The sequence below is a fragment of the Saprospiraceae bacterium genome, assembly GCA_016709995.1.
In the GTDB taxonomy this organism is placed as follows: Bacteria; Bacteroidota; Bacteroidia; order Chitinophagales; family Saprospiraceae; genus JADJLQ01.
Map to the genome: position 1 here is coordinate 346027 of JADJLQ010000003.1, position 194697 is coordinate 540723.

Here is a 194697-nt window from a genome sequence, read left to right on the forward strand (position 1 = left end):
TCATATTACACCTCAGGAAGATGTGGCCGGTGGGTACGCTTTTGTACTGTATTCAGCCTGGATGAGATTTCACGAAGAAAAATATCTTCGGGCAGCCAGGAATGCGATGGATGTACTCTACGGTCAAAAAGAAAATCGTTTTTATGAAGCGATGATGCCCATCGCTGCCTATATCGGAGCACGGATGAATGTAGAAGCCGGCACGCACTACGATATACAAAGGTTTCTTGACTGGACATTTGATGGAGATGCTGTCGGGCGAGAGGGTTGGGGTGTCATAGTGGATAAATGGGGCGCATATGATGTGAGCGGTTTAGCCGGTAGTACGACGGACCAGGGAGGATATGGATTTCTGATGAATACATTTGACCTGATGTTGCCACTATCTGCCATGATACGATATGATCCCAGGTATGCACGAGCCGTCGGTAAATGGGTACTGAATGCTTCTAATGCAGCTCGATTCTGTTATGCTTATGATATGCCTGATTCCTTGCAGGCTATTCCTCAATATAAGGCTTTGACCAAAAATGTGATTGCTTATGAAGGCATTATCAAAGAATCCAGGTACCCGGCCTTGAAAGGCATCTCTCCCATGGCCCAGGGAGATGGACCGTTATGGGAGAAAGGCATGCCCCAAACTACGATGTTTAGCGTATACGGTAGTAGTCATGTAGGGATCTTTGGAGGGACGATAAAGAAGACCAATGTAGAACAGATCCTGCAGATCGATTGTACCAAGACGGACATGTTTGTTACGCAAAAATCTTATCCTACTTATTTATTTTTTAATCCATTTCCTGTCTCAAAAACCATTGAGTTAAATGTAGGTGATCAGAAATCTGATATTTATGATTTGATCCATCATTCTTTTATTAGAAAAAATATTAAAGGAAAAGTATCCGTAGTGATTCCTGGTGATCAGGCGATGGTGTTGGTCTATACTGGTGCTGGTGAAAAGGCAGGTGTGAAAAATGGAATGTTAGAGGTAGGTGGAGTGATCGTAGATTATGGATATCAACAGTGACGAGTTATAAGACAGGAAGCGGATAGTTATTAATTTTCCGTTTCAATAAAGACTTTTTGGAAAGTTTTGCAATTTCAACCTATATAAAAATTTCATTTTAGAATTGTACCTATCTTATATTCTTTCAGTTTCCATGCAGTATTTTCTGGACTTTTATCCAGATAATAATCAGATTAGCATCAACTTAAATGATTGATGAAAAGTGATGGTTTTTATTTAATCAAGCAGGCACTATTATCGCAATACTTTTCCATTTCCGAGTCTTCCTTGAGTTGGTTGATTTGAATGTATTTAATTGAAGCGTTCAGCTCTAAAAACTTTTCTTTTGTAATTGCCTCATAGGGCATTTGAGCGTATGCACCCGATTCTAGTTTTGGTAAAAAACTAATTGATTTCAGATCATACTTAAAATATTCGAGGACGACATGGATGATGTCTGCCTCAGTTGGTTTAAAAGTTATCGTGCAGGAAACCTGATTGTCTGACCAATATTTTTGAAGAAATGCTGCGAGGGATGTTTGTTCCCAGATAGACACTTTTGCGATACTTTTCCCTTGGTTATGAATAGGGAAGGAGAGTACATAGGAAGAATGATCCACCACATCTTCCTCTATGGGCAGCCCTGCCTCCACTAGATAAGGTATTAGAGATGAGTTTTTTGCAATCCTAATTCGACGAATGTAATATTCATATTCTGGAAAATGGCAACCCGGATTGACTCCAGCTAATAGACTGACCGTACCACTGGGTTTGACACTCGTTGTCTTGATGCTTCTCGGGACACAAAGCCAGGAAGAATAGATGGCATCCCACCTTTGGATTTCTGCATATCCACTTTTAAGCCAAATTCGCAAGGTTTCCAAAGAGTTTTTTTCGAGAAAATTGGTCACGCCTGATACGGAGGTGCCTATTCGTCGATTTCGCTTTTGTACTCTATTGGTATCATGCCAGGTAGTACTTACGAGGGTTGCAGTTTTTCCTAATAAGTAAGCAAATTTAAGTGTCCGCAAATAATCTTCATAGGATTCTGCTCTTGATGGAAAGGTTTCAACAAGACAACACAATTCATAGGACTCCAAGGTTTGTTCCCCACAAGGATTAGTTCCTTTTGCTTTTTCATCTTTGTGATCAGCAGGATCACACATTCGGGAGAAAGCCTTGATATTATTCAAAAACACATATCCTGGTTCACCATTTATAGCTGTTTGTTGAGCTAGGGTTTTAAAATCAGTATCATTATTGACAAACACACTATTATTCGAAGCCCATCCCCAGGATGCCCGATGTGCCATACTACCTTCGTATTTCCCTTTTTCAGAATTCCACCGGTAATCTTTCAGCGTACGATACTCACTATTTTCATGGTCTCCCAATGCGATCTGTGCGGAGCGCCTTACATTTCCTGCGACTACACATTGTCCAATGATGTTCATAATATCCGTGATGGCAGTCACAGTCAGATAGCCTTGATCCAATGTATTCAAAATAGTTCGGATATGATCGTGCATCTTGATCAGAGGTTCAGGTCCGGATGATATTCCTCCAAATCCACGAATAGGCATACCTGGTGGACGAATTGAATCATAACAGAAATAGACTGGGTGAGCAGTTTGTTCATTGAAATGTTTAGAAAAATAACTCTTCAATAGTTTTTCAAGACTTTCTACCCATCCTTCTCTTGAATCTGGGATGCTGTATACTTCAGGGTGGCAGTCAGCAGGTTTGTATATTTTTATTTTCTCACTTCCATTCACATCAAATCCTACACCAACGCCAACCATACTCATATCCATCATAAACATAAAAGGTTTAATAGCTTCTTCCTCTGATTGATCGATGAACTCTGTTGATACAAAAGCACAATTAAATAAAGCTTGGCCTATTTTTTTTTCTTGAATGATGGATGTTCCCATAGCCCACAACATTCTGCCGGGAGGCAAAAATTTCATTCGAAATATGCGGTCGTACATCTCTTGTGCCGACCGTTGAGCTTTCTTAGGATTCCAACCAAGTCCATTATCCAGAATATGTTGCTTTTGCAAACTGTAAGTCCCTTCTACTACCCGCCTGACTGTTTCATACCAATGTTCATTTGTGCCATCTTCTTTGATTCGGGAGTAAGTGCGGTAATAAGTTAATTGACCTAAACCATTGAACCCAAATCCAGGGTCTATGTATTTATAAGCTTCTACAAAGCTTGCATCTAATTGGAATATAAGCATGATAAATGATATATATTATAATGGACTAATATGTCCACTATAATAAAGGTAATCATTTGTTCATATTATAAAAATAAAATATAAATAATTTTTATAATATATTTTTTAAATTTTCGGAAAAATTGAAAACGGCATGAATCGCTTATGAAACATGCCGTTTTAACCACTGTGGAATTATGGCGATGAGATTATAATAGTCTGAAACTTATATTGTCGTGATGCTATTAATTTGAAGGTATGGTTGCGAGTTTCCTTGCTTTAGGGTACAAAATGTTATTTTCGAGATGTACATGCTTATGAAGGTCTTCCTCGAATTCTTTTAACATTTCATAAAAAGCTTGATATGATGTACACGCGCCATTTGGAGGAGTATAGTTTTGACTCAATTTTTTGATGACATTTAAATGATCTGCCGCGTCGTCATGTTCTGCCTCTATGACATTAATAATCTGATTGAGTCTTCTGAATGCAAGTGTTCCAGGGGTGAGTTGACTGCCATGAGCAACCTCTAATGACTTGATATATGGAAACAGTATCTTTTCTTCTTTATTTATATGTTGTGCCAGATTGATACTCAATGCATTTAATTGTTTTTGAATTTCTATCAATTCAGGATGTTGGCCCTCATGCACTTTCACCACTTTGTTGGATTGTTCGAAGAGTGTTCTAAGAGATTTCTGAACGAATCTATGATGTTTTTGCACGATATAATCAGCCAATTCCTTCAAGGCCATTGGGTTGAAATCAGGATTATCAGCATATGGTACTTGTATGATTTCTTGAAGTTGGTGTTGAATTTTTATCGGATCCAGATTGCGTATAACACAGGCTTCAAGAACTGTCGTTTTCCCTCCGCAGCAATAATCGATTTTATTTTGTATAAAAATTTCGATGGTTCGAAGATCCTTGCTCACCAAATCACCTACTTTCCAATTCAGTATATTTTGAGGGCCTTCATTTATCGGGTTGCTTACTATTGATATACTATTTTCCATGAGTATGTTTTTAAAATGTATTAATATGCTAGAATTTGATGTTAATAAAATATTTAATATACTTCTTCTAATTCGGCAACAGGTGTGACCTCTGGTATTGCTGACTTGTCCACTGACTGCATACTAGTCCATTGCCTAAGGTGCATGATTCTAGATACTATAAACCAAGTAAGAGGGATTACTCCGCCAAAGAAAAATACGCTAGCTCCAATACCTCGTAACCAGGTGAGTGACTGAAAAGTCCCGTTTTCAATAAAGTGGTGTGATCTTCCATACCATAAGCCTTGCTCTACCACTGCTTTGAACTGGATCGCACCAGCTGGGAAAAGATCCAATACCACCATGAGCATCAATCCTGCATTGATGGACCAGAAAGAAAAGGTTATGATTTTTTTATTCCATTTATCTGGTTTTATAAGCAATCGGGAAGCAAATAGTAATGCTGCTATTGAAATATTGCCATAGACACCCATTAGGGCAGCATGAGCATGATTTATAGTTAGATAGGTACCATGTTCAAAATAATTCATTATAGGAAGGTTTACTATAATTCCTAAAACACCTGCTCCAAAGAAATTCCAAAAATTTACTGCCACCAGAAACCTAAATACTTCTGGAAATCCGAAATCACCAAGATTTTGATGTTCCATAGCTCCCACTGCTATTTTGGGCATGTTTTTGAACCTCCAGGCTTCTACTGTCAAAAGGATTAGAGGTACAAATTGTAATGTAGAAAATATACTACCAAGGGCCATAGTTGCTACGGGTTTTGCATTCCAGTAAAAATTATGGGATATCCCTAAGAGACCAGTACCTAAAAATAATAAAGTAGCGAAATAAACCACTCTTATGGCGGCTTGTTTACTGACTAGACCCATAAGGACCATCAGATAACTTACTATGACAGTGATAAAGACTTCAAAAAATGCTTCTACCCACATATGAACCACCATCCAGCGCCAAAAATCAGCTATCACAAAATTGGTTTCCGGCTTAGCTACAAATCCTGAGATGAATAGTAGGGGAATCCCAATCACAGAATACATGATCCAGTTTGGAAGATTCCAACTCTCCCCTTTGACAAAAGCAGGATGGATGCCTCTGTATACCACAATGGCCCATATCGCAAATATGAGCATCAGGAGTGCCTGGTAGATTTTGCCGAAATCTACAAATTCCCAACCTTGGCTACCTAGTAGATTCCAATTATTGCCTAATAGATTTAAAGGGCCTAAAACCATTCCCGTCAATGAGCCACCTACCAGAATAAATAGCAACACGAATATGGTATTGATTAGACGAAGCTGTCCTTTGATTTCAGTTTTGGCTAATATGGGTAGTATAAATATAGATGATGCAATCCAACAAGTAGATATCCAATAAAGAGCCAACATAAGGTGCCAACTTCTAGGAATGGTGACCGGAAGCCTAGGAGTTATATGGAGGCCGAAATAGTCCAAAAAATGAATAAAATCATTGATCGTAATGATACCACTCGACACCTGAATAAAAAATAGAATCACTGCTACAAAGAAAAACTTAAAGGTAGCTTTCTGAGTTCTTGTGGGTTTGAAATTTTTAACTCTTTCAGAAGTAAACAAATCTTTGGTAGCAGGTTTAAAAAATTTATTTGGAAGTTGATTATATTGACCTATATAATATAAGACAATCCCACAGGCCAATACAAATCCTAACAAGCCTAATACACTCCAAAGAATGACTGGAGAGGTAGGTGTATTGCCTGCTGTCGGGTCGAATGGCCAGTTATGTGTATAACTAAAGGTGTTTCCTGGTCTTTCCGTCACACATACCCAGGCACCCCAGAAAAAAAAAGAACTCAGCGCAGCTACATCTTTCCTATCAGCAATATAATTTTTAGGTAAAAAGGCCCTGCCTTCCTTATTCTCGAAAAATAATTCTATATAATATTTTTTTAATTCTACCACTGCATAAGCCATCGCATCCGAAATAAAAATAATATCCTTCTTTTGGTTATACCTGTTTTGTTTAAGGTCCTTTTTCGTTCGATCCTCGATCGTTCTCATTTCAAATTCAGAAGGTCCGGCACCATTTTGTAGTTTAAATTCATTGGCATAGAATATATTCATACTTTTAGTTACCTGATTTAAAGCTTCAGCTGTAAAATCAGGTCCTCGCTGAGCCCCGTCCCCAAAGAAGCTTCCATACTCCATCAAGTTATATTTATGAAATACTAATTGACCCATAGTGATTTCTGCTTTATCAATAACAAGATCACCGGAATTTGTTTTAAAATTCGATAAGGGAGGAGCTTCATTATAAGTTTGATAGCCGATCATTCCTACTCCCAGTACGCTTATGATAAAAATAAACAATAATGGGCCCCACCAGTTTTTAGTATTCATAAAATAACTGATGCTTTTGGATTGTCCGTCGTGTTGATGGTTCTTGGTTTCCATTTTTAAAAATGTTACATAAATTAAAAGAATTTAAAAGATCGGTCTTATGAGAAATTATTTATAATGGACAAATATATCCAATAATATTAGATTCTGAAATTATTTTTGTTATTTTCTTTCATTATTTGGTATGATTTTAAAATAAATTGGGGGTAAATACTTCACCGTTGTTTGCCTTTCAGCATAAAGAAGGATAATTTATTTGGGTTGTAAGCGAGGCGATTTATATTCAATGTAATCTTATAGTACTTATTTTAGATCATTATGTTTTACAGTAAGTTGATAAATGGACTTGGCTTAATTGGTCGAATTCTTATGGAAGCTGCCAGTAGTTGCACCAATCCGATATGATCCTTTTATGGAACTTGATTTTGAGGTATCATTTGATTTAGAAAGCCGTAAGAGTCGTACACTTATCGGAAGTATAGAGCCTAAGATTAAGATATTGATTTGATTCATATGTTTAAACTTTAAAAGTAACATAACTGAGATTTCAAATTCCAATCAAATTGATTTTGCAAAATCCATCTTAGTTTTTTTAAGATTATTTAAATTGATATAAAATTTTGCGAGATAAATTTATAATAGCGTATTTTGGCATAAAATTTTGATTAATGTTTTCAAAAGCATGTGAATATGGCATTCGGGCTTCCATTTTGATTGCGTCGGAATCTGTGAATGGAAATCGGTTAGGGTTGATTACTATTGCTAAAAAAATAGATTCACCCGAAGCATTTACTTCAAAAATATTGCAGAAGCTTGTAAAAGAAAAAATTATTTTTTCCATTAAGGGACCTGGAGGAGGATTTGAAGTGAATAAGAATAAGCTGGATAAAATAAAACTCGTTGATATCATTCTAGCTATAGATGGAGAAGTTTTAAAGCAATGTAGTCTGGGTTTATCAGATTGTTCGGAGGTACGGCCTTGTCCATTTCATGGCAGATATAAACCGATTAAGGAAAAGCTTCTCAAATTGTATAGCGAGACGAGTTTGAAAGACCTGATCGATGGAGTTTTATCCGGTAAGTCTTTTTTAAAGATTAATTAATTAGGAGTCATCAAAGTTAAAGGTCAATGAGTTGTTATTGTTCCAAAAATTGTTCGTTTTATTTTGAAATTATTTTTTCCATTCTAATTCGATTACTCTTTTTGCAGCAAGGTTGCCTAATCTGACGCCTTCATCACAATCCATACGGTAGTGTACACCTAATGTAATTCGACTGTATGCATTTTCTAACCCTGCGACACTAAAGGAAGAGAAACTTCTCGGAGCACCTAAAAACTCAAATCGATCTTTGTGACAATTGTCCGTAAAGGATTTATTACTACCTAGAATATCAGTAAGTATAGCTGCTCCTGAACTTCCAAAACCAGAGTGCCCGGAAGGATAAGCAGGAAAATTTGGCGACATTCCCTTCATATTTGTATAAGGGTGGTTCATTTGGGTCTTCCAGGTTGGGTCTATCAGTTCTTGGATATATTCTACCGGCCGCCTGACATTATAGGTATATTTAGAATACCAGATAGATATAGCTGCATCAGCCATAGCCATTCCAAGTTTTGCATATAGTTCCACTGCCCGATCCAAACTAAGCTTTTCATGTTGGACAAGTTGATTGGCTATTACGAGTTGTCTTGCTGCAGGCTCAAAGGTTACTTCAAAAAAATCATCGCTCCAAAATTGACTAATCCATTGATCTTCAAAGTTTAAATTATCAACGTAAGCTTTGGTTTCGAGTGCTTGTAGGTAAAATTTGGATCCAGGATTTTCGCTGTAAGGTATAGGCGGTTTTGCTCTAAGGTCGCTGGTTTTCATGGCAAATGGTCTTACTTGACCCCAATATGGAAACAGAGCTGGGGAATAATCTGGTAGGGTAGGTTGCCACAGTTTTTCGCCATTAGGCCCCACTTTAGGAGGAATATAGCTATTGGGGGTTGGATTTTTATAAGCTTCGTGGCCGGCTGCATCCGTCACACTGAAGTTGAACACGGCTGTGGCGATGTCTTTGCCGAAAAGTTTTGATCGCTCTAACTCTTCTTTTTCCAAAATAGATTCGTTTTTCAAATTGAATTTAGACTCCAGCGTATTTATCCTTTCAAAATCCGCAACCTTGATTTGTGAATAAAATTGGCGTAATATATTAGCATATGCCGCATTTGCAACTGTGGGCCAATGATAAGCTGCTCCAGTTTGAATTTTTGGAAGCTTTAAGCCGCTAAACTGACTTTCCAAAGATTGATATTCAGGCATACCTGGTACTACAGCTTCATAGGCTGCCAGTCCAACATAGCCAAACATGCGGGCTGCAGCCGGTGGTCTGTATCCTGTGGAGAAGCGGTCAATCTCTGTAATTAATTCGTTCCAGGCCAATGGGACGGAAGCATCAAATTCTTTTGTGTCCGAGAATTCTAGCTGCCCTTCCTTACTATTGTCTTTGGTACATGATTGAATAAAAAAAAGGCCACTCCCCATAAGAAGCAGACTGAATCCAAACTTAAATATTGTTTTCATATAGAGTATTTAATAAATAATAAAGGACAAATATATCCACAATATTGAATATTCCTAATTAATTCCTAATTATTTTTTTTAATTGATATGTGGTTTAATGACTTTAAGCATTAAAATATGGTTCTTGATGACCAGATGGGTTAGTAGAAAAAAAAGGATGCTTAAAGGTAATTAGAGCATCTCCGTATAAGCAATTTTTTTTGGATCAAAGATCGCTTTCTAATATTGTACAGATTGATTATTGATGAGGTTTTTCTGTATCCCTTAACCTCTTCACACAATTTTCCAGGCTCCTGTACTGATGATAGGCCGCTTTCCAAATATTTCCTTTGCCTCGATCTACATTTTCCGGACTTTTGTCCAGGCCGCTGGAGTACCATTCTCCACGCTTATGATCGATGAGATAGGTATTGATATAAGACCACTGTTTTTTGAATTTATCAGCATATTGTAAAGGGTCATTCGGATAGAGGTCAGATAATATCAGTAGTGTATTAAGCCCCTCTGCCTGGGTCCACCAATTTTTAGTGGCCTGCGTGACGGTGATACCCGGCACATCTTTAAAATAATATCCATCATCGAAAAAGCCTCCAACCGTATCATCCCAACCTCCGGCAAAACATTGGTCAGCCATTTTTTTGGCGATGCGCCAGGTAGTAGTGTCGTTTTTCCAACCTGCCACCTGCGAAGCCTCCATGAGCAGATAGGCTGTCTCAATATCATGGCCCCAGGATACATAGTCGAGATGTTGGTGTTCTATCACTTCGTGGCTCGAATCTCTAAAACTGATTGGGGTCCAGTCCGGTTTAAAAAACAATAGCAGGTTGCCTTTTTCATTGACGATCGTATCTCTAACGAGGTAGATCAATTCTTCGAGGCGTGATTTGACCAGAGGATCTGGCCACACTTCATAGAGGGCGGTCATCGCTTCTAGCAAATGTATAGAGCTGTTTTGATCTTTATAACCCAGGTCAGAAGTAGATGGGGTCGTAGCTGGTCGTTGTATGACGGCTCCTGTTTTGGTCAGATGTTGGTAATACCCTTTTAAAGCAGGGTCATGACTATGTTCTTCGAGCCAGTTAAAAGTTTTTTTAGCGAGGTCTAAGCCTTCAGGATCTTTACTCATCATATAGTAAGTAGCTGTGGCATAGAGTCCAAATGAGTTACCATAAGCGGTCTTAGAGGTATCACCGAGGGGATGACCGGCCTGATCTACCAATTGATAAAAACCTCCATAGTGTTTATCCCACATTTTATCTCTGAGAAATTCAAATCCATGCTTCGCATAGGACATAAATTGTTTGTCAGCTGGCCAGTGCATCGCAGCCTTTGAGGCATTCCAAAGTAATCGGCCTTGTGATACAATCATTTTCTGTTGATTGGGCCCTGGACGGAAGTCTTTGTCAAAGGAAGTAAGATATCCTCCGAACCCGGTATCTATGCAAGCGGGGTACCATATGTCGACCAGGTTGGTTCGTAGCAGGTGCTCTATCGTATCAGCCAGGACCAACCGTTCGGATAGGGCTTCTGTTTTTTGTTCTTTTGTCTTGCAACCAATTAATACTGCGAAAAGGAATAAGCAGTAGAAAACACTTTGAATGGATTTGGACATTTTTCTGAAATTAAGATGTTAAGTTAATTAGAAATTGAAGATTATTGGTCACCGCATTTAATTAGGAATGAAAGTGAGTCGAATATCATCAAATATGCCCTCCTGGCTCATTGGATGGAAAAAATCCAGTTAAGACTAAACTTACCGCACACTATTGTATCAAAATCGTACACTTTATAAAAAAAATAAATAATACAACTATAAGATTATCAGTGATATATGATTATGGCATGTCATTTACTCTAAAACTGATAATGTTTAGATCATACATTTTATTGGGATTAAGAGATCTGTGGAAATCAAAATATTTTTCATTCCTCAAAGTAATTGCACTTAAGATCGGTAAATGAATAAAGAAGTATTTTGATCTAACCTGAAAGTTTAAAAAATTATGTTTATCAATCAATTCAAGCACCTTTTTCGAACTTTGATGGCAGGAGGATTTTATACCTTTATCAATATAGTTGGACTGGCTGTAGGCATCGCCTCGATCGTATGGGCATACCAGGATGTCCGGTTCGGTCTTAGTTTTGATAATTTTCATCCTGATCAAGAACGCATTTTTAGAGTAATTACTAAAAATCAGGCAGGGGAAGGCTTAAATGGGTATTGCCCACTTCCTATTGCAGTATTCGCGCCTAAAGATTTCTCCAGTGTGGTTTCTGCAGTAAGGTGGGAAGATCTTTATTTATCTGTCAAAGGTGCACAGGAGGAAACTTTTGGTGCCAGGGTGGATTATACGGATCCTGCCTTTTTTGAGTACTTTAATTTTCCATTGATCAAAGGCTCCAATGATCTTACCAATAAGTCTGCTATACTGATTACAGAATCTGAAGCCACAAAATATTTTGGATCTAAGGACCCCCTGGGGCAGACTTTGATATTACATGCCGGAGAATCATATCAGCAGCCTCTGACCGTCACAGGCATTCTGAAAGATTTACCGCTCAACTCATCGCTACAATTTTCTATGCTGACCAATTTTAATAATTATATCAAAAGCGATGGTACCTTTCTTAAATCCGATGAGTGGAGTTGGATGGCGGATGCAATATTTATAAAATTACCCAATCCTCAGGATGTAGCCAGGTTAGAACAAGACTTTAATAAGTACTTGCCGCTTCAAAATAACTCCAGAAAAGATATACAAACTCAAAGTTTTATTATCGAACCACTGCGTGAAGTTTCCAATCATGATGATGATATGGCAGCAAATGCTTTGCGCGAGCGGCCAAACAATTCAGCAATATATGGGCCGACAGTGCTGGCTATTTTGATTTTATTATCTGCCTGTCTCAATTTTGCAAATACGACTGTAGCCCGATCCAATAGAAGGCTCAAAGAGATGGGTGTGCGCAAAGTACTGGGTGGTTCTACGAGTCAATTGATCGTCCAGCAATTAGTAGAGTGTAGTGCAATTGTTTTTTTTGCCATTCTATTATCCATCTTGTTTAATAAATGGTGGTTGCCCACCTTCAACGGTATGTTTGATGGAATAAAACTAGAAGCACATTATTTGAATGATAGGTCTTTAATGCAGTTTATGATCTTTCTATTAATTGCTGTTACTGTTTTGGCAGGCCTTTATCCGGCATATTATGTGAGTAAATACAATGCTACCCAAATCTTTAGAGGTGGTGTAAAATTTGGTGGTTCCAATTTGTTTTCAAGGATTCTTTTAGGGATGCAGATCGTGATTGCTTTTATTACGGTGACCGCAGGTTTTTCATTCGCCCGTAATGCGGCATTCCAGCGTGATTTTAATTTTGGATTTAATCAAAACAATATTGTGGGCATATGGACTCCGAAGGAAACCTATCAGCCAATGAGAGATGCATTGGCTCAAATAAATGGTATTGAAGCGATGGCGGGTAGTAGAAACCATATTGGATTTTCATGGCGAAACCTGGGTATTGAAGCGGAGGGAATTAAGAATGAAATAAAATATCTTGAAGTTGGAGACGATTATCTCGATGTGATGGGAGTAAACTTATTGTACGGCCGTGATTTTTCTACAGGTGAAGCTGATTACCAAAAAAGTGCCATTATTTCTGAAAACCTTTGCTCCTTGTATGGTTGGAAGTCCCAGGATGCTTTAAACAAACAAATTAAAATTGATACCCTTACTTATTCTGTGATCGGGGTGACAAAAAATATCTATATGGGGGGATTTTTTAATCGATTAGAGCCTATATTGATGGTAAAAACATTAAATCAGGATTATGCTAACCTTATCATTAAAGCCAAGCCAAATTCTTTGCACACTCTAATGGACCAGCTCAAAGCAACATGGACGGAGCTCTATCCTTTGAGGCCTTTCAACTCATTTTATCAGGACGAATTAGCCACCGAAGCGCAAAAGGTAAATGAAAGTATCGCAAAGATATTCTTCTGGTTTGCCGTTATTTCGGTTATGTTGACCGCTACCGGAATGTTTGCTTTGATATCTTTGACCGTATTGAAAAAGACAAGAGAGATTGCCATCAGAAGGGTAGTGGGCGCCAAATTGTCTGACATTGTAATCGTCATTCATAAAAACTATTTGTTAATATTCGTGGTTGCATCGATATTGGGGATTTTTGCAGGCGCTTCTTTGACTAAATTGTTGATGGATTTGATATTTAAAATTAATATTGGCATTAATAAGGTGACCATCTTGCAGTCTTTTATGGGAGTATGTTTGTTGATAGCTTTTGTGATTGGATTAAAAATATGGCAAGTCAATAAAATGAGGCCGGCGGCTGTATTAAAGAGTAATCAATAAATCCTCAACTAGGGTTATCGAAATTTAATGCTGACAGCTCAATGTATAGTTATAAAAAAATATTATCCAGGAAGATGTTATTGTCGATATCAATTTCTAGGAATTGAAGATATTCTTAATTAATTCATGAATTTAAAATGATAAGATGAAAAAAATATTGGCGCTCCTCATTTGTTTAAATTTGGGTTGGAAAATGCAAGGGCAAGAAACTAAAGACCATGAGGGAGTCACAAAGGCACTGCTCAATTATGTAGAGGGCTTCTACGAAGGAGATACGCTCAAGCTGATCCAATGCCTAAAACCGAGTCTGCATAAAATCGGATATTGGAAAAATAAAAAGACCGGCGAATATGACTACGAGGGTCAAATGACTTACGTTCAGGCCATCGAGTTTGCAAGGAATGTTATGATTAAAAAAAGCTTTGCTAAACAGGATGCTCCTAAAAAAGTAATTGTGCTTGACATTCAAGAAAAGACTGCTGCCGGCAAGGTTTATGCATGGTGGGGGATAGATTATGTATTGTTGAGCAAAGATAATGACAAATGGATGATCGAACAGGTGCTTTGGGAAGGACCTCCAGCGAAGGAGAATAAATGATAGTACCAAATATAATTGTATACCTTTTAAATTTAATTAGGCCTTAAAATTATTTCTTTATATTCATTTTTAAATCAAACAATAAAATACTAAAATGATCAGCTTAAAAAATATATTCAAATGGGTTAATGTCGGGGGAGCGAGAAATTTTATACTCAGAGACCTTTCTCTAAATATTGAAGAGGGTGAATTTGTGTCTATTATGGGGCCTTCAGGTTCAGGTAAAACTACCTTGCTCAATGTGATAGGTATGTTAGACGGCTTTGATGAAGGCGAATATAAATTTCTGCATGAAGAAGTCCATAAAATGAAAGAAAGACAACGTACTCAACTTTACAAACAATATATAGGCTTCGTTTTTCAAGCTTACCATCTTATCGACGAACTCACAGTTTACGAGAACATTGAGACCCCGCTTTTGTATCAGGATGTGAAGGGTGGAGAGCGCAAAGCATTGGTAGGAGATATGCTGGATAGATTCAATATTGTGGGAAAGAAAGACCTTTTCCCCAATCAATTGAGTGGAGGCCAACAGCAGTTAGTCGGTATCGCAAGAGCATTGATAGCCAAGCCCAAACTGATCCTGGCTGATGAACCCACCGGCAACCTCAATAGCAAACAAGGCGAAGAGATCATGACCATATTCAAAGAACTGAATGAACAGGGTGTGACCATCATCCAGGTGACCCACTCGGAAAAAAACGCCACCTACGGTACCAGAATAGTAGAATTGTTGGATGGCAGGTTAAATAATTAATTGAAGCAATTTTAATAACACATGAATATTAATAAATTTTTGATTTTAGGTTTTTTAGTACTGACCTTTGTGAAGGGGTTCTGTCAAAAAACTTATTCGTTAGAGGAATGTATTTCCACGGCATTGCACAATAGCCAATTGGTACGATCTACCGATATTAGATTAAAAGACGCTGGTATAGATGTGGATCGTGCCACCGCCTTTAAACTGCCTAGTGCTAGCGCAGGCTTTGGCCATGGTTTGAATTTTGGACGATCGATCGATCCATCAACCAATGATTTTATCAATGAGCGAATCACCAGGGGCGGATTCTCTGCCCAGGCATTTCAACTGTTATGGCAGGCTGGAAGTACAAAACAATCTATCAAACAATATCAATATGCTGAAGAAGCCTCTCGCTGGACTTTAAAAAATGAACAGGATAATTTGCAACTTCAAGTCACACTGGCTTATCTCCAGGTACTTAATAATAAAGAGTTAGCTGCCAGGTCTGCTCAACAGGAATTGACTACCCTGGAGCAGCTCAATCGACTTAAAAATTTAAACGATCAGGGTGCTGTCTTACCCAATCTATATTCAGATATGCAGGGTCAATATGCCTTGGATCAAATGAATAGTTTGGATGCCCTGCAAGCCATCAAAACCTCTAAGCTGGTACTTTCGCAATTAATGAATATTCCATATCAGGAAAGCCTGGAAGTGACCACAGATGCAAGTATCGAAGCGATAGATCAGTTAGCTTTTGGTAATTCTAATTTTGATCAGGCGTATTCACAACATGCTCTGATAAAATCCAGTGAGTTTCAAATAAAAAGTGCAGAAGCATCCCTCCTTGCAGCCAAAGCTGAACGCTATCCTAGTTTTGGTTTGGGGGCCGATTTTGGATCAAATTATTCCAGTGCATACCGCCTTCAGGGCGATAAAGTAGGGTATCCAAAACAATTATCAAACAATTTTAATTATGCGACCTATTTGTCATTAAACATACCAATCCTGGATAATGCCAGAGTGCGTTCCAATACCAGGAAGGCGGAAAATGCCATTGAGCTTGCAAAAGTCAATACTGAGTATGCCAGGACTTTTGTCCAACAAAAAATAGAAGAAGCTAGATTAATGCAAACCAATGCCACAGAACGATATAAGGTTATTCAATCCCAGGTTAGTGCTTTTTCGGAATCTTTTCGTGTGACAGAAGCCAGATTTAATGCGGGTGCTATTCATTCAGTTGAATATCTTATTGTTAAAAATAATTTGGATCGTGCTCAAAATCAACTTATTGCTGCTAAGTATGAAATAGCCTTCCGAAATAAGATCCTGGATTATTATGCTGGCATTAAATAGCCTTAAGGCTGATTGGGTGCTTCTGTTTCATCACTGATTTCATGTGGTTCGTGTCCATGGGTGATCTCCTGTAGATATTGGATTTTTAATTGGTCATAAAAAGAATGTTTGCCGGAGATGGTAGCAAATAGATTGGCGAGGAGTGCTGTCAACATGATATAAAATATAACGGTATGGCTATTGGTCATTTCCAATACCAGGATAGAGGATGTAAATGGGCTCCTGGTCACTCCGGATAAAAAGCCGGTCATGCCACACAAGATCATTAGATTGGTATCGGAGGAGGATAGGTTAAATAACTCAGCAAATAAAGCACCTATGCTTGCCCCGGCACTCAGGGAAGGTGCAAAAATGCCCCCGGCTGCTCCCGTGGTAAATGATAGAATAGGCCCGACAATCCGTACGATAGGCAGATACCAGCTCACAGACTTGTGGTCTGTAAATAGGGTAGAGATCATGAGTTCCTTTCCAGAACCAAATGCCCCTCTCTCCAGAAATATAGCTGTGGCTGCCAATATCAAACCACATATGATCACATATAATATTTTGTGAGATCTTTTCTTGAGTTGCTGCTTTTTTTTGAAGACAGATAAAATAATATGGCCCATTCCATTGCCAGCATAACCCGTGACCAGCGCAAGTGGAATGACCATGACTAACAACCAAAAGGAGAGATTTTTTAAATCTGGATACCCCAGGTATAAATAGGGACCTAAAAAGTTTAACGCGGTAAGTCCCGCTATAATCACACCAGTAAGCAAGGCTGATCTAAAAAGGCTAAAATGTGTTTTGGTAAGTTCTTCTATGGCAAAAACGATACCGCCCAATGGTGTATTAAATGCAGCTGCCAATCCGGAGGCAGCTCCTGTCACCAGCATATTTCTTTTTGAAATTTTGGGATACCATTCTGGTAATAGATCGTTGATTTTTTTGAATATAGCCGCTGATATCTGGATGGTTGGTCCTTCGCGGCCGATGGCTCCTCCTCCAAGTACCATGATCAGGCTTGAACATATTTTGATAAAAAGTATACGAAGACTTAGTAAGTGGTCAATAAGGATATTTTGTTTCGGGTTGGCGAGTTCAATAGCAGCGGTCACTTGTGGTATACCACTACCCCTGGCATAAGGGGCATACTTGACTACCAGCCACCAGGCCAAGACAAAACAAGCAGGAGTGACTACAAAAAACGCCCATTTAAATTGATCGAAAAGTAAGTGAGTCCCGGCTTCTGCCAAAGAAAATAACTTGGCATACAGTACGGCTAGTCCTCCGGATAGCAGAGCACCCAACCAGAATGGCAGGGCATTGAGCAAATTCTTCTTTAATCGTTCATTATCTACTACATCAAATTTGGATTTTACAAGGATCTTGGTCTTTTCAAATAGGATGATAGCTTTTTCTAATAATCGCATCAAGATAAATTGATCTTATGGTATAGATGAAGACGCAAAAATAGCTTAAAGAACTTAGACCTTTTTTATCAGACTTGTTTTCTACTTGAAATGCAATACTCCCCAGGCTAAAAGGTCACCTGTATGCCAGGCTAAAGAATTTATTTCTTCTTAAACTTATCCCCTCTGGTCTTAGGCTTTTTATATTTCCTGGCGATTTCAAATTTATAAGATCCTCCAAGATTAGTTTTGACATTTTTCTTTTTCTTTTCATGAAACCCCGGTTTGAGGAGTTTTTCGTCATGGCGAAAAGAGACAGGGGTGTCGAAAGCCCTGGGCCTTTCGTCTGGGGTGAGTTCTTTTGAGATTTCTACTGCCGGAGGCATCTCCATCAATTCGATTTTGTGGGACATCAGTTTTTCGATTTCTGTTTTTGCAGCTTCCTCTTTATCTGTATAAAACAAGATTGATTTGCCTTGTTTCTCAGCACGCCCGGATCTACCTATCCGATGTATATAATTTTCCGGAAAATTGGGTGTGTCAAAACTGATCACATGACTAATGGTTTCGAGGTCCAGGCCACGCGCCATCACATCGGTGGTGATCAATATTCGATGCATACCGTTATCAAATAGCCTGATGGCGGCTATTCTGTTATTTTGGGATCGATCAGTATGAATGAAGCCCATTTCCGAAGCATAGGTCTCTTCCAGTGCCGCGTATAATAACTCTACATTTTTTTTGCCAGTCACAAAGACCAATACCTTCCTGAATTCTTTTTTATCTTCAAGAAGTTGTCGTAATAAATTGGCTTTGGTGTAAAAATTAGCGACATGATAACATTGTTGCTGAATGTTTTCTAATCTTGTTCCACTCAGAGCGATTGATATTTTTTCAGGAGCAATAAAATAATTATCTATTAATGCTTCTACCTCATCTGTCATGGTCGCAGAAAACATAATATTTTGTCTCCTTTCCGGCATCAGTTCGAAGATATTGCTTAGTTGAAATCGAAATCCAAGGTCCAGCATGACATCGACCTCATCGATCACCAATTTTTTTATTTCGTTTAACTTGACTGCTTTAGACAGAGCCAGATCATACAACCTGCCGGGAGTCGCTACCAGGATGTCCATCCCTTTCGCAACGGCTATTTTTTGCGTAGATATATTAGTACCACCATAGACGCCCAACACCCTGACTTGCATATATTTTGCATAGGCATTGATTTGTTGTACCACCTGGATCACTAACTCACGGGTAGGTACCAGGATCAATATTTTTGGATGGACCAGCTTTGAAAACTTCAGATCACGCAATAAGGGTAGCATATAGGCCAAGGTCTTACCAGTACCGGTCTGTGCTATACCTACCATATTCTTTCCAGCCAGGATCACCGGATATGACTTTACTTGTATTGGCGTCGGTTTTTCAAAACCAAGATCAACCATTGCATTCGCTAAAGGTTTGGGAAGGTTAAGATCTGCGAATGTATTCATAGGATTAGGATTGGACTGCAAAAATCGTCAGTATTAACGAGATATTGAAATAAAGCAAGAAGTTGGGGTTAAGTCCAGAAGCAACCTACGAGGTTTGCCGCCCTGCTTTGCGTGCAGATCAACTTGTAGGTTTGCTTCTGCCGTTCGAGGTTTGCTGCTGTCCGACCGCTTTCTGATATCTTTGTTGAATTGCTTCCTACCGATGTGCTTCGCCTTATGGCTTTTCGCGCAGATAACCCTATCCGCCGCTGTGCAGACCTGTAGGATTGCCTCTGCCTTGCAATCCAATTTCCCAAAACTCTAACATCCTCACACTATCTTTGTTTTCATATGGAAATCAGTCTTAATAAATACATCAGCAACAGCGGGTATTGTAGCCGAAGAGAGGCAGACAGATATATTGAACAAGGCCGTGTCACCGTCAATGGTCAGGATGCCACCAAAGGAAATAGAGTCTCTGAAGGTGACGAAGTAAGGGTGGATGGTGAGCCGATCAGGAAAAAGAAGGAGCGGATTTACCTGGCGCTACACAAACCAAAGGGGATCACCTGTACCACTGATGTCAAAGACAAATCCAATATCGTAGACTATGTCAATTTTAAAACCAGGATCTTTCCAATCGGCAGACTGGACAAACGAAGTGAAGGACTGATTTTTTTAACCAACGATGGAGATATAGTCAATAAAATACTGAGGGCTGGCAATAATCACGAAAAAGAATACATTGTCACTGTGGATAAACCCATCACTCCGGAATTTATCCAGCACATGCGCAATGGAGTTAGGATATTGGGGATCTACACAAAGAAATGTTTTGTCAAACAAGAGACTGATACCCGATTTAGAATCATCCTGGTACAAGGACTCAATCGCCAGATACGCAGAATGTGCGAAGTGCTTGGGTACAATGTACAATCATTGAAAAGGATTCGTATTATGAGTATGACATTGACTGGAATTCCTCCTGGCAAGTGGCGTTATTTTACCCCAGCAGAAATCAATACAATCAATCTTATGTTGGTAGGCAGCAGCAAGACTGCTGAGGGAGATGAAGGGATGGATGAATAAACTATTACACCCGACCCTAATCTTCAAACAAAAACAGCCGACCCTTGCGGATCGGCTGTCACAATTTACGGAATTCGTTTATTCAGATTTTTTATTTATGCCACCATACTTTTGTATCCAGGTCATCAGCACCTTGTCTGGCTATAGCAGCTTGAACATTGGTACTATTGACTGAAATTTCAGAATTGGGATAGGTCAATCTATTGATGAAATTTCCTTTGATCGCTTTTCCAGGAAAAGGATTTGGTGCCAGAGCAGGAAATCCACTTCTCCTAAAATTGGCAAATGCTTCCGGTCCATTGAGGAAAGAAGATACCCAATATTGAGTATTGATCTGTTCTAACCCTTTTGCCGCATCATACGGATTGGCTGCAAGATAGGCATCTATAGCACTGGCAGCGATGGCAGAGCCAGCGTCATGAGCAGCAGCCTCTTCCATATTGGCTTTGATACCATTTTTGAATGCATCTGCAGCCGATCCTGAGGTCCAACCCCTCTGAATAGCTTCAGCCAATAATAACGAAGTTTGAGAATAAGTCACCAAAAACATCGGTGCAGTATTTTTGCCAAATCTAAACCGATCACACTGACTATAGTCATAAAAACTTGCCAGGCCATCTGCCGCGACCGCTGTTTTGATCGAATTGTTGTCATATCCAAATGGCATGCCTATTTGCACAGATGGATCCGTAACAGACTTGGCAGCGGTTTGCTCAGGACCTGACTTGGCTCCGACATAACGATTGGCTATAGCCTTTAAACGAGGATCATTGTTGTTTTTAAGATAGTCTACAAAGGGTTTACCCAGGTAGGCGTTATTGGCTTCTGTAGAGTTCATCCACTGTCCACAAGCGTTGGTATAGTTAGGATCGTGCTTGATAAAAGCATTGTCTGCATTGGAAGTCATTATGCCCCCCGCAATCGCTTTTTGTACTGTTGATTGGGCAAGCCCTGCATCAGCCTTGACTAATCTCAAACCCGCACGGAGTAGCAGTGAATTGCCAAATTTTCGCCATTTGGCTATATCACCTCCAAACAATACATCAGCAGTCTCTATGGTCTTGCTGGCATCTAAGGCAGCACTGGCTTCCGTCAATTCTTTGATGATATCACTATATATGGCTTGCTGTGCATCATATACTGGCGAAGCAATCTGTTCTATATAGCCTTTACCTGCTTCAAAATAAGGGACATCTCCATAAGTGTCTGTCAATACCATAAAAGCAAACGCTTGGAGTATTCTGGCCATATTACGAAGGTTGCTTCGATTAGGCAGTTCGGCAGTTTGGTTGATTACATCTTTTGTGTACCGGATGACTGATCGATAGTAGCGTTGCCAGTTGGCAGCAGTGGCATCACGGTTGTCTTGATTAAAATTGGCACCAGTCAATACGCCAGAATTGGGCGATACCATCTGCTGGACGATTCCTACTTCCAGGATCAATTGATTGTTAGTAAAAGAAGTATTAATTACCGCATTGTTGAGTATAAATGCCGGATTGATAGCCGTAGCTGCCGTCTTATTGATATTAAGATCATCAAATCCTTTGTCACAAGAGACTGCAATTAATGTAAATATGAGTAAGATATATTTTATTGAATTTTTCATGTCAGTCTGATTTTTAGAATTTTACATTGAGGTTAAAGCCTATACTCCTGGTGGTAGGTAAGCCGGTAGATTCCATGCCAACCAAATTGTCAGAGGAATAGCCAAATGATTCTGGATCAATATTGGGTACCCATTTTTTGAGCATCAATACATTATTGGCGACAAGACTCAGCTTCATGCCTTTGATAGGGGACGAACCCGGTAGGAGATGGGCCAGGTCATATCCTGCGGTGATCTGGCGGAGTTTCCAATAACCACCATTATATACTATTGGTTCGATCAAAGCCAGTGATCGTACTACTTCCCAATACGGTTGAATATTGGCTTTTACAGTATTCGGTTCACCTTTATCATTAACACCAACACCGATGATACCTTCACGACCAGCCAATGTTTGTTTGTGCAAACCGTGTCTGGTAAGATTAAAATTAGTGCCAGAGAGCATCATATTGCCCAATTTAAAGTCTATCAGAAAAGAAACGGAAAGGTCCTTATATTTAAATCCATTGTTGATACCACCTGTCCATTTTGGCAGGGCAGATCCAAAGGAGATCAGATCGGAAGTCCTTTGAGCAATTCCATTGCCACCAAAAACTATTCTTCCCTGTGCATCTCTTTTATATCCAAATCCATAGATCTGACCCATTTCATTTCCTCTCCGACTACCTGCCTCAGCTCGCCATTGAACACGTGTGTGCCTACAGTGATGCGTTCGCCAGGTGTTTCTGTGAGCAGTTTGAGCACTTTGGTTTTATTATAAGAACCGTTAAAAGTAATATCCCATTGGAATGATCCACTTTTGACAGGAACCAGATTGACCAACATTTCTGTACCGTTGGTACGACTTCTACCGCTGTTGATAAGTGTGTTGGTGTAACCTGAAGCATCTGAAGTTTGAGCGGAGACAATTTGATCTTCAGTGATTTTTTGATATACTGCAAAGTCTAAGCCGACCCTGTTATTAAACATTTTTAATTCAAGACCAATCTCTTTCTCAGAAGCCCGCATTGGCTTTAGGTTGGCATTGGGCAAAGTCAGACTGGAAGGTCCTGCCACAGGCTGTGCTGCTCCGGAAGGATTGGGAAACAGGTTGCCATTGACGGAGTAAAATTGGTTATTGGAATAGGGAGATACATCCGTATCACTCCCTACCTCTGCATATGCTGCCCTGATCTTACCAAAAGTCAACCAGGATGGTAGATTACCCATAGCTTCTGAGAATACAAAACTACCTGATACAGAAGGGTATAGGATACTCCTATTAGCAGGAGAAAGGGTCGAAAACCAATCATTTCGTAAGGTACCATTGATGTAAAGAAAAGTTTTGTATGACAACTCTGCTGATCCATAAACTGAGTTGACCGCCCGCTCTGACAAGCCGTAAATTGGATCTTTTACTCTACCATTGCCAACGGTATAGAGCCCACGCACTATAAAGTCAGTGACCTGGGTACTATTGAGATCCGAGCGTCGATACATTTGATTGCCTCCTGCGTTTATATCGATTCCGAAATTGCCAAATTTCCTGTTGGCAGCAATCAAAATATCAGCATTTGTCTCCCTGAATCTTCTGGATTCCTGGGTATATACACCATTGACGAATCCTGCCGGAGCGGTAGCCAGAGAAGCCTGACCAGTCGGAAAATTGTTATAATCCTGATCACGTGACCAATAGTCTTGTCCTACACGGCCTTGTACGTATAGCCAGGGAAGAATATCGTACTTCAAATTGAGGTTCCCAAATAACCTGTCCCTCCGAATATTTTGAAACTGTTCTGCAAGGGTAAAATATGGATTGGTTCTATTCCTGAACCTGGAGTATACATATTCATTGCCGTCGGCATCGTATTTGTTTTCATCCAGAACACTAAGAGGCATTGAATTGGCCAGGTTATAGATGGTAGTAGGGATTGAATTGTCCTGGTTGGCAATATTGGGAGGATTTCTGTTGTATTCTTTGGAATAATTGGCCGTACCTGTAAAACTAAGCTTCGAAGAGAGATCATAAGCAAATCCCATATTGAAAGTTTTACGATTAAATGTATTGTTAGGGACGATACCATTGTTGTCATTATTGGCAAAGGACAGGTTGAACCCACCTTTGTCTCCTCCTGATGACAAGGTCACTGTATTGGCAAAGTTTGAGCCATTTCTATAAAAATCCCTGATTCTGTTATATACTGGTTCATAAGGGACGGTCACACCACCAAACAAAACCTGGGTCATACCGGGTGCAAATTTTTCGCCAAATGACCATTGGCCAGAAGTTGGATTTGGACTAGTCGGTCGGACACCGTTTTCACCCTGGCCATATTCATATTGAAAGTCTGTAAAGTCCAGTGGGGTTTCATTGGTATAGTTGGTGTTAAAAGTTACACCAATACCTTTGCCTGTACCTCTGGTTTTGGTGGTGATCATGATGACCCCATCTTTAGCGCGGGATCCATAAAGCGCTGCCGCCGTAGCACCTTTTAATATGGTCATACTTTCGATGTCGTCTGGATTGATACTTGACAATCCATCTCCTCCGTCAGAGGTGTTTCCGCCGCCGCGCACGCCAATAGAATTATCAGAAGATGCGTTTCCGGGGTTAGTACCAAAATTGCTATTGTCTATTGGAATACCATTGACTACGATCAAAGGGTTGTTTTGGCCAGAGATCGAAGATTGACCCCGAATGCGGATTTTGGAGGTCCCGGCGGGTCCAGTCCCCAAAGCAGAGATATTGACCCCGGCTATTTTGCCCTGAAGGGTATTTATGAAGTTTGAAGAACGGTTTTCAGTGACAAGTTCTTTGGACACAGTACTGGTGGCGTATCCGAGCTTTTTGGCTTCTTTACGTATGCCCAGGGCGGTTACGACTATTTCGTCCAGGCTCTCTGCGCTTTCAGACATAGTCACATCCAAAACGGTTTGACTCCCAATAGCTATTTCTTGTGTCAGGTAGCCAATGTAGGAGAATATCAAAGTACTTTGTGGTGCTGCTTGGAGGCTAAAATTGCCATCCATGTCGGATACAGTGCCAATATTGGTACCCTTTACCAATATTGAAACACCAGGTAGAGTTCCACCATCTGATCCGGATTTAATAGTACCGGTGATGGTCTGAGCATGCAGAAATGCTAAGGAGCATATCAGGATGCAAGTAATCATACATCTAAGTTTATTCATATTCAAAGTTTTATATTTTCAGGTTTTATTAAAATATAAGGGGTTGCAGAGTTAAATTGTTCATAAATATAATCGATTGTAAAGAAACAACATAGCCTTCAAAGTGCATTTTTTTTCTTGTACAATCTAAGAATGTCTTTGATATTGATTTGATAGTAAAATCTAAGACTTAAATCTTGAATTCAGCACAGGATATTTTTGTATAATATTGAAGTGCCGACATATATTTTGTATATTCAAATTCCTCTGAAAATATTATAATAATGGCCAAAAATAAGATAAGTTGATAACTGATAACTTAAAGAAGAAATTGAGCAGAAAAGTTAGGCTTGAAGAATTGCACCATCGTGGTGACTTTTACATTGTTATTTATGGGCACGTGGTTGTGGTGTAATAGGTATCGGCAGGTTGCCTATTCGCAACGCGGTTAGAGAATCATTATTCGCTGCCACCAGTATTATTTTTTCTCCATTGGCTAAATGAATTAAGGCTAAGTCTTTTACATCACCATCCACTATAAATCCACTTTCAATTGGTCGGATTGTTTCAAAAGAAAGGTTTTGGCCTCCTTTTAAATAGCATCCATAGGAAGCATCATATCTGCCGGATTTGACTTCAGTCTGATATTCATTGCCTGCCAGCAACAAGTCTTTAAAACCATCATTGTCAACATCGAGGCAGAGGATAGTGTTTATTGGAGAGAACTGAGCTTCTTTTGGTAATATACGTTTTAGAAATTTAGCGTTTCCCAGGTTCTCGAATATGCAACTCCTGGTTTCATCACAATATAGTTTTTCAATATTATGGTTTTTCACTCCTTTAAATATATCCAAATAGGAAGCATTTGAAAAGTCCTTGTGTAACAGATATCTTTTTTTTATTGAGGACACTTGCTCCGCAAATTGATTCCTGTTAATAGACGGAAATGATTGTTTTTTGTCCTCATTTTCTTTTATAAAATAAAACATAATAGGATCCATGCTTCCATTTCCATCTAAGTCCGTTGCGAAAAGCTGCATTGGCTCGGAAGTACTTACTCTATATGGACAATTTAAACCCAAATTGCCAGCCACAAAGTCCATGTCCCCATCGTTGTCAATATCGGAGGCAATCAGGCTGCGCCACATTCCATACATTTGCTGGAGGCCTGTTGATGTGGTGATTTCGCTGAGAAGGCCTTGATTGTTTTTAAAAAATCTAAGGGGCATCCATTCGCCAGCAAGGACCAAATCGATCTGGTGGTCGTTATCAAAGTCCGTCCACACAGCAGCTGTGACCATGCCTGGATGTAATAGTTCAGGACAAATCTTTGAAGTGACATCCGTAAAAACCCCATTATTGTTTTGTAATAAATAGCTTCTAGGTGCCATCGGATATGACTTGGAGACGCGTCCACCAATAAAAAGATCCTGGTCGCCATCTCCGTCAAAATCTGCAGAGGAGACACAACTTGCAATCGTTTTGATTGAATCTGGAATGGCATAAGCTTGGAGCGTGAAATGACCTTCACCATCATTTAGGTATAGTCTGGGCTTATAATTTATTGAGTTTTCGCTATATTGTATATCCCCACCGGTGATTAAAAGATCCTGATCCTGATCATTGTCAGCATCAAAAAAAATACAATCAATATCCTCTTCCATTTTCTGGCTGTCTATTAGTTGAGATGAGGTAAATTTTTGTCCATTTTGTTGAGTAAAAATCTCGCCAGAAAAATTGATAGCGCCCCCAATAAAAAAGTCCTCTAATCCATCATTATTTATATCTCCTACGGCAATATGCGGACCTTGTTGTGAATATTTTTGAGGAGCTAATCTTTGAATATTGTAATCATTGAATGGGTATTCAACATGTTTATAATTAATCTGTGAAGTCGATGTAATTTCATTAAAAATAGTACCGGGATTAGTTGTCTTCGCTGATGTTTTTGGTGTTGCGTTTTTCCAAAATAGATTTATGGTAGTGTCGGTAGTCAAACCATATAGTGATTGTGTAAAGCCATCGGGCCAAATAACGCAAAGTGAATCAATATACTTTTGGCTGCCCAACCCAAAATTTAATTGCTGGTCTACACTTGAAAAATAACCTCTTACTGGGTTTTGCTCCTGGTACAGTACTTGCTGATCGGTATAGAGCAATACTTTTGTGCCGAAACCTTGTTTGTTGAGATCATCACCCTTTAATCTGATGCTTAAATAATGCACGCTAAGTGGTTTGTTTTTCTGATTGGTATTATTTTTATATACAAAAGCCTCGCTGCTTATATTATTGACCACCAGATCTAAATCGCCGTCATTATCAAGATCAGCATACACAGCTCCGTTAGACATAGAAAGCTTTCCGATTCCACTATTGGTAGCCTCATTTGTAAAAGTCAGATTTTTGTTATTAATGTATAGATAGTTCTTCAGATTGATGTGATTTAAAGAGCTTAATTTATTTCTGATTATTTTCTCTTGCTCTGTGCGAGGGAGACTGCTTTTGAAAACTTCCTGGCTGAATTCAAGAAAATCGGCATTGATAAAATCTCTACCTATTCCATTTGTAATATGCATATCCTTCCAACCATCATTGTTAAAATCTGCGAGTAAGACACTCCAACTCCAATCGGTAGCTTCGATGCCTGCATAAAAGCCAATTTCACTAAAAAACGGAGTTTTGACTTTATTTATCCACCTAGTTCCATTGTTTAGTTGTAACATATTTCTCATAAATTCCGGCTCGTAGCCCATGGCTCTTTCGGCTTCATAGCGGTCGTAGTTCATAAAACTAAAAGTGGTTTTCTTTCGCTCATTGTATTCTGGCAGCATGTCAAGCGTCATGATTTCAGGCCAGCCATCATTGTTGATGTCAGCAGCATCGGATCCCATACTCGAGTAGCTTTGGTGTTTTAATGCCTTATCAATATAATTGGAGAAAGTACCGTCACCATTGTTTAACCACAATAGATCATTAGACACAAAATCATTAGCTACATATACATCAGGCCAACCATCATTGTTAAAATCACTTATGGATAATCCCAGACCATATCCATCTTCTTTGATTCCGGCTGATAGAGTTACATCTATGAAAGCTGGATAAGTAGTTTGCGCGTTTTTTGATTGGTTCTGGTAGAGTCGATCGTTGGCTGGCGAGCGACCGCTTCTATCTCTTGGTACAATGGTATTGGTGTTCTTTGAACTTAACAAATAGTTGGTGAGATACATATCGAGATCACCATCCCGATCATAGTCGAAAAACGCAGCCTGCGTAGAATATCCTGTATCGGCTATTCCAAATGAGTCAGCAGCTTCTTTAAAAGTTAAATCCTGTTGATTTATAAATAAAAGATTTTTCGTCGGAGTGATTAGATCCTTGCCAAAAACACATATATAAATATCATCAAAACCATCTTGATTGATATCCACTATACTTACACCTGTACACCACACATTCGTGGTCAGTCCGGCGCTTGAGGTGATATCGTCAAATCGAAAATCTCCTTTGTTGATATATAGGCGACAGCTTACTTGATTGCCTGTAAAAAATATATCTTTTAAACCATCATTGTTAAAATCACCAATGCCTACACCGGCTCCCATATAGCCAAATTCGTTAATAAAGGAGTGGGATGAGTCAGAATCGTGAAGGTCGTTGATAAAATGTATGCCGGTTTGACTTGATGGTAACATGGTGAATAGCATGTTTTCTTTATGGGAAGAAGTACAGGTACCTAATAATATAGAAGCCAACATAGAAAAAATGAATACGATGTTGGAGTTTATGGTTTTCAAACTGCGATAAAATTAATAATAGAAATATAGTTGATTTTTAATAACGATCTTAAATTATTTGAACAGTAACATATAGGATAAAAAATTAAGGCCGCCATAAATGACGGCCTTAATTTATCAGGGTCGAGCTATTGTTTCTTTTTAAGCTACAAATAGAATTAGGAATGTTGATTCCAAACTAAGCGAAACTTATTTTATTAATGGATTGGTAGATGTTTCACTAGATGGGATAGGGAAAAGATCGACCTGTCCCGGCACTCTATCAGCAATAATAGAAGGGAAATATCCTTTTTTTCTCCATCGTAAAATATCAATACTACTCACTTCTTCACCACACAATTCAACCCACCTCTCATGCATTACCGCTTTTAAAGCATCATTTTTGTTCGTTGGGTTTACTGCCGGCATTTTCACGCTTTCGCGGCTACGAACTTCATTGATATAACTTGCTGCCTTGGCGGGAGTGCCTGCTTCAGCTTCACATTCGGCCAACATAAGTAATACATCTGCGTACCGAATCACCCGTTGATTGATGCCCCCCGGATGAAAACCTGAATTTACGTAATCATAAATATTGTACTTGCGGAAAAATCTTTTTATGGAAACACCTTTCCTCAAGGAGGGAGCAATGTTCATATCCGCTGAAGTTAATGTTAAAGGTGCCAACGGAGACTTGGTCAATATCTGATCACCTTCTTCATAAAATGTAAATTTATACCTTGGGTCATTGTCTTCAAATTCATTTAAAAGATTATTCGACGGTATTGTATTGCCCCAGGTAATTCCATATTCCTGATTTCGAACAGTACTCAATGGACTGGTAGACCCTTCACCATTGTAACCCCAGTTAAAATTGTTATCACCTTTATCTACAAATACTACTTCAAAAATAGATTCAGTATTAAACTCATGTCCAGTGGTTAAAGTGACTCCATTATCATTCTTAATGTCCCCATCAAAATTCCATTGAAAATCATTGACCAGGCTGTATTTGCCATAAATCTGCAACAAAGCCGTTTTTGCTGCGGCATAGTCGCCTTTCTGCATGTTTACTTTTCCAAGCATAGCATAAGCTGCACCTTTGGTGGCACGACCATTATCTGAAGCACCATAAGTCTCTGGCAATTTTTGAGTGGCCTCTGTCAAATCTGAAAGGATTAATGCATAAATATCTGCAGATGCAGCTTTTCCTTGAAAACCAGTTGCGGAAGTAACTGTTTCGGTATAGAGTGGCACATCTCCCCATTGTGATACCAATTCGAAATAGGCCCATGCTCTTAAAAACTTAGTTTCTCCAACTAATCTGTCTCGTAAACCAGGATTGTCAGTAACATCCGGTGCTTTTGAAATTATAAGATTGGCCCTGTTAATCATCTGGTAGCAACCAGTCCATACATTAGACATGACCGAATTAGAGGGGGCAGGTGAGGGTTCCTTTAATAATTCTGCCCTTGGAGCTTCCAATTGTGGTCCTCCGGGAGAAAACTCTCCACCTCTCATGTCATGGGTAAAAAACCATTCGCGACCTACAAGCTGGCCAGACCTTAGTGTAGAATAAATAGCATTTACACCATTTTGAAGCTCAATCGCTGTTTTGAAAAAACTTTCAGTTGTTGGATTATTTTTATCAAATATGTTCAGCTTGTCTTCACAAGCAACGATACTTATGAGGAAGAAACCAATCAAGGCAACCTGTTTAAATATATTTTGTTTCATAATTTCTATGATTTTTTTAAGTAACTAAATTGAGGATTAAAAATTTGCTTGAATGCCAACCTGGTATGACTTAGGTTGAGGATATACTGCAAAATCGATACCATTTGTCAAAGAAGATCCAGGTGTTCTATTCCCTACTTCAGGATCATAACCGGAATATTTAGTAAAAGTCAATATGTTTTGTGCAGAAACATATATTCTGAAGCTCGAAAGTGCTCCTTTAGTTATTGAACTCAGTGATGATTCAGGCAGATTGTAGCCTAACATAATGTTTTTAAGCCTTAGATAGGATCCATCTTCAAGAAAACGAGTAGAAGGTCGGGCATTTTGATTAGGATCAGAAGATATAGCTCTAGGGATATCGGTATTGGTATTAGACGGAGTCCATGCATTCAATACCTGTGTTCCGGCGTTGAAAAAACGTACCATACCTTCGGTGATTACTCTGGTAGCATTAAAGATTTTATTGCCTTGCACACCTTGAAAGAAAGTTGAAAAATCAAAATTCTTATAGTTTGCTCCAAGGTTTAATGCATAAGTGGCTTTTGGAATGAAACTGCCTAAAAATACACGATCGTTCAAATCGATTACTCCATCGCCATTAATATCTTTAAACTTTATATCACCTGGTGCTGTAGACGCTGTTTGCGTAGCATGTTTGCTTACTTCATCTACACTTTGAAAGATACCTTCTGTTTGCCATCCAAAAAAGGCTTGAATAGGCTGACCAACTGCTGTATTAGTGATATTGTAAGATCCAAAATCTGCGTTTCCACCAGCTTCAATATTAGCTACTCCTTCTGCCAATCTGGTAACCTGGTTGGTGACTATGCTCACGTTGGCTCCCACATTCCATTTAAATTCTCCTTCTCTTTTATTATAACCCAGTTGCATTTCAAAACCATCGTTTTTCATGGATCCCACATTTTGAGCTACAGTACTTGAAATGTAGCCAAATGATGGAGGGAGTGGTACATTTAGTATTAGATTATCTGTTTTGCGTTGATAATATTCTGTAGATAAAGTAATTTTATTAGCTAAAAATCCGATGTCAACACCGATATTTAATTGATTCGTTTTTTCCCATTCCAAATCCTGATTTCCCAATCGTTGTATTGAGGAAGCAGGCCCACCGGTGATTGAACCGCCAAAAGGATAATAAGCACTGTTGGAGTTGACACTAACCAGCCATGGGGTGTTACCCAAAACAAGACCATTCAGGCCTGTTACACCATATCCAGCTCTTAACTTTAATTCTGAAATTTTTGATTGGTTTTGCATAAAATCTTCCTGATCGATTCTCCATCCGATAGAGGCAGATGGGAAGGTTGCCCATTTTTTACCAGGTGCCCATACCGAAAGGCCATCCCGTCGAATAGCACCACTTAATATATACTTACCTTTAAAATCATAATTTACGCGACCGAGATAGGAAATCAAGACATTCTCACCTATTAAAGTCTGAACGCCAACATTGGTGGCATTATTTAAGGTGGTAAGGTCGTTGGATGCTTGATTGCCACTGGCATTTTCCTGTCTGGTTTCCTGCCCTTGTTGTTCGTAGACGGCAATTGCATTTAAATGGTGATTTCCAAAAGTGTTGTCGAAAGAAAGTTGTTCAGTATACAAAAGGACGGTAGAAGTACCACGATTATTGGTTATAGTTGCTTGAGTTGCACTGGATCCTGCGATTGCACCATTGTCATTAAAGATAGGGGCAAATCGATAATCTAAGGAGTTTGCATAGTCAATACCAACCGTTGATTTAAACTTTAACCACCTATTGAAATTTACATCTACATAAGCAGTCCCAAGCACTTTAGTCGTGGTCCTGTTCCCAGGATTTTTTAAAGCAGCATCTTCAATTGGGTTCGTAGGATCTCCACCATCTAAGGTAGAATTCACTCCTCTATACCCACCAAGGGAAGTTGGATCAAAAACCGGCATATGCGGCATCATCCTAATCACATTCACCAGATTTGTTCTGGATCCTGTTTCATTGTTGTCGTAATCCTGGTCACCAGAAGCAGCATATAAATTTTCTCCAAAAGTGAACAACTTACTAATGATATGATCAGAATTAAGTCGAAAGTTAAAACGACGATAGCCGACACTTGGGGCAATACCTCTTTGGTCAGTATAACCGGCCGACGCATAAAAGCGAGATATCTCATTACCTCCGGATAATCCTATATTGTGTTGAGTCATAGCTCCTTTTCTAAAATAAGCGTCTTGCCAATCCGTATTGGTTTGACCATATGTTTGGCTAGCACCTTCATATATTGGCTGATTGACATATGGAGCTTCCAGTCGAGGCACCTGGCTACCTCTATAAGCTACAGCATATTGTTTAAATTGTTCAGTATTTAAGAGGTCGAGCCGCGAGGTCACTTCCTGAGTACCAACTACGGAATTAAGGGAAACGCCTATTTTGCCATCTCTCTTTCCTTTTTTAGTGGTAATCATGATGACACCATTGGTCGCTCTGGAACCGTAGATGGCTGCAGCAGAAGCATCCTTTAACACATCTACTGATTCAATATCTTTTAAATCAATGGTGGATAGATTTCCGGTAGGGAATCCGTCAACAACATACAATGGGTCTGAAGCATAACTGATGGAACTTATACCCCGTATGCGAACTATGGGCTCTGTGCCTGGGCTACCGTTATTGGTAACAGTGACCCCCGAAACCCGGCCTTGTAGAGCTTGTGATATACTCACCACTGGTATTTCATTCAGCGTCTTACTATTTACGCTGGATACTGCACCTGTGATCAGCGTACGTTTTTGAGTACCATATCCGACCACTACGACTTCTCCCAGTCCAAATACTGCCTCTGCCAAAGTGATATCTATACTACGGGCCTGTCCAACAGCAATTTCTCTGGTTTCATAGCCAAAATATGAAAACAATAAAGTGTCAGCGTTGTTTGACGGCAAGGTAATTGAATAAGCTCCATTTTCATCAGTAGTAGTGCCGATAGACGAATTTTTAAGTGATACGGTCGCTCCGAATAGCGGAGTTTTATCGGGAGATATAATTTTCCCAGATACAGTTTTCGTTTGTGCAAACGAAACAATACCAAAAAAAAGCATTGAAAAACAAAATAAAAGTATTTTCCTAAACATAAAAAGAGAGTTAAATTAAAGTAATAAGTTTTCTAATCGGAGCTAAGATAGTGCTATACGCAATATTTTTTACTAAAACGATATACTAAATTTTTTTGTGTATTAAAAAGTTAAACTTTTTAATACATTATGCTATGATTGAGAAAAAATGCAATAGCTTATTTTGAGTAGTCTTTCACCTTAATGGTACCATCAGGTCATCACGACATGCTATTTAGAAAGTCAGAGTAATAAAAAATTTATTTTTTATTACTCGCTTATATCTCAAGCATCAGCGTCATCGGATCTTCCAGTAATTTCTTGACTTTTACCAGGAAGGTGACAGAGGAAGAACCGTCGATCACACGATGATCGTATGAAAGAGCCAGGTACATCATCGGTCTGATCTTGATCTCTCCTGCTATGGCCACCGGTCTTTCAATGATGGCATGCATCCCGAGGATCGCAGACTGTGGTTCGTTTAAAATTGGGGTACTCATCATCGAACCGAATATGCCCCCATTGGTAATCGTGAAAGTGCCGCCACTCATTTCTTCGAGTGTGAGTTTTCCAGCGCGCGCTTTTTCAGCGAGATCTTTGATTTTATATTCTATTTCGTGAAATTTTAAAGATTCAACATTTTTTACCGGAGGTACTACTAATCCATTGGGTGTGGATATTGCTATTGAGATATCCGCATAATCATGATATATCAACTCTTCTCCGTCGATAAAAGCATTGACCTCCTTCATCTCCATCAATACCTTGCTGCAGGCTTTGGCAAAGAGTGACATGAACCCAAGTTTGATCCCGTATTTGGCTACAAATTGGTCTTGATATTTTGTGCGTAATGCCAGGATCTCAGTCATATCCACTTCATTAAAAGTGGTCAGCATCGCAGTTTCATTTTTAGCACTGACCAGTCGCTTTGAAATAGTCCGACGCATCCGCGTCATTTTTTCCCGGTTTTCAGCTCTGCTGAAATGAGCGGTTTGTACCAAGGGTGCAGACGCAACAGAGGTCGGAATTGATGAAGGAGTTTTTTCAGAGGCTTTGACAGCATCTTCTTTGGTGATGCGTCCTTCTTTACCTGTGCCCGATATGTCTGCAGGGGCGATGCTGGCTTCTCTGAGTATTTTGGCAGCTGCCGGTGATGCAGATACATCCTTGGCTGTGATTGGTACAGTTGGTGAGGTTTGTGTGGATGCTTTAGCTTCAATAGGAGCTTCAGCGGTCACAGGTGCTGAGACATCTTTATTTATTCGGGCTATGACTTCGCCGATTTTGAGATCAGAACCTGCTTTGGCGATTATCTGTAACTGCCCGGAAGCTTCGGCGGGTAAATCTAAGGTGGCTTTGTCAGATTCAAATTCGCAAATAGGCTCGTCCATATTGATAAAATCACCTTCTTTTTTGAGCCACTTAGCAAGGGTCACTTCAGTAATGGATTCACCCATTGGGGGTACTTTAATGTCTACAATACTCATGGTACAAAGATAGTCGGAAAGTCTGGAAAGTTTGGGAGAGTCCGAAAAGCCGGAAACACTGGAAAGTCAGAAATCGGGAAAATTGGGAGCGTCGGGAAGTTCTTTCCGGAAGCTTCTGACTTTCCAGACTTTAAGACTTCTCGTCTTTCAAGACTTTCCCTATCTTCACTTCATGAATAAAAACAACCAAATCCTGCTGTCGGTCATGATGTTTCTCCAGTTTTTTATCTGGGGTGCCTGGTATGGACAGATGAGTAAATATCTTTTTACCAATCTGGATGCCACCGGCTCCCAGGTAGGCAATGCATATACCGCATTTTCGATATCCATGATCGTTGCCCCATTTTTTATAGGTATGATTGCGGACCGATATTTTGCCGCCCAAAAGGTTTTAGGAGTGTTGAACATCCTTGGGGCAATTATATTGTATTTCCTCATTCAGGAGAAAAGTGCTGACCATTTTTATTGGTGGATTCTGGCTTATTGTCTCACCTTCGCTCCTACCATAGCGCTGACCTCATCCATCTCGATGGCACATATGTCAGATCCTGCCAGGCAGTTTCCCATCATCAGGGTCATGGGCACGATAGCATGGTTTGTGGTCACCAATTTTGTTGGCTTTTTAGGGGTAGGGGACAAATCAACGATTTTTACCATTTCGATGATAGCTTCAGTGGTGCTAGGCTTATATTCATTTGTTCTACCCAACACACCTCCCAAAGCAACGGACAAACCAACGCTGGCCAAAATCATTGGAGCAGATGCCTTCGTCATGTTTAAAGACCGCTCTTTTTTAATCTTTTTTATCTCCTCCATATTGATCAGTATTCCTCTATCTTTTTATTATGCGATGGTCAATCCTTCCCTCACTGATTCAGGCATGACCAATGTGGAGAACAAAATGTCCCTGGGGTTACTTTCCGAGGTGTTATTTATGTTGGCTATCCCATTTGCCATGCGCAAGTTTGGCGTAAAATGGATATTGGTTATAGCCCTGATCGGCTGGATTATTAGATTCTACCTTTTTTCAAATGGAGATGGTGGTTCAGGTATCTGGATGCTGTATGTTGCTATTTTATTGCATGGCTTGTGTTTTGACTTTTTCTTCGTATCAGGTATGATTTATACTGAAGCCAAAGCAGGAGAGAAAATCAAAAGCCAGGCTCAGGGGCTTATTTCCCTGGCCACCTACGGAGTAGGCATGGGTATAGGATCCTGGCTTGCAGGTAAAGTCACAGAATTTTACACACTGGAAGGGGTCAAAAACTGGGCAGCCATCTGGATGGTCCCTGCAGCGATAGCAGGTGTAGTACTGGTCTTATTCTTATTGTTTTTTAAAGACAATACCCGCACGGCCATGCCGGGAAAACTATCTCCTACTTAAAGGTCAGGACGGCAGTCAGGATATTGGATTTTAAGTCTGTCGATCTATCATAATGGGCATATCGTAGCTCCATACTTTTGAATGCATTGATCGCCATGACACCTTTTTTAGGTACGATTCGCACCCCCATTCCAAAAGTCTGGCTGGAGAGTTTAGATAAATCATAATCACTGGTAAAAAATTCTTCACCTCGAGTATGAGCGCCATATGGTGCAAAATAAGAGATGCCATTTTGAGTATAATATCGATAGAACGGAATGAGGGATACAAAGGGAGACACCTTGATAGATGCTTCAAGGCTTGCAGTTTGTGCTTTGAGATGCCATGAATCTTCATAGTATCTGTAGTAAGGCCTGAGTACGAGGTGGTCACCTATAAACCAACTTGCCCGTATCCCAATAGGAATCTTGAGTCGCTCTGAAGGCATGTTTTCAGGTGCCGCTGTACCGTCTTGAAAATACACCCTTTGATATTTAGTGCCTAAGAGCCCATCCTGGTATGATGGTTCCAGCATAAGGCCTACCTGAAGTCTTTTATTGATGACCTGGTTAAAAGTAAGCCCTGCATTGAAAGTGTTCCGGGGACTCTTAGTGGTCCGCTCGATATCCCGTTCACTGCCATAAGGGTAATTGGCCGGCCTTAATTCAGCAGGGTAGATCACTGACCAGGTATCCAGGAATGCGCCTAAACTAAGTCCGATATCTGTGTTTTTACTTTTCGAAGCCTTGCCAATATTAAAAGTGGCTCCCATCGACTGATAGTCCCACTCTGTGCTGTAAGATAACCCAGCTCCAATTGTAATACCTGTGGTTGGGTTTTCCATAGACCAGGATAAAGAAGGGTAGTACCGTTGATCTGTATACGAGGCTGAGGTGACGATGCGCTTACCTGCTATGGTCACCACACTGGTGGTAGAAGATAGCGATGATGCCCCTGACCGTGATCTTTGACCGTTGGGGACAGAGACGACTTCCGTAAAACCTACCCAGGAAGTAGCTGTATCTATTTTATCTGATGAAGCACTGGTATATGAATCAAATCCCATTCCGAAATTGAAATGGTGGATATTGCCGTTGAGGTTAGTTTTTAAAAGCTTTAATTCAAAGGTGTTGGATATGTCTGATAGTCTCTCTGTGCCTATACCGCCGGTCACTGCAGAGTGATTGCCATTCTGAGTATAATAACCTGAGGCGATATTGATTTCGTCCAATTTTAGACCTCTAAATATGTAGCCATTTTCAGAGGTGTTTTTTTCAATAGCAGTGGTATCCATCTTCCTTTCAAATCCCGACTGAGAATAACCGGTCATCATTCCCACCAAGAGAGCCAGCCCCGCTAAAGATATTTTAAACATTGATATTTATTTATTTCTACTTTAATTTAATTGCATCCGCATCCTCCGCCAGATTTGCCTCCATTCGCTCCTGAAGCACCTTCTCTGTACAACTGAAAATTTTGTTCAAATTTTTCAGATTTACGGGCTGAAAGGGACATATCTGCATCGTTGATGTATTGTTTTTCATATGCTTTGACAGAGGCACAAGAGCCTAATCCCATGCCAATAAGTATTGCAAAGAATAGCATTGATTTTTTGCTGTTCATAATGTTAGTTAAGTTTAATATTATTTGACTTATATAATTTTCCGTGGTCATCTATCAAGATACAACCGATGCCGTTCATCTGATTTATCATAAATAGCCCCTTTTGAATACCCATGACCATCACCGGAGTAGTCATAGCATCAGACAGTTCAGCATTGGGTGAAATGATGGTGACACTGGTAATTCCATGAACCGGATAACCTGACCTGGGATCAATGGTATGGGAATATTTTTTGCCATCAATGATGACATATTTTTCATAGTCACCTGAAGTGGCGACAGACATGTCTTTTAATTCCAGTTCTGAGAAAATGTTTAACCTGGAAAAGGGGTCTGCGATACCAATAGTCCATGCTGCACCCTCAGGTGATCTGCCCCAGGTACAGAGATCACCGGAAGCATTGATGATACCCGCCTGGACACCGGACGCTTGCATGCATCTTTTGGCTTGTTCAGCGGCATATCCCTTGCCGATACCGCCAAATCCAATGCGCATCCCTTTTTGAGTGAGAAATACCGAAAAATCGCTTTCATCCAGGATTACATTGCGATAATTGATCAGCCTGACTGATTCTTTGGCCGCTATAGGATCGGGAAGTCGATCCATGGTAATATCAAAATTCCAAAACTTTTTGTCCATCGAACCATAAGTGATGTCAAAAGCTCCCTGCGTCAGATTGGAGATCTTCAGTGATCGTTGGATTAAACGAAAGACTTCTTCATCAACTTGCACAGGTCTAAGGCCGGCAGCCTGGTTTATTTGATTTGTCTGGCTGTCTTCGTTAAACGTAGTCAAGAGAATTTCGATTCGTTTAATCTCATCGATAGCTCCCTGGATCTGCGTCTCTGCATTGAGCTGATCCTCGCCGACAGCAGTGATCTCAAACAGATTACCCATGAGTTTTGTACTCTTTTTAAAGGTCGATAAGGTAGACTGCATCACCGGTGCCACATTCATTATTTAATCACTTCTTCAAGCGAATGGATGAATTGAGTCACCGTCCCTTTAGGATATCCTTCGATAGAGTATATTTTTTTCCCAGTGGGGGATAAAATAATCGTCAATGGAAAAACCCCATTTGGATTAAATTTTTCTGCCAGGAGATCATTTTTCTTTTTTTGGTCTGCAGGCAATTGATTTTTTTTCATTCTTGGAAAATCAGCTTTGACCAATACCAGCTTGTCTGCAGCAAAATTTTTAAACGAAGGATGGTCAAACATGGTCTCTTCCATTTTGATACAGGGAATACACCAGTCAGACCCGGAAAAACTCAGAAGGATGTATTTATGTGAAACTGCCGCTTCAGCCTTGGCTTCGTCAAAACTGGTTTTCCAGGCAGTATTGGGAGTTGGAGTCACTCCGCCCAAAAAGTAAAAAGCAAATAAAATGATTGCATTCATATCGTCATTATAGTTATAGTTCAAATGGTGATGAAAGAACCCATTGGTTGCACAGAGCTTACAGGTTATTTTTATTTTAAATGACTTGAAGAAGATAAATAATATGGTTCAAATTTATTTAACTACCATTTAACCCTGATTTAACCCTACTTAACTAAGCATTATTCGATCTATTTCTAACAGCTCATTTTTTTCACAATCTAAAATTCAACTATTATGACTGCTAGATTTTTTATTACGACCTTATTCTCCCTGCTTACATTGATTTTGATCGCCGGTGATGTGGACGGAATTTGGCGCAGTCGCGACCAAAGCCGGGGTATCGAAGTCATGAATACTAACTACGGTATCAGAGTCCGCTCACTGGATCAGGGAAGTGGCGCCTGGGAAACCTATTCTAACTATGGGGCCAACAGGTACAAAGACCAAAGAGGAAATTGTTATACTTTGATTGGAGGTACTCTTGAATGGTGTACGCCTGATAGAAGAAATATTATTAACTATACCAGGTCCGGCAGAGGCAATTCAAATGATTGGAATGAGCGTGACCGAAGCTCCAGGAACGATAATTATAACAGAAGTGGTCAATATGGACAGTATGACGACAATGATCGCAACTGGTCCAGGAGTGACCGCGATAACTGGAATGCGTATTATAAGAGTTACGAAGGTAAATGGCACAATCACTCTACCGGTACGAGGATCAACGTAGATTTGACCAGGAGGAACCTGCGCATCAAATTTAAAGGTGAAAGATGGTACGAAGTAATTGAACGAAGTCGCGGATTATTTGTTGATCAAAGAGGCAATGAGTTTAGCTTCAGAGGGGATGTGATAGAGTACAGGGCCAAAGATGGCGATCTACTGATGAGATTTTTCTGTGACACCAGATGTGACCATAGGGATGATTACAGAACCGATTACTTCAGGTGAAAATATAAGACTTGCTCTAAATCTGCAGCCTGGGTCAGTGTGAATTGATCCGGGCTGTTTTGTTTGGGCAAACTGATGTGTGATGTTGATCAAGTATATATATGAACTTATATTCTATAAAACCATCGAGTATCGAAAAAGTGGCAAAAGTTTGATGCAGGACAAACGAATACCGTATTTTCACATAGCCAGCCAGCAAAATAAAGCAATATCATCTCTCGGTCACTTCAATCCACTCAACTTCTCTTTTTCTAACCAATCCTCTCTCACCGGATGGAAACAATCCAAAAATATACACCTTGAAAGTGATCGGCCTGAGTGGGGTACATCTCCAGGGATATGGACGGACATGCCAGGCTTCATATGGTAGAGTTCTCCCCCGACATTAAATTCGAATTCACCTTCTATCAGGTGACTCCACTGCTCATGTGGATGTTGATGCACTGGCAGCTCCGCGCCATCGTCTATGTGGAGATAACCGAATAAGACTTTATCGGAATAGGCTATTGGCCCTTTGATCTGGTCCCATATCTGCATGGGCGGCATTGACTTAAAATCGTATAGCGGCATAGGATTTTTTTATGATTTGACCACAAGATAAGATACTACCCCGAATTGGGTAGTTGCTTTTGGGACTCAATGATTATTTTTGATCGATGAAATCAATTCTTTTTATCCTACTTTTTGCAGGTGGGTCAGTAATGATGGCTCAAACTCCTTCCACACCCACCAATCCATTTCCTAACAATAAAAAAACTTCGACACCACCGGCGACTACGCCAGCGCCGGCACCAGCGCCTTCCACTCCAGCACCCACTCCAGTACCCCCGGTCAACCAACAACAGATACCTCCACAACCAACCAAACCAACCACAGTGCCTCCGACCAGTCAATCCCAGACGCCTGCTTGGCCACCTACCACTCAAACACAGACACCGGCTTTACCTCCCATAGTTGGTACAGATCAGGAGCAGATATATCTAACTATCGTGAGAGTATTCGATGCCATGCGAGCCAGTGATAGTATGATAGCCAAACCCATATTTGCCCCTAATTGCAGATTGTATACTCCATTGACCAATACTTATGGACAGACTACCTTGAGTGAAGAAACTTTGAGTTCGTTTTTTAAAGCCATCGGTACACGGAGGACTCAGGTAGTGGATGAAAGAATCGTAAAATATAAGATTGATATTGATGGTGCCCTGGCCCAGGTATGGGCTGATTATAATCTATACGTGGACAATAAATTTATTCATTGCGGAGTAGATGTCTTCCAGCTCTACAAAAGCACTTCGGGTTGGAAAATATTTGAACTGGCAGATACGCGAAGGACCACAGGTTGTATATCAGATCCTAAAGACGATATAGCCAAATTTTTAGATAAATGGCATTATGATGCTGCTACCTCTAATGCGGCTGCTTATTTTGGAGCCATGACCCCAGACGGCGTATTTTTGGGTACCGATGCTACCGAGCGATGGACCCGGGACGAATTTCGAGCCTGGGCTCAGTCTACATTTGATGCCCGAAAAGGTTGGAAGTTCACTGCCAGCAAACGCAACGTGAGTTTTGCTAATGAAGATACTATCGCCTGGTTTGATGAAGAACTTGCGACTTCAATGGGACCCTGCCGGGGATCGGGAGTACTTGTGAAAACTTCAGACGGTTGGAAGATTAAACAATACAACCTTACTGTCCTGGTACCAAACGAAAAATTGCCTAACTACCTGAAACTAATAGGGGCCAGATAAATCCATAATGCTAAAAGGTTTATCTCCGCTAGCCTTAGTGAACATCAATATTTGGGCTTCTTGCCCCAATATTCTCTTTTAAAAACGTAGGTATATTGAGGAGCACTATTGGAAGCACCGGAAACAGGAAAGGCATTGACCAGTTTCCATCCTTGTTCGCCTTGAAAATTCAATGCGTCAATCACGCTGGAGAATTTGATGACATCGCCTTTTTTATCTCTTAGCCTTTTACGGTTGTTTGGATTATCACCATAGTCTACTGCGATCGTGACTTCTTCTGAAAGCAATCTGCCTCTTGCTATGACGGAGCAATATTCCTCCAACCAGGTAGAATCCCTATTAGTCCGCAACGGAGGCTTAATCACATTAGGATTAGCAGTAGCATCCGCTGGTTCTGCAGTCTGAACTTGACCTGAAAGTGCCTGGCCAAATCCAATAATCAATAAAATAAATAAAATAATTTTTTTCATAGTACAAAAATGAACGTAATATTTAACTATTTGCAACTTCCGGATGGTTATTTATTTTATAATCTTTTCAACTGAGGTCCTTAATAAATCCTGGCCGTCCATTTTGGATCTAACATTATATTCTCAATACTCATCGGCTTATTCGCCTAATAATGTTTTGATTTTGTCGAGATCAAATTTGGCAGCAAAACTGATAGCATCCTGCTCAGTAGCAAACCCCCTGGTTTTGAAGGTGACTAAGGTCTGACTCAAAGGTATTTGGATTTCACTTACCTGAATCGGTTTGGTGGTTCCTTTGTCATCCGTATAGTCTTCCTGCTCAGATTTTATGATCGCCCGGCGGGTACCTACCCGAATGCTTTTTTGTCCTTGACCTAGCATGCCCGGGTTAGTCAAAAACATATTCATGGCATTGAGCATGGGAGAATTAGTGAGCATGTCCAGCTCTACTTCATTTTCTTTTTTAGTAGGGTGTCGATAGGTCTTTGTGATTTGAATTCCTCCTCCCATAACTCCCATAGCGGCGGTATTTACATTGACCTCACTATCATCAGCCTTGAGTCCATTGACTTCAGCAGGAAGTGACTCCACGAGTTGTTTGGCAAAAATATTATTGATTTCACTGATAGCATCCTGCAGACTCATTTGTGCTTGTTTGTAATTTTTTTGAGCTATATAACCCTGAGCTTCTTTGATAAAGGCATCTATTTGATTTTGTGTATTGGCTGATGACGCCAGCAGCATCAGATAAAAAATAAAAATTGATTTTTTCATGATATTTGGTATTTGGCCATTAAATATACGGGCATTACAGATCTGTTGCTTGCCTAATCGGCTTACTTATAAGTTTTTGCCAAAGTCAAATATTAGAAATATTATGACTATATAAATAATTCATAATTAAATATTTATGATATTATTTGCTATTTTACTTTAAAAGTTGATATGCGATGAACGATGCCAGGTAAGCCAGGCTACACATAAATACAAATTGGATGATGGGCCACTTCCATCCCCCGGTCTCTCTTTTGACGACGGCCATCGTACTCATGCATTGCATGGCAAATACATAGAATAATAATAATGAGACGGCCACGGCCATCGTAAATCTGGGCTGTCCTGTCTCAGCATTTTTTTCCGCGGCCAGTTTTTTAGTAATGGAGGAATAGTCTTCTGTACTGCCAAGGCTGTATAGTGTCGACATGGTACCGACGAATACCTCTCGTGCAGCAAAGGAAGTAAATAATGCTATGCCAATCTTCCAGTCAAATCCAAGCGGAGCTATCAGGGGCTCCATCCATTTGCCTATGGTGCCTGCATAAGATGCTTCCAGTTTTTTATTGGCCATGAGGTCTTCTGATTGTTCGGGACTGAGATGTTGAGCTTGGGTGGTGGTCTGTACATAGGAAGTGGCCGCTTCCATTCTGGATTTAGTACCGTAGCTCGAGAGTACCCACAAAATCATAGAAATGATTAGGATGACCTTGCCGGCTTCTACGATGAAAGACCAGGCTTTGGTAAAGGCCGTGTGCACTGCTACTTTAAAATCCGGGGTTTTGTAATCAGGAAGTTCGATCATCAGGAAACTGCGATCGTCCGATTTGATGATTTGTTTGAGTATCCAACCTGCTCCCAAGGCAGTCACGATGCCCAATAAATACAAACCCATAAACAAAAGTCCCTGCGTGTTAAAAGGACCAATATGATGACTGGAAGCGACTACAAATCCGACCAGGATGGTATACACCGGGATGCGGGCACTACAACTTATAAAAGGGGTGACCAACGTAGTGATGAGCCTCTCTTTTTGATTGCTGATCGTGCGGGTGCTCATGATAGCGGGGATTGCGCAAGCTCCACCTGCTATCAATGAAACGAGCGATTTTCCATTGAGTCCAAATTTGATCAATAGTCTATCAAACAAATAGACTGCCCTGGCCATATAACCGAAGTCTTCCAGGATATTGATCAAAAAAAACAAAATAAAAATCTGGGGTACGAAGACCAGGATACCTCCTAGTCCGGCCAATATCCCATCGGATACAAAACTACTCAGGGTTTCGAAGGGGATAAGATGTTTGACCTGGGCACCTACCCAGGAGAAAGCGATATCTATCCACTCTTGCGGATAAGACGCCCATGAAAACATCGCTTGAAATAAAATAAAATTGACCGCAAAAAAGATGATGAGCCCCCACCATCGATGAGTCAGGATGTCATCAGCCCGATCACTTAATTTACTTACTTTAAAAGTGCCAATAGACGCAGCTTTTCTAACTATATGGGTAAAACTATCGTAGCGTTGCATGGTCTCCCTGATTTGAGATGCCACTGAATTAAATCCATGCTTGACATTGCTCTGTGCTATTCTCGATTTTTGAGCTGCTGTAAGGTGATTCAATTGCTGGTGATAATGGGCTACTAACAAAAGTTGATATGCATTTTTCCCTGGAAAAGTTTCTGCCAGATCGTTGACCAAAGATTGTTCATCATAGGATAACTTATACTGTTGCTGAGTAGAAAGGGTGCTGTGCAGCAGTTGTTTGTCCAATTCCTGAAGTATCTCGTTGGTACTGCCCTGGGTGCGGGCATTGATCGCATAGATGGGGATATCCCAGGCGTTTTTCAGTTGGTCCAGGTCTATATTTAATTGATCTTTATCAGCCAGGTCCTTCATGGTGAGGAGCATGATGATCGGCAGCCCCAGATCTACCAATTGGGTAAAAAGCAATAATTGTTTCTCCAGATGTGTGATGTCTGCTACATAGAGGACCAGGTCGGGATAGTTTTCATCTTGAGGATTGGCCAAAATCGAGGTGACAATAAACTCATCCTTAGAATTAGGATGTAAGCTATACACGCCGGGGAAGTCAATAATGTCGGCTGTGGTACCTGAAGGCAATCGAAGGATACCAATTTTTTTATCTACTGTGACTCCCGGAAAATTGCCGACCTTGGCAGACATACCTGTCAACCGATTAAATACAGAGGATTTACCACTGTTAGGGTTGCCTAAAATCGCAATCTTCTTATTCATCACCTATCACCTTACATATCAGTCACTTGTATGACATCTATCTCTTCCTTTCGCAGTCCAAATCGTAGGCCATCTATTTTGACATAATAAGTTTGACCAAAGGGTGATTCTCTGATTAGCGTAGCTATGCTACCGATTAATACCCCTTTAGATATCAATAGACGAGACAATTGCTCATCTGCAAACCCGCAAACTCGACCGATTTTGATGTCCCTCAAGTTTTTGGCTATGATCGGCTTAAACATTATTTAGATTTTGTCTAAACAAATATACAAATTGCATTTAACTACTCAGAGAAATTATATCATAAAACTTGCTGATTTTTGTCAGCTGCAAGAACAGCAATTGCATATCAATACCAATGGGGAAAATAAAATTAGACTAACTACATGAAAATCTTAATGGTTTGCCTGGGCAATATCTGCCGATCGCCCATGGCTGAAGGGGTGATGAAAAATTTGCTTACTGAAAGGCAGGTACTATATCCAGGTATTTTGACATCCTGGGAGGTTGACTCTGCAGGTATAGGTGATTGGCATGCAGGTGATAGACCGGATCATAGAGCCATTAGCACCGCCCGACAGCATCAGATAGACATTTCGGATCAACGTGCCAGGCAAATCAGGCTGACTGATTTTGATTATTTTGACCATATCTTAGTCATGGATGAGGATAATCTGGCAGATGCACTGCGCCTGGCACCAACGGTAGATCATGAGTTAAAGGTCAGATTATTAATGGATTATAAATATCCCGGCCAGCAGGTTATAGTACCTGATCCATATTATTCCAATCTCTTCGATGAAAGTTTTAAGCTCATCCATGAAGGCTGCCTGGCCTTTATCGACGAGCTGGTCAAACCATATAAAGGTTAAAAATTAGAAAGGAAATGCCTGATCTTTCCTTTTTATAATAACCCTCTTATTCTATTTAATTCGTTTTTTTCGTGAAAGCCTATCTAAACCTGGTCGTTTTATGACCTTCTATCCATTATTTTACTTTCATCCAGGTGAAGATCAGGAATGCGGCCATACAGATCAGCCAAAACCAAAACCTAACATCCCTCGTGAGTAAAAACAAACTACCCTCTGAGTTCCATCTATTTCTTTTCATTTTGTCCACAGTCTATCCAAAGACGGGGGTGCTTTGAACTCGGTTGATTTAATTGTGTAAAATTCGTGTAGGAGGTATACTATACTCTCAAAAGCCATGCCATAGCATTATTCTTTAATATGAGCCTGTTTATGCGGGTTTTCAGGCCGTTTTTCGTATAAAAAAGAACTGCTATGTATAAAATGATCAGTCGTTTTTGGCTTCCCGGGCCCAGATCAGGCAGTTTTTGATAGCAGTCGATAGTCCTGCATCATCCTCACCTGCGAGGACCGATGGAGTGAAAAGTTTGGAGCCCAAAGCCAGGCTTTTAGCGCCAGCTTTGACCCAGGATTGGATATTTTCTTTATTGGGTTCTACTCCACCACTGACCAGGACACTGCTCCAGGGCATAGGACCGAGCAGATCTTTGACGAAGCCAGGACCAAAATGATTACCGGGAAATAACTTTACAATCTCGCAGCCCAGCTCTTCAGCTTTGCTGATCTCCGTGACGGAACCACAGCCGGGGATGCATAGGACCTTGCGTTTATTGCACAATGCGATGACATCCGCTTGCAGTGAAGGCATCACTACAAAATCTACTCCTGCCTGGAGATACATCGCAGTCATCCCTACATCTGTGACTGTTCCTATCCCCAGTCTCATGCCAGGTAGCTCTTGTTTGACATATTTATTCAATGGCGCGAATACTTCAAAAGCATAAGCGGCCCGATTGGTAAATTCTATCACCCTCAATCCTGCTTCATAACACAGTTTCATCAGGTGTTTGGCACGGTCCACATCAGCGTGATAAAACAGGGGCATGATGATGGTATCATAGATGTCCTGGGTGATGAGATGTCGGTCGGTAGGAGTACGTTTGATCATGAAGCGAAGGTAAGGCAGATAAAGTTTAATTTGAATAAAACAAGACCTGGAAAAATGCGGGGCAAAACAAGACCTGGATGCTTGTTTTCAGACTGGCATCCAGGTCTTGTTATGGGATATCTTGAATAATTAGTTTGCGATAAGTCTATCTGAATGGTATAATCCGTTGAGTACGTTTTTCCAGATCTTGTTCGCACTACTAATTGGGCGACAACTTCGCACTAATGATCCCGGCTACGATAGCCTGCATCGTACCATAGATAGTCCAACTAATCACCATAGGCAGGGTCACATTAAAAGCACTGTAGATCATCCACATGCTGGGAAGGATGGCGATCAAAGCATAGACCACACCGACTTCAAAACCTCTGAACCAAAAATTACCTTCAAACAGACTTTTAAACCTGGACCAAAACCAGGCCAGTGCAAAACTGATGATGAATGGATGGATAAAAAACATCCAGGCTTTGTCTCCTTCCAGGCTAAACATCGGGTCATAATATTGTTCTGCTAACCCGGGCATAAATTTAACCAGGAGGAATAAAGTGATGTAGCTAACAAGTAGGAGTGTGCCACCGGCGATCAATCCTTTGAGTATAATTTTGTTCATAAAGAGGTGGATTAGATTGAGATTTAAAATGATTTAATTAGGATTATACGATTTGTACGTTGAGGTTAAAATGTAAAGTGATCTGATCATTGACTTTAATCATCCCAAACAATACTTCAGGAGGGGTGATCTCAAAATCGGTCATCTTAAGCGATTTGCTGCCGTCAATTTGAAGCGCAGAGCTGCCTGCTTTTTTTACTTTTACTCTGACAAATTGGGTTTTCGTGACTCCGGCCAGGGTGATATTGACTTTGGCCGTAGCCTCGGCCCATTGATCTTCGAGTTGGCTTAGGTTAGAAGAGCTGATATGAAGATTAGTTAGCTCTAATTCTACAGTAGGATATTGATCAGCTTTTAGCGCCTTTTGAAGATCCCGATCCATCTTCCTGTTTTTACAATCAAACAAGGTAACAGGGAGATAGAGTTTGGTATCCACGAATACCATTTGGCTTGGGGAGGACTGAAAGACTTTATAATGGCGTACCTCAAATTCATTACTACAATCACAAGTAAAATGATTTACATTGGAAGTCCCCTGGATAAATACCCGGCTTTCTGGCAGGATCGTATAGGTTCCGTCCAAAGCCTTCATCAAGGAAAGAAGTGCTAGAAACCACTTTGAAAAAATCAGCTTAAACAACATGATATAGTATATTTAAAAAGTGGAGGGCAAGGCTTCACCTCGCCCTCCGTAAGAACAAAATCATAATCCAACAACTGCCTCAATGACGAATCCATTGAATTTGCCATTGTTTCTGTAATCCGTGGATGGGAAGTCTTTAAATTTTTGTGAGACCACCTCAGCTTTGAGCAAGAGGTTTTTGGTCGCAAACCAACCAGCTACAAAAGCAGTTCTATTGACTTTCACTTTTGCTTGAGCACCATTGTTAAGTACGCCTCTTGGTTCGCCAGTCATCCCGATATTTCTTACACCTACATACATTTGCTCTTCTGGTAAAAATCGATAATTGGCTTCGATCATAGTTTGAGTAAACTCTCTTTTGAGCCATTTGCCTTCTTTTACATCTGCATAGTTGCTGCCTTTAAGTGTTTCATAAGAACCCATCAATTCCAATCCTTTGAACTTGACAAATGGATTAATCATGATAGCGTTTATTCTATTTGGCATATCTGGATTAAAGCGGCCGGAAGTCATTTGAGCTGCTTGGGTAGTTGCAGTACCATTAGACTGAAGAGCTGGCTCCATCACCAAAAAATAGTGCGATCCGGTGCGGTCCCCAGCATACAAAGTATTGCGTTGTATATTTGAATTGCTATAGATAGAAGCAGAAAGCCTGTATCTGAAGTCTTCCATACTTTTATCGAATGCTACTTTTGCAAAAATAGAAGGCGTTTTTTTGGTGGGTACTACACCACTGGAGTTATTGGCATCTGGATAGTTTTCTACATTGCCATTGATCAAACCAGAAGTCATGCCGACCATAGCCATCAGGTTTTTGGTGGGGAATACATATATCTCACTTCCAATTTCTGTTGCAAAGGCATCCAGGATCAAGTTTTCCACATAAGGGTTAAACATGGCATTTCCACCATCAGTACGTTTAAAATGGATATCACCAAAGTTGGGAGTGAAGTGTCCTATTTTAACCCGTACATAATCTGTAAACCACTTTGGACTGCCAAACATGGGTAGTTTGTCTATTTGGACATAACCGCCTTTGACCCAAAATTCTGAATGATGTCTGGATGACATATAGTTTTCTAAAGCCACCCGGATACCATCGTCAATCTGAAAATCCAGGTTGAGGTTGGCCATAGCCAGGTTAAATCCTTTTAGTGGGGCTTCAGTGGCGCTTTCGGATTTAATGACTCCGTACAGTAAATTTTTGTCATTGTTACCGGGCGTATTAGAATGGGTAAGACTTTGAAAGTCCTGAGTAAAAGAACCACCTATCCTGGTTTTAAATCCATCGTATTTGGGCTGATCAGCAGTTTTTGAAGGCTCAAAAACATTGATTCCGTCACGGTTCCAGGGTCTTGAATATTGAATGTCTGCCTGGCTCCATAAGGTTGCTGTAGAGATTAAAAATACTACTAACAGCTTTACAGTTGAAGTTTTCATATGATTTTTTTTATAGTTGAATAAATTAGATTTCATTTTGTAAGTTTTACTTCGAATTCGATAGTGATATCATCTTTGGTGACCATGGTACCCAATAAGGCTGTGGGAGGTTTGATTCCAAAATCTGTCATCTTCAGATCTTTACTTCCTTTGATCACATATTCGTCTCCGCCTCCAGGTTGAATAGAGCATGAGAGATCCACAGTCTTTGATTGACAAGCGATTGTGAGGGTACCTTTCACAGACAGGCCGGTTCCGGTTGCATTGATGGTAGCACTTGACAATTTAAATTTAATACTGCCACATTCGTCTGATTTAAGCGCATCATAAGTTTTATTGTCCATGATGCTACCCTTAGAGCTTTTGATGCTCTTAACAGGAATCTCAAGTTCGCCATTCGTTAATTGACTGATTTGTGATTCAGCAAGAGTTACGTTGGCATGTCCTGATAATTGGGATGCTCTGGATTCCCATTTATGGACATTGGAATTACCCTTGATAGTCAGACTCGTCAGTACTATTCTATAATTTGCCTGGCCATTAACGATCTGAGTTGCTGCCAGAAGAAGTAGAAGTAAGAAATTTGAAATTTTCATCGTGTTAATTTTATCATAAAGAAATAAAAAATTTCAATGGTATTCATTGATGCAGGTCAGGCCAAATTATATTCTTTGGCAGGTTTTTTTGTCCAGCATGATTACTTCGAATAATCAGTGTCGGGTATGATAGTTCAGGAGCTAGTCGACAGGTTTTCAATGCTTTAAACTTGAGTAGAAAAACATACTCAAAACGGCATTAAAAAAACTGATCAGCAGCTATACTGACGATGGTCAGTTTTATTTGCGGATACAAAAAATAGTTTTATGCTTTCATTCCATATTTTAATACAAATCAACATGAATTTGACACTGGCTAAACCACTTGACTATCTCCGGTACAGTCTGGGCATTATATACCTTTGGTTTGGTTTGCTTAAGCTTTTTCCAGGTTTTAGCCCTGCTGAGAGCCTGGTGATGAAGACGGTAGACATGCTGAGTTTTCACCAAATGTCCGGCAAAATGGGGTTGACTTTAATTGCTGTCTGGGAAGTGACTTTAGGCATTTGTTTTATCATCAATCAATGCAAAAAGCCGGTCCTGATCCTGTATTTTATTCACCTCCTGGGTACTTTCACACCTTTATTTATTTTACCTGATATCTCCTTTCAATACCCTCCTGTTGGATTTACCCTCGTCGGACAATATATTGTCAAAAATCTTGTCTTTGTAGTTGGAGGATGGATGTTATGGAAAAAGAATGAGTGGCAGATGAGTTTAGGCCATAACGAATAATTTCTACGGGCTTTCATTGCAATCTTGATGGTCATTTTTCTAAAAATCAGTTATGTAGGTATAAGCTAATTCTCATCTGTAAAAGATAGTTGGCTTAGACTATATCCGTATACAATCCTTATCTTCGTGCCACATGTCCGATTTTGTAGTTTCAGCCAGAAAATATCGCCCTCAGCGCTTCTCTGATGTGCTCGGTCAGGAACATGTGACCAGGACGCTTAAAAATGCCCTGGTGCGAAACAAACTGGCACACGCTTTTTTATTTACAGGACCCAGGGGAGTGGGTAAAACCACCTGTGCGCGCATATTGGCCAAAGTCATTAATTGTCAGAATGCTTTGAGCCAATAAAAATGGGGAGCCTTGCAATGAATGTGATTCCTGCAGGATGTTTAATGAGCAGTCCTCCTTTAATATATTGGAGATGGATGCTGCTTCTAACAATAGTGTAGAGGCTATGCGCAACCTGGTAGATCAGGTCAGGTATCAGCCTCAGCATGGTAAGTACAAGGTATTTATCATAGATGAGGTACATATGCTCAGCAGTGCCGCCTTCAATGCTTTTCTCAAGACCCTTGAAGAGCCACCGGCTCATGCTATATTTATTCTGGCTACCACTGAGCGTCACAAAATATTACCGACGATCCTCTCCAGGTGCCAGGTGTATGATTTTAGAAGAATTCAAAACGATGAAATCGTGCGCCAGCTGGAGATCGTAGCCAAAGACCAGGCTATTTCTACGGAAGCAGACGCACTCCATATTATAGCACAGAAAGCAGATGGCTCTATGCGCGATGCGCTGTCTATTTTTGATCGAATAGCTAGTTTTGATGAGAAAAAAGTCACTTATGCTGATACCATCACCAATCTCAATGTATTAGATCATGAATATTATTTTAAGTTGGTCTTTGCGATGTTGCGGGAAGATACCAATGAAATCATGCAGACTTATCGTGAGGTACACCAATTGGGTTTTGATGGCAATCTGTTTATAGATGGTCTGGCGGAGCATTTGCGCCATTTATTGGTCAGTAAAGATCAGGCTTCTGTCAATCTCATCGATGGCAGCCAGGAATTGCAGTCCAGGTATATCCAACAAGGCCAATCTACCCAAACATCCTTTTTACTCGATGCCCTGGCCATCGCCAATGAGTGTGATGTACAGTACGACAAAGCCCGTAACAAAAGGCTACATGTAGAGCTTGCCTTGCTCAGGATGTGTTATCTGCATCGCCTGGTCGATCTTCAAACCGTAGCATTAGAGCCGGCTGAAAAAAAAAATCCTGAGCCAGAGATAAAACCTATTCTGACAGCTCCGCTTTTGGTCCCTAAAACAATCAATTTGGAGGTTTTTGACCAGGAGGAAGAAGATAATGCGGATATCCCTGCTCCAACCTTCCAGGTCAATGCAGGTACAAAGGACTCCCTGGCCACGCCTAAACTTGGATCACTCAAAGACATACAAAAAAGAGCAGCCAGATCTATCAAATCATCGCCGGATTCTGCCGTCGAGCTTAAGATTGAGACTTTTGAGAAATCGTGGCAAGCTTATCTTCAGACCGTTGAGTTGCCGACTCTTAAAGCCATACTCGCACAAGCTGATCTCTCCCTCGATCATACCCGCTTGATGATCAAAGTCGGTTCCAACCATTCTAAAAACATTATTCAACTCGAACATGCCTTATTGGAGCAGCTTCGAAAATCCGTGTCTGATAAACGATTGGAGATAGCCATTGTCCTGGACCCAGAAAAGGTCAAACTCCTGGAAGAAAGTGCACCCAAAAAAGCACTGTCGGTCAAAGAAAAATATGAACTCATGCGAGAGGCCAATCCAGCGGTAGACGACCTGATCCGCGAATTAAAACTCAAAATAGATCATGGTGCTTAAAACTTATCTTTAATCCGGTACCATGTGGCAGTACATTATCAAACCATTACTCTTTTTATTAAATCCTGAGCGAGCACACCATCTCACACTGGGTCTTTTTAAGATCATGTGTCGAATACCCGGGGTCAGCGCTATCATAAAATCCATCTTCAACCCCAATTATAAGGGAGATCCGATCCAGCTGTTTGGGCTCACTTTTCATCATCCGGTAGGCTTGGCAGCAGGGCTGGACAAGGATGGTCAATATATAAAGGAGCTGGCTTTGTTAGGGTTTTCTCACATAGAGATTGGTACGGTCACTCCGGGGCCTCAAGACGGCAATCCCAGGCCCCGGTTATTCAGGCTGCCCAAAGATCAAGCTTTGATCAATCGTATGGGATTTAACAATGAAGGAGCCGCTGCTATGGCGCAAAGGTTAAAAGCACTACCAAAAATACCCAAGCTGATCCTTGGTATCAATATCGGAAAAAACAAGGATACTCCCCTGGAGCTGGCCCATGAAGATTACCTAAGCTGTTTCGAGACTTTGTACCCATACGCGGATTATTTTACCATCAATATCAGTTCGCCAAATACCCCTGGACTGAGGGGTTTACAGGAAAAGGAACCTCTTATAAAATTATTATCTGCGATCCGGGTTGCCAATTCGAAAAAGGCTATACCTCGTCCGGTCCTGGTCAAGATAGCTCCCGACCTTGACGATTTGCAATTGGCTGAAATAAAAAACATCATCATCGAGCAATGCATGGATGGCCTCATCATGGGCAATACGACATTAGATAGATCAAACCTGAACACTTCGAGTGCTATATTGGATCAAATTGGGCCGGGTGGATTGAGCGGGCTGCCGGTCTTTGAAAAGTCCAATAACAGGCTCTCAGCGCTGTCCGCTTTGCCCGGGGCTATACCTTTAGTTGGAGTCGGAGGTATCCTGGATAGTAAAAGTGCCCAAGAAAAACTATCCCGGGGTGCCAGCCTGGTGCAAGTCTATACCGGCTTTATCTATACCGGGCCGGGTATAGTAAAAAAAATCTGCAATGCCTTTTGACCATGTTTGAGGGTTAAAGAACGATGAATATCCGGCAATACAGATAAACCCGATATCACATCGATGGAGTAATTTGCAGTATGAATGAGAAGAATAAGAGTATAGCCCTGATAGCCCATGACGGCAAAAAACTGGATATGGCTTCGTTTATATTTAAACACTATACCTTGCTCAAGGGTATGACTCTTTTTGCTACGCATACTACGGGTACCTACATTGAGCGGGAAGGCATTCCTGTCAAAAAACTACTTTCAGGGCCTCAGGGAGGTGATGCACAAATCGCTGCTATGGTCGCTGAAGAAAAATTGGATGCAGTGATTTTTTTTAGAGATCCCCTCAACGCCCATCCACACGAACCTGATGTACAGATGCTCATGAGAGTCTGTGATGTTCATAATGTCCCACTGGCCACCAATCCTGCCACTGCTGCCATGATCATCGATACCCTGGCTCAGATTTAATAAAAAATTTTTTCTATGGAGACCGGCTTATTGTTATGGCTATGTTTGAATCTTGCCCTTTATATCATTGGAATTGTGCTTTTTGGGCAAGGACGATCTACTTTAGCTTCCGTCATTGTAGCGTTGAGTTCTGTGGCTATACTGATCCCGAGTTTAAAATCATGGTTTGGACCTGAAGCTATTTGGATGATCCTTTGCACAGGCGGGCCTGCCTTATTGTTGATGTATGTGATAGCCAGGGCTCTGGCCAGAAGGATCTCTAGCTCAGCAAGTGATCGACTGTAAGCTATTGATCTACGGGCCCGCTAAGCGGAATTGTAATGAATTGCGATTTCGCTAAATATAAATAATTTTTAATACGCGAAAACGTATTAAATATAAATGATTCCGCGTTATATAATGTCTCTTTTTATCTCCTCATAAGATCAAGCAGTGCCTCTGGCGACTATGATAAATAAATGCAAAAGGGTAATTATAGGCTAATAAAAAAGAGCGAATCTATCGATTGCTTTAAAAATCTACTTTGAAAACCCTATATTGGCTAAATCCGTTAAACGGTTTTTGATTATTTTTGCGAATTCTAAAATATATCTATTAAAACAATTTTATAAGCATGTCGACTCCATTTGATCTCAGCATGATAGAGGAAGTATACAAAGCCTTCCCGGGCAAAGTTGAAAATATTCGTAAAGCACTAGGTCGGCCATTGACCCTGGCTGAAAAGATATTATATACGCATTTGCACGCAGATTCTCCCCTGCAAGAATATCAGCGGGGCGAAGATTATGTGTTTTTTGCCCCTGATAGGGTAGCGATGCAGGATGCAACCGCCCAGATGGCCCTTTTACAGTTTATGTTGTGCGGTCGAAATAATACCGCCGTACCGTCCACTGTACATTGTGATCATTTGATTCAAGCAAAATTTGGCGCTGAGACAGATCTAAAGACTGCATTGGACAAAAATTCAGAAGTATTTGATTTTTTAAGTTCTGTATCGGACAGATATGGTATCGGCTTTTGGAAGCCTGGTGCCGGGATCATCCATCAGATTGTCCTTGAAAACTATGCTTTCCCGGGAGGGTTGATGATTGGTACTGACTCTCATACTCCGAATGCAGGTGGTCTTGGTATGATCGCTATCGGTGTAGGAGGAGCAGATGCCAATGATGTCATGTCAGGGATGCCCTGGGAGCTCAAAATGCCCAAGCTTATTGGGGTAAAGCTTACCGGTAAGCTCAATGGATGGACTTCTCCAAAGGATGTGATATTAAAGGTAGCGGGCATACTAACTGTAGAGGGAGGTACTGATGCCATCGTTGAATATTTTGGCGAGGGTGCTCAGTCCATGTCATGCACTGGCAAGGGTACCATCTGCAATATGGGGGCTGAGATAGGAGCGACTACTTCGACTTTTGGTTATGATGAGTCTATGGGAAGATACCTCCGTGCCACCGGGAGGACAGTGCTCGCAGACCTGGCGGATGGCATTGCTTCTGAGCTTACGGGAGATGCTGCTTGTTATGCCGAACCGGGTAAATATTTTGATAGAGTTGTTGAGATAGATCTTTCGTTGCTCGAGCCCCATATCAATGGACCGTATACCCCTGATCTGGCATGGCCTATTTCGCGATTTGCGCAGGCTGTAAAAGAAAAAGGGTACCCAGCAAAGCTGGAGGTCGGCCTCATTGGGTCATGTACCAACTCATCATATGAAGACCTTGATAGGGCAGCTTCTATCGCCAGGCAAGCAAAGTCTAAAAAATTAAAAGCCAAGTCTGAATTCACCATTACTCCAGGTTCTGAGCAGATCAGATACACTGTAGAGCGCGATGGCATTCTGCATGCTTTCGAGGAGATTGGGGGCGTGGTCCTGGCAAATGCTTGTGGACCTTGCATCGGTCAATGGGCGAGACATACGGACGATCCAAACAGGAAAAACTCTATTCTCACCTCATTTAACCGGAATTTTTCGAAGAGAAATGATGGCAATGTCAATACTCATGCATTTGTAGCGTCTCCTGAGATCGTCACTGCAATGGCCATCGCAGGCACGCTTACTTTTAACCCATTGGAGGATACTTTGATCAATGAAGATGGTCAGGCAGTCAAGCTCGATCCTCCTACCGGTGATGAATTACCCACAAAAGGATTTGAAGTTAAAGATGCTGGTTACCAGGCTCCGTCTGCAGATGGTGGCACCGTGTCCATAGTAGTCAAAGAAGGAAGTGATCGACTACAATTATTAACTCCATTCAAACCGATCACCAATGACCAGGTACAAAATATGCGGGTCTTGATTAAAGCCAAAGGCAAGTGCACGACCGACCACATTTCTATGGCAGGTCCGTGGCTCAAGTATCGTGGACATTTGGAAAATATCTCTAACAATTGTCTGATCGGCGCGATCAATGAATTTAATGGCGAAGCCAATAGAGTACTCAATTTTCAGACCAATGAATACATGTCAGTACCTGATTCTGCACGCACTTATCAAAAAGCAGGTGTCGGCACAGTGGTGTTTGGAGAGTATAACTATGGTGAAGGATCATCACGGGAGCATGCAGCGATGGAACCACGATACCTGGGGGTCAAAGCAGTGATCGTCAAATCTTTTGCCAGAATTCATCAGACCAACCTTAAAAAACAAGGTATGCTGGCCCTGACATTTATTGATCATGCGGATTATGAAAAGATCCGACAAGACGATGTAGTAGATATTGTAGGATTTGATGATTTTGCACCCGGACAGAATCTTACTGTCGTGTTGAATCATGCAGACGGCACTGAAGATAGATTTGAAGTAGAGCAAAACTACAATGAAGCGCAGATAGATTGGGTACGAGAGGGTAGTGCTTTGAATAAGATCCGAAGAGAACTGGGGGTGAGTTAGCATTTACTTACGATTAGTCTATAACAACAATCACAGGAGCAGCATCCACTTGCGCTTCAGATTAGTATCTAATTTGTAATAGATGTAGATGTTGTGATTCATTGAAAAGTAATTATTCAGATTGATCATGAGCTATTGAAGCCATTTTAAATGAGACTATTTTTCTCCTGTATTTGTATTTTATCCTACACCATCACTATTGCGCAGCTGCTTGATTTGACAAGATCAGTACCATATGCATCTGTATTCTCTGAGACCGATGATTTTGATTCATCTTATTTGACCCAATTAGAAAAAATATACTACGGGGATCTGCCAGATACAATCAGAATGGCGGTTGGCAATGATCTTGCTTATTATTGGCATACTCGTAACCTTGACAAAGCCAATATCCTTGCTCATCAAGTTTTGTCTTTTGCCAATTTAAAGCACAGTGAATTTTGGGCAGGTCGACTCCAGGTAACGTTAGGCGCAATCTTATTGAGGCAGGAAAAATTGGACTCCGCTTATGCCATGCTGGAAACTGCCAAAACAAAACTTCAAAGAAACGATTGGTCTTTATTGCTGACTCAACTTGGATATGTCTATGAGCGTAAAGGGGAGTTGAGTATAGCGGCAGAGTATGCTCTGGAAGGTTTAAAGCTCGGTGATTCTACTCAAGATCTAAAGACCCAGGCAATGGCGCTCAGTGATCTTAGCAATTTATTCTGGAAACAATCAAAGTTTGAACAAGGTCTTCAATATGGGCTGCAATCCGAAGCACTGTTTAAACAGCGAGGTTTAGAAGATATGGATTATAGTTTTACACTCTATGTGATTGGCAATAATTATATGTATCTCCATGATTATCCTAATGCGGAAAAATATTTTTCACTTGCGTTAGCTCAAAGTGACCGATATCAGTTTTATAATAACCTGGCAGACATTTATATAGCTCTATGCGAATTGTATACCATGAAAAGAGACTTTGAAATTGCTGCAATTCAATCCAAAAAGGCGATTCAATTTTCTACATTACTGGATAACCATTTTATGCTTATGAGATCATGGCTTTCCCTGGCCAAAGTTCAGAATCTTATGCATCAGCCTGATGCATCCATTAAAAGCATAAATACTTGTCTGCAAATAGCTACTGTTAATTTTGGAGATGAATTTTTTTTAAATCAGGCCTATAAGGAGTTGAGTATCGCTTTTGCGAGTAAAGGGCAGTATAAAGAGGCCTACGAAGCTTTCAAACAATTTGATACTCTAAAAGATAGTGTATTTACAATAGAATCTGACCAAAGAGTATCAAAACTCCAAACTGAATTCGAGGTGGCTCAAAAAGAGAGTACTATCAAAACACAGCAGGTAGCGATAGCACAGCAGAAACGATTTCAAATATTGCTTTACGGTGCATTAAGTTTATTAGGTGTGATTTTAACTATCCTGTATCGAAACTACCGAATCAAAAGAATTTTAAATGCAAAATTGGAATCGGTCAACAACCATCTTGAACAAAAGAACATTCAGTTAGATGATCGCAATTCTGAAAACGAACTGCTTTTAAAAGAGATACATCATCGGGTGAAGAACAATCTCGAAATCGTATCCGGTCTGCTGGAACTTCAAGCTGCGCAATCTGATTCTCCTTCTGCGCAGGCGGTGATGCAAGCAAGTCAAAACAGGGTGCAGTCAATGGGTATTATTCATCAAAAATTATATCAAAAGGAAAATTTAGCGACCATTGAAATGAAAGATTATTTTGCTCATCTCGCGGAGAGCATTCTTGACACTTTTAATGCAACTGACCGTATTAAAATCAACTGTGACATGGCTCCCATGGAATTAGATGTAGATGTTGCAATACCTATGGGATTGATAGCCAATGAGTTAATAACGAATTCTCTCAAGTATGCATTTGATTCCGGGCCTGGACAGATGGTTATTGGGATACAACCTGCCCCAAAGTCCGACCGAAATAATTCCTTTGAATGGGTTTTCTTTGTTGTGGATAATGGGAAGGGCTTCACTCAGAATGATAAACCTCAAGGCACAGGATTTGGTACAAATCTGATACATTTACTAGTGAAACAATTGGAGGGTAGATTGGAGTATGAACTGACCCATGGCTCTAAAGTTTTGCTTTACTTTAATACTTAAAGATCAACTTGATTACTTTAATCCCAAAAATATTAATCGTAGAGGACGAGATGATCATCGGGGCGAAAATCTCTATGTATATCACCAATATGGGTTATGAAGTGATCGGATTATTGGCCAAAGGTGAAGAGGCTCTGGTGCATATAAGATCTAATCGTCCTGACATTATTTTGTTAGATATCCGTCTTAAAGGTGAGATGGATGGTATTGAAACCGCTCAAGAGATGCAGCTAGAGTATGATATCCCTGTAATTTATATCACAGCAAATAGCGATGATGTTCATTTTAATAGAGCAAAATCTACGAGACCTCAGGCATTTATCTCCAAACCAGTGAAACGACTAGACTTACATCGCGCCATTGAACTTACACTAGCCAGGCTAGAACATGAGCAAAAAGAAATTTTGCATTACGAAGAAATTCCTTTGCCAGCTACTGAAGCTCAAAAATGGTTAGCAGTTCTGGAAACTACTATCCGTGATCATATCGCTTCTCAGCAGCTTACAGTAGATTTTTTGGCTGAAGCCTTGCACATGAGTCGCGCTCAATTATTCCGTAAGGTGCAATCTGTCGCAGGTATGACTCCATTACAGTATATTCAGGAGATTCGCTATGATCATGCTCGCACTTTACTGGAGCAGAGAAAGATTAACAATGTAAAAACTGTGGCAGCAGCTATAGGCATTCAAAAAGTCCAGTATTTTTCAGAACAGTTTAAGCTAAGATTTGGCAAGTTGCCATCGGAATATTTAGAGTGAGAGGATACCCAAGGTAGTAGTCCTGTTTTCTGACCGGACTCGATAACCTTTCAAGTTAGCATCAATGGCTTGATACGATAGAGGTATACATATGAGACTATTGGGGTAGGTTTGATATATTTGGGGTGCTGTTTTGAGACTTTTCAACCGGCCATATTTTTAATATTTGTGATGATGAGTATATAATTAGGTCCTACATTTTTTGCGGACCTGTAAGAGAAAATTACCTGTTTAAATATCCACCCTGACCTAAATTCCTAATGTGCCAAAAATGATTATTGCCAATTCCAAATCAGTTCCAATCGGTTTTTCTGCTGTTTATATTTCTATTTGCCATTTTACATTAAAAGGTTTAAGGCTTTTAGTGAGTTTGCTTCGTGGTGTGTTGTTTGCCTGGTGCGTGCTACACTTTGATCAAGCTGCAGCTCAGTCAATCGAACAAAAGGGGCTTCCGTTTATCACCAATTATCGGTACCAGGATTACAATGCTGATGGAGTGAATTGGTGGGTGGAAGAAGACAGTCATGGTGTAATGTATTTTGCAAATTCTGTTGGCATTCTAACTTTCGATGGTCAACATTGGGGTCTCATTAAACCAAACGGAAATCTGGAAACAAGGAGTCTGGTAAAGGGTCTGGATGGAAAAATCTATGTTGGCACTAATGGAGACCTAGGATTTATGGATAGTGATACGAAAGGCAAATTGCAATTTGTTTCACTTAAAGATAAGCTACCGGAACAGCATCGCACATTTGGTGAAGTTTGGGAAGCGCAGCTTATTGAGGGAAAGGTTGTCTTTCGAACTATTTATAAAATATTTGAGTGGGATGGTACATCATTCAAAATCATCGAGAGTAAGGAACCTTTTCATGTAGGTGGGTCTGTGAATGGTAAATATTATTGCAGAATATGGAATAGAGGCCTTTGTGTACAGCAAGGCGATAGTTTTCACGTAGTGCCTAATGGAGGAAGATTCGCTACTGAACGCATCTATGCCCTCCTCCCTTATGATAATAATCGCATGCTCATTGGCACTCGCACACAAGGTCTCTTTATCTACGATGGCAAGGATTTCGTTCCTTTTAAAACTGAGGCCGATCCTTACATCTTTAATACGAGTTTATATGGTGGCCTGGTCTTAAGTAATGGGCTGATCGCGCTCAATACTTTTAATGATGGCATGGTAATAATTGATCATCAAGGCAAACTTATTCAACGCATAGATAAGTCTGTAGGGCTGCAAGACAATTCCGTGGATAATCTATTTGAAGACAGCCGAGGTAATTTGTGGATGCCACTTTTTAATGGTATTGCCAAAATCGATTTGCAGTCAGCCCTAACCTATTATAATGAAGCACAGGGGTTGCCCGCTAAGACCGTTTTTACGATTGGATTCAACAATGCCTTCATGTATGCAGGTACAAATAATGGGGTATTTGTACTCAATAAGTCAACCAATAGATTTGAGAAAGTAAATGGCACCAGTGGCCAAATTGGTAATTTTTTAATAAATGGTAAGGATCTCTTGGTAGCAGGAGCAGAGAAGGGGTTACTCAAATTAGTGGGCGATAAATCATATACCCTAATTCAAGGCACTAATTATGATTTTCATATCGGAGGGATCACAAGATCCAAGCTGGATTCAACTGTACTCTATTGCAATTTGCGTTCTGGCATGGCCATAGTCCGATTCAACCCGTCCACATCCGGCTATGCTGTAGAATCATTTGCCAAAGGTTTTAGAAGTGGTTCTATTGTATCAGAAACAAATGGTGGAAATATTTGGATAGCAGGCGATAACCCTAATGAACTCAAATTGGTGATTCCGCAAAGAAAGGACGGCAAAGTGACCCTAACTGAGTCTTCTGTTGAATTATACAATTTTAAACAAGGTTTGCCTGTTTCACCCGTGTCCATATCAGAGTTTGATGGAGTCACCTATTTTATTGCTGGTAAGGATTCAATATTTGTTTTTGATGAAGCTAAAAGGATATTTATTCAGGACACGGTCAGTTTTTTAAAAAATTATATTGGTTCTAATATCTTTAATGATGGTACTCTGGAGAGTTCTAAAGATAATCTTGGTAGGGTTTGGGCTAATTTTGGAACAGGGGTTTTCGTCAAGATTCCTTTGGCCGGTGGAGGATTTAAAATTGTAAACACCCCATTTAAAGGCTTGACTAAGAATTATCCCACCTGGGGTATTTTTCATGATAGAGGAGTTCAGGTAAAACAACCTGCCTGGTTTACTGGTAGAGAAGGAATCATCCGATATGATGGAAATCTGGAAGAAACCAACTCAGGATCATTTAAGTCGATTATTCGTAAAATCCTTTTGAATGAAGATTCAACCCATTTTGTTGGCCTGGAAATACCAACTGCTGAAAATATACTAAACCATAGTTGGAATACGCTCCAGTTTGAATATGCTGCCCCATTCTTCAAGCAAGAGAATGAAACAATGTTTTCTACTTTTTTAGAAGGCCGCGATAAAACCTGGAGTGATTGGAGCATACAAAGTTTTCGTGAATATGGCAATCTCCCATCCGGATCATATAATTTTCGGGTGAAGGCAAAAAATATTTATGATGTGGAGAGCACCGAGTCCAATTATGCTTTTTATATTTTGCCTGCTTGGTATGCCTCCTGGTGGGCCTACCTTTCCTATGCATTGCTAGCAGGTTTGGTCATCTATTCGTTGGTCAGGTGGCGGACATATCAGCTTCATGAAAAACACAGGGAACTTGAGAAAATAGTCAATAGCAGAACGCTTGAACTTAAATTGAAAGCTGATGAAAATGCAAAACTATTTGATGAAACTGCCCATTTATTATCTGAAACAAAACAAAGGGCCGCGGAACTAAGTACTGTGAATAATATAGGTAAAGCGCTTACCTCTCAATTAGATTCGCATGATTTAATCCAGATGGTCGGCGATCAGCTTAAGGATTTATTCAGAGCTAATATCGTATACCTTGCTCTTCATGATAAGGATTCAGACATGCTTCATTTTCCTTACCAGTATGGAGAAAATCTTCCTCCATTAAAATTTGGAGAAGGATTGGCTTCGAAAATAATCAGGTCCCAAGAACCCATACTCATTAATAAAGATTTTGAAGCATCATCAGAGCTGCTGGGCGTCAAAAGATTGGGTATAGCCGCCTCATCTTATCTCGGTGTACCCATACCGGTCGGTGATGAAATCATAGGCGTGTTAAGTGTTCAAAGCACGGAACAGGAGAATCGATTTAACGAAAATGATCTGCGACTTTTATCGACTATTGCATCTTCGGTAGGTGTTTCCTTGAATAATGCTACCCTATTCGATGAAGTAAAACAAGCCAAACTTGCTGCGGAAGAATCAGGCAAAATGGCTGAAAGAGCCAATGAAGCCAAGAGTGCATTTTTATCTACAGTGAGTCATGAATTGAGGACTCCACTCACTTCTGTGCTTGGATTCGCCAAAATCATCAAGAAGCGCCTGGAAGAGAAGATATTCCCTTTGACAGACCAGTCAGATCCTAAGACCACTAAAACGATACAACAGGTAAGCGAAAACCTTGGAGTCGTAGTATCAGAAGGGCAGCGTCTGACCACTCTGATCAATGATGTACTCGATCTGGCCAAGATAGAAGCTGGTAAAATGCAATGGAATGAAGACGCTGTATCAATGCAAGAAGTAGCTGAGACAGCGATTGCAGCAACCTCATCACTTTTCGACCAGAGATCATTGGTTTTGATCAAAGATATCGATGATTCGTTGCCAACTATCGTAGGAGACAAAGACAAACTCATCCAGGTAATGGTCAATTTGATTTCGAATTCGGTTAAGTTTACACCCACAGGTACGGTTACATGTAAGGTGCTGGCAGTTCAGAATGAAATTTTAGTGAGCATAGCAGACACAGGCATCGGCATAGCCAATAAAGATCATAGCGTTGTGTTCGAACAATTTAAGCAGGTTGGTGATACACTTACTGACAAACCCAAAGGTACTGGTCTCGGACTTCCAATATGCAAAGAGATTGTAGAACATCATGGAGGTCGTATCTGGCTTGAAAGTGAGTTGGGCAAAGGAAGTACATTTACATTCTCTATTCCGACCGGTAAACCAAGCACGCCTAAACCCATGCTACTCGACGCTTTACTCAAACAATTGAATGAAGAAGTCGCCCGATCTCAGCAATATATTAAAGGAAAAGCATCTAATATCCTCATAGTAGACGATGACGATTCTATCAGATCTTTATTGCAACAAGAGCTTGGTGATGCAGGTTATTTTATCCATGAAGCGAGGAATGGAAAAGAAGCCTTGACAAGAGTGCGGGATCATAGGCCAGACCTTATCATCCTGGATATCATGATGCCGGAGATGAATGGATTTGATGTAGCGGCAGTACTCAAAAATGACCCTGCCACCATGGACATACCAATCATCGTCTTATCTATCGTAGAAGACAAAGCAAGAGGTTTCCGTATAGGGGTAGACCGATATTTAAACAAACCTATTGATACTAATGAGTTATTCAATGAAATAGGTAGCTTGTTGGATCAGGGTAAATCAAAAAAGAAAGTCATGATCGTAGATGAAGACATGGCTACAGTAAATACTTTGACAGAAGTATTAAAAGCCAAAGGTTATGTAGTAATGGAATCGGATGGTAAGGAATTGGTCGAAAAAGCATTGGCCAATCCGCCTGATATCATGATCATTAATTCCCTGATGTCTACACAAAAGGACAGCCTGCATGCTTTGCGATTTGAAAAAGGAATGGAAAATGTTTTATTTCTCCTATATCAATAGCATTGGCATGAATAGATTTAATATTCTTATTACTTGAATTCCAACAATTTTTTCAAACTTTTCTAACTATTAAGATGTCAAAGAAGATATTAATTGTAGATGATGAATTTCATATTCGTATGCTCATTGAACAAACTCTGGAAGAGCTTGAAGACGACGATGTAGAGTTTTTTACTTCTGACAATGGTGAGTCGGCATTACATCTCATCCAAACAGAAAAGCCGGACCTTGTATTTCTGGATGTAATGATGCCTAAAATGAACGGTATGGAAGTATGTCACCTTGTAAAACAAGACGAGGCTTTAAAAGATGTATTTATTATATTACTCACTGCGAAAGGCCAGGACTTTGATCGACAGAAAGGGCAAGAGGTAGGAGCCAATATTTATATGACTAAACCATTCGATCCCGAAGCCATTCTGTCAAAAGCAAGGGAAATCCTCCAATTAGACATTTTATGATTTTCGGATAATTTCTTGATCTAACCCAGATTACCTTTTATACATGACCAGGATAAATTTAAAAAATATTATTCTTAAAAATCATCAGATTAATGCTGTTATTCTTGGGTTGATCAGTCAATTGAATGGTGCTATATCGATTGAGGATCATGAGGGTAATATCCTTCTTGGTAAATCGAAAGGAGTTCTTAATAACCCTGAATTGTCGCTGCCATTGCTTTCAGAAGGAGTAGCCGTTGGCTATGTACATGGTGTTGGTGCTGACATTATAGCCCATTTGGTTACATTTTTGATACAAAAAGAAGCAGAAAAAAAGAAATTGGGGTCAGAAGTGCTTAACCTTTATCAGGAGCTTAATGTTATTTATAATTTTTCAGAACAGTTAACTCAGACGATAGAGCCTGATGTCATAGCTCAGATTACCTTGGATCAAGCTGTGCATTCAATACCCTCTGAAGGTGGGGTGATTGTATTATGGGACGAAAGCACGCAGCAATTAAATGTACCCGCTGCTTCCGGACTACACTATTTTGATACTGCTGCGATCAAGGAGCATACTGACTTGCTTTTCAAAATTGGTTTGAGTGGACAATCGGAGATTCTGGGAGATATCAGTGCTTTAAAGACAAGTGGTATGCTAGCTGAGGATGTCAAATCCATCGTCTACGCAGCAATGAAAGTAAAACATCGAATCATGGGTGCGATCATTTTGGCGGGAGAGAAAGAAGACCAATACAGTGCAGCCCATCTTAAGCTTTTAGTGACTCTTGCATTACAATCCTCAACGGCTATTGAAAGCGCCATGTTGTTTGAAAAAAATATCCGTGAAGTCAGAGAAAGAGAAGAAGCTATACTCCGCATTCATGAAGTGACTAAAAAGTTCGTGCCGCACGAATTTATTCGGGCATTAGGTAAAGAGTCACTGCTTGATGTACAGTTGGGAGACCAGGTAGGAAAAACGGTAACCGTATTATTTACTGATATTAGAGATTTTACTTCGCTTTCTGAAAGAATGACTCCTGAAGAAAATTTTCGTTTCGTATCTTCCTTCAATGAACGATTGGGTCCTATTATTAGATCTCATAGAGGATTTATCAATCAATACCTGGGGGATTCGATTATGGCGTTGTTTCCTGAGGAACCAGAGGATGCATTAAAGGCAGCCATCTCAATGCAACAAGCCATTGACGATTTTAATAAAGACCGGATCGCCATTGGGCTCGAACCGATCAAAGCTGGAATCGGCCTGCATACGGGTCCATTGATCATGGGTATTACTGGAGATGAATATAGACTTGATGCAGCTACCATCTCTGATACAGTCAATACGGCATCGAGAATTGAGAGCCTTACTAAATATTTTAGATCACCTTTATTGTTAAGCGGTGATACTCTTCAACTTATTCAAAATCCATTAAGATATAATGTAAGGCACCTCGGGAAGGCACAACTAAAAGGAAAAAACAATTTAATCAGTATAGTAGAATGTATTGATGGATATTCTATCAAGGAACGGGACCTTAAAATGAAATCATTGAATATTTTTAAAGATGCGATGAAGCAATATTTGGATAAAAATTTTGCAGAGGCCATAACGTGTTTTGAAGCTATCCTTGAGCTTGATTCTAACGATTTTACGGCAAAAATTTTATCAATAAATCAATAGAATATCAAATCAATGGCATTGCAGAGAATTGGACTGGGGCTATGGAGATAGCTATAAAATAAAGTGCGATCAAAAGAGGAAGTTGATTGAACTTTAAATCTCTATTCACTTGAGGGTATATTGCATTTAGGAATTATTTAAACTGGCAGAAAGTGTATCTTCCATAGGGTTAAAAATAAATGCATCCGGGGTGGTCAATGTGAGGATGACTTCCTTACTCACAGCAGAGGATCTCGACAAAGCGACTAAAGTGGCCTATAAAGCGCCGGGTACTAAGTAATATTTTGAGATAATATTTTTATGACCTGCTGTCAATTTACAACAGTAAGATAGTCCAGGCAATGCCAATGGGATGACTTGAGTTATGCTGAGTATACCGATGCATTATTGTGTCGAAATATATTTTTGTACCACTTCAATTAATTTTTCGGCGTTTTTTGATAATACATCTGCGCTTTCAATCCACCAGGCACTTTCTCGGATCAGGCGTTTGATTAAAGCAATTCTTTCTGGATGATCTTTTAATAATACGATCGGATCTTTTAATCCAGCCACATCAGAGGTAATGACGCCGTCAGATTCAAGTGATTTCTGCCAATCATTGATAAGGTCTTCCATAATACCCCGTATTCGGATATTCCAGGCATTATAATAGTTGGTAATAGCGATTTTTAAATTTTTATCATTTATGCTGGAATACATCCCGGTATTTTTCAGCTCATTGATTGCGGCTTGATTGGCTGCGACCATATTAGACCGGTGGGACCACAAAAAAGCTTCTGTGATAAATTTTTTATCATAATTTTCAGGAATTGCGGACTTCCAGATAAAATCGTTCTTATAAGGAGGAATAGTATGTCCATCTTGCGCAGCATCATAGCTAGAGGCACCAGCCATTTTTAGAAGATAGATGAAGGCATGAAATCGAAACGACTCCAATTGTTGCATCTGTTTGAGCGCAGCTTGATCTTGTTGAAGATTTTCTACCAGGTTGGTCAAGACAAGTTTGAGTGATGTTTGTTTTTTCATTTGCTCATTCCAGTTATTAATTTGGAGAGCAATGAGGATACCAATAACCACTAGAATGATCTCGCCGATGGAATATTTGATATAAGCAGTAAATTTTTCACCGGCAAAAAGACTCAAGCGCAGATGTCGAAATAGTTTGATCATTTTTTTTAATCAGAGGATTTGGAAACTAAATGTAACAAGAATTATGAAGGCTGCAACTGCCCAATATTATTCTGCAAGTCTACCACACCAATTAATTTGTGACATTTACTTAACTTCCCTCTATGGAAACCACATTCGACGCTATTGTCATCGGTTCAGGGATCTCCGGAGGCTGGGCTGCAAAAGAATTTTGTGAGAAAGGATTAAAAACGCTGGTACTCGAACGGGGAAGAGATATCAAGCACATCAAAGATTATCCGACAGCGACCATGGCTCCCTGGGATTTTAAGCATCGCGGCTGGGTCGACAAAGCATATATGGACAAAAATCCATTGATCAGCAAAGCTGCCGGCTTTGGAGACGATACCAGGCATTTTTTATTCAGGATGCAGATCATCCCTATATTCAGGAAAAGCCCTTTGATTGGATCAGGGGATACCAGGTGGGCGGCAAATCATTAATCTGGGGAAGGGCCTGTCAGCGCTGGAGTCCCTACGAATTTACAGCTCCTGAAAGACAAGGCTATGGCATGAACTGGCCGATAGGATATCAGGATGTAGCTCCGTGGTATAGTCACGTAGAGAAATTCATCGGTGTATGTGGTACCAAAGATGGGATAGAAGCTATGCCGGATGGAGAGTTTCTACCTGCGTTTGGGTTGAACTGTGTCGAGTCGCATATGCGCGATAAAATAAGGGAACATTTTCCTGACAGGCATATGGTAGACGCACGCTGGGCAAATATCACCAAAGCTGAACCAATACACCTCGAGCAAGGTCGTGGCAATTGCCAGGCACGCAATATGTGTATGAGAGGATGTCCATTTGGAGGTTATTTTAGTTCTAATTCTTCCACACTTCCATGGGCGGCTAAGACAGGAAATCTCACTGTGCGGCCACATTCTGTCGTGCATTCCATCCTGTATGATGAAAAGACCCAAAAGGCATCCGGGGTCAAAATCATTGATGCGCTTACTATGGAAGAGCACGAATACCACGCAAAAGTGATTTTTGTCAACGCCTCAGCTTTGAACAGTAACCTTATCCTGCTCAATTCAAAATCCGCCCGCTTTCCCAATGGTCTTGGCAACGATCACGATTTATTTGGTAAATATGTGGCCCATCACAACTATAGATCTGGTACGGGCGCGGATGTCAAAGGGTTTGAAGATAAATATTATTACGGCAGAAAGCCCACAGAACCCATCATCGCCAATTACAGAAACCTCGGCAAGCAAACTATGGACTTCGTAGGTGGTTATACCATTTTCACCGGGGCTTACAGATCTCGTGGTAAAATGATAGAGGGTCCCCAATTTGGGGAAGACTACAAAGAAGCCCTCGGTCAACCCGGAGGCTGGCATACTTATATGTACATGCAAGGCGAAACCATTCCCAAAAAGGAAAATCATGTAAGACTAAGTGATACGGAAAAAGATCAATGGGGGATACCACTCCTCATTACATCTGTTGGTTATGATGACAATGATGTTCGCATGGTAAAAGACTTTATGCAGGAAAGCAAAGCCATGATGGAGGCAGCAGGCTGTACCAATATCACCTCCGGTGACAATCATCAGGCTCCCGGTTTAGACATCCACGAAATGGGTGGATGCAGGATGGGTACTGATGCAAAAAACTCCATGCTCAATAAGTGGAATCAAATGCACCTCTGTAAAAATGTTTTCGTGACTGATGGGGCATGTATGACCAGTACCGGCAATCAAAGCCCTTCTATCTTATACATGGCATTGACTGTCAGAGCAGTGGATAGAGCGGTCAGTGAGTTGAATAAAAGAAATTTATAGCACGGGTAGTGTTCATTCACAAATCCTTCCGCTTAAATGCTCTTAGAGATATCAAAATGGCACTATCGCCCATATCAGCAATATGACCACAGTATACAGTGAGCCAAAATAGCCACCGAAGAATTTTTTATACACCGCGCCTGTATAGCCCATTAAAGCACTAATATCCATTTTGAGCATGATAAATATTCTAGCTAAATCGATAGGGTTCAATGAAGCAAGTGCTATGGTAAATTTCTCTATAGGATAATCACTAAGGGCGAATATCAATAACATGAGTGCTCCATCATAGACCAGAGAGAAAAATAGCCATACCAGCAAAACAAGGCCTATGCCTCTGGCTTTGTCCCTGGCCAATACAGATGACAAAAATGCCAATGATGTAAAAATAAATACCAGGATGCTGCCTGCAAAGATTACAGTAAATCCAATTTGGTTAAACGAATATATGAAAACCGGAATACCGACTCCCATCAAAAAAGCACTCAATAATGATAAACTCACGCCTAAATATTCACTGACCAGGATTTTTGTTCTACTGATAGGTTGTGACAGCATCAATTCTATAAATTCGTAAGAGTTGTAATAATGTATAGTTGCAAAAACCATACTGACTAATGGCAGAACAAAAAGAATGATGGTCATCAGGCTCATGACTGCTTTAGATTGATTTTCTTCAAGTTGGAACAGAGTGATGGAGACGAGGAGGAGAAAAAGAGCAAATGCGGAAATGATCTTATTATTTAAGATGTCATATAATACGTATTTGGTCAATTTTAGCATTGCAGTTTTTTCGTTGTGTTTATTTGGTTTAAGCTAACCGGGCAATGTAATTAGGTCAGGTGAGCCGATTTCATGATCTGGGCAATAGCTTTGCTAAGCTTGGCTTCACCGGTTGACTCCTGAGAGTATTTAAATCTTTCAAAACATTATTTGGCCATCTTGTAAATACATTACATGGGTAGTGATATCATCCAGGTCGCTTAATATATGAGATGTAATAACAATCAGTTTGTTTTTTATTTTTTCCTTGTTTACTTTATCTTTAAGTATTTCAGAAGCGACTGGGTCTAGCCCGGCGGTAGGCTCGTCGAGGATGAGCACTTTCGAATCAAACATAAAAGCGATGGCTGCACTTACCTTTTGCCTGGTACCTCCGGACAAGGTGCGCATAGGCTTTCAAACATCGATCTTAATTCAAAGCTATTGATCAATTCTGTATCCAAATGTTCTTCATGTACATTTCGAATATTTCGTAACATCTGGAATAATTGCCCCATTTTCATGTTGTCAGGATATCTTCCTATTTGAGGCATATAGCCGATTTGGGATCTGTATTGAAAGTCGTTATAGATCGATTTATTTTGAAATAATATTTGGCCTTCATTGGGTCGAATCAATCCTAATATCGATTTAATCAAAGTGGTCTTGCCAGAGCCATTGGGGCCGATTAAGGATATTACCTGACCTTCTTCAAAAGTGACACTGATGTCGTCCAATGCAATGAGGTTTTTAAATCTTTTACACAGGTTTAATATCTTGATCATAATTTGAGAGGGCGCATGATGGGATAGGGGTCAACTAAATTTTCTGGCGTAAGACTAGGTATTGCTTTCTCTACCTTGTCCAGCAAAGAAACAATAAAACTTCGCATCAAAAGCAAGGTGTTGGGATTATGTTCGATAAGCATTGAATATAAACTGATTGGATGATAGGGTATATCACCATAACCGTCTTTGTCGAGGTCATACCCCTCATATTTATCCCAATAATTATTTGTAAAATTACTCATCACCATGGTTCCATTGGTAGCTACATCAAAAGTATTTCCCTGGAAATTATTATTTGAAATTATATTGTCTGAACAATTGGCCTGGACTTTGAGTGCCCAGCCATTGTCCTGGAACTCGTTGTTTTTGACCTCAATTCGATTGCCACCTTCCATAAAAAATGCCAATAGTGTTTTTGATAAATTTGTTGTTGAGCAGGTAGCTGTCAGAAATATCTTTGAGGAGTATGCCATAGGAAGCTGTGCCCCAGTTTTGTTCGAATATATTTCCTTCCATATGTACATTTTTGGTATACATGACGGCTACCCCGGTGCCATTATTGTAAAACCAATTTTCTATATAATGATCGTTGTGTGAAAACATAAAGTGCAATCCATACCGTAGATTGTTTTTACTCTTATTCTTTTTTATAAGTGATTCGGTCACAAATTCGAGGTAAATGCCATCACGATGACCTTGAATAGTATTTTCTTCAATGATAATGTGATTGGATTTCCAGATATGGATGCCATTGCCAGCGCTTTGCTCTGAAGTAGACTGACCTGTGATAATATTTTGATATAGATTACAGTTCCTGCTATTGGCGATATGTATTCCAAAATGAGCATTTTCGATGCGATTATTTTTTATCAAAATATTTTCAGCATCGATTACACTTATCGCTGCATAATCATTTGAAGAGGATTTTTTAGAGTCTTTGATGATAAAACCTGAAATCGAAACATTCTTTCCCTGGACTACTATATTCTCTATTTTATTCTCTCCATCTAATACCGGAAAATCGATGCCGATCAATACAATCGATTTTTGAACTTGAATAATGCCGGTATACGTACCCGCGGAGACTTGGATAGTATCCCCTGCTTGAGCTACATCGATGGCTGTTTGAATAGAGTAATATTTATGACTTTTGCCTACATTTAAAATATTTGCCTTTGTTGAGTTAGTATGGCATAGTATGAAAAGGATGAAACCGAGATATCTCATAAATCAATCTGGCTTTGACAACAAAGCATCCCATTTGAGGATTTCTCCGGGATATTTAGTTTGATGATTTTGGACGCTGGATAAATCAGCAAAGCTGCATCATGACTGTTCATAGGACTTTTTAAATCAGGACTAATCAAGAACCAAGCGGAATCCACCGGTATGAAGTGGTTTGATTTGAGATAATCCATTGTCAATGCTTGGCTTATTATTCATCCACTTGAATTAGTTTTAAGATGTTTTATCATGCACCCTATATCATCAAATTTTTAAAAGTTTACCTTTTTTTAGTTATAAGCTCTCCTCCATATTTAGTGTCTACAATACCCATTTTGCATACCTGGCAAGCGTCGACTCCTATTACAAAAGGTTCAGAGGAAGTTTTGCAGGAAATCAGCATTGTGCTGATTATCAAAAGCAGTGCGGTCATCTTGGGACTTTGTGATTTGTGTTTATACCATTCAAATAACCAAACTAACGAAGCAAGGGCCACTGCACCAAAGACAATCCATCCAGCTACATCAGGAAAAGAGTAAGCATCAAAATTTAATAACCTTTTATGTCCAAATACTGGAGGTTGATAAGACAAGCCTGGCACCTGAATAGCAGCTTTAGGATCAAGATTATGTCCGTATTCATAGCCCCATTTGTATAGATCATAAAATACGAATAAACCTCCTACCAGAGAAAGCAATATGTACGAGAGTAGAATTTTTCGCTTGCCTGTGATAGCTGCAGTTAGACCTAAGGCTATAAAAAAGGCGACTACATAGGACATAAATTTGAATTCTGGAAACATGTCTGCAGAGATATGTTTCATTCCAATATAGTGATTGAGCCCATTTATAATATCGACATCCCGGAGAGTTTGTTGATCCAGATATACATAGTTAAACCTTCAGGATATTGTGGTGCAAACAAATCAATACGCCAGGCCGGTAAAAATAAATCGCTATCAAAGCCCCGCTGGCAAATGCTACTAGTATCCTGGAGGTAAAACTAAGAGTATCCTTCATTATGAATTTATTAAATGATCTTAATATGTACGGTATTAATTTTTAGTCTTGAGGTTCAGTTATTAGCGGGTGGCAACAATACCTCATCTATCACATAGACCAATCCATTGCTTGCGGGCACCGCAGCAAGGACATTGGCAGTACCATTGATTTTTATTTTGCCATCTGGAGTCTTGGTGATCGTGATATTTTGACTATTTACCTGCCCTAGTTTTTGTCCGTTTCTAAGCATGTCTTCTTTGAAAACGCCAATGGAGACATGATACTCCAATATATTTTGAAGATCAGCTTTTTTGTCGTTTTTCATCAAGCTTTCTACCGTGCCGGCAGGCAATTTGGCAAATGCCTCATTGGTTGGAGCAAATACTGTAAATGGTCCTGCATTGCTTAGGTCATCCACATAATCTGCCTGTTGTAATGCTGCTACTAAAGTTGTATGATCTTTGGATCCTACAGCGATTTTTACAATGTCTTTTTGAGATTCATTGTCGACAACCGCATCCTGACCATTAGATGTCATACCAGCTTCAGGTGCTGATGATTGAACAGTGGATGGTGCATCGTTTTTGCAAAACATGATAGTGGAGAGCATGAAAGCTATTATAACGATGGTGATTAAATTTTTCATAATTGTATAAGATTTTATGTAGGCTGAAATTTTGTAGACCCTTCAAATTGAAAAATTATTAATTGCTTTTTAATTCTTTATTGTACTGCTGGTGGTTCGGGATCACCGGTGTTATAGGTGATGGGTACATTGCTGCCAGCTGGAGAAACCCTAAGATAACCTTGCATCTCTTGATGCAGGGCTGAACAAAAATCAGTGCAATACATTGGGAATATTCCAACCCTGTCAGGATTCCATTTTAAGGTCTGAGTTTCACCGGGCATTATGAGTAATTCTCCTGTATTGGCTCCCTTGACTGCAAAACCATGAGGTACATCCCAGTCTTGCTCCATATTGGTGACATGGAAATATACTTCATCCCCAACTTTAATCCCTTCAATATTATCCGGAGTAAAATGTGAACGAATGGCGGTCATATATACATCAACTCTTTTGCCACTTCTGGTGACTTTGGTTTCTTTGTCACCTTTAGATACATATTTGTTGGTGTTTTCCTCGATTTTATAAAACTTGACTGAATTTTTTGTGATTAATTCTGCAGGACAAGCTTGCGCATAATGCGGCTCTCCGATAGTTGGAAAATCTAAAATAAGTTTCATTTTATCCCCACTGATATCATATAATTGTGCGCTTTGAGTCAGTTCTGGTCCAGTTGGTAAAAATCTATCTTTTGTAATCTTATTGTAGGCGATCACGTATTTTCCAAATGGCTTTCTGCTATCTCCTCCGGGTACACAAAGGTGACCAATAGAATAGTAGGTAGGCACCCGATCCAACACCTCAAGGCTTTTTACATTCCATTTTACGATCTCAGAAGAAACAAACATAGAAGTATAAGCATTGCCGTTATTGTCAAACTCGGTATGTAAAGGGCCTAATCCCGGTTTTTTTACTTCCCCATGCAGGACAGATTCATACTTCAATACTGGTAATCCTTCATAATCACCATCAAATGATTTGTCTGCAATGGCTTGTTGAATTTTGTAAAAGAGTACACTGGCATTAAGGCTGCTAGTTTTCCGCTTCCTACGATATATTCTCCAGTTGGATCTACATCACAGCCGTGCGGCGACTTAGGACAAGGCATTAAATACACCAGGCCAGGCAATTCTTTTGCATCTAATACGATCACTTCAGTTTCTATTTTGGAAGTCGCTGTATGCATGTTTTCATCATAAGCATTGTGAGCATATCGTACGGCTTGTTTTTGCCTTTCCCTGCGCCAGGTATTGTTCGGCTAGTTTCCAGTTGACAGCCATAATGAAGTCCTTGTCACGCTGGGATGCATTGACCTCCAGTAACGTATTGGCCTGTTCAGAATTATAACATGAAAAGAAAAACCACCCATGACTTGGACCCTTGCCGGCATGACTTAAGTCAAAGTTTACACCAGGCAATAGGATTTGAAAAGCGATACTCATATTGGGGCCTGCTGGATCCACTTTAATAAAACTGACGGTCCCTTTAAAATTTTGTTTGTAACTTTTGATGGGTACATCTCCATTAGAGTTGTCCATAGGTATACTGAATCGGGTACCGGCGACGACATATTCGGTGTTTTCAGTCGTGAAGGCAGATGAGTGGTTGCCAGCGCTATTGGGGATGTCGATGATTTCTGCTGTTCTGAATGTAGTCAAATCTATACGGGCTATTCGAGGAGTGTTATTTCCATTGATAAATACCCATCGGCCATCTACCTCTCCATTGGTTTGAGACATTTCAGGGGTGGTGGAGCATCATCCCACGGGACAAAGCCATGAGATGTATTGAGCATGGGTTTGGTTTCTTCACTGAAGCCATAACCTTTTTCCGGATCTACAGAGAATACAGGAATGACCTAAAAAGCCTTCCAGAGGGTAGTCCGTATACAGAAAGTTGTCCACTGAATCCTCCGGAAACGAAATTGTACATCTCATCATATTTGCCGGGCGCCACATATGCCTTGGATGCTGAGTCTCCACTGACGGCGGTTTTGCAATCCTTTGGGGCGACACCCGGGGATAACAATGGCCATACCCAAAAGGAATAGTATGACATGTATTGAACTAAAATTTATTGGTTTCATTTTTCATTATTTATATAGTGAATACAATTATTTTTCGCCATCATTACTTCTCATGAATTCAATGACTTTTCTGGCTTCATCCGGGGTAATGTTTTGATTTGGCATTCTTACCAGGCATTGCTCCAACATTTTTTGAGCCTCCGGGTCTTTCTCTAACATCATATCTACATTGGTGATCATGTTGATGATCCAAAGTGGTTTTCGTCTTTGAGTCACTCCTTTCCAACCGGGTCCTACCAATTTGACTTCGCTTAGACGATGGCAGGACATACATTTCAATTCATAAGTTGATTTCCCTACAGATACCCAGTCGTTATTTAATGGATTGCCAAAAGTAATGTCACCTTCTTTGATTTCGGTACCGTGTACTTCAGGCTGGTTTTTGGCTAAGTCATGGATATCTATGGGCTTCTCGTCTTTTCTTACACCCTCGTTACCACAAGCCATAAGAAAGGTTAGCAGGAGGAATCCAAGGCATAAACTGATTTGTTTCATATTATTTTTTATTTAAGAAGTTTAGATTTAATCTTGGCTAAAAGTAAAACCTCATCAAAGCTCTGCTATTGATCTTAATCATTAGGTTCGCTGATTTTGGTCAATGTCTGAAAGCCAGATAATTATAATCAATAACAGTGAGGATTTCCTACCTTATTCTTTTCCTGTTTTCCGCACTAGAGCATTTTTTGAGATAAGTAATTGATAATCAGTTATTGTTTTTGAGAAACGGGTGTCCGGGCTTATTTTTAGGGGTGTTCATTAGACAAAAGAAGAATAAATCTGGTAGTATCAGTGTTCAGATTATATCTAAGGTTGGGGCCGATATAAAGTTGAAAGACTGTTGGCAGTTCTGACCGAGAAGATCAAATAAAGAATTTAGTCCAGAAAGCCGAGCTTGATGTAATCAGTATGGTTGGACAATCAAGTTTATTCAATTCTGAACAGGATGTACAGCTTGAAAATTACCTGGACACTATAGAAAACATGCAAATTAGGACTATAGGGCCTGAGTTAATTTTTGGAAAAATATACGACGCCATCGGCTACAATGCTATCAAAGAAGACTTATTCCGGCAATTGGTTATAGCCCGTTTAGCTTTTCCACTGAGCAAGCTAAAAACAATAGAATACATCTACCGATATCAAGGAGTAACCATTGGTCTTGATCAGGTATATCGATTTCTAGACAAGTTAAATGATACATTAAAAGAACAAGTTGAGCAGATTTCATATCAACACACTTTAAAGACTCTCGAAGGAGAGATAGGTATAGTATTTTATGACATGACGACTCTGTATTTTGAGTCTAATGAAGAAGATGATTTTCGAATGAGCGGATTCTCTAAGGATGGCAAACATCACTTACCTCAGATATATCTTGGTTTATTAGTAGGCCTAGGTGGCTATCCTATCGGCTATGATCTTTTCGAAGGAAAAATATTCGAAGGAGATACATTGATCCCAGTTATTGACAAGTTGACAAAAAATTCAATTTGGCGAAACCAATCATTGTAGCCGACGCTGGCCTATTAACTAAAGCAAATATTGATACGTTAGCAGGTCTTGGGTATAGTTATATTATAGGAGCAAGAGCTAAGTCTGAAAAAAACATTATCAAAAACGAAATTCTTTCCTTAAAGTTGAATGATGGTGAAACCAGGATAATTCACAAAATGGACGGCAATAGGCTTATAATATCGTATTCTGAAAAAAGGGCCAAAAAGGACGAACACAACCGGAAACGAGGCCTGTCTCGTTTAGAAAAACAAGTAAAATCTGGAAAACTTACCAAGCAGAACATTAACAATAAAGGCTACAACAAATACTTACGAATGAAAGGCAAAGTAGATATTGAGATAGATTATGATAAGTATAATGCTGATAAACAATGGGACGGGCTAAAAGGTTATATCACAAATACGACCATTAGTCCTTCGATAATACTTGAGCAATACAAGAATCTTTGGCATATAGAAAAAGCATTTAGGATGTCTAAAACAGACTTAAGAATAAGACCCATATATCACCGATTAAAAGAAGGATAGAAGCCCATATTTGCCTCTCATTTGCCGCATACTCTATTTATAAAGAACTTGAAAGAATCTTAAATAAGAATCATTCGTCAATATCTATAGTACAAGCGGCGGAGCTAACTCATACTATGTATCAATTGAAATAAGCCTTCCAGAATCTAAAAAAAACAAATTGATTACCTTAAAAATGGATCCCCTTCAAAAGGAATTGTCGAGCATTGTTGAATCAAATTATGCATAAAACTTGTCCACAGACGCCAGGGTGTCCCATTGCGGAAAACGCGTGGTTTTCGTCTTTGAGTCACTCCTTTCCAACCGGGTCCTACCAATTTGACTTCGCTTAGACGATGGCAGGACATACATTTCAATTCATAAGTTGATTTCCCTACAGATACCCAGTCGTTATTTAATGGATTGCCAAAAGTAATGTCACCTTCTTTGATTTCGGTACCGTGTACTTCAGGCTGGTTTTTGGCTAAGTCATGGATATCTATGGGCTTCTCGTCTTTTCTTACACCCTCGTTACCACAAGCCATAAGAAAGGTTAGCAGGAGGAATCCAAGGCATAAACTGATTTGTTTCATATTATTTTTTATTTAAGAAGTTTAGATTTAATCTTGGCTAAAAGTAAAACCTCATCAAAGCTCTGCTATTGATCTTAATCATTAGGTTCGCTGATTTTGGTCAATGTCTGAAAGCCAGATAATTATAATCAATAACAGTGAGGATTTCCTACCTTATTCTTTTCATAAACCGAACAAAATTTCTCCTATTTTAGACAGACTAAAATCACATTACTCAGTGAAAAAAAACGATTTTTGTATTATGGTGAAACCTCTGGTCTTGATATTTCTCCTTTTTCCGTGTCTTCTCTCTGCCCAAATCGGGGTCAAAGCAGGACTTAATTTTGCCAATTTTACTAAATCAGGTGATTTTAGTAATAGCACTCGTTCCGGATTTCATGCAGGGATTTTTGTGACACCTAATGCTACCAAGGTCATTGGGTTCAATGCAGAGTTACTTTATTCCCGCCAGGGATATAATTTTAAGGATAAAAACAATACTGGCACGGTCAATCTGGATTATATCGTGATCCCAACTTTTCTCTCCCTTAATTTTACGCGATACTTATCCATCATGGGAGGATTAAATTTTGCTTACCTCTTTGATGGCAAGGTGGACACTATACCATCTTCTACCGGAGGTACTTCAGTTATAAAATTTAAAGATTATTACAAAAAGCTGGATTTTGGATTGGGTCTTGGTGCGGAGTCGCATCCGGTGGGAGGGCTGGTCATTGGTGCCAGATTCAACTTTAGTCTTGGCAATCTATTTAATTATGTCAATGATGCGGGTAGTGTCAAGGAAGCTTTTTTGCCAAAAGTCAATGGCAAGAATAATTTATCTCAGATCTACACCGGGTGGTTATTTAGCGGGTATAGGAAGTACGAGCGATATTGATAGTATGAGCGCAGATTTACAAATAAAAAAAGACCTCCCGTAAAATAGAAGGTCTTTTTTTGAGATTTTATCTTGAGAAATCAATTTTTCAAAAACCGAGTTGACTTGCCTTTACCATCTCCTATATAATAGGCACCTGATGGCAGATCAGCGATAGATAACGATATCGTATTGAGGCCTTTGATCATGTCTACCGAATAAGTTTTATGGGCCATTCGACCGGCCATATCCATGATCATAAGATTGTTTCTACCCTCCACACTTGAATAGAATTCAATATTTATCACGGTTGATACAGGGTTAGGGTAAACCGAAAAAGTACTGTTTTCAAATTGTTTTTTAGAAATTTGTGTTCCATTCTTCAATCCTGCTATCGAGCTCACCCCAAACATATCAGACTCCCATACACCTCGACCATAAGAGGCTACTCTTACTTTGCCCAGCGCATATTGAATTTCGATATCGGCTACCTCGACATTGGGCAATCCTGCGTTGAATAAAGCCCAATCTGTCATAGAGTTGTCTCTGTAATAAACCCCTATGTCCATACCTAAATAAACGCCTCCATTGCTGCCATTATAGAAAGCAAGGATATTTGAAGGTATATTAGGGAGTGACCCGGATATATTGGTCCAACTACTACCTCCGTTTGTAGAGACATATACTTTTTCACCGGCATTATAACCAGAGATAGTGACCCATACATTGTTTGGATTAAGGTTATCAATAGCAATGGAAGATATACGACCCACATTGGTAGGATTGGTGAGTGCTGTCCAGGAATTAGTACCTGTAGTGGTTTTAAATAATCGGTTGCCGCTGGAAAGGTCCGCATCGGTACTATAGTATACTATATTGGCATCACTGGGAGCGATAGCCAATGCTCTCACATTGATGGTATTGCCAGCACTGATAGCGCTCCAGGTTGTGCCATTATTAGTTGATTTCCATATATTCTTATAACCAGCATAGATGGTAGATGGGGCGCTGGGTGCTAATCCAAATGGCGTGATCCAGCCACTGGCCTCTGAGGTTGGCTTGATACTGGTCCATGTGCTACCACCGTTAGTCGACCTTTTTAAGTCTCCATAATATAACTCCCCATACATATAATTGGCATTGACAGGATTGATGGCACAGTCCATACCATCACCACCTATTTTGTCAGACCAGCTTCCAGTGGTACTTCGAAGTTTTGTGCCATTGTCCTGAAGCCCCGCTATGACTACGGAACTTGTTTGCGCTACCCCGAGACGATACATTTGGCTTATGACCATTGGATTGGTGAGGTGGGTCCACACAGATCCACCATTGGCAGTTTTATATACTCCTCCATCATTTGTCTGCCAAAGGGTAGTGGTATTTTGAAATTCTAAAGCATGCTTGTCCGCATGCACTATTGGTGTTTTGCCGAGCTGGTCCACATTGTGTTAACCTTCCAGCTGCCACCTCCATTGGTAGATTTCCAGGTATTAACCCCTCCAACGTAAATAACACTGATATTGGCGGGATCAACTGCCAATGCCAAATCATACCAGCCTTGACCTCCTGCATCACCACCATTGGCATTCCAACCAAAAGATTGGGAGTTAGCTTTTTAATGTCCAAGTCGTTCCACTATTAGTACTAGAGTAGAACCCATTAAATCCATCATCATCATATCGTGCATATAATAAACCTACAAAATTGGGATTGGCCGAGAAATAGCGATTGCAGCCCTGTAGGAGTTGGTCTTGGTATGAATTTGACTCCACTAACTCCTCCATCAGTGGTTCTATATAAAAATGCATCAGTGCCTGGAGATGTAACCAGTTGCATAATAAGTGGTTGCATCTCCAGGTTTGTTTTCGATGTCGAAAAACTGAACATTGGACAAAGTTTGGGTCCAGGAATTACCGGCATCTGCTGTTTTAAATATTCCTACAGAAGTGGCAGCAAAAATAATGTTAGGTCAGATGGGTGTCTCTGAAGCTTTCGGATATATCTTAGGTCTGACCTGGTCCAATTAAGTCCGGTTGAAGACCAGTTGACTCCACCATCAGTAGATTTTAAAACGCCTTCCGAAGGGGAATCTCTTCCATCTCCATCGCCGGTAGCCAGGTAAATAATGTCCGGATTAGTTGGTTCGACCAAGATGGATGAGGCACCCAGGCTTCCCTGATTATCTGTGAGTGGGCTCCAGTTTGTTCCTCCATTGGTAGACTTCCATACACCGCCACCGGCGCTACCTATATATATGGTGTTGACATTAATTGGATCGAAAGCAACACAATTGATACGACCTAGTCCAGCATAGCCACCTGCTGAATTGTTTGGCCCAAGATTAGCCCAGTTTCCAGTAGCCGGACCTATTAAACTTGCAGCTGAAAAATCGAAGGCTTCTTTATTAGCGCCAGCGGGAGCAGGGGTGCCATCGGGTAGCAGGTGATTTTCGCGATGATATAACCATCTATTAAATGGGGTGAAACCTTTGCCCTTATCGGGAGTTTTTCCTCTCCAATATTCTTGAAATTGTCGCTTTGCTTCTTCAAAACTCGCTTTGTCTCCATTATCCATTAACGAAGCCCATGGCTGAGCTTGTAGACAGAATCCTGCTAAAAAAAGCAAGACCATTAAGATTAAGTTAGATCCAAAATTAGTTTTCATCGTATTAGAGTTTTTATTAAAATTAAATATTTGGCAGATATGGGAAACAAAGATATTATATAGTTTTGCAATTAGTTTGTTCTGCGGCTGTATTCTGTTGCTAATTATTTTATATATTAGTCAATCTATAAACTATTATTATGGTATTCGCAGCTATTAATTAACTTATATCCTGGACAAAGTTTAAAAAATTGATGAAAAAGGGTATTTGATTCTTTATATTTAACAGAATAATATATGTATTTACTGCATTTAGTATAAAAATAATTCGCTGTTATAGTAACTTATCTAAATAGAAGATTAACATTTCATTTTTAATTAAAATGTTCTTTTGGGTAATTTGCTTTAAGAGTATTTGATTAGCTTTAGCTGGCTTTTAATTTTTATTAAACCTGTTAAATTATGGATCAACGCATTATCAATCTCTATGACGAATACACCCACAAACCCCTTTCCAGAACAGAGTTTCTGACCAGGCTGACCTCATTGGTTGGAAGCTCCGCAGCTGCCATGCTGATATTGCCACAATTGGAATCCGATTTCAAGCTTGCCAATATCACCGACGCAGATGAATTGTTTACTGAGTACATACATTATCCGGGTGCTCCCGGGGAAATGACTGCATATGTGGCCCGTCCAAGGAATTAAAAAATACCCGACCGTAGTGGTCATCCACGAAAATCGTGGCCTCAATGCCCATATCGAGGATGTGGCCCGTAGGGCCGCTAAGGCCGGATACCTGGCCATCGCACCCAATGCACTTTCTGCACTTGGAAGGGCCTTCGCCAATGAAGACGAAGCTCGCGGCGCATTTAAAGATCTCAAACCGGAGGATAGTCTCCATAATTTTATTCATGCGTTCGATTATGCCAAAACCCGAAATGATTCAAATGGAAAGTTTGGTTGTGTAGGGTTCTGTTGGGAGGCGCTATGACCAACAACCTGGCAGTCAATGTACCTGATCTGAAAGCTGCAGTGGCATTCTACGGCAGGCAGCCTGCTGCTGACAAAGTGCCCAATATCCATGCCGCCTTGCAGCTTCATTATGGTGCTTTAGACGAAGGGGTCAACGCCGGCATCCCTGCTTACTGAAGCTGCTCTCAAAGCCAATAATAAGGTATTTGAAATCCATATGTACGAGGGGCTCAACATGCTTTTCACAACGATACTTCTGAAGCCAGATATAATGAAGCTGCAACTAAACTGGCCTGGGCCAGGACTTTAGAGTTTTGGGCAAAGTATCTGAGCTGAGTTTTATTTTATTCGGAGCATTGTAGCCGATAGATCAATTACAAGGCATAGGCAGGCTGCTTTTTAATCGGTAAATAGACTAGCAATAGGCTGCCAAATGGCCGGTTTCACGGACTTCCCTGGTTTAGATACCGTTTAAAATCACAAATTGGGCCCGGTTTTTGTATGTTAATCAGAAGTAATCAATTACATTTGCAGCCATGTTTATTCATTCTATACACCATCATTGTATCCTGAGATCAGGTAATGGTATGTCTTGAGTGAACAAAAAAAAATAATAATCAATCAAAGGCTTGCCGCTACCCGGTGAGCCTTTGTTTTTTTAAAACCTTTATTAAATGACCAGATTAAACATAGCGATACAAAAATCAGGCAGAATGCATGACGACAGCATGGCCTTACTCAAAGATTGTGGCCTCCGGGTCGATTCAGGCACTGACCAGTTAAAGACCAGTGCTTCCGGCTTTCCCCTGGATATACTGTACTTACGCAATGGTGATATCCCTGAATATCTCCAGGATGGGGTAGCGGATATCGCCATATTGGGAGAAAATACAGTAGTAGAGAAAGGGAGTAAAGTAGACAAAGTGATGTCACTTGGATTTTCAAAATGCAGACTATCTATGGCCGTGCCTCAGCACTCTGGATATGAAGATGTTCGGTTTTTTGAAGGCAAAAGAATTGCAACCTCTTATCCGAATACTGTAAAATCATTTTTAAAAGCTAATGGAGTCAATGCAGAGATTCATCAGATATCCGGCAGTGTGGAGATAGCACCTCATATCGGACTGGCTGATGGCATCTGTGACCTGGTGAGCTCGGGTAATACCCTGTTTCAAAACAAATTAGAAGAGAAAGATGTCATCCTTAGGTCAGAAGCCTGCATGTACATTCATCCTAACCTTTCTGCCGAAAAAAGGAGATTACTTGAACAGCTATTGTTTAGGATTAAATCCACCCTTGATGCTCGCAAAAACAAATATATCGTATTGAATTCTCCAAAGTCAGCTTTGGAAAAAATCATTTCTTTATTGCCTGGTATCAAAAGTCCAACGGTATTGCCTTTGGCTGATGATGGATGGTGCTCCGTACATTCTGTCATCCCGGAACAACAGTTTTGGGAGGTCATCGGCGCGCTGAAAGAAGCAGGCGCTCAAGGTATACTCGTGATTCCAATCGAAAAAATGGTCAGCTAAGTATGGATAAGTATATAGAACCACAAAGATCACAATGGGTAGATCTGATCACCAGGCCTTCCGGTCATGATGAGCAACAGGAATCTTTAGTAGAGACTATCCTCGATCAGGTAAAATCCCAAGGTGATATCGCTTTAAAAAATTATACCCAGAAATTTGATGGCGTTAGTTTGAATTCATTCTCTGTTTCGCAAGAGGAGGTCAGCACTGCAGTGACAAAAATTGCCTCCAAACTTAAAGAAGCTATTGAAGTTGCCAGGCAAAACATAGAAAAATTCATACTGCACAGATCAGTCCAGCTGTCCGGGTCGAGACGATGCCAGGAGTACAATGCTGGCAACAAGCCAAACCAATCGAACGCATAGGTATCTATATTCCCGGGGCACTGCACCTTTATTTTCTACTGTACTTATGCTGGCAGTACCTGCTGTCATAGCCGGCTGCAAGGATATCATATTGTGCAGTCCTCCTGACAAAGAAGGTCAGATCCACCCTGCCATCCTGTATACTGCTCACCTATGTGGTATCCGTAGGATATTTAAAGTAGGGGAGCACAAGCGATCGCCGCGATGGCTTACGGTACGATGGAAATACCCAAAGTCGATAAAATATTTGGGCCTGGCAATAGTTATGTGACGATGGCTAAAATGAAAGTGCAGCAACAAGGTGTGGCGATCGATATGCCTGCAGGACCTTCAGAAGTGTTGATCCTCGCCGATTCGGCTGCGGATCCTTCCTGGGTAGCTATAGATCTATTGTCCCAGGCTGAGCATGGCCCGGACAGCCAGGTCGTGCTGGTCACTGATTCTGATCCATTTGTAGAAGAAGTAAAAACACAGATCACCCGACAATTGTCCCTGCTACCACGTAAAAAAATTGCTATGCAGGCATTAAATCATAGCCGCTTTATTGTGATCGCTGATCCCGATACCCAGATTGAGTTTGTCAATATGTATGCGCCGGAGCATTTGATCATCAACTATAAGAACGCTGACAGTATAGCTGATCGAATTTTAAATGCAGGCTCTATCTTCATCGGACCTTATTCCCCGGAATCCGTGGGTGACTATGCTTCAGGGACTAATCATACGCTGCCCACCAGCGCCTTCGCCAAAGCTTATAGTGGGGTTAATCTGGATTCTTTTACCAAAAAGATCACCTACCAAAAGCTTACTCAAGAAGGTCTGAAACTGATAGGTCCTTATGTAGAGATTATGGCTGAAGCAGAACAACTAACGGCGCACAAACTGGCGATCACCAAAAGATTGAAAAACTGAAATAATCCTTATGAATATCGATGCACTCATCAGGCCTAATATAGTAGCTCTCAAGCCTTACTCTTCTGCCAGGCACGAGTTTACAGGCCATGGGGAGATCTTTTTGGATGCAAATGAAAATCCGTACGATACAGATGTCAATCGATACCCTGATCCCTTACAGCAGGAGTTGAAACAAGTCATCAGTGAATTAAAAAACATTCCTGTGGACCAGATATTTCTAGGCAATGGAAGTGACGAAGCCATAGACCTCATACTCCGTATTTTTTGTAATCCGGGTCAAGACGAAATCATGGTACTTCCACCCACTTATGGCATGTACCAGGTGAGTGCAGATATAGCTGATGTCAAGGTGAAAAAGGTGAGATTGACTGAAGATTTTCAACCTGATCTGGAATCTATCCGCCAATCTATGGGTGAAAACACCAAAGTACTTTTTTTATGCAGCCCCAATAATCCTTCCGGCAATCTCATCGGGATAGAAAAGGTAAAGCAGATTTTGGGATTTTTAAAGGGATAGTAGTCATCGATGAAGCTTATATCGATTTTTGTCCTGAGTCTACGACCATGCCGATGATCGGACTATACGATCGTCTCATCGTGCTGCAGACACTGTCTAAAGCCTGGGGCATGGCAGCAATCAGACTCGGTATGGCATTTTCTTCAGCTGACATTATCTCGTATTTTAATAAAGTAAAAGCGCCATATAATATCAATATCCTTACACAAAGATTTGCCCTGGATCGACTGAATAAAAGGCAGGCCATGAGGGAGCAAACCAGTGAAATATTGAATGAAAAACATAAATTGATGACGCTCTTGCCATCCATACCCTGCGTACAAAAAGTATATCCATCTGATGCCAATTTTTTATTGATCAAGGTGACTCAGGCAGATCGAATCTATGAAGCCTTGGTGGTCGAGGGCATTGTCGTGAGAAATCGGTCTAAAGAACCTGGCTGTGAAAACGCATTGAGAATAACTATTGGCAAGCCAAAAGAGAATGAACTATTGATCCAGACACTTAAATTATTGTAGGTAATATATTTTGTATGAAAAAAGTCTTATTCATAGATCGTGATGGTACCCTGATCGTAGAGCCGACTGATAATTTTCAGATAGATTCATTGGCCAAGCTTGAATTTATCCCGGGGGTCATCACCTGGCTGGGCAGGATCGTATCTCAGTTGGACTATACCCTCGTCATGGTGACCAACCAGGATGGCTTAGGTACAGACTCCTTTCCGGAAAATGATTTTTGGCCTGCACACGAAAAAATGCTTACAACCCTGCGCAATGAGGGCATCATCTTTGAAGACATACATATCGACCGGTCTTTTGATCATGAAAAAAAAGACACCCGTAAACCCGGTCTCGGGATGATGGGCAAATATTTTTCACCGGAATATAATCTGGCAGAAAGTTATGTCATTGGGGATCGTGTGACGGATGCCAGGTTTGCGGCCAACCTGGGTTGCAAAATGATTTTGTTTAATTCCTCAGTACCTGCTTTGGGGTTGGACATTGATCTGAGGGCTGGCAGCTGGAAGGAGGTTTATAATTTTCTGAGATTGCCACATCGCGTATTTGACTTAATAAGGCATACCAAAGAGACCAATGTCGATATTCGTATAGACCTGGACGGAACTGGTGACACCGACATCTCCACAGGCCTTGGATTTTTCGATCATATGCTCGAACAAATAGGCCGGCATGCAGAGTGTAACCTCAAGATCAAAGTGACCGGTGATCTGCACATCGACGAGCATCATACCATCGAAGACACCGGTATTGCACTCGGTGAAACGATATTGAAAGCCCTGGGTGACAAAAAAGGTATTGAACGTTATGCATTCCACTTGCCCATGGACGAAGCGGATGCTGAGGTATTGATTGACTTTGGTGGGCGGCCGTGGCTGATCTGGCAAGCAGAATTCAGACGCGAAAAAATTGGCGAGATGCCGACAGAAATGTTTCAGCATTTTTTCAAATCATTCAGCGATGCTGCCAAATGCAATCTCCATATCCGATGTCGAGGGGACAACGAACATCATAAGATTGAAGCTATTTTTAAAGCTTTCGCCAAATGTATCCGTATGGCTAAACAAAGGAATCCTGAATCTGATCTATTGCCTTCAACCAAAGGAATGTTATAAGCTTACCCGATGAACAAACAAAAAATAGCAGTCATCGATTATAATGCCGGCAATGTACAGTCAGTTTTATTCGCGCTCGATAAATTTGAGGTAGATCCTGTATTGACCAGAGATCCGGAGATTATTTTACAAGCTGATAAGGTTTTGTTTCCAGGGGTAGGAGAGGCCTCCACGACGATGAAATTTTTACAATCGTATGGATTGACTGACCTGATCCCAAGATTGACTCAGCCTGTATTGGGCATCTGCCTGGGATTGCAATTAATGTGTGATTATTCTGAAGAAAACGACACGCCATGCCTGGGTATTTTTCCTATTCAAGTCAAAAAATTTGTTGCTCCTGATCCTTCATTTAAAATACCGCATATGGGTTGGAATCAAATCCAGCTTCTGGGAGAGGGCTGGGTGCCACAGGCGCTCCACAATCATTACGTATATTTCGTACACAGTTATTACGCTGCCCTGAGTGAATATACGGTGGCGGGCTGTGACTATGCTCAATCCTTCAGTGCCATTATACACAAAGACAATTTTTATGCGACCCAGTTTCACGTAGAAAAATCCGGTCCTGTGGGTTTGACAATTTTAGAGGCTTTTTTGAAAATTTAAATACGATGATTATTTTTCCCGCAATTGACCTCATCGATGGCAAGTGTGTCAGATTAAGTGAAGGCGATTTTGACCGTGTCAAAGAATACAAGGCTGATCCCCTTGATATGGCCAAAAAATATCAGGATGCCGGACTGACTCACTTACACCTGGTAGACCTGGATGGCGCAAGGAACAAAAAAGTCAGCCAGTACAAGGTACTTGAATTGATCGCCGGCAAAACGACGCTTCGGGTTGACTTTGGAGGCGGTGTTCAGTCAGATGAGGATCTCCGCATCGTATTTGAATGTGGCGCTAAACAGGCTAATGTAGGGAGTATGGCGGTAAAAGACCCAGAACTCTTCGAATCCTGGCTAGAGTCCTATGGCCCCGAGCTAATCATATTTGCAGCAGATGTAAGAGATAAAAAACTTGCCACTCATGCCTGGAAGGAAGGAGGTGAGCTAGAGCTCTTCGATATGATCGAAAGATTTAAATCTAAAACATTAAGCTTGCTCACCTGCACTGACATATCCAGGGATGGTATGCTGGGTGGATCCAATAGAGAGCTGTACAGGGAGATTTTACATACATACCCGGACCTATTGCTTACTGCCAGTGGTGGAGTGCATAACCTGGAGGATCTGGAGACTTTAAAAGAAATAGGTTGTTATGGTGCCATAGTGGGAAAGGCCATTTATGAAAACAAAATTCGAATTGAAGATTTACATCAGTTTCAAAGCAGGTAATTCGCAAAATACTATTTATGAATTTTATTAATTTTGTTATATGACTGAGTCCATAAAAGAAGCCAATCGATACCTCTCTAATGCAAAAGAATTATTGAGTGAAAAAGCTAACAGGACTAATGGTGTCTATCAAGATGCAAAGTATGTCAAGATGGCTGGACATACTGCTTACTGTGGTGTCTTATTTGCTCTGGACTTGATGATTAAACAGCCAAAAAAGAATAAAAGAAAATCAGTAGAATATTATAGAGAGTTTTTGTCAAAGTATGACAAAAAAATGTTGACAGAGTTTAATAACCTTTACGATACCCTCCACCTTAGCCTGGGATATGATGGGAACACGGATGTCCGAATCAGTAAGGTTGGATTAGAGATGGCCAAAGAATTTATCGCGAAAGTAGCAACCCGATTAAACTAACAATTGCTATGTGGACAGGACAGAAATGGTATTAATATTTTAATTATTTTTTATCCTGGTATTATTCGAAGCACTCGACTACGTAATGTTTTCCAAATTCCGATTTTTCTAAATTTTTATTTTTTTAGCAAAATTTAATCAATATCATCATGTTAGCCAAACGCATCATAGCCTGTCTCGATATCAAAGATGGTCGTACTGTCAAAGGAGTTAATTTTCTGGAACTCAGGGATGCTGGTGACCCGGTCGAGCTTGGCAAAATATATAGCGATCAGGGTATCGACGAACTGGTCTTCCTCGATATCACTGCTACCCATGAAAAAAGAAAGACACTGGGTGATCTGGCCAGGGCCGTTGCTAAAAACCTCAACATCCCTTTTACTATCGGGGGTGGTGTCTCTTCTTTGGCAGATGCCTCCGTGTTACTGGAAGCAGGTGCCGACAAGATATCCATCAATTCTGCAGCTGTCAGAAATCCTCAACTCGTAAGAGATCTGGCGCTGGAATTTGGGAGTCAGTTTGTAGTCGTAGCGATTGACGGCAGACAGACACCTGCCGGATGGGAAGTCTATGTGCAAGGTGGTAGAACAGCTACCGGTATCAAGATGTACGAGTGGGTACGAAGAATAGAAGATTTGGGCGCCGGAGAAATATTATTTACCTCCATGGATCACGATGGGGTCAAAACCGGCTTTGCTGTGCAAGCCACCCGACAGATGTCAGAGATGGTGAGTATCCCGATCATTGCCAGTGGGGGAGCAGGGACAATGGCACATTTTGAAGATATCTTTTTAGAAGGCAAGGCGGATGCCGCCCTGGCAGCCAGCATTTTTCACTACGGTGAGATAGCTATCGCAGATCTAAAACAGTATTTGAAGGATGCCGGAATCCCTATCCGATTATCTACACGCACGGAGGAGCTCATTCAAGCCTGATAATTTATTATCTTTCGAACTATAATGGCAGATCAAAATAGTGGAATATCCAAAATCATAGGCGCCTCCGCAGTAGGGACCTTAATCGAATGGTATGATTTTTACATCTTCGGTAGCCTGGCAGTCCTGATAGGTCGCAAGCTCTTTCCACCGGACGCAGGTGCTTCTGCTTTGATCAACACGCTTGCCATATTTGCAGCAGGATTTTTGGTAAGGCCGTTTGGTGCCTTGGTATTCGGACGAATTGGTGACCTTGTAGGCAGGAAGTATACGTTTTTATTGACACTGGTGCTCATGGGGGCCTCTACTTTTCTGATTGGTTTGATACCGGGATTTGAGACCTGGGGATATGCTGCCCCACTGGCAGTATTGGTTTTGAGATTGATCCAGGGTTTGGCACTAGGAGGTGAATATGGAGGCGCAGCTACTTATGTGGCAGAACATGCTCCGCCTGACAAAAGAGGCTTTTATACAAGCTGGATTCAGACGACAGCTACGCTGGGCCTATTTCTATCGCTGGGAGTGATTATTTGGACCAGGTGGGCTTTGGGTACTGAGGCATTTAATGATTGGGGATGGCGAATTCCTTTTTTAGTCTCCATATTATTAGTAGGTATATCCATCTATATCAGGATGAAGATGAACGAATCTCCTGCTTTTGCCAAACTCAAAGAAGAAGGCAATATCTCCGTCAATCCGATTAAAGAAAGTTTCAGCCACAAGACCAATTTTAAAATGGTTTTACTCGCTTTATTTGGTGCTGTAATGGGGCAGGGAGTGGTGTGGTATACCGGCCAGTTTTATGCACAATCTTTCCTTGAAAATACTTGTAAACTTGGATTTAATCAGAGCAGGTATATCCTCATTGTGGCGATCGCCCTGGCCACGCCGGGATTTATTTTTTGGGGTTGGCTCAGTGACCGGGTCGGTCGCAAATGGATCATGATGGCAGGCATGCTATTAGCCATTTTGACTTATCGGCCTATATATAAATATTTTTATGAGCACAGTGATTCCGCGGTTTTGACCAAACAAAATATAAGTAATTCTGTTCCCATAGTCACCATCGTCTCTATCAATGCTAAAGGAGATTCACTATACCAAATTCAAAGTGTGGTGACTACCGATCAGGGCTACACTTTCAAACAGTCCAGGGTGGATACTTTGTTTGCCCCTTTAAGAACTGTGTACTCACAAGGCAAAACTTCGATTTCGGACAAAAACCTGCCGTCCGGTGCGTTTTGGATGTATGTATTATTGGTGTTTGTTCAAATACTTTATGTCACGATGGTTTATGGACCGATAGCTGCTTTCCTTGTCGAACTATTTCCTACCAGGATACGGTATACCTCTATGTCCCTTCCTTATCACATCGGCAACGGAGTATTCGGAGGACTTGTCCCATTTATAGCTACCTTGATGAGCAGTTTTCCGGGGAGCAATTATCTTTCAGGACTTTGGTACCCAATAGGCGTGGCTGCGGTCTGTTTGGTGATTGGTTCGATTTATCTCAACAATAAGATTAATCCTGATGTTTTGCATTGAGGAGGAAGGAAAAATTCAAGTTCAAAATCACGTTCAAGTTCAAGTTCAAAATTCAAAATTCAAATTCAAAGTTCAAAATCAAAATCAACAGAAAATTCAAACCTCAAACCTCATACCTCACACCCCATCCCTCAAAAATAATCAACAATGCTACTTACTACCACCAATACCATTGAAGGACATCAGATCAAACATTACCTTGGACTGGTAGCCGGTGATACGGTCATCGGAGCCAATGTATTTAAGGATATCATGGCTGCGTTTACCGATTTTGTCGGAGGGCGATCTGCATCTTATGAGCGTGTATTAAAAGAAGCTAAGGCTGGCGCTGAAGCTGAACTGGTGCAGGCTGCCCAAAAGATGGGAGCCAATGCAGTGATTGGAGTAGACTTTGACTACGAGGTGATGGGTAAAGGAACGATGTTGATGGTGTCTGTGACGGGTACCGCTGTTATTTATGATGAGTTTAAAAATGTAAAATGAAATCCGATCTCCAAAATATAAAATTTGATGCTCAGACAGGACTGATGCCGGCTATTGTCCAGGATGATCTATCAGGCAAAGTGTTGATGTTGGGTTATATGAATGCCGAAGCCCTCCGTCTCACCCAGGCTACCGGCAAGGTGACTTTCTATAGCCGAAGTAAACAAAGACTCTGGGTAAAAGGGGAGACCAGCGGACATTTTTTGTTGTTAAAATCCATATCGACGGATTGTGATGATGATACGCTCCTGGTGAAAGTAAAACCGCTCGGGCCAACGTGTCACGAAGGATTTGATACCTGTTTTCAGGAGAAGAACGAATCAAATGATTTTATCAATCAATTGGATCAGTTGATTGAAAATACCCGTATCAGTCCAAGAGAGGGATCTTATACTACCCAATTATTTACAGCAGGCATTCAGAAAATCGCCCAGAAAGTCGGCGAAGAAGCTGTAGAGACCATCCTCGAAGCCCAGGCAGCCGGCAAGGAAGACCTGGTCTATGAGGCCAGCGATATGATCTATCACCTATTGGTATTGCTCCGTGCCAAAGGTGCATCCTGGCAGGAAGTGGTAGATCAATTGATCAAGAAGCATCAAAAAAAATGAATCCTGCGGCCACCTGCTTTTTCACCAGTCCAGTTGGTTATATCATCTGCACTGCCAGTGACACAGGGCTAAGCTCCTTAAGCATCAGGCAGATATTACCCGAAGATTTGGGTAAAAATCAATTAGGGCATCCCTTTTTGACACAAACCAGGATACAAGTCGAAGAGTACCTGGAAGGAAAAAGACAGACCTTTGAAGTTCCCCTCGATTTTGGACCAGCCAGTAAGTTTTTCCAATCGGTTTGGAATATATTACTCACTATACCCTATGGACATACACGTTCGTATGGTGAAATAGCAAAACAATTGGGAGATATCAATAAATCCAGGGCAGTGGGTATGGCCAATGGTCGTAATCCAATCGGTATCATCGTGCCCTGCCATCGGGTCATTGGAAGTGATCATTCGCTTACGGGGTATGCTGGAGGACTTGAGGTCAAAAGAAAATTGCTGGAACTGGAATCACCTAAGAAATGGTCTTTGCAGAGTGAAATGAGCTTTTGAAGAGTGAGGGTTTTAGCAAATTCAAATTCAAATGCAAATACAAACACCTACTTTAGATCGGTCTTTTAAGGTCCGACGAAGTTATTTAACCAAAATTCAATTTTAATTCAAACCAAAAGAGGAGCGTGCCTCTACCAAAGTATCTCTTAGCTCGCCATTTTCAGGCTCAGATCTTTAAACCCTAAGGTCTTGCCATACCGTTGCTCAATCTTATGCTTGAGGTCTTTTCTGGCGAAAAATATCCTGCTTTTTACAGTGCCGAGAGGCAGCTGCATATCCTCTGCAATCTCCTGGTACTTGTAACCTTCAAAATGTTTGATGAAAGGGTATCGTATCGTGTCATCCAGTTCGGTGATCATACCATTGAGCTCTTGCATCAGCATATTGGTTTCTCCCTGGTTGCCAATATGATTGGGACCAGAATTGAGGATATAAAGATTGTCAGTTGAATCAAACAGCACTTTGGTCTTTGACTTCTTGCGATAATTATTGATAAATATATTGCGCATGATGGTCAGTAACCATGCTTTGATATTGGTGCCTTCCTGGAATTTTTCCTGGTTCATCAGCGCCCGGAGGAATGTCTCCTGCAGCAGGTCTTTGGCGTCATCATTGCTTTTTGTAAGATTAAACGCAAAGCTCAACAGGCGATCTCGGTGTGTGTTTAAAGCGGGGACAAAGCTATTAGACTTCATTTTGTTTAATGTTTATGACCTCAAAGTTAAACAAAATATTATTTGTGGAGGCTTTTTAAGAAATATTTAAACAAAAAAATGATTTTGTGGGTCCTTCAATATTTTTTATCCGCCATATCTGAGTCCATTCAGACTATTAAAAAAACTGTATCTTTTTATATTTATCAGTTAATCAATAAGTTACATTAAATATTGTTATAATCTATCTAATGATACCAAGTCCACTCCTTTCACTGGTGGTGACCCAGGTGGCAATTGGTCAATGCATCTAAATAGAGGTCAAATAGAAGTGTTTTACCAGCATTTTGGTGGCGATTTTTATTTCAGTGGTAAAAAGGTATTTTCGGACCCTGAAATAATCATTAACCTAACCTGACATATAGCGCTTTATGAAATCAAAACAGGTAATCAGTCTTTCCATCGCATTTGCATTTTTGGCATTATCCTTGACCGGCATATTATTGTATATCAAACAAAAAACCCATGAGATTGAAATAACGCATACCGTATTTGGACTTTGTTTTATTGGCTTTGCCATATTTCATATTATAAATAACTGGGGTTCAATCAGAGGGTATAGCTATGAAAAATTGAAATCCGCCTGGAGCAAAGAAATCAAAATAGTAGGTATAGCCTTTGTTGTTTTATTGGTTGGTGGGGCTACCGGTCTGCTTGAACCTGTCGCTGAGCTGGGTAGAATATTTGCGCCATCCAGGCCACGGATGGAAAATCTAAATTTTAATAAAGTATCTACCAATGGCACGTTGGATCAAGGCAGCACCTGGTCTATTAGTTTAGAGATGGATCGGTCTGGTTTTCTCCCGGTCGTGGCTGTATGGGCTGAGGACAGCAGTGGTCAATTTTTGGAAAATATCTTTGTGCCAACTAAAATCGCTTTGCCCGAAGAAGAAGGCGATCTCAATGATGTTAAATTGATGCCATTCGAGCCATCGACCCTGCCCACCTGGTCGACAAGAACTAAAGATCATATGCCCAATTATCCCGAAGAGACACCAAGAACCCATTTTATAATCAACACCAAACTCCGCCCAGCCACATCTCTGGTGATCAGAGTGGAAGTTAAAAATAAAGACCTGCTGAGTAACTACGAATTACGGATCGACCCGACGCTGAAGGATATATTCAGATTAGTCCCGGGACAAAAGGGGCCGGTTAAAAAAATCATTGTGCAGTCTGAATGAGGTTTGATTTTTTATTAGCTGCTACAAGGAAGTCTTGAGCTTACACCCAAAGCTGACTCTTAGAATTGACTTCCTCCGGGCCCGCGGTTGATAGAAGAAGTCAAGTCTGTGCAGAAGGCCATAGCGCCCGCTCTTGACTTCTTTGCGCGCTGATAAATCTGTTTAAACTGGTTCCACCAATGCTACAAGGAAGTCAAGAGCTTACACCCAAAGCTGACTCACAGACTTGACTTCCTCCCTCCGGTGCTGATTAATCGGTTTACACAAGTTCAAATTAATGCTTCCGAGCCTTGGCTATAATGACCAAATCAATTCCTAATAGTGTTCAATACAAAAACCCAAATAGCCATAGCGGTATCTTATTTCCGGTACCGATTAATTCATTATCGATAGCCAGGTAGCTGTCAGGCAGGTCCGCTATTTGGTTGAATCGTTTTTTTTCGCCACCCACTTCAAATATATAGATATCATCTACCAGAAAATCGCCTTTTTGGGCTGTACTTACCCGATGATTTGTATTCACCTGATTCATAAAAAAGGTTTCCCTCAAGCTACCAATATTTTTTTGATCTGAGGGTACCAGGTGGCAGAGGTTGGGATTTTGAAGATATATTTTATCAGGTTTAGAGATCAGGCTATAGGCTTTTGTACTATCCCATAACAGCTGTAAGATTTGTCCTTCCTGGAGGTATTGCAGATAGGTATTTAAAGTTTGTCTATTTAGATCCAGACTTGCAGCCAATTTGGTAGAGTTAGGTTGGAAGGGTGCAGTGGTAGCTATATGATACAATAGCTTTTTTATTTTCGAAATATTGGATACCTCCAGATTAAAAAGTGTTGGAATGTCTACTTCGATGATTTGGTTGATCGTATTATTGAGCTTTTGGTGAAAATACTTTACTCCCTGTAGATAGAAAGGGTAATATCCGTATGCCAGGTAATCTTTAAAATATTGCAGAGGATTAGTGACTTTCAATATCTCATGGACGATTTTGACATGGTCTTTTATAATTTCTGCCAATGTATATCTCTGAAGCACCAGGTCATTTTGAATATTGAGGAATTCTCTCAGAGATAGTCCTTGCAAAACATGGGTGATGGCTCTTCGGCTTAGGTCAGCATTGCCTTTATACAGATCCAGGATAGATAACCCTGATACCACTACGTGGAGATTTTGATATAGGTCATAGATGTTTTTGAGTTCTATACTCCAACGATCATACTTATGAATTTCATCTATAAAAAGGTGGGTCCCACCCAGATTGGAGTGTTGCTTGGCGATATCCAGCAAGGTATAGTTGGCTGTATTGAGACTATCCATCGATACGTAAAGTGCCTTGGTATCAAAATCATAGGTCTGTTTTATATATTGGAGGATGAGCGTGGTTTTGCCTACCCCTCTGGCTCCTTTTATAAACAAAAGCCTTTCATCCCAGCCGATTTCCTGTTGTATTTCTCTGTGAAATGAAGTAACCAGGTTCTGTAAAAATTGATTGTGCTCTTGTCTTATCTTATCCATTTTTTAATCAAATTAGTACAAATATACCCAATTTGGTTAATATAAACATCGTAATATACATAAAACGATGTTTATAAACATCAAAATAATTATAAAACGATGTATATAAACATCAATATATATGTAAAAAGATGATTTGTATTGTTGAAAATGATAGAAATGGCTATTGAGCTAGTTTTGCTGAAAGAAACAGCGCTTGCACTTGACTTTTTTGGACGCTGATAAAGCGGTTTAACCAAGTTCCAGGAAACCCTTCAAGGAAGTCAAGAGTTTGCACCCAACGGGCCGCCTCACAGACTTGACTTCCTTCGGCTTCGTTAGGTAGACGATACGTTACCAACTCCAATCACTCCTGCGCCCGCCTCACCATAACCCAAGCCACTACTCCAAACACAATATTAGGCAGCCAGATCCCTACAATGGATGGAATATTGGGATCTCTCGAAAAAACTACTGAAAACTTGGATATAAATACAAATATCGCCCCGATAGAGATGCCGATCGCCAGGTGTAAACCCATGCCTCCCCTGACTTTTCGTGCGGCAATAGCCACCCCGATGATGGTGAGGATGATTATGGTAAATGGATCAGCTGTGCGCCGATAGATCTCCGTGATATATCCTTTGATGGGATTGAGGCCTCTTGATTGTTCTTTTCTGACCAGGGCTTGTAACTGGGGTGTGGTCATCAGGTCTTTTTGTTTGACATAAAACTCAAAGTCGGAGGGTAGCATATTAAGTACGGTGTCCAATTCCTGCCCGGTAAAGATTTCTATATTTTCTACTGAATCTTTGTAGGTCCGGATCTCGTAATCTTTGATCGTCCAGCGGTCGTGCGTCTTGTGACTCCACTCAATAAATTGTGATTTGAGCATGGATACCAATGTAGTTCCTTCAAAACGCTCCAGCCTAAAAGTATAACCCATACTGTCTGAGGGAGAATAGCTTCGGAGATACACTTTGGTATCAGGGGCAATAAAAAAATGCATACTGGTGCCGCTGGATCTTTTCTCACCGTCCCGTTTGATGTACAATCGCTCAAAGTCCAATTTAGGTTTGTTGGCCAGCGGGATGATATAATGATTGGCTAATAAAAGCAAGACTACCAGGCTACTTGCAGCCACAAGGTAGGGTAGCAACAATCGTTTAAAACTGACACCCGCATTTAGTATCGAGATGATCTCTGAGTTGTAAGCCAGCCTACTGGTAAAAAAGATGACCGAGATCAGTGAAAATACAGGCCAAAGCAATCCATTGATAAAGGGGATATAATTGAGTTGGTATTGTAGTAATATTTGTGGGACCGACAGGGTTTTTGAAGCTTCCACAAATTTTTCTGCTTTTTCACTGAAGTCGATCACCAAAGCGATCAGGGTAAATAAAAAAGCGGTGAAGAAAAAGCTCCCCCAATATTTTTTGATGATATACCAATCCAGTTTTTTCAATCCAATCTGCATGTGACCTGGTCGATCATTTTATTTTTCCAGGTAGAGAATACCCCTTGCTCTATTTTCTCGCGGGCAGTCTTTACCAGGTAAAGATATAAGCTTAAATTTTGCAGGGTAGCGATTCTAGCTCCCATCAGTTCGTTGGTTTGAATCAAGTGCCTAAGATACGACTTGCTGTAGGGTAAGGCAAAGGACTCCGGCAATCCTGGGTCTATGATGGATTGATCAAATTTCCATCGCGCATTCTTGATATTAATGATGCCCTGGGAGGTATAGAGCAACCCATGGCGGGCATTGCGAGTCGGCAATACACAATCAAACATATCTATGCCTTTTTCAATAGATAATAGAATATTTTCAGGGGTGCCGACCCCCATTAGGTACCGTGCCTTGTCTTCGGGCAGATGTTCGTTGACACATTCGATCATGTCATACATGTCCTGATTTTTTTCACCAACGGAAAGCCCACCAATCGCTTTGACCGGCGTGTCGTAGCTGGCTATAAATTGCGCCGAAGCGGTTCTAAGATCTTTGTATACGGAACCCTGGCAAATGGGTATCAAAGCAGGTTGATAATCATAAGGCATAGCTGACTGCTCAAAGTGTGCATGGCACCTGGCCCACCATCGATGTGTGAGCTCCATGGAATTCTTGGCATAAGCATACTCACTGGGGTAAGGCGGACATTCATCAAAGGCCATGATGAGGTCTGCTCCGATCTTGAGCTGAATGTCCACGACGGATTCTGGAGTAAAAAGGTGCTTGGATCCGTCGATGTGCGACGAAAATGCCACTCCTTCTTCCTTGATTTTTCTAAGGTTGCTCAAAGAATATACCTGGTATCCACCACTATCTGTCAGCACCGGCTTGTGCCACTGCATAAACTTATGGATGCCTCCTGCCGCGCTTAAAACCTCTGGTCCAGGTCTCAGGTACAGGTGATAGGTATTGCTCAGTATGATTTGAGCATGCACCTGGTCGGTCAATTCTTTTGATGAAACCCCTTTGACTGACGCACCGGTGCCGACCGGCATGAAGATGGGGGTCTCGATGGTGCCATGGTCTGTGTGCAACAGGCCAGTGCGAGCCTTGCTGTCCTTGTCATCAATACATTTTGTAAAACTTACCCCCATGCTGATCTCAATAAAAATTATACCGAATGCCTGGCCGTGTCCAGTTTGAGCAGGACAGCGGTCATCAATGAAAATATCATACAGGAAGTACCTCCATAGCTGATGAAAGGCAGTGGAATCCCCATGATCGGGACCAATCCCATCGTCATGCCTATATTAATAAAAAAATGTACCAGGATAAATCCCATATAACTGTAAGCATAGACTCGGGTGAAGGCATTACGTGCACGTTCGCCGATCAGGATGGCCCTGAACATGAGCAACACAAAAAGGCCTACGATGGCTGCTATACCCAAAAATCCCTGCTCTTCGCCGATGGTACTAAATATAAAATCAGTGCTTTGCTCCGGTACATAATTGAGCTTAGTCAAAGTGCCCTGTAAAAAGCCTTTTCCCGAAAAATTGCCTGAGCTGATGGCGAGTTTGGACTGCAATACGTGGTATAAATTGCCACGCGGATCACACATCTCCGGTCTCAACCATACATTGATACGCTCACGTTGATGGGGTTTGAGAAAATTTTCTACAGAGTGTTGGGAGACTTTGGTAAATGCTGCCCCTACCAGGATAGAAGGCACCAGGATGATTAATAATTTCTGCAGCCTTTGTTTGTTGCCCTGGTAAACAAAAAACAGCAATCCCACACTCAGGACGCCCACCAAAGACAATAATGGAATAGAGACCCAATAGGAAGCGATCAAAAGCCCCCAACATGCCAGAAGGACTACATTAAGTAATCGATTTTTTTTAAGCTGGGTATAAATAATGGTTGCCCCGAAACAAATGAGGTAGGCGATGACATAATAGGGTTCAAATTTTAAAGCAAGTATAAATAAAGCAAGCAAGGACAAGCCAATGATATACCAAACAGGATTGTATCCTTCTCTGAATAACAATATAAAAAAGGAGCCATAAGTGATCGCAGATCCTGCATCCGGCTGCAGGAGTATCAGACCAATAGGAAGCGCAAATATCCCCATAGCAATCATCCTGGACTTTGGCTGCTTGAGGTTGGTTTTGTAATAGGAGATAAAAGCAGCCATAGCCAGCGCAGTCCCAAACTTGGCAAATTCTGAAGGTTGAAAAGAAAATCCTCCCAAATTAAACCAGGATACCGAGCCCTTAATTTTATGACCTAAAAAAAGGACCAAAATGAGCGAAATCAACCCTAATAAATAAATCGGATAGGCCAGGGTACTCCAAAACTTACTATCGGTAATGAAGACCACGAGGAACAAAAAAGCGGAAATAATGATGGCCATCAATTGCTTGCCTGCACTGGTCTTAAAAAAAGGGGTCACGGTCTCACTGAGCTCAGAATAACCTGATGCATAAATCATCATCCATCCTATCAGAATCAAACAGATATAGGTGACCAGGGTGATCCAGTCCAGTTTGCCTAATGCGGAGCGATTGAGGGATGCGCTACTCATAGATTGTTCAACACTTCTTCACGACGAATTCTATCGGTGATCAGGGTAGCAGACCTAAATGTTTTCCTGATTTCATTAAGGCCTTGCATGGCATCAGAGTAATCAATAAATATGCCGGCCCTGATCTGATAATAGGGATCATTGAGCGTCCATTTGGCATAATATTGAGGAAAGCGGCTTTTGAAACTTGCCAGGGTGGATTCCATTTCCCTGCGGTCGGTAGAAGCAAATACCTGGATCCTCCAGCCTGGATACTCTGTCTTCCGCATATTATATTGAATGAAATATTCATTTAGCCTGACAACGGTCGGGTTTTCATTTATTTGAGTGTGCCCTGACTGACCGAAAACCGGTAGGCTAAAGTATACAATGGTGATGATTAATATCGCTCTCAAATCATGCTGATTTTTAAAAAGTAAATATAATTCTAATCAAGGCGCGGTGCATTATGCATTTGCTCCATGACATTGTTTGTATTTTTTGCCACTGCCACATGGACAAGGATCATTGCGTCCGATTTTTTTATCCGTCCTGCGTATCGTCTCTACTTTCTGCACTTCTTCACGGCCAGCAGATTGCATAGCTGAGCGTCTCCTGTTTTGTTCATCATCATCCCGCCTATTGGTAGAGACTTTGGAAAGGTCAGTTTTACGCTCCCGGGCTTCCTGAGGAGCTTGCTGGATCATCAGCTTGCCATCCATCAGGTAAGATGCCACTTCTTTATTTACCTTTCCTACCAATCCTTCGAACAGTTCGTAAGCTTCCATTTTATAGATAACCAATGGGTCTTTTTGCTCAAAACTGGCACCTTGTACAGAGTCTTTCAGCTCATCCATGTTGCGCAGATGCTCCTTCCAACTGTCGTCAATTAAAGAGAGGGTGATGGCTTTTTCGATGTCGAGCATGATACTCTTGCCTTTGGACTTGACTGCAGGTTCGATGTCAGCGGAGATGGGCAGCATGCGAGCGCGACCATCTGTAAATGGGATAGAGATCCGTTTGTATCGCTGACCTTCACGATCATGTACTTGTTTGATCACGGGCAGAAGCGTATCAGTGATTTGTTCTTTTTTGCGCTCATATTTTTCACGTACATTGGCCTGATACGCCGGGATGATAGTATCTTCTGAACTTGATTGAAATTCCTCTGAGCTCAGATCAGGGTCAAACCCCAAAGTCTTCATCGATTCTTCTCTAAACCCTTCAAAATTATTGGAGCCTTTGTATTCTGTAACTATATTTTCAGCCACAGATTGAAATATCTTGTTGAGATCGACGACCAACCGCTCGCCGGAGAGGGCATTCCTTCGCTTGGTGTAGATGGCTTCGCGTTGAATATTCATGACATCGTCATATTCCAGCAGTCTTTTTCTGATGCCAAAATTGTTTTCTTCTACTTTTTTCTGAGCCCTTTCGATTGATTTAGTGACCATATTGTGTTGGATCACTTCACCTTCTTTGAGTCCGAGTTTATCCATCCAGGCAGCCATTCGCTCTGTGGCAAATAATCGCATGAGACTATCTTCGAGCGACACATAGAACTGGGAGGTACCCGGATCCCCCTGTCTACCTGCTCTACCTCTCAACTGGCGATCGACCCTCCTTGACTCATGTCTTTCCGTACCGATGATTGCGAGACCACCAAGCGCTTTTATTTCGTCAGATATCTTGATGTCTGTACCACGCCCTGCCATATTGGTAGCCAGGGTGACATTGCCTTTTTTACCTGCTTCTGCGACGATCTCCGCTTCCCGCTGGTGTTGTTTGGCATTGAGTACATTGTGTTTGATGTTTCTCAATTGGAGCATGCGGCTCATTTTTTCGGAAATTTCCACTGAAGTCGTTCCTACTAATACGGGTCTGCCCGCTGTCGATAAATTTACAATCTCGTCTATAACTGCATTAAATTTTTCTCGATTGGTTTTGTAGACCAGATCCTCCCGGTCATCACGAATGCATGCTTTATTGGTCGGTATGACGACGACATCCAGCTTATAGATATCCCAGAGCTCTTTGGCCTCGGTCTCTGCTGTACCGGTCATCCCTGAGAGTTTATGATACATGCGGAAATAATTTTGAAGTGTCACCGTGGCATAAGTCTGGGTGATATCGCCCACTTTGACATTTTCTTTAGCCTCAAGCGCCTGATGCAAACCATCAGAATATCGTCTGCCCTCCATCATACGACCTGTCTGCTCATCGACGATTTTTACCTGTCCTTCTATCACGACATATTCTTCATCTCTTTCGAACAAGGTGTAGGCTTTGAGTAATTGATTGACAGAGTGAAGCCGTCGTGACTTGATCGCATATTCCTGGATCAGGTTTTCTTTGTCTTCTTTTTTCTGCGTATCGCTGATGGATGGATCTTTATCTATCTCTGTCAGCTTGACGGAGATATCAGGCATAATAAAAAAAGTAGGGTCCTCACTGCCCTGCGATAAAAATTCGCCTCCTCTGTCAGTGAGTTCTACATTACGGTTTTTTTCATCAATCGTAAAATATAAGGAGGCATCAACTTTATGCATATTTTTGGATTGCTCCTGCATATAAAAGTTTTCTGCTTTTTGAAGGATCACCTTGATACCTTCTTCGCTCAGATACTTGATGAGTGGTCGGTTTTTGGGCAAAGCGCGGTGAGCTCTCAATAAAGCCATGCCACCTTCTCCTTCGTCTGTACCCGTCTTGCCTTCATTGATGAGGCGCCTGGCTTCCGTCAGAAACTGGGTAGCGAGGCGACGCTGGGCATCGATCACTTTTTCTACTTTGGGTTTTAGCTCTATATATTCTTGTTCTTCTTGTCCCTGGGCTACAGGGCCTGAGATAATCAATGGCGTACGGGCATCATCTATCAATACGGAATCCACCTCATCGATCATCGCATAATGATGTTTTTTTTGCACGAGTTCATCCAGTGAAATGACCATGTTATCTCTCAGGTAGTCAAAACCGAATTCACTATTGGTACCGTAGACGATATCGCATTCGTAGGCATGCTTCCTGGAGATACTGTTGGGTTGGTATTTATCTATACAATCCACTTTAAGCATCAAAAACTCATGGATGGGGCCTACCCATTCGCTATCTCGTTTTGCCAGGTAATCATTGACCGTGATGATATGTACTCCCATACCACTGAGTCCATTGAGATAAGCAGGAAGTGTGGAAACCAGGGTTTTTCCTTCTCCGGTCGCCATCTCGGCGATTTTGCCCTCGTGAAGCGCAGCAGCGCCTATCAATTGGACATCGTAGGGGATCATATTCCAGGTGATGGCGCCTCCGCCAGCCATCCAATGGTTGGACCAGATGGCTTGATCACCCTCTATCCTGACGAAGGATTTGGTTGCAGCCAGGTTGCGGTCATGATCAGTGGCGGTGACTGTAATAGTCTCATTTTCGACAAAGCGTTTGCAGGTCTCTTTGACAACGGCAAAAGCCTCCGGTAAGATCTCCAACAAAATTTCTTCTAGTATTTTATCCTTTTCTTTGGACAAAGCATCTACTTCCTTAAACAAATCTTCTTTCGCTTCAGGATCGTCATTATCATTGGCTTCCAGTCGGGTCTGATCTATTTGTGCATTGATCTCAGCCAGTCCTTCGGCTATAATGTTTTTAAAACGGATGGTGTGCGCGCGGAGCTCATCATGTGTGATATCTCCCAAGGTGGCATGGTATGCCAGAGAGGCATCTACAAGTGGCTGATAACGAGCTATATCTTTGTCTTGCTTTGAGCCTCCAAATATTTTTTTAAGGCTACTCTTTAATAGGTCAAACATAGGTAAAAAGACTGCTTTTTTTGGTCTGGGCGCAAAGGTACAGGAAATGGATAAGTATGGAGTGATGGATTAGCTTCTCTTTAACTTTTCTATTGACTGAGCAGTCAATTTACGCACCTGCATCAATACGCTGAGTCTGTGAATTCCATCTGTAATGAGAATCAATCCAGTACCTGACATAAAAGCAAGATTCCTACATTGGTCGGCCAGAGGGGTGTATTGAGGATAGAAGGGGTCTAAAAAAAAAGTAGTCAAAGCTATCACCAGGATGCTTATAAAATAGAATACAATTGCTAAACCTAGTGATTTGCGCAAATAAGCAGGCTTGACTAAAAGCCGGTTTTTTCTTAAAAAGGTTTGAAAAGTCTCATCCGACGGATTTATTTTTATCAATTCTGTCAGAATATGAGCACTTTCTTCAAATTGATGCAAGTGATATAAAGAGGCCGCTTTTTGAAACAAGGTCTTTTCGAACAGGGCAATGCCCTGGTATACACGCACATTGTTGATGATCGAAGCTTCGATGACCACATCTGCCATTAGAGCGTGTTTTTGATAGGCACCTGCTTCAAATAAAGCATTGACATAGCTGGTCAATATCTCAAAATATTCCTCAAAATTGAGACATTTTATTTCTTCGACATGCTGATTAAAGTACCTGATGATCGTGTGATAAGATTGTCTGTCAATCTGGTTAAATGATTGAAAGATAGAAGTGGTTGACTGGATAGGATAAGGTTCCACAATTATCAAAATTATTGTTTTTTGGATTTGTATGAGCTATTTTTTATAGCTGGCCAGGTTTGGTGTTCGTCGATCTTGTTTGTTTTTTATGAACTTAAGTCAGATATTTGAAATACTTTGCATATATTCTGAGTTCTTAATAGGATTGAATGCTAACTATCAATCAATTGCCTCATTTTTAAGCGAAATTCAAATTTATTAAATTTAACATATGACTACGACAATCATCATATTAGTGTGTACTTTATTGTTGATAGCCTATTTATTTGATATAAGTTCTTCGTTGACAAAGATTCCTTCGGTGATCATGCTACTATTGTTAGGTTGGGTAGTCAAACAAGCCGTAGAATTATTTCAATTGGATATACCTGACTTGAATCCCTTATTGCCGGCGCTTGGCACTATTGGACTGATTCTGATCGTATTGGAAGGGTCTTTGGAGCTGGAGCTCACACACGAGAAAGTGCCGATGATCACAAAGTCTTTTTTTGTAGCTTTAATACCTATGGTGGCATCTGCATTCGCAATTGCAGGCATTTTTTATTATTTTGACCATCAAGATTTAAAGCTTAACCTGGTCAATGCGATCCCTTTTTGTGTGCTGAGCAGTGCTATTGCCATCCCCAGCGTTCGATATTTGCCCAAAATTGACAAAGAGTTCGTCATCTATGAAAGTAGTCTCTCTGACATCATTGGAGTTTTGTTTTTCAATTTCCTGGCGTTGAATGAGTATATCAATGGTGTATCTTTTGGCAATTTCATTTTAGAATTATTAATAATGATCCTGGTTTCCTTTGTCTCTGTGCTCGGGCTATCCTTTTTGCTCAGCAGGATCAAAAACCATGTGACTTTTACCCCTATCATGTTGCTGGTTATACTTATTTATGCAGTTTCAAAAATCTACCACTTGCCAGGTTTAATCTTTATACTCGTGCTGGGCCTTTTTCTGGGCAACCTGGATGAACTAAAAAGATTTAAATGGATAGAGTATTTTAAGCCCGAGAAATTAAACAAGGAGATCCTCAAGTTTAAGGATGTCAACTATGAAGCTACTTTTTTGGTCAGAGCATTATTTTTTATGTTATTTGGTTTCCTTATGGAAGCCTCCGAAATACTGAACCCTGATTCTTTGCCCTGGGCTGTGGGCATCGTAACCATCATCATGATTATTCGATGGATTACACTCAAATTATTTAAGATACAGACGGATCCATTACTATATATCGCTCCACGGGGACTGATTACCGTATTGTTATTCCTCTCCATTCTCCCGGAACAGAGATTGCCGATGGTCAACAAATCATTAATCATTCAGACTCTCCTGATCTCCGTCCTGATAATGATGGTTGGTTTAATGTTCTCAAGAAGAAAGAATGAGCTGTCGGATATCCTGCCACAAGCACTGATCAATGTGATCCGGCCGCCTGAGGAGGCATCTCAGCAAGAAGAGTCTCAGCCATTGCCTGAAGGAAACAGCCAGGAAAATATAGAAAATATGGAGAATGTGGAGTCCGTAAATTAATGGACCTAATTTTGGATTAAACTGGATTTTTTTAACTATGGCGGCTGGGTACAATCGCGTCCAGGGCTTTATTCAATTGAGGATATTCAAATTTGAATCCGGTAGACTGTATTTTATCAGCCGAAATCCTGGAGCCATGTAATAATGAGTCTGCTAACTGACCGAACAAAGTTTTAATGACCCATGCCGGTACATTGGGTAGCCAGAATGGTTTTTGTAAATGATTGGCTAAAGATTTCATCAAAGTGTGGTTAGTGATGGATTCCGGTGCTACAGCATTGTAGGCACCATACATCGAGGTGTATTCAACGGCCCTCATGTATATTCCACACAAATCTTCTACATATATCCAGGGGAATACTTGTTGTCCTGTACCCAGGGCTGCTCCCAAGCCCCATTTTACAGGCAAAATAATATTCTTGAAGGCTGTAGAATCAGATGACAAGGCAATGCCTGATCGAATCATCACTGTCCTTATTCCTAATGATGAAAATTGACTGGCTGCAGATTCCCAATCCTGGCAGGTTTTGGCCAAAAAATCATTGGCGGGCTCATCTGTTTCATGGAAGATATGGTCTATGGTAGTGACGCCATAAATCCCTGTAGCAGAGGCTGATATATATGTTTTTATCTTGTTAGGTTGCTTTGAGATACACTCGAATAAAAAATTGGTGGACCTCACCCTGCTATCATAGATTGCTTTTTTCCAGGCAGTATTCCAGCGACGACCATTGATAGAGGCTCCACTGAGATTGATGATGGTGTCAGTTTCCTCAAAGGCAGTACGGTCAATCGTCTGTCGCTGCCAATCCCACTTGTATTGGACTATGTCGATATCATTTTGGATATGGCGGGTCAGCCAAATTACTTTGTAACCTGCTCGGAGTAACATTTGGGTAAGATGGCGTCCAACTAAGCCACTCCCACCGATGATGAGTATAGTATTCATTTTTATAAGGTTGGAGTCAAAGCATGTTTGTACACTTCGAGCGCTCTCTTTCTGGCAAAAACATGGTCGACCACTGGGTTTAAGAAATATATCTGGTCGTCGGACAACCATTTTTTTATGTAAACATGATCAGGGTCAAACTTTCTGGTCTGCTCCGATGGATTAAATATTCTGAAATAAGGTGCTGCATCACATCCGCATCCTGCAGCCCACTGCCAGTTGCCATTATTAGAGGAAAGTTCGAAATCGAGTAGTTTATCGGCAAAATACGCTTCGCCCCATCTCCAATCTATCAGCAGATGTTTGGTTAGGAAGCTCGCTACAATCATTCGCACCCGATTGTGCATCAGGCCGGTTTGGTTGAGTTCGTGCATGCCGGCATCTACAATCGGGTAACCGGTCTCACCTTTACACCATGCATCAAACTCCGATTCGTTGTTTCTCCAGATGATGGCATCATATTTACTTTTAAAGCTTTGATGTATCACATAAGGGAAGTGGAATAAGATCATCATGAAAAATTCACGCCAGATTAATTCATTTAACCATTGTTCATTTAAGGTAAGCGCTTTGCGACAAAGTGACCGGATACTCACCGTTCCAAATCGGAGATGAACACTTAGATTGCTTGTGCCTCTGACTGCAGGCAGATTACGGGTCAAATGATAAGATTTGATTGTGCCGGGCTCCAAAGCAGGCGGGGCAACCTTACTGGTTTTTATTTCAAATCCCAATGCTTTAGCAGTGGGCCAGGGCTTGATCTTGGTTTGATACAACCGGGCCAATAACTTCTCTGACGGATAAGTAGTAATTGGATTTAATTCCAATCTCTGTTTCCAGATTTTCGAGTAAGGTGTAAATATGGTATAGGGAGTACCATCTGCTTTCATTACTTCTGATCGCTCGAAAATCACCTGGTCTTTGAAGGTAAAAAACTGAATTTTACGAGTTGTGAACCAGGTGCCTACTGCTTGATCTCGCTGGATAGCATAAGGCTCGTAATCGTGATTGGTATATACCGCCTGAACATCATATTCTTTGAGGATCCTGTCGAAACCATGCAAAGGTTCATCAAAGATGACTGTCAAACATGATCCGGCTTTGATAAACTCCTGCTGGAGTAGTGTCAGCGAATGGTGGATAAAATCTATGCGCGTATCTTGTTCGGAAGGTAGTTTAGTCAATATATTTTTGTCAAAAATAAAAATTGGCAATACCGGGAGATCCGACTTTAATGCTCTAAAAAAGCCATGATTGTCAAAAAATCGCAGATCCCTTCTGAACCAAAAGATATTTACTTTGTCCTTATTCATTCGGCTCTGCGATTAATTTGCCTTTAAATTGTTCATAGAAAAAAAAGTTGAGTAGTATAAGTTCAAATCCATAAAAAATATCTTCGACTGGAATGGTTAACAATCTGATGCCCAAATTTTCATTGTCGTTGTACCATACCACCGGTGCTGGTAGTCCTGTCCCGGTCAGAATACCATTAACCACAAAAAAAGGTATCAGCAAAACAGGGTAGACCAGGACCAATTTACTCAACCAGGCTACTTTAGCCCAATATTTTAGAAATAATAGGAATAAGGCCAGGCTAATGAAAGTAGTGGAAGTATACCACCGGGTATAATTTAATATTCCTACTATTAATAGGATGGCAGAAGCTCCCACTACAAAAATATTTTCTGTCCGGGTATTCCAGGTCAACTTAAAAAAAATATTAAAAGAAAAGACTGTAAAAACGCAGGCATAGGGAATGCAAATAAAAAACAATAGTTCCTCCATCGGAATACTTGCTATATAGGACCCCATCAGGTAATCCGGATTAAATCCCCAAACGCCTATTTTGGTGAAAATGATATCCCAGACGATAAAGATTGAGGCGGCCAAAAGATTAGCCGGCAAAAAATATCGAAGGGCTTTATTGAACTGAATCTTTGGATGAAATGAGAAAATAAAAGGGACCAGGATGGTAAAGAAGTCTATGAGTAGGTATAGTGCTTTCATAGAGGATATTTATCGGTTACCGGATCTGTTTCGATTATTATTCATTATTCTTAAGTTCATATATCCGCCTGACTGATTTCGATAAAATAAAACTCATAGGTTATGACAGGCAGCATCAATATTGTATTTGGCGGATCTAAACTAAAGCTAGAACGCAAATCTTTCGGAAAAGTTTGCAGGTAAACAGATTATGGCGAATTTGGGGACTTGCCAGCTGATCTGCCAGATGTACTTTTTTCCTCCTCAAAGATGAATTCAAAATATGCAAAATTGTTTTTAGCGTTATGATTAAAAGTCAAAAGATGTAGTCCTGTTTGATCAAAGGTAATAGAGCCTACCGATGCATTGTTCCAAATGTGATAACTCCCGGTATTGACCGGCAATGTGCAAGTACTGGCCTTTTTATGATCAATATCAAAGGTGATGATGTTATTATAATTACTGTACAGTGCTCTGATATTATAAGTCCCTGCCCTCTTAACATCGATTGAGTAATTGAGCCACTCATTGTCTTCTGTCCACCCGACATAAAACTGATTCAAAGCTGGTGTATAATAGTTGTCCAAATGATTGAAGTCTGCAAAATCTTTGGTATAAGAAAGATCTACGCCTTCCTGCATTCGAAATCCCCATTCATATGGTGTAGCCTGTGGCCTTTGGTGACGAGGATTGACATTGAGGCCACCGCTGCCGAGATTTTTTGGTTCTAAGTCATGATAGGCAACGCCTTCTCCTCCCAGGTCAAAATAAGCGCATTCAATTTTGCCGGGGATTACCTGAGGTCCTAATGTATAGACCGAATCTTTAAAAGGTAGTCCTGTATAATCCGGTGGAATATTGGACAGTCTTGATGACAATTTCTGCAGATAAATATTCCTAAATTTGGCAACCTGGCTAGAAAATTGAGCGTCCTTAGGAATTTGGAACCCAACTCTACCTTTTTTCGAGCCATTTACCCGTTCGTTTAAAATTTGTTCATGATTGAGATATACAATGATGCTATCACCTTTACAGATTATGGTCATTTGGTTCCATAAATCTGGATTATACTTGTTATTGCCAAATGATTCAGCATGATGTAGCAGACTCCCGGTGAGTTTTCTTTTTGGCAAATTACATATCTGAACTTCGTAACCATACCGGTCAGGATCACCAAAAGAGTCCCTCGGCATACGGATTGCGACCCCACTATTGCCATTTTGGGGCAGCATGAATTCAAGCTTTAAGGCAAAATCATCGTATTCATCATTCGATAACAACCAGGAATCTTTGGCACTAGAAGGATATGGTCGACCTATGATAGCCTCATTTTCCACTGACCAAAATCCGCTGTCCTGCATAGTCCAGCTGCCGAGATTGTGCCGATTAAACAAAGATGTAAATGGCGTGAATTTGTCAAATGGATAGTCATCGTCGACTGAAGGAAGCATATTTTCAGATGCAGGCAAATCCTTAGGTTTGGGTAGCGTATTTCGACAAGAAATATTGATTAATAGAATCAAAACTGTTACAGAAAGGATAACGGTCTTGTGATTAATTATTTTCATAAAAGTGTTTTGGACAAACCTAAATAGGTTGCAAAATAACAAATCATCAGTATAGGCCGGAGCATTTTCTGATAAAGATGTATGTAGTAATTGGACTCCAGCAAGCACCATAACCTAAACAATAGCTATACATGTTATGGGCATTAAACCGATCGCACATTAAAATCATTTTACTTCAAACTGATGTCTGCCTGCAAGTTGGTTTTGGACCTCAAAAAAACCATCCACAGGTGTCAGGGGTTGGCGGATTCCATTCATGTACAGCCTGGATGTTGATTTCTTACTGGGTACGAAGATTTTAGCCATAGTGCCACCAGGGATAAACACCTCTAATAAATCCTTGCCAGGTCTTCTGTCAAAAAATACTGAGACAATACCACGTATGGTAGGTGTCGTTAAATGAGCAAAATCGAGGTGACCAATTTGAGGTTTTATTTGAAGGATTTCTCCACCCGGTGTAAGTGGCATAACTCCCATCAGATGCCTCACGATCAGATTGGCAGGAGCAGCGCCCCAGGCATGGTTCCAGTCGAGATTGGGCTTGTAGACTTTGTCCCAGGCTTCGAGGGATATTGTAGAACCTATTCGGATCATGTTATACCAGCTTCTTTGAGTAGTGGCTGTCAGGAGTTCCAGCGCATAGTCTGCCTGGCCTGCTTCATACAATGCATCAAGTAAAAACTGTGACCCGTATACACTGCAAGCCATCTTACGACTCTCAATAAACTGTACGACCCGGGTTTTATCATCTGGAGGTACCAACCCAAATGCTAAAGCAAACATATTGCTATGCAAGGAGACATGATCGGTACTATCACCATCTTTGATCAAGCCAGAATTGGGGTGCCGGAATACCTCTTGAAAAGAATGATACACCTGGTTGGCTTTGTTTGCATAAAATGCCGCATCAGCTGTCTTGTGCAGCGCCGTGGATATTTGTTGCATCAATACCAGGTTGCGATAATAGAAAGCATTGACGACGGCATTGTACCGATTGAAAACAAAACCATCGGTCTCGCCACTATACGCTTTTTCATCCCCGATATAATCACCGCTCTGTGGCCAATCTACAATATCATGTAATCCTCTGCGTCTGTCAAAGTCTTTATTGATATGAATTGAAGTCAAAAAAGCATCAGTTTGTTTGTCTGTCCTCGTGCTGATCAAACCATCAGCTCCAGCCAGTGGTAGGAGCATTTTTTTTTGAAGTTGAGAATAATATTTTTTAATAAAGGCGTCGTCCCCGGTATAGAGGTAATCATTCCAGGCCATCAATACATTTTGCAGACTCCATTCTGTAGGCCAGGTGGGGTGAAATATCAGATATTCCAAAGTGCGTCTAGCCATACTGTACTCTGCATCTACTGCATAATGAGAGAGTTGATTGATCAAGGCGTCAGCTTCGTAGGGTATTCGTTCTCGATCTCCATCGACATAAAATCCTGTAAAACTGGTGGCTTTCATGGAATATTTGCATAGATCCCAGACCTGGTTGAGTACTGTATCACTGGATGTAAAACTAGAGGCCTGCTGGTCAAAAGGGTAATGAATCATTTTTCGTTTAATGTCTGAACTCGTTAGTTTGCCTTTGAAGTTTGTAATAGTCACGTACCTGAATGGATAGACTTCGCCGATATACTCCGGCATCAAAACTGGGTTGCGGCTATTTCTAAGTTCGTTATAAGGCCAGTCCAGGGTATAATCACCTGTTCCTTTCGAGATGGGTAAGGCGATTTTTAAATACCGGATATTGCGACCGGGATTTTTGTGGATATGGCCTGGTTTTTCCAAAGCTTCGCCCACCTCTATCATAAGGGTATCGTCCTCCAAACTGGTCAGATGCAGTTGCAATTGGCTCAATGCATCCTTTGCAAAATCAATAAAGTAGACTCCATCTTTTCTTTGCTCTATTGATACCGGTGATTGAAGTTCTGCCGCGAGTGGATAATGCGCAAAAGACCCAGCACTGTCGGTGTCACTGAGGCTAAAAGATTGTGCTGATGAATAGGGGGATTTACCGTTTTTTTCATTCCATATCTGGACTTTCCAATAATAGATTTTGCCGGGTTTCAATGATTTTCCTTCGTAGGTGGCAGATTGTTGACTTGATCTGATTCTTTTTGAGTCCCATAGATCGCCTTTGTTCCGCTTTAAGGTCTCCGTGTCGGACGCTACCAGTATACGATAAGCTTTCACTTTTTTAATGGTAGTATCTACTTGCCAGAACAGTTTAGGTGTTTGGTTAAAAATCTTAGCGTATTCATATTTTTTTTGGACGCTCAGCGCTTCCGTAAGGGTCATTGCAGTTTCCAGTCCGTGCAGACTCACTTTCTCCGGATGCAATAACAGGTCGCAGCGTAAGTTTGTCGGTGCAGGTAATTGTTGACTCACAGCAATTACAGGATACCATAAGATAATCAGGAGAGCTTGAAGTAATCGCATTGATTTAAAAATATTTAATTTCTTCAAAATCAAAAAAAAATTATTTTGGCCAATCCCAATGCTTCAAATCTGTACTCCAGGCCAGGCCAATCGAAGCATTTTTGTCAAAATCGCCTGCTTGTTCTGTTTTGGGGCCGGACCCATGAAAAAACATCAAATAGCGGTGGATATTATTTTTTTTCGAAAGGTCCAGTACGAAACCGGCGGTGATTCTTCCCCTGGCCCAAGACCATTCTTTTTGTCCAAGTATCTGAGTGGGGGCCCAGTCATTCCAATGGATCAAGTCAGTAGAATTTTTAATCCCGATGCCATTTTCAGGAGAATGAAACATAAGATACTGTCCTTCTACCTCTACGATGCAAGTATTTTCTCCGGCAGGGCTATGACCTTCATAGTGCCACTGCTTCAGATCATTGGTATAAGATCTGCTGGCTCCATTTTGTTTGTAGAATACCCACCACTTATTTTTGTCTTTCTGGTCTTTTATCAAAAATGGGTCGATCATTCGGCCCATAGATTCCATGGATACGGTATCCCCTTTTACTTTCATGAGTTGTGGTGCAGTCCAGTGTGCCAGGTCTTTACTGGTCATAGTGTACAGGCGAGCGTTATTTGTACCATATCTCGGCATTTGATCCCTGGTATACTCAGGCCGGGGATAGGTCTGCAGACACATGACCCATTTATTTTTATATCGAATGACATTGCCTGGACTTGAAAAATTTAGGGTCTGGTCTCTTGGGGTTAATTTTTGTACTGCGGTCCAATGAATCAAATCCTTGCTCTTACTTAAAGCGGTATAGGAAAAGATTTTTCCATCAGGTTCGATCTCGATCAGTGTGAAATACAGATAAAACAATTTGTGATGATATACTGCCATAGGATCACGATAGGCTGTCATCGAATCTCCTCTGAATAGTATCGGTGATTCTAACTTATGAAAATCCAAACTTTGCCCTTTGGCCTTGAAATTAGTTGACCCAATAATAGAAATCACAATGATGGCAGTAATATACCTGAATGAGTGATTTTCAAAATTGAACTTCCTATAACTTGAACTAAAAAGCATTTTTTAAAGATATAAACTTTTACAGCTTGGTTTTTTTAGGCCTGATCTGCAGCATGGCTTTATCACTTTTCCAGATTGGAGGAACTTCAAATACAAGTTTGATTAAATAAGGAAGCTGTTCTGAGAGGGCGTATTCACTTTGTAGCATTTGAGTTGGTACCTCTACAACTCTTGGTAAGGGAAGGCCGGTTTTAATTTTAAGTTGCATACCTGGCAAACTCCAAATACCCCTGGAGAATCTATCTGGATGAATATGTTTGGCATAAATGCATAGTTCAAAACTGGTTAAATTTTGATCTGCCTTCAGGATGGTCATTTTGTTTTTATCGACGACTACATTTGTCTTGCCATCTCCCGGTACCAGCAACCAGGCGATATCACCTTCCTCTGAGAGCCAATGAATCGTACCAGCTTTTATTTGATTCCATATTCTGCGATTGCCCTGCAATCCGCCCATCATCCAATCCTCATGGATCGTAGCAGTGACTATTTTGAGACTATCGCCTTTGTATTCATTAGGTATTATGCGCGTGATATACTTCGATTTTGTAAAGGTGGTTAGTTTGGTCATATCCTCCCGGGGGATGGATATACCTAAATGGAAGATCGTGGCGAGGTTACTCATTTCACCATACTTGGGTCCGTCACCTGAAGGTAGAGGAGCTGACCGTTCATCGTCATGCGCGAGCGCGATCCAGATACCGACAATGGCAAAATATTTTTTCATATCCATTCCATATCCTCTGAAATAAGGTCCGGCCATATTCTTTAATCGAGGGTTATAAAAGGTAGTGATCTCATGCCAAAACTCTTTTTCAAGGTACAGGCCCATGTCATGCATTTCTGAGGAAAAAGAAAACTCACGCCATAAGGCCAGTCCGATCAAAGCGACGCCATAGTAAGTAGGTGAATTGTATTCGCTCCAGGTATGGTGCTTCTGATATAAGGTGTAGATATCACGTGCTTTGGTCAAGCCGGCGTTTTTTAGTTCATCTATTTTAAACTCTGTGCCAACATATTCCATTAAAAATGCACTCATAATGGAGATATTGGTATAACCTGCCGATACATTTCTTATCAATGCTCCTTTGGCGGCATGTATCAGCCCCTTTTCAATGGATCCAATAATTTCAGCAGGCAAAAGCGAGCGGTAGTGATGTCTAATGATAATCAGATCACAGCCTATAAATTCACGCCAGTTTTGATCAAGCAAATCATTGGATATAGAAGTCTTCCAGATGCCATAGTATTTGCTCTGCTCATCCTGGTTTTGATTGGCCAGGATCCATTGTAGGATGATGGCAGCTTGCCCTTTATCACCCTCATGGTTTCTAAACAATAATGCTTCAGCCAGCCGGGTTTTAGTTCGTATACTGGTGTGATCAGTTAGTATGGAGGTGATCGATGCACCTGCAGGAATCTCCTCTGTGAGGAATTCATCGAAGAGTTTTTTTTGATAAAAAGATAAGGTCTCGTAGGAGAATTTTTTTACAATAGGATCCTGGTTTATTCCATGATCAGATGCCCGCAGCAAGGGAAGAAATAAGCAGCTTGATATGACTATCATGATCAGCACAGAAAAATTAAACTTCATGGAATATAATTGGTTAAATAAATTTAGAAGGTAGTTAGTGGAGGTTATGATGCAGTCACCTTCCTTTCTTTGCTCCATTCATACACTATAGCCCCATGAATATCATGATGTCTCACAGAAATCTTACTTAAATCTGCGGATCGTGTAAGTTTTACCGAAATAAAACCGCCTTTGACCAGATGAAAGCGGTGATAGTTTTTGTCTTCACCGGGGGTGCCACCAGCATGTTCGTCACTGGCTGCTCCAATGCTGAATTCATGAAGGTCTGTCACCGGATGTACTGAATGATATTGCCAATGACGGTCGCCACAGATTACAAAAAAATTGTCAGGGACATTTTCCTGCATCCACTGGCGAAGCTCATCACCTTCATGTTTAAACCCTGCATTGCTATGGTTGTCATTTTTCTGTTTGCGATCCGGGCCCACGAATGGGGTAGGACTGATCAGGATCTTCCAGGTAGCAGTACTTTCTTTTACCGTTTTTTTGAACCATGCTTTTTGTGCTGAGCCCCAGATGGTTTTGTCAGGTCCGTCCGGCAGGTCGCTATCAGAACGATGGTCCCTGCCTTCTGATAACCAGATCTGCAGATCAGCACCCCAACGAAAGGTTCTGTATTCCGGTCCTGTATTGATCGGAGCTTGTTGCCTGAATATTTGCTGTCCCTGTGAAAAAGTAAAATCACCCATGGTGGCTCCTGGTTCGGAATCGTCATCCAGGGTATCGTGATCATCTTTTAACCAATAGGTGCCTACATTTCGATTAAAGTCAATCAATCGGGGCAAACTAAACATACGCTCCCAGTGGTATCTGGCTATACTTTCATTCAAGGCTCTGGGCATATCGTTGTCATAATATACGAGGTCGCCTGTGAGGCAGGCAAATTGTGGGTTGAGGGCAAGCATAGCCGGATAGATATGATGTCCATCCGGGTGACCCCGATCAGGATATCCCTGGCAAGTCATCAGGCAAAAAAGGAGGTCACTGGAAGTGCTTGCATGAGGAGCAGTCTGAAATCTACCCCGAAAGCTCGTGATTGTTTTTTTATTTATTACCAGGCAGGACTCACTTATATAATGATAGGTAGTAGCCGCACTCAATCCTGTCAAACGAAATTGATGAATAAAATCATTACCGGCTGATACTTCAATCCATTTTGTATGCTTTCCTCCTTTCAAATTTTCATTGGGACTATATTGAAGCCTGATATAGCCTGCATGTCCAGGACAGGCACCCTCCAATGTTTCGATAGGCACAGTGACTTTTGGCAATTCCTTGCCGCGATAGTTCTGGGCTCTGCCTGGGATGACCAAACCTTCATTATTCCTCGTTGCATTGAGGGTGATACGTGTCCAGACTATAGCAGTCGTATCAGTGACTTCGCCTACCCTGGTACCCATGGCCTGGTACACGCTTTGTTTTTTAATCAGATCATCCTGGAGGAGGTGCATATTGGTCAATGGAATACCGGGGATCAAGGCTTCTGCCCCCAAAGCCAGGGTCGCTGTATGTTTTACAAAGTCGCGGCGACTGATCTCGTTTTTATTTTTTATTTTCATTCCTTGTGGTTCTTGAGATATATGAATGGAGATTACTCCTTAAGTATTTTTTTATTCCTCAAAGTAAGGAATTGATAGGAGTCTTGTTAATACTTTGCCAAAGAGAAAGACTCAAAATGATTAGCCGGCTGTAATTATCAGAGATTAGGCGCTATGTAGGTTTATGATTTTTATGGTTTTAGTAGTATATACACCGGAATGAAAACTATCCTGGTCCAACTTTTAGGGTGAGGTAGAAAATAATCTTTTGTACTCAAAATTACTCTTGTGCTCTATGCTCTATATAAACTATTTTGAATAAATGAAGGTGGCGATATGCTTTTAGTATCTTTATAATTTATTTGTAATTCAAGATTAGGAAGACACGATAATGAATGATCATCGCAAAGCAATGAATGGGTCTTGGGCTAGTTTTTTCTTCTTTGTACTGATATCATGGGTAGACTTCGGAAGCTTGTCAGCGCAGGAAATGCCAAAAGGGGTCGTTTTTTCTAAACATCATTATTTACCAGGATACGCCTTTAAAAAAATGGCTCATCCCGACATCTTTTTGGGTAATAAAAAGCGAAGAAAATATTTTGAAGGTTGGTACTTTAAAATGGTTTCAGCCGATGGGACCTCTATTCTTAGTGTCATTCCAGGGATCTCCTTGTCACGCAATGGAAAGGAGCAACATGCATTTATACAGATCATTGATGGTCGTACTGCTCAGACTGACTATTATTCATTTCCGATAGAAGAATTTGTGTTTTCGAAGAAAGAGTTTGCCATTCGAATTGGACAAAATTATTTTTCCAAAGACAAGATCAAACTCGAAATGAAGACCGATAGTAGCTCTGTGCACGGTGAGATATTACTCAAAAATATGGTTGAGCTTCCTCCTCGGAAAATCTTAAATCCAGGGATCATGGGATGGTACCGATACGTGCCATTCATGCAATGCTATCACGGTGTGGTGAGCCTGACTCATCAGACCAGCGGCTATTTGGTGAGGAATGGACAAGAATATCGATTCGACGGAGGTGCCGGTTATATTGAGAAGGACTGGGGAAGGTCTATGCCGGATGCCTGGATCTGGATGCAATCCAATAACTTTTCACAGGGGAATAGTTCGTTTATGCTGTCAGTAGCCAATATTCCGTGGTTGGGGAAATCTTTTACCGGATTTCTTGGATTCTTTTTGCATGGGCAAACTATTTATCGGTTTGCTACCTACACCCATGCTCATTTAAAATTGGAAAATCACCAATCTGATACCGTGCTGCTCCGCATCACTGATCGAAAATACAACTATACGATTGAAGCAATCCGCAATAATTCCGGATTATTAAAAGCACCGGTACGCGGATCGATGGATCGAAGGATCCCTGAAAGCATAGATGCTCAAATTCGATTAGTAGTGCGGGATAAAAAAGGAATCTTGATTTTTAATGATAGTACCTCGATCGCAGGACTAGAGCTGGTTGGTGACCAGGAAACTTTGAGCAAGAAGTTGAAAAATTAAATATAAATTTTCAATGGACCTTCATTTTTACAGTCTCTCAGCCCACTATGAGTGTGACAAATTCAAGTTATTTCTGAGCCGGTATAGTATATCGTTCTAACACTGGTTTGCCGATTTCTTTCCCATCAATATTGAATAAAAAGTCAATGGGCAAGGGGGCGGGGTTATAATATTCCAAACGCTTTTTGGTAGCCAAGTCGGCACGCACCCCCAATTTGCCAGACTGGGTAGGAACGAAAATATCCACCGTGCCATTTTCTTCTTTTACGGATACTGCTGCATTTAATACTTCCTGCCTGAACTCAACGAATGCCTGATCTGTATTTATTCCTTCAGCAGTTTTCCACCAAATCGCGATATTCGCCTTTCCAGTAATAGGATGTTGCAATGTAATCCTCAAAGTTCCATTATGAATCAATGGAAATTTTTCCCTACTGGCTTCAAATTTATAGCCATCATTATACAATACCGGCATCACCCCAGGATCTGCATTGTCCCATAAAAAACGAAAAGCGATCGCCACATCTTCAAACCGGGCACAAAATGTACGTGTCTCGTCAATCAGTACCTGGTGACCGATGGATGGCACGGGTATCTTATGATTGCCGGTCCAGAGCTCATCAAAGTAATTGGGTAGGATAATGGTGGAATTGAGGTAATCCTTAATGCAGTTATGGTCTTTGTTGCCTGATACGAGCATCACCAGTTCACCTTTGTTTTGGGCGGACTGCATAAAGGGCATCAGGTGGCGTGTCTTACCCCAGCCTCCATTGGAAGGATAGCCTGGAGGCATCAACTGCTTCATCTTTTCACCCATGCCTTCAGTGGCCCAGGTGCCGTAGTGATCATCCCTGCCCTCCATGACGAAGGCTATATTGGGCATTTCAGGAATCCGAGAACTATTGAGATATATCACGAAGGGTTTATCATCCGGGCTATAGGCCTGATTGGAAGAAGCCAGGGATACTTTTTGGCCGACGAAGTCACAAGCATAGGCATTGTCCAGGCTATCCCATCGCTGTACAATAAACCTGTTTTTCCGGTGCATCCAGTTTTGTTGATCCGGGGATAAGCCTAGCTCCTTCAAGGTAGCCAGGCAGAGTTGATGGAATAGATGCACATTGTTATTGGCGCGCCCCAGCAGGGGATTCATATATTTTTCTTCCAGCAAGTCCCGGCTGAATACCCGGTTGTAATCGCGGCTATGGGCGCCGGCCAAAATGCCAGCCACCGGGTTATAATGTGCTGTAAGGTCATTGAGTAAAAAGGTAAGTGCATCCTTCGCTTTTGATTTGATGTCGGCATCGGTGGTAAAACGGTACATCAGCAATAATGACTCCAGGTCGACTCCACAATAGGTTGGGCTGTCATATTCCCTGTTACCATATCGTGATACATGGTCTAACCACTGATCGAAATAGTGCCTTCCCTCTTCCAGCATAGCTGGTTGATGGTAGACCTGGCCGAATGCAACGAAATTCCAGATTTTCATCAGAAAAATATTGGTGTAAGAAATACGTACGACCTGGTTTCTGGCTCCCTGGATCCCCAGCGTAAATATTTCATCCAGTGTCTTTCTGGCTTCATCAGAAAGCCTATCGTTGAACACGAGTTTGATGGGCAATCCATACTGCATGCAGAATTCAATATTATTACCATCACCTACATCGATGCCGGTCTCGTGCCAGCCCCAAAATATATTGCCATAGCTCTTGCCGGCAGCAGGGTCGCTGATCATCCGTGTCTGCACTAGTTTCAATACCCATTCGACCTGCTTCGGTTCCAAAAAATGAGTGTCTAATGCATCCAATAAAAAAAGAAAACAGTCTCTGACCGCGAGTTTTGGCGGAGTCTGCTGTAGGGCAGTCCACTCTCTTTTCAGATTTGCCATCCTTGCTACAGCATCTGGCAAAGCTGGGATCTCATGCCCTGAAAGAACCTGGGCTTCTAAGGAAGGCTGCAACATTGCGAACCACACTGCGCATAAAAAGAGCTTTTTTATCATCCTGTAAGTTTGCATATTCGTTAATTAAAAATATCAAGGAAGGTATGTATTTATAGTGCTTCGTGTTTATTTTGGGATCAGCCTCCATAACACGGCACCGTGATGTGGAATGGAGGTACGGATGGATGCATTCCTCGATCCTAGATCTTTTTGTCGCCATACATCCCTGACCTTCCATTTTCCGGGCAGACCAATTGTTTTGAAATCAAATTTAAAGGACTTAGGTTTTTCATCCCCCCATCGGAAATAAGACTGGGGTATCGTGCCATAGCCGTCAATATTGAACAGTCCGACTGCATACGATCCATCTTCAAGTAGTTTGAGCCAAGTTTGTATACCATCCTTATCGACAATCAACCTGGCAGCTTTACCCAACGGATCCTGGTTGATTGCGATGACTTCGTCATTGGTCAATAAACTCAAAGTGAAAGCATCCAATTGATCCAAAGGACATCCTATGAGCAGTGGGGCGGCCAATAAGCTGAACATACTCACATGGCTGTATTGTTCGTCAGGCGTCAAGCGGGTAGAGTGTAAAACAGGACCTATAGATACCTTGCCAAGTATCATCATATCAGGGTCGGCCCAGTGACCAGGACCTGTATATGGCCCCCACGGGTCCAGGGAAAAAGTATTCATAAACAAGCTGTTCCAACTGTCTTTGATATCAGGACCGGTACGATACATATTGGCTAGCCTCGACCAGTCATTGACTTTCTCGAAAGGTGCATTATTGGATAAGCTGAAGATGATATCTCTGCCTGAATTTTTAAGGGCCGAAGACATCCGTTCTGCTGAGTTGACATCTATCCGCCAATCGTATTTTAAAAAGTCGAATCCCCAAGCTGCCATTTGTCTGGCATCATTGGTTTCAAACCTATAGCTTCCAATATGCATATATGGCTGACGATTTCTCTGAACCACCTCTGGCAATTCTCCGCCCTTTGGAAATTCTGATGAGCCACCGAGATACCCAGCATAGCTGGAGATATAAGGAGTCGAGTATAGGCCGGCTTTGAGTCCAAGACTATGGATATGATCTACCATGCTTTTAAAGTCGGGAAATTTATCATTGGGCTGCAGTGCGGTGTCGGGTCCTCCTCGCGATCCTTGCCAGGCGTCATCAATATTGATATAGGTCCAACCATGATTGCGCAATCCTGTGCTTACCATGGCGTTGGCAGCCTCGATTACTTTTTGACGGTCTATCTTTCTTTCCCACGCATTCCAACCATTCCAGCCAATAGGAGGAGTCAAAGCAATAGTATCACCTATTTTGACAATCAGTTTTTGAGCAGCTTCGCCCACCCTGTTTTTTGCCTTTAGAGTTACTTCATAGGTGCCTTTTACAGATACAGTGCCGCTAATGATGCCGGTCTGAGAAGACAGTGTCAGCCCCTGGGGCAGGTTTTCTGCACTAAATTCCATGGGTCTGATTCCAGTCGAAGCTATAGTATATAAAAATGGGTGACCCGGAGTAGCTCCAAATATTTTAGCAGAATTGATGCGTGGCATTTCCTTTTCAGCAGGAGTTAGGATATATTTATTGTCATCATTGGGTATGTAATCCGGTTGGTAAGGGCCATTCATTTCGAATTGAGCGTTGGCCCAATCGGCATAGGTTCTTTTATTTCGGATGCCTCCAACAGTGTCAGTCACCAATAACCCAAATCGCTGTATACCTGCCAGGTCCACATCAACAGGAATAGGCTTATCTCCGACTTTCATAGAATGGCTTTTGAAAAGTACTTTTTTATCACCCAAAACATAAAAAGTAATAGGGATATCCTGACGACCCTGATCATCTGGTCCGACCACTGCTTTGAATCTTTGGGCATGGCCATTCAAATAGAAAGCCAGAACACAAGGAGACTGAGCACCTAGGCCCCGATGATATTTTTGGCCCAGCATACTTAAACTATCATGGCTATAATTGGTTTTTGCAGCTACTGGTCGTATTCCTTCTGAGTAGGTCTGTATAGGTAAATCATCCAACCAAAGCACTTGCGTAGCCTGAGCGTGGCCTAACAGCAAGGTAAGTCTACACGCCAATAAGTACAGAACAACTTTTTTGCTCATGATTATTATTTTAAATAAGGCCCTTTTTTATTCCATCCTATTTCCCGATTGGATAAATACCAGGTCTTGCCACGGTCATTATTGCCTTGGTAAAAAAGATAAAATTTGTTATTGGCAGCTTTGAATATGCAGGGATGGCCACTTTCACTTTCATTCCATGTGCCAATGGCTCCATTTTTCAGAAATGGCTCACTGGATATTCGGGACCAGACCACACCATTTTTACTCCGTGCGACACCGATTTGCTGAGGTTCGTTATTATAGGCCCCTGCGTAGAAAAGGTATAAGTACTTTCCTTTTTTAATGCAGGAAGCACCTTCAATACAAGATTTCTCCCAGGGTAATTCGGGTTTAAGTAATGGCATACCATCTACTTCCGTCCAACTGTTTTTATCCAACTGCGCATTTTTTGGTGCAAGCGCCAGGCCAAGTTGTTGGATTTTAAAGGAAGTATCCCGGGTAGCGTAAAATAGAAAATACTGATGTCTGTAATAAATCACTTCTGCATCAATCGCTCTCCCGCAGGACCAGTCACTTATCTTAGGATTAAATATAGGGTTGGTAGGATCCCGCTTGAAATCAGTACCATTATCTGACCACGCATGACAAATGGCATCTAATCTTCCATTGCCATAAGTTTGATAAAATAAATGTAACCGGCCATCTTTAAGTAGCGCTCCAGGAGCACAAATTCCTTTTTCTTCTACAGTACCGGTAATTCCTGAAATATTTCCAATTTTCTGCCAATGGATTAAATCGTTGCTGGTAGCTATACCTATGTGCCACACTTTTGATGCTGCATCCGGTACTGAATAATACATCCAGTAGGTATTTTTAAAATAAATGACGGTAGGGTCTTTGGCAAATGGCCGTCCTGGGATATCGGGATCCGAGAAATACATCGTGGGCACCTGAGCCAGGAGCATGGGCAGATACATAAACCTGAGCAAGATCAATAGTATCCTTTTTTTATCTCTGGACCGGACCATACGCATCCATGAACAATATAAATTCATAACTCTTTTTTTTATTTAACAGGCGACATCCGGTACAAGACTACCCCATGATGCCGAACGGTAATATTAAATGAATCTTTAAAAATTCCAAGATTTGATTGAGACCAAAGATCTCTGAACTTCCACTGGCCATGCAAGCCGGTTTTTTCAAAATCAAATTTATAAGAAATGGCCTTTTCATCTCCCCATCTAATATAGGACTGAGGTGTTTTGCCAAAATCATCTGTATAAAACAAACCGACTGCATAAGATCCATCTTCCAAAGGCTTCACCCAGGTTTGAACCCCTTCTTCATCTACCAACAATCTTCCCGGTTTACCCAATGGATCCTGATCTATAGCGATCACTTCGTCATTAGTCAATAAATTCAAAGTGAAAGGGTCCAGTTGTTCGATAGGGCAACCGATCAATAAAGGTGCAGCCAGCAAGCAGTAGATGCTGACATGGCTATATTGTTCATCCGGTGTCAATCGGGTAGGGTGGAGCGGAGTCCCTGTCGTGACATTGCCGAGGATGAGCATGTCCGGATCATTCCAATGTCCGGGGCCGGCATAAGGAGCCCATTTATCCAATGTAAACGCCGATATATACAGGCTCAGCCAGCTATCTCTGATGTCGGGTCCTGTGCGCCAGGTATTGGTCAATCTCATCCAGTCCCCGGCATTGCTGAAGGGAGCCGAATTGGATATGCTGTATACAATGTCTCTGCCTGAATTCTTTAAAGCCACGGACATACGCTCTGCCGAAGGCACTTCTATCCTCCAATCATATTTTAGATAGTCTATGCCCCAGGCGGCCATTTGCTGTGCATCATTCGTTTCAAAATGGTATTTGCCAATATATCGAAAGGCTCTTTTATTCTTGATGATAGAATCCGGACAATCACCATTTTCAAAATCTGATGTGCCACCTACATACCCAGCATAGCTCGTGATCATCGGAGTAGAATAGATACCCACTTTTAAACCCAGGCTGTGTATGTAGTCTGTCATTTGCTTAAATTTTGGAAACTTTTCGTTGGGCTGGATAGCATTGAATGCACCTCCTCGCTGACCTTGCCAGGCATCATCAATATTGATATAGGTCCATCCATGCTGACTTAGTCCCATGTTGACCATCGCATTTGCAGAGGCGACCACTTTTTCCTGGTCTATATCTCTGGCCCACGAGTTCCATCCGTTCCAACCGATGGGCGGTGTAAGCGATATGGTATCACCTATTTTTATGCGCAAGGAGGCTGTAGCTTTGCCTAAAGTATTTTTTGCCTGGATAGTCGTGATATATTCTCCTTTGTTCTTTACCATACCGGAGATGATACCAGTCTCTTTATTTAAGGACAAACCTTGAGGTAATCTTTTGGAAGAAAATTTTATAGGTCTTTTGCCGGTAGCAGCGATGGTGTACAAAAATGGATTGCCGGGTGAGGCCCCGACGATTTTAGCTGAATTAATCTTTGGCTTCAAGGGTGGTGGAGGCGTCAAAATATATTTTTCATCATCATTGGGTAATTGCATGGGCTGGTGATCTCCCATCATGATAAACTTAGCCATGGCCCAGTTGGTGTAGGATCTGCTTGTAGTCGATTCTGAAATGGTAACCAACAAACCCAGTCGATTTATTCCGGTCAGATCTACGGATACCAGTTCTGGAGCAGATCCTGCTATCCGGTTTTTGCTTTCGAAGAGTATTTTCCGATCCCCGATTACATAGAAGTTATAATGCAGTTCGCTGTTTGCTTTGTCATCTACTCCTACCATCGCAGAAAATGAAGCTGCATGTCCGTTAAGTAAGAAAGAAATCACACTGGTGGATTGGACTCCAATTCCTCTTTTAAAATAGTGGCCTCCGATTTTTATCGAATCTCCGGATTGGTTGGTATTAGTGCCTACCGAAGGTATGCCGCCGGAAAAGGATCGGATAGGAAGCTCATCAAGCCATACTTCGGGGGTCTGAGCGAAAGGGCTGACAATATTGATGAGATAAAAAACGTATATCAATTGGATATGCTTAAAGTTCATAAGCGGTCTAAGTATTATAAATCTGAAATTAATTTTTCTATCATTTCTATGGTAGGTGGAGGTGTGTGAATCCTAAAATTTTCGGGATTGTAAAAGTTGGTCCATTTTTCCCAGCCCGAACCGGCTTCTAGTTTTCTTCTCAATGCGAGCAATCCTTTTTTCAACACAGTTCCTTGCTGTAGAATCATAGCTTTGTCATCTGGGTGCTGTGCCAAAGCATTATTAAAAAGTAGTACTGATTGAAGAAATTGAAGATTAAGGTAAAATATCTCTGTGGGATAAGCTACCTGGTCTTCGAAAGAGACAATTTTGTTGTGCGGTACTCTTGGTCGTACGGCCTTTACTAATTCAAGTGCTTTTGCTGCAGGTGTAAAAGAAGCATTGATCAATGAGAGCGATTCAAGGTTATACTCGTGTTTGGCTATTTTATTCAAAAGTTTAACCGATTCATTCATCGTGTTTCGGAATCCACCAATTGGTTCATTAGCATCAAAAGTTAGTTTTAAGATTTCTACTACAGGCGCAGAGACTTTGTGGCCAAAATATTTGGTAGTCCATTCAGTATAAAAAGTTTCCGGATCAAAAGACATTGGATCCCAGGCACATCGCCCACAAGCGTTGAGATTGAGTAAAAAGTCTTTAAAAGTTTGGCCATTGACTAAAAAATTGCTGGTCATATGTCGATCGATTGCCATCAGGGCAGCATCTTTAATTTTGGCAGGGTATGGAGATTGTGTAACATTATTGTACCATACTCCGGCATGGATGTAGACTCCAAAAGGATAACCTTTTAAATCCTGCGGAAACTCTTTAAAATTGGCATGACCTCCATCAGCCCAAAGCATCTGGATTTCTTTTCGTGGTGCGAATTGGCCACTTTCCCATAAGGGTCTGCCTTCAGACCATAGATCGCAAAATAAGACGCCACCAGGCCGATACTGTTGAATCAATTGATATAAGCCTTCAAACATTTTATTCATGAGTGGACCTGCTTCAATGCCCTGGCTCGTCTCTTCTTCACATTTGTAGGCCCAGTCATAAATGGGATGTCTTGGTCTTTGGAGAAACAAATCAGCTTTGCCGATGGGCGTTTGAGTGAGATAATACTCATAAGTCTCCATCCACAAATCATAATATTTGGTAAGGCAGATTTGCTCCAGCGTGATGTGCTTAAATTCCCAGCCCAGGTACATGGGTATCTGCACCAGCATACCTTTGCTATGGGCATAATCGATGACAGAGTCGATGAGTGCCAGGTCACTGTGAAATTCTGTCAACTGGATATAATAGTCTCTCAAATAATATTCAGGACGGCCCAATAGATCATGGATATCTATATAATTATAACCCAGGCGAACTACAGTATTGATGATTTCTTTCCATAGATCAAACTCCACGATGAGTTTTCTACCTTTGAAATTGGCCAATAAATCATTGTCATTGTCAAAATATCCTCTGTATTGGAATGCCGGTTCCGTGGCGCGATAGGACAATTTTGGTATGACTACCTTTTTTAGAATCTTTGGCTGATATCCGATCCAGTAAGTGTTTGGATCGGTCCCCAATATTTTCTTTGAAAATTCATAGACTCCATAAAAGGTGCCTCTGGTGTCTGCGCCGATGATGAGGTGAGTATGTGGATCAATACTATGCAACAAAAAAGTTTCTGCAGCCAATGGTTCTCCGAAAAGAGGAGGCACGCCTTTTTTTATCTGATCATATATGAAAGAATTTGAAGATGCAGTGCCAATATAAATGAGAGTATGATATCCGGATAAGTTGAGGTCCTTGTTAAATTTTACAAGAGCCACCCTTTCTTTACTCGTTTTCTGATAGTCAGCCAGCAGATCTTTGGCGGCATTCACTTCGATAGCATCTGCTTTGTCGCCATAGATCAATAAAGTTTGCGCACGAGAATGACCTACAAAATGACTTAGAAGTAATATTAAAAATAACTTTAAAGAGGTAAGGGAAGTTTTCTTTTTCATTAAATGTTTTTTCATTTTTTATAACCCATTTTAAGGTGTTTTCCTTGCTTTGTCTGCAATCATATTCAAAACTGCTTTATCATCCCACGCCTGAGTATGACCAGCCATCGGGGTGAAAGAAATAGTGGCATCTGAAGCAGGATGTTCGGTCTTTTCCAAAAACTTTTGTAAGAATCGGGTGGCAACATTGGAATATAATCCATCCATATCGCCGGTCCATATCCAAATCTTTCCCTGTAATTTTGGTCCGAGTGTGGCCCAATTTTTTTCAAGTATTTTTTTCAAATCAAAATTTTCCCATTGTAGGGCAATCTGATGATCAATCTTTCCAGTCAGGGGGTCAAATAGGAGCGAAGGAAGATCGTCTTTTCCCCGGGGTCCGAAAACGGCATTGTAGGCACCAAATTGGCCTCCGGAAATTCTGTAATCATTGGTGCTGCTAAAAACATTTTCACGGGCTATCCAATCTTTCATTGAATAGGTAGGCTCACCGTAAATGGTCCTTTTGCCAGGTTGGAGGTAGCCATATTTATTATAGAAAATAGTGGAATCATGATAAATGTCAATCAGACCGAAATGTTCAAAATCAACCGGATCAGGACTATAGGACCAGGTACCATCAAAAAGATCCGGATAGAAAATTTGTAATGCCAGAGCAACCCAGCCTCCCGTCGATTTCCCTGCGAGGTATCTCCTGTTGGATTGGGGATGGTAACGAACTAACTTTTCAATAGCAGGAATCAATTCTTCAGTCAGTGCTGTGCCACATGGCCCGTTGTTGGCTGAATTTAACTGGTAAGTGTCGCCGTATGGTCCCTTCGAATCCAGAAATACATAGATCACCTGAGGTGCTTCTTTTGTAAACCACCATTTGGAAAAGTTTTCGTCATTGATCATGCCATTGATGGCGCTATACTTGCCATTCAATCCGGGAACCCGGTAACAAATAGGATACGATTTTGTTGTGTCATTAAAATAGCCCGAAGGAAGCAGCATAGTTGCTTTCAGATATTTTGGTTTTCCAAAGAATGCAGACAGGTATTGGCTTTGGATCTCAACGGTTTGGACAAATGGATGATCAACGATCACTGCCGGCGATATTTGATTATTTAATTGAAGATGCAGGGACGCTCCATTGATCAATGAAAATGAATCTACATCACTATATAAATTCCCTACTGCATTTTCATTTGCGTCATCCAGGTTTTGTTTATAGGTCACCTGGTAATAATATTTTTCAGATAAATGTGCAGACAAATCTTCCAGTCCGATGGCCAGGCTGTTTTTATGGCGGGTATCTATCACAAAAGATTTGGAAGGATCCCAATGTTCGGGTGTTATGCCAATCGCAATCTCTGACCGGTTTCTAGGCTCCCGGTTATTCAGTTGAGTTATGTGAAAAGTAAGGCGCCCATCTTTTTGAAAGTCATTACGCAATGCTGCCGCCACTTCGACAGTGATTTTTAACTGAATATTCTGCTGGCAAATAGCCTTTACAATAGACTGACTTAGCAACAGTATCAACAGGTATCTCATCATAAATTTATAAAACATATTTGTAATTCTTCATAATATGTTCCAACCTTTTGCAGCTTCCAAATGCCTGCAAGTAAAGCACTGCTTTGGTGGGATAGATTTCCCGAAAATGAAATGACTGCACTTGCACTGGCTTATTAATAATTGGTCTTCGATATTGCTTTGTCCTGGCTCACCGGAATCTTAAGATTTTTTATAGCTACTCCCACAGTGTTGTTTAAAAGGATCATCGGCATTTCTTTGGCGCTAGGGATCTGTATATCTGTCAATTCAATTTTTTTTACATCATCTAACACCAATGCAGGCCTGAAATCATCTTCTTTAAAGCTGATATTAAAATTTTTGATGATGATTCCGACCGCGTGACGCATATACAATCCCCATGCGGGCAATTCACCAAACATAGAAAATTCGGGATAACCCGCTTCGTTTTCAGGAATGGAACCGATAGCCTTCAAAGGAATATATGCGATTTCTTTGTCTGCTCTGCCGCCAAAACTGATGGTTATATTTTCTAAAGTGACATCTTCCACCGGATATCCCGGGATGCCCACGATGGAAGATGGGAGCAAATTATATGGAAGATAGGGGTGGCCGTATATATGATAATGGGAGGGTCGTACCGGCATTTTGTCTGTGCCGGGCCTCAAGTGGTCCGGTGGACCTTCAATCGGATAGCCCTGATCCGGCTTGTACAGTGGGATATCTGCGACCAGGTTAGAGATATGGATGCCTTTTAAACTACCTACTGCACCTGATTTGTTTCGATGCCCACGACGAATAAAAATAGCATTGCCTGTGTTGGTAGCCGATACATTTTTAATAATGATATCCTCCATATATCCACCATCCACAGATTCAAGTGCAATCGCAGATCTATAGGTATCATAAACAGTTAGGTTGCTGATTCTAAAATTTCTGAATCCCCCGTAATTAGCAGTACCGAATTTAAGTCCGTTGGCACTGGAGCGCAAGATGCAGCTATCGACCACGATGTTTTCACAAGATGCATTAGGATTTTCAGATTTAAAACAAAGTGCATCATCAGATGAATTGATCATACAGTTAGTGATGCGTACATTTTTAGAATCAGTGATATCCAGCCCATCATTGTTCCAATAAGCTGTACTCTGCACAGTGATTCTATCTATCGTGACTCCATCGCATTCACGGTAATCCTGCACCCAGTTAGAGGAGTTTTTTAAAGTGATTCCCGTGACTTTGACTCCGGAGCAGCCCTTAAAATATACGATTAAAGCCCTACCTGTCTCTGGTCTTTTGACCAACCAAACAGGATTGTCTTTTAATTCACCACTGCGCAATTTTTTAAATACATCTACCATCAATTCCTGGCCCTGGCCATCAAGGATGCCTTCGCCAGAGATAGATATATTTTGTTGATCGTGCGCCAAAATCAAAGCGGCACGTTGGCCAATTTTGAGGTAGTCATTGGTAGAATGTGCACCTAGAAGGCTGGCCCCCAGCGATAAATGCAAATCTACCCCAGACTTTAAAAATAGAGAGCCGGTCATAAAATTGCCGGGCGGGACGACCACACTACCGCCACCTTTCTCCGCTACCTGGTCAATTAATGATTGGATTATTTTTTGATTGTTAGTTCTGCCATCAGCTACGGCCCCGGCATCTGTAATCAGCACTACTTTACCCTGGGACAGCAGCAAGTGAAAAGTAAAGAGGATGAAAAGAATTGTACTGTATAACCGAGTCATTGTCCTTTGATGTTATTTGACTTGAAAAAGCAAAGTCATTGAATTAATTTTTATCTGGTTTTACCCCAACTTGCAAGGCCCACTTCGTATAGTCATCGATCATTTTTTCTACCATTTCAGGCTTTGCGTCAGTGAGGTCCTTCGATTCACAGGGGTCGGATTTTAAGTCATACAATTCCCAATGCGGATCCTCCTGATCTTTGACCAATTTCCAATCTCCCTGGCGAATGGCTTTATTGCCTTCATGTTCCCAACAATAGGTCCTGGTCGGAGCATTTTTGTTATTCCACAGGAAGGATAAGCTCTGCCCGGGAAGATTTTTTGGTGATGCACCGGCTATTTCAAGACTGGTTGGTAATAAATCGATGACATGTCCTATGCCATCCTTGTATCCTTTCTGAGGTTTTATTTTGGCCGGCCAATGGATGATGCAGGGGGTGATGATACCACCTTCATGAAGGAATCTTTTATATTTTTTGAACGGTGTGTTGGACACATTGGCCCAGGGTGTATCATAGGTCACATAGGATCCTCGTGCTCCAATTTTTACGTTTGAGTCATTGAAATTTCTGTTCGCCACATTTTCAGCACAGCCACCATTGTCAGAGATGAATACGATCATCGTATTGTCAAATTGCCGATTAGATTTTAAAGTTTTGATTATTCGGCCAATATTCTGATCCATTCGATCGATCATCGCGGCGTAGACTGCCATTTTTCTAGTCCAGGTTTTTTGATCTGTAGCGGTATCCCATGCAGGTATATCCTCCGGCTTTGGCGTCAGTTGATATCTTTTATCGATCAATCCAAGATCTTTCATTTTCTGATATCGTTTTGCCCTGATTACATCCCAGCCTTGAGTATATAATTTTTCATATTTGACTATATCGGACTCATAGGCATGCAGCGGGAAATGCGGGGCGGTATAGGCCATGTATAAAAAAAATGGATTGCCAGGATGATCCTTTTTTTGTGCATCAAGGTATTCAATTGCATGATCTGTAAATGCGTCAGTCATATAATATCCTTGAGCAGGTGGAGTATATTCGTGATCATCCAATACGATGTGCCGTTTCCCTATTTCCTGAGGGATGATCTCGTAATAACTGGAGGCTCCTGATATTAAGCCGAAGTAATGTTCAAAACCGCGGGTACGAGGCCAATGATCCTCCCGTTCGCCTACATGCCATTTACCAGTCATATAAGTATTGTAACCGATCTTTTTTAATTCCTCTGCAATGGTCGGATAAGTATCATTGAGGAATCCCTGGTAAGGGCCGGGTTGTATAGGTGCTTTGGCTTGGGTGACCATTTGACCCATCCCAACGGTGTGAGGATATTGTCCAGTTAAAAGTGAAGCCCGGGTGGGACAGCATCGGGCATTATTATAAAAACTTCTGAGCTTAATTCCGTTATCGGCTAGCTTATCAATATTAGGTGTCCGTATTTCACCGCCATAGCAGCCAATATCTGAATAACCCATATCGTCAGCCATGATGAATATAATGTTAGGGCGGTTAATCTGCTTTCCTGTTAATGATTGATGGCCGCAATTTGCTAATAGATACGCTGCTATCAATATAACTGAAATCTTCATATTATTACTTTTTTAATAATTTCATTCCAAAGCCTGGGGAATCCGACACTTTTATCTTGCCGCCTACAATCGGATAATCACCATAATCTATATCATCCGAATTACAGGTTACACCTTCAACGGTACAAACGTTTCCAAGTCCGGCAGATAGGTGAGTCGTATAGTTTGTTTTCAAACGGTCTCCCCAAGCGTGTGGGCTTGAAAGCATATTGATTTGTTTCAATGTTGTCATCAGCTTTATCCACTCCGAAAAACCGTAGCCGTAGGTATCGGGTAAAAAAACATTCATTATTTGTTCTTTTCCCAATTGAAGGCAAACATCGAAATCAGGATTGGCTTCTCCATCTGCGTAATATGTTTTTTCAAAGCCGTTTTTATTCATCCAGGTTCGAAGTTTTTGTCCTGCATTAATTTCTTCCCTAAAGGGTTCTTCCACCCAAAACAAAGAAATATCGCCAATTCCTGACATAAACCCAATGGTGTCTTCTAAGCTATACATATCGTTGGAATCGACTAATAATTCTACCTTTCTATTTTTAAATGAACTATGTATTAAATTCAGTACTTCAATATCTTTTTTAAGACCTTCGTCGTGTGGATACCAACGACCACTCCTGCCAATTTTTACTTTTAACTTACGATATCCATAATTGTAGTCCCATTCGCAGTTTTCAAGTATTGTATCCAACCCTTTCGTTTCATTTCCTGGGTTCAATTCATCTAGGTAAATCATTCCGCTGTAAATGGATACTTCTTTCGGTCCACGGTTTCCTATTAGCTTGAAAACAGGTTGATTTAATATAACGCCCATTAAATCATGCAGCGCAAAGTCAACCCGTCGGTCTAATCCGTCTGCTATCCCCTTTTCAGGCTTTACAAGATCCGAAACCTTTTTGTTTTGAAGTAACGGGAAGAGCTCTTCTGCTTTTTTATCTGAAAGCCCCCATCCCATTGCTCCCTGACGAGTATAAATTTTTAAAACTGTACATTTTTTATGCTGGCCGTGATAATCAATTCGACCGTTTCTTCCTACAAAGCGTGGCCAACTAAAATCAATGTCCACTAATTCACATTTGTCGATGATGTGCTTTTCAAGCTCCGCAATTTGTATTTGGTTTTCGTTTTTATTAGCCCAGGCATGAGGTAATACAGTCGTTCCGGCAATTGCAGTTCCCGATAGTTTAAGAAAATTACTGCGTTTCATTCGGATTATATTTTATAGGTTTTTCATCCACATTTTTGAAAATATATAAAAGACGATTTACAGAATGATTTAATTCTTAATGATATATTTCTCATTGTATTTCCCGCGCTCTTTAAACCCTTCAAACGGACGCATCAAACCAAACCTGGGGTAACTATCGAATATATCTCCATGGTCTGTCATTCTTGGATCACTTTGACTTATGAGTACCTTTTCTAACACGGATTTTAATTTTATGCGGACTTTTTGCATTTTTTTGTCCCTGGATATATCATGCAAACAATAAGGATCCTTGTTGATATTAAACAATTCTTCTTCCGCTCTTTTCTCAAAACCTAACCGAAACAACTCAGGGAAATCCGTTTGATGCTGGATCATATAAGCTTTGGTCGGTGAGTCATCAATATCTTCGTACCCTAACTCAATAGGTTTTAGATTTTGATCGTCTCCCTGCGAGGCTTGATGCTGAGGCGCCGGGTCACCCACAGGCCATCTTTCGGACTTAAAATTTTTGACATACAGATAGTCTTTTGTTCGCACAGCTCTGGCAGGATAGCCTACATTGTCAGGTCGTGCGTGCGTGTGTCTTTCTCTTCCGGTAAAAACAAATTGTCTTGAATGGTCTACCTCCCCGGATTTATTTTGATTAAATATGGGTAACAATGATTTGCCGGCAATACCCTCAAAATATTTGATCTGTGCGAGATCTAAAAAAGTAGGTGCCAGGTCAATTAAGCTAACCATGTCATTGACTTTTCGGTTTTTACCGTTCACCATTGGACCACAAATTGCCAAAGGTACGTGGGTGCCGAGTTCTTGCAGGTTGGCTTTGGCATAAGGGAATGGCATACCGTTGTCAGCAGTTACTACCACGAGCGTATTATCTAACTCGCCTGCAGCCTCCAGGAGTTGTAGCATTTTACCAAGTTGAGTATCAAACCATTCAATCTCCAAAGCATAGTCTAATAGGTCATTTTGAACTAAGGGAGTATTTGGTAAAAAGCCGGGGACCTTAAGTGATTCTGCCGTCTTGCCTACAGCTGCCCCGGAGCCTGCTTCATAAGTACGATGAGGTTCATGGCCTCCATACCAAAAAAAGAAAGGTTTGTCAGCTGGTTTTGCATCCAGAAAATCTTTAAAATTTGCGACATAGTCTATATTGCTGATGCCCGTAGTCGGTTTGCTGGCCAATTCCCTTTTATTAAATTCTGGTCCAACCGGGTTCCGGTTCCAGCCGGCATCTTTAAAATTACCAGGTCCCCATGGTTTGCCTGTAAAACCCAGGAAATAACCCGCCCCTTCTAAAGCGTCAGTAAATACCGGAAACTTTTTTGGAAAATAACTGGAATGAGTTCCTGCTTCTTCTAATTGCCATATTTGTCTTCCGGTCAGTATAGCTGCCCGCGAAGGACTGCATTGTGGTGCAGCGACAAATGCATTACTAAAAAGGATGCCGTTGGAAGCAATTCGATCAAATATCGGTGTACGAAATGTGCTTTGTCCATATATAGAGGCATGGGGAAAGGATTGATCATCAGCGATGGCAAACAATATATTGGGTGGACGGGTGATCGTTTTTTGCCAACGGGGTAGGGGCATGTTTTGTTGAAAAAACACGACTGTCATACCACCTAAAAATATCCATCCAAAGAATTTTTTCATATGCATCTGTTTTAGCGAACTGGAGAAATTGGCTCATCGCCCCTTTCTGAAAATTTTATCTTGCCTTCTTTAAACTCTATCAATTTAGAACTATTATTTATTTTGCCCTGGAATACTTGCTTATTAAAGGAGATGTCATTGCCATATGCTTCAAATGCGGTATTGAGCGAGGCAGAACGTATCGATAACTGAGGAGGTAAATCATTTGAAACGGAAGCTTCGATTTCCCAATCTCCCACAATTATTTTTGTGATACCCGCCAACATTTCATTTTCTTTAAATGGTAGAATTTTGGCATCAGATTTATTCAGTTGGATTACTGACAAAAATCGAATCGCAGCTGTTTTCTGCTTGTTGAAGGCTTTGAGGTGCCATTGATCATCATTGTATTTTTTTGTACGCATTCCATCATAATTTCGATAAAAGACTGCAGGGACATCAAATTTATTGGTCAGGTTCCATGAAAGTGGCTCCGAGCTCCATAGTTTTCCTGCACCTTTGGCACCTTCGGTACTGGCTGTAAAAGAATGGTGTACAGAGTCCAAAGTCATATGTTGAAGATTGTGGATTAGCCAGGACCATTGAGCTGCTTCAGTAGATTCCAATTCGTCATATATCACCACTATGCCGGGCTGGAGCAAAACTATATGTCGAAAGAATTTCTTCATGTGATAGTCTTCTTTGGTCTCGGTGCTTTGATAAGCATTTGAAGCGTCTCCTTTGACATATGCCAGCAGATCGCATTGCAAAAACCGGGTAAAAGAACCGTATGCTTCGGCGCTGTAAGGTTGGCCTTCGCCATTTATCAATATACCATTTTGGCTTTTCGTGTGTTTGCTCCACCCAAGTCGGTGAGGGTCGTCCATCGCTACTTTATACCCGGTCCGGTAAAACAGGCGTTTGCCACCAACTAAAATATTGAAGGTGTTTTGATCACTCAGGATATGACCATATGCGCCATAGGGGCTGGATCGCATAGATACCATGATATCTTGTTCAGGTTTGTCCGGCGCAGTGTGTAAGGAAGCCACACCTACTTCTTTTGATATGGACGCCATAGGCCAAAGCAAGGTGTCTGTATTCAACGTTGACCCTATAGTCTGTGGGTGAGTCAATCTATACCAACGCAAAATTGGTTCTTTGGATAAGTCCAAACCCGGATTACTTTTTAATTGACGAGCATACCAGGTGAATTTTGGATTTTGAGTCAGGTCAGCCATCACTTCTGCAAAAGCTGCATAACTGGCCGGAGGTCCAAACAGTTCTTCTGTATTATCACCAAAGCCATCGGCGGAGGATCGGGGAGGTACATGATAGATCAACCAGTCGGCTACCTGTGTATACCAGGGATGAAGGTTGATAAAATCAAAACCTGTAAATATTTTAATCTTATCCGGTATATCTATCAGTGTCTCCATATTCATCTGGAAATAAGAAGCACCTTCTGCCCATCCGCCATCCAATCCGCCCAATATAGGTGCGCGGGCTAAAAATAATTCATAGCTATATGTAAGCCACTGAGTTGCCTCAGGCTCATGACCGTACAGCGCAATGGATGTTTTAAAAAATTCGTTCAGCAGTAATTGCCAGACATGACCACTCAACACTTTTGATTCGATATTATTCACCCAGGTTTTATAGAAGCCCGCAGCTCTCACGCTGGCGGCTTTTAATAATTTGGCTCTTTGCTCCGGCATTAATTGATCATAAAATGTGTCAAATACCAGCGCCATATCATACATACAGTTGCCATCCGTAAAATCCCGTGATCCGGAGATGCCCTTCGGATCCCATTGACTTATTTCAGTAGCAATTGCTATCGCTTTGTCTGCATAAGCCTGGTGACCTGTGAGCAGATATGCCTGGCACAAAGTCAATACCATTTTATGTACCTTATTGCCTAGTCCGACGGTGGCATCCTGTTGGATTTTGTTGTTCTGTTTTTCGTCAGATGATAATACCAGCGGCTGAGCGTCTTTTTCAGTTAGGATCTTTTGGGTCATTACTTTGTCTGCTTCAGCCAGGATGGATAAAGCATCTTTTTGCTTGCTCATCTTTGTGATTTCCTGGGAGGGATTGTTGAGTAACACTCTGGGATGTGCCTGTGGCACCTGCTCGAGCAGTCTATCGGTAGTCGGCGAAACAATACGTATTGACTGGTCAGTGACGATAAAATTTTGAATGGCTGACCATGTATGCCCCTCGGCTTTATACCTCCAATACCAGGTACCATTCCTAAGTATTTGGTGTGGATTGAAAAATGCTCCTGTCAAATCTTCAGTATGAATCAAGTTTTTGTCTGTAAAACTGGAATCCTGTGATAGCTGTACGGCATAATTCACCCCACGGCCTTTGAGATAGGGCCACCTCAACAAAGGTGCATTGATGGCTACCTCGATTCCATCAGCGGGCACAGTATGTTGAAGGAACATGGTGTGAATGGCCTTGGTTTGTGCATGGATAGGAATTGCTACCCATGCCATCAGAATAAAACTATAAATGAACTGTTTCAAAATCATTTTTTTATGCATTACCCTCTTAAAACGGGCAAAATCTAGTGCGATGAATATAATCTTATCAATCTCTTATCATGATATGATGACACTCATTGAGGTTTTTATAATCTTAAAAAGTATAATCTTATAAAGAAAAGACCGATCCATTTTTCAGATTAGTCTTAACCTTATTGAAACGGCCTACTTTTAGTCGCCTTAATTTTCTCTAATAATTCATGTAACTCCGTGACTTTTGCAGGATTTTGAGCATAGATTTCCTGTGTTTCTCCGATATCTTTATTTAAGTTAAATAGTTGTCCTTTCGGATCGCCTGCTTTGCCTTCAATTTTTCTTGGTTCTGTAAAGCCGCCTGATCCCAGGCCTTCGATCATCTTCCAATCTCCTTGTCGGATGGCGAAATATCCTATCGAAGAACAGTGGACCACCGCCGGCTGATTGGTTACAGAGGAGGTGGTGCCCATTAAAACTGGTAATATACTATAGCTGTCTTCAGTTTTAAATTTGTCAGAATGGTTTTTGACGATATCACTACAAGTCGCCATAAGATTAGTGAGACAAGTAGTGGCATCGCTCACACGATTAGCTTTGATTTTTCCTGGCCACTTCACAATGAATGGAATCCGGTGGCCTCCTTCATAGGCGTCACCTTTCATACCTCTGAATGGACCTGCCGCTTTGTGATCAAATTGTTCTATAAAATTTTGTCGCCAATAAGGACCGTTGTCACTGGCAAAAATCACCAAAGTATTTTTAGCTAATCCTGTACTCTCTAAAACCTGCAATATTTCTCCGATAGAGGCATCGACCTGCTGCACAAAATCTCCATATTCTCCTACTTTGGATTTACCTTGGTAGGACTGATCGGGCACCCAGGGAGTATGTGGTGCAGACAAGGGCAAGTATAAAAAGAACGGTTTTTTTCCAGATTGGTTTCGTAAAAAAGCCTTGCCTTTTTCAATAAAGGTGGGTAGCACTTTGTAGAAATCAAATGAGGGAGATTTTTTGCCAGCTCTCCAGAACGGACCTGTGTAACCCGTCGTCAATTTATTACCGTCCGTATAGCCATCCGGCTTTTCAACCAATTTTTGATTTTCGAGATAACAGTAAGGAGGCATATCCAAGGAGGCAGGCAGGATATAAGAATAATCGAATCCTGCGGTTTTGGGACCTTTAATTGGGTCTTTATCAAAATCTATTGCCTCGGGATCCATCTCTTCCATGATGCCATAGAGATCTTGTGTATCGATTTGTTGAAAAGCTGGCTTGAGGACCCAATCTACTCCCAAATGCCATTTGCCGACGACACCTGTTTGATATCCTTCACTTTTCAATAGGCTGGCTACAGTTGGTAGATCTTGTTCGATCAGTGTTCTGCTATATCCACGCAATACTCCTACCGGCTTGCGACTTCTGAATGGATACCGACCTGTCAGCAAACCATATCGGGTAGGTGTGCACACTGCTGAAGGCGAATGCGCATCCGTAAATCGCATCCCTTGCAGGGCAAGTTTATCGATGTTGGGAGTGGATATTTTTCCTTCAGGGTTATTAATAGACACATCACCATATCCCAGATCATCAGCCAGAATATAGAGGATATTGGGTTTAGGTGAACTACGCTGTTCTGACAAAGTAAGATAAGCTGTGCAGATCATGGCCAGTACCATCGTGCCAAGCACCAAAATGTATTGTTTTTTCATCAGATGATTTTTAAATCTAGCTTAAAGTATATTCGTTTGATGGGTTTTGTTGAATGAATATTTAGTGATTAATTATAAGGATGTTATATCAATCTATTTTTATTAAGTCAATCTATTTTCATGTAAGCTTTAGGGTGTGTACAAATGGTGTGAAACCGGTAATATAAACGGAGGGCGCCTCTTGTGGAGGTAAGCCACCTCTCAAATACACCCCTTTATGTTCCACCCGACCACCACTAAACATAAGCTGATCCTGGCCGACGGTATAGGCGCCCTGGTCTCCTGCAAACAGAAAAGCTTGAGGTTTTTTGTCATGCGCTATCACACCACTGAGTTGGCCTCCAGGTCTGAAGATGAGCTCAAGACTCACCGGTACATTGTCAGTACCTGTCAATTCAAAATCAACTTGAACACCTCCCGCTATTTCCGTGATCTTAATGGTACTATATAGATGTTGAACTTCGCTTTTGCTGCGGTTTGTCCTGGGCATCTTACTCAAATCGCCATTGGGATCTATCTGATCCGTAGGATAAGGTTGATAATACGGTCCTTCCAATTCATTTTTTAATAACCAGGATTGTCCTTCCTGAGTGATGGCTGCCGACTGGAATTGTGCTTTTCCAAAAAAAGAAGCATTGATGCGCATAGCTTGCAATACAGCATTGCCTTTGTGAAAAGTGAGGAATCCTGGATTTTTGCTCAAGAGCGTCAGATCCCAATCTGCTCTTCGGATCCTGACTACACCGGAATAAGGGAAAGCCTGGGCATAACTTTCGGGTATGGCTTGAGTGGCTGGCAGATCCGAACATACTTTTGGGTCCATCAGGAGGTAATCAAGGGAGGAGACCAGTTTTGGAAAACAAGTCTTTTCAATCAATCGGCACATTGCTGCATAAGTGCCGTTACGATCCAACAATGCCAGATATCGATAAGCATAATAATAGCCGTCGAGTGTGCCTATAGTTCCTTTGTCTTGCCGATTAGAAGCTTCTGTCACTACTTCACCATTTGGATGCACATAATACATGGTCATATTGAGATTTTTGCGCACATGATCCAGGATGTATGGTTTGTCCAATCCTTTAGCTATCAGGATCAGGACCCGATTGACCAAAGGGGTATAACCTCCAGTACTTTTTTCAGTGTATTGCCCATCAGGATCCGTATCGATATGCTCTGCTAACCATTCCTCGGCTCTGGCTACATACCGTGGATCCGGCCAAAGTTCATTCAATAGGGTAAGTGCTGCTGATACTACCCATCGATGATTTGGAGTGTGAATACCCCCGACGATCAAACATTCACCTGCACGTTGAAGATATTTTTTGATAGCTTCAAGTGTTGTATCACTATTTTTAATTTTAGACTGGTTGATAAAATGATAAGCCGGTACGATCTTCTCTACACTAAAAGCAGTATCTGGAGTAGAATGAAAATTAGTGGCCAATAAATCGATAGTGCCATCCTCATGCTGTACGCGCAACAAATATTGTATAGCACTTCCAATTTTTTCCAGTATTTGAATCGAGAGATAATATTCCGATTCAGGACATGATATGGCGCAAGCTACGGTCGATATAAAGTGACTGGTGGATTGCGGATTGGGTATAGCATCTTCATCAAGAAATCCACCAAACGATTTGAGCTTTTGGTCTATCACTTGTTTTTGCAATAAAGCAGGGATGGTCTGATCATTTAATTTGATTAGCTCTACCAACCATCCTGGTTTTTTGTCACCTGAATAGGAGTGATTTAAAGTCCAAAATGGCATAGTGCTCAAACCCGCAGCGCTGGTGATGACAAACTCTCTTCGTTTCATATAGTGATAAAAAGATGCATAAAATTTGTTTATTCGATGGGGGACATAGAAGGTGGTGATTGGGTTTTATCTGCGGCCCAGGACTTATTTGGACGACTGCCCATTTTCAAATTGAGTTTTCCTCCTTTGACAACGGTCTCATGCAGCAACCAGGCTTTATCTAAAGTTTTGCCATTTAGTTTTGCTGATTGAATGTAAAAGTTTTGAGCTCCATTATTTTTGGCTTGTATCGTAAATGTCCCACCCGGGTAATAGTCCGGATTAAGATGAATAGTGATTCGATTAAAAATGGGACTACTAAGCTCATAAAATGGGGTAGGGTATGTGCCGCCATTCGTTGAGAATAAACCTGTTTTTAATAATACTGACAGGCTACCCATCAACCCCTGATCTTCATCTCCACTGTAACCAAAGTCCGGTGAGATGCCGGAGTACACTTTATCAATCACTTGTCTGGTCCAATATTGAGTAAGCCAGGGTGCACCGGCATAATTAAATAAAAACGCAGTCTGCATACAGGGCTGATTGCCATAATTTATAAAGACTCTTCTCAGTTCTTCCTGCAATTCTTTATCATGAGCCTTGCCCGAAACAAAATCATGCTTCGCAGCATTTTCAAAAGAGGTGTTTAGCTTTTGATAAATTCAGAGCGCCCACCTATCAGGTTGATCAGTCCCTGGATATCGTGAGGCACCCACCATACATATTGGGCAGCATTGCCCTCTTCCCATCCATGATCGTAGCGCAATATATCTACTGGCTCTGCCCATTTACCATCCAGTGTCCTATTCCACATCCACCCGATTTGTGGGTTCCAGATATTTTTATAATTCAGTGACCGGTTCATGAAAAGATTATAATCCGGAGATTTACCCAGTTTTAGGGCCATTTGTGCTAAAGTATAATCCTGGTAGGCATATTCGAGGGTCTGAGTAGATCCATCCTGATGATACCCATATCTGGTATCACTTAATGGGTGGGGGATATATCCTTTTTCGATATAAGACTCTATACCTCCACCTTTATATGTATTGTGTTCGTACCCTGCTTTGCTCATCATACCTCCTGGAAAATGATTTTTTCGCATGCCCTCATAAGCTTTTTCGGCATCAAATCCCCGGATCCCTTTTAGATAGGCACTTACAATAAAAGGAGTGGTGGATGCCCCCGTCATGACATAGGTATAATTGCCCCCGGCGGGTCCTCTGGGGATCAGGCCACCATCATCATACATGGCAAGCATGGAATTGACGAAGGATTCGGTGACCTCAGGATATACCAGGTGCCAAAGGGTATTTAAGGACCATTGAGCCCCCCAGAATGAATCAGAATTGTGATGATTAAATCGTGGTTTGCCATTTTTGTCCAGTGGTATCTGACCTATGCGGCTACTGGAACCTGTATTATCGATATATTTTCCATTTGCATCAGATATGATTCGTCTGCCTTGCAATGCATGCCATAGGTCGGTATAAAAACGGCTCTGCTCTATTTGGCTGCCTCCCTTGATTTCTATTCTACTCAACCAATTGTTCCATTCCTGGCGACTGGCAGCAACACATTTTTCAAAATCCCAATCTGGAAGTTCAGCGTTGATATTGAGCCTTGCCTGGGCTTCGCTGACATAAGAGATACCGACTTTCATTTTTCGTCGTTCGCCGGCGGCGGTCTTAAAGCTGACATAGGCTCCGGTTTTGGCACCTTCTACCATAGGCTGAGCTCCTTCGAGTGTCCCATTTTTCCATGTTTGAAAAGTGTCAAATGGTTTATCAAATATCGCCACAAAATATACAGTCAATGTTTTTGGCCTTCGTACGGTAGAAGCCATAATGCTGTAACCTTCTATCTCGTGATCACTTACTTTTTTCACAAACCCTTTTTCGGTGTCCGAAGGGCCTAAAAAGGTAGAGAAATCAAAAAGAATATGGCTTTGATCTGACTCGGGATAGGTATACTGATGAAAACCTACGCGGGTCGTGGATGTCAGTTCGGCAGTAATTTTATAACTATCTAAAATCACCTTATGGTAACCGGCTTTGACGATTTCTGTTTGATGAGAATATTTTGAGCCATACACATCGGGGCCAAGATGTCCTCTGAAAGCACCGGTAGTCGGCATCACAGGCACACCTGACAGTTGCCAACCGTGAATATGGCTAAAACACTTGATGCTGTCCAGGTGATACCTATATCCGGCATTCCAATCTGCATCAATCGCATTGTCCGGACTCAGATTGACCATGCCGAATGGACGGGATGCGGAATTAAAAAAGAACCATCTGGAATTGGCAGCATCTACCAATGGATTGACCAAGTCCACAGGATCAAACCGGGTACTTTGTGCCCGGTGGCTCCCGGGCAAAATGGTGAAAAAGACGCAAATACAAAGTATCATGCTTCGCATCAGCGCTGTCCTTTTCATTTGGAAATCATCTGTTGTCAAAATTCTCTGATTTTAATGCTTCTGAATTGAACTTCGTCTCCATGATCCTGCAATACGATGTGTCCGGCAGCAGCCTGGCCAAAGTCTGGATGGTCGCTAAATTTACTTTTCAACACCAGGTTGCGGAAAATCTGGGAGTATCGATCATACTCTACTATTTTCAGGTTATTGAGCCAATGTTCGACATGACCATCTTTGGATACAATGCGTACTTTATTCCATTTTCCGGGTGGGTTCATGCGCTTATCGAGGCTTCCTTCGGATAAGTTTTCAGAAGTGATCAAATCATATAAAGACCCTGTAGTGCGATTGCCATCCACACCTGCTTTGGCATCTGGATGTACCTTATCATCTAATAATTGATATTCAGGGCCCAAAGCAGCTTTTGCTTTCGAGCTCCTGTCTTCCACCACAAAATATTTTAATCCACTATTTGCTCCCGTCGTTAATTTATAATCAAGCTCTAGTTCAAAATTGGAAAATTGTGCGTCAGTGATGATATCGCCTCCTTTATGGATGCTGTCTTTTGGTGAGTCAATGACTGTCAAGGTCCCATCTTTCATAGACCAACCTTCTTTTGGAAAAATATCGGCATTAAACCTTCTCCATCCTTCAGAAGTTTTTCCGTCCCAAAGTAGTCGCCAGCCTTTTCTTTTTTCATTGTCAGAAAGTTGATTGACCAGGTAGCTCACCTCACAAATATCTGTATCAGGCCATGCCATTTCCTTCAGGTTATCTGTAGCGATTCGGATATTCCTCCACTGCACAGTGAGTCCGTTTTGTGCCTCTTGTTTGATGCCATGCACTTGCAGCGCAATCAAACCTCTTGCAGTTTGAGCATCTTGCAATTTTGCACAGGGCACCCCATTGATCCATGTTTTTATAGAAGAGCCTATGGCTTCGATATGATATTTATTCCATTGACCATTTTTGAAAGCTGTTTGACCGAGTGGATTGACAGACATTGGATAGAGCCAACCATTGCGTGCTTCATCGTAAATGCCACCGCTCCAAGCCCTGGTACCTGGGTCGATCTCTACCTGGTAGCCGTGCACTCTGCCATTCATGATGGAGGGATCACTGATACTTCGGATCTGAATCCCTGAGTTTAATCCAGGCTCTACTTTGACTTCCACTTCAAGGATAAAATCGCCATAAGTGGCTTCTGTACACAAAAAAGTATTGGGTGTATTGAGTTGAGAGATCCCTACAATAGCATTGTTGCTGATTTTGTATTCAGCATTGCCATTTTTTTTGGTCCATCCTGCCATGTCTTTACCATTGAACAGATCTTTCCATTGACCAAAACTACTGGCTGCGATACAACAGAAACAAAAAATAAAAATCAACTTTTTCATTAGGTTTTTTAATTATCGATTTTTTAAAAAAAAGGGGTGAAGTTCTCCTTCACCCCTTTTGAATATATTAATCCAAGGCCACTGATTAGTAACCTTCGTTTTGACTCAGGGATGGAAAAGATAAATCTATTTCACTTTGAGGCAAGGGTCGCAGATAGTGTTTATCAGCGATAGCTCCCCCTTTGACATACCAGGGGTTATAAGCTTTAACTCTTTCGATAAGTTTGCCGGTTCTTTTAAGGTCAAACCAACGGGAGTATTCACCCATGAATTCCCTTGCTCTTTCGTCCAGGATCATATCAACGGTGATATTAGCTGGTGTAGCCCTATAGGATGCAGCTGCCAATGATTGTACATTGCCTGGCAGGGCTGCACATTTTGGATCTTTTGATTTGTTAGCTCCTAATGCTCGATCCAAAACTTTATTATAGTAAACATCAGCACCGCCTAATTTTCCATTTTTGGCTCCTTTGACAATGGCTTCTGCCGCGATCAGGTAAGCTTCTGCAGAGCGGAATATAGGTTCGTCAAAGGTTCCGCCAGCGTCTCCATAAGGAATGTTTGGCTCCCAAAATTTCCACATCATCGGATTTTCACCGGGTCCATAACCTGACTGCATAAAGTAAGCTCCGCCTATTTCATCTACATTGACTACTGCATAATTTCTTTTGCCGCCGACATCGATACCTCGGTCATCAGGTGAGGTAGCTGGGTTATTCCAGGGTCGAAAGTAACAAGTAGTATCACCCATGGCCAAATTGACTTTCAGGCTTGAATTGGTTGGAATAGGCCTTAAATCTTTTACTGGTGATAGGGCATAACCGACCTCGACGAAATTATGATCATATCTTGAATCTAATTGTGGGTCAAATAGTCGATACAATGCCAGGAGTAGCTATAATTTTACCCAAATGCCGGTTGTAGTCAGTCGTTCTACCTTTGGAACCAGGGTAGCCTTCTCCATTGCCTCCAAATAGAGAATGGAGGTCGTTGCCACCGGCTGCATCTGCAGTGAAAGCAGCGTCCGTTTTGTTCGTCAATACTGTGGGACTATATTGTACCGCAAAGACAACCTCAGAGTTTTTATCGTTCTGAGTACCCTTGTATTGTGTCAATGGATTTTCAGAATGTTTAGGCCACAAATCTTTGTAATTAGCTATCATTGGGTAGGCATCAATGACCTTGTCTGCATATACGACAGCCTGGTCAAAATCAGCGTTGGAGCCACCCAAAGTATTTTTAAAATTCCATCCTCTGGTCAGATATACTCTGGATAATAAAAACTGAGCAGCTCCCTTGGTGATGCGCCCGTAATCACTGGCGGTCGCCGGGAGTTTAGACTCACAGTCTAATAAATCGGTTATGATTTGGGTATAAATGGTTGCAGAAGGTGTTCGTATAGCTTCTTTGGTAGCAGCAGTCGTCTCTTTTAAAGGCATTGGTACATCTCCCCACTGTTGTACCAAATAGAAAAATGCCAGGGATCTCAAAAACTTTGCTTCAGATACTCTCGTATTTTTCAAGGCAGCAGCCATAGAAGTGATATTTTCAGAAACAGATATGGCAGTATTTGCCCTTGAAACCTCTTTGTATAATAGAGTCCAAAGGGTTTGGATGTCTGGCAGAGAAGCATTAAATCCGACATCATAAAGGTCTATCGAGGCACCATTAGTTTTGAGTGGTGATGACCATCCACCCGATGCTGAGAAGATGTCTGTGCCATGTAATACCAAAGATCGACTTTGATGGATATTCCGCAATAAAGGATAACATGATTTTACTAAATCTTCAAAACCTGCTTCAGTTTGATAATATACATCTGTAGTCAAAGTAGTTACTGATTTTTCGACCAAAAATCGTCTTTGCATCCGGTAGCTAATACTAAGGATAGTACAGCGAGGAAGGTCTTATATCGAATATTATAAATTAATTTCATTTCTTAATATTTTTTTCGGTTAAAAACTGATATTCACACCTAATGTCAAATTCATATAGGGTAGATCATCTTGATAAATAGCTGAATTAAATTCCGGGTCAAAACCATCGTACTTAGTGAATATAAATGGGTTGGTGACCTGGGTATATACTCTCGCGGCAGCTAGTTTCCATCTATTCATCAGGTTTAATGGCAAGGTGTATCCTAAAGTAATATCGGACACTCTCAAGAAGCTGGCATCCTGGTAATTGATGGCATTGCGATATGGATTAGCGGCTGCAACTCCAAAATAGGTGTTTGAAGGATTGTCACTTCTCCAATAATCTAAGCTCGAAAGTCTATTGTATCGGGTACCACCCAGATCTCCAAAAGTCCCACTAAGCGTACTGTTGGAATATTCAGATCCATTTCTATAGTACATAAAAAAGGAGAAATCAAAACTTTTGTAGTTAAATCTATTAGTCATTCCCATTAAATAGTTTGGAAGTGCAGAACCCAGGATAGTTCTGTCATCAATCGCATCGGAAGAGGAGATGATCCCATCATTGTTTTGATCCACCACTCTCACAGCTCCGGGTACTTGTTTGTATTTAGCTGCCAATTCTTTATCCGCTGTCTGCCAAATCCCCGCGAATTCGTAATCAAAGTTTGACCGGATCGGATGTCCTACAAATAGTTTATTGCCTTTGTCGACCGTTTGGCCGTCTCCATACAATTCGAGCAATTCATTATTGTTTTTTGTAAATGTGAAATTGGTACTCCAGCTAAAATTATTTTTCGTGATATTGACTGTGCTTAAAGTTAATTCTACACCTCTGTTTTGTATTTTTCCCACATTGGCAATGACATCAGAAAAACCGGTCACTGTCGGTATCTTTTGATTTAGAATTAAATCGTCTGTCTTTCGGTCATATACTTCAAGAGAAGCTGCGATTCGGTTATTGAAAAAGCCAAAATCCAAGCCCAGATTCAATTCTTTGCTGCGTTCCCATCGCAAATCTTTGTTACCCAGGTTAGCAGGAGCAAATCCATATGCCGCGGTCCCACCAAAATCGTATCCTGTATTAAGCAAACCTGCTTGAGTACTATAAGGATTGACCGTAGAGTTGCCTACTTCGCCGTAGCTGATTCTTGCCTTCAAGTTTGAAAACAGATTTAAGTCGCGAATGAACTGTTCCTCACCGGCTCTCCAGGCAACAGCGACCGATGGGAAAAAAGCCCATTTATTGCCTGGTGCTAATTGAGAAGCCCCATCTGATCTACCGGTCAAAGTCAATAAATATTTATCATTAAAGGAATAATTGATTCTACCCATATAAGATAATAATGATCGCTCGGCCAAAGAACTGGATATGGTATTGATGGTACCGGCAGTATTCAAAGCGTACCAATCTGAATCGTAGGGAAGGTCGGTGACAAAAACTCTGTAAGCTTCATTTCTTTGATAGAAGGAACTTTGGAGACCAGTGAAGTGAATTTTGTGTTTGGAAACTGCCAGGTCGTAATTGACTATATTATCAATGGTGTAATTGCCTTGTATACCACTGTCGTACTGAGCACGAGGTTTTTTGCCCACTTGCGCTTTAGACCAGGTGCCTCTGAAATCGCCCATACGGTTATTGCCATAAGACGCAGATATTGAAGAGCGAAAGCTCAAACCTTTTACAGGACTAAACTCAACAAAGGTATTGGCTGTGCCGACTAAAGAGGTGGTTTGAAGTTTAGAAATAGCCGGATCAATATCGAGTAACGGGTTAGGCACCTGTTTATCATTGATACCCATCCATACAGCATACCCGTTGATATTAAGATCTTTGTTCTCCGTAGGGTTGAGCAGATCATCATAATAGGGCAGTCCACTTGGTCGTGCACGGAATGCCCCCCGGAGTGATTCCTGGGAGCCAACATTAAGGTCACTATAAGTCAGGTAAGAAGTGAATCCAACCCTAAACATTTGACCTATTTTGCTATCCAGGCCGGCATTAAGATTATATCTTTTAAAACCGGTATATTTTACGTTTCCATCTTCACTTAAAAACCCTCCCGCAAAACGATAAGTGGTGCGATCATTACCTCCGGATAAACTAAGGTTTTGGCTGGTTTGTAACCCTGGTTTGGTAATTAAATCAACCCAATCTGTGGATTGTCCTGATTCGATTACAGCCAGCTCACCTGCTGTAAAGGTAGCAGGAGTCGCGCCCTCCAGGACTCTATCGGTATACACAGATTTGTAAAACTCCTGAGCATTCATCAGCCTGGGTACATGTGCAGGTTGTCTTGAGGCTATATAGCTATCGTAACTTATGCGTGGTTTGCCGGATGCACCTTTCTTAGTCGTGACGATGATCACCCCGTTCGCTCCGCGAGAGCCATAGATAGCGGTAGAGGAAGCGTCTTTTAATACATCCATAGTTTGAATATCATTTGGATTGAGTGTATTCAGATCCCCACCCATTATCCCGTCAATTACGACCAAAGGTTGGGTTGAATTATTTATAGTGTTTTCACCCCTGATAGTGATGCTGTATCCTGCACCGGGTCTGTTGTCATTTTTGGTCACTGTAGCCCCAGCGACTTGACCCTGGATAGCTCTGGCAGCCATCGTTGGATTGGCCCTGGTGATGTCTTTGGTCTGAATCGAAGCTACGGCACCGGTCAGGTCACTTTTGCGCTGCTCACCATATCCGATCACCACTACTTCTGAAAGTGCCTGGGCATCGGATTTTAAGTTAATGGTTACCTGGCTCTGACTACCTACAGCTAGTTCTACAGTGATGAACCCAACATAAGAAATTTCTAAAACAGTATTTTCATCAGGTACATTTAAGGTGAAATCACCATTAATATCTGTGGTAGTACCTTGAGATGTACCTTTTACGATAATGGATGCTCCGGGCAGACCTTCGCCAGTCTCCGCATCGATGACCTTACCATTGATAGGACGGTCTATCCGATTTACTTCTCGTGGCACAAATGTTTTCAGAGGTTTTTCAATGTTCTTTTCGAGTTTTTGAGCATTCATCAAGGCGTTTGGTGATACGGCCAATCCCTCTATAATTTTTCGTTCGAACATAAAGTCTGCATGGTATCTGTCTTTCTGTTCGTTCAGTACATTGTTGAGCAAAAGCTCATTGGTAGTTGCACGCTCACTTTTATGGTTGGATTGTGCCATCGCCATGATCTGTGACCAGCCTGAGTAATTTGTCAGCACCCAAAAGGCCAGTGTCATCGAGAGTTTTGAAATTAATTGTAAATTGAGTTTCATAATTAAAGGTTTAATATAAAATTCTAAAGGCTATTTTTCAACTAGTTGTACTAGTATTTCTTTTGAAAATATTGGCGTCTAGGAGTTCTGACAATGATAATAAAAGTTCATCTTCATTCTCTGCTTAATATGAGCACTTGATGACCCGCTCAGCCAGTTTTTTCCCTTGTATATCAAAATCGAGGTCATAATTTTCTATAAGCATCAGGGTTACTTGTAAAATACTTTTTTTGTAAAAAAAAATCTATCTTGAGTCCAGGAGACGGAGTGATTTAAGGATTTGTATTTATTGGCTTCAATCTTCAAACTGGGCAATGAGTAAAAACCGTATGAAGACTTAATAGCTTCATAAGTCCAGGATTTCAGTAGCCTACAGAATACTTCGTTGACTAAATCTTCAGCGATCTCTTTGGAATACACAAAACGCATAGCATGGTTGCACAACATGTTAAGGTACATACGGAACAGGGGTTTACATCCTTTAGCCGGATCTTTGATCATGATCATTTGTATATACTGCTCAGCAGGAGTAGATATAGCATGACCTTCGTCTACATCAGGAATATTAAATTGTTGTGGAATTGGTTGGTGAATATGATTATGTAACTGTTTCATATTTTCAATAGCAGGCTGGTAAAGACTAATGTAGATCGAATATACTTAACTTTTCTTAAAATCTGGCACGGTCATTTAAAAATAACATTTGGGGGAGGATTTTTGCTAAGTATAAATTCTTAATGGTTATGCAAGTTAAGTAATAAATATTTAACGAATGGTAAGCTCCATAGTCGTTGCTTAAATCACCTGGCATGCTTTTAGTCTATTCTTAAATTTTAGTTGACATTTTATTCGATGCAAAATGATATTGTAGAGAATAATAGAACCCAATACAAAAAAATGGTTGAATTTACCCATTACAATTATTCTTTTGAAAGCTTGAATAAGCTAGTCCAATCGATTCAATATTACCAGGCTATTATATAAGAATGCAACAATAAATTGTATTTTTATTGTACTTTTTTTTCGCCATGTTAAAATGTGTTTTGTATATATTCACTCTGGTAATGTTCATATCCTGTATGAATAAAAAGGAAGATCATTCTGATACTCCCTACACTTTGGGTATAAATCAACTACCTGTTTATGAAGGAGATATTGATCATAAAGGAATAATTACGGCAGTTGAGAAGGCATATGGCCAATCGATGAAGCATGGTCAATCAATCTATACGAATATTTGTTTTAATTGCCATGGTGATCCACTACAGGAAGGTTCAGTCCCTACTGCTTTTAAATTTTGGGAAGACACTTTCAAAATGGGAAATGATCCATATACATTATATCAAATGCTCACTAGAGGATATAAAACCATGCCCCCTCAATATCTTCTTACCCCTTTGGAAAAATATGAAATCATCCAATTCATCCGTGAAGAATATGTCAATACAACAAATAAATCGCAATATTTCAAAATTGACTCCCTTTATCTTGATCGACTTCCTAAAGGCAATGGCAAAGGACCAGAACCTGTAGTAAAGAAGCCCTGGGCTGATATGGACTATGGTAATTATTTGATTAATACTTATGAATTGGCTGACAAGAGTGCAAAACCAAGAGAGAGATCCTCGGGTATAGCGCCGTTAGCGGATGAAAATTTAATCGATGCCAATTTTGCATATAAAGGAATTGCTGTGCGATTGGATACCGGTCAAGGTGGTATCGCCGCAGGAAAAGCATGGATGATCTTCGATCACGATGTCATGCGCGTAGCGGGTGCATGGACAGGAGAAGGGTTTATAGATTGGCAGGGAATATTGTTTAATGGTACTCACAATATTTCGCCCCGCACCATCGGTGATCTTCATTTTGAAAATCCGGTTGGACCGGGGTGGGCTGATCCTATTACTGGCTCCTTCGAAGATCATCGATTTATGGCAATAGACCATCGAAGATTCGGGCCCTTGCCCAGGAGCTGGGCGCAGTACAAAGGCTTGTATCAATATCAGGGAAAAACAATCATATCCTATACGGTAGATAATGCTGCTATTTTAGAATTATTTGGATTAGAAGGCTCGGGGGAGGTGCCTATTTTTACACGGACCATGAATATCAGTCCTTCATCGCATCCTTTGAAAATGAGAGTAGCACCTGAAAAAATTGCAGTAACTGTGATTGGAGATAAGGTCAATTTAAAAAAATCTGACGGTTTCTGGATTATGGAGATTCCAAAATCAAAAAAAATAAGCGTCAAACTACTGATGTCCAAATCTTCTCAAGATGATTTGAATCAGTCAACAAAGACCTCTTCCTCTATCATTGACCTGAATGATTATACCAAAGGAGGTGCACCTCGATTCCCTGATACTTTAATCACTACCATTGCTGAAGGAAAAAAAGATATGCCCTTCCAGGTAGATGTGCTCAATCTACCATTTCAAAGTCCGTGGAAAAATCAGTTTCGTTTGAGCGGCATTGATTTTCTTGCAGATAAAGACAAAGGAATCATCTGTTCTACGGATGGTGATGTTTGGTTGGTCCAGGGGTTTCTCAGCTCTACGGGTAGGTTGATCTGGAAAAGAATTGCGGCAGGTTTATTTCAACCACTAGGCGTTCGGGTGGTAAAAGAAGAAATTTTCATTACATGCCGTGATCAATTAGTGAAGCTTCATGATTTGAATGGAGATGAAGAGATTGATTTCTTCCAAAGTTTTAACAGTGATCACCAGGTGACCAATCATTTTCATGAATTTGCGATGGGATTACAGACTGATGCAGAAGGTAATTTCTATTATGCAAAAAGTGCTCGTCATGCCAGGAGGGCTTTGGTACCTCAGCATGGCACGTTATTGAAAGTAAGCAAAGATGGATTGAAAACTGAAATCATCGCAACGGGGTTTCGCGCTGCCAATGGAGTCTGCATCAATCCGGATGGATCATTTATAGTCACAGACCAGGAAGGACATTGGACTCCGATGAATCGGATCAACTGGGTAACTAAGGGTGGCTTTTATGGAAATATGTTCAGGTACGATCCTCCGCCGGATAGTTCGGATGAAGGTATGCTACCACCCATCGCCTGGGTAGAGAAGCATATCGATCAATCTCCTTCTGAGCTGCTCTGGGTAAATAGTAATAAATGGGGGCCATTGAACGGAAGCCTATTAAATTTCTCCTATGGGTATGGTAAGGTTTTTATTGTTCCTTTTGAGAAAATTGGTACTATAAGACAAGGAGGCGTGTTTGAGTTGCCCATGCCAAGGTTTCAAACCGGAATCATGCGGGGCCGATTTAACGATGCCGATGGACAATTGTATGCTTGTGGTCTCTCTGCATGGGGTTCCAGTCAATCTAATTTAGGTGGATTGTATCGGATCAAATATAATGGCCAAAAAGCAATCATTCCCTATTGGCATCAAAGCAAGGAAGAACGGTATTGAAATAAAGTTTTCCCATGAGTTGGAGGTGAATGATGCAGACAAGACCTCCAGTTATAAAATACAAACATGGGATTTACTAAGATCGAGAAAATACGGTTCGGCACATCATAATGAAAATAACCTTCAAGTGACCGAAGCAAGCCTTAGTGAAGATAAGAAGACTATATTTCTTACCATACCGGATATAAAACCGACCTGGGTCATGGAAATTTCGTTTGAATATACACGCCCTGATGGTGAAAAAACCAAAGGATTGATACAAAATACGATCTATCAACTGGGTAAAGAAACGAAGTGATTAAAAAAATTCTTTTTCATGAGATCTAAACTATTTTCTAAAGGCTTATTCATTTTCATTCTGTTTTTTAGTTTGGAAATGGATGGACAGGACAAAAACCAATGGATGACCTATGAAGGGCAGAGTGGCCCTGGCAAAGGAAAACATATCGTGCTGATCAGTGGTGATGAAGAATATCGTTCCGAAGAAGCCCTTCCTTTGCTTGCGAAACTTCTGGCTGCCTATCACGGCTTTACCTGCACCGTATTATTTGCCATAGACTCTGCCACAGGTAATGTAGATCCCAATATTCTGAATAATATACCCGGACTGCATCTGCTCAAGACGGCTGATCTGGTGGTCATGTCACTGCGATTTAGAGAATTGCCGGATGATCAGATGAAATTCATAGATCAATACCTACAAGAAGGGAAGCCGATCGTAGCACTTCGCACCTCTACCCATGCTTTTCGGTATAAAATAAATAAGACTAGCCGATATGCTAAATATGGTACTGACAGTAAAGTAAAAGGGTGGGAAGGTGGTTTTGGAAAAAAAGTACTGGGAGAGACTTGGGTATCGCATCATGGTAATCATGGTGTAGAGGGCACCCGGGGATTAAATAATGGTATCCAGCAAGCACACCCTATACTCAAAGGAGTCAAAGATGTATGGGGCTATACCGATGTGTATACCGTAGGCAATCTGGGGGTCGGCACTCAGGTGTTACAATATGGCTTATCTATTCAGGGTATGACTCCTACTGCCTTGCCCAATTATGAAAAATCCGTAATGCCTGTATCGTGGATCAGAAATTATAAAGCTGAAAGTGGAAAAACCTGCCGCATATTTACGACCACAATGGGTGCGTCCGTAGACCTGGAATCTGAAGGCTTGAGAAGACTGTTGATCAATGCTTGCTACTGGGGTATGAATATGGAAGATAAGATCAGTGAGCAAAGTAATGTTCAGATCATCGGTAACTATAAACCCACGATGTTCGGTTTTAATGCTGGTCTTAAAGGATTAAAGCCCGTCGATTTTTGAAATAAAATAATTTTACCTGGGATGAAATTGAATCTTCATAATGCGATGTGGCCAGGTATAGTTGGCAAAGGACAGGGCACTGAAGAAGAGGCTATCTCATTGCAACGGATGATAGAGCTTACCTGCAATACCAGGGTGCATGGTCAAACTTTTGATGGTATTGATCTTATTCTTGCAGCTCCTCATCTTAATGTTAGTTCCAACCAGGATGAAATCGTAAAGTTTGCTGATACTGTTTTGTCGCATAACCTAAAGATTGGATCTGTCGTGGCACCTATATGGCCATCTGCAGGCGGTGGCTCAGCGATGGGCTTTGTGGACGAACGAAAAAAATTTATAGCTGCGGTTCGGAATACTTGTGAATACTGTAAAATATTGAACAGACATGGTGTTCGGTCTTATGGCATCATCAGGATAGATTCTGCAGATAGTCCTGCATCCTGGTCAAAGGATAAAGCGGGCAATACAACATTGATTGCGAATACTTTTCGCGAAGCAGCTATTATCGCTGCTGATTATGACGAGAAGCTGGCAGCGGAAGGTGAAATCTGCTGGGCAGGCATGCATTCCTGGAAGGATATTCTGGATCTTTTGGAAGAAGTTGGCAAGCCGGAATACCTGGGATTTCAGGCAGACCTTGCTCATACTTATTTATATTTACGAGGGTACAATGCATCCGAGCATGCTTTACTTACTTCTAACTATTCTACAGAAGAGTTTTGGCAGGCTTATCAAAAGATGACCGAATTATTAGCCCCATGGACCCTGGATTTTCATATTGCTCAAAGTAATGGGACTGTCTTTGGAAGCGGCTTGCATGATATCACCGGAAGGCACGTACCTGTCAATGCTCCTGATGGAAAATTGGATATCATACGCTGTTGTCGATATTGGTTATTGAATAAAGAAGGACATCTTAGAAATGGTATTCGACATATTTGCTGTGATGGATGTATGTTTCCCAATAGCATGTTGGAATCATCTGACACCTGGACGGCCGTATTAGAAAAAATGATTGAGGTAAGAGAAGACCTCCAGCAACTTAAAACATTCAACTGAACTCAGCAATGAAAAAGAACCGGAGAGCATTTATCAATCAATTGACTACCATGAGTACCTTGCCTTTATTAGTTAAAAACCCGGAAGATATGTTGACCCACTCTGGCCTGCGGCCAAAAATTGGTTTTAATCTATTAGCCTGGTCCGCCGTGATTTCGGATAAATTATATCCCGTGGTAGATAAATTAAAAACCCTGGGCTATGATGGGGTAGAGTGTGCGATGGACGAGAGAAATAAAGCAGTATATAAAACATTTGGCAACCATATGGCTGATTTAGGTTTGCAGGCTACTGCCGTGTTAGCAGTAGGTGCTGATGAGAATCCTGTCAGCACTTCGGCCTTAGTCCGGGCGAAAGCGTTAGACCGATTGAAAGGTGCTATAGATTGTGCTCATGAACTTAATGCAAAAAATATCTGCGGTCCTTTTCATTCTGCGTTTGCTACGTTTACCCGAAAACCCCCGGAAGAACAAGAATATGCCTGGAGTGCTGAAGTGCTACATGAGGCTGGGGTATATGCGGCTTCGGCTCAAATCACACTTACCCTGGAAGCGCTCAATCGATTCGAATGTTATTTATGCAACACGATGGATCAATTGAGCAAATTGGTAAATCAAGTGAATCATCCCAATGTAAAGGCCATGTTCGACACCCATCACGCCAATATGGAAGAAAAAAAGTTTGCTGCAGCCTTAAAAAATATAGCACCACTGCTGGGCCATGTCCACATCAGCGAAAATGACAGAGGTACCCCCGGTGATGGACATATCCCCTGGGACGATACCTTTGCTACACTCGCTGCTATCAGGTACAAAGGCTGGCTGACGATAGAAGCTTTTACCCGCAATGATCCTAATTTTGCCAACGCGATCAACGTATGGCGCGAATATTCTAAACCATGGGATATGGCGGAACATGGGATTATTTTTATCAAGAGGATGATTAAAAAGCATCAATTGTAAAAATTTTATCCCTAATCCATGATTAATAATTCAATCAGGTTTGGTGCAGAAGTATATACCTGGTATATGCATGAGAATGGTCTTACTCATGCCGGAAAACTAGGTCATATGATTGAGATCACTGCCCAGGCAGGATTTAAAGGAATAGAACCTATTCATTATTGGATGGGAAATTTAAAAGATCCTGCAAGACTCAAAGACAAGCTGGCTGAACACCGTATAGCTTTGGCAGCCATAGCCCTTTGTTTAAAATGGAATGATCCAACCATTACTGAAGACGAAAAAAGAGAGACTACTGAAACAATTGAATTGCTCCGTCAATTCCCCGGAGCCTTGCTGTGCTTGGTTCAGATTCCTTCCGGTCGTCATGCTGTTCAGCAGCGGAGAAAACAATTATTGGAACATCTTCATTCGACAGCAGCCCAAGCGGCCAATCACGGGATTCCTTCTTCTTTTCATCCTAATTCACCGCACCATTCGATTACCCGTACTGAAGAAGATTATGATTTCCTGTTAGGCGGCCTGGATCCCACGGTTTGTGGATGGACTCCGGATGTAGGTCATATCATCAATGGGGGCATGGATCCCTTACAAACTATGAAAAATATAAATCATTGATCAATCATGTGCATTACAAAGATTGGGATGGCCAACCTGAGTTTGCCTTAATGGGTCATGGCAAGGTAGATTTTGTGGGCATCACCCAGTGGCTAGAGGAAATAAAATATAAAGGCTGGATCATATGTGAAGATGAAGGAAACGAAGCTTATGATCATCCCGACCAGGTGACTTTACATGATGGTGCCTGGGTGAATAATAATTTAATACAAATCTGAGGTAGCATGGCATATATCCTTACCAACGGAATTAAAATGTATTATGAGGTGCATGGCGAAGGCCCTCCCTTATTACTGATTATGGGCATTACGGCCCCCGGAGCTGTGTGGGAAAAGCACTTAAACTACTGGAAAAGCTTTTTTAAGTGTATCGTAGCAGATAATCGGGGTGTTGGAAATTCTGACAAGCCCCCTGGTCCTTACAGCACTGAGCAAATGGCAGAGGATTATCATGGATTATTGGAAGCGCTGCAGGTATCTAAAGTAAGAGTAGTGGGGGTTTCTATGGGTAGCACCATCGCCATGCAATTATGCTTACGACATCCGGACGAAGTATCCTCCATGGTGTTGATGTGTCCCTGGGCCAGGTGTGATAGAATGGCAAGATCTATTTTCGAACATATGATTGCAATAAAGGGTAAATTGACTCCTGCTGAATTTGCCCGGTATATCCAATTGCTCATTTTTCATAAATCAAGCTGGGATCATGACGATGTCTACCAGGAAATGATAGATGGCCGATTAGCTGCCCAAGAGGATGAAAGCCCTCAGCCTTTTCATGCCTTAGAAGCCCAGGCTATAGCTTGTATGGAGCATGATGTGTTGAGTCAGTTGCACAATATTTTTCAGCCATGTTTGATCCTTGGAGGAAAGGCAGATATTTTTACTCCGGAATGGATGGCCAGGGAAGTTGCTGCAGCGATCCCGGGATCTGATTTACATCTTTATGATCACAGTGGGCATGCGTTTCATTGGGAAAATTTGGATGACTTTAATCGACGAGTCAAAGATTGGTTATTGCATCATTAATCTAGGTCATTCCTATTAGATGATCCTACTCTTGTATTATAGGTGATGTATGATCTATCTCCAGATTATTTTCGTTTAGAAATGTCAGATACAAAAAAAGAATAAGAACCTGATCCTACTTCGAATATAGATTCATTTGAACCGGATGGAAGAGACCTAATCCTTTTGGTCTGAGACACCTGATTGCCTCCTTCTGTAATTATAGCGCCCGGACTGGCTGGGAGATAAACGATGGCTGTTGTATTTGATGGCACTTTAATATCCAGGTGTAACCCTTCTTGTTTTTTTCGCCATGAAGAAGCAATGGTTCCATGTATCGTATTCACAGAGGCACTCACCCAATCAAGGTCATTCCCTGGAATATAAGGTTTGACGATAAATTTTTTAAATCCTGGACAGCTTTCATCAGGATTAATTCCAGCCAATACATTGTAAAACCAGGGATCGATGGCAGCCCCTAACACTAAATGATTTTGTGATCCTCCATCGGTCCATTTCTCTGTAATGGTTGTGCGTCCGTTCCTAAGAGAATAGCCCCAACTGGGAAAATCTTTCTTGAGAGCCAATTTCCACACCAAGTCTTCTCGGCCTTTTTTGGTGAGCAAGTCTACCAAGTATTTCGTTCCCATATAGCCAGTGGACAAGTGGTCTTCATGTTTCTCTACAATATCATTTATTAGTGTACTCATAACGGACCTTTCTAATTCTTCCGGAACCATATCAAAAAAAAGAGGCCACGTTTGAGCGGATTGCGACTGGTCATCATAGTATCCTTCTTTTTTGTTAAGAAATCTACGGTTGAATGCATTCAATATTTCGCTCCTCAATAAATGAAATTTTTCTGCGTGTTCTTTTTTTCCCAGCACGCTTGCTATTTTTTCCATTATTTGTACATCATGGTAATAGAATGCGGTACTTATAGATAAAGGTAGCCCGGACCTGCTACGATACCCTTCGGCTAATGAAAGATGGTCTCCCCATTGCGATTGCTGTAGATAACCAATCAGATTTGGCTCAAGTAATGTATCATTGAAAAGGGGATTGCCGCCACTTTCTTTTGGCTGAATGTCTGAGTTACCCTGTCTTGCCAGGTAATTCATATATTTTAAAATAGCCTCATAATTCTCTTTGAGCACAGCGGTGTCCCCACAAAAAATGTATAGATACCAAGGCATGATTACAAATGAGGAACTCCACACCATATCCTCCTCTATTCCTGCACGGGGGACTATAAAGCTTACACGACCTTGACGATCCTGCTGGTCTCTATAATCCCTTAACCATTTTGTATATAATTTCTGGATATTCAAATTCAGCATTGCCTCCTGGGAAGACATCAGTACATCAGCGCCCCATCCCTGTCGTTCAGGCCGTTGGGTATCATCAGTCGGAACCCCCATCTGTACATTACATCGTTGGGATTGAACCATACAAAGGTGAATGCGGTTGATAAGGTCATTGCTGCAGGTAAAGCTACCGGTAGGAGCAACGCTGGTATGAACAAACCGACCCTCCAGGGTTTCCAATGAGGGGGTGCCGGAATACCCAGTTACTTCAATAAACTGAAAACCATGATAGGTAAAACGGGGTTCGAAAATCTCCTCTCCCTCACCTTTTAGAATATAATGATCTTCCTGAAGGGCAGCATTTGAACTGGAAGGATCAATCATTCCATTGACATGAATCTTCTCGGCAAATCGCAATTTAACTAGGGTGCCTGCAGGTCCCTTCAGTTTAAGTTTCACCCAGCCGGTAATATTCTGTCCAAGGTCAAAAACAAAAGTATCTCTTTTTGGTTTTGTGAATCCTACGGGGTTAATGATTTGGGTTACTTTGCCAGGCTCGTGCATGGATGACGAAAGTTTTCCGCCAGGTGAGGGCACCGAATTAGCCGGACTCCATGACCGGTCATCGAACCCAGATTTGTCCCAGCCCTGTTGTTCTAATCGGGCATCATAATGTTCACCATCAAACAGGCAATTAAAGGTAATCGGTCCCCAGGAAGATTTCCAGTTTCGGTTTGTTATTACCTGGGATATGCTACCATCAGAATATTCTATCATTAGCTGAAGGATTACACGAGGTGATCCGTACCATTGCATCTGCCAACCCCAGTATTTCTTTTGGCCATTAAACCAGCCATTGCCCAGCATAATCCCAAGAGCATTGATCCCTGAATTCAGTTCGGAAGTTACATCATAGGTATCATAAAGGATGCGTTTGCGAAAATCGGTCTTTGACGGAGTAAGGACATTTTGTCCAACCTTTGCCCCATTTAAACGGAGTTCATATAATCCCAGGCCAGAAATAAATAACCTTGCTCGGCGGACTTTTTTTTCAACCCGGAATTCATGGCGAAATAAAGGAGACCTGGATTCAGGAATAACTTTTTGTACTTCTTCTGACCAGCTACGGGAAGTGAAGGTATTTACATCAGCCCGTATTTCGCCTGGCTCCCCCCTGCCTATCCAATCTGCTGTCCAGTCCTTCTGATCAAATAATCCGGTGTTGAAAGTGCCGGTTTTTCCATAGGGAAGGATCTTACCCGAATCCTCCCTGATATGTACCTTCCAGTAATATTCTTTGTTGCTTTCAAGAGGAAGCCCTTGATACGTGATATGAGCTGATTGATCTGAAGCCACCCAGTTTGTATTCCACATATCGCCTTTCTCAGTATTAATCATGTCCATGCTTGACGCCACCAGTATCTGGTAAGCAGTTTGCCTGCGTGCCCTACCATCCAATTCAACAATCCAGGTAAAACGTGGCTTTGGTATATCCAGAGCTATAGGGGCCGGATCATATTCGACCATGAGACCATTTTCAGGCATTTTCAACAACCATTGCTTGTAATTCTGTTTCATATTTTGCAACTGAGAATCTAGTGCCGGCATGTTTTGTCCGAACATTCGGACAGAATAAGTCAAGGTAAAAAGTAAAATGCCAAAGGTCAAGCGTTTAATGAACCCATCTAGTGTAAATGATATCTTTTGTTTCATTCCGAATTATTGTTAAAGCTGAACGAGTATCAAGTTAACCATATTATAGACATTTTCTCCATAAGGACGCAACCAACACGGCACAGAGCGACGCAGCAAAGCGATTTTGTGTATTAAAATTAACCAGATTTTTTCGTAGTGACTTTTGAGTCGTTTTGGAAAATCTCACCAGCCCCCTAAATAACTGGACAGGGTTTAACTAAAAATAGTTTTAAGACCTAAATTTCTTAGATCATGAATAAAGGCAGAAAAAATTGGAATCCCAAAGAGAAGCTATAAGTGCTTACGTATCTTCACAAAAATAAGATCTTAAGAAAAATAGGTTACTAAAAGAGATTAGAGAATTAAAAGCTAAAGTATTAAAGTGTCGTGGGAATAATACAAAAAGTAACTTGGTAATACATTTCAATATATATCATTTTAAATCTTTCAAAGGAAGTTGGGGAGACGGCACGTAACCTTTTTCAATGAGATCAATAAATCCTAAGAGTGCACCCCAATTATAAAATGCATCACTCCAAGTTTCGGCTTCACCTCCTCGTCCGTTATCGGCATGATAATTTTCGCACACATGACGCTCCTCCAGCCAGGTTTTCAAAAGCAGGTTTTTGGATTTTTCGACCAGGTCTTTTTTGGCATCAGGCAAATCGTAATTTCTCATGCCGAGGTACACCAGGAAATTCAGTGGTGCCCAGATCCTGCCTCTCCAGTAATGGTTGTCTTTATACGCTGTGTCATTGCGGGCAATGGATGGCATGATATAGTCTCCCCAGAATTCATCAGCATTATAAAAATGTTCCTTGATCATCCGCGAGGCTTGATCCTGATCCGGTACTTTAGCCAACAGGGGGTAAAATAATGTTGGAGATAATCGGTAACTGAATTGTCCGGTGACCAGGTCCTTATTCAAGTATAGGCCAAATTGATCGACCCAGAGTGTTTGAAGCTTTTTTGAATACTTCTCAGCCCTTGCTGCTAATTCTTTTGCATCATCCGTTTTTCCCAAAATATCAGCTATCTCAGCCAGACTCCGACAATCGGCAATGTAAAGGCTCATTAAACCCACATCCGCTAGTAGCATACGATGGCTGGTGGTATCAAAGACCGCATCGTCCCACATCGGAGAATTATCCATTCCAGATTCCCATTTAGCTGCCTTCATTTTTCCAGATTCAGTTGCCGAACGGGATTTACTATTGCCATAATCATAAGGATCAGTACCATGTACAAGGTATCCATCAATATCTCTGTTAGCCGCCCGCCAACGGTTCCAGCTCAGTAATTCATTGTATACTTCTTGCAAGAACCACTTTTCCTGATATTTTTTATAAATCTCCCTTACAACAATGGATCCGACTTGAGGCTCTGTACGGTCCTCACTCTTATGCCCGTGCTGAGTATTATTTGGAATAAACCCTTTTTTTGTAATCTCCTTTGTTATTGCAATCGCATTGGCATAAGCCAGGTCCTTGTTGTCCAGCGATAACATATATGCTGCAAAATAAGTGTCCCACCCAAATAATACCCAATCATTAGAAAACGTACGGCTCACAGGATTAATAACCCTATTGTTATTGGGATCAAAAATGGTTGTCCAGGCTAGTACAGTTTGCATTGCATCGAATACTTCCGGTGACTTACTATATTTCAACCTTTCAGATTCAAATTTCACTTTCGCTTTTTTAATAATATCCTCAATTTCTTCCTGCGACTTCCGCATGCCGGCAGATATGGCGATGTTTTTATCCAGAGCAACGTGTAAAGAGTTGGAAGTTGTGGTTGGTTTATTTTCATTGATATACACTTTAATTGTGCTCGACTGAGTTTGACCGATAATTACATTCTGATCGATTTTTATTTCAGCTTTTCTATCCCAAAGTACCCGGGGCTCAATTACCAGTGTATCTCGAGGCATTGATTTCAATGGGCTTATCAGTAGAAATAATTCATTTTTCAAAGCAGCGCTTTGCACCCTAAGTTTAATATTATGCCACTCTACTTCAAGTTCTGTATAAGATCCATCGTAAGCATGTGGTCCGGCAATAACCCTCTCTTTGCTTCCAAAATGATCTCTGCCAATTAAAGTTTCCTCAAGCACATTACCAGATTGGTCTTTTAGTGCAAGATTGATGGCAAAACATTCGGGCAGTAAGACATGCGACAATACGCTACGGGTATTCCAGGTATTCCAGCTCTTGCAGAGCCTGTCATTCATTTCGCTCAATTCCTTTCCTGTATAATTAACCTGCTTTTTCTCCAGATTACAGGAAACAAAGAATAGCAGTGTGAAAAAAATCAGAAAAATAATTTTCATTCTGTACATGCTCCTTAAAGTTTATTTTTTTAATAATTTCGGATACCTGCGTTTGATCAGTTTCAATTCTTCATGACTTAATCGCTCGATTTCAATGGGTTTATCCTGCGGGCGGGTTCCTTTTTGGTTCAGCCGATTCATTAAACTCCAATTGCGGATATGCTCTCCTGATTTTGGGTCAGGTGGTTCTTGAGCGCTCAGGTCATAACGGGTAAAATCTATTACTTTTTGAGGAGAATTATCTAACGAATTTTTTAAAAAGGCCAATCTGAAATCTTTGTTCATAAACCATCTGACTTCCAACGCAGAATCCGACCCGCAAATACCTGAGCCACGTTGGACAAATTGATAGTTTAGATCTTTATTATTTTTGAAGTGTTCCCTCCAGATCATTCCAAACTCTCCATGGGTGATACATGTAGCATTAGGCCAGCGCTTACGCATCTCGCTCAGCCATATCTCCATTCCTTCCATACCGTTGCGTCCGTTATAACCATAAATTTTTCTTGCTTCAACCAAGCTCATCTCCCAAGTACAGGTCACCCATGCAAATTTATTGAGCGCGAATCCTCTATCGAAATGCGCGGCAGTAGTGGCTAACATTTCCCTCGTGCCGATCTCCGTACCTTGACGGAGAATCGTCTCAATAGGTCCAACGCCCTGCCGACTACCACATCTTATTCCATTGATAAACTTAGCACCGGGATAGGTGGCATTCACAAAATCAACGGTCCAGCCATCCAGGTTCACACAATCTATAAAATCTTTTTTGCCTTGTGCCGGCTTGCAAAAATGCTCTGAAGAAGGATAATAAGGATAAGATATGGATCCTTCACCGTCACCATTGTCCACTGAATACTGGCTCCAGATATTCCCCTGGCACACATGAATTCCTTCTATTTCTGAAAGATACCTGAGGTTTTCAGCTGAGAGAAAGCCTGCAATCACAGAAAGAGGGCGATAGCCATCGCCAACCATATCTGAAACCATCTTTAACCCATCACGTAAGTCACGGTTAACCTGATCTCGTGTATTATACATATTGGCAAAATAAGCGCCTGGAATAAAAGTGATCTCATCCCCATATTTTTTGTGGTAGGAAACAACCAGTTTCTTCAATTCGCGATAATTTGGACGATCATCCTTTAAAGCAAGCCAGCTAAAGGCCCAGGTAATCCTGGCGCCTGGCCAAGCCTTTGCGATAGTTTCCCGGAAAATCTGTGCCTCAGCCGGATTGTGCACGCTTGATTCATCAGGACCGGATGCTGAATCCCTAGATGTTTCAATCTGGCGGACACGTACAACCGTACTTAGTGTAAAAAAACGGTTTCCCATTAATTGAATTCCGGGGTTTTCCTGAGCGGTCACTTTTTCACAAAAAGACCATTGGATCGTAATGCTCAGAGAGAGTATCACGAAAATTTCCTTCAACAATTTTTCAATCTTTTTCATATTTCATGGCTATTAAAGAGTACCAATATAAAACTTCGTGCATCTTCTCTATTCTAACTAATCTGCGTGTTTCTCTACTTTATTACGTTAATCTGCACTGATGGTATTAATCTCACAGGACCCAGCAATCCGGCAGGTTCAACATGCCAGGGCTCAGCTTTAACTTTAGGTGTGGATCCATCAGACCTTATATTTGTTCTGGTAAATTTCTTATCCTCTGGAAGGTTTGCATCCCCACTAAGTCGGTTGATCCACAAGTTCATCACCTCGATCTTGACTACATTAGATCCTGGTTTAAGAAATGAAGTGATGTCAGTCATGAAAGGAGGCTTCCAGAGCACAGCCGCTGACCGGTCATTCACAAATACTTCCGCCAGTTCGCGAACATCTCCTAAATCCAGGTATACACTGCGTCCCGAACCAAGCCAGTCTTCGGGAACGTAAATAGTTTTGATATAAGATCCCAAACCTGAATAGTACTTTACGCCTGCGTCTCCATGCTCTGTCCATGAAATAAGTTTCGGCAGCTTGATCTCTGTCGGAGCACCCCAATTAGGATCAAAATTTACAGTCCAATCATCATCTAATACTATTGGCGCAGGCAAATTATCAATCTTAAAAGGCACTTTTTGCCCTTTGATATCCTTCAGCAAATATTGTCCATTCTGCCAGCTTTGAATAGTAGCTATTTTATTATTTACATTTATAACCTGCTCAACAGGAAGATCCTCCTTGTTAATCGCTTCATTCGGGATTAAAGATGAAATACTTCCTGATAAAGATTTGTCTTCAAAGACAAAGAAAACGGAACCACCCGGTGGTAGAGCAAGTGGCAGGCTGGTTCCTCCCGCCAAAGTTTTGTAGACGAACTGGTCTTTCATGGCACCGTCTGCCGGATCCCATAAATGAGGTGTCCTGTTTTTCACACGAAACAAACATTCCATCTTTACCCAATTTTGCGTTTTATTTCTTAAAAAATATATATCTGCATTTTTTAAACGCCTGTGTATATAATCCAGGCTGGTATCATTTTTAAAAGGTTGACATGAAAAATCAGGTAAGACCGACTGTTTGGCAAGCCATTGTTCAGGAGTATACCCCCAAACTATCTTTCCTTTCCCGTAATTCTTATACTTTATGGTGGTTCTGTCGCTATCTCCCCACATCTTCTCAGCCAATGCACGCAGCCTGGCTGTCCTTGACTTATATTCCTGCATACCGGGAACCTCAGATGGCTTAGGCCCTATGACTGTTGCGCCATCGGAAACCAGTTTCTCAAGTTTTTGCAAAACTTCAAGTGGAATGTTATGCTGATCAGGAAGGACAAGTATGCGATAGGTCATACCATCAGGAAGCATAATCCGGCCGTCTTTGACTGACATCCGATTTAATATTACCTCAGTATTTACAACATCATAATCGTAACCAGCGCCCAGACCATTTATCAGGGGTTTTTCAGGAACGTTATGATACAAAGGCCAAAAATTAGGGGACTGATCACCATAATAATAGGCAACATCTGCAACAAATAAACCTTGCTGAAGCATATAGCAGCAACGAGCTAAATAATCCATAAATGGTTTTAGCTTCGGCCAAAACACAACTTGCGGATTCATGTCTATTCCTGCATGATAGGAGCGACCGGGATATCCTGCCTCTAGCGGTGAATGGGCAAATCCATGATAGGTAATACGGTTAAGTCCTTCACAAAATGCTCTGTCCACCAATTTTTAAGTGTGAATGGACCATCTCTCCAACGACGCCACGTAGTCCAGGATTCAGCATCGACATAGGGCTTTCCATAAATATGTGCTGCACTGGCGATTTCTTTGACTAAGAAAAGATTTCTGGGATTTCCTAGCCAGAACTCTCCGCGCGGAATTCCTACATTCCCCAATGCTTTTAATGCATCTACCGGATTGGTATCCCAAAACGGCGATCCAGGTCCCCCGGCTTCGGCAGTAAGCTGTAGCCCATATTCGGCGCAAATTTCACTTCCGGTTTTATAATGACTAAATATTAAAAGATCACTAACCGTTTTTTGGTAATCATATTGAAATCTTTTACTCTCAGCATCATCCTTTATAGTCCATCCCAACAGAACAGGTAACCAGGCAACAGGATCGTAACCATGATGTTCCCGGAACCAATTACCAAATTTTGAAGTCCACTGAATACCGTCGAATAACTCCATACTATCGTCATCCAAAGTTTTTAATGGGGAATTGGGGTCACCACCCTTTTTTAGACCCAATTTGTTGATAATATATTTAAAGTGAAACTTAGTTGCCTCCGGATCAAGGAAATCGATGAACAACCCTTTTGAATTTGGGCTTGCAGCAATCAATTGCTGACCATTGTTACTACAGACAAAGCGAACAACGTGCCACTTTCCTTTAGGGGGGCTCCATTTCAATTTTCCATCTTTGAACTTTTCGCTGAGATTTAATACATCAGAAAGATCAGGAATAAGCTTATCCTCATTGCTGGGCCATGCAAGAACGGCAACATCCAGATACCATTTGGGCAGACCATCCGGCCCTTTGGGACAATTGAGTGGGACATCAGGAAAGGGAAGTATCTGACTGACTTGATCGGGACCAGTAATCACAATACTCGCAGAAAAAAGGTTCTTACTGGCCATGTCCGGAGGTACCCACGTACCACCGGAATTCCAGCCACTGGCGCAGACCAATCCAAGATCCATGTCCAACCGTTCAGCTTCTTTCATGGAGTGATGAATAAAATTCACAGACTCGGTACCCATAAATGGCGGCCCGACAGGAACAAATCCATTTGGATTTCTCATGGCTTCTGTGTCCCACATTAACAAGCCACCAAGTCCTTTGGCTTTTGCCTCTTCCAGATCACGGGTTAAACTGGCATTCGACACAGCACAGTTCAACCAGTCCCAATAAGCCCGTGGCCTGGCTTCTTTGCCTGGATCTCTGAATCCTTTAATAAGGCCAGGATACTGTGCTTCTGTATGACAACAGTATGCAAACATTGCCACCAAAATGGCTGCCACTTTCTTCAAATTATAATTCATAACCTATGGTTCAATTCTAAATACCATTTCTTAATTGTCCTTTAAACCTGGATGCAGCAGCGTACCGATTGATTATTTTTTTTACCCTGCCCCTATTTATTTCTGTTAAGATAAATATCAATATACTTTTTATCTAACTCCTCGGAATCCTTGTATTTCACTCGTAGCTTTTTTAGCTCCTGATGTAGTTTAGAAACTATAGCTGCATAAGCGGGATCATTGTACACATTGGTCATTTCCTGTGGATCTTTTTTTCGGTCATATAACTCCCATTCATCTACATCATAATAGAAATGAACTAACTTGTATTCTTTAGTCACTATGCCATAATGTCGTTTGACCATGTGCTCTGCCGGGTATTCATAGTAATGATAGTACACAGCCTCACGGTCCCAATGTTTTGTATCACCTTTCAAAAGTGGAACCAGGCTTTTTCCTTGCATATCTCCGGGAGCCTCTATTTGTGCTGCTTCTAAAAAAGTTTGTGCAAAGTCAAGATTCTGAACCATCTCATCATTCGTAGTGCCTGCGGTGATGACATGAGGCCAGCGGATCAACAATGGGGTTTTAAAAGATTCATTGTAGATAAATCTTTTATCAAACCAACCATGCTCTCCAAGATAAAACCCCTGATCAGAAGTATAAATGACGATAGTATTTTCAGCCAATCCACTTTCATCCAGGTAATTTAATACCCTTCCAACATTATCATCGACGGAAGAAATACAACCCAGGTAATCTTGCATATAGCGTTGATATTTCCAGCTTGCTTTTTCCTTCTCACTCATAGATAGCCAATGTGCTTTGAAATCATTTGAAATCGAATCTAATATTGGTTGATATAAAAGTTTTGTTCCTCATTCATACGAGTATATTCGCTTTCCTCGAAATAACTCCTGTTTCTTGGATCATCGAGAATGCCCATTTCGCCAATGTCTTCAGGAAGCACCTTATTGTCATAACTAAGGAGCATTTCATTGGATATGGTCATTTTAGCGGTCTTTGCAGCACTGCCCCTGTTTTTATAATCATCGAAAAAGTTTCAGGTTCGGGAAACACTTTCTTAGAAAACAACTTGAATTTTTCAGGACTTGGCCACCATGAACGGTGGGGAGCCTTGTGGAGGTACATCATCAAAAAAGGTTTTTCTTTATCCCTTTTTTTATCGAGCCAGTCGATAGTCAAATCAGTAATTATATCAGTTACATATCCGGTAATGGTAGTGTCACCCTTTGGCGTGATAAATTTGGGGTTGATATAGCTTCCCTGGCCTGGTAAAATCATGAAATCATCCACACCCTTTGGATTATTACCAAAGTGAAGCTTACCATACATTGCCGTTTGATATCCCGCTTTTTGAAACAATTCAGGAAATGTTTTTTGGGTAGTATCAAATGGCATGATGTTGTCAATCTTACCATTGATGTGTGTGTGTTTGCCTGTGAGTATAGTAGCCCGGGACGGCGCGCAAATTGAATTGGTAACGCTTGCATTGGTAAATAGCATTCCTCCCTTGGCTATTTTATCAATATTCGGAGTATTTATCAGCCGATTTGAATAGGCACTGATAGCCTGATAGGCATGATCATCAGCCATGATAAATAGAATATTGGGCCTTTTATGATTGTTATTCTTTTGAGGTGCCTGACATGACCCAAAGAAGAAAATTAAAACGGCTAACACCGTATGAGGAAATATATTTTTTATCATTTTTTATTTTTTATCTATTAACCCAAGAGAAGGTATTAATTTTTTTTCGAAACTGTAATGATGTATTCTCCCTCACTCAATTTAAAACGACCCGTTTGCAGCCCTTCAATCTTTTTTGATTCGATATTGCCATGTTTACGTTTAATTTCTATTTTTTGGTATTGATTAAGGGAAAGAATAACATTTGCAATACTTGAACCAGGAATGGTCATTTCGTATTGATAGAGCCCCCCCTTTCCTCTTCTCCAATTAGATACAATTTTTCCATGGGGAGAATTATAAGTGCAGTTAACATACTCCAGTCTCTTTGGGATTGAAGGAGCCAGCGTAAACTCTTTAAATCCAGGTGATTCGGGATCAGGTCGAATCCCACCCAGCCAACGGTAATACCATTCTGTGACTGTTCCGAACATGGGATGACAATTGGAGAAAGTATTGTCGCTCTCCTGCCATGTTTCCCAAATAGTTGTTGCTCCCTGATTGATCATATAGCCCCAACCCGGATAGGTAGTACTGTTGACAATTTCAAAAACTGAGTCAGGAGAAATGAATTCGGAAATAGTTTCCAGAACATATTTGGTACCAAAAATGCCTGTATTAAAATGTCCTGAGGGACCGTTTCGGACCGCATTTAATAAGGAATACGTTGCTGCACCTATTTCTTCAGCAGGTACTATTCCATGATAAAGTAATGTTGAGAATAGAGTTTGCCGATTGATTTCTTCACTTACCGGACGATCCCAAAATTTAGCTTTGACTTTTGTTACGAGCCTATCAGATAGTTGCCTATACTTATTTTCTTTTTCTTTATCTCCCATAAGTGAAGCAAATTTCTGCATGATGCGAGCACATTGAATGTAATGACAGGTGCCCGTCAATTGAACCGGAACCGGTGCCAGCGATTCATGATCACTAAGGCCTTGGTCCACCATTCCTTCCGGATGAATCCTGGCAACTTTATCCATCCATTGGTTATTCAATGCATAAAGTTCTTTGATAATCCCGGTATCGTTGTAGTAGAGATAAAGGTAATACTGGGTGGTCAGGAATGCTGACTCCCAGCTAATCCCACAGTATTTTATTCCTACAAAAGGTGCTGTATCCACAAATGAAGAGTCATTCATGGCATCAACCCAATCATATATCGTTTTGCGATAAAACGCCTGCATATCAAAATTGTAAATGAATGACTCACTGGTAGCATTCAGGTCTCCCCCATATCCGAATTTCTCTCTTGCAGCACAATCGGATTGAACACTTACCAGGTTTGAAAGAAATGTCCGTTCAGTAGCCTTTTGAATTGAATTCAATAGTGCTGAAGAACTGGTGAAACTATTGTTATCGGTCACGTTAGTGTGAATGGCCAGTCCTTTAATATCTGACAATCCAGGTTTTGATTTTAATCCAACAATCTCTATATATCTGTAAACATGGTATGTAAACTCAGGTTGGAACCAGGCATTTGGGTTATTACCAATAATGTAGCTATCTGTTTGCCAGGTAATATCAGGTGCCCCGGGGCCACCTATTCCCTTTTTTGATCTGACCGATGACAGTGGTCATTGGATTTAAGGTTCCATCGTCATAAACTCGTTCGCCAAATCTAAAAGATATGGTATCACCCAGACTACCAGACAGTTTTATTTTATAAGTCCCGGCAAAATTTACCCCCATATCTATAATCCAAATTCCTGTACCAGGAGAATAAACCTTTACCGGTGTAATTTCTTCAGTGATCTGAACCGAAGGAAAAAAAGCTTTTTGCAGCTTTCCACCCGGCTTATTTCCGATTTTTGCTAACTTCCATAAACGTTCATCAAAACCGAAAAGGTCCCAACCTTTTAACTCCTTTCGTGCGTCATAAGCCACACCCAGATAAACACTATTTTTTCTAATGGGACCATAACTGTATTTCCACGTAGTATCTGAAATTATCTCTCTCGAGGTACCATTCTTGTAATTAATAACTAATTTGGCTAAAAATGCAGGTTTCCCAACTGTAAGGTCATTTCTCAAATTCCAGCGGCCCCACTTTCTAAGAGGCAAAGGGTTATAAAATCCATTACCGAGAGACACGCCCAGGCAGTTGCCCCCATTATCTATCAGGGAAGTAACATCGTATTCGGAATAATATATTCTTTTACTGAAATCGGTCCAGGCAGGATCGAGTACATTCTTTCCTAAGCGCTTACCATTCAATGAGGCATGGTAATAACCCGCTGCTGTTATGCATAATTTGGCTTTCTCCACTGAATTATTTACAGTAAATTCTTTTCGGAAAAGCGGAGATGGGTGATCAAGATAAAACAAGGAGTCGGTAGTAGGCAATTCACTTGCATCTGTAATCCATTGAGCATGCTGAAGCTCGATCTGACCTGAATTCTCTAGTCCTTTTTCACTTCTAGGGAGGATAAAAAGGGAAAGGAGAGTGATAATTATTTTGAAATTTGACATTTTATTTGCTTTCTTGATTTTCTTAATGAGATCACTTGTTATTTTAAGATAGAATTGAATTTATTTTTATACTACGCTTATCATTTAATCAGTTCGTATTTACTGGTGGGCCTCATCAAATACCGTTCTGGTGATTTCGTACAATAACTGTTTTCCTTCATTAATCACATCAGCCGCCGACCGGTTATTCAAAGTTTTACTGTTAAATGTATTCAGAAAATCGTTTAGTTTTTCCCTGGCAGTAACCGCTTTAGCTGATGTATTCTCAGCCAGCTCTTCCCGAAGTATTCTTATCTTTTCATAATCCTGAATTCCTTCCCTGAGTCTCTCAAAACGGAATGAACTGTATGCCTCTGGATAAATCAGGTAGGTATCACCACTCGGCCACTTAGTATATCTTGAATCATTTACCGGATTTTCAGGCCAGCTGTTATACGCCCACCTTAAAAAGCCATCAAATCCCTTCGCGGCTGCAAACCAACCTTCATAACAGGATTCTGAAGGAGGGGAAAAGGTGAAATTATTCGGTTTGGGAATACCACAAGCAACATAATAGGTTGTTTTAAGACCTGAATTTTTTCGATTTTCAATAACCTTTCCGGCAATACTATCCGCGTGTCTCCAGTTGGAACTAAAATCATATATGGACGAATTAATTTGTTCATAATAAAATCCAGCCATGGTGATTTTTAATTCAGGTACAGTTTGCTTTAAAAAAGTGAACATATTTTTCATTTCTTCCTCCTCCCGCTCATCCAGGGCCAGGCTGGTTATGTCCAGCCAGTTCTTTTTAATTAAGTGAGTTCTGAAGTCAAGTAGAAATCCACGCCATAGATTTTCATAGTCAAACGTGCCTGGAATGAGTTCCATGGATACCGTATCAGATTTGTTTTCATCAAACCAGGAGAATATATTCCTCACCGGTACCATGGAGTAACAGTTTATTTGATCTTTAATCCCACACTCCATAGCCAGGGTCACATACTGATCGAAAACGGAGTAATCATAATTCCAGGTTCCATCCTTTTTCTTTACCCATTGGATCATTGAACCAAAATCATCATATCCACCACCTCCATTCCAAGGATCATCAATTATGGTAGTGGTAATACATTTTTGCCCAGCCTCAGCGAGCTTTTTCAATAAGGGGCGTAATAAGTCAAGATGTTCCTTTGACCACATTGGCACCTTATGATATCTTGCTACTGCAAATGGATTTTGCCACAAATCCAAATGAAAAGCCCATTTTGATGGTGGTGGTAACTGCTTATTTTGAACTTCCAAATTAATTGTATGCGTTTCCGTACCGGATACTGATTGCCTGGTAATAATCCCTTTATATATTCCGGAAATTGCATTCGAAGGAATGTTCACAGATATCCATACCGGACGGGTACCTGGGGCATCAAACGAGAAGCTGTTTTCTTTGCTCAGCAAATCAGGACTGATATGTGCCGGGACTTTATTTTTATCCCTGGGGCCACATGATCCTGAGTGCTCATTTAAGAACTCATCCGACAGAACGTATTGTACAACAGAGATTGAAGTTCCTTCTTTGTCAATTTTATTATGATCGTTACTGAAACCGCTTGCTTTTATATTAATGTTTTCTTTATTTCCGGTCGACCATACAAGCAACATACAACTAACCCGTTCGCCCTTCCACCCCTGAAGCTTTATTGATGCCGCAATATTTCCCGGAGGAGGAATGCTTTTTGAATAGGCAATATCAATGGATCCGAAACCTGAGTGAATACCGGGGTTTACATTTTTCCAAACTGATATACCATATTTGTCAGGATCTGCAGGTTCATATCCTTGTCCTGTTTGCTGCTTATGACTACAAGACAATACGAAAACTAAAAACAGAACAAGTATGCCTTCGGAAACACTTTTTAATATTGTAATTTGGAAATGCTTCTTTTTTCTTAGCGTGATATAATTCCCTGGATTATGCGGCATTTAATTATTCATTATTTTATTTCTGTCTTTTCAATAAGAGAATTTTTACTTTTCCTGTCAAACCTGATTTCAACAAAGGATAGTCAGCTTTGAATTTATATTTAATGTTAGTGTTGGTAAACTGTTTTTTATCCGGATTTCTTACATCTCCCACTATACGGTTGTTCCAGGTATTTATTACCCGGACGACTATATGATTGGATCCGGGTTTAAGGTATTTTGTGATATCTGCTTTATAGGGGAGCGTCCAGACAATACCACAATCCTTCCCATTCACAAAAACATGCGCCATCTCCTGAATATCCTCAAAAACAACAAACGCTTCGGTTCCTTTTGCTATATCATCTCCACTAACCGTAAAGTCTGTTTCATACATTGCTGATCCGGAATAGTATTTCGTTCCGTCATCATTAACATCTGTCCAGCTTACCAGGCTGTCAAGGTGGACTGAAACGGGGCCTCCCATCTCTTTATTGAACTTTATATTCCAATTGTAACTAATATCAATGGTTTTATTTAATTCACTGGCTTTGGGGTATTGATTGAAACCATATTGCAGATCATAATTTAACCCGGGATCGTTCTTTCCTGTCGTTTGGTTTTTGAACATTACAAATCTGGAGGCAAAGGGATCCATTTCGAATTCAATGCTGATCCCGTTTTCCGCTTTTGAATATTTCACTTTTCGCTGAATTAAACCGGTTTCGGCATCCCACAATTCAGGAATCTTATTTTCATCCACCCTGAAGACACAAGTTACTTTCTGCCGAATAGGTTTACTGTTTGACACAAAATATATTTCTTGTTCTTGGGTTCGACGATGCAGATAGTCAATATGCTGATCAGAATTATCTACTCCAATCACTTCCATATCGGGTGGAATTTGGCGATCTTCCAGAACTTGCTTTACCGTCTTTCCCCAGTAAATTGTTCCTTTCCCATATTTGTTTGAAAATATCTTCTTCCCGTCACAGTCTCCCCACATTTTTTCAGCTATGGATTTAACCTCATTATCACACGCAGGATAATTTTTTAAACTTGTTGCTCTTTGGGGTTTTGGCCCAATAATAATGGCCCCTTCATAAACCAGCGTATCCAGTTTTTTTAATACTTCCAATGAAATGTCCTCCCTGTCTGGAATCTGCATCATCCTGTAAGCCTGACCAGAAGGCAGCACCAACTGACCATTTTCAACTTTTAGTTGTTTGATGATGATATCAGCATTCATATAGTCGTAATCATAACCCGGCAACTTTCCCGGATTAATTGTTTTGAGCTGCCCGCAATGAAGGCAGTGGTCATCATCATACAGTGGTGTTATGTTAGGATCAATCCGGTCCGGAGGAACCCGGTTCGGTGCCTGGTCGCCGTAATAAAGACAAACATCCCCAACAAAATTTCCCTGCCGCAATAAATAGGAACACCTGCTGATATAATCCATAAAGGGTCTTACCATTTCCCACCAGGTTGTATTTACATTTAAATGTTCGCCGGCATGATAAGCAAATCCTGGTTTGCCGGCAATTTCAGGGTTATGAGCAAACGTATGGAAAACCACCTGGTTAAGGCCTTCACAAAAGGCGATGTCGATCAATTGTTTATAATCGGTTGGCCCCTGTTGCCAATTTTGCCAACCGGTTAGTGATTCAGCGGCCACTATTTTTTTACTGTATATATGTGCGGCACTGGCTGCTTCTTTGGTTACCCAGTGTTGTTTCCTGTTCCAGAATTCTCCCATAGGTATATCAGCATTGCCAAGCGCCTTCAGGGGATCCACCCTGGCATAACCACCGTGGCCCCCTTCAATGAACATCTCCATGCCATTTTGACTGGCAATATCGACAGACTGAGCGAAATGATTTTCAATAATCAGATCGCTGACCAGACGACTGAAGTCTCCCCGGAAGCGTTCAGCCATGATACTGTCTTTACCATTATATCCCTGGAGCAAAGGAAGAAAAGGCACAGGATCATATCCATAGCGGGATTTGAATTCCTGAATAAAACCCGGAGTCCAGTCTTTTGCCATCCACAATTCATAACTGTCAAGCTCAAAAAACTTTAAATGTGTGTCGGGGGTACTGACCTTGTTTAATCTTGTCAGAATGGTATCAAAATAATTTTTGGTGACCTGTCTACTTAAATGGTCAATCATCAATCCGCTTGAATTCGGACTCGGGCATTCCAGCGGCTGACCGGTGTTGCACATAAAAAAAGAAAGTACCGTCCACTTACCTTCAGGCACTTCCCAACTTATGTTTTTTTCTTCTGCGGTAAACTCATTGAGTTGGATTATTTTATCTTCAGAATAATCTATTTCCATAGTATTATTGTAAGGAACAGCGATGGAATTTATCAGGGAACAATTTTTCACTTCACCGCTTTTGTCCTGCGGAATTCCTATAGTAATAGTGGCCCGGGTGGGTCCGGAAATAACCTGGCTGGTACTGAGTAACTGCATACTGCCTTCAGGTTTATCCACCCATGCGCCGCCTGCATTCCAACTGCTGGAAGTCATCAAACCAAGGTCAAGTCCAAGTCTTTTTCCCGTTTTAATGGCAATAGATATATAATTGAGTGATTCCGGTCCCAAATATGCAGGTCCTGCAGGTATCATTTTATCTGGGTCCGCTAACGCTCCAACATCCCATAAAAACACTCCCCGCATTCCCTTGTTATTCATTTCTTCCAGTTCATAGACCAGTTTCGTTGTATCAACAAAACCATTTAACCATGGCCACATAGCCATGGGCCGGTTCTCTATAGCAGGATCCAAAAAACCGCTTTCCAGATTATTTTCGGGTATCGATTTATTGTTACATGCTGTTAAAAGCACTGTTGTTATTAAAAGAAGTGCAATTCTATTGACAGGGAGAACCTTATTGTTGTACATCCTCATTGTATTATTAGTTTTTAACAGAACTCATTTATTATAGTACCTATTTAAAGATCAATGATTCTTGCTTTGCCATGGCAACCAAACCTTCATTTGTCCCTCTTCCCTGTTGCACCACGCATAATAAGGTATGGCTGTAATATCAATTTTTTCATTTTTGGCGGGTATGGAAGCAATGCCATGAATAGTTACTACCTCGTTTAGCAAATCTTTTCTGTATTCTGCCCTTAATCCGGAAAGGATCAGATAGGTCTCATTATCCCCTTCGAAATAACTTTTATTATCCGTTTCTTCAATACAATAGACCAGAGGGCCACGCATGATAACAATCTTTCCCTGATTATCCTCTATCCGGGGGTTTGCTGAAACTACGCGAACCTGCATGGGCAGATCCAATTCCACCTTATCCCCTTTTTTCCATTTTCTCTGAATGACGGCATATCCTCTATCCTGTTTAATATTCTGTATTGTTTTTCCATTGACTTTCAGGATGACTTCTTTTCCAAGATTTGTTTCATCTCGGACATAATGATAAAGGCCTCCCGGTAGTAATTCGTCCTGTGCCCATCCGGGTATGCGGATATGTAAGGTAAGATTGATCGGAGTCTCCGGGTCCATCTTCAGACTAAGGGACCCATTCCATGGATAATCTGCCTCCATTTTTAGATTGATTTCCTGGTTTCCCATGGGGATCTTTGCTTCATTTGCGATGAACCGATTGATATAAATTTCTTTATCGCTCTTACCATAAATAGTAGATCCTATTTCAGGTAAAAAACGGATAATATTGGTGGGACAACAGGGTGGGTCATCCCAGGATTCCCGCCTCCTTTTTCCTTTCGATTCCAGGATATTGGTGTAAAAATACCTGTCCCCACTCAATGAAACGCCGGCTAATGCTGCATTATACATGGTAAGCTCCAGCAAGTCAGCATATTTTGCGTCCCCATTCAACATATTCATCCTTCTGTTCCAGAAAGTAAACCCAATACTGGAGCAGGTTTCGCAATATGCCTGGACATTGGGAAGCAGGTAAGCTGATCCAAATCCCTCATCATGAAACTGCCGGGTTCCAATGCCACCGGTGATATACATTTTCTTGCAGACAATATCATTCCAAATGGAATCCAATGCAGGCAGGTATTTATTTCTCTTAGTCTCCAGGGAAAGATCTGCCATAGCTGTATATAGATAAGTAGCCCGTACGGCATGCCCAACTGCATAGAACTGCTGGGTCACAGAAAGGTGGTCCTGCATATAGGAAGGGGGACGCCAACGTTGTGGTGTGTTTGCATTGGGATCGTGATCAGGAGGGGCCACTTTTTCAGCTGTCATCCTTTTGGGGTCTCCTCGTTCGTCAATAAAAAAAGTTGACAAATCAAGGTACTTTTTCTCCCCTGTAACTTTATAAAGTTTTAAAAGTGCAAGTTCTATTTCCTGATGCCCCGGGGCTTCTAATCTTTTATTTGGTCCAAAAACCGAATCGATGTGATCAGCATAACGAATGGCAGCATCCAGTAATTTTCTTTTACCGGTGACCTGGAAATAGGCAACAGCAGCTTCAAACAGATGCCCTGCACAATACAACTCGTGCTTACGAGGTATGTCTGTCCACTTCTTCGAGAGGTCATTTACTGTCCAATAGGTTGAAAGATAACCATCGGGTTGCTGGGCAGCCACAATCCTGTCAATCAAAGAATCTATGGTTGCTTCGAGCTCTTTATCAGGCGTATCGTTTAATGCATAAGCGGCTCCCTGAATTATTTTAAAAACGTTTGAATCACTACCACCATTACCTGTATGTTTCCCCTTCTTTTTCCCGGAAGCGATATCAAAATTTTCGATGTCGCGTACTGCTTCCTTTAAGGCAGACCTGATACCGACTAATCGATTTTTGTCAATTCTGGGTCTCCAAAATTGATCGGTAATGGATACATGTTGAAAAGAAACTTCTTTAATTATTTTATCCTGTATTTTACCTTGTTCGTCTACCTGGTAGGATCCTTCTTTTAAATTCACCTGGTTGGAAAATGCAAGCATCAGCAATCCAGTCATCAAAATAATTATTTTCCCTACCATGATTTATAGTTTTTTATTAATTGATTTTAACCGTACTATTATTGCATTACCTAAAATAGTTTTATCTACTCGCCATCAACTGTTTAATTCTATTATCGCATTGTATTTGAAATTGGACAATCTTCTTCTGAAAGACTTTTTTGTAAGCTAAATTATGTTCTTCCCAAGGATCATCCGTCAAATTGTATAGTTCAATGTATTCGGGATGTTTAGGATACCGGACAAATTTCCATTGCTTTGTTCGAATACATTCACTATTTGGAATTTTTGGTTCATCCATAAGGTGCTCACAAAATATTGAATCTCGCCAGTTATTAATATTGCCTTTCATGAGTGGCAATAAACTTTTACCCTGCATCCTGCCAGGAATAGGTATTCCAGCCAGGTTTAATATAGTTGGAGCAACATCAATATTCAAGACCATTTGATCCAAAGTTTTATTAATTGCAGTGCTTTTCCTAGGATCGTAAATTATTAATGGCACACGGATAGACACATCATGCATCAGCCATTTATCTGCATACCCCCTGTCACTCAAATAATAACCATTGTCGCCCATAAAAATAATAATGGTATTTTCAGCGACGCCAAGTTTATTTAATTCATCTGTTATGCTACCCACCGTTTGGTCAATGGCTGTTATCATTCTGTAATAACCTTTAACCATTTGCTGAAATTTTTCGGGCGTGTCAAACCGCCAATACCAGCGTTCCCGACTCATGGTTCCTTTCAAAAAATCAGGGAGTGAATCGTAAAATTCTTTTCTGGCAGTTGAAGGTACCGGCATCCTTACAGAAGCGTATAAAGAGTCTAATGCAGGAGGCCAAAAATACTGTTCTTTTGAATCATCATCTGCATGAGGTGCGCTAAAACTAACTGACAAACAAAAAGGTCCCTTGTTAACCGATTCCTGAATAAATTGGATGGCTTGCTCTCCCTGTATATCAGTCAGATACTTTTTCTTACCCTCTACTTCTTTCCAATAGGGAAATCCATTTACTATTTCTGATGAAAAAATGCTGTCAATGGAAGCCTCCATCTTAACTCCAAATTTTCCAACAAAGCCGGTACGATAGCCTGCCTTTTTTAAAAGGTATGGGTAACTGATATCAGTATACTTTTTCTTAACAGGAGGCTTTTTAAAAGTGAAATCATGAGTTCGCTCATAGAGCCCAGTTAAAATGCTTGCCCTGCTGGCAGCACAAATTGGAGTAGTAACAAAGGCATGAGAAAATCGAACTCCTTTCTCAGCAAGTTTATCAATGTTAGGTGTTGAAATGATAGTATTACCAGCACAGCCCAGCATATCCCACCTTTGATCGTCGGTAAGTATGAATACAATATTAGGTGGGTTTGAAATACTTTTTTTGGGCGGTTCATCTTGCATGAATTTATAAAAAAACAAAATTATCATTCCCGATAAAAAAGTCACCTTACCATATGGATAAAAACTTTTGAATAGATTTTTCATTTTTTATTATTTCCTTTTAAGATTCTTTTATAAATTCTGCGCCAATATTAAAAAATATTCTCTGTCCCCGAATAAGCCCAATCGTAGAAATCTTTTAAAATCAAAATTCAAAAATTATCAGAACTATTTTCAACTTTAAATTTAAATTACAACCACCACTTTATCTGTTTTAAATATTCTAATGGTATATAATTCAGCTTCTGAATGGTGCCGTCTTCTAGTAACTTATATCCTTTAGGCACATTGTTGCTCCAGGTTAAATTTGGAACTTGCTGCAATAATAGCCCTCTCAGATCAATAATCAATTTGTTATTACCAGGTTTGTATGCAATATTGTTCCATTCATTTTTATCAATATCATGGTCATAGAGCTCTTCCAATCCACTGGGAGGGTAATAAATATAGCGATATCGCTCGGTTCGAATAGTATATGCATCGTATGGCTTATCATTTATAGAATCTTTTAATTCATAAGTAGAAAGGACTGGTTTATGGTTAAAGGCTTTATCTTTAAACATAGGTACAAGGCTCTCCCCATCGCAATATGAAGGGGTCTTTTCACCAATGAGTTCAGCCAAAGTTGGAAAGATATCAATTGTTCCAACCGGTACATGGGTTGATGATCCTGCCTCGGTAATACCCGGGACCATAAAGAATAAAGGGGCTCGCAAAGATCTTTCCCAAAGAGTAAATTTTTCCCAGTTTTCTTTCTCGCCCATGTGCATACCATGATCAGACCACAACACAATAATTGTATTATTTTTTATATAGTGATTTTTCAAAACCATCTAAAAGTCTGCCCAGCATTGCATCTGTGAATGAGATGGTTGCCATGTATGCCTGAATCACTTTCTTTGTTTGTTTATTGTCGACTATAAACTTATCCAGAGGCCTTCTTCCGTGATTCCATGCATCTGTAAGATCATTTTTCTTTATTTCAACATCACGAATGGAATCAATGGGATAAAGGTCAAAATATTTTTGTGGGACTTCCCATGGATCGTGAGGTTTAGTCAAACCTACTGCCAGGAAAAATGGTTTATCGTGAGGTTGGGATAACTCATAATTTGCCCAATCAACAATCTGATAATCGGCCATGTATTTTTCCTCCAAAGGAATTGGCCCCCACGAGAAATAATCAGGTTGTGGAATCTCCGTCACATTATTAATGGTTATACTCTCTTTAGGAGCCCTAACCTGGTAGGGAATAGGAATTTGAGCACTAGGAAAATAAAAGTCCCAGCCCCGGGCCTCGGACTGATTGCCAATATACCTTGGAGGTGCTAGAGTATGGTAAATTTTCCCTCCACCGAGCGTGATATAGCCTCTTGCTTTGAAAAATTGTTCAATAGTTTCAACTTTTTGAAGTGCAGGAACTTTTCGCCATTCCGGATGTCTCCATCCGGTAATGCCGGACTTGACCGGATGAACACCTGTCATAATCGCTACTCTCGAAGGTGCACATGCTGGTGATGGTACTTCGCAGTTTATAAACGACATCGACATTTCTGCTAAACGTTTAAAGTTTGGTGTTTTTATTCCTGGCCGGCCCGTCCAGGCATTGGTATTAATCCAATCATTCAAATCATCCACGGCAATAAACAACACATTCGGTTTCTTACCGTTAGCATTGGAATCAACCTGGGAACTACCTGAACACGCCAAATACAATAAGAAAATAATCAAAAATGTATTTTTCATTTTCATAAATTTAATCAGAAAAAGGTACTTAAAAAATTCTGTGAATCTATCCTTTTCTTAATAGTATTTAATGACTAAGTTAAAAATCTTCAACATAAAAGTTCTTTGAGCGCTAATTTTTAAACACTTTTGCGGCAACTCACAAGGTGGCTATTAATAGCATCTACTCGTTATGCAAGTTTATAAATCGCTTAGCAACATAAGTGGCAAAACCTTATCTCTGTTATATCTCATCAAAATCATATTCGGCAACCGAATCGTTGAATCATTGGCGGCCTGCCTCATGATAATCACGATTGTCCATAGGGAGTTCGAAATCTGATAGTGTCTCAATAGTTTCTATATCTATAATATTATTATCAATATATTTTATTAGCCAGTTTACAGAAAGTGGAAGCTACTGCCTCTTAAAACCTGATGTCGGATCTATAGAGTTCGATTTTGGTAATTCTTTCCTAGGTAATTTCTGATCCCGCATCGCAGCATTGTATACAAATGCAGCCACAATAGTAGCCGATTGTTTGAGATCATCAGCACTCAAATGATCGTAGCTGTCCATATTACTGTGCTGGAATCTTAATCTATCCTGGATAAATTGAAACCCCGGTAGTCCAATCGCGTCAAACGATACATGATCAGTACTGCCTAGTTTTTGTAATGTAACTGTTTTGGCCCGAAGATCATGGAACGGTGCTAACCATTCTTCAAAAATGGGACGGGCTGCTTCATTCCCCTGCAAGCTGATTCCAAGTACTTTTCCGGTGCCATAATCTAAATTAAAATAGGCTGACAGTTTATCGTAGGCCGGCAATAAATTCATGGTGGCGAAATCACCAAACGTATTCTTGACATATCCTCTTGACCCCAATAGTCCCTGTTCTTCTCCGCTCCACAGAGCAATACGAATAGTCCTCCTGGGTTGTATGCCGATAGCTTTTAATATACGTACTACTTCCATCATGGCACTGACTCCTGCTGCGTTGTCTGTAGCACCATTAGCTGCAGGCCATGAGTCAAGATGTGCACCGAGCATGACTATTTCGTCATTTAAATTAGGATCCACACCAGGTATTTCTGCTATCACATTATATCCTTTGGTATCTTTTGTCTGGAATGTCGTTTTTACATCTACTTCCATTTTCACGGGTGTATTATTTCTTAATAAACGAACTAACATATTGTAATCTTCCAGGCCGATAGCAATGTCCAAAAAATTGGCCGGATCAGAGATTTTAAAAGGACCAGCCTGCAGTACAAACACGGTCCCACCATTATTATCCGCAGCTGAGCTTAATAAAGCTGTTACGTCTTCTTTGATAGCCATTCTTTTAGAGCAATGAGCACTTCCCTTGAAATACCATTTTGAGCTCTGTTTCTTTCCATCCTTCTGCGTAAAGTGGCCATATCCTCTGCCTCTTTCACTTCACTTAATTTTTGCAGTTCTTCATCGGTACGACGCTCAGGATTTGGTTTAAAATCTGGTTCATAATGAATCAGATCATCGACTATCAAAACCATTCCTTTAAGTTTTCCACGATATGCATTCAGTTCGCTGGAATCTTTAGCTGAGATTAATAGCACTCTACCTGTTTGAGGTCCATTTGTGCCAGATGACCAGGCTTTTGGGTAGGCTATAAGTGACCTGTACCAAGGGTGATAAGATCGCTACATATGATTTTTTCAAATCCCATCCTTTTCCAAAATCTTACGGATCCAATCTGGAATTAACCAATCCCCATTGTGTGAATTGGTTTTTAGCATAATTGGCAGCACGCATAAATCCGGCGGAATTGGTAACCTTGGGCCACTCATTTCAGTAATTTGAAATACGATATCCATTACTTTGGAATTTTGTAATCCTTCATTTCTTATTTTGGCCATTACGGCCTGGTCAATATTTTCTGTTTGTGCCAATACGAAAACAGGAAGAACAAACAAAAGGATTAAAGAAGATTTATTAAATTTCACGTGATTAAATTTTAAATGAAGGTGATAAAAGGTTGATGTATATTATTTCATTTCCGTTAAGGCATTTATGAGTACATCGAGTTCTTCTGTACTTGTATATACATTGGGCGTTATACGGCATCCATACACCCCGGAGCCATTAATTTGAGCCGTATAGATTTTACTTTTAAACAATGTATCAGCCATATCAGCCGGTTTCATTCCCTGATCCCAACATTTGCAATACCGCAAACACGAGCCGGGTCAGCTGGTGTATTTACCAGCACATGGGAAGGTCCCGAACTTTTGCCGTCCAGTAATATTGTAAAAATCTTAACCTGGCTTCTTTTCTTTCTGCACCCAAAATGTTGTAGAAATCAATTGCATCCCCAATGGCAAGATCGGTATGTGCAGGATTTGTTCCGATATGGCCAAGCCGTGAAATATCATCTGGCTTTCTTTCACCTTCCGCCATCAGTGGCCATACCTTTCCAATATTTTCCTTCTTTACGTATAATATTCCGCAACCCAGTGGAACACTCATCCATTTGTGAAGGCTGCTACCGAAATAATCGCAATGAAGGTCCTCGATAGAGAATTTAAAATGTGCAAATGAATGCGCACCATCAACCATTACCTGAACTCCGCTCTTGTGCGCCATATCACATATTTTCGGACAGGTAATATCTGCCCGGTTATATTGATCATATGGGAGACCATCAGCAATTTTGTTTTTTTGTAATGGCTAATGCATACAGATTCACGATCTCATCATCTGATTGAGGGATATTCGGTACTGACACAACTTTATTGATTACACCATATCTTTTTGAAACCTGGTTAAACATGCTGCGCATCGAACCACAATCCTGTTCAGCCATTATCGTTTCATCGCCTTTTTCCAGTCGAGCCCGCTGATTACCAGGTCGAGCGATTCCGTGGTATTCCTGGTGAGGCTCAGTTCATCAGGAGAACAACCAGCAACTTCGGCAAGTTTTGCCGCCATGGACTTCCTGGTTTTAACTCGGAAATTTCGCATATAATAGGAACCATGATAATTAACCTCCCTTACATGTTCAATAAATTTTTCCAATACCTGTTCAGGAATAAAATTGTAATACCCGTTTTCAAGATTAATAAAATCGGGTTTAAGCTTATAACCTTTGCGTATAATAGCCCAGAAATCCTCATCTCCGGATAATTCTGTTAAAGGAACAGCAGAAACGTTTTTGACGGCTTGAGCAATACCATCAAAGCTCATCGTTCCGCCTAAACCTGCAAAAGCAACATTCTTTAAAAAGTCCTTTTATCTCATATCATTTATTTTAAACATGCTTTGGATTAATAATTAACTTTAGTATACTTTTGAAATAGCACATAAAATGTAAATGTTTTCTATTTTCAGAAATTTGCAAAATGTCCAGTTTTACTAGACTTTATTTTTTGTTGGATCATAAATTCCTTTATTCCCCGTCTTATCTTTGTCTCTGAAAGCCTGCAACGCTGGATCAGTACAATCGCTCATCACCTCAAGCATTCTATCACGAAACTTTTGTATTTCACCAGCATATGATGGATCATCTATCAGGTTGTTGAACCAACATTGCTTCGCAACGGGTTTTGCCTTAAATTTTGGCTTATCTTGTTAAGCTAAAAATTTATATATACAGAAAAAAACTTATCGCAGTATGCAATCAATGCATTGCAACGCACCAAAGACCTTTTAAATCTAGGTGAATATGGCCCCGGAACCATTCGAAGTTATTTAAGTGAACTCGATACCTTCAGCTATTATGGAGATGTCAGGCCGTCTCAAATTACCTATGAAGACTCGCTTAATTATCTCATTTATCTGAATAAAACGCTAGGATTGTAGCAGAGGTCAAATCAAAAATGGCAGCCAATAGTTTTGCTTTCTTTTTCAGGCAAGTTCAGAATAAACCTTACAAAATACCAAGTATATTATTTGCGGCTCATAGTCAAGCTGCCTCCTGTTATGGAAGAACAGGAAGTTTTTAATGTTATTTCCACAATAAAAATGTTAAACAAAAACGTTGATCATTCTTTTATACAGTACAGGAATGCGTGTGAGTGAAATTACCAACCTTAAACTTATCGATATAGACAGTAAGCTCATGCGGATAAATTGTGAATGGAAAAGGAAAAAGACAGATTTGTACCCTTATCACCATTAGTTTTGTCCAGCTTCGAACTTATTATTTATATTACAAACCTGTTAATTATTTATTTAATGGCTATAGAACTGCTATGGAAATATTCAGTTCGGTCTATTCAGTTTATTCTTCAAAAGACATTAGCAAAAATCGGATTAGGAGTAAAAATTATACGGTTCATACACTAAGGCATAGTTTCGCTAACATCTGGTAGATAACGGTGCAGATTTGCAAGTCGTACAGGAGATGATGGGCCATAGTCATCTATCTCAAACCACTCAATACCTACATTTGAGTAATAAGCGTCTAAATCAAATCATGAATCCGTTTGATGCAATGATCTCCCATATTAATAAAAGCCCGACCAAACGCCATGAATACCTTAACTGCAGCCCAAAGGTAGCCACTGTTCAGTCCATATTAAATAAAATATCATACTCATTCAAAAAATCCTCATGTCGAGCATGTCCTCAACCAACTTAAGAGTTGCAGGACTGCACAACAACTACCACTTGTATAAATGCAACAATAACGACTGCATGAAATTAAAATACCAGTACCACAGTTGCCGAAACCGCCACTGCCCTGCTTGTGGTTCGATGCAAAGAACAGTGGGTTGATGATCCGGAGAAGTGAATTATTGCGATTAGCTACTACCATATAGTATTCACTTTACATGAACTAAATAGTGAAATATTGGGTAATCGTAAAGTACTTGCATACAAGCTGCTCTTTGATGCGACTGCCGAACACTCCTTGATTTTGCAAAGAACCCAAAGCATTTAGGAGGCTATTCTGGCATTCTGGCTGTTTTGCATACCTGAGGGCAGCAACTTAGCTTTCATCCCCATCTTCATTGCATAGTTAGTGGAGGTGGTATGATAAAAACCAAAGACGGAATGATATGGAAAAACGCAGTACGAAACAAGGATGATTTCTTTCCCGGTAAAAGCTGGCAATTGTGTTCAGAGCAAAATATCTGCACGGATTGGAAAGTTAATTGCTAACCAAGATGTAACAGTGCCATTTCACTTAGATATCAGGAGTTTATAAGTCCTTTATACTCTAAGATTGGGTGGTCTATGAAAAAACCGTTCGGTGGGCCTCCAACAAGTCATCGAATATCTCGGAAGGTATACACATAAGGTAGCCATCACTAACAATAGAATCAAAAAATCGATATTAATTCTGATACTGTAACATTTTGATTATAAAGACTATACAGCAGAGGTAAGTGAAAGAAATGGAACTCGGGGCTAATGAGTTTATCCGCAGGTTCGAACAACATATTTTGCCTAAATATTTACTAAAATCCGCAGTTATGGTTATCTCAGTAATAGAAATCGTAAAGCTAATATCAAAGAGATTTCTTACTATTTAAATCTCCCTTATCATCCTGCAAAGTAAGTCCCTTGGCATGTGAGATTATTAGAAAAGAATAACATGGTATAACCAGTCCCCTCATTGTCAAAATTGTCACTGATCTTGGTGCAGTGTGAAAGACGATTCATAATTGCGAGAAGATGACCAGAGAACAACACCCTCTAATATGCAAAGGCACTTGCTATGCAATCTATTTCTAAAAATCAAAATTGTAATCAAATACGTAAATTACAAGGTAAAAAAATCATAAATTTAACATTCAAATGAATTAAAATTGCCTACAACCCATCAACACCCAATAAAAATGATAACAACTCACCACCTTAGGCTACATCATGCATCCATACTTTACACCTTAGATACTACCACCTGCTTGTCGGTCAACATAAAAGTATACCGACAGCCCTATAAGAGTAACGAGGAGCATAGCCCTTTTTTTGTGGGCTGTCGGATACTTTTATAAATGTTAAGCGCATCAGGATCATTCTTGAAATCATAGAACTCTTCTGGTACTCTATGCCTGTACAGTTCAACACGTTTTTGCAATTTCAGGATCATTTTTGGCAGCTATAACCATAGATTTCCAGGTTAGGCCACCTGTTGCATCTCCTGACATGTTTAATTCGCCATCGGACCAGAAATTGTATATATAACCAAAATTTTATCCTGGAGACATCCTGGGATAGCGTATTTTAGCAAATATTTGATAGAAGGTTGTAAATACAAAATTTCTCATTTCACTGTTTTCTGCCTAAAAAGCAAAGGAAGATAACTTCTTCCGTCAAGATTTGGTACCAACGGAAGGACTAACAAGCCTCCAAGATGGTAGGCATTAAATCATTCTCTGAAACAAAATGAACTGATCGATGAGTACAGACCTACGATCTTATTACGGGTTTTTTATTAAGGGAGTTTATTGCACTGTTAAATAGCATTGAGATTTTGAAAACGGAAGAACCATAGTCACTAAAAATATAACGAGGGTATTTCTTCACGTTCGCTTTTTCAAAGCATCTAAGCTACAACTCAATGCTCTGGTCGGCCCTATAAACTGATCCATAATATTGTGCTATCTCCTTGCGCACCTCAGTAATGTCTGGCAAGTACCAGGTATATCAATATCTTACGGGCTATACTGGCGTGTCACTGTAGGCAGCATATTACCAAAGGTTGCAGTATCTGCCGAACTTCCTACAAAAGGTCTGTGAGGATCATACGAATTGGCAAGAAGGAAAAAGGTCTTTTCTGTGCTTTAGCCATCTCGAAAATTTAGTTGAATAGTCCTTAAAAGGGTAAGACTGCGTGAGAATCCGTTTCTCCACACAGAGTCTTTCTCTGTAGAAGGAATAAAATCCCAACAAAAAACTTCGCAACCGGCTGATGATGAATTTCCTTTCCTGAAATTCCATTTATATATCCAACTTCCTAGTTGTTCTGAAAGTGTTGAGTACATCCACATTTATTGGCTCAAACCCCTCTGCACCATTATTATGAGGGTATCTTCCAGTTGTAAAGATTGTCTGCAAGGCGCGCAAACGGCTGTATTAACACAAAGGCGTGCGTAAATCTTATTCCTTCACTTGCTAATTTGACAATATTTGAGTTATATCCGGGATCTCACATCCGAAAACACCAACAGAATTATAAGTCATGTCATCAACAGTAACGATAATTACATTAGGCATTTTTAGCTTAATAGCATCTATACTGCGTATAGAGTTGATTTTACTACTTATCCGTGGCAAAATCGATGAAAGAAATCGGAAAATATAAATCCGATTAAAGGAATTTATTTTTTAACTTTTTCATTTTACAATACTCTTGCATAATTCGTTTGGCTTGGCGATATTTTTATAAAGTTATCTTAGCTTGTTAAATATCTCGAAGGGTGTCTTTTAGTTGATTGTTATTTTTTTGGGTGTTATTGAATGAGTTGTCTCCAAATATGGAATACATTCCGTAGGAATTAGTATGATATCCCCATTTTTTAAGGTAGAAAGCACCAGTTTTGGAATTTCATCACCGTTTTTTGAGCAATTTGGCTGACAATCAGATTGTCTAATATTTCACTGATTTTATCAAAAGACTTATTAGTAAGAAGTTGTTGTTCATCAAGATGGGTCCTTGTTATCATCAATAGAAACCAAGGTCCATTGGTGGAGCGGATATAAGTATATTGATTGGTTTTATGGCACGATAAGCTATTGCATATTCCTGTTTAATAGGGGGAAATATTCATATGTAAAACAGCACAGTATGGGTCATCCTGATTTCTGCAAATGAAGGAGGACAAGTCATCTCCTTCACACCGATTAGGTATGGGGATAATGGCAAAGACCTAGTAAGAGTTGGAAAAATATCAGGTGCCTTAACTGGCATTGTACCAATCGACCAATATTCCCAGTATCAGCAAGTACCTTAATATAAATGGAACGTTGGCGGGTTCTGTAAAAGGGACTTGTTTTAATTTTAGGTCAACTCCTATGAACCTAACATTTCCCCATGATCAAGTTAAAATAAAAACTGTATTTTCACGATTTCACTCTTCATCAATGGTAAGATAGAATATCTGTAATACTTTTCTCCAATTGCGGAGTAATGCTCTCTTAACTATCCTTTTACTTCTTTTTTAGCATTCTGTTGCAATGATTCAAGTACATTAGGTGGGAGGAAAATTGTGTTTTCGTTATAGAGATCAAGTATTCCTTCAGTGCAGTTTGGTGTGGAAAATGCGTTGCACCAAATGCTACAAATAACATAAAAGGCTACCTACTTTTTGATTGAGTACGGGAATGTATTGTTGTTGCATCTTTTGTTGAGTCAAACACATCCCTTGTCCATTCCAAAAGTTTTCACAGGAGTTTCCTGTAATAATGAGAATGGTTATAATTGTGGTCCACCATCCTGCTACTTTCAATAATCAAAACCTTGCCTTTTTCCGATGGGTATAAAGAAAACCGCCCATTACCATCAAGATGCCATTTACCTATATATCCCGTATTATACTGATATTACCAAATACCTCTACCACTGCAAAGTTCTTGTCCGGTAGATGTAAATCGTTTAAAAGCATTCCCGGTAGAGTAGGATACCTGCCCGTCATCAATGCAACCCGATACGGTGTACAAACTGGTGTTACGGATACCGCATTTTTAAAACTGAAACTACTTTTCTGCTAAAGCGTCAATAGTTAGTGTTTGACATTGGGATCTCCTAAATAACCCATTGCTAATGCGCGCCATTGATCTGTTAATATGGTAGATGATGTTCAGCTTTTGTCTTTTTGGATATTGAGCCTTTGTTGTTGAAACAAGTAGATCTAATAAATCAAGATCGGAAGAAAAAAAAATATATGATTTATTGGTCGTTGCTTTTATTATATAGTGAATATTTAAATAAAGTTAGACATGTACAGATCTAGTATCTGCACTTCAGCATATTTGTATGTAGGTTCAGTTCAAATTAATATTGAATACTTTTCTAGCTTACTCATTGTAGCCATTATTGCTTTTTATTTTTCAGCATGAGTCGCATCGTCCATAGATCAGTTCGA

Annotated in this window: 120 protein-coding genes and 20 pseudogenes (1 of these 140 only partly in view); 52 read left to right on the forward strand and 88 right to left on the reverse strand. The window is 40.8% G+C overall.

What is annotated here, in order from left to right:
- Positions 1–1027 carry the 3' portion of a hypothetical protein gene (locus IPJ09_20405; protein ID MBK7373754.1) on the forward strand. 713 nt of this gene lie to the left of the window's left edge, so only the last 1027 of its 1740 coding nucleotides appear in the window; the start codon falls outside the window, past its left edge; its stop codon occupies positions 1025–1027.
- Between the two features lie 212 nt (positions 1028–1239).
- Here the strand turns inward: IPJ09_20405 and IPJ09_20410 are convergent, their stop codons facing one another.
- The 3 genes from IPJ09_20410 to IPJ09_20420 all read right to left on the reverse strand — a co-directional run bounded on the left by IPJ09_20410 (position 1240) and on the right by IPJ09_20420 (position 6682).
- Positions 1240–3249, reverse strand: coding sequence for a fused protease/ribonucleoside-triphosphate reductase (locus IPJ09_20410; protein MBK7373755.1), 2010 nt, complete (start codon positions 3247–3249; stop codon positions 1240–1242).
- Between the two features lie 224 nt (positions 3250–3473).
- Positions 3474–4244, reverse strand: a complete 771-nt coding sequence (gene ric / locus IPJ09_20415) for an iron-sulfur cluster repair di-iron protein (protein ID MBK7373756.1) — start codon at positions 4242–4244, stop codon at positions 3474–3476.
- Between the two features lie 53 nt (positions 4245–4297).
- Entirely contained in the window at positions 4298–6682 is a 2385-nt protein-coding gene (locus tag IPJ09_20420) for a cbb3-type cytochrome c oxidase subunit I (GenBank protein ID MBK7373757.1), read from the reverse strand.
- A gap of 614 nt (positions 6683–7296) precedes the next feature.
- Here IPJ09_20420 and IPJ09_20425 point away from each other — a divergent pair.
- Complete coding sequence (locus tag IPJ09_20425; GenBank protein MBK7373758.1) at positions 7297–7731, forward strand: Rrf2 family transcriptional regulator; 435 nt, start codon at positions 7297–7299, stop codon at positions 7729–7731.
- A gap of 69 nt (positions 7732–7800) precedes the next feature.
- Here IPJ09_20425 and IPJ09_20430 read toward each other — a convergent pair whose 3' ends face one another.
- Both IPJ09_20430 and IPJ09_20435 read right to left on the reverse strand, forming a co-directional pair.
- Positions 7801–9195 carry a phosphatase PAP2 family protein gene (locus IPJ09_20430; protein ID MBK7373759.1) on the reverse strand — a complete coding sequence of 465 codons (1395 nt, stop codon included), beginning with the start codon at positions 9193–9195 and terminating at the stop codon, positions 7801–7803.
- Positions 9196–9433: 238 nt separating this feature from the next.
- Positions 9434–10807, reverse strand: coding sequence for an AGE family epimerase/isomerase (locus IPJ09_20435; GenBank protein ID MBK7373760.1), 1374 nt, complete (start codon positions 10805–10807; stop codon positions 9434–9436).
- Between the two features lie 391 nt (positions 10808–11198).
- Between IPJ09_20435 and IPJ09_20440 the strand changes: the two genes are divergently transcribed.
- The 4 genes from IPJ09_20440 (at position 11199) to IPJ09_20455 (ending at position 16267) form a co-directional block, all read left to right on the forward strand.
- Positions 11199–13571: an ABC transporter permease gene (locus tag IPJ09_20440; protein MBK7373761.1), complete on the forward strand. Its 2373-nt coding sequence runs from the start codon at positions 11199–11201 to the stop codon at positions 13569–13571.
- Positions 13572–13716: 145 nt separating this feature from the next.
- Positions 13717–14169: a nuclear transport factor 2 family protein gene (locus tag IPJ09_20445; GenBank protein MBK7373762.1), complete on the forward strand. Its 453-nt coding sequence runs from the start codon at positions 13717–13719 to the stop codon at positions 14167–14169.
- Positions 14170–14263: 94 nt separating this feature from the next.
- Positions 14264–14926, forward strand: coding sequence for an ABC transporter ATP-binding protein (locus IPJ09_20450; protein MBK7373763.1), 663 nt, complete (start codon positions 14264–14266; stop codon positions 14924–14926).
- 21 nt (positions 14927–14947) lie between these two features.
- Positions 14948–16267: a TolC family protein gene (locus IPJ09_20455; GenBank protein MBK7373764.1), complete on the forward strand. Its 1320-nt coding sequence runs from the start codon at positions 14948–14950 to the stop codon at positions 16265–16267.
- 2 nt (positions 16268–16269) lie between these two features.
- Here the strand turns inward: IPJ09_20455 and IPJ09_20460 are convergent, their stop codons facing one another.
- Positions 16270–17682, reverse strand: coding sequence for a chloride channel protein (locus IPJ09_20460; protein MBK7373765.1), 1413 nt, complete (start codon positions 17680–17682; stop codon positions 16270–16272).
- A 140-nt stretch (positions 17683–17822) separates the two neighbouring features.
- A complete protein-coding gene (locus IPJ09_20465) occupies positions 17823–19160 on the reverse strand; it encodes a DEAD/DEAH box helicase (GenBank protein MBK7373766.1) in 1338 nt (445 codons plus the stop codon).
- A 330-nt stretch (positions 19161–19490) separates the two neighbouring features.
- Between IPJ09_20465 and rluF the strand changes: the two genes are divergently transcribed.
- Entirely contained in the window at positions 19491–20228 is a 738-nt protein-coding gene (gene rluF, locus IPJ09_20470; GenBank protein MBK7373767.1) for a 23S rRNA pseudouridine(2604) synthase RluF, read from the forward strand.
- A 91-nt stretch (positions 20229–20319) separates the two neighbouring features.
- Here rluF and IPJ09_20475 read toward each other — a convergent pair whose 3' ends face one another.
- The 6 genes and pseudogenes from IPJ09_20475 to odhB all read right to left on the reverse strand — a co-directional run bounded on the left by IPJ09_20475 (position 20320) and on the right by odhB (position 35098).
- Positions 20320–21837, reverse strand: a complete 1518-nt coding sequence (locus IPJ09_20475) for a SusD/RagB family nutrient-binding outer membrane lipoprotein (protein ID MBK7373768.1) — start codon at positions 21835–21837, stop codon at positions 20320–20322.
- 13 nt (positions 21838–21850) lie between these two features.
- A pseudogene (locus tag IPJ09_20480) lies at positions 21851–25008 on the reverse strand (SusC/RagA family TonB-linked outer membrane protein).
- Positions 25009–25373: 365 nt separating this feature from the next.
- Positions 25374–28784, reverse strand: coding sequence for a VCBS repeat-containing protein (locus tag IPJ09_20485; protein MBK7373769.1), 3411 nt, complete (start codon positions 28782–28784; stop codon positions 25374–25376).
- Positions 28785–28973: 189 nt separating this feature from the next.
- The gene (locus tag IPJ09_20490; protein ID MBK7373770.1) at positions 28974–30500 is read right to left on the reverse strand and encodes a RagB/SusD family nutrient uptake outer membrane protein; all 1527 of its coding nucleotides are present in this window, start codon (positions 30498–30500) and stop codon (positions 28974–28976) included.
- Between the two features lie 36 nt (positions 30501–30536).
- Positions 30537–33599 carry a TonB-dependent receptor gene (locus tag IPJ09_20495; GenBank protein ID MBK7373771.1) on the reverse strand — a complete coding sequence of 1021 codons (3063 nt, stop codon included), beginning with the start codon at positions 33597–33599 and terminating at the stop codon, positions 30537–30539.
- A gap of 290 nt (positions 33600–33889) precedes the next feature.
- Positions 33890–35098 (reverse strand): 2-oxoglutarate dehydrogenase complex dihydrolipoyllysine-residue succinyltransferase, encoded by a 1209-nt coding sequence (gene odhB / locus IPJ09_20500; protein ID MBK7373772.1) that lies wholly within the window; start codon positions 35096–35098, stop codon positions 33890–33892.
- A gap of 172 nt (positions 35099–35270) precedes the next feature.
- Between odhB and IPJ09_20505 the strand changes: the two genes are divergently transcribed.
- The gene (locus IPJ09_20505) at positions 35271–36482 is read left to right on the forward strand and encodes an MFS transporter (GenBank protein ID MBK7373773.1); all 1212 of its coding nucleotides are present in this window, start codon (positions 35271–35273) and stop codon (positions 36480–36482) included.
- Here IPJ09_20505 and IPJ09_20510 read toward each other — a convergent pair.
- Genes IPJ09_20510 through IPJ09_20525 form a run of 4 tightly spaced genes read right to left on the reverse strand, consistent with a single transcriptional unit; the run spans position 36475 to position 39485 of the window.
- Complete coding sequence (locus IPJ09_20510) at positions 36475–37836, reverse strand: DUF3570 domain-containing protein (GenBank protein MBK7373774.1); 1362 nt, start codon at positions 37834–37836, stop codon at positions 36475–36477. The genes IPJ09_20505 and IPJ09_20510 overlap by 8 nt on opposite strands.
- 26 nt (positions 37837–37862) lie before the next feature.
- Positions 37863–38084 (reverse strand): DUF4266 domain-containing protein, encoded by a 222-nt coding sequence (locus tag IPJ09_20515; protein ID MBK7373775.1) that lies wholly within the window; start codon positions 38082–38084, stop codon positions 37863–37865.
- Positions 38085–38088: 4 nt separating this feature from the next.
- Complete coding sequence (locus IPJ09_20520; protein ID MBK7373776.1) at positions 38089–39024, reverse strand: FAD:protein FMN transferase; 936 nt, start codon at positions 39022–39024, stop codon at positions 38089–38091.
- A gap of 17 nt (positions 39025–39041) precedes the next feature.
- Positions 39042–39485 carry a thioredoxin family protein gene (locus IPJ09_20525; protein ID MBK7373777.1) on the reverse strand — a complete coding sequence of 148 codons (444 nt, stop codon included), beginning with the start codon at positions 39483–39485 and terminating at the stop codon, positions 39042–39044.
- A 216-nt stretch (positions 39486–39701) separates the two neighbouring features.
- On the opposite strand from IPJ09_20525, the gene IPJ09_20530 reads away from it, so the two are divergent.
- Complete coding sequence (locus IPJ09_20530; protein MBK7373778.1) at positions 39702–40418, forward strand: hypothetical protein; 717 nt, start codon at positions 39702–39704, stop codon at positions 40416–40418.
- Positions 40419–40640: 222 nt separating this feature from the next.
- Here IPJ09_20530 and IPJ09_20535 read toward each other — a convergent pair whose 3' ends face one another.
- Positions 40641–40988, reverse strand: a complete 348-nt coding sequence (locus IPJ09_20535) for a cupin domain-containing protein (protein MBK7373779.1) — start codon at positions 40986–40988, stop codon at positions 40641–40643.
- Between the two features lie 86 nt (positions 40989–41074).
- Here IPJ09_20535 and IPJ09_20540 point away from each other — a divergent pair, with 86 nt between their 5' ends.
- Positions 41075–42172 carry a nuclear transport factor 2 family protein gene (locus IPJ09_20540; GenBank protein ID MBK7373780.1) on the forward strand — a complete coding sequence of 366 codons (1098 nt, stop codon included), beginning with the start codon at positions 41075–41077 and terminating at the stop codon, positions 42170–42172.
- A 44-nt stretch (positions 42173–42216) separates the two neighbouring features.
- Here IPJ09_20540 and IPJ09_20545 read toward each other — a convergent pair whose 3' ends face one another.
- From IPJ09_20545 to IPJ09_20560, 4 genes are all read right to left on the reverse strand, one after another.
- Positions 42217–42642 (reverse strand): hypothetical protein, encoded by a 426-nt coding sequence (locus tag IPJ09_20545; GenBank protein ID MBK7373781.1) that lies wholly within the window; start codon positions 42640–42642, stop codon positions 42217–42219.
- Positions 42643–42780: 138 nt separating this feature from the next.
- A complete protein-coding gene (locus IPJ09_20550; protein ID MBK7373782.1) occupies positions 42781–43416 on the reverse strand; it encodes a hypothetical protein in 636 nt (211 codons plus the stop codon).
- Positions 43417–43570: 154 nt separating this feature from the next.
- The gene (feoB, locus tag IPJ09_20555; protein MBK7373783.1) at positions 43571–45679 is read right to left on the reverse strand and encodes a ferrous iron transport protein B; all 2109 of its coding nucleotides are present in this window, start codon (positions 45677–45679) and stop codon (positions 43571–43573) included.
- An 11-nt stretch (positions 45680–45690) separates the two neighbouring features.
- Positions 45691–45924: a ferrous iron transport protein A gene (locus tag IPJ09_20560; GenBank protein ID MBK7373784.1), complete on the reverse strand. Its 234-nt coding sequence runs from the start codon at positions 45922–45924 to the stop codon at positions 45691–45693.
- Between the two features lie 144 nt (positions 45925–46068).
- Here IPJ09_20560 and IPJ09_20565 point away from each other — a divergent pair, with 144 nt between their 5' ends.
- Positions 46069–46554: a low molecular weight phosphotyrosine protein phosphatase gene (locus IPJ09_20565; protein ID MBK7373785.1), complete on the forward strand. Its 486-nt coding sequence runs from the start codon at positions 46069–46071 to the stop codon at positions 46552–46554.
- 424 nt (positions 46555–46978) lie between these two features.
- Here IPJ09_20565 and IPJ09_20570 read toward each other — a convergent pair whose 3' ends face one another.
- The 5 genes from IPJ09_20570 to IPJ09_20590 all read right to left on the reverse strand — a co-directional run bounded on the left by IPJ09_20570 (position 46979) and on the right by IPJ09_20590 (position 50948).
- Positions 46979–47659 (reverse strand): bifunctional 4-hydroxy-2-oxoglutarate aldolase/2-dehydro-3-deoxy-phosphogluconate aldolase, encoded by a 681-nt coding sequence (locus IPJ09_20570; protein ID MBK7373786.1) that lies wholly within the window; start codon positions 47657–47659, stop codon positions 46979–46981.
- Positions 47660–47858: 199 nt separating this feature from the next.
- Positions 47859–48269: a hypothetical protein gene (locus IPJ09_20575; GenBank protein MBK7373787.1), complete on the reverse strand. Its 411-nt coding sequence runs from the start codon at positions 48267–48269 to the stop codon at positions 47859–47861.
- A 43-nt stretch (positions 48270–48312) separates the two neighbouring features.
- The gene (locus tag IPJ09_20580; GenBank protein ID MBK7373788.1) at positions 48313–48912 is read right to left on the reverse strand and encodes a YceI family protein; all 600 of its coding nucleotides are present in this window, start codon (positions 48910–48912) and stop codon (positions 48313–48315) included.
- A 60-nt stretch (positions 48913–48972) separates the two neighbouring features.
- Complete coding sequence (locus tag IPJ09_20585) at positions 48973–50352, reverse strand: hypothetical protein (protein ID MBK7373789.1); 1380 nt, start codon at positions 50350–50352, stop codon at positions 48973–48975.
- 32 nt (positions 50353–50384) lie between these two features.
- Entirely contained in the window at positions 50385–50948 is a 564-nt protein-coding gene (locus tag IPJ09_20590; protein MBK7373790.1) for a YceI family protein, read from the reverse strand.
- Positions 50949–51248: 300 nt separating this feature from the next.
- On the opposite strand from IPJ09_20590, the gene IPJ09_20595 reads away from it, so the two are divergent.
- The 11 genes and pseudogenes from IPJ09_20595 to IPJ09_20645 all read left to right on the forward strand — a co-directional run bounded on the left by IPJ09_20595 (position 51249) and on the right by IPJ09_20645 (position 67799).
- The gene (locus tag IPJ09_20595) at positions 51249–51683 is read left to right on the forward strand and encodes a doxx family protein (protein ID MBK7373791.1); all 435 of its coding nucleotides are present in this window, start codon (positions 51249–51251) and stop codon (positions 51681–51683) included.
- Between the two features lie 133 nt (positions 51684–51816).
- A pseudogene (dnaX, locus tag IPJ09_20600) lies at positions 51817–53569 on the forward strand (DNA polymerase III subunit gamma/tau).
- A gap of 22 nt (positions 53570–53591) precedes the next feature.
- Entirely contained in the window at positions 53592–54617 is a 1026-nt protein-coding gene (locus IPJ09_20605) for a quinone-dependent dihydroorotate dehydrogenase (protein MBK7373792.1), read from the forward strand.
- A gap of 80 nt (positions 54618–54697) precedes the next feature.
- On the forward strand, positions 54698–55078 hold the full coding sequence (locus tag IPJ09_20610) for a methylglyoxal synthase (GenBank protein ID MBK7373793.1): 381 nt from the start codon (positions 54698–54700) through the stop codon (positions 55076–55078).
- A 15-nt stretch (positions 55079–55093) separates the two neighbouring features.
- Complete coding sequence (locus tag IPJ09_20615) at positions 55094–55363, forward strand: hypothetical protein (protein ID MBK7373794.1); 270 nt, start codon at positions 55094–55096, stop codon at positions 55361–55363.
- A 352-nt stretch (positions 55364–55715) separates the two neighbouring features.
- Complete coding sequence (locus IPJ09_20620; protein ID MBK7373795.1) at positions 55716–57968, forward strand: aconitate hydratase; 2253 nt, start codon at positions 55716–55718, stop codon at positions 57966–57968.
- Between the two features lie 150 nt (positions 57969–58118).
- The gene (locus IPJ09_20625; protein ID MBK7373796.1) at positions 58119–60110 is read left to right on the forward strand and encodes a sensor histidine kinase; all 1992 of its coding nucleotides are present in this window, start codon (positions 58119–58121) and stop codon (positions 60108–60110) included.
- Between the two features lie 8 nt (positions 60111–60118).
- Complete coding sequence (locus tag IPJ09_20630; GenBank protein MBK7373797.1) at positions 60119–60868, forward strand: response regulator; 750 nt, start codon at positions 60119–60121, stop codon at positions 60866–60868.
- Positions 60869–61139: 271 nt separating this feature from the next.
- Positions 61140–65672, forward strand: coding sequence for a response regulator (locus IPJ09_20635; protein ID MBK7373798.1), 4533 nt, complete (start codon positions 61140–61142; stop codon positions 65670–65672).
- A gap of 74 nt (positions 65673–65746) precedes the next feature.
- Positions 65747–66133, forward strand: coding sequence for a response regulator (locus tag IPJ09_20640; GenBank protein MBK7373799.1), 387 nt, complete (start codon positions 65747–65749; stop codon positions 66131–66133).
- A 43-nt stretch (positions 66134–66176) separates the two neighbouring features.
- Positions 66177–67799 (forward strand): GAF domain-containing protein, encoded by a 1623-nt coding sequence (locus IPJ09_20645; protein MBK7373800.1) that lies wholly within the window; start codon positions 66177–66179, stop codon positions 67797–67799.
- Between the two features lie 384 nt (positions 67800–68183).
- Here the strand turns inward: IPJ09_20645 and IPJ09_20650 are convergent, their stop codons facing one another.
- Positions 68184–68972, reverse strand: coding sequence for a hypothetical protein (locus IPJ09_20650; protein ID MBK7373801.1), 789 nt, complete (start codon positions 68970–68972; stop codon positions 68184–68186).
- 122 nt (positions 68973–69094) lie between these two features.
- Between IPJ09_20650 and IPJ09_20655 the strand changes: the two are divergent.
- Positions 69095–70779, forward strand: a pseudogene (locus IPJ09_20655) (GMC family oxidoreductase).
- Between the two features lie 16 nt (positions 70780–70795).
- Here the strand turns inward: IPJ09_20655 and IPJ09_20660 are convergent.
- From IPJ09_20660 to IPJ09_20695, 8 genes and pseudogenes are all read right to left on the reverse strand, one after another.
- A pseudogene (locus tag IPJ09_20660) lies at positions 70796–71562 on the reverse strand (ABC transporter permease subunit).
- A gap of 138 nt (positions 71563–71700) precedes the next feature.
- Positions 71701–71952 (reverse strand): ATP-binding cassette domain-containing protein, encoded by a 252-nt coding sequence (locus IPJ09_20665; protein MBK7373802.1) that lies wholly within the window; start codon positions 71950–71952, stop codon positions 71701–71703.
- A complete protein-coding gene (locus IPJ09_20670) occupies positions 71916–72326 on the reverse strand; it encodes an ATP-binding cassette domain-containing protein (protein ID MBK7373803.1) in 411 nt (136 codons plus the stop codon). The genes IPJ09_20665 and IPJ09_20670 overlap by 37 nt, the downstream gene beginning before the upstream one ends.
- A pseudogene (locus IPJ09_20675) lies at positions 72323–73556 on the reverse strand (nitrous oxide reductase family maturation protein NosD). The gene IPJ09_20670 and the pseudogene IPJ09_20675 overlap by 4 nt, the downstream one beginning before the upstream one ends.
- Positions 73557–73833: 277 nt before the next feature.
- Entirely contained in the window at positions 73834–74376 is a 543-nt protein-coding gene (locus IPJ09_20680) for a hypothetical protein (protein MBK7373804.1), read from the reverse strand.
- Between the two features lie 251 nt (positions 74377–74627).
- Positions 74628–75200 (reverse strand): fasciclin domain-containing protein, encoded by a 573-nt coding sequence (locus IPJ09_20685; protein MBK7373805.1) that lies wholly within the window; start codon positions 75198–75200, stop codon positions 74628–74630.
- A gap of 77 nt (positions 75201–75277) precedes the next feature.
- A pseudogene (nosZ, locus tag IPJ09_20690) lies at positions 75278–77111 on the reverse strand (Sec-dependent nitrous-oxide reductase).
- A gap of 181 nt (positions 77112–77292) precedes the next feature.
- The gene (locus tag IPJ09_20695) at positions 77293–77760 is read right to left on the reverse strand and encodes a cytochrome c (GenBank protein MBK7373806.1); all 468 of its coding nucleotides are present in this window, start codon (positions 77758–77760) and stop codon (positions 77293–77295) included.
- Positions 77761–78014: 254 nt separating this feature from the next.
- Here IPJ09_20695 and IPJ09_20700 point away from each other — a divergent pair.
- Positions 78015–79536: pseudogene (locus IPJ09_20700) on the forward strand (IS1634 family transposase).
- Here IPJ09_20700 and IPJ09_20705 read toward each other — a convergent pair.
- Positions 79472–79879: a hypothetical protein gene (locus IPJ09_20705; protein ID MBK7373807.1), complete on the reverse strand. Its 408-nt coding sequence runs from the start codon at positions 79877–79879 to the stop codon at positions 79472–79474. The pseudogene IPJ09_20700 and the gene IPJ09_20705 overlap by 65 nt on opposite strands.
- Positions 79880–80120: 241 nt before the next feature.
- On the opposite strand from IPJ09_20705, the gene IPJ09_20710 reads away from it, so the two are divergent.
- Complete coding sequence (locus IPJ09_20710; protein ID MBK7373808.1) at positions 80121–80756, forward strand: PorT family protein; 636 nt, start codon at positions 80121–80123, stop codon at positions 80754–80756.
- An 80-nt stretch (positions 80757–80836) separates the two neighbouring features.
- On the opposite strand, the gene IPJ09_20715 is transcribed toward IPJ09_20710, so the two are convergent.
- Complete coding sequence (locus IPJ09_20715; protein MBK7373809.1) at positions 80837–82180, reverse strand: T9SS type A sorting domain-containing protein; 1344 nt, start codon at positions 82178–82180, stop codon at positions 80837–80839.
- Positions 82181–82676: 496 nt separating this feature from the next.
- A complete protein-coding gene (locus IPJ09_20720; protein ID MBK7373810.1) occupies positions 82677–83402 on the reverse strand; it encodes a hypothetical protein in 726 nt (241 codons plus the stop codon).
- 402 nt (positions 83403–83804) lie between these two features.
- Here IPJ09_20720 and IPJ09_20725 point away from each other — a divergent pair.
- The 13 genes and pseudogenes from IPJ09_20725 to IPJ09_20785 all read left to right on the forward strand — a co-directional run bounded on the left by IPJ09_20725 (position 83805) and on the right by IPJ09_20785 (position 95111).
- Positions 83805–84653 (forward strand): annotated as a pseudogene (locus tag IPJ09_20725) (dienelactone hydrolase family protein).
- Positions 84654–84991: 338 nt separating this feature from the next.
- A complete protein-coding gene (locus tag IPJ09_20730) occupies positions 84992–85849 on the forward strand; it encodes an ATP phosphoribosyltransferase (GenBank protein ID MBK7373811.1) in 858 nt (285 codons plus the stop codon).
- 2 nt (positions 85850–85851) lie between these two features.
- Positions 85852–87126, forward strand: a pseudogene (gene hisD / locus IPJ09_20735) (histidinol dehydrogenase).
- 10 nt (positions 87127–87136) lie between these two features.
- Positions 87137–88164 (forward strand): annotated as a pseudogene (hisC, locus tag IPJ09_20740) (histidinol-phosphate transaminase).
- A 14-nt stretch (positions 88165–88178) separates the two neighbouring features.
- A complete protein-coding gene (gene hisB / locus IPJ09_20745) occupies positions 88179–89282 on the forward strand; it encodes a bifunctional histidinol-phosphatase/imidazoleglycerol-phosphate dehydratase HisB (protein MBK7373812.1) in 1104 nt (367 codons plus the stop codon).
- 9 nt (positions 89283–89291) lie between these two features.
- A complete protein-coding gene (gene hisH / locus IPJ09_20750; protein ID MBK7373813.1) occupies positions 89292–89891 on the forward strand; it encodes an imidazole glycerol phosphate synthase subunit HisH in 600 nt (199 codons plus the stop codon).
- Positions 89892–89896: 5 nt separating this feature from the next.
- Positions 89897–90619: a 1-(5-phosphoribosyl)-5-[(5-phosphoribosylamino)methylideneamino] imidazole-4-carboxamide isomerase gene (locus IPJ09_20755; protein MBK7373814.1), complete on the forward strand. Its 723-nt coding sequence runs from the start codon at positions 89897–89899 to the stop codon at positions 90617–90619.
- A 40-nt stretch (positions 90620–90659) separates the two neighbouring features.
- Positions 90660–91037: a DUF5618 family protein gene (locus IPJ09_20760; GenBank protein MBK7373815.1), complete on the forward strand. Its 378-nt coding sequence runs from the start codon at positions 90660–90662 to the stop codon at positions 91035–91037.
- Between the two features lie 149 nt (positions 91038–91186).
- Positions 91187–91972: an imidazole glycerol phosphate synthase subunit HisF gene (gene hisF, locus IPJ09_20765; GenBank protein ID MBK7373816.1), complete on the forward strand. Its 786-nt coding sequence runs from the start codon at positions 91187–91189 to the stop codon at positions 91970–91972.
- 24 nt (positions 91973–91996) lie between these two features.
- Positions 91997–93517: an MHS family MFS transporter gene (locus tag IPJ09_20770; protein ID MBK7373817.1), complete on the forward strand. Its 1521-nt coding sequence runs from the start codon at positions 91997–91999 to the stop codon at positions 93515–93517.
- Between the two features lie 147 nt (positions 93518–93664).
- Positions 93665–94000 (forward strand): YbjQ family protein, encoded by a 336-nt coding sequence (locus tag IPJ09_20775; protein MBK7373818.1) that lies wholly within the window; start codon positions 93665–93667, stop codon positions 93998–94000.
- Positions 93997–94608: a bifunctional phosphoribosyl-AMP cyclohydrolase/phosphoribosyl-ATP diphosphatase HisIE gene (locus tag IPJ09_20780; protein MBK7373819.1), complete on the forward strand. Its 612-nt coding sequence runs from the start codon at positions 93997–93999 to the stop codon at positions 94606–94608. The genes IPJ09_20775 and IPJ09_20780 overlap by 4 nt, the downstream gene beginning before the upstream one ends.
- Complete coding sequence (locus IPJ09_20785) at positions 94605–95111, forward strand: methylated-DNA--[protein]-cysteine S-methyltransferase (GenBank protein ID MBK7373820.1); 507 nt, start codon at positions 94605–94607, stop codon at positions 95109–95111. Before IPJ09_20780 ends, IPJ09_20785 begins: the two co-directional genes overlap by 4 nt.
- A gap of 146 nt (positions 95112–95257) precedes the next feature.
- Here IPJ09_20785 and IPJ09_20790 read toward each other — a convergent pair whose 3' ends face one another.
- A complete protein-coding gene (locus IPJ09_20790; protein ID MBK7373821.1) occupies positions 95258–95806 on the reverse strand; it encodes an RNA polymerase sigma factor in 549 nt (182 codons plus the stop codon).
- A gap of 389 nt (positions 95807–96195) precedes the next feature.
- Between IPJ09_20790 and IPJ09_20795 the strand changes: the two genes are divergently transcribed.
- Positions 96196–97008: a DUF4405 domain-containing protein gene (locus IPJ09_20795; protein MBK7373822.1), complete on the forward strand. Its 813-nt coding sequence runs from the start codon at positions 96196–96198 to the stop codon at positions 97006–97008.
- Positions 97009–97333: 325 nt separating this feature from the next.
- On the opposite strand, the gene IPJ09_20800 is transcribed toward IPJ09_20795, so the two are convergent.
- The 7 genes from IPJ09_20800 to IPJ09_20830 form a co-directional block, all read right to left on the reverse strand.
- Complete coding sequence (locus IPJ09_20800; protein ID MBK7373823.1) at positions 97334–98527, reverse strand: ATP-binding protein; 1194 nt, start codon at positions 98525–98527, stop codon at positions 97334–97336.
- Between the two features lie 346 nt (positions 98528–98873).
- Positions 98874–99983, reverse strand: a complete 1110-nt coding sequence (locus IPJ09_20805) for an LptF/LptG family permease (GenBank protein ID MBK7373824.1) — start codon at positions 99981–99983, stop codon at positions 98874–98876.
- Positions 99968–101107, reverse strand: a complete 1140-nt coding sequence (gene tgt, locus IPJ09_20810) for a tRNA guanosine(34) transglycosylase Tgt (protein MBK7373825.1) — start codon at positions 101105–101107, stop codon at positions 99968–99970. The genes IPJ09_20805 and tgt overlap by 16 nt, the downstream gene beginning before the upstream one ends.
- A 17-nt stretch (positions 101108–101124) precedes the next feature.
- Positions 101125–102540 (reverse strand): rod shape-determining protein RodA, encoded by a 1416-nt coding sequence (locus tag IPJ09_20815; protein MBK7373826.1) that lies wholly within the window; start codon positions 102538–102540, stop codon positions 101125–101127.
- Positions 102537–102935: an SPOR domain-containing protein gene (locus IPJ09_20820; protein ID MBK7373827.1), complete on the reverse strand. Its 399-nt coding sequence runs from the start codon at positions 102933–102935 to the stop codon at positions 102537–102539. Before IPJ09_20820 ends, IPJ09_20815 begins: the two co-directional genes overlap by 4 nt.
- 51 nt (positions 102936–102986) lie before the next feature.
- Positions 102987–106316 carry a preprotein translocase subunit SecA gene (gene secA / locus IPJ09_20825; protein ID MBK7373828.1) on the reverse strand — a complete coding sequence of 1110 codons (3330 nt, stop codon included), beginning with the start codon at positions 106314–106316 and terminating at the stop codon, positions 102987–102989.
- Between the two features lie 69 nt (positions 106317–106385).
- On the reverse strand, positions 106386–107060 hold the full coding sequence (locus IPJ09_20830) for a hypothetical protein (protein MBK7373829.1): 675 nt from the start codon (positions 107058–107060) through the stop codon (positions 106386–106388).
- A 211-nt stretch (positions 107061–107271) separates the two neighbouring features.
- Between IPJ09_20830 and IPJ09_20835 the strand changes: the two are divergent.
- Positions 107272–108432 (forward strand): annotated as a pseudogene (locus tag IPJ09_20835) (sodium:proton antiporter).
- A gap of 181 nt (positions 108433–108613) precedes the next feature.
- Here the strand turns inward: IPJ09_20835 and IPJ09_20840 are convergent.
- The 8 genes from IPJ09_20840 to IPJ09_20875 all read right to left on the reverse strand — a co-directional run bounded on the left by IPJ09_20840 (position 108614) and on the right by IPJ09_20875 (position 119749).
- The gene (locus tag IPJ09_20840) at positions 108614–109531 is read right to left on the reverse strand and encodes a TIGR01777 family protein (GenBank protein MBK7373830.1); all 918 of its coding nucleotides are present in this window, start codon (positions 109529–109531) and stop codon (positions 108614–108616) included.
- Positions 109532–109533: 2 nt separating this feature from the next.
- Complete coding sequence (locus tag IPJ09_20845; GenBank protein ID MBK7373831.1) at positions 109534–110844, reverse strand: deoxyribodipyrimidine photo-lyase; 1311 nt, start codon at positions 110842–110844, stop codon at positions 109534–109536.
- Complete coding sequence (locus IPJ09_20850) at positions 110837–111538, reverse strand: lycopene cyclase domain-containing protein (protein ID MBK7373832.1); 702 nt, start codon at positions 111536–111538, stop codon at positions 110837–110839. The genes IPJ09_20845 and IPJ09_20850 overlap by 8 nt, the downstream gene beginning before the upstream one ends.
- Positions 111539–111726: 188 nt before the next feature.
- Positions 111727–113085, reverse strand: a complete 1359-nt coding sequence (locus tag IPJ09_20855; protein MBK7373833.1) for a DUF1080 domain-containing protein — start codon at positions 113083–113085, stop codon at positions 111727–111729.
- A gap of 165 nt (positions 113086–113250) precedes the next feature.
- Entirely contained in the window at positions 113251–115527 is a 2277-nt protein-coding gene (locus tag IPJ09_20860; GenBank protein MBK7373834.1) for an alpha-L-rhamnosidase, read from the reverse strand.
- A gap of 40 nt (positions 115528–115567) precedes the next feature.
- Positions 115568–116596 carry a family 43 glycosylhydrolase gene (locus IPJ09_20865; protein MBK7373835.1) on the reverse strand — a complete coding sequence of 343 codons (1029 nt, stop codon included), beginning with the start codon at positions 116594–116596 and terminating at the stop codon, positions 115568–115570.
- 19 nt (positions 116597–116615) lie between these two features.
- A complete protein-coding gene (locus IPJ09_20870; GenBank protein MBK7373836.1) occupies positions 116616–118190 on the reverse strand; it encodes a hypothetical protein in 1575 nt (524 codons plus the stop codon).
- A gap of 44 nt (positions 118191–118234) precedes the next feature.
- Complete coding sequence (locus IPJ09_20875) at positions 118235–119749, reverse strand: alkaline phosphatase D family protein (GenBank protein MBK7373837.1); 1515 nt, start codon at positions 119747–119749, stop codon at positions 118235–118237.
- 370 nt (positions 119750–120119) lie between these two features.
- On the opposite strand from IPJ09_20875, the gene IPJ09_20880 reads away from it, so the two are divergent.
- Positions 120120–121253, forward strand: coding sequence for a hypothetical protein (locus IPJ09_20880; protein ID MBK7373838.1), 1134 nt, complete (start codon positions 120120–120122; stop codon positions 121251–121253).
- Positions 121254–121320: 67 nt separating this feature from the next.
- Here the strand turns inward: IPJ09_20880 and IPJ09_20885 are convergent, their stop codons facing one another.
- From IPJ09_20885 to IPJ09_20970, 18 genes and pseudogenes are all read right to left on the reverse strand, one after another.
- Positions 121321–123258, reverse strand: coding sequence for a hypothetical protein (locus IPJ09_20885; GenBank protein ID MBK7373839.1), 1938 nt, complete (start codon positions 123256–123258; stop codon positions 121321–121323).
- A gap of 66 nt (positions 123259–123324) precedes the next feature.
- On the reverse strand, positions 123325–125337 hold the full coding sequence (locus IPJ09_20890; GenBank protein ID MBK7373840.1) for an NPCBM/NEW2 domain-containing protein: 2013 nt from the start codon (positions 125335–125337) through the stop codon (positions 123325–123327).
- Between the two features lie 5 nt (positions 125338–125342).
- Positions 125343–126326, reverse strand: a complete 984-nt coding sequence (locus IPJ09_20895) for a family 43 glycosylhydrolase (GenBank protein MBK7373841.1) — start codon at positions 126324–126326, stop codon at positions 125343–125345.
- A gap of 38 nt (positions 126327–126364) precedes the next feature.
- The gene (locus tag IPJ09_20900) at positions 126365–128371 is read right to left on the reverse strand and encodes an NPCBM/NEW2 domain-containing protein (GenBank protein ID MBK7373842.1); all 2007 of its coding nucleotides are present in this window, start codon (positions 128369–128371) and stop codon (positions 126365–126367) included.
- A gap of 14 nt (positions 128372–128385) precedes the next feature.
- Positions 128386–130374: a glycosyl hydrolase 115 family protein gene (locus tag IPJ09_20905; GenBank protein ID MBK7373843.1), complete on the reverse strand. Its 1989-nt coding sequence runs from the start codon at positions 130372–130374 to the stop codon at positions 128386–128388.
- A 15-nt stretch (positions 130375–130389) separates the two neighbouring features.
- A complete protein-coding gene (locus tag IPJ09_20910) occupies positions 130390–131898 on the reverse strand; it encodes a hypothetical protein (GenBank protein MBK7373844.1) in 1509 nt (502 codons plus the stop codon).
- A 134-nt stretch (positions 131899–132032) separates the two neighbouring features.
- A complete protein-coding gene (locus tag IPJ09_20915) occupies positions 132033–133625 on the reverse strand; it encodes a glycoside hydrolase family 28 protein (protein MBK7373845.1) in 1593 nt (530 codons plus the stop codon).
- 43 nt (positions 133626–133668) lie between these two features.
- Positions 133669–135222 (reverse strand): arylsulfatase, encoded by a 1554-nt coding sequence (locus IPJ09_20920; protein ID MBK7373846.1) that lies wholly within the window; start codon positions 135220–135222, stop codon positions 133669–133671.
- Positions 135223–135226: 4 nt separating this feature from the next.
- Positions 135227–136426, reverse strand: coding sequence for a mandelate racemase/muconate lactonizing protein (locus IPJ09_20925; protein MBK7373847.1), 1200 nt, complete (start codon positions 136424–136426; stop codon positions 135227–135229).
- A 69-nt stretch (positions 136427–136495) separates the two neighbouring features.
- On the reverse strand, positions 136496–138088 hold the full coding sequence (locus IPJ09_20930) for a sulfatase (GenBank protein ID MBK7373848.1): 1593 nt from the start codon (positions 138086–138088) through the stop codon (positions 136496–136498).
- Positions 138089–138099: 11 nt separating this feature from the next.
- On the reverse strand, positions 138100–140601 hold the full coding sequence (locus tag IPJ09_20935) for a DUF4962 domain-containing protein (GenBank protein MBK7373849.1): 2502 nt from the start codon (positions 140599–140601) through the stop codon (positions 138100–138102).
- A 170-nt stretch (positions 140602–140771) separates the two neighbouring features.
- Positions 140772–142259, reverse strand: coding sequence for an arylsulfatase (locus IPJ09_20940; protein ID MBK7373850.1), 1488 nt, complete (start codon positions 142257–142259; stop codon positions 140772–140774).
- Between the two features lie 163 nt (positions 142260–142422).
- Positions 142423–144123, reverse strand: coding sequence for a hypothetical protein (locus tag IPJ09_20945; protein ID MBK7373851.1), 1701 nt, complete (start codon positions 144121–144123; stop codon positions 142423–142425).
- Positions 144124–144152: 29 nt separating this feature from the next.
- Positions 144153–146527, reverse strand: a pseudogene (locus IPJ09_20950) (GH92 family glycosyl hydrolase).
- A 35-nt stretch (positions 146528–146562) separates the two neighbouring features.
- On the reverse strand, positions 146563–147924 hold the full coding sequence (locus IPJ09_20955) for a DUF1080 domain-containing protein (protein ID MBK7373852.1): 1362 nt from the start codon (positions 147922–147924) through the stop codon (positions 146563–146565).
- Between the two features lie 85 nt (positions 147925–148009).
- Positions 148010–149860: pseudogene (locus IPJ09_20960) on the reverse strand (RagB/SusD family nutrient uptake outer membrane protein).
- A 19-nt stretch (positions 149861–149879) separates the two neighbouring features.
- Positions 149880–153125: a TonB-dependent receptor gene (locus tag IPJ09_20965; protein ID MBK7373853.1), complete on the reverse strand. Its 3246-nt coding sequence runs from the start codon at positions 153123–153125 to the stop codon at positions 149880–149882.
- Between the two features lie 210 nt (positions 153126–153335).
- Positions 153336–153740 carry a hypothetical protein gene (locus tag IPJ09_20970; GenBank protein MBK7373854.1) on the reverse strand — a complete coding sequence of 135 codons (405 nt, stop codon included), beginning with the start codon at positions 153738–153740 and terminating at the stop codon, positions 153336–153338.
- Positions 153741–154153: 413 nt separating this feature from the next.
- Between IPJ09_20970 and IPJ09_20975 the strand changes: the two are divergent.
- From IPJ09_20975 to IPJ09_21000, 6 genes and pseudogenes are all read left to right on the forward strand, one after another.
- A pseudogene (locus IPJ09_20975) lies at positions 154154–156860 on the forward strand (c-type cytochrome).
- Between the two features lie 18 nt (positions 156861–156878).
- On the forward strand, positions 156879–157886 hold the full coding sequence (locus tag IPJ09_20980) for a ThuA domain-containing protein (protein ID MBK7373855.1): 1008 nt from the start codon (positions 156879–156881) through the stop codon (positions 157884–157886).
- Positions 157887–157931: 45 nt separating this feature from the next.
- Complete coding sequence (locus IPJ09_20985; protein MBK7373856.1) at positions 157932–158945, forward strand: TIM barrel protein; 1014 nt, start codon at positions 157932–157934, stop codon at positions 158943–158945.
- Positions 158946–159034: 89 nt separating this feature from the next.
- The gene (locus IPJ09_20990; GenBank protein ID MBK7373857.1) at positions 159035–159907 is read left to right on the forward strand and encodes a sugar phosphate isomerase/epimerase; all 873 of its coding nucleotides are present in this window, start codon (positions 159035–159037) and stop codon (positions 159905–159907) included.
- A 66-nt stretch (positions 159908–159973) separates the two neighbouring features.
- Positions 159974–160743 (forward strand): annotated as a pseudogene (locus tag IPJ09_20995) (TIM barrel protein).
- 6 nt (positions 160744–160749) lie between these two features.
- Entirely contained in the window at positions 160750–161553 is an 804-nt protein-coding gene (locus IPJ09_21000) for an alpha/beta hydrolase (GenBank protein MBK7373858.1), read from the forward strand.
- A gap of 65 nt (positions 161554–161618) precedes the next feature.
- Here IPJ09_21000 and IPJ09_21005 read toward each other — a convergent pair whose 3' ends face one another.
- From IPJ09_21005 to IPJ09_21075, 15 genes and pseudogenes are all read right to left on the reverse strand, one after another.
- On the reverse strand, positions 161619–164417 hold the full coding sequence (locus tag IPJ09_21005) for a family 78 glycoside hydrolase catalytic domain (GenBank protein MBK7373859.1): 2799 nt from the start codon (positions 164415–164417) through the stop codon (positions 161619–161621).
- Positions 164418–164967: 550 nt separating this feature from the next.
- The gene (locus tag IPJ09_21010; protein MBK7373860.1) at positions 164968–166875 is read right to left on the reverse strand and encodes a hypothetical protein; all 1908 of its coding nucleotides are present in this window, start codon (positions 166873–166875) and stop codon (positions 164968–164970) included.
- A 12-nt stretch (positions 166876–166887) separates the two neighbouring features.
- Positions 166888–168318 (reverse strand): DUF3863 domain-containing protein, encoded by a 1431-nt coding sequence (locus IPJ09_21015; GenBank protein ID MBK7373861.1) that lies wholly within the window; start codon positions 168316–168318, stop codon positions 166888–166890.
- A gap of 74 nt (positions 168319–168392) precedes the next feature.
- A complete protein-coding gene (locus tag IPJ09_21020) occupies positions 168393–170045 on the reverse strand; it encodes a hypothetical protein (protein ID MBK7373862.1) in 1653 nt (550 codons plus the stop codon).
- The gene (locus tag IPJ09_21025) at positions 169976–171367 is read right to left on the reverse strand and encodes a hypothetical protein (protein MBK7373863.1); all 1392 of its coding nucleotides are present in this window, start codon (positions 171365–171367) and stop codon (positions 169976–169978) included. Before IPJ09_21025 ends, IPJ09_21020 begins: the two co-directional genes overlap by 70 nt.
- A gap of 92 nt (positions 171368–171459) precedes the next feature.
- A pseudogene (locus IPJ09_21030) lies at positions 171460–173077 on the reverse strand (sulfatase).
- Between the two features lie 35 nt (positions 173078–173112).
- Positions 173113–175531 (reverse strand): annotated as a pseudogene (locus IPJ09_21035) (family 78 glycoside hydrolase catalytic domain).
- Between the two features lie 99 nt (positions 175532–175630).
- Positions 175631–177493, reverse strand: a complete 1863-nt coding sequence (locus tag IPJ09_21040) for a DUF4091 domain-containing protein (protein ID MBK7373864.1) — start codon at positions 177491–177493, stop codon at positions 175631–175633.
- 16 nt (positions 177494–177509) lie between these two features.
- Entirely contained in the window at positions 177510–180329 is a 2820-nt protein-coding gene (locus IPJ09_21045; protein ID MBK7373865.1) for a hypothetical protein, read from the reverse strand.
- Positions 180330–180443: 114 nt separating this feature from the next.
- The gene (locus IPJ09_21050; protein MBK7373866.1) at positions 180444–182468 is read right to left on the reverse strand and encodes a glycoside hydrolase family 127 protein; all 2025 of its coding nucleotides are present in this window, start codon (positions 182466–182468) and stop codon (positions 180444–180446) included.
- A 61-nt stretch (positions 182469–182529) separates the two neighbouring features.
- Complete coding sequence (locus IPJ09_21055; protein ID MBK7373867.1) at positions 182530–183939, reverse strand: sulfatase; 1410 nt, start codon at positions 183937–183939, stop codon at positions 182530–182532.
- Positions 183940–184085: 146 nt separating this feature from the next.
- Positions 184086–184721 carry a sulfatase-like hydrolase/transferase gene (locus tag IPJ09_21060; protein MBK7373868.1) on the reverse strand — a complete coding sequence of 212 codons (636 nt, stop codon included), beginning with the start codon at positions 184719–184721 and terminating at the stop codon, positions 184086–184088.
- Positions 184696–185640, reverse strand: a complete 945-nt coding sequence (locus IPJ09_21065) for a sulfatase-like hydrolase/transferase (GenBank protein ID MBK7373869.1) — start codon at positions 185638–185640, stop codon at positions 184696–184698. Before IPJ09_21065 ends, IPJ09_21060 begins: the two co-directional genes overlap by 26 nt.
- A 397-nt stretch (positions 185641–186037) precedes the next feature.
- Positions 186038–187521, reverse strand: a pseudogene (locus IPJ09_21070) (M20/M25/M40 family metallo-hydrolase).
- A gap of 129 nt (positions 187522–187650) precedes the next feature.
- A pseudogene (locus IPJ09_21075) lies at positions 187651–188902 on the reverse strand (aminotransferase class V-fold PLP-dependent enzyme).
- Between the two features lie 739 nt (positions 188903–189641).
- Between IPJ09_21075 and IPJ09_21080 the strand changes: the two are divergent.
- From IPJ09_21080 to IPJ09_21100, 5 genes and pseudogenes are all read left to right on the forward strand, one after another.
- A complete protein-coding gene (locus IPJ09_21080) occupies positions 189642–189782 on the forward strand; it encodes a tyrosine-type recombinase/integrase (GenBank protein ID MBK7373870.1) in 141 nt (46 codons plus the stop codon).
- 73 nt (positions 189783–189855) lie between these two features.
- Positions 189856–190244: pseudogene (locus tag IPJ09_21085) on the forward strand (tyrosine-type recombinase/integrase).
- Positions 190226–190381, forward strand: coding sequence for a transposase zinc-binding domain-containing protein (locus IPJ09_21090; protein ID MBK7373871.1), 156 nt, complete (start codon positions 190226–190228; stop codon positions 190379–190381). Before IPJ09_21085 ends, IPJ09_21090 begins: the two are co-directional and overlap by 19 nt.
- 240 nt (positions 190382–190621) lie before the next feature.
- Positions 190622–190768, forward strand: a complete 147-nt coding sequence (locus IPJ09_21095; protein ID MBK7373872.1) for a hypothetical protein — start codon at positions 190622–190624, stop codon at positions 190766–190768.
- Positions 190769–190859: 91 nt separating this feature from the next.
- On the forward strand, positions 190860–190961 hold the full coding sequence (locus IPJ09_21100) for a transposase (protein MBK7373873.1): 102 nt from the start codon (positions 190860–190862) through the stop codon (positions 190959–190961).
- Positions 190962–194697: the final 3736 nt, after the last annotated feature.

What these genes read in the sequence shown, in the direction of transcription:
- IPJ09_20575 (MBK7373787.1), bottom strand. Translation starts at nt 48,269, where the DNA reads ATGAACAAAATTATACTCAAAGGATTGATCGCCGGTGGCACACTCCTA.
- IPJ09_20925 (MBK7373847.1), bottom strand. Translation starts at nt 136,426, where the DNA reads ATGAAACGCAGTAATTTTCTTAAACTATCGGGAACTGCAATTGCCGGA.
- IPJ09_20430 (MBK7373759.1), bottom strand. Translation starts at nt 9,195, where the DNA reads ATGAAAACAATATTTAAGTTTGGATTCAGTCTGCTTCTTATGGGGAGT.
- IPJ09_21090 (MBK7373871.1), top strand. Translation starts at nt 190,226, where the DNA reads ATGTCCTCAACCAACTTAAGAGTTGCAGGACTGCACAACAACTACCAC.
- IPJ09_20510 (MBK7373774.1), bottom strand. Translation starts at nt 37,836, where the DNA reads ATGTTTAAAATATCTTTAGCGGGGCTGGCTCTCTTGGTGGGAATGATG.
- IPJ09_20565 (MBK7373785.1), top strand. Translation starts at nt 46,069, where the DNA reads ATGAAAATCTTAATGGTTTGCCTGGGCAATATCTGCCGATCGCCCATG.
- IPJ09_20670 (MBK7373803.1), bottom strand. Translation starts at nt 72,326, where the DNA reads ATGATCAAGATATTAAACCTGTGTAAAAGATTTAAAAACCTCATTGCA.
- IPJ09_20570 (MBK7373786.1), bottom strand. Translation starts at nt 47,659, where the DNA reads ATGATCAAACGTACTCCTACCGACCGACATCTCATCACCCAGGACATC.
- IPJ09_20710 (MBK7373808.1), top strand. Translation starts at nt 80,121, where the DNA reads ATGGTGAAACCTCTGGTCTTGATATTTCTCCTTTTTCCGTGTCTTCTC.
- IPJ09_20795 (MBK7373822.1), top strand. Translation starts at nt 96,196, where the DNA reads ATGAAATCAAAACAGGTAATCAGTCTTTCCATCGCATTTGCATTTTTG.
- IPJ09_21015 (MBK7373861.1), bottom strand. Translation starts at nt 168,318, where the DNA reads ATGAAAAAGATTGAAAAATTGTTGAAGGAAATTTTCGTGATACTCTCT.
- hisH (MBK7373813.1), top strand. Translation starts at nt 89,292, where the DNA reads ATGAACAAACAAAAAATAGCAGTCATCGATTATAATGCCGGCAATGTA.
- IPJ09_20870 (MBK7373836.1), bottom strand. Translation starts at nt 118,190, where the DNA reads ATGAAGTTTAATTTTTCTGTGCTGATCATGATAGTCATATCAAGCTGC.
- IPJ09_20520 (MBK7373776.1), bottom strand. Translation starts at nt 39,024, where the DNA reads ATGCAGTCTACCTTATCGACCTTTAAAAAGAGTACAAAACTCATGGGT.
- IPJ09_21005 (MBK7373859.1), bottom strand. Translation starts at nt 164,417, where the DNA reads ATGAAACAGAATTACAAGCAATGGTTGTTGAAAATGCCTGAAAATGGT.
- IPJ09_20410 (MBK7373755.1), bottom strand. Translation starts at nt 3,249, where the DNA reads ATGCTTATATTCCAATTAGATGCAAGCTTTGTAGAAGCTTATAAATAC.
- IPJ09_20895 (MBK7373841.1), bottom strand. Translation starts at nt 126,326, where the DNA reads ATGGTCCGGTCCAGAGATAAAAAAAGGATACTATTGATCTTGCTCAGG.
- IPJ09_20455 (MBK7373764.1), top strand. Translation starts at nt 14,948, where the DNA reads ATGAATATTAATAAATTTTTGATTTTAGGTTTTTTAGTACTGACCTTT.
- IPJ09_20515 (MBK7373775.1), bottom strand. Translation starts at nt 38,084, where the DNA reads ATGAACAGCAAAAAATCAATGCTATTCTTTGCAATACTTATTGGCATG.
- IPJ09_20910 (MBK7373844.1), bottom strand. Translation starts at nt 131,898, where the DNA reads ATGATGAGATACCTGTTGATACTGTTGCTAAGTCAGTCTATTGTAAAG.
- IPJ09_20900 (MBK7373842.1), bottom strand. Translation starts at nt 128,371, where the DNA reads ATGAACTTTAAGCATATCCAATTGATATACGTTTTTTATCTCATCAAT.
- IPJ09_20595 (MBK7373791.1), top strand. Translation starts at nt 51,249, where the DNA reads ATGAATTTGACACTGGCTAAACCACTTGACTATCTCCGGTACAGTCTG.
- IPJ09_20780 (MBK7373819.1), top strand. Translation starts at nt 93,997, where the DNA reads ATGAAATCCGATCTCCAAAATATAAAATTTGATGCTCAGACAGGACTG.
- tgt (MBK7373825.1), bottom strand. Translation starts at nt 101,107, where the DNA reads ATGGGGGTAAGTTTTACAAAATGTATTGATGACAAGGACAGCAAGGCT.
- IPJ09_20905 (MBK7373843.1), bottom strand. Translation starts at nt 130,374, where the DNA reads ATGAAAAAACATTTAATGAAAAAGAAAACTTCCCTTACCTCTTTAAAG.
- IPJ09_20790 (MBK7373821.1), bottom strand. Translation starts at nt 95,806, where the DNA reads ATGAAGTCTAATAGCTTTGTCCCCGCTTTAAACACACACCGAGATCGC.
- hisF (MBK7373816.1), top strand. Translation starts at nt 91,187, where the DNA reads ATGTTAGCCAAACGCATCATAGCCTGTCTCGATATCAAAGATGGTCGT.
- IPJ09_20980 (MBK7373855.1), top strand. Translation starts at nt 156,879, where the DNA reads ATGAGATCTAAACTATTTTCTAAAGGCTTATTCATTTTCATTCTGTTT.
- IPJ09_20940 (MBK7373850.1), bottom strand. Translation starts at nt 142,259, where the DNA reads ATGATCTGCACAGCTTATCTTACTTTGTCAGAACAGCGTAGTTCACCT.
- IPJ09_20475 (MBK7373768.1), bottom strand. Translation starts at nt 21,837, where the DNA reads ATGAAAAATTCAATAAAATATATCTTACTCATATTTACATTAATTGCA.
- IPJ09_20540 (MBK7373780.1), top strand. Translation starts at nt 41,075, where the DNA reads ATGAAATCAATTCTTTTTATCCTACTTTTTGCAGGTGGGTCAGTAATG.
- IPJ09_20885 (MBK7373839.1), bottom strand. Translation starts at nt 123,258, where the DNA reads ATGATAAAAAAGCTCTTTTTATGCGCAGTGTGGTTCGCAATGTTGCAG.
- IPJ09_21065 (MBK7373869.1), bottom strand. Translation starts at nt 185,640, where the DNA reads ATGAAAAATACATTTTTGATTATTTTCTTATTGTATTTGGCGTGTTCA.
- secA (MBK7373828.1), bottom strand. Translation starts at nt 106,316, where the DNA reads ATGTTTGACCTATTAAAGAGTAGCCTTAAAAAAATATTTGGAGGCTCA.
- IPJ09_20685 (MBK7373805.1), bottom strand. Translation starts at nt 75,200, where the DNA reads ATGAAAAATTTAATCACCATCGTTATAATAGCTTTCATGCTCTCCACT.
- IPJ09_20440 (MBK7373761.1), top strand. Translation starts at nt 11,199, where the DNA reads ATGTTTATCAATCAATTCAAGCACCTTTTTCGAACTTTGATGGCAGGA.
- IPJ09_20890 (MBK7373840.1), bottom strand. Translation starts at nt 125,337, where the DNA reads ATGAGCAAAAAAGTTGTTCTGTACTTATTGGCGTGTAGACTTACCTTG.
- ric (MBK7373756.1), bottom strand. Translation starts at nt 4,244, where the DNA reads ATGGAAAATAGTATATCAATAGTAAGCAACCCGATAAATGAAGGCCCT.
- IPJ09_20535 (MBK7373779.1), bottom strand. Translation starts at nt 40,988, where the DNA reads ATGCCGCTATACGATTTTAAGTCAATGCCGCCCATGCAGATATGGGAC.
- IPJ09_20585 (MBK7373789.1), bottom strand. Translation starts at nt 50,352, where the DNA reads ATGAAAACTTCAACTGTAAAGCTGTTAGTAGTATTTTTAATCTCTACA.
- IPJ09_20435 (MBK7373760.1), bottom strand. Translation starts at nt 10,807, where the DNA reads ATGTCCAAATCCATTCAAAGTGTTTTCTACTGCTTATTCCTTTTCGCA.
- IPJ09_20915 (MBK7373845.1), bottom strand. Translation starts at nt 133,625, where the DNA reads ATGACTCGGTTATACAGTACAATTCTTTTCATCCTCTTTACTTTTCAC.
- IPJ09_20945 (MBK7373851.1), bottom strand. Translation starts at nt 144,123, where the DNA reads ATGAAACGAAGAGAGTTTGTCATCACCAGCGCTGCGGGTTTGAGCACT.
- IPJ09_20775 (MBK7373818.1), top strand. Translation starts at nt 93,665, where the DNA reads ATGCTACTTACTACCACCAATACCATTGAAGGACATCAGATCAAACAT.
- IPJ09_20730 (MBK7373811.1), top strand. Translation starts at nt 84,992, where the DNA reads ATGACCAGATTAAACATAGCGATACAAAAATCAGGCAGAATGCATGAC.
- IPJ09_20560 (MBK7373784.1), bottom strand. Translation starts at nt 45,924, where the DNA reads ATGTTTAAGCCGATCATAGCCAAAAACTTGAGGGACATCAAAATCGGT.
- IPJ09_20705 (MBK7373807.1), bottom strand. Translation starts at nt 79,879, where the DNA reads ATGAAACAAATCAGTTTATGCCTTGGATTCCTCCTGCTAACCTTTCTT.
- IPJ09_20460 (MBK7373765.1), bottom strand. Translation starts at nt 17,682, where the DNA reads ATGCGATTATTAGAAAAAGCTATCATCCTATTTGAAAAGACCAAGATC.
- IPJ09_21000 (MBK7373858.1), top strand. Translation starts at nt 160,750, where the DNA reads ATGGCATATATCCTTACCAACGGAATTAAAATGTATTATGAGGTGCAT.
- IPJ09_20695 (MBK7373806.1), bottom strand. Translation starts at nt 77,760, where the DNA reads ATGAAACAAATCAGTTTATGCCTTGGATTCCTCCTGCTAACCTTTCTT.
- IPJ09_20860 (MBK7373834.1), bottom strand. Translation starts at nt 115,527, where the DNA reads ATGCGATTACTTCAAGCTCTCCTGATTATCTTATGGTATCCTGTAATT.
- IPJ09_20955 (MBK7373852.1), bottom strand. Translation starts at nt 147,924, where the DNA reads ATGAAAAAGTTGATTTTTATTTTTTGTTTCTGTTGTATCGCAGCCAGT.
- IPJ09_21055 (MBK7373867.1), bottom strand. Translation starts at nt 183,939, where the DNA reads ATGAAAAATCTATTCAAAAGTTTTTATCCATATGGTAAGGTGACTTTT.
- IPJ09_20845 (MBK7373831.1), bottom strand. Translation starts at nt 110,844, where the DNA reads ATGAATAAGGACAAAGTAAATATCTTTTGGTTCAGAAGGGATCTGCGA.
- IPJ09_21010 (MBK7373860.1), bottom strand. Translation starts at nt 166,875, where the DNA reads ATGTACAGAATGAAAATTATTTTTCTGATTTTTTTCACACTGCTATTC.
- IPJ09_20580 (MBK7373788.1), bottom strand. Translation starts at nt 48,912, where the DNA reads ATGTTGTTTAAGCTGATTTTTTCAAAGTGGTTTCTAGCACTTCTTTCC.
- IPJ09_20720 (MBK7373810.1), bottom strand. Translation starts at nt 83,402, where the DNA reads ATGAAAACTAATTTTGGATCTAACTTAATCTTAATGGTCTTGCTTTTT.
- IPJ09_20525 (MBK7373777.1), bottom strand. Translation starts at nt 39,485, where the DNA reads ATGAATGCAATCATTTTATTTGCTTTTTACTTTTTGGGCGGAGTGACT.
- IPJ09_20495 (MBK7373771.1), bottom strand. Translation starts at nt 33,599, where the DNA reads ATGCTTTTTTTTGGTATTGTTTCGTTTGCACAAACGAAAACTGTATCT.
- IPJ09_20665 (MBK7373802.1), bottom strand. Translation starts at nt 71,952, where the DNA reads ATGCGCACCTTGTCCGGAGGTACCAGGCAAAAGGTAAGTGCAGCCATC.
- IPJ09_20545 (MBK7373781.1), bottom strand. Translation starts at nt 42,642, where the DNA reads ATGAAAAAAATTATTTTATTTATTTTATTGATTATTGGATTTGGCCAG.
- IPJ09_20770 (MBK7373817.1), top strand. Translation starts at nt 91,997, where the DNA reads ATGGCAGATCAAAATAGTGGAATATCCAAAATCATAGGCGCCTCCGCA.
- IPJ09_21050 (MBK7373866.1), bottom strand. Translation starts at nt 182,468, where the DNA reads ATGGTAGGGAAAATAATTATTTTGATGACTGGATTGCTGATGCTTGCA.
- IPJ09_20445 (MBK7373762.1), top strand. Translation starts at nt 13,717, where the DNA reads ATGAAAAAAATATTGGCGCTCCTCATTTGTTTAAATTTGGGTTGGAAA.
- IPJ09_20840 (MBK7373830.1), bottom strand. Translation starts at nt 109,531, where the DNA reads ATGAATACTATACTCATCATCGGTGGGAGTGGCTTAGTTGGACGCCAT.
- IPJ09_20450 (MBK7373763.1), top strand. Translation starts at nt 14,264, where the DNA reads ATGATCAGCTTAAAAAATATATTCAAATGGGTTAATGTCGGGGGAGCG.
- IPJ09_20530 (MBK7373778.1), top strand. Translation starts at nt 39,702, where the DNA reads ATGACTGCTAGATTTTTTATTACGACCTTATTCTCCCTGCTTACATTG.
- IPJ09_20425 (MBK7373758.1), top strand. Translation starts at nt 7,297, where the DNA reads ATGTTTTCAAAAGCATGTGAATATGGCATTCGGGCTTCCATTTTGATT.
- IPJ09_20635 (MBK7373798.1), top strand. Translation starts at nt 61,140, where the DNA reads ATGATTATTGCCAATTCCAAATCAGTTCCAATCGGTTTTTCTGCTGTT.
- IPJ09_20490 (MBK7373770.1), bottom strand. Translation starts at nt 30,500, where the DNA reads ATGAAACAAAATATATTTAAACAGGTTGCCTTGATTGGTTTCTTCCTC.
- IPJ09_20850 (MBK7373832.1), bottom strand. Translation starts at nt 111,538, where the DNA reads ATGAAAGCACTATACCTACTCATAGACTTCTTTACCATCCTGGTCCCT.
- IPJ09_20625 (MBK7373796.1), top strand. Translation starts at nt 58,119, where the DNA reads ATGAGACTATTTTTCTCCTGTATTTGTATTTTATCCTACACCATCACT.
- IPJ09_20620 (MBK7373795.1), top strand. Translation starts at nt 55,716, where the DNA reads ATGATAGAGGAAGTATACAAAGCCTTCCCGGGCAAAGTTGAAAATATT.
- IPJ09_20610 (MBK7373793.1), top strand. Translation starts at nt 54,698, where the DNA reads ATGAATGAGAAGAATAAGAGTATAGCCCTGATAGCCCATGACGGCAAA.
- IPJ09_20645 (MBK7373800.1), top strand. Translation starts at nt 66,177, where the DNA reads ATGACCAGGATAAATTTAAAAAATATTATTCTTAAAAATCATCAGATT.
- IPJ09_20420 (MBK7373757.1), bottom strand. Translation starts at nt 6,682, where the DNA reads ATGGAAACCAAGAACCATCAACACGACGGACAATCCAAAAGCATCAGT.
- IPJ09_20590 (MBK7373790.1), bottom strand. Translation starts at nt 50,948, where the DNA reads ATGAAAATTTCAAATTTCTTACTTCTACTTCTTCTGGCAGCAACTCAG.
- IPJ09_20875 (MBK7373837.1), bottom strand. Translation starts at nt 119,749, where the DNA reads ATGAAAATAAAAAATAAAAACGAGATCAGTCGCCGCGACTTTGTAAAA.
- IPJ09_20865 (MBK7373835.1), bottom strand. Translation starts at nt 116,596, where the DNA reads ATGCTTTTTAGTTCAAGTTATAGGAAGTTCAATTTTGAAAATCACTCA.
- IPJ09_20785 (MBK7373820.1), top strand. Translation starts at nt 94,605, where the DNA reads ATGAATCCTGCGGCCACCTGCTTTTTCACCAGTCCAGTTGGTTATATC.
- IPJ09_20650 (MBK7373801.1), bottom strand. Translation starts at nt 68,972, where the DNA reads ATGATCAAACTATTTCGACATCTGCGCTTGAGTCTTTTTGCCGGTGAA.
- IPJ09_20465 (MBK7373766.1), bottom strand. Translation starts at nt 19,160, where the DNA reads ATGAATACATTCGCAGATCTTAACCTTCCCAAACCTTTAGCGAATGCA.
- IPJ09_20800 (MBK7373823.1), bottom strand. Translation starts at nt 98,527, where the DNA reads ATGGATAAGATAAGACAAGAGCACAATCAATTTTTACAGAACCTGGTT.
- IPJ09_20755 (MBK7373814.1), top strand. Translation starts at nt 89,897, where the DNA reads ATGATTATTTTTCCCGCAATTGACCTCATCGATGGCAAGTGTGTCAGA.
- IPJ09_20505 (MBK7373773.1), top strand. Translation starts at nt 35,271, where the DNA reads ATGAATAAAAACAACCAAATCCTGCTGTCGGTCATGATGTTTCTCCAG.
- IPJ09_21040 (MBK7373864.1), bottom strand. Translation starts at nt 177,493, where the DNA reads ATGCCGCATAATCCAGGGAATTATATCACGCTAAGAAAAAAGAAGCAT.
- IPJ09_20680 (MBK7373804.1), bottom strand. Translation starts at nt 74,376, where the DNA reads ATGAAACATATCTCTGCAGACATGTTTCCAGAATTCAAATTTATGTCC.
- IPJ09_20920 (MBK7373846.1), bottom strand. Translation starts at nt 135,222, where the DNA reads ATGAAGATTTCAGTTATATTGATAGCAGCGTATCTATTAGCAAATTGC.
- IPJ09_20855 (MBK7373833.1), bottom strand. Translation starts at nt 113,085, where the DNA reads ATGAAAATAATTAATCACAAGACCGTTATCCTTTCTGTAACAGTTTTG.
- IPJ09_20815 (MBK7373826.1), bottom strand. Translation starts at nt 102,540, where the DNA reads ATGAGTAGCGCATCCCTCAATCGCTCCGCATTAGGCAAACTGGACTGG.
- IPJ09_20550 (MBK7373782.1), bottom strand. Translation starts at nt 43,416, where the DNA reads ATGAAAAAATCAATTTTTATTTTTTATCTGATGCTGCTGGCGTCATCA.
- feoB (MBK7373783.1), bottom strand. Translation starts at nt 45,679, where the DNA reads ATGAATAAGAAGATTGCGATTTTAGGCAACCCTAACAGTGGTAAATCC.
- IPJ09_20930 (MBK7373848.1), bottom strand. Translation starts at nt 138,088, where the DNA reads ATGAAAAAATTCTTTGGATGGATATTTTTAGGTGGTATGACAGTCGTG.
- IPJ09_20990 (MBK7373857.1), top strand. Translation starts at nt 159,035, where the DNA reads ATGTTGACCCACTCTGGCCTGCGGCCAAAAATTGGTTTTAATCTATTA.
- IPJ09_20985 (MBK7373856.1), top strand. Translation starts at nt 157,932, where the DNA reads ATGTGGCCAGGTATAGTTGGCAAAGGACAGGGCACTGAAGAAGAGGCT.
- IPJ09_20615 (MBK7373794.1), top strand. Translation starts at nt 55,094, where the DNA reads ATGGAGACCGGCTTATTGTTATGGCTATGTTTGAATCTTGCCCTTTAT.
- IPJ09_20970 (MBK7373854.1), bottom strand. Translation starts at nt 153,740, where the DNA reads ATGAAACAGTTACATAATCATATTCACCAACCAATTCCACAACAATTT.
- IPJ09_20640 (MBK7373799.1), top strand. Translation starts at nt 65,747, where the DNA reads ATGTCAAAGAAGATATTAATTGTAGATGATGAATTTCATATTCGTATG.
- IPJ09_20965 (MBK7373853.1), bottom strand. Translation starts at nt 153,125, where the DNA reads ATGAAACTCAATTTACAATTAATTTCAAAACTCTCGATGACACTGGCC.
- hisB (MBK7373812.1), top strand. Translation starts at nt 88,179, where the DNA reads ATGAAAAAAGTCTTATTCATAGATCGTGATGGTACCCTGATCGTAGAG.
- rluF (MBK7373767.1), top strand. Translation starts at nt 19,491, where the DNA reads ATGGAAATCAGTCTTAATAAATACATCAGCAACAGCGGGTATTGTAGC.
- IPJ09_20605 (MBK7373792.1), top strand. Translation starts at nt 53,592, where the DNA reads ATGTGGCAGTACATTATCAAACCATTACTCTTTTTATTAAATCCTGAG.
- IPJ09_21025 (MBK7373863.1), bottom strand. Translation starts at nt 171,367, where the DNA reads ATGAATTATAATTTGAAGAAAGTGGCAGCCATTTTGGTGGCAATGTTT.
- IPJ09_20880 (MBK7373838.1), top strand. Translation starts at nt 120,120, where the DNA reads ATGAATGATCATCGCAAAGCAATGAATGGGTCTTGGGCTAGTTTTTTC.
- IPJ09_20805 (MBK7373824.1), bottom strand. Translation starts at nt 99,983, where the DNA reads ATGCAGATTGGATTGAAAAAACTGGATTGGTATATCATCAAAAAATAT.
- odhB (MBK7373772.1), bottom strand. Translation starts at nt 35,098, where the DNA reads ATGAGTATTGTAGACATTAAAGTACCCCCAATGGGTGAATCCATTACT.
- IPJ09_20760 (MBK7373815.1), top strand. Translation starts at nt 90,660, where the DNA reads ATGACTGAGTCCATAAAAGAAGCCAATCGATACCTCTCTAATGCAAAA.